Source organism: Vibrio penaeicida (assembly GCF_002933855.1).
Lineage (GTDB): Bacteria > Pseudomonadota > Gammaproteobacteria > Enterobacterales > Vibrionaceae > Vibrio > Vibrio penaeicida_A.
This window is the reverse complement of record NZ_BFAQ01000020.1, coordinates 1-188,891: the sequence shown is the minus strand read 5'-3', so window position 1 is coordinate 188,891 and position 188,891 is coordinate 1. Positions and strand designations below refer to the sequence as shown.

General features: G+C 44.0%; 168 protein-coding genes, 18 tRNA genes, 1 pseudogene and 1 riboswitch. Of the genes and pseudogenes, 88 read left to right on the top strand and 99 right to left on the bottom strand.

Annotation, left to right across the window (positions count from 1 at the left end):
* The first annotated feature begins 86 nt into the window (after window positions 1–86).
* The 9 genes from VPNCDNU1_RS12070 (at window position 87) to VPNCDNU1_RS12030 (ending at window position 6,161) form a co-directional block, all read left to right on the top strand.
* Window positions 87–163 (top strand) — tRNA-Asp (locus VPNCDNU1_RS12070).
* A gap of 35 nt (window positions 164–198) precedes the next feature.
* A tRNA-Trp gene (locus VPNCDNU1_RS12065) sits at window positions 199–275 on the top strand.
* A 597-nt stretch (window positions 276–872) separates the two neighbouring features.
* Complete coding sequence (locus VPNCDNU1_RS12060) at window positions 873–1,658, top strand: DUF3450 domain-containing protein (protein ID WP_104400530.1); 786 nt, start codon at window positions 873–875, stop codon at window positions 1,656–1,658.
* Between the two features lies 1 nt (window position 1,659).
* Window positions 1,660–2,991, top strand: coding sequence for a MotA/TolQ/ExbB proton channel family protein (locus VPNCDNU1_RS12055; protein WP_104400529.1), 1,332 nt, complete (start codon window positions 1,660–1,662; stop codon window positions 2,989–2,991).
* A gap of 1 nt (window position 2,992) precedes the next feature.
* A complete protein-coding gene (locus VPNCDNU1_RS12050) occupies window positions 2,993–3,538 on the top strand; it encodes a MotA/TolQ/ExbB proton channel family protein (protein WP_104400528.1) in 546 nt (181 codons plus the stop codon).
* On the top strand, window positions 3,535–3,942 hold the full coding sequence (locus VPNCDNU1_RS12045) for an ExbD/TolR family protein (RefSeq protein ID WP_101110865.1): 408 nt from the start codon (window positions 3,535–3,537) through the stop codon (window positions 3,940–3,942). Before VPNCDNU1_RS12050 ends, VPNCDNU1_RS12045 begins: the two co-directional genes overlap by 4 nt.
* Before the next feature lie 9 nt (window positions 3,943–3,951).
* Window positions 3,952–4,566: an energy transducer TonB gene (locus VPNCDNU1_RS12040; RefSeq protein ID WP_104400527.1), complete on the top strand. Its 615-nt coding sequence runs from the start codon at window positions 3,952–3,954 to the stop codon at window positions 4,564–4,566.
* Between the two features lie 2 nt (window positions 4,567–4,568).
* Window positions 4,569–5,774, top strand: coding sequence for a tetratricopeptide repeat protein (locus VPNCDNU1_RS12035; RefSeq protein WP_104400526.1), 1,206 nt, complete (start codon window positions 4,569–4,571; stop codon window positions 5,772–5,774).
* Between the two features lie 54 nt (window positions 5,775–5,828).
* Complete coding sequence (locus VPNCDNU1_RS12030) at window positions 5,829–6,161, top strand: DUF1904 domain-containing protein (protein ID WP_104400525.1); 333 nt, start codon at window positions 5,829–5,831, stop codon at window positions 6,159–6,161.
* Window positions 6,162–6,205: 44 nt separating this feature from the next.
* On the opposite strand, the gene VPNCDNU1_RS12025 is transcribed toward VPNCDNU1_RS12030, so the two are convergent.
* The 3 genes from VPNCDNU1_RS12025 to rdgC form a co-directional block, all read right to left on the bottom strand.
* Complete coding sequence (locus VPNCDNU1_RS12025) at window positions 6,206–6,460, bottom strand: YfhL family 4Fe-4S dicluster ferredoxin (RefSeq protein WP_101110861.1); 255 nt, start codon at window positions 6,458–6,460, stop codon at window positions 6,206–6,208.
* A gap of 3 nt (window positions 6,461–6,463) precedes the next feature.
* Window positions 6,464–7,849, bottom strand: coding sequence for a prephenate-dependent tRNA uridine(34) hydroxylase TrhP (gene trhP / locus VPNCDNU1_RS12020; RefSeq protein ID WP_104400524.1), 1,386 nt, complete (start codon window positions 7,847–7,849; stop codon window positions 6,464–6,466).
* A 194-nt stretch (window positions 7,850–8,043) separates the two neighbouring features.
* Complete coding sequence (rdgC, locus tag VPNCDNU1_RS12015) at window positions 8,044–8,955, bottom strand: recombination-associated protein RdgC (RefSeq protein WP_104400535.1); 912 nt, start codon at window positions 8,953–8,955, stop codon at window positions 8,044–8,046.
* Between the two features lie 182 nt (window positions 8,956–9,137).
* Here rdgC and phoB point away from each other — a divergent pair, with 182 nt between their 5' ends.
* From phoB to VPNCDNU1_RS12000, 3 genes are read left to right on the top strand one after another with little or no spacing between them, the layout of a single operon-like run.
* Window positions 9,138–9,827 (top strand): phosphate regulon transcriptional regulator PhoB, encoded by a 690-nt coding sequence (gene phoB, locus VPNCDNU1_RS12010; RefSeq protein ID WP_101110881.1) that lies wholly within the window; start codon window positions 9,138–9,140, stop codon window positions 9,825–9,827.
* Window positions 9,828–9,845: 18 nt separating this feature from the next.
* Window positions 9,846–11,153, top strand: a complete 1,308-nt coding sequence (gene phoR / locus VPNCDNU1_RS12005) for a phosphate regulon sensor histidine kinase PhoR (protein WP_104400523.1) — start codon at window positions 9,846–9,848, stop codon at window positions 11,151–11,153.
* Complete coding sequence (locus VPNCDNU1_RS12000; RefSeq protein WP_104400522.1) at window positions 11,150–12,097, top strand: PstS family phosphate ABC transporter substrate-binding protein; 948 nt, start codon at window positions 11,150–11,152, stop codon at window positions 12,095–12,097. The genes phoR and VPNCDNU1_RS12000 overlap by 4 nt, the downstream gene beginning before the upstream one ends.
* Before the next feature lie 116 nt (window positions 12,098–12,213).
* Here the strand turns inward: VPNCDNU1_RS12000 and ppx are convergent, their stop codons facing one another.
* Entirely contained in the window at window positions 12,214–13,710 is a 1,497-nt protein-coding gene (gene ppx / locus VPNCDNU1_RS11995) for an exopolyphosphatase (protein ID WP_104400521.1), read from the bottom strand.
* Complete coding sequence (ppk1, locus tag VPNCDNU1_RS11990) at window positions 13,697–15,796, bottom strand: polyphosphate kinase 1 (protein WP_104400520.1); 2,100 nt, start codon at window positions 15,794–15,796, stop codon at window positions 13,697–13,699. The genes ppx and ppk1 overlap by 14 nt, the downstream gene beginning before the upstream one ends.
* 195 nt (window positions 15,797–15,991) lie before the next feature.
* On the opposite strand from ppk1, the gene VPNCDNU1_RS11985 reads away from it, so the two are divergent.
* The 4 genes from VPNCDNU1_RS11985 to phoU all read left to right on the top strand — a co-directional run bounded on the left by VPNCDNU1_RS11985 (window position 15,992) and on the right by phoU (window position 21,457).
* Complete coding sequence (locus tag VPNCDNU1_RS11985) at window positions 15,992–18,199, top strand: ABC transporter permease subunit (protein WP_104400519.1); 2,208 nt, start codon at window positions 15,992–15,994, stop codon at window positions 18,197–18,199.
* Between the two features lie 25 nt (window positions 18,200–18,224).
* Window positions 18,225–19,871, top strand: a complete 1,647-nt coding sequence (pstA, locus tag VPNCDNU1_RS11980) for a phosphate ABC transporter permease PstA (RefSeq protein WP_104400518.1) — start codon at window positions 18,225–18,227, stop codon at window positions 19,869–19,871.
* A 2-nt stretch (window positions 19,872–19,873) separates the two neighbouring features.
* The gene (gene pstB, locus VPNCDNU1_RS11975) at window positions 19,874–20,695 is read left to right on the top strand and encodes a phosphate ABC transporter ATP-binding protein PstB (protein ID WP_104400517.1); all 822 of its coding nucleotides are present in this window, start codon (window positions 19,874–19,876) and stop codon (window positions 20,693–20,695) included.
* Between the two features lie 63 nt (window positions 20,696–20,758).
* Window positions 20,759–21,457 carry a phosphate signaling complex protein PhoU gene (gene phoU / locus VPNCDNU1_RS11970; RefSeq protein WP_104400516.1) on the top strand — a complete coding sequence of 233 codons (699 nt, stop codon included), beginning with the start codon at window positions 20,759–20,761 and terminating at the stop codon, window positions 21,455–21,457.
* A gap of 198 nt (window positions 21,458–21,655) precedes the next feature.
* On the opposite strand, the gene VPNCDNU1_RS11965 is transcribed toward phoU, so the two are convergent.
* The 4 genes from VPNCDNU1_RS11965 to VPNCDNU1_RS11950 all read right to left on the bottom strand — a co-directional run bounded on the left by VPNCDNU1_RS11965 (window position 21,656) and on the right by VPNCDNU1_RS11950 (window position 24,973).
* Window positions 21,656–22,249 (bottom strand): YadA C-terminal domain-containing protein, encoded by a 594-nt coding sequence (locus VPNCDNU1_RS11965; protein ID WP_104400515.1) that lies wholly within the window; start codon window positions 22,247–22,249, stop codon window positions 21,656–21,658.
* A 165-nt stretch (window positions 22,250–22,414) separates the two neighbouring features.
* Window positions 22,415–23,338, bottom strand: a complete 924-nt coding sequence (locus VPNCDNU1_RS11960) for a LysR family transcriptional regulator (RefSeq protein ID WP_104400514.1) — start codon at window positions 23,336–23,338, stop codon at window positions 22,415–22,417.
* 72 nt (window positions 23,339–23,410) lie between these two features.
* Complete coding sequence (locus VPNCDNU1_RS11955) at window positions 23,411–24,148, bottom strand: copper homeostasis protein CutC (RefSeq protein WP_104400513.1); 738 nt, start codon at window positions 24,146–24,148, stop codon at window positions 23,411–23,413.
* A gap of 216 nt (window positions 24,149–24,364) precedes the next feature.
* Entirely contained in the window at window positions 24,365–24,973 is a 609-nt protein-coding gene (locus tag VPNCDNU1_RS11950; RefSeq protein ID WP_104400512.1) for a peroxiredoxin C, read from the bottom strand.
* 187 nt (window positions 24,974–25,160) lie between these two features.
* On the opposite strand from VPNCDNU1_RS11950, the gene VPNCDNU1_RS11945 reads away from it, so the two are divergent.
* Window positions 25,161–26,066, top strand: coding sequence for a hydrogen peroxide-inducible genes activator (locus tag VPNCDNU1_RS11945; protein WP_101110846.1), 906 nt, complete (start codon window positions 25,161–25,163; stop codon window positions 26,064–26,066).
* Between the two features lie 66 nt (window positions 26,067–26,132).
* Here VPNCDNU1_RS11945 and VPNCDNU1_RS11940 read toward each other — a convergent pair whose 3' ends face one another.
* The 3 genes from VPNCDNU1_RS11940 to VPNCDNU1_RS11930 form a co-directional block, all read right to left on the bottom strand.
* Window positions 26,133–27,122: a BtrH N-terminal domain-containing protein gene (locus VPNCDNU1_RS11940; RefSeq protein ID WP_104400511.1), complete on the bottom strand. Its 990-nt coding sequence runs from the start codon at window positions 27,120–27,122 to the stop codon at window positions 26,133–26,135.
* Between the two features lie 10 nt (window positions 27,123–27,132).
* Window positions 27,133–27,681 (bottom strand): PadR family transcriptional regulator, encoded by a 549-nt coding sequence (locus tag VPNCDNU1_RS11935; RefSeq protein ID WP_104400510.1) that lies wholly within the window; start codon window positions 27,679–27,681, stop codon window positions 27,133–27,135.
* Between the two features lie 198 nt (window positions 27,682–27,879).
* Window positions 27,880–28,323: a CBS domain-containing protein gene (locus tag VPNCDNU1_RS11930; RefSeq protein ID WP_104400509.1), complete on the bottom strand. Its 444-nt coding sequence runs from the start codon at window positions 28,321–28,323 to the stop codon at window positions 27,880–27,882.
* A gap of 316 nt (window positions 28,324–28,639) precedes the next feature.
* Between VPNCDNU1_RS11930 and VPNCDNU1_RS11925 the strand changes: the two genes are divergently transcribed.
* The 6 genes from VPNCDNU1_RS11925 to secF all read left to right on the top strand — a co-directional run bounded on the left by VPNCDNU1_RS11925 (window position 28,640) and on the right by secF (window position 35,689).
* Window positions 28,640–29,815 carry a S1 family peptidase gene (locus tag VPNCDNU1_RS11925; RefSeq protein WP_104400508.1) on the top strand — a complete coding sequence of 392 codons (1,176 nt, stop codon included), beginning with the start codon at window positions 28,640–28,642 and terminating at the stop codon, window positions 29,813–29,815.
* A gap of 192 nt (window positions 29,816–30,007) precedes the next feature.
* Complete coding sequence (queA, locus tag VPNCDNU1_RS11920) at window positions 30,008–31,060, top strand: tRNA preQ1(34) S-adenosylmethionine ribosyltransferase-isomerase QueA (RefSeq protein ID WP_104400507.1); 1,053 nt, start codon at window positions 30,008–30,010, stop codon at window positions 31,058–31,060.
* A 242-nt stretch (window positions 31,061–31,302) separates the two neighbouring features.
* Window positions 31,303–32,433 (top strand): tRNA guanosine(34) transglycosylase Tgt, encoded by a 1,131-nt coding sequence (tgt, locus tag VPNCDNU1_RS11915; protein ID WP_104400506.1) that lies wholly within the window; start codon window positions 31,303–31,305, stop codon window positions 32,431–32,433.
* A gap of 88 nt (window positions 32,434–32,521) precedes the next feature.
* Complete coding sequence (gene yajC / locus VPNCDNU1_RS11910; protein ID WP_101110838.1) at window positions 32,522–32,854, top strand: preprotein translocase subunit YajC; 333 nt, start codon at window positions 32,522–32,524, stop codon at window positions 32,852–32,854.
* 21 nt (window positions 32,855–32,875) lie between these two features.
* A complete protein-coding gene (secD, locus tag VPNCDNU1_RS11905) occupies window positions 32,876–34,732 on the top strand; it encodes a protein translocase subunit SecD (RefSeq protein ID WP_104400505.1) in 1,857 nt (618 codons plus the stop codon).
* Between the two features lie 9 nt (window positions 34,733–34,741).
* On the top strand, window positions 34,742–35,689 hold the full coding sequence (gene secF / locus VPNCDNU1_RS11900; protein ID WP_104400504.1) for a protein translocase subunit SecF: 948 nt from the start codon (window positions 34,742–34,744) through the stop codon (window positions 35,687–35,689).
* Between the two features lie 454 nt (window positions 35,690–36,143).
* On the opposite strand, the gene suhB is transcribed toward secF, so the two are convergent.
* Window positions 36,144–36,947, bottom strand: coding sequence for an inositol-1-monophosphatase (gene suhB / locus VPNCDNU1_RS11890; protein WP_101110835.1), 804 nt, complete (start codon window positions 36,945–36,947; stop codon window positions 36,144–36,146).
* A gap of 232 nt (window positions 36,948–37,179) precedes the next feature.
* On the opposite strand from suhB, the gene trmJ reads away from it, so the two are divergent.
* From trmJ to iscX, 9 genes are all read left to right on the top strand, one after another.
* On the top strand, window positions 37,180–37,911 hold the full coding sequence (gene trmJ, locus VPNCDNU1_RS11885) for a tRNA (cytosine(32)/uridine(32)-2'-O)-methyltransferase TrmJ (RefSeq protein ID WP_104400503.1): 732 nt from the start codon (window positions 37,180–37,182) through the stop codon (window positions 37,909–37,911).
* 113 nt (window positions 37,912–38,024) lie between these two features.
* On the top strand, window positions 38,025–38,531 hold the full coding sequence (gene iscR, locus VPNCDNU1_RS11880; protein WP_104400502.1) for a Fe-S cluster assembly transcriptional regulator IscR: 507 nt from the start codon (window positions 38,025–38,027) through the stop codon (window positions 38,529–38,531).
* Window positions 38,532–38,581: 50 nt separating this feature from the next.
* Window positions 38,582–39,796 carry an IscS subfamily cysteine desulfurase gene (locus VPNCDNU1_RS11875; protein ID WP_104400501.1) on the top strand — a complete coding sequence of 405 codons (1,215 nt, stop codon included), beginning with the start codon at window positions 38,582–38,584 and terminating at the stop codon, window positions 39,794–39,796.
* A gap of 33 nt (window positions 39,797–39,829) precedes the next feature.
* On the top strand, window positions 39,830–40,213 hold the full coding sequence (gene iscU, locus VPNCDNU1_RS11870; protein WP_101110831.1) for a Fe-S cluster assembly scaffold IscU: 384 nt from the start codon (window positions 39,830–39,832) through the stop codon (window positions 40,211–40,213).
* A 64-nt stretch (window positions 40,214–40,277) separates the two neighbouring features.
* Entirely contained in the window at window positions 40,278–40,601 is a 324-nt protein-coding gene (iscA, locus tag VPNCDNU1_RS11865) for an iron-sulfur cluster assembly protein IscA (RefSeq protein WP_101110830.1), read from the top strand.
* 104 nt (window positions 40,602–40,705) lie between these two features.
* Window positions 40,706–41,221 (top strand): co-chaperone HscB, encoded by a 516-nt coding sequence (hscB, locus tag VPNCDNU1_RS11860; RefSeq protein ID WP_104400500.1) that lies wholly within the window; start codon window positions 40,706–40,708, stop codon window positions 41,219–41,221.
* Window positions 41,222–41,234: 13 nt separating this feature from the next.
* The gene (gene hscA / locus VPNCDNU1_RS11855; RefSeq protein WP_104400499.1) at window positions 41,235–43,088 is read left to right on the top strand and encodes a Fe-S protein assembly chaperone HscA; all 1,854 of its coding nucleotides are present in this window, start codon (window positions 41,235–41,237) and stop codon (window positions 43,086–43,088) included.
* Window positions 43,089–43,112: 24 nt separating this feature from the next.
* A complete protein-coding gene (gene fdx, locus VPNCDNU1_RS11850) occupies window positions 43,113–43,451 on the top strand; it encodes an ISC system 2Fe-2S type ferredoxin (protein WP_101110827.1) in 339 nt (112 codons plus the stop codon).
* 12 nt (window positions 43,452–43,463) lie between these two features.
* Window positions 43,464–43,664, top strand: a complete 201-nt coding sequence (iscX, locus tag VPNCDNU1_RS11845; protein WP_101110826.1) for a Fe-S cluster assembly protein IscX — start codon at window positions 43,464–43,466, stop codon at window positions 43,662–43,664.
* A gap of 29 nt (window positions 43,665–43,693) precedes the next feature.
* On the opposite strand, the gene VPNCDNU1_RS11840 is transcribed toward iscX, so the two are convergent.
* On the bottom strand, window positions 43,694–44,572 hold the full coding sequence (locus VPNCDNU1_RS11840; RefSeq protein WP_104400498.1) for a LysR substrate-binding domain-containing protein: 879 nt from the start codon (window positions 44,570–44,572) through the stop codon (window positions 43,694–43,696).
* 181 nt (window positions 44,573–44,753) lie between these two features.
* On the opposite strand from VPNCDNU1_RS11840, the gene nagE reads away from it, so the two are divergent.
* The 12 genes from nagE (at window position 44,754) to VPNCDNU1_RS11780 (ending at window position 58,177) form a co-directional block, all read left to right on the top strand.
* Complete coding sequence (nagE, locus tag VPNCDNU1_RS11835; RefSeq protein WP_104400497.1) at window positions 44,754–46,208, top strand: N-acetylglucosamine-specific PTS transporter subunit IIBC; 1,455 nt, start codon at window positions 44,754–44,756, stop codon at window positions 46,206–46,208.
* A gap of 316 nt (window positions 46,209–46,524) precedes the next feature.
* Window positions 46,525–47,817: an aminopeptidase PepB gene (gene pepB / locus VPNCDNU1_RS11830; RefSeq protein WP_104400496.1), complete on the top strand. Its 1,293-nt coding sequence runs from the start codon at window positions 46,525–46,527 to the stop codon at window positions 47,815–47,817.
* Between the two features lie 82 nt (window positions 47,818–47,899).
* On the top strand, window positions 47,900–48,331 hold the full coding sequence (gene ndk, locus VPNCDNU1_RS11825; RefSeq protein ID WP_101110824.1) for a nucleoside-diphosphate kinase: 432 nt from the start codon (window positions 47,900–47,902) through the stop codon (window positions 48,329–48,331).
* Between the two features lie 241 nt (window positions 48,332–48,572).
* A complete protein-coding gene (locus tag VPNCDNU1_RS11820; protein WP_104400495.1) occupies window positions 48,573–49,691 on the top strand; it encodes a bifunctional tRNA (adenosine(37)-C2)-methyltransferase TrmG/ribosomal RNA large subunit methyltransferase RlmN in 1,119 nt (372 codons plus the stop codon).
* A gap of 45 nt (window positions 49,692–49,736) precedes the next feature.
* Entirely contained in the window at window positions 49,737–50,492 is a 756-nt protein-coding gene (pilW, locus tag VPNCDNU1_RS11815; RefSeq protein ID WP_104400494.1) for a type IV pilus biogenesis/stability protein PilW, read from the top strand.
* Window positions 50,482–51,480: a cytoskeleton protein RodZ gene (gene rodZ / locus VPNCDNU1_RS11810; RefSeq protein ID WP_104400493.1), complete on the top strand. Its 999-nt coding sequence runs from the start codon at window positions 50,482–50,484 to the stop codon at window positions 51,478–51,480. Before pilW ends, rodZ begins: the two co-directional genes overlap by 11 nt.
* 25 nt (window positions 51,481–51,505) lie before the next feature.
* The gene (gene ispG / locus VPNCDNU1_RS11805) at window positions 51,506–52,630 is read left to right on the top strand and encodes a flavodoxin-dependent (E)-4-hydroxy-3-methylbut-2-enyl-diphosphate synthase (protein ID WP_104400492.1); all 1,125 of its coding nucleotides are present in this window, start codon (window positions 51,506–51,508) and stop codon (window positions 52,628–52,630) included.
* A 17-nt stretch (window positions 52,631–52,647) separates the two neighbouring features.
* The gene (gene hisS, locus VPNCDNU1_RS11800) at window positions 52,648–53,916 is read left to right on the top strand and encodes a histidine--tRNA ligase (RefSeq protein ID WP_104400491.1); all 1,269 of its coding nucleotides are present in this window, start codon (window positions 52,648–52,650) and stop codon (window positions 53,914–53,916) included.
* 12 nt (window positions 53,917–53,928) lie between these two features.
* Window positions 53,929–54,543: a YfgM family protein gene (locus VPNCDNU1_RS11795; RefSeq protein WP_104400490.1), complete on the top strand. Its 615-nt coding sequence runs from the start codon at window positions 53,929–53,931 to the stop codon at window positions 54,541–54,543.
* A gap of 12 nt (window positions 54,544–54,555) precedes the next feature.
* Window positions 54,556–55,713 carry an outer membrane protein assembly factor BamB gene (gene bamB / locus VPNCDNU1_RS11790; RefSeq protein WP_104400489.1) on the top strand — a complete coding sequence of 386 codons (1,158 nt, stop codon included), beginning with the start codon at window positions 54,556–54,558 and terminating at the stop codon, window positions 55,711–55,713.
* 154 nt (window positions 55,714–55,867) lie between these two features.
* On the top strand, window positions 55,868–57,352 hold the full coding sequence (der, locus tag VPNCDNU1_RS11785; RefSeq protein WP_104400488.1) for a ribosome biogenesis GTPase Der: 1,485 nt from the start codon (window positions 55,868–55,870) through the stop codon (window positions 57,350–57,352).
* 588 nt (window positions 57,353–57,940) lie between these two features.
* Complete coding sequence (locus VPNCDNU1_RS11780) at window positions 57,941–58,177, top strand: zinc ribbon domain-containing protein (protein WP_104400487.1); 237 nt, start codon at window positions 57,941–57,943, stop codon at window positions 58,175–58,177.
* 104 nt (window positions 58,178–58,281) lie between these two features.
* Here the strand turns inward: VPNCDNU1_RS11780 and xseA are convergent, their stop codons facing one another.
* Window positions 58,282–59,538: an exodeoxyribonuclease VII large subunit gene (gene xseA / locus VPNCDNU1_RS11775; RefSeq protein ID WP_371410791.1), complete on the bottom strand. Its 1,257-nt coding sequence runs from the start codon at window positions 59,536–59,538 to the stop codon at window positions 58,282–58,284.
* Window positions 59,539–59,825: 287 nt separating this feature from the next.
* Here xseA and guaB point away from each other — a divergent pair, with 287 nt between their 5' ends.
* The 3 genes from guaB (at window position 59,826) to VPNCDNU1_RS11760 (ending at window position 63,785) form a co-directional block, all read left to right on the top strand.
* The gene (guaB, locus tag VPNCDNU1_RS11770) at window positions 59,826–61,292 is read left to right on the top strand and encodes an IMP dehydrogenase (protein ID WP_104400485.1); all 1,467 of its coding nucleotides are present in this window, start codon (window positions 59,826–59,828) and stop codon (window positions 61,290–61,292) included.
* Window positions 61,293–61,373: 81 nt separating this feature from the next.
* The gene (gene guaA / locus VPNCDNU1_RS11765; protein WP_104400484.1) at window positions 61,374–62,927 is read left to right on the top strand and encodes a glutamine-hydrolyzing GMP synthase; all 1,554 of its coding nucleotides are present in this window, start codon (window positions 61,374–61,376) and stop codon (window positions 62,925–62,927) included.
* Between the two features lie 261 nt (window positions 62,928–63,188).
* A complete protein-coding gene (locus VPNCDNU1_RS11760) occupies window positions 63,189–63,785 on the top strand; it encodes an acetate uptake transporter (RefSeq protein ID WP_104400483.1) in 597 nt (198 codons plus the stop codon).
* 107 nt (window positions 63,786–63,892) lie between these two features.
* On the opposite strand, the gene VPNCDNU1_RS11755 is transcribed toward VPNCDNU1_RS11760, so the two are convergent.
* Together VPNCDNU1_RS11755 and VPNCDNU1_RS11750 are read right to left on the bottom strand one after the other, a co-directional pair.
* Window positions 63,893–65,440 (bottom strand): alanine/glycine:cation symporter family protein, encoded by a 1,548-nt coding sequence (locus tag VPNCDNU1_RS11755; protein WP_104400482.1) that lies wholly within the window; start codon window positions 65,438–65,440, stop codon window positions 63,893–63,895.
* Window positions 65,441–65,781: 341 nt separating this feature from the next.
* Window positions 65,782–67,041 (bottom strand): D-amino acid dehydrogenase, encoded by a 1,260-nt coding sequence (locus VPNCDNU1_RS11750; RefSeq protein ID WP_104400481.1) that lies wholly within the window; start codon window positions 67,039–67,041, stop codon window positions 65,782–65,784.
* A gap of 123 nt (window positions 67,042–67,164) precedes the next feature.
* On the opposite strand from VPNCDNU1_RS11750, the gene VPNCDNU1_RS11745 reads away from it, so the two are divergent.
* The 3 genes from VPNCDNU1_RS11745 (at window position 67,165) to VPNCDNU1_RS11735 (ending at window position 69,745) form a co-directional block, all read left to right on the top strand.
* Complete coding sequence (locus VPNCDNU1_RS11745; RefSeq protein WP_104400480.1) at window positions 67,165–68,064, top strand: LysR substrate-binding domain-containing protein; 900 nt, start codon at window positions 67,165–67,167, stop codon at window positions 68,062–68,064.
* A gap of 112 nt (window positions 68,065–68,176) precedes the next feature.
* Window positions 68,177–69,151, top strand: coding sequence for an ion channel (locus tag VPNCDNU1_RS11740; RefSeq protein ID WP_104400479.1), 975 nt, complete (start codon window positions 68,177–68,179; stop codon window positions 69,149–69,151).
* Window positions 69,152–69,247: 96 nt separating this feature from the next.
* Window positions 69,248–69,745, top strand: coding sequence for a GNAT family N-acetyltransferase (locus tag VPNCDNU1_RS11735; RefSeq protein WP_104400478.1), 498 nt, complete (start codon window positions 69,248–69,250; stop codon window positions 69,743–69,745).
* A 32-nt stretch (window positions 69,746–69,777) separates the two neighbouring features.
* Here VPNCDNU1_RS11735 and VPNCDNU1_RS11730 read toward each other — a convergent pair whose 3' ends face one another.
* The gene (locus tag VPNCDNU1_RS11730) at window positions 69,778–70,971 is read right to left on the bottom strand and encodes an EAL domain-containing response regulator (protein WP_104400477.1); all 1,194 of its coding nucleotides are present in this window, start codon (window positions 70,969–70,971) and stop codon (window positions 69,778–69,780) included.
* 270 nt (window positions 70,972–71,241) lie between these two features.
* Between VPNCDNU1_RS11730 and VPNCDNU1_RS11725 the strand changes: the two genes are divergently transcribed.
* Window positions 71,242–72,171, top strand: a complete 930-nt coding sequence (locus VPNCDNU1_RS11725) for an SRPBCC family protein (protein WP_104400476.1) — start codon at window positions 71,242–71,244, stop codon at window positions 72,169–72,171.
* A gap of 5 nt (window positions 72,172–72,176) precedes the next feature.
* On the opposite strand, the gene VPNCDNU1_RS11720 is transcribed toward VPNCDNU1_RS11725, so the two are convergent.
* A complete protein-coding gene (locus tag VPNCDNU1_RS11720; RefSeq protein ID WP_104400475.1) occupies window positions 72,177–72,887 on the bottom strand; it encodes a response regulator transcription factor in 711 nt (236 codons plus the stop codon).
* A gap of 155 nt (window positions 72,888–73,042) precedes the next feature.
* Here VPNCDNU1_RS11720 and VPNCDNU1_RS11715 point away from each other — a divergent pair, with 155 nt between their 5' ends.
* Window positions 73,043–76,126, top strand: a complete 3,084-nt coding sequence (locus tag VPNCDNU1_RS11715; RefSeq protein WP_104400474.1) for a 7TM diverse intracellular signaling domain-containing protein — start codon at window positions 73,043–73,045, stop codon at window positions 76,124–76,126.
* On the opposite strand, the gene VPNCDNU1_RS11710 is transcribed toward VPNCDNU1_RS11715, so the two are convergent.
* From VPNCDNU1_RS11710 to VPNCDNU1_RS11670, 9 genes are all read right to left on the bottom strand, one after another.
* On the bottom strand, window positions 76,093–76,821 hold the full coding sequence (locus tag VPNCDNU1_RS11710) for a FadR/GntR family transcriptional regulator (protein ID WP_104400473.1): 729 nt from the start codon (window positions 76,819–76,821) through the stop codon (window positions 76,093–76,095). The two genes, VPNCDNU1_RS11715 and VPNCDNU1_RS11710, sit on opposite strands and share 34 nt — an antisense overlap.
* Before the next feature lie 239 nt (window positions 76,822–77,060).
* The gene (locus tag VPNCDNU1_RS11705; protein ID WP_104400472.1) at window positions 77,061–78,347 is read right to left on the bottom strand and encodes a TRAP transporter large permease; all 1,287 of its coding nucleotides are present in this window, start codon (window positions 78,345–78,347) and stop codon (window positions 77,061–77,063) included.
* Window positions 78,344–78,937 carry a TRAP transporter small permease gene (locus VPNCDNU1_RS11700; protein WP_104400471.1) on the bottom strand — a complete coding sequence of 198 codons (594 nt, stop codon included), beginning with the start codon at window positions 78,935–78,937 and terminating at the stop codon, window positions 78,344–78,346. The genes VPNCDNU1_RS11705 and VPNCDNU1_RS11700 overlap by 4 nt, the downstream gene beginning before the upstream one ends.
* A gap of 49 nt (window positions 78,938–78,986) precedes the next feature.
* On the bottom strand, window positions 78,987–79,982 hold the full coding sequence (locus VPNCDNU1_RS11695; protein ID WP_104400470.1) for a TRAP transporter substrate-binding protein: 996 nt from the start codon (window positions 79,980–79,982) through the stop codon (window positions 78,987–78,989).
* 134 nt (window positions 79,983–80,116) lie between these two features.
* Window positions 80,117–80,851: a FadR/GntR family transcriptional regulator gene (locus VPNCDNU1_RS11690; protein WP_104400469.1), complete on the bottom strand. Its 735-nt coding sequence runs from the start codon at window positions 80,849–80,851 to the stop codon at window positions 80,117–80,119.
* An 82-nt stretch (window positions 80,852–80,933) separates the two neighbouring features.
* The gene (locus VPNCDNU1_RS11685; protein WP_237324124.1) at window positions 80,934–82,469 is read right to left on the bottom strand and encodes an aldehyde dehydrogenase (NADP(+)); all 1,536 of its coding nucleotides are present in this window, start codon (window positions 82,467–82,469) and stop codon (window positions 80,934–80,936) included.
* 53 nt (window positions 82,470–82,522) lie between these two features.
* Entirely contained in the window at window positions 82,523–83,509 is a 987-nt protein-coding gene (gene araD1, locus VPNCDNU1_RS11680) for an AraD1 family protein (protein ID WP_104400467.1), read from the bottom strand.
* Window positions 83,510–83,516: 7 nt separating this feature from the next.
* Window positions 83,517–84,689, bottom strand: coding sequence for an L-rhamnonate dehydratase (locus VPNCDNU1_RS11675; RefSeq protein ID WP_104400466.1), 1,173 nt, complete (start codon window positions 84,687–84,689; stop codon window positions 83,517–83,519).
* Window positions 84,690–84,703: 14 nt separating this feature from the next.
* Window positions 84,704–85,726, bottom strand: a complete 1,023-nt coding sequence (locus tag VPNCDNU1_RS11670; protein ID WP_104400465.1) for a 4-hydroxythreonine-4-phosphate dehydrogenase PdxA — start codon at window positions 85,724–85,726, stop codon at window positions 84,704–84,706.
* A gap of 331 nt (window positions 85,727–86,057) precedes the next feature.
* Between VPNCDNU1_RS11670 and VPNCDNU1_RS11665 the strand changes: the two genes are divergently transcribed.
* Complete coding sequence (locus VPNCDNU1_RS11665) at window positions 86,058–86,477, top strand: glycine zipper family protein (RefSeq protein ID WP_104400464.1); 420 nt, start codon at window positions 86,058–86,060, stop codon at window positions 86,475–86,477.
* An 88-nt stretch (window positions 86,478–86,565) separates the two neighbouring features.
* Here the strand turns inward: VPNCDNU1_RS11665 and ribB are convergent, their stop codons facing one another.
* From ribB to VPNCDNU1_RS11645, 4 genes are all read right to left on the bottom strand, one after another.
* Window positions 86,566–87,228 (bottom strand): 3,4-dihydroxy-2-butanone-4-phosphate synthase, encoded by a 663-nt coding sequence (ribB, locus tag VPNCDNU1_RS11660; RefSeq protein ID WP_104400463.1) that lies wholly within the window; start codon window positions 87,226–87,228, stop codon window positions 86,566–86,568.
* A 157-nt stretch (window positions 87,229–87,385) separates the two neighbouring features.
* Window positions 87,386–87,537: riboswitch (FMN riboswitch) on the bottom strand.
* Window positions 87,538–87,749: 212 nt separating this feature from the next.
* Complete coding sequence (gene nagA / locus VPNCDNU1_RS11655) at window positions 87,750–88,889, bottom strand: N-acetylglucosamine-6-phosphate deacetylase (RefSeq protein WP_104400462.1); 1,140 nt, start codon at window positions 88,887–88,889, stop codon at window positions 87,750–87,752.
* Window positions 88,890–88,898: 9 nt separating this feature from the next.
* Window positions 88,899–89,780, bottom strand: a complete 882-nt coding sequence (locus VPNCDNU1_RS11650; RefSeq protein ID WP_104400461.1) for an N-acetylmannosamine kinase — start codon at window positions 89,778–89,780, stop codon at window positions 88,899–88,901.
* Entirely contained in the window at window positions 89,777–90,475 is a 699-nt protein-coding gene (locus tag VPNCDNU1_RS11645) for a putative N-acetylmannosamine-6-phosphate 2-epimerase (protein ID WP_237324123.1), read from the bottom strand. Before VPNCDNU1_RS11645 ends, VPNCDNU1_RS11650 begins: the two co-directional genes overlap by 4 nt.
* A 290-nt stretch (window positions 90,476–90,765) precedes the next feature.
* On the opposite strand from VPNCDNU1_RS11645, the gene VPNCDNU1_RS11640 reads away from it, so the two are divergent.
* The 5 genes from VPNCDNU1_RS11640 (at window position 90,766) to VPNCDNU1_RS11620 (ending at window position 95,539) form a co-directional block, all read left to right on the top strand.
* Window positions 90,766–91,731 carry a sialic acid TRAP transporter substrate-binding protein SiaP gene (locus tag VPNCDNU1_RS11640; protein WP_104400459.1) on the top strand — a complete coding sequence of 322 codons (966 nt, stop codon included), beginning with the start codon at window positions 90,766–90,768 and terminating at the stop codon, window positions 91,729–91,731.
* Window positions 91,732–91,785: 54 nt separating this feature from the next.
* On the top strand, window positions 91,786–92,280 hold the full coding sequence (locus tag VPNCDNU1_RS11635) for a TRAP transporter small permease (protein ID WP_104400458.1): 495 nt from the start codon (window positions 91,786–91,788) through the stop codon (window positions 92,278–92,280).
* A 9-nt stretch (window positions 92,281–92,289) separates the two neighbouring features.
* Entirely contained in the window at window positions 92,290–93,573 is a 1,284-nt protein-coding gene (locus tag VPNCDNU1_RS11630; protein WP_104400457.1) for a TRAP transporter large permease, read from the top strand.
* Between the two features lie 16 nt (window positions 93,574–93,589).
* Window positions 93,590–94,489, top strand: coding sequence for a dihydrodipicolinate synthase family protein (locus tag VPNCDNU1_RS11625; protein WP_104400456.1), 900 nt, complete (start codon window positions 93,590–93,592; stop codon window positions 94,487–94,489).
* A gap of 216 nt (window positions 94,490–94,705) precedes the next feature.
* Entirely contained in the window at window positions 94,706–95,539 is an 834-nt protein-coding gene (locus VPNCDNU1_RS11620) for a MurR/RpiR family transcriptional regulator (protein WP_104400455.1), read from the top strand.
* Between the two features lie 38 nt (window positions 95,540–95,577).
* On the opposite strand, the gene VPNCDNU1_RS11615 is transcribed toward VPNCDNU1_RS11620, so the two are convergent.
* The 4 genes from VPNCDNU1_RS11615 to metN all read right to left on the bottom strand — a co-directional run bounded on the left by VPNCDNU1_RS11615 (window position 95,578) and on the right by metN (window position 98,730).
* A complete protein-coding gene (locus VPNCDNU1_RS11615; RefSeq protein WP_104400454.1) occupies window positions 95,578–95,997 on the bottom strand; it encodes a DUF1801 domain-containing protein in 420 nt (139 codons plus the stop codon).
* Window positions 95,998–96,139: 142 nt separating this feature from the next.
* Window positions 96,140–96,949 carry a methionine ABC transporter substrate-binding lipoprotein MetQ gene (metQ, locus tag VPNCDNU1_RS11610; protein WP_101110783.1) on the bottom strand — a complete coding sequence of 270 codons (810 nt, stop codon included), beginning with the start codon at window positions 96,947–96,949 and terminating at the stop codon, window positions 96,140–96,142.
* 79 nt (window positions 96,950–97,028) lie between these two features.
* Window positions 97,029–97,706 carry a methionine ABC transporter permease gene (locus tag VPNCDNU1_RS11605; RefSeq protein ID WP_104400453.1) on the bottom strand — a complete coding sequence of 226 codons (678 nt, stop codon included), beginning with the start codon at window positions 97,704–97,706 and terminating at the stop codon, window positions 97,029–97,031.
* Window positions 97,696–98,730 carry a methionine ABC transporter ATP-binding protein MetN gene (gene metN, locus VPNCDNU1_RS11600; RefSeq protein WP_104400452.1) on the bottom strand — a complete coding sequence of 345 codons (1,035 nt, stop codon included), beginning with the start codon at window positions 98,728–98,730 and terminating at the stop codon, window positions 97,696–97,698. Before metN ends, VPNCDNU1_RS11605 begins: the two co-directional genes overlap by 11 nt.
* A gap of 307 nt (window positions 98,731–99,037) precedes the next feature.
* On the opposite strand from metN, the gene gmhB reads away from it, so the two are divergent.
* The 5 genes from gmhB to treC all read left to right on the top strand — a co-directional run bounded on the left by gmhB (window position 99,038) and on the right by treC (window position 104,393).
* Window positions 99,038–99,589, top strand: coding sequence for a D-glycero-beta-D-manno-heptose 1,7-bisphosphate 7-phosphatase (gene gmhB / locus VPNCDNU1_RS11595; protein ID WP_104400451.1), 552 nt, complete (start codon window positions 99,038–99,040; stop codon window positions 99,587–99,589).
* A gap of 8 nt (window positions 99,590–99,597) precedes the next feature.
* Entirely contained in the window at window positions 99,598–99,951 is a 354-nt protein-coding gene (locus VPNCDNU1_RS11590; RefSeq protein WP_104400450.1) for an MliC family protein, read from the top strand.
* A 96-nt stretch (window positions 99,952–100,047) separates the two neighbouring features.
* The gene (treR, locus tag VPNCDNU1_RS11585; RefSeq protein ID WP_104400449.1) at window positions 100,048–100,998 is read left to right on the top strand and encodes a trehalose operon repressor TreR; all 951 of its coding nucleotides are present in this window, start codon (window positions 100,048–100,050) and stop codon (window positions 100,996–100,998) included.
* A gap of 211 nt (window positions 100,999–101,209) precedes the next feature.
* On the top strand, window positions 101,210–102,634 hold the full coding sequence (treB, locus tag VPNCDNU1_RS11580) for a PTS trehalose transporter subunit IIBC (RefSeq protein ID WP_104400448.1): 1,425 nt from the start codon (window positions 101,210–101,212) through the stop codon (window positions 102,632–102,634).
* A gap of 67 nt (window positions 102,635–102,701) precedes the next feature.
* Window positions 102,702–104,393 carry an alpha,alpha-phosphotrehalase gene (gene treC, locus VPNCDNU1_RS11575; RefSeq protein WP_104400447.1) on the top strand — a complete coding sequence of 564 codons (1,692 nt, stop codon included), beginning with the start codon at window positions 102,702–102,704 and terminating at the stop codon, window positions 104,391–104,393.
* A gap of 350 nt (window positions 104,394–104,743) precedes the next feature.
* On the opposite strand, the gene VPNCDNU1_RS11570 is transcribed toward treC, so the two are convergent.
* Window positions 104,744–105,355, bottom strand: coding sequence for a YitT family protein (locus VPNCDNU1_RS11570; protein WP_104400446.1), 612 nt, complete (start codon window positions 105,353–105,355; stop codon window positions 104,744–104,746).
* Window positions 105,356–105,703: 348 nt separating this feature from the next.
* On the opposite strand from VPNCDNU1_RS11570, the gene glyA reads away from it, so the two are divergent.
* The 4 genes from glyA to dnaJ all read left to right on the top strand — a co-directional run bounded on the left by glyA (window position 105,704) and on the right by dnaJ (window position 112,387).
* Complete coding sequence (glyA, locus tag VPNCDNU1_RS11565; RefSeq protein ID WP_104400445.1) at window positions 105,704–106,954, top strand: serine hydroxymethyltransferase; 1,251 nt, start codon at window positions 105,704–105,706, stop codon at window positions 106,952–106,954.
* A gap of 555 nt (window positions 106,955–107,509) precedes the next feature.
* Window positions 107,510–108,775: a dicarboxylate/amino acid:cation symporter gene (locus VPNCDNU1_RS11560; RefSeq protein ID WP_101110773.1), complete on the top strand. Its 1,266-nt coding sequence runs from the start codon at window positions 107,510–107,512 to the stop codon at window positions 108,773–108,775.
* Between the two features lie 264 nt (window positions 108,776–109,039).
* Window positions 109,040–110,956 carry a molecular chaperone DnaK gene (gene dnaK / locus VPNCDNU1_RS11555; RefSeq protein WP_104400444.1) on the top strand — a complete coding sequence of 639 codons (1,917 nt, stop codon included), beginning with the start codon at window positions 109,040–109,042 and terminating at the stop codon, window positions 110,954–110,956.
* 282 nt (window positions 110,957–111,238) lie between these two features.
* Window positions 111,239–112,387, top strand: coding sequence for a molecular chaperone DnaJ (dnaJ, locus tag VPNCDNU1_RS11550; RefSeq protein WP_104400443.1), 1,149 nt, complete (start codon window positions 111,239–111,241; stop codon window positions 112,385–112,387).
* 87 nt (window positions 112,388–112,474) lie between these two features.
* On the opposite strand, the gene VPNCDNU1_RS11545 is transcribed toward dnaJ, so the two are convergent.
* The 13 genes from VPNCDNU1_RS11545 to leuS form a co-directional block, all read right to left on the bottom strand.
* Window positions 112,475–112,801: a hypothetical protein gene (locus VPNCDNU1_RS11545; protein ID WP_101110770.1), complete on the bottom strand. Its 327-nt coding sequence runs from the start codon at window positions 112,799–112,801 to the stop codon at window positions 112,475–112,477.
* Between the two features lie 234 nt (window positions 112,802–113,035).
* The gene (lipA, locus tag VPNCDNU1_RS11540) at window positions 113,036–114,001 is read right to left on the bottom strand and encodes a lipoyl synthase (RefSeq protein ID WP_101110769.1); all 966 of its coding nucleotides are present in this window, start codon (window positions 113,999–114,001) and stop codon (window positions 113,036–113,038) included.
* A complete protein-coding gene (gene lipB / locus VPNCDNU1_RS11535) occupies window positions 113,998–114,657 on the bottom strand; it encodes a lipoyl(octanoyl) transferase LipB (protein ID WP_104400442.1) in 660 nt (219 codons plus the stop codon). Before lipB ends, lipA begins: the two co-directional genes overlap by 4 nt.
* A 211-nt stretch (window positions 114,658–114,868) precedes the next feature.
* A complete protein-coding gene (gene ybeD, locus VPNCDNU1_RS11530) occupies window positions 114,869–115,147 on the bottom strand; it encodes a DUF493 family protein YbeD (RefSeq protein WP_101110767.1) in 279 nt (92 codons plus the stop codon).
* A gap of 149 nt (window positions 115,148–115,296) precedes the next feature.
* Window positions 115,297–116,481, bottom strand: coding sequence for a serine hydrolase (locus VPNCDNU1_RS11525; RefSeq protein ID WP_104400441.1), 1,185 nt, complete (start codon window positions 116,479–116,481; stop codon window positions 115,297–115,299).
* A gap of 106 nt (window positions 116,482–116,587) precedes the next feature.
* Window positions 116,588–117,382 (bottom strand): septal ring lytic transglycosylase RlpA family protein, encoded by a 795-nt coding sequence (locus VPNCDNU1_RS11520; protein WP_104400440.1) that lies wholly within the window; start codon window positions 117,380–117,382, stop codon window positions 116,588–116,590.
* A complete protein-coding gene (rodA, locus tag VPNCDNU1_RS11515) occupies window positions 117,382–118,503 on the bottom strand; it encodes a rod shape-determining protein RodA (RefSeq protein ID WP_104400439.1) in 1,122 nt (373 codons plus the stop codon). The genes VPNCDNU1_RS11520 and rodA overlap by 1 nt, the downstream gene beginning before the upstream one ends.
* Window positions 118,503–120,386 (bottom strand): penicillin-binding protein 2, encoded by a 1,884-nt coding sequence (gene mrdA, locus VPNCDNU1_RS11510; protein WP_104400438.1) that lies wholly within the window; start codon window positions 120,384–120,386, stop codon window positions 118,503–118,505. Before mrdA ends, rodA begins: the two co-directional genes overlap by 1 nt.
* Before the next feature lie 6 nt (window positions 120,387–120,392).
* Window positions 120,393–120,863 carry a 23S rRNA (pseudouridine(1915)-N(3))-methyltransferase RlmH gene (rlmH, locus tag VPNCDNU1_RS11505; protein ID WP_104400437.1) on the bottom strand — a complete coding sequence of 157 codons (471 nt, stop codon included), beginning with the start codon at window positions 120,861–120,863 and terminating at the stop codon, window positions 120,393–120,395.
* Between the two features lie 3 nt (window positions 120,864–120,866).
* Window positions 120,867–121,184 (bottom strand): ribosome silencing factor, encoded by a 318-nt coding sequence (gene rsfS, locus VPNCDNU1_RS11500; protein ID WP_101110761.1) that lies wholly within the window; start codon window positions 121,182–121,184, stop codon window positions 120,867–120,869.
* Between the two features lie 109 nt (window positions 121,185–121,293).
* Window positions 121,294–122,319 carry a DNA polymerase III subunit delta gene (gene holA, locus VPNCDNU1_RS11495; RefSeq protein ID WP_104400436.1) on the bottom strand — a complete coding sequence of 342 codons (1,026 nt, stop codon included), beginning with the start codon at window positions 122,317–122,319 and terminating at the stop codon, window positions 121,294–121,296.
* Entirely contained in the window at window positions 122,319–122,936 is a 618-nt protein-coding gene (locus VPNCDNU1_RS11490; RefSeq protein ID WP_104400435.1) for an LPS-assembly lipoprotein LptE, read from the bottom strand. Before VPNCDNU1_RS11490 ends, holA begins: the two co-directional genes overlap by 1 nt.
* Window positions 122,937–123,093: 157 nt before the next feature.
* A complete protein-coding gene (leuS, locus tag VPNCDNU1_RS11485; RefSeq protein WP_104400434.1) occupies window positions 123,094–125,682 on the bottom strand; it encodes a leucine--tRNA ligase in 2,589 nt (862 codons plus the stop codon).
* A 116-nt stretch (window positions 125,683–125,798) separates the two neighbouring features.
* On the opposite strand from leuS, the gene VPNCDNU1_RS11480 reads away from it, so the two are divergent.
* Window positions 125,799–126,281, top strand: a complete 483-nt coding sequence (locus VPNCDNU1_RS11480; RefSeq protein WP_104400433.1) for a zinc ribbon-containing protein — start codon at window positions 125,799–125,801, stop codon at window positions 126,279–126,281.
* Window positions 126,282–126,300: 19 nt separating this feature from the next.
* Here VPNCDNU1_RS11480 and lnt read toward each other — a convergent pair whose 3' ends face one another.
* The 14 genes from lnt to VPNCDNU1_RS11410 all read right to left on the bottom strand — a co-directional run bounded on the left by lnt (window position 126,301) and on the right by VPNCDNU1_RS11410 (window position 141,067).
* On the bottom strand, window positions 126,301–127,827 hold the full coding sequence (lnt, locus tag VPNCDNU1_RS11475) for an apolipoprotein N-acyltransferase (protein ID WP_104400432.1): 1,527 nt from the start codon (window positions 127,825–127,827) through the stop codon (window positions 126,301–126,303).
* Window positions 127,828–127,880: 53 nt separating this feature from the next.
* Window positions 127,881–128,786, bottom strand: a complete 906-nt coding sequence (corC, locus tag VPNCDNU1_RS11470; RefSeq protein WP_101110754.1) for a CNNM family magnesium/cobalt transport protein CorC — start codon at window positions 128,784–128,786, stop codon at window positions 127,881–127,883.
* Window positions 128,787–128,862: 76 nt separating this feature from the next.
* Complete coding sequence (ybeY, locus tag VPNCDNU1_RS11465; RefSeq protein ID WP_104400431.1) at window positions 128,863–129,327, bottom strand: rRNA maturation RNase YbeY; 465 nt, start codon at window positions 129,325–129,327, stop codon at window positions 128,863–128,865.
* Window positions 129,327–130,436: a PhoH family protein gene (locus VPNCDNU1_RS11460; protein WP_104400430.1), complete on the bottom strand. Its 1,110-nt coding sequence runs from the start codon at window positions 130,434–130,436 to the stop codon at window positions 129,327–129,329. Before VPNCDNU1_RS11460 ends, ybeY begins: the two co-directional genes overlap by 1 nt.
* Before the next feature lie 74 nt (window positions 130,437–130,510).
* Window positions 130,511–131,935 carry a tRNA (N6-isopentenyl adenosine(37)-C2)-methylthiotransferase MiaB gene (gene miaB, locus VPNCDNU1_RS11455; RefSeq protein ID WP_104400534.1) on the bottom strand — a complete coding sequence of 475 codons (1,425 nt, stop codon included), beginning with the start codon at window positions 131,933–131,935 and terminating at the stop codon, window positions 130,511–130,513.
* A gap of 156 nt (window positions 131,936–132,091) precedes the next feature.
* Window positions 132,092–132,340 (bottom strand): CoA transferase, encoded by a 249-nt coding sequence (locus tag VPNCDNU1_RS11450; protein WP_104400429.1) that lies wholly within the window; start codon window positions 132,338–132,340, stop codon window positions 132,092–132,094.
* Window positions 132,341–132,564: 224 nt separating this feature from the next.
* Window positions 132,565–133,608: an ABC transporter ATP-binding protein gene (locus VPNCDNU1_RS11445; RefSeq protein ID WP_104400428.1), complete on the bottom strand. Its 1,044-nt coding sequence runs from the start codon at window positions 133,606–133,608 to the stop codon at window positions 132,565–132,567.
* A gap of 9 nt (window positions 133,609–133,617) precedes the next feature.
* Window positions 133,618–134,706, bottom strand: coding sequence for a hypothetical protein (locus VPNCDNU1_RS11440; RefSeq protein WP_104400427.1), 1,089 nt, complete (start codon window positions 134,704–134,706; stop codon window positions 133,618–133,620).
* A gap of 1 nt (window position 134,707) precedes the next feature.
* On the bottom strand, window positions 134,708–135,502 hold the full coding sequence (locus VPNCDNU1_RS11435; RefSeq protein ID WP_104400426.1) for an SDR family NAD(P)-dependent oxidoreductase: 795 nt from the start codon (window positions 135,500–135,502) through the stop codon (window positions 134,708–134,710).
* Window positions 135,495–136,325 (bottom strand): enoyl-CoA hydratase/isomerase family protein, encoded by an 831-nt coding sequence (locus tag VPNCDNU1_RS11430; protein WP_104400425.1) that lies wholly within the window; start codon window positions 136,323–136,325, stop codon window positions 135,495–135,497. The genes VPNCDNU1_RS11435 and VPNCDNU1_RS11430 overlap by 8 nt, the downstream gene beginning before the upstream one ends.
* 4 nt (window positions 136,326–136,329) lie before the next feature.
* Entirely contained in the window at window positions 136,330–137,172 is an 843-nt protein-coding gene (locus VPNCDNU1_RS11425) for a carbohydrate ABC transporter permease (protein ID WP_237324122.1), read from the bottom strand.
* On the bottom strand, window positions 137,169–138,044 hold the full coding sequence (locus VPNCDNU1_RS11420) for a carbohydrate ABC transporter permease (RefSeq protein WP_201797117.1): 876 nt from the start codon (window positions 138,042–138,044) through the stop codon (window positions 137,169–137,171). Before VPNCDNU1_RS11420 ends, VPNCDNU1_RS11425 begins: the two co-directional genes overlap by 4 nt.
* A 57-nt stretch (window positions 138,045–138,101) precedes the next feature.
* The gene (locus VPNCDNU1_RS11415) at window positions 138,102–139,337 is read right to left on the bottom strand and encodes an ABC transporter substrate-binding protein (protein ID WP_104400424.1); all 1,236 of its coding nucleotides are present in this window, start codon (window positions 139,335–139,337) and stop codon (window positions 138,102–138,104) included.
* Entirely contained in the window at window positions 139,334–141,067 is a 1,734-nt protein-coding gene (locus tag VPNCDNU1_RS11410) for a substrate-binding domain-containing protein (RefSeq protein WP_104400423.1), read from the bottom strand. The genes VPNCDNU1_RS11415 and VPNCDNU1_RS11410 overlap by 4 nt, the downstream gene beginning before the upstream one ends.
* A gap of 221 nt (window positions 141,068–141,288) precedes the next feature.
* Here VPNCDNU1_RS11410 and VPNCDNU1_RS11405 point away from each other — a divergent pair, with 221 nt between their 5' ends.
* A complete protein-coding gene (locus VPNCDNU1_RS11405; protein WP_104400422.1) occupies window positions 141,289–142,440 on the top strand; it encodes a 2-octaprenyl-3-methyl-6-methoxy-1,4-benzoquinol hydroxylase in 1,152 nt (383 codons plus the stop codon).
* 8 nt (window positions 142,441–142,448) lie between these two features.
* Here VPNCDNU1_RS11405 and VPNCDNU1_RS11400 read toward each other — a convergent pair whose 3' ends face one another.
* From VPNCDNU1_RS11400 to lolB, 21 genes are all read right to left on the bottom strand, one after another.
* Complete coding sequence (locus VPNCDNU1_RS11400) at window positions 142,449–143,516, bottom strand: lactonase family protein (RefSeq protein ID WP_104400421.1); 1,068 nt, start codon at window positions 143,514–143,516, stop codon at window positions 142,449–142,451.
* Between the two features lie 181 nt (window positions 143,517–143,697).
* Window positions 143,698–143,782, bottom strand: a tRNA-Leu gene (locus VPNCDNU1_RS11395).
* A 52-nt stretch (window positions 143,783–143,834) separates the two neighbouring features.
* Window positions 143,835–143,911 (bottom strand) — tRNA-Met (locus VPNCDNU1_RS11390).
* 13 nt (window positions 143,912–143,924) lie between these two features.
* A tRNA-Leu gene (locus VPNCDNU1_RS11385) sits at window positions 143,925–144,009 on the bottom strand.
* Between the two features lie 53 nt (window positions 144,010–144,062).
* Window positions 144,063–144,137, bottom strand: a tRNA-Gln gene (locus VPNCDNU1_RS11380).
* Between the two features lie 125 nt (window positions 144,138–144,262).
* Window positions 144,263–144,337, bottom strand: a tRNA-Gln gene (locus tag VPNCDNU1_RS11375).
* Between the two features lie 32 nt (window positions 144,338–144,369).
* Window positions 144,370–144,454 (bottom strand) — tRNA-Leu (locus VPNCDNU1_RS11370).
* Between the two features lie 51 nt (window positions 144,455–144,505).
* Window positions 144,506–144,580: transfer RNA gene (locus VPNCDNU1_RS11365), tRNA-Gln, on the bottom strand.
* A 57-nt stretch (window positions 144,581–144,637) separates the two neighbouring features.
* Window positions 144,638–144,722: transfer RNA gene (locus VPNCDNU1_RS11360), tRNA-Leu, on the bottom strand.
* Window positions 144,723–144,776: 54 nt separating this feature from the next.
* Window positions 144,777–144,851, bottom strand: a tRNA-Gln gene (locus VPNCDNU1_RS11355).
* A gap of 55 nt (window positions 144,852–144,906) precedes the next feature.
* Window positions 144,907–144,991 (bottom strand) — tRNA-Leu (locus tag VPNCDNU1_RS11350).
* A 29-nt stretch (window positions 144,992–145,020) separates the two neighbouring features.
* Window positions 145,021–145,105: transfer RNA gene (locus VPNCDNU1_RS11345), tRNA-Leu, on the bottom strand.
* A gap of 55 nt (window positions 145,106–145,160) precedes the next feature.
* Window positions 145,161–145,237 (bottom strand) — tRNA-Met (locus VPNCDNU1_RS11340).
* Window positions 145,238–145,333: 96 nt separating this feature from the next.
* A tRNA-Gln gene (locus tag VPNCDNU1_RS11335) sits at window positions 145,334–145,408 on the bottom strand.
* Between the two features lie 30 nt (window positions 145,409–145,438).
* Window positions 145,439–145,523 (bottom strand) — tRNA-Leu (locus tag VPNCDNU1_RS11330).
* Between the two features lie 38 nt (window positions 145,524–145,561).
* Window positions 145,562–145,638: transfer RNA gene (locus tag VPNCDNU1_RS11325), tRNA-Met, on the bottom strand.
* A 293-nt stretch (window positions 145,639–145,931) separates the two neighbouring features.
* Entirely contained in the window at window positions 145,932–147,023 is a 1,092-nt protein-coding gene (gene ychF, locus VPNCDNU1_RS11320) for a redox-regulated ATPase YchF (protein WP_104400420.1), read from the bottom strand.
* A 10-nt stretch (window positions 147,024–147,033) separates the two neighbouring features.
* Window positions 147,034–147,624, bottom strand: a complete 591-nt coding sequence (gene pth, locus VPNCDNU1_RS11315; RefSeq protein WP_104400419.1) for an aminoacyl-tRNA hydrolase — start codon at window positions 147,622–147,624, stop codon at window positions 147,034–147,036.
* 180 nt (window positions 147,625–147,804) lie between these two features.
* Window positions 147,805–148,749, bottom strand: coding sequence for a ribose-phosphate pyrophosphokinase (locus VPNCDNU1_RS11310; RefSeq protein ID WP_004401505.1), 945 nt, complete (start codon window positions 148,747–148,749; stop codon window positions 147,805–147,807).
* Window positions 148,750–148,778: 29 nt separating this feature from the next.
* Window positions 148,779–149,651, bottom strand: coding sequence for a 4-(cytidine 5'-diphospho)-2-C-methyl-D-erythritol kinase (gene ispE, locus VPNCDNU1_RS11305; RefSeq protein ID WP_167404774.1), 873 nt, complete (start codon window positions 149,649–149,651; stop codon window positions 148,779–148,781).
* Window positions 149,648–150,295: a lipoprotein insertase outer membrane protein LolB gene (gene lolB, locus VPNCDNU1_RS11300; protein ID WP_167404773.1), complete on the bottom strand. Its 648-nt coding sequence runs from the start codon at window positions 150,293–150,295 to the stop codon at window positions 149,648–149,650. The genes ispE and lolB overlap by 4 nt, the downstream gene beginning before the upstream one ends.
* A 140-nt stretch (window positions 150,296–150,435) precedes the next feature.
* Here lolB and hemA point away from each other — a divergent pair, with 140 nt between their 5' ends.
* From hemA to kdsA, 6 genes are all read left to right on the top strand, one after another.
* Window positions 150,436–151,692 carry a glutamyl-tRNA reductase gene (hemA, locus tag VPNCDNU1_RS11295; RefSeq protein ID WP_104400416.1) on the top strand — a complete coding sequence of 419 codons (1,257 nt, stop codon included), beginning with the start codon at window positions 150,436–150,438 and terminating at the stop codon, window positions 151,690–151,692.
* An 18-nt stretch (window positions 151,693–151,710) separates the two neighbouring features.
* A complete protein-coding gene (gene prfA / locus VPNCDNU1_RS11290; RefSeq protein ID WP_101110736.1) occupies window positions 151,711–152,799 on the top strand; it encodes a peptide chain release factor 1 in 1,089 nt (362 codons plus the stop codon).
* Window positions 152,800–152,834: 35 nt separating this feature from the next.
* Window positions 152,835–153,683: a peptide chain release factor N(5)-glutamine methyltransferase gene (gene prmC / locus VPNCDNU1_RS11285; RefSeq protein ID WP_104400415.1), complete on the top strand. Its 849-nt coding sequence runs from the start codon at window positions 152,835–152,837 to the stop codon at window positions 153,681–153,683.
* 64 nt (window positions 153,684–153,747) lie between these two features.
* Entirely contained in the window at window positions 153,748–154,131 is a 384-nt protein-coding gene (locus tag VPNCDNU1_RS11280) for a SirB2 family protein (protein WP_101110735.1), read from the top strand.
* Between the two features lie 3 nt (window positions 154,132–154,134).
* Entirely contained in the window at window positions 154,135–154,944 is an 810-nt protein-coding gene (locus tag VPNCDNU1_RS11275; protein ID WP_104400414.1) for a SirB1 family protein, read from the top strand.
* A 13-nt stretch (window positions 154,945–154,957) separates the two neighbouring features.
* Window positions 154,958–155,809, top strand: coding sequence for a 3-deoxy-8-phosphooctulonate synthase (gene kdsA / locus VPNCDNU1_RS11270; protein ID WP_104400413.1), 852 nt, complete (start codon window positions 154,958–154,960; stop codon window positions 155,807–155,809).
* Window positions 155,810–155,900: 91 nt separating this feature from the next.
* Here kdsA and VPNCDNU1_RS11265 read toward each other — a convergent pair whose 3' ends face one another.
* Together VPNCDNU1_RS11265 and VPNCDNU1_RS11260 are read right to left on the bottom strand one after the other, a co-directional pair.
* Window positions 155,901–157,139: a sensor histidine kinase gene (locus tag VPNCDNU1_RS11265; protein ID WP_237324121.1), complete on the bottom strand. Its 1,239-nt coding sequence runs from the start codon at window positions 157,137–157,139 to the stop codon at window positions 155,901–155,903.
* Window positions 157,140–157,149: 10 nt separating this feature from the next.
* Entirely contained in the window at window positions 157,150–157,830 is a 681-nt protein-coding gene (locus VPNCDNU1_RS11260) for a response regulator transcription factor (RefSeq protein WP_104400412.1), read from the bottom strand.
* Between the two features lie 137 nt (window positions 157,831–157,967).
* On the opposite strand from VPNCDNU1_RS11260, the gene VPNCDNU1_RS11255 reads away from it, so the two are divergent.
* Together VPNCDNU1_RS11255 and VPNCDNU1_RS11250 are read left to right on the top strand one after the other, a co-directional pair.
* Window positions 157,968–158,765, top strand: coding sequence for an efflux RND transporter periplasmic adaptor subunit (locus VPNCDNU1_RS11255; protein ID WP_104400411.1), 798 nt, complete (start codon window positions 157,968–157,970; stop codon window positions 158,763–158,765).
* 11 nt (window positions 158,766–158,776) lie between these two features.
* Entirely contained in the window at window positions 158,777–161,848 is a 3,072-nt protein-coding gene (locus VPNCDNU1_RS11250; RefSeq protein WP_104400410.1) for an efflux RND transporter permease subunit, read from the top strand.
* A 70-nt stretch (window positions 161,849–161,918) separates the two neighbouring features.
* On the opposite strand, the gene VPNCDNU1_RS11245 is transcribed toward VPNCDNU1_RS11250, so the two are convergent.
* Window positions 161,919–163,814 (bottom strand): methyl-accepting chemotaxis protein, encoded by a 1,896-nt coding sequence (locus tag VPNCDNU1_RS11245; RefSeq protein ID WP_104400409.1) that lies wholly within the window; start codon window positions 163,812–163,814, stop codon window positions 161,919–161,921.
* Window positions 163,815–164,167: 353 nt separating this feature from the next.
* Here VPNCDNU1_RS11245 and ushA point away from each other — a divergent pair, with 353 nt between their 5' ends.
* Window positions 164,168–165,823 (top strand): bifunctional UDP-sugar hydrolase/5'-nucleotidase UshA, encoded by a 1,656-nt coding sequence (gene ushA / locus VPNCDNU1_RS11240; RefSeq protein ID WP_104400408.1) that lies wholly within the window; start codon window positions 164,168–164,170, stop codon window positions 165,821–165,823.
* Between the two features lie 77 nt (window positions 165,824–165,900).
* Window positions 165,901–166,374 (top strand): Cys-tRNA(Pro) deacylase, encoded by a 474-nt coding sequence (ybaK, locus tag VPNCDNU1_RS11235; protein ID WP_104400407.1) that lies wholly within the window; start codon window positions 165,901–165,903, stop codon window positions 166,372–166,374.
* Between the two features lie 196 nt (window positions 166,375–166,570).
* Here the strand turns inward: ybaK and VPNCDNU1_RS11230 are convergent.
* Window positions 166,571–166,647 (bottom strand) — tRNA-Pro (locus VPNCDNU1_RS11230).
* Between the two features lie 259 nt (window positions 166,648–166,906).
* On the opposite strand from VPNCDNU1_RS11230, the gene VPNCDNU1_RS11225 reads away from it, so the two are divergent.
* From VPNCDNU1_RS11225 to rluF, 3 genes are all read left to right on the top strand, one after another.
* On the top strand, window positions 166,907–167,047 hold the full coding sequence (locus VPNCDNU1_RS11225) for a DUF3149 domain-containing protein (RefSeq protein WP_101110726.1): 141 nt from the start codon (window positions 166,907–166,909) through the stop codon (window positions 167,045–167,047).
* Between the two features lie 136 nt (window positions 167,048–167,183).
* The gene (smrA, locus tag VPNCDNU1_RS11220; protein ID WP_101110725.1) at window positions 167,184–167,765 is read left to right on the top strand and encodes a DNA endonuclease SmrA; all 582 of its coding nucleotides are present in this window, start codon (window positions 167,184–167,186) and stop codon (window positions 167,763–167,765) included.
* Window positions 167,766–167,842: 77 nt separating this feature from the next.
* Window positions 167,843–168,892: a 23S rRNA pseudouridine(2604) synthase RluF gene (rluF, locus tag VPNCDNU1_RS11215; protein ID WP_104400406.1), complete on the top strand. Its 1,050-nt coding sequence runs from the start codon at window positions 167,843–167,845 to the stop codon at window positions 168,890–168,892.
* Window positions 168,893–169,048: 156 nt separating this feature from the next.
* Here rluF and VPNCDNU1_RS11210 read toward each other — a convergent pair whose 3' ends face one another.
* Complete coding sequence (locus tag VPNCDNU1_RS11210) at window positions 169,049–169,921, bottom strand: TraB/GumN family protein (protein ID WP_104400405.1); 873 nt, start codon at window positions 169,919–169,921, stop codon at window positions 169,049–169,051.
* Between the two features lie 178 nt (window positions 169,922–170,099).
* Window positions 170,100–170,651 (bottom strand): outer membrane beta-barrel protein, encoded by a 552-nt coding sequence (locus VPNCDNU1_RS11205; protein WP_104400404.1) that lies wholly within the window; start codon window positions 170,649–170,651, stop codon window positions 170,100–170,102.
* A 186-nt stretch (window positions 170,652–170,837) separates the two neighbouring features.
* On the opposite strand from VPNCDNU1_RS11205, the gene VPNCDNU1_RS11200 reads away from it, so the two are divergent.
* Both VPNCDNU1_RS11200 and VPNCDNU1_RS11195 read left to right on the top strand, forming a co-directional pair.
* Window positions 170,838–173,654 carry an Ig-like domain-containing protein gene (locus VPNCDNU1_RS11200; protein ID WP_167404772.1) on the top strand — a complete coding sequence of 939 codons (2,817 nt, stop codon included), beginning with the start codon at window positions 170,838–170,840 and terminating at the stop codon, window positions 173,652–173,654.
* A 482-nt stretch (window positions 173,655–174,136) separates the two neighbouring features.
* A complete protein-coding gene (locus VPNCDNU1_RS11195; RefSeq protein WP_104400402.1) occupies window positions 174,137–174,784 on the top strand; it encodes an oligogalacturonate-specific porin KdgM family protein in 648 nt (215 codons plus the stop codon).
* 92 nt (window positions 174,785–174,876) lie between these two features.
* On the opposite strand, the gene thiD is transcribed toward VPNCDNU1_RS11195, so the two are convergent.
* The 8 genes from thiD to VPNCDNU1_RS11150 form a co-directional block, all read right to left on the bottom strand.
* Window positions 174,877–175,686 carry a bifunctional hydroxymethylpyrimidine kinase/phosphomethylpyrimidine kinase gene (thiD, locus tag VPNCDNU1_RS11190; RefSeq protein WP_104400401.1) on the bottom strand — a complete coding sequence of 270 codons (810 nt, stop codon included), beginning with the start codon at window positions 175,684–175,686 and terminating at the stop codon, window positions 174,877–174,879.
* 146 nt (window positions 175,687–175,832) lie between these two features.
* Entirely contained in the window at window positions 175,833–176,906 is a 1,074-nt protein-coding gene (locus tag VPNCDNU1_RS11185) for a GNAT family N-acetyltransferase (protein WP_104400400.1), read from the bottom strand.
* Window positions 176,903–178,045, bottom strand: a complete 1,143-nt coding sequence (locus VPNCDNU1_RS11180; RefSeq protein WP_104400399.1) for a carboxylate--amine ligase — start codon at window positions 178,043–178,045, stop codon at window positions 176,903–176,905. The genes VPNCDNU1_RS11185 and VPNCDNU1_RS11180 overlap by 4 nt, the downstream gene beginning before the upstream one ends.
* Window positions 178,035–179,294 (bottom strand): F390 synthetase-related protein, encoded by a 1,260-nt coding sequence (locus VPNCDNU1_RS11175; RefSeq protein ID WP_104400398.1) that lies wholly within the window; start codon window positions 179,292–179,294, stop codon window positions 178,035–178,037. Before VPNCDNU1_RS11175 ends, VPNCDNU1_RS11180 begins: the two co-directional genes overlap by 11 nt.
* Complete coding sequence (locus VPNCDNU1_RS11170) at window positions 179,291–180,154, bottom strand: MBL fold metallo-hydrolase (RefSeq protein WP_104400397.1); 864 nt, start codon at window positions 180,152–180,154, stop codon at window positions 179,291–179,293. Before VPNCDNU1_RS11170 ends, VPNCDNU1_RS11175 begins: the two co-directional genes overlap by 4 nt.
* Window positions 180,123–181,133 carry an NAD-dependent epimerase/dehydratase family protein gene (locus tag VPNCDNU1_RS11165; RefSeq protein ID WP_104400396.1) on the bottom strand — a complete coding sequence of 337 codons (1,011 nt, stop codon included), beginning with the start codon at window positions 181,131–181,133 and terminating at the stop codon, window positions 180,123–180,125. Before VPNCDNU1_RS11165 ends, VPNCDNU1_RS11170 begins: the two co-directional genes overlap by 32 nt.
* Window positions 181,130–182,125, bottom strand: a complete 996-nt coding sequence (locus tag VPNCDNU1_RS11160; protein ID WP_104400395.1) for a 3-oxoacyl-ACP synthase III family protein — start codon at window positions 182,123–182,125, stop codon at window positions 181,130–181,132. The genes VPNCDNU1_RS11165 and VPNCDNU1_RS11160 overlap by 4 nt, the downstream gene beginning before the upstream one ends.
* Window positions 182,126–182,524: 399 nt before the next feature.
* A complete protein-coding gene (locus tag VPNCDNU1_RS11150; protein WP_104400394.1) occupies window positions 182,525–183,409 on the bottom strand; it encodes a hypothetical protein in 885 nt (294 codons plus the stop codon).
* 348 nt (window positions 183,410–183,757) lie between these two features.
* On the opposite strand from VPNCDNU1_RS11150, the gene VPNCDNU1_RS11145 reads away from it, so the two are divergent.
* The 4 genes and pseudogenes from VPNCDNU1_RS11145 to VPNCDNU1_RS11130 all read left to right on the top strand — a co-directional run.
* Window positions 183,758–184,285 (top strand): PAAR domain-containing protein, encoded by a 528-nt coding sequence (locus tag VPNCDNU1_RS11145; RefSeq protein WP_104400393.1) that lies wholly within the window; start codon window positions 183,758–183,760, stop codon window positions 184,283–184,285.
* Window positions 184,285–184,809 carry a DUF4123 domain-containing protein gene (locus tag VPNCDNU1_RS11140; protein WP_104400392.1) on the top strand — a complete coding sequence of 175 codons (525 nt, stop codon included), beginning with the start codon at window positions 184,285–184,287 and terminating at the stop codon, window positions 184,807–184,809. The genes VPNCDNU1_RS11145 and VPNCDNU1_RS11140 overlap by 1 nt, the downstream gene beginning before the upstream one ends.
* Window positions 184,806–188,363 carry a hypothetical protein gene (locus VPNCDNU1_RS11135; protein ID WP_104400391.1) on the top strand — a complete coding sequence of 1,186 codons (3,558 nt, stop codon included), beginning with the start codon at window positions 184,806–184,808 and terminating at the stop codon, window positions 188,361–188,363. The genes VPNCDNU1_RS11140 and VPNCDNU1_RS11135 overlap by 4 nt, the downstream gene beginning before the upstream one ends.
* Window positions 188,347–188,891: pseudogene (locus tag VPNCDNU1_RS11130) on the top strand (sel1 repeat family protein); the annotation flags it as partial. The gene VPNCDNU1_RS11135 and the pseudogene VPNCDNU1_RS11130, both read left to right, overlap by 17 nt.

The following is a 188,891-nucleotide window of genomic DNA, read 5'->3' as shown; positions in this document are numbered from 1 at the left end:
TATGTTTTCAGATGTTGAACAGTCTGAAAGCAAAACTAGATAAAGCAGGCTAATCATAAGACTTTATTTAGTAAAGATACCACTGCGGAGTGGTAGTTCAGTTGGTTAGAATACCGGCCTGTCACGCCGGGGGTCGCGGGTTCGAGTCCCGTCCACTCCGCCATTTATTCGAGTGTCGACTCATAAAATACGAATTACAGGGGTGTAGCTCCAATTGGCAGAGCAGCGGATTCCAAATCCGCGTGTTGGGAGTTCGAATCTCTCCACCCCTGCCATATAATAAGCCTCAGCAGAAATGCTGAGGCTTTTTTGTATCTATCGCTTTTGCAAAGCAAGTGTTGGAAGCTGGATCGCCAGCCCGGTGGAGTCTCCGGAGTACTGCTCCAGCCCCCTGCCATATTTAAATGCCTTACCGTTTTGTATCTGTTGACTTCGCCATTGTGAAAATTGCGAGCTAGAGAGCAGCCCAACCTATTTTTTGGTAAGCCTAATTCATTTTCTTCTGCTGTATACAGAAGCAGCTAGGATTTTTTGCCGACTGCCTTTATTGGTAATATTTATATCTGGGATGTCAATCTAGTTGAACACATACACTTAAAACATCTAGTTCATTAGACGATTGTTCAGTTCAGAAGTAATCCTTTTAAACTAAAAATGTTAAGAATCTCGATAATTTACTTTTAGAATCTTATCAAATGTAAAAGATGAGAAAGTTAATGAAAATTATTCCCATCTTTGATTTAATATTCGCCTTAATTGTTATACATCGATTTCGAAGTTAGACGACCTTATTAGGTAGCGTCTTAAGTTTCGAAATGTTGTACATTCATACCACATGTGCTTGGCGATACGGATTCGCCTGAGAATTACTAATGAAAGAGATAGTTTCTAAAAGGGCAAGAACTCTAGTTGTAATACTAGCAGCTATGGGAATACCTAATGCTTTGTATGCTGATGACTTGGATAAAGCCAGAGCAATTGAAAAGAAAACCAATAAGGTTATTCAAAAAGCTCAATCTAATGTAGATGCTAACGTCGAGGCGTCATTTACTCTTCAATCCGAGATAGAGCAACTAGAAACTCAAATAGATAACCTAACTCTTTATAGGGACCATTTAACTAAATTGGTCTCTAGTCAAAAATCTGAATTAGTTAGCTTGGAACAACAGCTAAATGATATTGAAGATACTCGCCAAGGTATTGTTCCGCTCATGTATCGAATGATTGATGGGTTAGACTCCATTGTTGGTCAGGATGTTCCTTTGCGAAAAGTAACACGCCAGAAAAGATTGGACGATATTAAACTTCTGATGGGGCGAGCTGATATTGCTGAAGCTGAGAAATACAGAAGAATTCTTGAAGCCTACCAAATAGAAATAGATTATGGGACCAAGCTAGGAGCGTATCCAGCAGAAATACATTTCGAAGGTAATACTCGCCAAGTTGAGCAATTGTATTTCGGTCGAGTGAGCCTTGTTGCGAGGAGTCTAGACCATAAGCAATTTTGGGTATGGCGCCAAGAAAACAAGACTTGGAATGAGCTATCTAAAGACAAAGGACTGGAAGTAAACAAAGCTTTTGCGATGGCAGCAAAACAGCAGGCTCCTTCAGTGGTCACACTGCCTCTTTCAATTAGCCATGTAGAGAAGGGGTTGTAGTATGAAATATGTTTTAAATACATTAGGTATTATTGCTGCCGTTGTTACTTTCTCTTCATTCGCAGAACAAAGCCTTTCTCAAATCGACAATAGTGCAAATAAGGTTTACCAGGCTGAACGTGCACACAACGCTAATCGTGTTCAGTTAACAAAAGAGCAAAAGGAAGAATTAGCAAAAAAGAAAGCGATATTAGAAAAAGCGTTAGCCGAACTAGAAACAGAAAATACGCAACTTAGTGAGCAGTTCAGTGAAAATGAAAGACTGCTTTCTGAGAAAGAAAAACAGCTGCAAATTGAAACTGGTAGCTTAGGGGAATTATTTGGTGTTGTAAGACAGTCTGCTAAAGAAGTAAAACAAGACTATCAAAATTCACTTATTACAGATACTGACAAACAGCTGACTCTTGTGGAAAGGGTTATCAGTACAGATGCATTACCTTCGTTAAAAATGCTAGAAGACTTTTGGTTATCAGCATCATTTAAAATTCAAGCCAGCGGACAATTAAGTAAGGTTACGATTCCGTTTGTGAACGGAGATGGCACACATTCAGATCAAGTCGCTATTAGATTAGGGGATATGGCTTTGATTTCAGAACTGGGTTATTTGAAGTGGGATTCAAATAACAAGTTTTCGACGGCGTATCAAGCACTTCCTAAAGATGCCTCAACGAGTTCAGATGTAATTGCTGGTAACGATATTCTTTTAGACCCCACTCGTGGTTTGTTGCTTGAGCAATATGCAAACCAACCGAACTTTATACAGCGAATTGAGCAAGGCGGTGTGGTTGGCAAAATCATTATCGCGCTTTTGGCTTCTGGCTTATTGATTGCTTTGTTCCGAGGTACTGTTTTACTAATAACCCAAGCACGGATTTCTCAACAACTTAAAAAACCAAATCAGCCAGGAAATAACCCTATGGGGAGAATTCTTCAGGCTTTCGACAACGACAAACAGCAGTCAATCGATGCTATAGAGCTTCGATTACTTGAAAGAATCCTTGATGAGCAACATGGTCTGGAGAAAGGTCTTTCAATGCTTAAGCTAATGGCAGCATTAGCTCCAATGTTAGGTTTACTTGGTACCGTAACGGGTATGATTGAAACATTCCAAGTGATAACGCAGTTTGGCAATAGTGATCCGAAAGTTATGGCGGGCGGGATCTCTATGGCGCTGGTTACCACCGTTATGGGGCTTGTTGCTGCAATGCCTCTATTACTTGCTCATAATTTCCTTTCAAGTAGAGCTGAAGCAATCAAAGGTACTCTTGAAAAGCAAGGCGTGAGTATCGTTGCTCAACGTGCAGAGTCTGAGCAAATGGCTGAGGCAGCTTAAAATGATCGAAAACTTAGCACTGGTGTACCAGCAAACAGAAGTCAATACACTGGCCGAATTCATGGCAAAAGGTGGACAAGTACTTTGGTGGTTAGCTGGTGTGGTTTTTTTATGCTGGTTATTGATTGTTGAGCGCGTTCTTTTCTTTAGCTTTAGTTTTGGGAAGAAAAAGAGAAGCTGGATAGAAGCGTGGCAAAAGCGTGAAGACCATCAGTCGTGGTACGCATTAGCGCAAAAAAATGGTGTCATGCAACAGGCCAATTTGCAGTTAAATCAGCATTTAGACTTTATTAAGGCTCTTGTTAGTTTGTGCCCCATGTTGGGATTGCTCGGCACCGTAACAGGAATGATAGCTGTCTTTGATTTAATGGCACTTGCTGGTAGCAGTGAACCAAAATTAATGGCATCTGGTATATCGATGGCCACCCTTCCAACTATGGCAGGTATGGTCGCTGCACTAGCGGGTATGTTTGCCCACTCAAGGCTTGTAAAAATGGCAAATAAAAAAGCACTGAAACTCGAGCAACAATTAAGGAGCGGCGAATGAGGTTAGTTCGTCCAACAAAAGCAAAGGAAGATGCAACGGTCGATTTAACGTCCATGCTGGATATCGTATTCATCATGCTTATCTTTTTCATCGTGACGAGTTCGTTTGTGAAAGAGTCTGGTGTTGAAGTTAATCGCCCACAAGCGGCTCACGCAAGTAGCCAGAAGGACGCTGGAATATTTATTGCTATTACAGCTTCTAATGACGTTTACATCGATAAGCGAAGAGTGGATGTTGAAAGGGTTCAAGCTGTTTTGGAAACAGTGCTGCTGGATAAGCCTGACGCCAGCTTGGTCATTCAAGCAGACAAGCATTCATACAACGGTACGGTTGTTGAGGTAATGGATGCAGCGAAGGGAGCTGGTGTAGATAAGATCGCGCTGGCTACCGAAGACAAAAGGTAAGTATGTTTCATGAAAAGATTGTTACTTGCCTTACCGTTAGCGTTTGTTATTGCTTCTTCGTTATTCTATTTTATGGCATGGATGGTCAGCAGCCAAAAAGGTAAGCTTGAAGAATCGAAACCAGCGGTAATGTTTGATTTGGTAATGCAAGAACCTGAAGCAAATGTTCAGCGCCGACAGAGGCAATTACCGGATCCACCGAAGTTGCCGGATCAACCTAAACCGCTGCCAACTTCAACACCCAATGTTACTCAAACGCAGATGCCTCAAATGCTGTCTGCACCTAAGTTGGCTTTGGCTAACCTAGGCGTTGCGATTTCTATGCCTTCTCTCGATGGGATTGGCCAAGACCAACAAGCTTTACCTCTCTACCGTGTTGAACCTAGATATCCACCTAGAGCTCAAAAACGTCGCATGGAAGGGTATGTCATATTGAGCTTCACGATTGATGAACAGGGGCGTCCAGAAGATATTAATTTACTAGACGTTCATCCAAACAAAATTTTTGTTCGTGAAGCTATGAATGCTCTTAAGCGGTGGAAGTATCAGCCAAAGCTTGAGGGGGGCAAAGCGGTTAAACAGTTGAACCAAAGAGTGAAGATAGAATTTAAAATGAGCAAATAACTATGAATCGATTTTTTTCAATACTGTTAGGTGTTCTGCTAATTGTTACGAACATGAATGTTCATGCGAACAAGTTATCTACCTACGCGGGGAAAAAACTGCATAAAGCCAGTCAGCTACAACAGGAAGATAAGCTTGATGAAGCCATTTCTCTGATAGAAAGCATGGATTTGAAGTCTGATTACGACAAAGCATTCGTCAATAGAGTTCTAGGTGTTTATTACTGGCAGTCTGAAAAAGCAAGTAAATCAATCGTAGCGTTAAATAAGTCTGTTGATGTAAAAGCACTGCAACCCAAAGAGCAGTGGAAAACAAGGCAAATGCTTGCTGATATACAATTCTCCGAGCAGAAATTTAGTGACGCTACTAGAAACTATCTAACGCTTTTAAAAAATGGCTATCCTACCTCTGACAATAAAGAGGAAAATCAGTTAGCTAAAGATAAAAATGATATTCAGCTTCGTATGTCTATGGCTTATTATCAGCAGCAAAATTGGACGTCATCACTAAGCCGTATAAAACGCTATCAACCACGTAATGCTAGGGAAACGCTACAAGCGCTTAAAATTCGTATTGTATCTGAGCTTCAGCTAGAAAAATGGAAAGACGCTGAAAAAACCGTTAGTAAGATAATTCGGTTCGAACCTAATCAAAAGTCGTGGTGGCAGCAGCTTATTTCCACCCAGCTTCAGCAAGAGAAACAACGCAGTGCGCTGGAAAGTTATGCGTTAAGTAAGTTGCACGGAATACAGCTAACGCAGAACGAGTATGTTGTTTTGGCGCAGCTTTATGGGCAGCATAGAATGCCAGAGAAAGCAGCACGCATACTTAAAGAGATGTTTAATCAATACCCTAAATCCCAAAGCGAAAAGCATTTAAAGCTGCAAGCAAATTACTGGCAAATAGCGAAAGAATGGAACAAAGCGATTAGTGGATGGCAACGCGTAGCCAATATGAATCCTAAATACCATTGGCGTCTTGCGCAGCTTTTGATTCAGCAATCCCGCTACAAGCAAGCATTGGGTATTATTGATAAAGCCAAACCTTATGCAAATCGAAATGATTTCTCGATGGCAAAAATACGCTTGTTGTACAAACTGAATCGATATCAAGATGCATTAGCTGAAGCTAAAAGGCTGGACGAAAAGGTTCCATCCAGTGCAGCTAAGGGGTGGGTAAGCTACTTAAGCAATAAGGTTTCTTCCTAACAAACTCTATCAAGCGTGATATGCTTTCGCTCAAATTACAAAAGGAAGCATGTCATGCCACATCTGCGTTTTAGGGCTGTAGAGCCTCAAACTGTCCAATTGTTATCAGAAACACTGATAGAAGATCTTCAGCCTTTAATGGATTGCCCAAAAGAAGACTTCACATTTGAGTACATCTATACCACATTTTTTCACAGCGGAAACGTCGATCCAGCCTATCCATTTGTCGAGGTGCTGTGGTTTGACCGAGGGCAGGATATTCAAGATAAAGTGGCTATAGTATTAACAGATGAAGTTCGTAAGGTTGTAGGAAAGGAAGTGGATGTTGCTGTAATATTTACAGCACTGTCTGCGACTCAATACTATGACAATGGTGCGCATTATTAATATTAAGATGAATTGAAAAAGTCCTGGGAATTCCCAGGACTTTTTTATGCTAGACCTTGAATGATGACAAACTTTTCTAACAGTTGTTCATCAGTCTCAATATTGTTTGGATCCGTGATTATGCATTTTGTTATTGGGCATACAGACTGACAGGTCGGCTTCTCATAATGACCTTTGCACTCAGTGCATAAGTTTGGGTCAATTTCGTAAATGCTGTCTCCCATTGTAATTGCCCCATTTGGGCACTCGGGATCGCACATATCGCAATTGATGCAGCTGTCTTTAATCAGCAGTGCCATTTCTTACTTACCTGTAGCGTTACGTGTATCCTGCCCAGGGTTGAGATTACGCATAAGCAGACCATAGCTAAGATCCATATCTTCAGGAACAGGGATAAACACAAAGTGGCCGTTGCCTTTTGCATCATCTACTGGCTGAGATTTTCTATTTTCCATCGCTTCAAGCGTAAAGATCACATTGCCATTTGGCGTCATAAGTTCAAGGCTATCGCCTAGCAGAAACTTATTTTTCACCTCAACTTCAGCAAGATCTCCACGTCTCTTACCCGTAAATTCACCTACAAACTGCTGTGAATCGGATATAGAGTAGCCATAATCGTAGTTTTGGTAAGCATCATGAGTATGACGGCGAAGGAACCCTTCGGTGTAACCTCTGTGCGCGAGGCTCTCCAATGTCCCCATCAAAGACTCATCGAATGGCTTGCCTGCAACGGCATCGTCTATGGCCTTACGATAGACCTGCGCAGTACGAGCACAGTAGTAAAATGATTTGGTACGCCCTTCAATTTTTAGTGAGTGGACACCCATTTTCGTGAGACGCTCAACATGCTGAATGGCTCGAAGATCTTTCGAGTTCATAATGTAAGTACCATGCTCATCTTCAAACGCAGCCATTTTTTCTTCTGGACGGTGGCTCTCAGATAGTAAAACAACTTCATCGGTCGGTTTACCAAGACCAAGTGTGTTGTCTGGTCGCTCGTCTTTAACTTCGATGGATTGAACTTCAGCAGGGTCAAACTTCTCTACAATTTGACCTGACTCGTCTTCTTTGCCTTTTTCTACATTGTATTCCCAGCGGCATGCATTTGTGCACGTGCCTTGGTTTGGGTCGCGTTTATTCATGTACCCAGAGAGAAGGCAGCGACCAGAATATGCCATACATAAGGCACCATGAACGAAGACTTCTAATTCTGTTTCTGGGCAATGTTCACGAATCTCTTCAATCTCTTCTAAAGACAACTCACGGGAAACAATGACGCGTTCAATGCCGTTGGAAGCCCAAAACTTAACCGTTGCCCAGTTAACAGCGTTAGCTTGAACAGAAAGGTGGATTGGCATGTCTGGAAACGCTTCACGCACCATCATGATAAGCCCAGGATCAGACATAATCAGGGCATCTGGACCCATTTCTACAACAGGTTTGAGATCTCGGATAAAGGTTTTTAGCTTTGAGTTATGCGGTTGAATATTACAAACCACATAAAGCTTTTTACCTTGAGCATGAGCTTCATCGATGCCTATTTTTAGGTTTTCATGATTGAATTCGTTATTGCGAACGCGAAGGCTATAGCGAGGTTGGCCTGCGTAGACCGCATCGGCGCCGTAGGCAAATGCGTAGCGCATATTTTTAAGGCTTCCCGCCGGCGACAGTAATTCTGGTTTGAACATTGCTTCTTCTCTATTTCTGATTTCAAGTCAGACCAATGCCACCCAGTGGCATCGGAGGGCGCAAATTTTACGCTTTCTGAAAGCTTCTTACCAGTATAAATATTAGGGGAATAATCTAATGATTTAGAACAGAGTAGTGTTAAGGGGAATAATCAAGAATATAGGGCACCTAAAGGTGCCTTAATTATTTGATATCACTCGCTATGTGGTAATCCACCCAGCGCTTCGAATAGCGAGGGGAGAAAGGCGCTGAATTCGCCGCACATCAGGGAGAAATCGGCATCAAACCTAGCAGCCTGATCGTCTCGTGGGATATCTTCATTTTGATCTTTTAACTCATCACTGAACTTCAAGCGCTTAATGCTGCAGTCTTCTGCGAGAACAAATTCAATTCGGTCTTCCCAGTTTAGCGCGAGTTTCGTAACAAGTTTGTCTGCCTCAATATGAGATAAGATCTCATCAGCAGAAAGCTCCTGCTTTTTACAGCGGATAACGCCGCCATCTTCTAAAACAGATTTTAATTCCGCTTCATCTAATATGGTAAAGCCAGATGCGGCATTGGATGATTTAACCCAATCTGTCATTGTCGATTCAACGGCTTGTTCTGGAATAGCTGGAACAACAGGTAGGCTACCCATGGTTTTACGCAACAGCGCCAATACGTCTTCTGCTTTTTTATAGCTGCTGGCATCAACCAGAATAAAGCCTTCTTTAGGCAAAATAAGGACGTAGGTAACATTACTCTTGCTGAATGCACGCGGAAGTAAATCAACAATGATGTCTTCTTTTAACGTGTCTTTTTCTTTTTTCTTTAGCGGACGACCTTCTTCTGATTCCATCACCTCTACTTTTGCGTTTAGAGATTCTTTAATCACGGACGCAGGGAGCATTTTTTCTTCTTTCTTGGCGCAGATAAGAATTTGGTTGTCAGAAACATGGGTCATCATGTCTCCGTGTCTACCCATTGCAGTTGTCCAGCCGAACTTTTGTTTATCTTGGCTACCACAAGGCGTGAAACGGAATTCTTGCAGCTGTTCTTCCAGTTTGTCGGCGTTAAATTCGATACCACGATTGAAGCGATATACTAGGCAGTTTTTAAACCACATATCTAATCTCATCTCTTTCTGTTTAGGGAACTGATGATAGGGGATTTTTTCCCAGTTGTCTTACTAGACCGAGGAAAAATCATAATGAAAGTTATATGAAAATTTGTTTTCAAGGGTCACAAAAGTGTCATAATTAATCATGATAATGCATGACGTTGATTAAATTTAAAGGTAATTCAATTATGTCTAGAAGGATTCTGGTGGTTGAAGATGAAGCACCGATCAGAGAGATGCTGTGTTTTGTGCTTGAACAAAAAGGTTACCAAGCTGTCGAAGCGGAAGATTACGACACCGCCATCAGCAAATTATGTGAACCATACCCAGACCTGATTTTGTTGGATTGGATGTTACCAGGTGGCTCTGGGATTAACTTTATTAAGCATTTAAAGCGTGAAGAGCTGACAAAAAATATCCCGGTCGTCATGCTGACAGCGCGCGGTGAAGAAGAGGACAAAGTCCGTGGGCTTGAGGTTGGAGCGGATGATTACATCACCAAACCATTCTCACCCAAAGAGCTGATAGCTCGACTTAAAGCTGTTATTCGTCGTGTGACACCTACCGCATTAGAAGACATCATTGACGTTCAAGGGTTAAAACTCGACCCTGTATCTCACCGAGTGACGGCCAATGAAGAAGCTCTGGATATGGGGCCGACTGAATTTAAAATGCTGCATTTCTTCATGACACATCAAGAGCGTGTATATAGCCGCGAGCAGTTGCTTAACAATGTTTGGGGCACCAACGTTTATGTCGAAGATCGTACAGTAGATGTGCACATTCGACGTCTTCGTAAAGCACTTGAAGGCGCTGGTCATGATAAGCTGGTTCAAACTGTGCGTGGCGCAGGCTACCGCTTCTCAACACGAGCTTAAGAACAAAGCGGAGAGCGAATGGTAGAAAGGTTAACTTGGAAAAAGCTAGTTTGGTCGCTGGCTTTTTTTTACCTACCTTGGGTTGTGGTAGGTTGGATATTTGGATACATGCCGTGGTTGCTTCTCGCTGCCACGGCGATTCAGCTTGGATGGCAGCTACATAACCAAGTTCGGTTGTCTACATGGCTTTGGGATGACAAACGCCTAACCCCTCCCGCTGGAACTGGAATGTGGGAATCTCTATTTAATGGGATCTATCGCATTCAGCAAAGACAAAGAAAGAAGCGTAAAGAGCTGACGAATCTTATTCGCCGCTTCCGTAATGGTGCGGAGTCTCTGCCCGATGCGGTTGTTGTATTCCGAGGCGAAGGCAACATCGTATGGTGTAACAAGCTTGCTCAGCATCTATTAGGGTTTCGATGGCCAGACGATTCAGGTCAGCCCATTTCTAATCTCATTCGCACTCCCGATTTTATCAAGTACTTAAATAAGCAGGACTTTTCTGAACCTTTGGAAATGCGTTCACCTTTAAACGTGGAACGCATTCTTGAACTCCGTATTGTTCCTTACACCGAAGGCGAACACTTAATGGTAGTGCGCGATGTTTCTCAGGTGAAACAGTTGGAAGGCATGCGACGTAATTTCTTTGCAAACGTCTCTCATGAGCTACGTACACCGATGACGGTACTTCAAGGCTACTTAGAGATGACTCAAGACCCTGAAATGCTTGTAGGGCCCATGTGGGGCAAAGCTCATGGGGTAATGACGGAGCAGCTTAACCGCATGAACAGTCTGGTAAACCAACTTCTCACGCTGTCTAAAATTGAAGCCGCGCCAATGCATGAATTGGATGAGGTGGTGAATGTTCCCGCAATGCTGGAGGTGCTTGAAAAAGAGGCATCGACATTGAGTGGGGAAAACCAGCATGTACTCAAGTTTAATGTAGATCCAAAACTGAGAGTCTTGGGAGATGAAGATCAGCTTCGCAGTGCCATCTCCAATTTGGTGTATAACGCGGTGAAGTACACGCCTCCAGGTGCAGAAGTTGCAGTCCAATGGCGAGATACGCCAGATGGACCCGAGTTAAAAGTTTCAGATACAGGGGATGGTATTGAGCCTCAACACATTCATCGCTTGACCGAGCGTTTTTATCGAATCGATAAAGCTCGTTCAAGAGAAACGGGAGGAAGTGGGCTTGGACTGGCTATTGTGAAACATGCGCTGAGCCATCATGACTCACACCTTGATATTCAAAGTGAAGTTGGAAAGGGAAGTTGTTTCTCTTTTGTGCTTCCTAAGAAACTGTCGGTAGAGTCGTTCCGATGAGAAGTTTCGTTCTTTTATTCTCCACATTATTTTTACCTCAGCTTACCCATGCTGAAGAGGCTTTGGAGCCTTACCAAAAAGTAAACGGGATATCAGGAAACCTATCTTCTGTTGGCTCTGATACATTAGCAAGCATGATGACATCGTGGGTCGAAGAGTTTAACGATATTTATCCCAATATAAATGTGCAAGTCCAAGCATCAGGCTCATCAACAGCAACTCCCGCTTTAGTCGAGGAAACTGCTCAGTTTGGACCAATGAGCCGACCAATGCGCGCTCGAGAAGTTGAAGCGTTTGAGCGTCAACATGGTTACAAGCCGACAGCTTTAAGGGTAGCTATCGATGCCATTGGTATTTTTGTGCACCGTGATAACGCCATACAGGGGCTTAACTTTACTCAGATCGATAGTATTTTCTCGTCCACATTACGTTGTGGTGCGAAAGAGCCTATTCAAAACTGGCAACAATTGGGTATTAAACAGGAGTGGGCAAAAAGACGCTTGCAACTGTTTGGTCGTAACTCAGTGTCGGGAACGTATGGCTACTTCAAGAAAAATGCACTGTGTGGTGGGGATTTCAAACGAAACGTGAATGAGCAGCCTGGAAGTGCTTCCGTCGTTCAATCCGTTGCTTCATCCATTAATTCTATTGGTTATTCTGGGGTTGGCTACTTGGTTTCAGGTGTACGGCTCTTGCCTATCGCCAGTCAAGGTAATGATTTTATAGAGGCCAGCCGAGATAACATTCTTTCTGGTGATTACCCGCTTTCACGCTTCTTATACGTTTATGTAAATAAACACCCGACAAAGCCGTTAGGTCATCTAGAAGCAGAATTTGTTCGCTACATTTTTTCCGAGCAGGGGCAGGTGCTTGTATCAAAAGATGGTTATGTACCAATTTCATATAAGATGGCACAAGCTGAGCTAGAAAAAGTCGGGCTTTAACCTTTGCTCAGATTTAACCTATAACGCGCTTAACTTTTAGCGGACTTAACTTTTAGCAGACTTAACTTATAGCGAATTAGACTTTTAGCACATATAAGTTTCTAAGGGCGCTACTTTTAGTAGTCCAGAACCCAGTCAGCGGTCTTCCAGATTTCTTTTTCAAGGGCTAAATCGGCTTCCAGAAGTTTGTTGTCTTCTAGCCAGTTTTCATCATTGCACTTTAAATGCCATGCATGTTCTTCTAGTTCGATTTGAATGTTAGGTGTAGGCGAGTCATTCCTCTGTCCGTTAATCAGCACTGCGAGCCGCATTATGCGAATCAAAGGAAGGATGTGCTTCGTTTTAAATAAGGCAAATTCTGGAAGTTCATGAAGTTTTAGAGCTTTGCGTTGAAAGCGCGCCAGCGTTGCTAATACAAGTTGTTGTTCCTGATTAAACCCAGGCATATTCGTGTTTTTTAGGATGTACTCAGAATGACGATGAAAACCTTGGTAGCTGATACTCAGACCGACCTCATGCAATAAAGCGCTCCACCCCAGTAAATCAAATAACTCGCTAGATTTTTTGATGCCTATCTGGGGGGCTAATTGATGAAGAAATGTATTGGCTTGCTTACGAACTTTATCGGCATGCTCCAAATCGACTAAGTGCTTTCTTGCAAGGTTTTCTGTGGTTCGCATGCGAATGTCGCTTCGCTCAAATCGCTCTTCCATTTCGTAGAGCAAACCTTCACGTAATGCACCCGGAGAAAAATGCAGTTTCTCAATCGAGAGGGCTTTAAATATACCTTCGAGGATCACCACTCCAGCAGCAAATACGGGTTGCCTTTCTTCCGTGAGTCCGGGTAAAGAAATATCATTGATAAAGTCAAACTGCAGTAGTTCATCAATCAGATGTTGAAGCCTTTTAAGCGTAATGATGCCATCTTCGTACCCCATATTGATGAGTACTTCGCGTATCGCTTTTGTGGTTCCAGATGAACCAATGGCGACATCCCAACCATGCTTTATATACTTATTAGTTAGGGATTCTAATCGCTGCTCAACTGCAATTTCAGCCTTAGTGAAGTTCTTACGGTTGAGCTTACCATTAGTAAAATACTTGTCGGTAAAACTAACGCAACCCATGCGCTTACTATTGATCATAGTGGGTTCAAAACCAGTACCAATGATCATTTCGGTGCTGCCTCCACCAATATCGATCACCAACTTGGTTTCTGATTCTGGTTGAGTGTGGGCTACACCGGTGTAGATTAAGCGACCTTCTTCAAGACCGGATATGATTTCTATGGGAAAAGGTAAAATACCCGCGGCTCGTTGAATAAAGATATGAGCGTTATTGGCTTGCCTGAGCGTATGGGTTGCAGCAATACGTACGTTTTCAGGGGCAAAGCCTTGTAAGCGTTCTGCAAATATGGTCAAGCAATCTAATCCACGCTGCATTGCTGCATTGTCGATGTTGTTTAAGTCGTCCAAGCCTGATGCTAACCGGACTCGCTGTTTATGACGGCTTACAATTTGAAGATCTTGTTCTACGACTTTTGCAACGACCATATGGAAGCTATTTGAGCCCAAGTCGATAGCAGCTATATCTCTCGATTCAATGTTTGTCATGACTTGCTGATGATGCCATTTTTTTCTTTTCCTGTTTTTCAATGTGCTTCAAATAGTCATAAATAGCAATTTGTGAACGAACTTTTCTTTTATTTCCGCGTGGTACATATGTATTACTCATCTCTTTATCAATACGACGAGCTTTTACTGTATCGGTAAAATGAATATTGACGATATCAATAATCCTGCGCTTAAGTTTTGGATCACCTATTGGGACAGCGACTTCGATGCGGTGATCAATGTTTCTGGTCATCCAATCAGCAGAAGAGATATAAACGAGGGGATCGCCACCATTTTCAGTAATTAACACGCGAGGGTGCTCTAAGAATCGGTCGACAATACTTATTATTTGAATGTTATCGCTGACTCCTTCAACACCAGGGACTAATGCGCACATGCCGCGGATCACCATCCGAATCTTCACGCCAGCGTTGTTTGCGCTATACAGCCTATTGACTAGTCCTTTATCCACCAAGTTATTAACTTTTAAGGTTATGCTTGCCGGTTTGCCGATTTGAGCTTGCTCAATTTCGTTATCTATAAGTCGATAAAGCGCTTGCCTTGAATTACGTGGCGAGACAATCAGTTCGTTAAATTTCACCGGGCGATACGGGTTTTCTATATATCCAAATACATTACGTACTTCATTGGTAATTTCTTTTTTGGATGTGAGCAAAGAAAAGTCGGTGTAAATCCGAGCTGTTTTTTCGTGGAAATTGCCGGTTCCAATATGGGCGTATCGCGTAATGTCTTCCCCTTCTCTGCGGCTGATTAATAGCAACTTGGAGTGAATTTTTAGCCCTGGGGCACCAAAAATAACCTGTACTCCAGCTTCCGTTAATACACGGGACCATTCGATATTCGCTTCTTCATCAAATCTGGCTTGTAGCTCGATGACAACCGTGACTTGCTTACCGTTATGTACGGCGTCAATCAAAGAATTGAGTAAGCGGGAGTTTTTAGCCACTCGATAGATATTGATCTTAATGGCCAGTACTTTTGGGTCGAAAGACGCTTGCCTAACAAATTCATTGATATGATCGAATGTATGGTATGGATAGTAGAGCAAAATATCTTGCGCGCGGAGGGCTTCAAATGCATTCGTATATCGGTCGAAATCAGTCGAACGAATTGGCTGTAATGGTTTGTTTTCTAAGTAGTCTCGCCCCACGTTTGGGAAGCCAATAAAATCTTTGAAATTATGGTATCGACCACCGGGAATGAGACTGTCGAAATTGGACATTTGCAGTTTTTCGCATAAAAACGTAAGCATCTGCTCCGGCATATCTCGCTGATAAATAAAACGAACAGGCATGGCGGTTAGGCGCTGACTCAAGCCTTCAGACATTTGTTCCAATAAGCTATGTTCGAGTTCATGGCTTAAATCGTATTCGGCATCTCGTGTCATTTTCATGGCGTAGCATTTAAGTTCCTCGTACTCAAAAAAGCCTCGGAAGATGTCGTCTAAACAAAACCGGATAATGTTATCGAGTAAAATAATGGTTTTGCGCCTCTTTCCCTTTTGCTCGGGCACCATGATAAAGCGGGGCAGGTTATCGGTAGGAATCTCTACCAAGGCATACAAAGGGGTATCATTGCCAAGCATTTCTACACTTAAATATGAGTATTCGTCTTTGAGAAATTGCAGTACGTCGATCTCATCCGTCATCAGTAATGGGGTAATATGAGGAAGAACTTCCTTCTGAAAGTATTTTCTAATCCACTTTTCCTGATGTTCATTTAACTGAGTTTCATTGACTAAGAATATTCGGCGTCTCGCCATTTCCAGAATCAATTCGTTGTAGAGCTCGTCAAAATCTTGGTTGAGTTTTAGTGCCTTAGATTGCATTTTGCTGAGTAAGCGTTTGGAATTGTCGTTTCCTCCCCGCTCTTGATTAATGAGAATACGGCGTTTTACGTCAGCAAATCTTACCTTGTAGAACTCGTCTAGGTTATTGGAGAATATCCCTAGAAAGCGCACTCGCTCTATGAGGGGGACAGTTTTGTCTGCTGCTTCCTGCAGCACTCGCTCATTAAATGAAAGCCAGCTAAGTTCCTTTTCTACATACAACTTTTCCGCGCTCATACATTTTTCCAGACTGAGAGGTTTGTTGAGGATTTACTCAATGAAATTAGATTGTTTTTGTGACGTTTTTATTTCAGCATACAATTGCATTAGGCAGGAGTACGCAAATTTCAAGGATTTATCGGAAGTCTGTAATATTTTTGTCATCCAATCGACATATTATGACAGTGACTATAAAAAGGTAGACCATAAGAGATGCTCCACACAGAATTTTCATTAAAAGAACGCGATCGTAAACGGTTGATAAAAGACCGATTTATGAGGTACGTAGTGAAAGCTGGTGGCATCAGTGTATTAGTCGCATTGCTATTGATATTTTTCTATTTATTGCTCATGGTGCTGCCTGTCTTCTCTTCAGCCAATATTGAGCGTGTCTCTAGCGTACCTGCTCAATTTTCTAACACCTCAATTTCTCACTCTAGTAAGCCCATTGCGGCAGGCGTAGATGATTATGGTCAGCTAGGTTATTTCCTGACGGAATCAGGAGGGCTCGCTTTTATCGACCTCACTGATGGTCGTATCGTGCAGTCTCAATCCATTTCTACAAACGCACTTTCATACTCAGGTATGCCTGCCAGTTTGGGCTGGCATGCATTCGTATCTGAAAACAAAGGTATTAATGCAGTTAAACCGAGTTTCTCGGTGCAGTTTAATGATCAAGGTCGTGTCATTACGCCGAGAGTGAATACTGCAAATTATGAGATACCCGCGGATGTGGTTAATCAATCGCAGCTGGTTTCACATTTTGCGTTTGCTATTGATGATGAAAGCGCCACTTTTGCCATGTTGAATGGAAAAAATCAGCTATTCAGTTGGCGAGAAACCGAAGGAGAACCTTCTCACTCAACTGCTTTCGGACCTGTTGAAAATGTCATCGATATTAAGATGTCACCAGACGGACGGCAGCTATTTTTGTTGACCCCGCAAGAAATGATGGTAATGACTTGGGGGCAGAACCAAGGTTTCTCCGTGCGAGAAGTTTTGGATGCGACACAAGGTGGGGATAAACGCGCTTTATCCATGTCGCTGCTCGCTGGGGCTCAATCTGTGCTCATTCAATATACGGATAACACTGTTGCTCAATGGTTTGATGTATTGAAAGATCGAATCCGGACGCTGACCTTTATCCGAGATTTTAAGTTGTCTGGTACTTCGGAATTATTGTTACCAGAATTTTATCGTAAGGGTTTTTATACCTTTGATAATGAAGGTCGAATAGAAAGTTTTTATACCACTAGCGAAGAAAAGACGTTCTCTGCTCAGTTATTGCAAGAAGGTGTGCAAATTGCGGCGGTATCAAGTAATGAAGATAGCTTGCTGGTGGTGAGTCATGGTCATATCGATGTTTATTCGGTCGATAACGAGTACCCTGAAATTTCACTCTCTGCTCTGTGGCAATCAGTTTGGTATGAAGGCTACCCAGAGCCACAATATGTTTGGCAGTCTACGTCGGGCAGTGATGATTTTGAAGCAAAATTCAGCCTAGTGCCGATTGCATTTGGGACGTTGAAAGCCGCATTTTTTGCCATGATATTCGCTGTTCCTATCGCCGTGTTGGGCGCTATTTACACCGCTTACTTTATGTCTACCCCTATGCGAAAAGTGGTAAAGCCAGCCATCGAGATTATGGAAGCTTTGCCAACGGTAATCATCGGCTTTTTGGCTGGATTGTGGTTGGCTCCCGTTGTCGAGGCGCATTTACCTTCAACTTTAGCGTTGGTCATCTTATTGCCTTTATCGACCATTATCATTGGTTGGCTCTGGCACCTACTGCCATCGAAGTGGTTGTCCGAAGTTCCGAATGGGTTGCATGGTTTGATTCTTGTACCTGCATTATTGTTGGTGACGTTTGGCATTATTTCGTTTAGTCATGAAGTTGAACTCTTTCTGTTTGGTGGCGATGTAAGGGTCTATTTGGCTGATATCGGGATCGACTATGACCAAAGAAATGCGCTTGTAGTTGGCTTAGCTATGGGGTTTGCGGTGATTCCAACGATATTTACTATCGCCGAGGATGCGATTTTCTCCGTGCCTAAACATCTATCTGATGGCTCCTTGGCATTAGGTGCGACTAAGTGGCAAACCTTGATGTACGTTGTATTGCTTACGGCTAGCCCCGGTATATTTTCAGCGGTGATGATGGGGCTGGGTCGAGCGGTGGGGGAAACCATGATTGTTTTGATGGCGACAGGTAATACACCGATCATGGACTGGAACATTTTTGAAGGAATGCGCAGTTTATCTGCCACCATTGCGATTGAAATGCCAGAATCGGATGTGGGCAGCTCCCATTATCGTTTACTGTTTCTTGCTGCCTTGATTCTTTTTGTATTTACATTTTTTGTTAACTCCTTGGCTGAGTGGGTAAGGCAGCGCTTGAGAGACAAATACCGCGCACTTTGATGGCGTATGTTAAGTGAGAGTTTTTGTGTCGAATTGGTTTAAATCGGGTGCACCTTGGATATGGTTAACGGCTGGCGCAGTAAGTGTTAGCCTGATATCTGTATTAGCGGTGTTGCTTTTGATTGGTTGGAAGGGGCTCAGTTATTTCTGGCCTGCGCCTCTGTATGAATGGCAATCTCCAAACGGCAGTAAAGTTGTCGGTCAACTCTATCAACGCGAATCGGTGCCGATCGAGCGATTGAATCAGCATTCTTCCCCCGCACAAGCTCAAGATATTTCGGAAGATAGCGTTGATAGATTGAGTATTAAAATTGCCAATCGAGATAGAAACCAGCTCGACTTTATAACTGTATTCGATTTTGAATTAAGTGAGCCTACGACTCCAAGTGCTTGGGCAGTTATAGAAAGAACCCAACAAGGGGATTTTTATGGTAAGCCAGTTGGTTTTCGAAGTAACGTTGCCACACAAGACATACCCATTGGCGAATTTCTAGAGCAAGGGATTAATGGTGTGGAACAAGCGCGTGAACACATCGCTTCCATCACGCATTCTCAGCTCAAACATTACAATGCCTTACTAGGGAATATACGTTTAGAGCAGAAAAAGCATGAGCTGAACGGTACTCTGGATGAAGGTAAACTTAGTGAGTTAACTAAGCGAAAAGAGAGTATCGAGAATTACCTGTTTCAAATAGAAAGTCGTTTAACCGAATTAAGGCAACTTCACATCGACGAAGTGCTGATCGTTGAAGATATGAATGGTGAGAGAGTGCTTGTTCCTCTTACCAGCATTTTAGATATCTGGTACCCCAACGACATGTCGGTTTATGAAAAATTTTTGCATTGGTTGAACCAAGTTAAAAAGTTTTTGAGCGATGACCCGCGTGAAGGCAATTCTGAAGGTGGTGTGTTTCCAGCTATTTTTGGTACGGTATTCTTAGTGATGGTGATGTCTATTGTTGTAATGCCGCTTGGTGTTATCGCTGCTATCTATTTGAACGAATACGCCAAAAACAATGCGCTGACCAGAACCATTCGAATTGCCGTGATAAACTTAGCGGGAGTACCCTCTATTGTTTACGGAGTCTTCGGGCTTGGCTTTTTTGTCTACAGTATTGGCGGCTCAATTGATAGTCTCTTTTACTCAGACAACCTGCCTTCTCCGACGTTTGGAACGCCTGGCTTATTGTGGTCTGCATTAACATTGGCTCTGCTTACGCTTCCGGTAGTGATCGTTGCGACGGAAGAAGGGTTGGCTCGAATTCCAGGCTCTGTGAGGCAAGGCTCTCTGGCTTTAGGGGCAACTCAATTTGAAACCTTATGGCGCATCGTTTTACCGATGGCCAGCCCAGCAATTATGACCGGCCTGATACTTGCGGTTGCCCGGGCAGCCGGTGAGGTTGCGCCTTTGATGTTGGTTGGGGTAGTTAAGCTTGCACCTAGCTTGCCAATCGACGGCGATTTTCCGTTTATCCATCTAGAACGGAAATTCATGCATCTCGGTTTTCATATTTATGATGTGGGCTTTCAGTCACCTAACATAGAAGCGGCAAGACCACTGGTTTACGCCACATCATTTTTACTCGTGACGGTGATTGTTGGGCTTAACCTGACCGCCATTGGTATTCGCAACAATTTACGCGAAAAATATCGCACCTTAGGACAAGACTAACCATGTTTTCAATTAACTCGACTTTTGGTTATGAGAATCTCATAGACGTAAACAATCTGACTCCTGAACAGATTGCCATTTCGATCGAGTCGCTGAATTTGTTCTATCAAGGCACACAGCAAGCTTTGCACGACGTTACGATGAATATCCCTAAAGGTCAGGTAACCGCGTTTATAGGGCCATCTGGGTGTGGTAAGTCGACATTATTGCGCTGCATTAACCGTATGAATGACTTGGTAGAGGGGTGTGTTGTCAACGGCAAAGTGAAATTGCACGGTAAAAATGTGTATCACCCACAAGTTGATGTGCCTACGTTACGCCGTCGTGTAGGTATGGTGTTCCAAAGGCCCAATCCGTTTCCAAAATCCATTTATGAAAATGTTGTCTATGGATTGAGGCTACAAGGGATTAGCAATAGCCGAGCGTTGGATGACGCTGCGGAACAAGCACTAACGGCGGCTGCCTTGTGGGAAGAAGTGAAAGATAGGCTACATGAAAATGCATTTGGTTTATCCGGAGGGCAACAACAAAGGTTGGTGATAGCAAGAGCCATTGCGATTGAACCTGAGGTTTTGTTGCTAGATGAGCCTACCTCTGCACTCGACCCTATCTCTACACTTACGATAGAAGAACTCATTAACGAGTTGAAAACCAAATACACCGTTGTCATTGTAACTCATAACATGCAACAAGCAGCAAGAGTGAGCGATCACACTGCTTTTATCCATCAGGGTAAATTGGTTGAATATGGGGATACGGATTCGATTTTCACTTCGCCAAAGAAAAAGCAAACCGAAGATTACATTACAGGTCGCTACGGGTAATTCGCTGAAAGCGTCTCCAATGAATACACTTATCTAATATACGTACAAGGGGTTCTATAGTTTATGCAGTTTGGTCGTCATATCTCTGGTCAGTTTAATGTTGAGCTTGAATCTATTCGTACCCATGTTTTAACCATGGGAGGTCTTGTAGAGCAGCAACTCACGTTTGCGATGCAAGCTCTGCACAAGCAAGACATAGAACTCGCGAAGAAAGTGGTCAAAGACGATCATAAGGTCAATTCGATGGAAGTGGCGATTGATGAGGCCTGTACGCGTATTATTGCTAAACGCCAGCCGACGGCGAAAGACCTGCGATTGATCATGGCGATCATCAAAACGATCACCGACTTGGAGAGAATTGGTGATGTTGCCACGCGAATTGCACGTGTTGCGATCGAGTCCGAATCGATGAAAGTGCGAACATGGCAAGTCTCGCTTGAGCCTTTGAGCCGTCAGGCCATCAACATGTTACACCAAGTGTTGGACGCTTTTGCGCGGATGGATGTAGACGCAGCCGCTGAAGTGTACAAGCAAGATGATAAACTGGATGCGGAGTATGAAGCGGTTATCCGTCAGTTAATGACTTATATGATGGAAGATCCACGCTGTATACCCGCAGTGTTGCAGGTTATGTGGTCAGCAAGGGCGATTGAACGAATTGGCGATCGCTGCCAAAATATTTGCGAGTACATTATCTATTTTGTGAAAGGAAAAGATGTTCGCCATCTAAGCGAGCAGGATATCGACGATATCATCAAGTAGCCTCTTGCTTAACCGGCAAGACATTCAAAGCAGAGACGAGATAAAAAGAACCTCTGGAAGGGCAGAGGTGAGAGCTACCAAAGGTAAATGACTCAAAACATGCAAATTAGTTACAGAAAGGCTAATTTCGAAAAAATAGAAAGGTTAACTGTAAAATAAAAGCCTGATCTCCCTTCAAATCAGGCTCCGTTGCTCTCGTTATTTAAACTTGAACTGAACGCCTACACCGCCAGCGACTTCAGATGAAGAGTACTTACCAGAAGATTCATAGTGGAAAGTCCCCGAAACGCTTACTCTATCCGATACCCCGTAGGCACCACCTAAAGCTAACGCTTCTTTACTTCCTGAGAATCCAACACCAGCACCCATGGCAAACTCACCAGTAGTCACGAATGGGCGTGCGTTCGTGACCGCGTGTAATCCAGCTCGGATACCGTGAATCTGTTCAGACTGCTCATCAAATCTTTCATTCATTTCTTGCGCTAATTTATCAAAAGCAATCTCTAGGTCACCCACGCCAGTTGTCGGTACGCCCCAGTCTGGTGTCGAACCATAATCCGGTGCATCAATTCCCCAATCTGGAGTATTGTCCATAGGTGGTTGTACAGGGTTAGCGGGAACTCCGAATTCAGGATCAATCTCCTCAATTGGATGCTCAGGCGTCACTATGGGAGGTTGAACAGGGGCTGCTGGCACGCCGAAGTCAGGGTCTACTTTTATTGGACGATCAACATTTGCCATAACTGTTGCTGGAAGAAGTAAAACCGAAAGTGCTAATACCGTCTTTTTCATAATGTAACTCTCTTAAAATTCATGTGAAAAGTAATCAGCGTCCTGCTTAATCGGCTTTTTTTGCCGTTGTCTTTCCTATGAGCTGAATCTTAAGGAGTTATTTGCTTAGGTTCTAAACAGTTATTGTTATCTTGATTATAAGTATTGATTATTATCTAGTTGTATTTAATTGTTGATTAATAAATCTTTAAGAGATAAATGAAGCCAATCTATTGTCGGGCTATTGCGGTTTTTCAAGTGGAAATATGAATGGAGCGGGAAGCCATATTTGTACTTATCCTGAATGTCGATTTCGACTCGGCGAAGGTAAGGGTGCTCTTCCACGGGAAACGTGGATAATGAAGGGAAAATCATGTTGCTGTTCCTGACAACATCGATCAAAGCAAAAAGAAATTCAGTCCGAAATCCTATTTCTGCTTTTAATCCCAACTCTTTCATAATATTTGTGGAGATGGCCTCTTGTTCGCTAATTTCAGGGATGATTAGTGAAGCTATGGGATATTGTACGGCTTCTTTAGGGGTAATGACTTCCGTTTGTATAGGGTGCTCTTTTCTTACTAATAGAACACTTTTTGTTTCTGATAAGTGTCGATTTTGTACGACTTTCGAAGTTCGGATATCCGCATAGTTTACGCCAAATGCTATTTCACCGTTCTCTATGTCTTGAGAGGTGGTTTTCGTCCAACTGACAATTTCTAGTTTCGCATTAGGGGCTTCTTCATTGAGCTTTCGAAATAGCTTGCCAGCAACAGAAAACATGACTTGAGAAGAAATGGCAATTTTTATGGTGTGCGTAATCTCAGCAGGGTTAAATTCATTTGAGTGATTGAGAGCACTGGCGAGCCCATCGAGGTGTGGAACGATTCTTTCAGCCAATTCTTCTGCAAAACTGGTGGCTTTCATACCATTTCGGCTTTTTACGAAGAGCTCGTCACCAAAGTGGTTTCTTAGTCTTTGTAAAGCTTGGCTGATTGCAGGCTGAGAAACGAATAAACGCTCCGAGGCTTTACGCATATTGAGTTCTTGAGAAAGAACCAAAAAAGTCCTCAATAGGTTTAAATCCAATGTTGCAAACAAATCCTTTGCCATGAGCAGTATAACTTCCAGAAAACGTTTTAAGGTTCAATATTACCAGAGAAGTTAGTTTTCGAAAGTTCAGCTTTATTTAAGTTGCTGAGCTACAGAGCGAATGGTTTCCACATCGGTAACTGGAATCGAAAAGTCGTCGATATCGGCACTGCTCATTTTTGCTTGTTCAGACACATAAAGCATGTGAGTTGGACGAGTTGTCTTGCCGGATAAGTGCACTTCGGTCACCCCTGTTTCCGTCACAATCTGGGTTACGTTTGAAGGAGTTACACCAGCGCCAACCATGATGTTAATTGAATCCCCAACGTGTTCTTTCATTAGCTTTATTGTACTGACACCTGAGAGTGCATTGCTTGCCTGACCAGATGTTAAGATGCGCTCACACCCTAACTCCTGAATATCTTGAAGTGCTTGAATTACATCGCAACACTGATCGATTGCACGGTGAAAAGTTACGCCCATCCGATCTGCAGCAGCAATGAGTTGTTGGCAGATATTCTTATCAACTTGTCCATCGGGAGTTAATGCACCGATCACAATGCCATCTAATCCGGCTTCTTTTACCGCTTCGATATCTTCAAGCATGGACTCGACATCATTTTCGTCGAAGAGAAAATCCCCCTGTCTTGGGCGGATCATGGCATAGATAGGAATACTGGATAGACGAGAGGCTTGCTTCATTAAGCCTAGGCTGGGAGTTAGCCCACCTAGAGAGAGTGACGAGCATAGCTCTATTCGTGTCGCTCCTCCTTCGATGGCATTAAGTAAAGATTCTAGGTTGTCGACGCACACTTCAAGTTGATAACTCATTGACAGTTTTGCTTTCCAAGTCAGAAATAGTCCGTTCAGAATAGACAAGTTAAGTACTTCAGTATGTGAGGTAATACTCAGGCACAGAAAAAAGAAAAGCCCGAAGAATCATCTTCGGGCTTTCTAAGGCTAACTACGACTTAATCTTGGCTGCGTGCTATTTGCTATCTAATTCAGCCACACTCACCGTTGAGCTTGGTGAGAGTTAAGTGGTTATTACTTGCTTAGGTCGTCAGCGTGCTCAGATAGGAATGCTGCAACACCTTTTGGAGATGCGTCCATACCTGATTTACCTTCTTCCCATTGTGCAGGACAAACTTCACCATTCTTCTCGTGGAAGTTTAGTGCGTCTACCATGCGTAGCATTTCGTCGATGTTACGACCTAGTGGAAGATCGTTAACTACTTGGTGACGTACAAGACCGTCAGCATCGATTAGGAATGAACCACGGAAAGCAACACCAGCTTCTGGGTGCTCAACGTCGTATGCTTTGCAGATCTCGTGCTTAACGTCAGCAACTAGAGGGTATTTTACTTGACCGATACCGCCATCTTCGATAGCAGTGTTACGCCATGCGTTGTGAGAAAACTGAGAATCGATAGAAACACCGATTACTTCAACGCCTTTCGCTTGGAAATCTTCCAGGCGGTTATCAAAAGCGATTAGCTCAGAAGGACAAACGAATGTGAAGTCTAGAGGGTAGAAGAAAATTACCGCTTTCTTACCTTTAGTGAATTCTGCAAAGTTGAAGTTTTCAACGATTTCACCGTTGCCTAGAACTGCTGCAGCAGTAAAGTCAGGGGCTTGACGACCTACTAGTACCATTTTTTTGCTCCTAAAATAGAGTTATTGCCAACCATTGTGAATTGGCTTCCTGTTTCAACGAGACAAACTATAGTACATAAAGTAGGATAGAAAAAAGCGAAATTAATAGATTAAGTTAATCGAAAAAAGCGATGAGCTCATTCTGCAATCAGTTCATAAAAGTCTCACAAAATTGTAAAAATATCATATGAATAAGTGGCCAAGTTTAAAGCAGCTGCATTACCTCATTACTTTATTTGAAACTCGCCATTTCGGTGATGCGGCAGAGAAGTGTTTTGTTAGCCAATCAACGCTGAGTAAAGGCATTCAAAATCTAGAGGAATTGATTGGATGCCCCTTGTACGAGAAAAAAGACAAGAAGAGCCCATTAGTCTTTACTCCTGTTGGGGACAAGGTTGTGCAGCAAGGGCGAGAGCTGTTAGCTAAAGGGCAAGATCTTGTTGAGTTAGGTAGCTTATGCCAGGGGGAATCAATGCAAGGGCAGCTTAGGGTAGGCTGTATCCCGACGATCGCTCCATTTCTACTGAGCGACCTAGTTCAAGAGGTGAATCAGCGTTTTCCAAATCTCAACTTGTTACTTAGAGAGGATACAACCACTAATTTATTGGCTGCACTTCGTCATGGTGAATTAGATATATTGATTTTGGCTTTGCCTGTCGATATTGGCGGTATGGACAGCAAAATTGTTGGGCAGGATCCATTTAGAATGGTGATCAGTGCAAACCATGCCAGCACGATTCGAGTGCCGATTCGCTACGACGACTTACCCGATGAGTTTGTTTTTCTTTTAGAGAATGAGCATTGCTTAACCGAACACGCTGTTTCTGCTTGTAAGCTAACCAAAAAAGAAAAAATTAACCCATTTACGGCAACTAGCCTTCATACGCTCGTTCAAATGGTGGCAAATGGACTTGGGACGACTTTTATTCCCCAAATGGCGATAGAGCATGGGTTGCTGGAAAACCAAAACTTGGTAGTGATCGAACCGCCAGGTCAGCATGCATATCGAGATATCGGGTTAGTTTGGCGACCGAGCTCCTCACGGCTTGAAAGCTTCCATAAATTAGCCGATTTGGTTTCAGAGCTCTTGTGATTGACCGTGCAGCATGGTTTGTTTGCTGCACATATTCTTAGAGGTTACTTGGGTATATAGTTTTGTTTATTTTTGGCCCGCCAGTAGACTCATCGCTTTGAATTCTTTTTCTGATAAGCTTTCTAGAAGTTCACAAGCTTCGAGTAAGCGTACTTCATCGAAATTTTCCCCTGCTTCATGAATACACTGGGCAACATGCGTCCAATCTTTCGCAACCCCTTCAAATATCTTCTTTGCTTGATTAAGCTCTGGTGCTCCCAAGATTGAGTAAGCTTCTTCCAAAAAGTCTCGATACATATTGCGAAATAGGGCACCGCCTGTTCCCGCTTTTTCCATAATCATCGCTGTGGTTGTAAATTCATATTCTAGGTTCTTACTCTGTTTGAACCATGATTTCAGTTCTTGGCTGGTTTTTAAAATCCCTTTGTAGCCAAGATTTTTTATTGGAGGGTTTATGTGCTGACGTGCGTTATTTGTAATGGACGTTTTTAGGGCGTGATTCAAATCAAACGGTTTTTTTGGAGGTTGAATGGTGTACATCAAATTTTTGGCCGCCATCGGACCTTTTTCATTTCTAGCCATAGCAAGATTGTTTAGCTTAGATTTGACCAGACCATGTGAAGGGGAGGTATCAACCAAGTAAGCAAATTCATCGTCATAGCCATACATCGCAGCAAAGTGTCCAGCAAAATGTACCTTTGCACCAAAATATTCAAGATGGTAACAGTCCAGTTGCAAGCCAACGGCGATACCATTGTCTAAGGCTTCTTTTACGTTTCTCCACGCCTTTTTGACGGAGCTTGTCTCTTTGAATTCAACCTCTAACGGTAAGTTTTTTGCGAGGTTACGGGTAATCTCTCCTGGCTTTAGCCGCCCCCCGATGAAAGGGAATCCCATGCCTTTCATATTCCAATAAACAAACCCTAGCCCTTCGCCTAAGCCAAAAAGCATGGGTTCAGAAAGTTCAATGCCCGCTTGTTTGAGCAAGCATCCAGTGGTGTTTGTTTCGCAGTGTACGCCGTTGAAAATATCAAAAGGTTGAATTACGTGAGTCATAAGCGTTCCTTTAACTATCCGTTGATAAATCCTTCAGTACGCTATTTGCAAAGTTGACTTCCATTTGAAGGGCGTCGAATGAATATTGGAACAGCCAGCGCACGTTTTGGGGAAGTTCTTCTCCCCCTTGAGCTATGTATGTCGTGTGTTTTAGTCCATGTCTTCGATTTTTGAGTGCGATAGCCCTTTCTTTAAACAGCACCTTTTGTTCTTCCCTGTTAAGAATCGAAATAGCTGAAATACATAGGCGAAAACGAGAGTCTTTTAACCGGAGTGCCTGAATCCCATTTTCTACTTCTTGTTTAAGGTGACTTATTCCCGCAGGAAGCAAAAAATATTTTTTAGGTGTGGGACCTTTTCCTTTCTTCGTTGTATCCAGCTCAGCTCTAACAAGTTCCTTTTTGGCGAGTTTGTTTAGGCTGACATAAATAGATGTCATGCCAATCTCAGCCCATTCACGAAAACCCCGTTGTTCAACCAAGCGATTAATGTCGTAACCCGACATGTTTCCATCTTGATGGAGGAGGTGAAGTAGCATTAGTTCAGTATTTGATAGCATCGTATTTTGAATCCATGAATCATTAATTAAATATAACACTAGTGAAATATTAATGTGAAACTATGGGAGTGAGTTTAATGGTTTATCTTAATACTAAGACGAAAAGGGCGCGCACTTCTTTTAAAAAGCAGCGCGCTTATACGCTTTCAATTCAACTTCGGACCCAATCACGGACCTTGGCTCGTATTGAGAATGAAATCAAAAATCAGCCTTTGCGGGTTCCGTATCTTCTTCTATTTCAAGTAGGTTAATGGCGATACCAACAAAATCTGTATCCGTAATAATGCCAACTAACTTACCATACTCAACAACAGGCAGGCATCCAATTTTATGCTTTTGCATATATATCGCGCTTTCTCTTAGCCCCGCTTTTGGTGACACAGCAATGACTTTTGAAATCATTATTTTGTCTATTGGCGTGGCGAGAGTGAAAGAGCCAGCTTGCGCCTCTTTGGTGAGTACTGATTCTTGAGTTGCTAATATATCTCGTTGAGAAATGACACCCAGAAGTTTTGAATCGGTGTCAATGATGGGTACATGACGAATGTCATGCTCTGCCATAAGGTTCTTGGCGTCTTGTAGTGAATGAGACCGCAAAAGAGTATGAGGGCTGCGAGTCATCATATCTTCAATCTTGATCATCTCGACCTCCTGCTTATTGTCATCCTACTTTCAATATAGGTAGTTATCTGCATATTAACTGGGATGTAAATCGCTATTTTGGCTTAATTCACGAAAAGTAGTAGCCAAGCGTATCTTAAGCTTCATGTTTAAAATTTCCCCTCATAGTTTGAGAGGGTTTTTATCTGTTTTGCGAGTCGAATTGTTTTTTCATGAAATCATTTCGTTTCAGAAACAAATATTTATATGTGCCATCTCGCATAAGTCTAGGCTGGTGGTTCTTTGTGCTTTTTGATTCTTTCACACTGTGCGCAGTTTGATATATCAAGGCAAAGTTATGAAGAAAATACTGGTGGGTATGGCAATTGCGGTTGGGCTCTGTAGTACCAATGCATCAGCGATTGTTGAAGGAAAAACGGTTACTGATCTTACGTCTGGAAACCGGGTTTCGATTCGTTCAAGCGATATGGCTGAATTTCCATTTTGTGGAGGAACACTTTTAGCTCCACACTGGGTACTTACGGCAGCGCACTGCGTTGTTTTTCCACTAGACAATGGGCTGTATAAGGTTACTCACCCAAGCAATTTAACAATAACTGCGCGATCTAAATCTCTTAAAGGTGCTGCCACTCGCGACTTCTATATGGCAAGTCATGTTGTTGTACATCCAAGTTATAGCGATAGAGCAAAAATCATTGTTAAAGCCGATGGTTCATCAATTGTGGAGCGTCTGGCTCTAGATAACGATGTGGCTTTGATTCGCTTACAGCTTCCCATAACTGACGTTACACCAGTGACACTTGCCTCACCGACCGTGATGTCAGAGATCGAAAATCGACTCAATACCGAATGGTATGATGCTCAGACAGATACAGGTAGTGTTGGGAATAACAATCGACCGAGTAATGTGGATGCCTTTGGCTGGGGATTTACTGATCCAGCAGCTACCAAGAAAACCGACGAATTGCTTACTACTCAACTTGCTTTCTACCCAACTGCTGATTGCTTTGTTCGATTAAATTCCATTGAAGGGCTACCTGTTCTTCTAGAGTCGGGGGCTAATCAATCTAAAATTTGTACATTACCGACTGAAAAATATGTACTCGATGAGGCGACAGGAACCGTTTACGGCAATGATACTTGTAAGGGGGATAGTGGTGGTCCATTGATGGCAAAAGCCGCGGATGCTACCGATGTTCAAGTAGGGATTGTGAGTGGTGGTCCTTTGGTTTCGCCCACCTGTGGTTCATTAACCAAGCCCGCTTTCTATTCAAAAGTCAGTACTTATTACTCTTGGATTTATGGCTATGTTAGCTCCACAACACTGCCTAGTAGCGCTGTCACTAAGCCGAATATAGTGATTGAAGCGGAAGAGCAAGCAAAAAAAGACGCGCAGTGTAACAACAGTATATCTACGGCTAATTGTAATTTCGTTGCACCAGACGGTGCCTCATCACCAAATTTGTTCTTCCTATTTATGTTGGGAATGTTGGGTTGGTTGAGGCGAAAGTAGGCATTAAAGAGCACTGTTTTTAGGAATGGTGCTCTTTATCATTACAATGCTCAAGTGTTCGAGGAATTTTCCACAACCAAGTCGATACGCCCGTTTACAATAAAGCCATCATCAATACTTGCTATTGACTATGTGACGCCTATACTACTTCCCCTGCGTAATTCTCAGTCATTTTTATAAAGACCAATAGCAATGCAAGTATCCGATTTTCATTTTGAGCTTCCTGATGAGCTGATCGCTCGTTACCCACAACCTGAACGTACTGCTAGCAGACTACTTCAACTTGAAGGCGACAGCGGAGCGTTAATCGATGGTACCTTCAAAGATGTTCTAGAACAGGTACAACCTGGCGATCTACTGGTATTCAATAACACACGCGTTATTCCTGCTCGTATGTTTGGTCGCAAAGCTTCTGGTGGCAAGTTAGAAGCTTTAGTTGAGCGAGTATTAGATGAGCATACTATTTTGGCTCATGTTCGCTGCTCGAAGCCGCCTAAGCCGGGAACAGAGCTTTTCCTCGGTGAAAATGATGAATATCTTGCTGAAATGGTTGCGCGCCACGATGCACTATTTGAGATCAAATTTAAGTCAGACAAGAACGTCTTAGATATTCTTAATGATATTGGGCACATGCCACTTCCGCCTTATATTGATCGCCCTGATGAAGACACCGACAAAGAACGCTATCAAACGGTATATAACGAAAAACCAGGAGCGGTAGCAGCACCTACGGCAGGCTTGCATTTTGATGAAGCACTGTTGGAACAAATAAAAGGTAAAGGTGTCGAATTTGCTTACGTTACTTTGCATGTAGGAGCGGGTACTTTTCAGCCAGTGCGGGTTGATAATATCAACGATCACCACATGCATGCAGAATATGTCGAAGTTCCTCAAGATGTGGTTGACGCAATCGCAGCAACTAAAAAGCGCGGTGGTCGGGTTATCGCTGTTGGTACGACGTCGGTACGTTCATTAGAGAGCGCGGCTCAAGAGGCAAAAAAGAAAGGTGTTGAATTTGAACCATTTTTTGGTGACACCGAAATCTTTATCTATCCAGGTTACGAATATCAATTGGTTGATTGCTTGATTACCAACTTCCATCTACCTGAATCAACACTCATCATGTTAGTCAGCGCATTTGCGGGTTACGATAATGTGATGAGAGCATACGAACATGCTGTTCAAGAACAGTACCGCTTCTTTAGTTATGGTGATGCCATGTTTATCACCAAAAAGCGGGGCTAATCAGACAATCAACAGGCGTATTTCGATATACTCCCGTTTGTTTCACTCAAGGAGCCAGTGAAGCTTATCTCAAAGTGATGTCACAATGCTGAATCTAGCATCACGGGGTCACTTAGGGGTTTTAGGAAAGGATAATCCTGTCACATCTCTTAAATAGAGTGTGAAGGAGCGCGATGAGCTAAAGCTGGTTGGCGCAAAGTACGTAAATAGTCAGATTGTTTCTCTGGCGTATTGGAGGCTTCGTGAAACTTACATACGAATTAAAAAAGACAAATGGTAATGCTCGTCGTGGGCAGCTTACGTTTGAACGTGGAACCGTTCAAACCCCTGCATTTATGCCTGTAGGTACTTACGGTACCGTAAAAGGGATGACTCCTGAAGAAGTGAAGGGGACAGGCGCTGAAATTCTGTTAGGCAATACGTTCCACCTGTGGCTGCGCCCAGGGCAAGAAGTGATGAAAATGCATGGTGATCTGCACGATTTCATGAATTGGCACGGTCCTATTCTTACGGATTCAGGCGGCTTTCAAGTATTCAGCCTTGGCGATATCCGAAAAATCACTGAAGAGGGGGTGCATTTTCGCAACCCTGTAAACGGTGACAGAATATTCATGGACGCCGAAAAGTCGATGGAAATTCAGAAAGATTTAGGTTCTGATGTTGTCATGATTTTCGACGAATGTACGCCATATCCTGCGACGCACGACGAAGCTAAAAAATCCATGGAAATGTCTCTTCGCTGGGCACAACGCAGCCGAGACCATTTTGACAAGTTAGATAACCAAAACTCTTTGTTTGGTATTGTTCAAGGTGGTGTCTATGAAGATTTGCGTGACGTGTCGGTTAAAGGCCTCACAGACATAGGTTTTGATGGATATGCTGTTGGTGGATTAGCGGTTGGTGAACCGAAAGAAGACATGCACAGAGTGCTTGAGCATACCTGCCCTCAGTTACCTGAAGACAAGCCTAGATACCTTATGGGGGTTGGTAAACCAGAGGACTTAGTGGAAGGCGTGCGCCGTGGTATCGATATGTTCGATTGTGTGATGCCTACACGAAATGCGCGCAACGGACACTTGTTTGTGACTGGTGGTGTGATCAAGATCCGCAATGCGACACATAAAACCGATACAACCCCTTTGGATCCTGAGTGTGACTGTTACACTTGCCAAAACTATTCAAAGGCGTATTTGCATCATCTAGACCGTTGTAATGAAATTCTTGGTTCTAGATTGAATACTATTCACAACCTACGTTACTACCAACGTGTTATGGAAAGTATCCGTACTGCCATCGATGAAGATCGCTTCGACCAATTTGTTGAAGATTTTTACGCACGTCGCAACCGCGAAGTGCCACCGTTGAATAAATAGTTGTGCGTTATTGCCTGGCTCTTGAAAGTCGGGCAATACGTCCCAATTTATTGACTACTAAATAAAATAATATAGAGGATGTTTCTCAATGAGTTTGATTTCTGTTGCACACGCCGCGGGTGAAGGTGCTCCACAAGGTGGTGGTTTTGAAATGATCATCATGTTGGGTATGTTTGCGGTTATTTTTTACTTCATGATTTACCGCCCACAAGCTAAGCGCTCAAAAGAGCACAAAAACCTAATGGCAGGAATGCAGAAAGGTGATGAAGTGCTAACCAATGGTGGTCTTGTTGGTAAGATTGCAAAAATCTCTGAAGACAACGACTACATTGCGATTGCATTGAACGACAACAACGAAGTTACTATTAAGAAAGACTTTGTTACAGCAGTGCTGCCAAAGGGTACACTGAAATCTCTGTAAAACAGCTAAAGGATCCTCGCTGTGTTAAACCGTTATCCTTTGTGGAAGTACCTGATGGTGATGATTCTCATCCTTGTCAGCGCATTGTATGCACTTCCGAATATTTATGGTGAAGATCCGGCTATTCAAGTTACTGGGGCACGTGGTGCCTCAGTAGATATGTCAACGCTGGATGCTGTTACCGAAGTTCTTGAAAAAGAAAACCTCCCTAAAAAGTCCATCGCACTAGAAAATGGCTCCATTCTTGTTCGCTTTTTAGATACCGATACTCAAATCAGTGCGCGTGATGCTATCAATACAGCATTAGGAAAAGAAGCCATTGTTGCTCTTAACCTTGCACCTGCTACACCAGAGTGGCTAGATGCCATTGGCGCTACGCCGATGAAGCTGGGTCTGGATCTTCGTGGTGGTGTTCACTTCCTTATGGAAGTAGACATGGACGCTGCGATGGAAAAGCTTGTTGGTCAGCAAGAAGAAGCGTTTCGTAGTGAATTACGTGAGCAACGTATTCGCTATCGTGCTATTCGCAAATCAGGTAAAGATGCCGTTGAAATTGTTTTAAGAGATGCAGAGCAGCTTGAACAAGCTGAAAGCTTGCTTGAAAGAACGCATCAAGACATGATTTTTGTCGACAACAGCACAAGCAGCCGCTTTTCCCTTAAAGCCACATTCACCGAGCAGCGCTTGCAAGAAATTCGTAACTATGCCGTTGAGCAAAATATTACTATTTTGCGTAATCGTGTGAACGAGCTTGGTGTTGCTGAACCATTAGTTCAACGTCAAGGTGCCAGCCGAATCGTTGTTGAGCTTCCTGGTGTTCAAGATACTGCTCGTGCGAAAGAAATCTTAGGTGCAACCGCTACACTCGAATTCCGTGAAGTGGATGATAAAGCTGACTTGGCAGCGGCAGCGCGTGGTCGTGCTCCTGCAGGCAGTGAAATCAAGTTTGATCGTGATGGTCGCCCTGTTGTTCTGAAAAAGCGCATTATTCTTGGCGGTTCAAGCATCACTGATGCAAGTTCGAGTGCCGATGAATACGGTCGTCCGCAAGTTAACATTAACTTAGACAGTGAAGGTGGCAGTAAGATGTCCAGCTTCTCTAAGAAGAATGTTGGCAAGTTGATGGCTACCGTGTTTGCTGAATACAAAGACAGTGGTCGCCGTACACCTGAAGGCAAAGTGATTCTCAACAAGCATGAAGAAGTCATTAACCAAGCGACCATTCAAACGGCACTTGGCAGAAGCTTCCGAATTACTGGCATTGATTCTGCCGCAGAAGCTCACAACCTTGCGTTGCTACTTCGTGCTGGTGCACTGATCGCGCCAATCTCCATTGTTGAAGAGCGTACAATCGGTCCTTCTATGGGACAGCAAAACATCGATATGGGTATTCAAGCGTGTATCTTTGGTTTGGTTGCTGTGATGTTGTTCTGTCTGGTTTACTACCGTAAGTTTGGTATTTTTGCCAACCTAGCGCTAATCGCTAACATCATCTTGATTATTGGTGTGATGTCGATGATTCCTGGTGCGACAATGACGCTTCCGGGTATTGCAGGTATTGTACTGACCGTTGGTATGGCTGTAGATGCGAATGTACTCATATTTGAGCGTATTCGAGAGGAGCTCCGTGATGGTCGAAACCCTCAGCAAGCGATTCACCAAGGTTATGCGAACGCATTCAGTACCATAGCCGATGCCAACATCACCACTCTGATCACTGCAATCATTCTATTTGCAGTAGGTACGGGTGCGATTAAAGGCTTCGCTGTCACACTGTCTATCGGTATTTTAACCTCCATGTTTACTGCCATTATTGGTACACGTTGTGTCGTGAACCTACTTTATGGCGGCAAGCGCATCAACAAGTTGTCGATCTAAGGAATTATCATGTTTCAGATATTGAAAACAGACAAAATGATCGACTTCATGCGTTGGTCAAAAGGTGCCTTTGTTCTTTCTGTTTTACTTATCGTGGGTGCAATAGGCACACTAGCTGGTAAAGGGTTGAACTGGGGGCTGGACTTTACCGGTGGTACGCTGATTGAAGTCGGTTTTGAGCAACCAGCAAACTTGGAAGCTGTACGTGCGGCGCTTGAAGCAAAAGGCTTCGGTGACGCGACCGTTCAGAATTTCGGTTCATCTCGTGACGTAATGGTTCGCCTTCGTCCGCGTGATGGAGTAAAAGGTGAAACTCTTGGTAATCAAATTCTTGATGCTATAAAAGAGGGCACTGGCGAAAACCTAGAAATGCGTCGTATTGAGTTTGTCGGTCCTAATGTGGGTGATGAGCTAACAGAAGCAGGTGGTCTGGCGATTCTGACTGCGCTTATTTGTATTTTGATCTATGTATCAATCCGCTTCGAATGGCGTTTAGCAGCAGGTGCCGTATTGGCATTGGCACACGACGTTATCATCACGCTAGGGGTGTTCTCCTTACTGCAAATCGAGGTTGATTTAACCATCGTAGCCGCCTTGCTAACGGTTGTCGGGTACTCACTCAACGATACTATCGTTGTATTTGACCGTATCCGAGAAAACTTCCGTAAGATGCGTAAAGGTGAACCTGCAGAGGTAATGAACAGCTCTGTAACTCAAACTCTAAGCCGTACCTTGATTACATCTGGTACCACTTTGTTTGTGGTTATCGCGTTGTTTACTCAAGGTGGAGCGATGATTCATGGTTTCGCTACAGCGCTACTTCTTGGTATTACAGTGGGTACGTACTCTTCTATTTACGTAGCTTCTGCATTAGCCCTGAAGCTTGGCATTACTCGCGAGCACCTTATGCCTCCTCAGATCGAGAAAGAAGGCGAAGAACTCGAAGAGTTACCTTAGTCCACAGACAACTAAGTCTTATCTTAAAGCCACCTGACTCAGGTGGCTTTTTTGTATTCTGGAGTTGTGGGCTGATATAAGGTTAGGGTCTGTTGACCTTTCGTGGTTAAATTTTGTTCGAGTTCTATGCCTTTTAATCGCGGCGCAAGGTGTGACGCCTAGTCATTCTAAGCAAATACCTTGCAACAAAGAGTAAAAGGCATAGAAACGAACCCTTCGGGCAGCATTTGTGGCTTATTTCTACTGCGTTATCGCTCATTGATGTAGAGCGACTACACCGAATGAGCTTTGCCTTGTATAAATCCCCCACAAATTGCTGCAAAAATCATCTCGAAAGGTCAACAGACCCTAGACACTTTGCAAGTGACAATAAAAAAACACCCAAGTAACTTTGCTGCTTGAGAGCGTTTAGTTACTTGGGTGTTTTAGAAATTCAGCCTGTGACAGTGAAGAATTACTTCAGGATAGCTTCATTACCGTTTTCGCGGATGTGTTTTAGAATTGCTTTTACACCGCGTGGGCTAGAGCCAACAATGTTACCAGACTGCATGTAGTTTGTGCCGCCTGCAAAGTCAGTTAGGATAGCACCCGCTTCACGAGCAATAAGTTCACCCGCAGCCATGTCCCAAGGTTTTAAGCCAAGCTCAAAGAAACCATCTACACGACCTGCAGCTAGGTAACACAAATCAAGTGCTGCACTGCCTGTACGTCGGAAATCGGCACATTCAGTGAACAGACCAGAAACAATCTTCATGTAAGATTCTGAGTGCTGCTTTTGCTTGAATGGGAAGCCTGTTGCTAAAACAGTACCTTGAAGGTCTTTAAGTGGTGTTACTCGGATACGAGCATTGTTTAGTTGAGCGCCAGAGCCGCGCTGAGCAGTGAACAGCTCATTTTGCATTGGGTCATATACGCAAGCCACTTCTGTTTTGCCCTTCATTCGAACAGCAATTGATACAGAGAAGTGAGGTAGACCTTTTAAGAAGTTTGTCGTGCCATCCAGTGGGTCGATGATCCATTGTACGTCCTTATCTTTACCTTCGATAAGACCGTTTTCTTCTGCAACGATACAGTGCTCTGGGTAAGAGGCTTTAATGGTATCGATGATCAGAGCTTCTGCTTCTTTGTCTACGTTAGTAACAAAGTCATTGCTGCCTTTTTGAGTAGATTCAATTTTGTCAGCGTTTTCTAGTGATTTAGCAATATGATTGCCCGCTTTTCGCGCAGCGCGAATAGCAATGTTAAGCATTGGATGCATACAGTTTTTCCCAACGGATGTTAAAGAACGATAAAGCGGCGGGGAGTATATCAGAGTATCGGTAAAAAGGAAGTGGTTATTTTTTGAGCCTTAAACTTGTTTTGAACGATCAACTTGGTTGTCAGTTTTCAGCAATGTGAAGGAATCTACTGCTGTCTGAGGGAGAGGGATAACCTTTTTTAAAGTGTTGTGATACTATTTCGCGGTTTTTAAATAGTCGGTAAATTACACCATGTTAGACCAAGTAAAAGTTGTTCTCGTCGGTACCTCACACTCAGGAAATATTGGTAGCGCAGCGCGTGCAATGAAAGTGATGGGGCTGTCCAACATGGTCTTGGTTGATCCTCAATGTGAAGTCGACTCTCAATCTGTTGCTTTAGCAGCTGGTGCTAGTGAAATTGCCCTTAACGCAAAAGTAGTGAATACACTAGAAGAAGCAGTCGAAGACTGCGGTCTTGTAGTTGGTTCCAGTGCTCGTTCTAGAACATTAGAATGGCCTATGTTGGAACCCCGAGAGTGCGGTGAGCTATTCGCTCTAGAAGGCAAAAGCCATCCTGTTGCCCTTGTATTTGGGCGAGAAAGAACGGGATTAACCAACGACGAATTACAACGTTGTCATTTTCATGTTTGTATCCCAGCTAACCCAGAATACAGTTCTTTGAATCTTGCTATGGCTGTTCAGACCTTGGCATATGAAGTACGAGTCGCCCATCTCAATGACGTTGCAAGTGAGCACCCAAGCCAACAAGAAAACGATTACCCTAGACACAAAGAACTTGAGATGTTCTATGAGCACCTTGAAAAAGTCATCACTCAAACTCAGTTTCTAGATGACAGAAATCCTGGTCAGGTGATGAACAAATTACGACGTTTATTTTCTAGAGCGCGCCCTGAAGCCCAAGAAATCAACATTCTTAGAGGGATTTTAACGTCCGTACAAAAGAATCTGCCGAATAAAAAATAACCACCAAAACCTCATGGTTAAATACTTGACTAAAACAGTCAAATAAATACTTGACCAATTTAGTCGGGTATGGAAAAATTCTATCCACAAACTTACTGTGGATACGGTGTGATATGAGACTTACATCTAAAGGAAGGTATGCAGTAACGGCAATGTTAGATGTTGCTCTGCATTCACAAGAAAGCCCAGTGCCGCTGGCTGATATTTCAGAGCGTCAGGGTATTTCTTTATCTTACTTAGAACAATTATTTTCTAAGTTACGTAAAGCTGGTTTAGTTGCGAGTGTACGCGGGCCTGGAGGCGGTTATCGTCTTGGTACTGATGCGAATGATATTGCAGTCGGTATGGTGATTGCTGCCGTAGATGAATCTGTCGATGCAACTAAATGTAATGGTAAAGCAGACTGTCAAGGTGGCTCTCGCTGCCTAACTCACACACTTTGGCGTGACTTGAGTGCTAGAATTAGTGAGTTTTTAAACAATATCACTCTGGGTGAGTTGATGTTGGATAATGAAGTATTAGAAATATCTGATCGTCAAGGTATCGACTTGGTGATCAATCATGGGTTTGGACAAAAAAATACAAGCACCGCTCCCATCGGTGTAAATGTACGCTCATAGATAGCGTCTATATAACCGCTTAAGCGGACAATATTACATTGGAGTAACAAATGAAACTGCCCATTTATTTTGATTACTCAGCAACATGCCCAGTTGATGTGCGCGTTGCTGAAAAAATGGTTCAGTACATGACGATGGATGGGACGTTTGGTAACCCTGCATCTCGTTCTCATCGTTATGGCTGGCAGGCAGAAGAAGCAGTAGACACTGCTCGTGAGCAAATCGCTGAACTATTAAATGCTGACCCAAGAGAAATTATTTTTACCTCGGGCGCAACAGAATCTGACAACCTAGCAATTAAAGGTGCAGCGCACTTTTACGGCAAAAAAGGTAAGCACGTTATTACGTGTAAAACCGAACATAAAGCGGTTCTTGATCCGTGCCGTCAGCTAGAGCGTGAAGGTTATGAAGTGACATACATTGAGCCAGAATCCAATGGCATTATTGATCTGAATAAACTTCAAGCGGCAATGCGAGAAGATACCGTTTTGGTGTCTATCATGCATGTTAACAACGAAATCGGTGTCATTCAGGACATTTCTGCTATCGGCGAACTTTGCCGTGAGCGCAAGATTATCTTTCATGTTGATGCTGCACAATCTGCTGGCAAAGTGCCACTAGATGTTCAGGAAATGAAAGTCGATCTTATTTCTATGTCTGCGCATAAAGCATACGGTCCTAAGGGTATTGGTGCATTGTACGTTCGTCGTAAACCACGTATTCGCTTAGAAGCGCAAATTCATGGTGGCGGTCACGAGCGTGGTTTCCGTTCTGGTACTTTGGCGACTCACCAAATTGTTGGTATGGGTGAAGCCTTCCGTATTGCAAAAGAAGAAATGCAAAAAGATTTCGACCATGCAAAGTCATTGCGTGATCGTATGTTGAAAGGTCTTGAAGGAATGGAAGCATTGACGATCAATGGTGATCTAGAGCAACGCGTTCCACACAACCTCAATATCAGCTTTGCATTTGTAGAGGGTGAATCTTTGCTTATGGCACTGAAAGACCTTGCGGTTTCTTCTGGCTCTGCATGTACATCTGCAAGCCTTGAGCCTTCGTATGTCCTACGTGCTCTAGGGTTGGATGACGAGCTAGCGCATAGCTCCATTCGTTTTTCTTTTGGTCGTTTAACGACAGAAGAAGACATTGATTACGCCGTTGAAAAGATTCGTGTTGCAGTGGACAAACTGCGCGACATGTCTCCTCTATGGGATATGTACAAAGAAGGTGTAGATTTGAGCACAGTTGAATGGGCTCACCACTAGTCTCAAGGATATAGAGGATTCGAGGTAAAAATTATGGCATACAGCGAAAAAGTTATAGACCATTACGAAAACCCACGCAACGTTGGTTCATTCGATAAAGAAGACCCATCTATTGGTAGTGGTATGGTTGGCGCGCCAGCATGTGGCGACGTTATGAAACTGCAAATCAAAGTGTCTTCTGAAGGCATTATTGAAGACGCGAAATTTAAAACTTATGGCTGCGGTAGTGCTATTGCTTCTAGCTCTCTAATCACCGAATGGGTGAAAGGTAAGAGTATTGACGAAGCAGCGGCTATCAAAAATGCAGAAATTGCTGAAGAACTTGAACTTCCACCGGTAAAAGTTCACTGTTCTATCCTTGCTGAGGATGCAATTAAAGCTGCTGTTTCTGATTACAAAAAGAAACACGAGTCATAGTTGTAAATGGAAGAAGTTAGCGCTTCTTCCATTTTAATTTCACTAAAGATTAGCAGGTTGCAGTATGGCCATTACCATGACAGAAGCGGCGACAAGCCGGGTCAGATCATTTCTAGATAATCGAGGCAAAGGCATCGGTTTAAGACTTGGGGTGAAAACCACAGGTTGCTCTGGAATGGCTTATGTTCTCGAATTTGTTGATGTTCTTAATGAAGAAGATGAAATTTTTGAGCAGGACAATGTAAAAATAATCATTGATCCTAAAAGCTTGGTATACCTAGATGGAACTGAGTTGGACTTCGTAAAAGAAGGCTTGAATGAAGGTTTTCAGTTTAACAACCCTAACGTCAAAGGCGAATGTGGTTGTGGCGAAAGCTTTAATGTCTGACAAATAAGCTCAACAAATACATCGAATTAAAACGCAGTGAACGCTGCGTTTTGTACTTTCCACTTATCTTTATTTTTTGCCCAGATTTCACTGAGAGTCAGAAAATGGATCATTTTGAATTGTTTGGTATTTCTCGCCAGTTTGATCTCGATGTTGCTGCGTTATCCACTCAGTTTAGAGAGCTTCAACGCCAATTCCATCCAGACAAATTCGCTACTGCATCCGAGCGAGATCGTCTTCTTGCTGTGCAAAAAGCGGCGCAAATCAATGATGCTTTCCAAGTACTAAAACAACCGATTTCTCGTGCTGAATACCTTCTTTCGCTTAAAGGAGTAGATATTCGGAATGAGCAAAATACGATGCAAGATCCTATGTTTTTAATGGAACAGATGGAGCTAAGGGAAGCGTTAGAGGATATTGAGTCATCATCAGATCCTGAATCTGAATTATTCGATTTTGAGAAAAAGGTCAGTAAACTGTATCAATCGCTTCTGAGCGAGATGGTTCAGTCATTAACTGACAATACACTGGAAAACGCTGCGAATGGTATTCGTAAGCTAAAATTTATTGCCAAATTACAAAATGAAATAGAGCAGTTAGAAGACAAACTGCTCGGATAATAAAGGACATTCAATGGCATTACTTCAAATTGCAGAACCGGGTCAAAGTTCAGCGCCACACGAGCATCGTTTGGCGGCTGGTATTGATTTGGGGACGACGAACTCACTGGTGGCATCTGTTCTTAGCGGAACAGCAAAGCCATTAGTCGATGAGCAGAATGAAAGCATTTTGCCATCGGTTGTCTATTATGGTTCTGATACTACATTAGTCGGAGAAAAAGCGCGTGAGCACGCTCAGTCCGATCCCAAGCAAACGATTATTTCCGCTAAACGGCTTATTGGTCGTTCTTTAGATGATATTCAAACACGCTACCCCTCTCTTCCTTATACTTTTATTGAAAGTGAAAATGGTCTGCCATTAATTGAGACATCAAAAGGTAACGTTAATCCAATCCAGGTTTCTTCTGAAATTTTGCAAGCATTGGGTAAACGTGCAGAGGAAGCGCTCGGTGGAGAGTTGACCGGCGTAGTGATTACGGTTCCTGCGTATTTTGACGATGCGCAGCGCGCAGGTACGAAAGATGCCGCTACACTTGCGGGATTGAATGTTCTTCGATTGTTGAACGAGCCAACAGCAGCAGCCATCGCTTATGGACTCGATTCCGCTCAGGAAGGCGTGATCGCCGTTTACGATTTGGGCGGAGGAACGTTTGATATTTCCATTCTTCGCTTATCCAAAGGTGTTTTTGAAGTCCTAGCCACTGGTGGCGATTCAGCCCTAGGTGGTGATGACTTTGACCACATAGTGGCGGACTACATTAAAGAGCAGTCAAATACTTTAGGTACGCTTTCCAATGAACAACAACGTGTATTACTGGACGTTGCGACTCAAGCGAAAATCGAGCTATCAAACTCTGAATCTACAGATGTGATATTTGGATCTTGGTCTGGTTCGTTGTCTCGTGAAACGTTCAATGAACTCATTCAACCACTTGTTAAGAAAACACTGCTTTCTTGCCGCCGTGCGCTAAAAGATGCAGGAGTTTCAACAGATGAAATACAAGAAGTTGTGATGGTTGGTGGTTCAACGCGCACGCTCCATGTTCGTGACATGGTTGGTGAGTTCTTTGGACAAACGCCGCTCACGAGCATAAATCCGGATGAGGTTGTTGCTATTGGGGCTGCCATTCAAGCGGATATATTAGCGGGTAATAAGCCTGATTCTGAGATGCTACTGCTTGACGTGATCCCTTTATCATTGGGGATTGAGACCATGGGCGGCTTGGTTGAAAAAATCATCCCAAGAAACACCACAATTCCAGTCGCTAAAGCTCAAGAATTTACTACGTTTAAAGACGGGCAAACGGGCATGCTCGTTCATGTTGCACAAGGTGAGCGTGAAATGATTGACGATTGTCGCTCATTAGCCAAATTCTCACTAAAAGGTATACCACCAATGGCGGCTGGTGCGGCGCACATACGTGTGACTTATCAGGTTGATGCGGATGGTTTGCTGTCAGTAACTGCCATGGAAAAGAGCACTAGCGTACAGGCTGAAATCCAAGTGAAGCCATCGTATGGTTTGAGTGATGATGAAGTCGCTAACATGCTGAAAGACTCCATGACCTACGCAAAAGTAGACATGCACGCTAGAGCACTTGCTGAGCAAAGGGTTGAAGCAGATCGTGTTATCGAAGGTCTTGTTTCAGCATTGCAAATTGATGGTGATGAGTTGCTTTCTGAGGAAGAAAGGCAGGTGTTGCTGAAATCGATAGAAGCTCTGATTGCGTTACGTAACCAAGACAATGCCGATGCGATTGAGCAAGGCATCAAAGAGACGGACAAAGCCAGTCAAGATTTTGCGTCTCGTCGCATGGACAAATCGATTCGATCAGCGTTATCTGGTCAATCAGTTGATGACATATAACAGTTATAAGTTTGAGAATTTAAAATGCCAAAGATTATTGTTTTACCCCATGAAGACCTTTGCCCAGAAGGCGCGGTATTAGAAGGACAAACTGGTCAGACTGTTCTTGATGTTGCGTTGAAAAATGGCATCGGAATCGAGCATGCTTGTGAGAAATCCTGTGCCTGTACTACTTGTCATATCGTTGTACGTGAAGGATTCGATTCATTAGACGAGAGCGAAGAGCTTGAAGATGACATGCTGGATAAAGCATGGGGTTTAGAGCCTGAGTCCCGCTTAGGTTGCCAAGCGGTGATCACCGATGAAGACTTGGTCGTCGAAATCCCGAAGTACACACTGAATCATGCAGCTGAAGATCATTAATAAGGAAGTGAAATGAGCTTAAAATGGACAGACTCGAGAGACATCGCAATTGAGCTATGCGATCTTTTTCCTGACACCGATCCTAAAACTGTGCGTTTTACGGATTTGCATCGCTGGATTTGTGAGTTAGAAGAGTTTGAAGATGATCCAAGCCGATCAAATGAAAAAATTCTAGAAGCGATTATCCTCTGCTGGATGGATGAAGCGGACTAAAACAGCGAACTGCCGTGATAGAGAGCCGATTATACTTGGCTCTCTATCCATTTTATAAAGGTTTTAATTTTAGGTCTTTCTTCCGTTCCTTTAGGGCATAGTAAGTCGTACCCTAAGTGAGTTTCCATTGCTGGGTAAGGCGAAACCAACTCTCCTGATTCCAGATACTCTTTCACGAATTGATAGCGCCCAATGGCGACACCTAGCCCATGCCGTGCGCTTATAACGCTCATCTCTCGATGACTGACACAATAAAATTGATTGAAGATACCAACATCGAGCCGCATGTGCTTCATCCACCTTTGCCAAACATCAGAACCTAGCGCATGAATAAAGTTTATTCGATGAAGTGATTCGAGCCCATCTTCATACAAACGGTATTCTTTCGCGTATTGTGGGGTGCAAATTGGAATGTATTTCTCTCCAAATAAACGTTGTCTGAACATGTTAGTGTGCTGGTCGGTATCATAGAAAATGGCCAACTCTATATTGTGGCGAGAAAAGTCCTGAGTGTTTTCTTGAGCAATGATATTTAAGTTAAAGTTAGGGTGCTTTTTCTTGAAATCAGATAAGCGTGGCAGAAGCCACCCACTGGCAAAGTTAGGTGCAGTCGCAAGCGTTATTTTCCCCCCGAGATCCGATGTTCTTATCTCTCCAATTTCATTAAAAATAGAATTGAGAGATGTTGAAAGAGTACTGTTAAAACGCTCGCCCTCAGGGGTTAGAGTCAGCTTTCTTGTTCCCCTAACAAAGAGGTTGAACCCTAACTCATTTTCCAACGCTTTAATTCTATGGCTAACCGCACTTTGAGTCAGATTCAGTGTTTTTGCTGAAAGAGTGAAACTCAACGTTTTTGCTGCCATATGGAAGGTGTGCAAATTTCTTAGCAGTATTTCTTTACTGGCCAAGGTGTAATCCTATGCATTAAAATAATTAATCCATGTTAGCTTGAGTTTCGTTTGAGTTCACTCTCCAAATTGCATTTAATCTAGCTAAATCACTTTTGTTATCAGTTTATCGGTACACATGAATATGTTGAATCTTTACTGGTGCATTAAAAAATTGAATGTTTAATTGTTTGGGGGTGTTATGAATATACTCGGATATATGCAAAAAGTAGGTAAGGCGCTTATGGTGCCAGTTGCCACGCTGCCTGCTGCTGCAATCCTGATGGGAGTAGGCTATTGGATTGACCCGGTGGGCTGGGGGGCAGAAAGTACTCTGGCCGCATTTTTAATTCGTTCAGGGAGCGCCATTATAGACAGTATGGCGTTGCTATTTGCAATTGGTGTCGCCTTTGGTTTAAGCCGAGATAAAAGTGGTTCTGCGGCGCTTTCAGGTTTCGTTTGTTTTACAGTGTTGATGACTTTGCTAAACCCAGAAGCAATCGCGCAGCTGATGGGAGGGACTGAAGAGGTTCCCGCAGCATTTGACCGAATCAATAATCAGTTCATCGGCATTTTGGTTGGTATTCTTTCTGCGGAAATCTACAACCGATATTCTGGTGTCGAGCTGCCTAAGGCGCTAGCATTTTTCAGTGGTAAGCGTCTGGTTCCTATTTTAACGTCCATTGCGGGTATGGTTTTGGCCTTCATTCTTTTATATATCTGGCCTGTTGTGTTTGATGCTTTAATTGCATTTGGCACTAAGCTTGAAGCAATGGGGGCGATTGGAGCTGGGCTTTTTGGCTTTTTCAACCGTATTTTACTGACCATAGGCATGCACCATGCCCTTTATCCAGTATTTTGGTTTGATGTAGTAGGCATTAACGATATACCTAATTTCCTTGGAGGAGCGCAATCTATTGCTAACGGTACAGCGGTTGTCGGGCAGACAGGTATGTATCAAGCAGGGTTCTTCCCAATTATGATGTTTGGCTTACCAGCCGCTGCATTAGCTATGTATCACTGTGCAGATGCAAAGAACAAGAACAAAACGTTCTCTATTATGTTAGCTGCGGGCATGGCTTCTTTCTTCACTGGTATAACTGAGCCGCTAGAGTTTAGTTTTATGTTCCTAGCTCCTATGCTTTATGTCATTCATGCGGTGTTAACTGGTATCTCAATGTATATCGCGGCAACTATGGAGTGGATGGCTGGCTTTGGCTTCTCCGCAGGTTTTGTTGATTTCGTGTTGTCCAGTCAAAACCCGTTGGCAACGCAGTGGTACATGTTGATTCTTCAAGGTTTAGTCTTCTTTGGTATTTACTATGCTGTTTTCCGCTTCGCTATCATCAAGTTCAATCTTCGGACACCAGGTCGTGGCGAAGAAGAAGACGCTAACGCGATAGAAACCAACATCGAAACGCTTACCGAGGATTACATTACCGCGATTGGCGGTGCGGAGAATATCCTTGAAGTTGATAACTGTATAACGCGCCTGCGTCTATCCGTGAAAGACTCGTCTATTGCAGACAAAGAGACGCTGAAGCAGCTAGGTGCAGCAGGAGTGGTAACGATAGGAAAAGGTGGACTGCAAGTGATTGTTGGTCTGGGTAAAGTTGACAAGGTTGCAGAGCAAATGAAGAAGGCGCTGCAAAGCTAAATTGAAATGTAAACGATGGTGATTCACCTCACCATTTCCCCCTCAAGCACAGTATGCTTAGTCAACATGCTGTGCTTTTTCTCCTCAATGCTTTGCTTGTTGAATTCTTTAAACCTTACTCGCATACCCATCCCAAGATTTAAGCCTTAGCAACTCACAAAACATTATTTGCTAGAAAAAGTGCTCATCGGTACTTGTTTTTGTTATCCGGATGACATTTTCTACGAACATAATGCTAACATTCCTCAACTCGTAAAAAGAAACAAAGTCGTAATAGAAATCAGCGAAGATTACGATGACAAGACAAGGAGAAATCATGTCTACACAAATGCCGGTATTCATTTCATCACAAGCGGCACTCCCTCAATGGGGCGAAAAAGCAATTTTATCTTTTACAGAACAAGGTACAACAATTCACCACACCGATGGTGAGTTAGTCGACGTGATTCAGCGCGCAGGTCGCAAACTGGATGGTCAAGGAATTAAATCCGTATTTTTGCAAGGTGAAGGCTGGGATGTGGAGAGCATTTGGGCGTTTTACCAAGGCTACCGCGGTCCTAAAAATACCAATACTGTTGAGTGGGTTGATCTTGAAGAGAGTGCTCAACACGAATTGAATTCTCGCATCAAGGCAGGAAACTGGGTTCGAGATATCATCAACAAAAGTGCTGAAGAAGTTGCACCTCGTCAACTAGCAACTATGGCCGGTGAGTTTATTAAATCTCTAGCGCCAGAGCATGTGACTTACCGAATCGTTAAAGACAAAGACTTGCTAACAGAAGGTTGGGAAGGCATTTACGCGGTTGGTCGTGGTTCTGAACGTACATCTGCAATGCTTCAATTGGACTTCAACCCAACGGGTGACGAAAATGCGCCTGTTTTTGCTTGTTTAGTTGGTAAAGGTATTACATTTGATTCAGGCGGTTACAGCATTAAGCCTTCAGGATTCATGGATGCCATGAAAGCTGACATGGGTGGTTCGGGTACGATTACGGGTGGTCTTGGTTTGGCTATCCTTCGCGGGCTTAACAAGCGTGTGAAATTAATCCTTTGTTGTGCTGAAAATATGATTTCAGGTCGAGCTTTCAAGCTAGGTGACATCATCACCTATAAAAATGGCAAGACTGTCGAAATCATGAATACCGATGCAGAAGGGCGCTTAGTTCTCGCTGATGGTCTTTTATTTGCTAGCGAACAAAACCCAGAACTGATAATCGACTGCGCGACTCTGACGGGTGCAGCTAAGAATGCATTGGGTAACGATTACCATGCGCTGTTGTCATTTGACCAGCAACTGTCATCCAAGGCAGTAGGTTATGCAGTTGAAGAGCGTGAGGGGTTATGGCCTCTGCCTCTGGCGGATTTCCACCGTTCAATGTTGCCTTCAAACTTTGCTGATTTGTCAAACATCAGTAGCGGTCACTATTCTCCTGGTGCGAGTACTGCTGCAGCCTTTTTGTCGTATTTTGTGAATGACTACAAGAAAGGTTGGTTGCATTTCGACTGTGCTGGCACGTATCGTAAGAGTGCGAGTGACAAATGGTCGGCTGGCGCAACGGGTATGGGTGTACGTACACTTGCTCGAATTTTGACAGAACAAGCGAAATAAACTGAATTCAACTTAAAAAATCCGAGGGAAGCAAATTAAATGTAACCCTCGGATACTATAACGAAAGAACGAAGGACATCTTATGGCTCTAGAAAGAACGTTTTCCATCATTAAGCCCGATGCTGTAAAAAGAAATCTTGTCGGTGAAATCTACCATCGATTTGAAAAAGCAGGCTTAAGAATTATCGCTGCTAAAATGGTTCATCTATCAGATGACCAAGCAAGTGGGTTTTATGCCGAGCATGAAGGCAAGCCTTTCTTTGAAGGTTTGAAAGAGTTCATGACATCTGGACCGATTATGGTTCAAGTACTTGAAGGTGAAAATGCCATTGCTCGATACCGTGAGTTAATGGGTAAAACGAACCCTGAAGAAGCAGCATGTGGAACCATTCGTGCCGATTACGCGGTAAGCATGCGTTACAACTCCGTTCACGGAAGTGATAGCCCTGAATCAGCAGCGCGAGAAATAGAGTTTTTCTTCCCTGCGTCTGAAATTTGCCCTCGAGAAGATTAATCCTTTCTAGAGTGTGAATTCATCATTGCACTTATGGCTATTCATAGGTGCAATGCTTCAAAAATCCTTTCCCGTTTTCCCGCAATATAGCACTTCATACTCGTTATTTTTCTTCTGTTTAAAAATTAAACAATTTGAAATTAATCCTTTATAAATAACCTTACTTTCGCCCCCTTGTTGTCACTGGGTAAAGGCTGTACAATTCGCGCCCTTAAATACAGTTACACCTGCGAGAGACAACATGAGCACCGAAAAAGTAAATCTACTGGATTTTGACCGTAAAGGGCTACGAAAATACTTCGCCGATGAATTAGGCGAGAAAGCATTTCGTGCTGATCAGGTCATGAAGTGGATCTACCATTTTGGTGTAGACGATTTTGAGAACATGACCAATCTCAATAAGAAGCTTCGAGAGAAGCTTATGCGTGTTTCAGAAATTCGTGCGCCTTATGTCTCTGAAGCTCAGCACTCTACTGATGGAACCATCAAATGGGCTATGCGCGTTGGTGATCAAGATGTCGAAACGGTGTATATCCCTGATGCTGATAGAGCGACACTTTGTGTGTCCTCCCAAGTTGGCTGCGCACTTGAGTGTAAATTTTGCTCTACCGCTCAACAAGGATTCAACCGCAATCTAAAAGTTTCAGAAATTATTGGCCAAGTTTGGCGCGCAGCAAGAGAGATTGGATTGCAAAAAGAAACGGGTCGCCGCCCAATTACCAATGTTGTGATGATGGGAATGGGCGAACCGCTACTGAACATGAAAAACCTGATCCCTTCTTTGGAGATCATGCTTGATGACTTAGGTTTTGGTTTATCAAAGCGACGCGTGACGGTTTCAACGTCAGGGGTAGTTTCTGGCCTCGATCAAATGACAGGGAACATCGATGTTGCACTGGCCATTTCTTTACACGCACCAAATGATGAGCTTCGAAGTGAGATCATGCCTATTAATGATCGCTGGGACATCGAGGATTTTCTCAATTCCGTTAGACGCTATATTGCGTCATCCAATGCCAACCGTGGCAAAGTTACGATTGAGTATGTTCTGCTTGATCATGTGAATGATGATATGGAACATGCAAGACAACTCGCAGAATTGTTAAAAGATACTCCGTCGAAGATAAATTTGATTCCTTTTAACCCTTATCCTGGTTCACCATACCGCAAGCCGAGTAACTCACGCATCGACCGTTTTATGAAAACGTTGATGAAATATGATTACACGGTAACTGTGCGTAAAACTCGTGGTGATGACATTGATGCAGCTTGCGGTCAGCTAGTTGGAGATGTGATCGATCGAACAAAACGGACAAAACTTAAACAGCACGGGGAACCAATCGAGGTGAAGTCAATCTGAGTTGATAATTGACCAGAAAGACTCCCCAGATAGTAAGGGAGTGTGATGTTAGTGAGAATTGCGAACATATTTCTGGTTAGTTTGTTAGTAGGTTGTGTTACAGTTACTGAACAATCCGCTAATAATCAGTTTGATAAGATAAAGGCGGCGGAAGCGCGTATAAGCTTAGGTTTAAGTTATCTTGAGTCCAAAGATATGATTCGGGCAAGAGAAAATCTTGAAACAGCAGTAAGCTACGCACCAGATTATTATCGTTCACTGATCGCAATGGCTCACTTTTATCAAGAAGTTGGCGAGACTGGTCAGGCAGAGCAAGCCTATAAAAAGGCACTTAGGGAGTCGCCTAAGAACGGTGATGTACTCAATAACTACGGTACGTTTCTTTGTAAAATCGGTCGATACGATGAAGCCGATGCATTCTTTAACCGTGCTATTGAACAGCCATATTACTACCTGATTGCAGCCAGCTATCAAAATGCGGCAATGTGTGCGCTGAAAAGCGGCGATCAGGATAAAGCTGAGTATTATTTTGCCCGTTCTTTGGATCATGACCCAAACCGTGTTGTTTCTATACTTCAGCTAACACAAATAGAAATTCAAAAAGCAAAGTATCGGGAAGCTAGGGTTAGACTTTTAAAATTTCATAATAGATATGGGTATAAAGCTTCGAGTTTGGGCTTGCTAATTGAATTAGAAAAACAAGCAGGCAATAACACTCTTGTAAGTAAGTACGCGAGCGTATTAAAAGACAAATACCCAGACTCGATTCAATATCAGAAGTACGTAGCGAATGAGTATTGAACAAACTGCAGAAAATATGACTATTTCTACATTGCCACTTCCTGGCGATGTACTGCGCCAACAGCGAGAGAAGCTGGGGTTAACGCAAAAAGACATTGCTGACCGTCTTCGTCTCCGCTTGGCGGTGATACAAAACATTGAAGATAACAACTTCAAGTCAGACCAAGTAGCCACTTTTACCCGTGGCTATTTGCGATCTTACGCCAAGGCCGTTGGACTAAGTGATGATGATGTTTTGCCACTTTTGGAAGAAGAGGTGAATCATAAAGAACAGTCCATGCAGAGCTTTTCGAGAAAAACCAATCGAGAAAAACACGACAGTCGAATCATGTTGATTACCTGGGGGGTGCTGGCTGTTCTGGTGGGCATATCTTCTGTGTGGTGGTGGCAAAATCAGAGCCTAGACACACTTTCAGTTTCGGAGCTGACCTCTTCATCAGATTCCCTTTCTCAAGAATCAGAAGCTGATTTGGCGGTGCTTGAAGCACAGAGAGAACTCAATGTCGCTTCAGCTCAACCAGTTCAACAGAATGAAGAGGTTGAGCCAGCTGCCAATGCAGCTGTTTCAACAGAAGACACGACATCTGCCAACGAAGAAGTTAACAACTCTTCAAATACCGAATCTTCAGACACTGATAGCTCAGTTACCGATACAGCAACAAGTGACGTTTCGTCTTCTTTATCAAACGAGTCATCTGATGCTGAATCGTCTGAGAGTACTAACATCGCTCTTTCAGATTCTCCGGCATCTGCTAACCCAGTTTCAATGTCGTTTTCGGCTGATTGCTGGATTCAGGTAAAAGACGCAGAAGGCAAAGTACTTGCTACGGGTGTAAAAAAAGCGGGTCACCAACTTTCTTTAAGTGGCAAGGCTCCATACAGCGTAATATTAGGTGCACCTGAAGGTGTTTCAATGACATTTGCTGGTGAAGCTGTAGACCTTTCTGGGTATACTGCAGGCAAAGTAGCAAGATTCAAATTACCCTAGAAGCTGAGTAAGTCTAAAAGCCATTATGCAACACGAATCCCCTATTAAACGTCGTGCATCGACCCGCATATATGTGGGTGATGTGCCGATCGGTGACGGTGCCCCTATCGCGGTACAGTCCATGACCAACACCAGAACAACGGATGTTGAAGCAACAGTGGCTCAAATTAAGTCTCTGGAAACCGTTGGCGCTGATATTGTTCGCGTTTCTGTTCCAACTATGGAAGCAGCAGAAGCCTTTAAACTCATAAAGCAGCAAGTTGATGTTCCGTTAGTGGCCGATATTCATTTCGACTACCGAATTGCATTGAAAGTCGCGGAGTATGGTGTTGACTGCTTAAGAATAAACCCAGGTAACATCGGTAATGAAGCGCGAGTGAAATCGGTTGTCGATTGTGCTCGCGATAAAAATATCCCTATTCGTATAGGCGTTAATGGCGGTTCTTTGGAAAAAGATCTGCAAGTGAAGTACGGTGAACCTACACCTGAAGCGCTGGTAGAATCAGCAATGCGCCATGTTGATTACCTCGATCGTTTGAATTTCGATCAGTTCAAAGTCAGTGTAAAAGCATCAGATGTCTTTTTAGCCGTTGATTCTTATCGCCTTCTAGCGAAAGAGATTGATCAACCGCTTCACCTAGGTATAACTGAAGCTGGCGGTGCGCGTGCAGGATCGGTTAAATCCGCAGTGGGCCTTGGCATGCTACTGAATGAAGGCATCGGAGATACACTTCGAATCTCTTTGGCAGCCGATCCAGTGGAAGAAATTAAAGTCGGATTCGATATTCTAAAGTCCCTTCGAATTCGGTCTCGTGGTATTAACTTTATTGCTTGCCCTAGTTGTTCTCGTCAAGAATTTGATGTGATCAACACAGTCAATGCTTTAGAAGAACGCTTGGAAGACATTATTACACCTATGGATGTCTCTATCATTGGTTGTGTGGTAAATGGTCCAGGTGAAGCAGAAGTTTCCCATTTAGGGCTAGCTGGAAGTCACAAGAAAAGCGCTTTTTATGAAGACGGTAAACGTCAAAAAGAACGCTTTGATAATGAAGATTTGGTTAGCAAGCTCGAAGCAAAAATTCGTGCAAAAGCGTCGGTGCTTGATGAAAGCAATCGCATCGACATCAATTTAATCGATAAACAATAATCTCGACGGTAATAACTGTGGCAAAAACGATACAAGCAATCAGAGGCATGAATGACTGCCTCCCTACACAATCTCCTCTTTGGCAAAAAGTGGAGAGCGCGGTTAAACATGTAATCAGTGCGTACGGATACAGTGAAGTTCGCATGCCTATCGTTGAGATGACTCATCTATTTAGCCGCGCCATCGGTGAAGTGACCGACGTTGTTGAAAAAGAGATGTACACCTTTGAAGACCGCAATGGCGATAGCCTGACTTTGCGCCCAGAAGGGACGGCTGGTTGCGTTCGTTCAGGTATTGAAAATGGTTTGCTGTATAACCAAGAGCAGCGTTTGTGGTATATGGGACCAATGTTTCGTCACGAGCGTCCTCAAAAAGGTCGTTATCGTCAATTCCACCAGTGTGGTGTGGAAGTGTTCGGTCTGAATGGTCCCGACGTCGATGCTGAGCTGATCATGCTGACCGCGCGTCTATGGCGAGAACTCGGTATCGAAAAACACGTGCGTCTAGAGTTAAATTCAATTGGTTCATTAGAGGCTCGTGCTAACTATCGTACTGCGTTAATTGAATTCCTTGAGCAGCACATCGATATTCTCGATGAAGATTGTAAACGTCGTATGCATACGAACCCGCTACGTGTTCTGGATACCAAAAATGCAGATATTCAAGCGATTCTAGTTGATGCACCTCAGCTGTCCGATTACCTTGACGAAGAATCTAAAGCACATTTTGCTGGATTGTGTGAACTTCTCGACGCTGCCGGTATCGAATACCAAGTTAACCAGCGTCTTGTGCGTGGTTTGGATTATTACAATCGTACCGTTTTTGAGTGGATTACCGAAAGCTTAGGTGCTCAAGGCACAGTATGCGGCGGCGGTCGTTACGACGGGCTTGTCGAGCAGTTGGGCGGTAAGTCTACCCCCGCAGTTGGTTTTGCTATGGGGTTAGAGCGCTTAGTTCTTATGTTAGAAGAACTAGATCTGGCAGAAACGCGTCGCGCAGTCGATGTGTACATGGTAAGTGCTGGTGAAGGCACCTTAATGGCCAACATGAAGCTGGCAGAACAACTTCGAGAGTCATTGCCGGGTATACGCGTGATGACGCACTTCGGTGGCGGTAATTTCAAGAAACAATTTAAGCGTGCTGACAAAGTTGGCGCGGTAGTAGCCTTGGTACTTGGTGAAAACGAAGTAGCGGAAGGTACTGTAGTCGTTAAAGACTTAACAGGTGGCGAACAAACAACAGTTGCACAGGCAGACGTTGCCGAGCAACTTAAGCATTTGATCTAAAGAGGACAGGACGTGGAACTCTACGATACTGAAGAACAACAGGTAGAAGCCATTAAAGAATGGTGGAAAGAGAATGGTAAAGCGGTCATCGTAGGTGCGGTGGTTGGCTTAGGCGGTATCTTTGGCTGGCGTTTTTATCAGGATTCGCAAGCAGAAGCGCAAGGTGCAGCTTCTCAAGCGTACGATAAAGTACTGACTCAAATACAGAACTCTGGTGCAGAGTCATCATCTGATGCGCTGGCGTTTATTGAAGCGAATAAAGAATCTCAATATTCAGTATTAGCTGCGCTGCAACTAGCAAAAGCATTTGTTGAAGCGGGAGAGCTGGACAAGGCTCTAGAGCAGTTAAACTGGGCTAAAGCAAACACAAAAGATACGGCTATCGTTTCTTTGCTTACAGTACGTACTTCTCGCGTACTTGCAGAACAAGAAAAGTACGACGAAGCGCTTACTCAGCTTGATTCGATTAAAGAAGCGGGTTGGGCAGGTCGTGTTGCAGAGCTTAAAGGTGATATCTTGCTTCGTCAGGGGAATCCTGAAGGTGCTTATGCTGCCTACTCAGAAGCACAACAGCAATCAGATGCGAGCCAGACTCTGCAAATGAAGCTGGACGATCTGGCGAAGTAAGGGTTGTATCGAATGAAGAAAATGCTCAACCGAGCTGTGATGTGCGCCTTAGCTGTAGCCGGCTTAGCCGGATGTGCGGGCGAAGAAGACACCATCGTAATGGCACCTTTGCCTGTTGTTGAAAGCCAATTCACACCAGCGAGTAACTGGTCTGCTTCGATTGGTGATGGTGTTGGGCATTATTTTTCCAAACTAAAACCTGTCTATGCGTACGACAATGTGTTCGTTGCCAGTCGCGATGGGCAAGTAAAGGCACTGGATCCTAATACAGGTAAAGCAAACTGGTCTACCACTGTAGAGTCGGAAAATTCAGCCCGCTTATCTGGTGGAATAGCCGCCGCGTTTGGCAAGTTGTTTATCGGCAGTGAAAATGGCGAATTAATAGCGCTTTCTGCAGAAAACGGCGAGGTCCTTTGGCGTTCTTCAGTGGAAGGTGAAGTACTTGCAACGCCTGCAACCGACGCAAATCTTGTAATGGTCCATACTTCTCGCGGCATATTGGTCGCTTTAAACCAAGAAGACGGCTCTCAAGAGTGGACGGTGAGTTCAGAAGTCCCCAGCTTAACGCTGCGCGGAGACAGTTCTCCTGTCACCATTTCTGGTGGTGTTTTCTGGGGGACGGCGAATGGTCGAATTGCGGCTGCGATTGTTGCTCGTGGGCAGCTGATTTGGCAGCAGCCAGTGGGAACGCCTAAAGGTTCCACCGAGATTGATCGACTAGTCGATGCCGATGCATCGCCCATTATTATTGGTAGCACGTTATACATTGTTGGCGTGAACGGCCAGCTTGTGGCGATTGACTTACGTTCTGGTGCACCATCTTGGAAACGAACTTACTCATCTGCAACCGACATGGTGACAGATGGTAGCAACCTCTACTTAGTTACAGACAAAGATCACCTCGTCGCGGTTGATGCACGTAGTGGTACTGAAATCTGGAGCAACAAACAGTTAGAGCACCGTTTATTAACGGCTCCTTCAATTATCGACGGCAAGTTAGTCGTTGGAGATACAGAAGGCTATCTACATTGGCTGGAGAAGGACTCTGGTAAGTTTGTTGCTCAGCAACTTATAGATGACAGTGGCTTTGCTGTAGGGCCTATTGTTGTTGACCAAGGTTATGTTGTAGTGACACGTTCTGGTGCTGTAAAGAAACTGCAGATCCAGTAAATAACGTGATATAATTCACAATCGGCTCTTGGCTGTTCTCAGTCAAGAGCCGTTTTATTGATAATTAAACAAGTGTGGTTATAGGTAAGTTCTAAGCTTTAGTGCTAATGATTTACCTATAGCTACATTAAGAAATGAGATTGTAGAGGTACATATGATTCCTGTAGTTGCTCTTGTAGGGCGTCCTAATGTTGGTAAGTCGACGCTTTTTAACCGTCTGACTAGAACGCGTGACGCGTTAGTAGCCGACTTCCCTGGATTAACTCGGGATCGTAAATACGGTCAAGCAAAACTGGGTGAACATGATTTCATCGTTATCGATACTGGTGGTATTGATGGAACGGAAGAGGGTGTAGAAACAAAGATGGCACAGCAGTCGCTGGCAGCGATTGATGAAGCTGATGTGGTTCTCTTTATGGTTGATGGTCGTGCTGGGTTAACACCAGCGGATGAAGCCATTGCGATGCACCTTCGAAAAATAGAGAAGCCAGCTATGCTGGTGGTGAACAAAGTAGACGGTATTGACGCCGATGCAGCGTGCGCCGATTTCTGGAAGCTTGGTGTTGAAAACATGTATCAAATTGCGGCATCTCATGGTCGTGGTGTAGCAGCGTTGATTGACCGCGCTCTTAATCCATTTGCAGAAGAACTCATTGCAAATGCTGAAGGTGAGCTGGAAGACCTCACAGACTTTGAAGACCCGGAAGAAAAACTGGATTACACCGAAGAAGAAGCAGAAGCTGAATTCAAACGCTTACAAGATCAACCAATAAAGCTGGCTATCATTGGTCGTCCTAATGTAGGGAAATCGACGCTTACAAACCGTATTCTTGGTGAAGAGCGAGTTGTAGTATTTGATGCTCCAGGCACTACTCGTGACTCTATTTATATTCCAATGCAGCGTGATGAACGTGAATATGTCCTGATTGATACAGCAGGTGTACGCCGCCGCACACGTATCAATGAGACGGTAGAAAAGTTTTCAGTTGTTAAGACTTTGAAAGCCGTCGAAGACGCTAACGTAGTGCTGCTGGTTATTGATGCTCGAGAAAACATATCTGATCAAGACTTAAGTTTATTAGGCTTTGCTTTGAATTCCGGTCGCTCCATTGTGATTGCGGTGAATAAGTGGGATGGTCTAGATACTGATGTAAAAGAGCATGTGAAGAAAGAGCTTGATCGCCGCCTAGGTTTTGTCGATTTTGCACGAATTCACTTTATCTCAGCGTTGCACGGTACTGGTGTAGGGCACTTGTTTGAATCGGTTCAAGAAGCGTATAAATCTGCAACGACTCGTGTTGGTACATCTGTTCTAACTCGAATCATGAAAATGGCGCAAGATGATCACCAACCGCCAATGGTGCGTGGTCGCCGAGTGAAATTGAAATACGCGCACGCTGGTGGTTATAACCCTCCAATCATTGTTGTTCATGGCAACCAAGTACATGAATTACCAGACTCCTATAAGCGTTACTTAATGAACTACTACCGTCGTTCTTTGGAAATTATGGGTACTCCTATCCGAATTCAATTCCAAAGCAGTGACAACCCATTTGAAGGTAAGTCCAACAAACTTACGTTGTCGCAAGAGCGAAAACGTAAACGCCTTATGTCGATGATGAAAAATCGAAACAAATAACTAAAAAGCGCCGAAAGGCGCTTTTTTGTATTCAAAGATAATTCGCGTATTTCCCTTTGATGGATCTACCAATAGATAAGTATCTATTAAGGTATATATATTCAAAAACAAAGGGTTAAGTGTAGTTTTAAGCGTTGTAATGTTCACTTACATTCGAATGACAATTGATTTTTGATCGAATATTAAATTCTGATACCTGTTGTTTTCTATCTTTCTTTTGGTTTTTATATCTATTTAAAATTCAAATACAGCATATGTAACTTATGCTTTCGGGGTGTGGTTATATAAATGTTCTTTTTGATGCTGATCGCTGATCAGATGTCCTAGTGCGGAAGATCGGAAAAGATCTGTATTCGTAACTTTGTCCCAATAATCACGGTTTGATTACGGAAATATGATTGAAAAATAACATGAATACGTACCTTACATTGTGACTAGAATACATATAACTGACATAAAAAATTTAATCGTGAAAGATCGTAGCCCCAAGAAGCTTCAGTTCGGATTAACATCTGATACAGATCAAAGCGCGTATTTAGTTATGACCTCATTATCCACCATGTACTTCGTGGTAAAGAGGGTGAAGATATGAATGACAATGTGTGCAAACACTGTGACAGCGAATTGAGATGGAATGGTGGGTTATATCACTGCGATTTCTGCTCTGAAGATTATCAGAAGCTTGCGTTCTGCCCTGACTGCGAACAATCTCTAGAAAAGCTTCAAGCGTGCGGAGCTGCGAGTTATTTTTGCCCAAGCTGCAATGAGCTTAAATCCAAGACTCGGGTTACTTTTGTCTATAAAAAACAATCGAATGTGGCTTGATATTTTTCTGCTTTAGGAAGCTAAAAACGCAAGAAAACGGAATCCGAAGCTCTAACTTTGGTAGTAGACAGAAATTATTAGTCGTTGTTAGAAATGTATTGGCGCTAATCAGAAACGGTTGAGCGAATATTCCCATCAGCAAGGCGGGTGATAAGTACATCACCCGTTTTAATTTCGTTAGCATCGGTAACCACATCACCATTTTCTAGCTGTGTAATACTGTAACCACGTTTTAATGTGGCTAGTGGGCTAACTGTGTCCAACTTCTCTGCGGCTAGAGCCAATTGATGTCGAGACAGTAACAACTGCCTATCCATGGCATCGAACAGTTTTGCTTTACTGCTAGAAAGCTCACTCTGAAGCTGATTGAGTTTTCGCTGAGGATTGTGTAATGCGAGCCGGTGATCCAAATTCACCATTGTTCGGCTATTACCTGATAACCTTTGGTTCATTGCAACGCGCAGCCGTTGTTCTAATTCATCCAATCTCTGGCTTTGCTGTTGAAGTTGGTAGCTTGGGTGCTTTCTTTCCAACTTTCTTTCCAACATATTTAGCGAAGATTTGTGGTCGGTAAGATACTGCAACATTGCCTGATGTAAGTGTTGGCGCTTTTGCTTCAGTGATAACACTTTGTGATTGTTGTCTCGGCTGACTAATTCGGCCGCCGCTGAAGGTGTAGGTGCTCTCATGTCAGCTACAAAATCAGCAATGGTGACATCTACCTCATGACCTACGGCAGAAACAATAGGGATCTGGCTTGCGGCAATTGTGCGTGCCAAGATTTCATTGTTAAAACACCATAAATCTTCTAACGAACCTCCGCCCCGTCCGACAATAAGTACATCACACTCGTTGCGTTCGTTCGCTCTACCAATCGCTTGAGCAATTGAAATAGCTGCGGTGTCTCCCTGAACTAACGTAGGGTAGATAACGATAGGAAGTGTGGGATCTCGTCGCTTTAATACGTCTAGAATATCGTGCAGTGCTGCGCCCGTCTTGGATGTAACAACACCCACACGAGTCGGATTTTCTGGTAAAGGTTGCTTTGTACTTTGAGCAAACAGACCTTCAGCAGCAAGTTTCATCTTCAGCTCTTCAAATTCTTGCTGAAGTCGTCCGTCGCCTTCGGGTTGCATACTTTCAATGATAAGTTGGTAGTCACCCCTTGGCTCATAGAGAGACAATCGGGCTTTCACCAATACTTGATTTCCATTTTGTGGTTTGAATGTAACTCGGCGGTTGTTGCCTCGAAACATCGCACATTTCACTTGGGCGCGAGAGTCTTTCAGCGTGAAGTACCAATGACCGGAAACGGGTGCAGAGAAATTAGAAATTTCACCCACTAGCCATACAATGCCCATTTCATTTTCGAGCAGCAGACGGACTTCCGAGTTTAAGCGAGATACAGTGAAAATATTATTATTGGTCAGAGAAGACACAAATAATCTCTAAGGCGTGAATATGGAAATTAGCGGCAATATAATACATATCAAGGGGGTGATTGCAAATAAAAAATAAAAAAATGTGTGGTCAAGCGATTGCCCTGTGCGTATAATCCGTCTGCAATATCAAATCCAAATCACTTTATTATGCGAAACGATAAAGCTTGGGTTTATTCCTATTAACACCTTGTTGTGAGATATTGCAAATGCTACGAATCGCAAAAGAAGCTTTAACTTTTGACGACGTTTTACTCGTCCCGGCACACTCCACTGTTCTTCCGAACACTGCTGATCTTCGCACTCAGCTGACTAAAAACATCACTTTGAATATCCCAATGATCTCTGCATCTATGGATACCGTAACGGAAGCTCGCCTAGCCATCGCGCTGGCGCAAGAAGGTGGTATTGGCTTTATCCACAAAAACATGTCGATTGAGCAACAAGCTCATCAAGTGCATCTTGTTAAGATCTTCGAAGCAGGTGTGGTTACTGCGCCTGTTACTGTTGAGCCAACAGCGACTATTGAAAATGTAAAAGCGTTAACTGAAGAAAACGGTTTTGCTGGTTACCCTGTTGTTGCTGAAAACAATGAATTAGTTGGTATCATTACAGGCCGCGATGTGCGCTTCGTTACTGATCTTACTAAGAAAGTTGAAGACGTGATGACACCGAAAACACGTCTTGCGACAGTGAAAGAAGGTGCTTCTCGTGAAGAAGTACAAAAGTTGATGCAAGAGCACCGTGTAGAGAAAGTTTTGGTAGTGAACGAAGAGTTCCAACTAAAAGGCATGATCACTGCAAAAGATTTCCATAAAGCAGAGCGTAAGCCTAACGCATGTAAAGATGCTCAAGGTCGCTTACGCGTTGGTGCTGCAGTAGGTGCAGGCGCAGGTAATGAAGAGCGCGTGAAAGCGCTTGTTGATGCTGGTGTGGATATTTTACTTATCGATTCATCTCACGGTCACTCTGAAGGGGTATTGAATCGGATCCGCGAAACTCGCGCTGCGTTCCCTGACCTCGATATCATTGGCGGTAACGTTGCAACGGCAACGGGTGCGAAAGCCCTAATTGAAGCGGGTGTGAGTGCAGTTAAAGTGGGTATCGGTCCAGGTTCAATCTGTACAACTCGTATTGTTACAGGTGTTGGTGTACCGCAAATCACAGCGATTTCGGATGCAGCAGACGCAGCCGCTGAATACGGTATTCCTGTAATTGCTGATGGCGGTATTCGTTACTCTGGTGATATCTGTAAAGCCATTGCAGCGGGCGCCTCGTGTGTAATGGTCGGTTCTATGTTTGCGGGAACTGAAGAAGCACCGGGTGAAGTTGAGCTTTACCAAGGTCGTGCATACAAGTCATACCGTGGCATGGGCTCACTTGGTGCGATGTCCAAAGGTTCTTCTGACCGCTACTTCCAATCTGATAACGCTGCCGACAAGCTTGTCCCTGAAGGCATCGAAGGTCGTATCGCTTATAAAGGTCGCTTGAAAGAAATTGTTCATCAGCAAATGGGCGGCTTGCGTTCAAGCATGGGCCTAACTGGCAGCGCAACAATCAACGATATGCGCACTAAAGCTGAATTCGTACGTATTTCTGGCGCGGGAATGAAAGAATCTCACGTCCACGATGTACAGATGACGAAAGAAGCGCCTAACTACCGTACTGGCCAGTAATTACTCCTAAAGAATTAACCTTGAAGATGCGTGCTAATGCGCATCTTCATCGCTTAACCTATTTGATCTTAAGAGACGAAAATGACTAAGAACATTCATGACCAACGTATTTTGATCCTCGATTTTGGTTCTCAATACACTCAGCTTGTTGCACGACGCATCCGTGAAATTGGTGTTTACTGTGAACTATGGAGCTGGGATGTTGAAGAAGCGGATATTCGCGAATTCAACCCAGATGGCATTATTCTTTCTGGTGGCCCTGAAAGCGTAACGGAAAACAACTCTCCTCGTGCTCCTCAATACGTATTCGACTCTGGTGTACCAGTTTTTGGTATTTGCTACGGCATGCAGACCATGGCCGAGCAGTTAGGCGGTAAAGTTGCTGGTTCCAATGAGCGTGAATTTGGCTATGCAGCCGTTCAAGTAACAGGTGATTCTGCATTATTTGCCTCTCTTGAAGAGACTCAAGATGTATGGATGAGCCACGGTGACAAGGTCGTAGAAATCCCAGTTGATTTCACTAAGATCGCTCAAACTGACACTTGCCCATACGCGGCAATGGCAAATGATGAGAAGAAATATTACGGCGTTCAGTTCCACCCAGAAGTAACGCACACGAAAAATGGCATGACAATGCTTGAAAACTTCGTGTTGAACGTGTGTGGCTGTGAGCGTTTATGGACATCTGAATCCATCATTGAAGATGCCGTCGCTCGAATTAAAGAGCAGGTAGGCGACGATGAAGTTATTCTCGGTTTGTCGGGTGGTGTTGATTCTTCAGTTGTAGCAATGCTTGCTCACCGAGCAATTGGTGACAAGCTGACTTGTGTATTCGTTGATAACGGTTTATTGCGTTTGAACGAAGCTGAGCAAGTTATGGATATGTTCGGCAATAAGTTTGGCCTTAACATCATCCATGTGAATGCTGAAGACCGTTTCCTAAATGCTCTGGAAGGCGAAGCTGATCCAGAAGCGAAGCGTAAGATCATTGGTCACGTATTTGTAGACATCTTCGATGAAGAATCTAAGAAACTGAAGAATGCGAAGTGGCTTGCTCAGGGAACTATCTACCCAGATGTTATCGAGTCTGCTGCATCTAAGACCGGTAAAGCACACGTTATCAAATCTCACCACAATGTTGGTGGATTACCGGATGACATGGAGATGGGCTTAGTTGAGCCATTGCGTGAACTATTCAAAGATGAAGTTCGCAAGATTGGTCTAGAACTGGGTCTTCCATACAACATGCTTTACCGCCACCCATTCCCTGGTCCGGGTTTAGGTGTTCGCGTTCTTGGTGAAATCAAGAAAGAATACTGTGACTTGCTACGCCGCGCTGACGCTATCTTTATTGAAGAGCTGCATGCTGCAGACTTGTACCATAAAGTTTCTCAAGCGTTTACGGTATTCTTACCAGTACGCTCTGTTGGTGTAATGGGCGATGGTCGTAAGTACGATTGGGTTGTTTCACTACGTGCAGTAGAAACTATCGACTTCATGACCGCTCACTGGGCGCATCTACCATACGATTTCCTTGGTAAGGTTTCTAACCGAATCATCAACGAAGTGGATGGTATTTCTCGTGTGGTTTACGATATTTCAGGTAAGCCACCAGCGACAATTGAGTGGGAATAATTTCCTCTCGCTAGATATCAATGCCAGCCTTCGCGCTGGCATTTTTTTAGCTTTTTTTTCATTCAAATCTCTGTTCACCCAAACCTTTATTCACCCAAACCAGTGTTAACTCAAATCTCTGCTCACCAAGCTTCCGACTCTCCAAGTTTTTATCTGATCATTGCCACAAACTTAGTTTGCACAAGCTAGTGTCACAATAATCTTCAAAACCTTATAAAATTTTCCTGTATTTTTTATTAATAAATTTGAAGGTTATGAGATATGTCGACTAAGTTAGCCAACCCCGCCCCTTTGGGGTTAATGGGATTTGGAATGACCACTATTTTACTGAATATCCACAATGCAGGTTTTTTCCCAATTGATTCCATGATTCTTGCAATGGGGATTTTCTATGGTGGGTTAAGCCAAGTGATTGTTGGCATGATGTGCTTTAAGCGTGGGGATACGTTTGGTACCACTGCGTTTACATCTTATGGCTTGTTTTGGTTAACGCTAGTTGGTTGTATCGTTCTACCTTATATGGGGCTACCAAAAAGCCCTGAGCACTTTATGGGGTGGTATCTCACTTTATGGGGAATCTTTACTGCATTTATGTTTATTGGTTCACTGTGTTACCCAATCGCGAAGCAAGTAGTGTTTGGCTCGCTGACCATTCTTTTTGCGTTGCTGGCAATTCGAGATTTTACCGGAAGTGAGTTTGTAGGCACGATTGCTGGTTTTGAGGGGATATTCTGTGGAGCGAGTGCGATCTATTTTGCGATGGCTCAAGTGATCAACAACGAATATGGCAGAACTATTTTGCCAATCGGTGAGAAAAAGCCTTCACCAAAAATCAATACAGAACAAATTGCTGCTTAAGAACTGTCGCAAGACGACGAAAATTGGATTGGCAATGAAAAGAAGGGATAGCAAATGCTATCCCTTATGTTGTTTACCGACTGGATATTTTTGAGTAAAACGAACGGTTACACCGAAGGTTGTTGCTCTACACCATCTGCCGATTCTTCGGTTGACGGTGATTTACCTGTTTTACGTTTGTATTTTTCTTCCCAGTAAGTCGCTCCCTTAATACCAAGCTTTACTGGGTTAAACGTATATTCAGTTACGCCCGCTTTCTGCTGCTGCTCATAATCTTTTAAGGCTTTAAGTGCAGGTTTTGCCATAAAGAAGATGATCAGAATACCGATAATGTTGAGCCAAGCCATTGCGCCTACGCCTACATCACCCATTGCCCAAGCTAGGTTCGCTGTTTTTACTGTTCCGTAGAATACTGCAGACAGAATGACCAATTTAAGCGCAAACATCATTCCGCTCAGTTTGAACGTACGTCGAATGTAAGCAATGTTGGTTTCGGCAATGTAGTAGTAAGCCAAAATAGTGGTGAATGAGAAGAAGAATAAAGCAAAAGCAATGAACAGTTTCCCAACACCTGGTAGCGTACTTTCTATCGCCATTTGGGTGAAGACTGGGCCATTAGCGCCGATTGTTGCAGGTAGATTTTGGATGAGGAATTGCCCTTCAGCACCACCATGTACGTTATAAGCGCCAGTGATAAGGATCATAAATGCCGTTGCGGAACAAACGAGCAATGTATCAATGTAGATTGAGAAGGACTGAACTAATCCTTGTTGTGCTGGGTGGTCGACGCTTGCTGCCGCAGCGGCATGAGGACCAGTACCTTGACCCGCTTCGTTGGAGTAAACACCACGTTTAACGCCCCAACCGATGGCTGCGCCAAAGCCTGCCATTGGAGTGAACGCATCACCAATAATCATTGAGAAGATACGTGGTACTTCACCAATATTAAGAAGGATGATGACAAACGCAATGACGATGTAGGCTAATGCCATGAAAGGAACGACGAATTGCGTGAAGTTAGCAATACGCTTAACACCACCAAAAATGATGAAAGCCAAAATGATGGAAATAAAGGTGCCAGTAAAGATTTTAGCAAAACTGTAAGTACCTAGACCTGTATCTATCATCATGCCCGTACCAAATGCGGCTTCAACGGCATTACCAATACTGTTTGATTGAACGCCCGGAAGAAGAACACCACACGCGAAGATAGTGGCTATAGCAAAAATCCATGCATACCATTTTTGACCCATCGCTTTTTCAATGTAATAAGCAGGACCGCCACGGAACTGACCTTCATCTTCTTCTTTGTAAATTTGCGCTAATGTGGATTCTGCGTAGGCTGTTGCGGCACCTAAGAAAGCCACTACCCACATCCAGAATACCGCTCCAGGACCACCGAATCCGATTGCCGCAGCGACACCAGCGATGTTACCCGTACCTACGCGTCCTGAAAGCGAAACCGCGAGAGCCTGGAATGAAGATATGCCTTTAGAGGAACTTTTGCCTGATAAAAGCAAACGCCACATTTCTGAAAAATGACGAACCTGAACAAAGCGAGTAGTGATGGAATAGAACAAGCCAGCGCCCAGGCATAAGTAAATGAGTACTGGGCTCCATATTATTCCATTAAGAAAGTCGACGAGTGACTGCATGACTCTTTCCCTATATTGATGTTGTGTTTGTGTGAAAATCGAACGATATATTAATCTCGAATGTGACTAAGTTGTTAATATTTTTATCTAACCGTTGTTGCTATCGTGAGTTAGAGCACGTATCGCTAATATTTTGCAATATAGTGGCTATAAATTGTGCAAATCGGCGGTATGTATAATTATTATTTTTCAAAAAGAATAAAGATATCGACTATGATTCTGTATAGTTTTGCGTTTGGTTATATTTTAAATTTTGGATAAATCTATTTATTTAGAATTAAATTTTTATGGTTTTAATGAGGCCGACTGCTTGATTCCGTTGGAAGCCCAGAGTTATAGAGTTAGTTGAGCGAGTAGCGAGAGTAGGATAAGTCTTCATGCTCAATATCTGGTGTTTGATTAGCTACAATATCAGCCAATAATCGTCCGGACCCACAAGCGAGTGTCCACCCAAGTGTGCCGTGACCAGTATTGGTGTACATGTTCGATAACGGCGTTTGCCCGATGATCGGTGTTCCGTCTGGGGTCATTGGGCGTAGCCCTGTCCAGTACTCGGCATCCGATAATCTGCTCGCTTTGGGGAAAAGGTCAGTGAGAACTTTATTGATTGTTTGAGTACGCTTACAAGGAAGGGTTTGGTTAAACCCAGCGAGTTCCGCGGTTCCTGCTACTCGAATCCGATCCTTAAATCGAGTAATGGCGACTTTATACGTTTCATCCATGATGGTTGAATGTGGTGCGTAATCTATATTTTCTACTGGCACCGTTAAGGAATATCCTTTAACTGGGTAAACTGGTAAATGAATTCCTAAAGGTTTGAGCCATATTGTAGAGTGACTGCCCATGGCTACGATGTATTTATCGGCTTGAAATTCTTGTTGAGTGGTTGTGATTCCAGTGATCACTTTTTTGTTATGTTGAATCGCTTTCACTTCTTGATTGTAGTGAAATTGAACACCTGCATTCTTACAGTGCTGTTCCAACTGCTGACAAAACAAAAAGCAGTCGCCAGTTTCATCATTGGGCAGATATAACCCGCCTGTGAGTTTATGCTTTACTGCTGCCAACCCTGGCTCTTTTTCAATGCACTGATCAACATTGAGTAGATGATGTTGAATGCCGCTTTTTTCTAATAGAACCATGTCTTTTCCGACGGCGTCTATTTGCGCTGCACTGCGAAATACCTGCAATGTACCGAGCTCTTTTCCTTCAAATTCTATATCGAGAGATTGCCTTAATTCCCCCATGCTCAATTTGCTGTAATTCGCTAATCGAAGCATTCTCGATTTGTTTTGTTGGTATTTTTCCTCAGTGCAATTTGCCAGCATCTTTAGGCTCCAGCCCATCATGTTTGAATCTAATGGTGGGGATATTTTAAGTGGTGCATGTGTTTGAGCTAGCCATTTGATTGCTTTGAACGGAACTCCAGGCGCAGCCCATGGGGCTGAGTAGCCATAAGAAAGTTGCCCAGCATTAGCAAAACTGGTTTCCAATGCACTGCATTCTTGCCTATCGATAACATCGACATCAAATCCTGCTTGTCTTAAATACCATGCGCTGGTTAAACCAATAACACCACTTCCAATCACTAAGGCTTTCATTTTTTACTTGTCCGTTTTAATTCGTCTATTCCGGCTTAGTGTCGGGTGTTTACAAATGTTTAACAATCGATAAAAATTGCATCTAGCCTTTAGAAAAATTAAATACAAAGATTGGGTGAGAGAATGGAAATTGTGAAAAGCAGTATTGTTAGCCACTTATCGACATTCGAAGTCGCAGCGCGGGAAGGCAGTTTTACAGGAGCCTCTCGCATCCTACATAAAACAACTGGGGCAATCAGCCAACAAATATCGTTGCTTGAAAAACAGCTAGGTTTTCCTTTGTTTGAAAGACATTCTCGCGGTGTTCAGCTCAATGAAAATGGTCGAATTCTGTTTGAATCGACCCAACAAGGGCTAACGGTTATACATCATGCCATCGAGAGTATTCGTAGTATCGATAATGCAGAACAAGAAATTCGCCTTAAGCTCACTCCATCATTTGCCTATAAGTGGTTAATACCTAGGTTGCAAAATTTCTATAATCTTCACCCTGATATCCAAATCCAGATCTATGCCGAAGCAGCAATAGTGGATGCATACAGTGGCGATTTTGATTTGGTGATTGATTACGGTGTGGTTCCATACAGAGATTCACGTGCCAGTTTGCTTCTTAAAGAATCTCTTCTTCCTGTCATGTCCCCTTCCTTTATGGCACGGCACGATTGGGAAAGTGATCTCAAGGTATGGGAGAAAGTCTTGTTGCTGCACGATGGAATGCCTTGGCGGCACGCTGAAAAAGACGTGGAGTGGCAGATGTGGATGAAGCTTAATAATGTCTCTTCTAGTGAGCTAAAAGGGCATTTCTTTAACCGAGCAGATATGGCCATGGCGGCGGCAGAAGCGGGTGTTGGTGTTGCGATGGGAAGGCTTTCTCTTTTAGAAGAAGACATAAAAACGCAAAGGCTGTGTAGTCCATTTTCGGCAACACCTGTGGAAGCCGGGTATTTTTTTATTCAGCATCAAAAGAGTGAGAATATAGATAAATTTGTTCACTGGTTAAGACAAGAAGCAGGAAACGAATAAATAACAGCGTCTCATTTTGTGAGGGCTTTAATCCCCACCTACACTTAAAAAGTGTTTTGCATCTAGCACCATTGGCTTGATGCCTTTTCTGAGCTTTTTAGGGCGAATGTTTATGACAACAAAAAAAACATGTAAATATTGCAACCCCGATGGTTGGCAGTGCAATGAACCTGCTGGCGAATCGGGTTTGTGCTATTGGCATGATCCTAAAGTGGACAAGAGTAACGATGATGTAAAAGCCAAAGTTGAACAATGGGCGAAAGATGGAAAGCCACTGGATGGTTTCCAGCTTTCTAGAGCCAAACTGGAAGACATCAACCTTGTGAATCGGGGAAGTAGAGAAGGCTACAAATGTCGTGATGCGGATTTCTATCGAGCAGATTTGCGTAATGCGCATTTCTTTGGTCTCGACCTAAGAGGTTCCTCTTTAATGAAAAGCACGCTGGCTGGATCAAACCTGCATTGTGCACATCTCGAAAATTGCAATTTGCTTGGCGCTGATCTGAGTAGAGCTCGCCTTGAGAACGTTGAATGGGGGAAAGAGCTTCAACAAGAAAGAAAAGCAATGGATGCTATTCGACAGGGAGAGACAAAGAAATCCGTTGAGCTATGCCAAGAGGCTGAAGAAGTCGCTCGGTGCATTCGAAAGCAATGTGAAAAAGAAGGTCTTTTTGAAATTGCCGGACATTTTTTTAAAAAAGAGATGGTATTTAGGCGTTATCAAATGCCTCGTTTCAGCTCCAAACGCATTATTTCGAAAGGAGTTGATTTGTTCTGTGGCTACGGAGAATCCCCTATTAGAGTGGTCATGTTTTCTGTGTGTTTGATCATGATGTGCGCTCTTGCGTATTTTTTTCTTGGTACGACGGCATCTAATCCGATTTATCCCAACATACATGGTTACAAGGCGGTCTTTTTAGAGTTCTTAAATGCTCTATATTTTAGCGTCGTTACCTTTACGACGCTCGGGTATGGCGATATATCACCTATCGGGTTGGCGCGGTTTATTGCCGCTTTTGAGGCCTTTTTGGGGAGCTTTACCATGGCTTTGTTTGTTGTTGTTTTCGTTAAGAAAATGACACGTTAGCAATACCTGTATGTGTTTGTTATCTCTAGTTAACCTTTGTTAATGCTCCAAAACTTAGTAGGACCTATAGTTCTTCTGCTTTTTAATGGAGGATCTATGCGCTGGAAAATTTGCACATTCGAACAGTTGACACAAATCGAACTTTATCAACTGCTTAAGCTAAGAGTAGACATTTTTGTTGTTGAGCAAAATGCGCCTTATTCTGACTTGGATGGGAAAGACTGTGCGGAAGGTGTCATGCATGTTCTTGGTTTTGATGGTGATGAAGTTGTGGCGTATTCACGTTTGCTACCACAAGGAATGGGGTATCCAGAAGAAGTTAAGCCATATCTAGGTGAGCACAAACACGATACCGCTATAGGGCGAGTTGTAGTGGATAAGGCGTATCGAGGGAGAGGTCTTGGTGACGAATTGCTGAGAGTTTCCATAGCGGCTATGCAGCGTCATGAGTTTTCTACACCCGTATTTATTTCAGCTCAGTCGTACCTTGTTCCGTATTATCAAAAGCAAGGTTTTGAGGTGTTTACGCCTGCCTATATGGAGGATGGATGCAATATGAGAGGAATGCGCGCTAACGCATTTCATTCTCTCTAGACCATGTTTTTTAAGATAATTTGTTAACCCCGTTAATGTGGGGCTTTAATCCAGCTATGATACCAGCGTAACAAATTATCGATGGGTCTTGGGGTGCAAATCAGAAAGCCTTGAATGTGCATTTTCTTGTAATGGCCTTCGAGGTAGTTTAAGTCTTCAATTGTCTCCATACCTTCTGCAATAAGCGTGACATTCAGTCTTGAAGAGATGTCGGCGAGAGAATTCACGACAACTTGGTTAAATTGATCGCAGTGAATATCCGTGATTAAACTACGATCAATTTTTACCTCGGTAAACGGCAGGCTCCGAAGCTGTTGTAGGTTTGTAAAACCAGTACCAAAGTCATCCAAGGACAATCCAAACCCTCGGATACGAAATCGGTTCAAAGACTCCAATTGCTCGGTGCTTTTTAAAGCGAATTCTTCTGTAATCTCTAAGATAACCTGCGATTTATTTATGCCTTTCGATGTGACGATTTCATTTAACGCATCGGGGTAAGTGGGATCGACCAATTGGCTAGGAGAAAGGTTGACGCTAACCTTTAGTTCTTGACCAAACTCTTTACAAAGAACCGGAAGATCGTCGAGAGACTTTTCCAAAATCTGCAGAGTAATGTCATTGAGCAAATCATAACGCATTGCGGTTGGAATGAACTGACCGGGAAGAATCGCTTCAGGTATGCCGGGTTTGCAAATTCTAGCAAGCACTTCAACCCCATTAACTTTATGAGTTTGGATACCCACTTTGGGTTGATAGTAGGGGGTAATGTAGCGGTTTTTGATGTAATCGATGAGCTCCTCTTCTGACATTTTCTCGTAATGTACAAAATTACGCTCTTCCATTTGTTTTAGTTTATCGAGTGCTCTTTTCAGGCTATTTAGATCGATTGGCTTAGAAATATTTCCCAGCAAGCAAACTTGATGTTGTCTAGCGATGTCTGCAGCGAGTTCTATGATTCGTTTCTCCATATCGGAGATAATACAAACCCCGCCTTCAAACTGCATTGCGCCTAACTGCTTAATAACTTCCATACCGTCAATTTCAGGCATGTTGAGATCGGTAAAAACCGCACTGTACTTTTCTGGGTGGTTACGAATGGATTCCAGCGCTTTTTTAGGATTAGAAGAGGTCACTACGCTGGTATAGCCGAGCTCTAGCAGCATGGTTTTCATGACCATTAGAATAGCTTGGGAGTCGTCAATGACGACGATTTGTTTATGTTTCATGCCTTGTTACACCTATAACCAACGTGTTTTTCTCATCACTGACTTATCTGTATTTTTTTGTGCGCCAATGAGTAAATTGAAACTTTTATGTTCCATATATTAAAAAACTAGTAGACGGAGCGGATATATCAAGCTTATTGACTATTCTATTTAGCTCGAGATTTAGGGGTATTAGGTTTAACACAAACCAGTAGATGATAAGAAATGGCGTTGAAGTGCGGTTGTGAATTGTCCAATATAACTAAAAGCTAGACAGGGAGTGAGGTGAACATGCTGAGTTATCAAGTATACCGAGACATTGAAATTGAAAAGACGCCAGAATTTATAATCAAGTTTATTAGCAACTTTAAAAATTGGCCAGAGTGGTCCCCGTGGTTGATTATGGAAAGAAATTGCACATTGACCTACAGCGGTGATCTAGGAAATATTCAATCGGGTTATGAATGGAGCGGAAATTTGGTCGGAGCGGGAGGTATGCTGCTAACGAGCAAAACGGATAATCAGTTAGAAATGTCACTGACCTTTTTACGCCCATTTAAGTCCACCGCTATCGTTAAGTTCAAGGCAGAGCCAACGGCTTCGGGAACTCGATTGAGTTGGATGATGGAAAGCCGTGTCCCTTGGTTTTTGTTTTTTCTCAAAGGCATGTTCAAATCGATGATCGGGATGGATTATGACCGCGGTTTGCTTATGCTCAAAAGCTTAGTTGAAACGGGGGAGGTGCATTCTGAGTTAACGCTAATCGGAAATAGCATGTTGCCTGCAACGCATTATATTGCACTTGAGAATGGTGCAGGTATTCAGGACATGGGGCCAACCATGCAAGGAGATATAGTTAAACTGGATGAATTTTTAGCGGAACAAAATATTGAATCATCAGGTGAAATGTTTGCCCTGTATGACAGGATGGATATGGCAACCATGCATTTTGACTTTCGCACATGTTATCCGATTTCCGAGCCTGTGAATGTCCCAGAGCCATTTATTTGTGGTTACCTAAAAGCAAGTGAAACGTATGTAGTAGAACACACTGGTGCATACCAATTTCTTGGCAATGCATGGTCCATGGCCATGATGGCAGCCAGGCAAAACAAAGTAAAAGTGACTCGTAAGCCTATGGGTATCGAGCGCTATGTCGATAACCCAAATAATGTGGACATTACGAAGCTCAGAACCGAAATTGTGCTGTTCAAAAAGTGATGGCGTTACTGAGTAGCAAGCATGTAACCTTTGCCGCGAATCGTTACCAATAACTCGGCATGTGAGCTGTTCGCTTCGAGTTTCTTTCGTAAGCGGCTTATCAGCATGTCAATGGAGCGGTCTGTTGGCGACCAATTCTGGCTTTTTGTTATCTTCACTAATTGAGGGCGAGTGCATACCTTTCCTGCGTTGCCAATAAGGAAGAGCAGCGCTTCATTTTCCGCATCGGTTAAGCGAAACTCGGCCCCGTCTTTATGAAGCAGTAACTTATTTTCTTTATGCAGGCGAATACCAGGGTAGACATGGATGTAGATAGATTCTTGATCGTGCTCGTGTGAGGGGACGTCATTGCGGCGTAATACGGCTTGAACTCTAAGTAATACTTCCACCATATTCAGTGGCTTCACAACATAATCATCAGCACCGCGAGCCAGCCCTTTGATACGATCTTCATCGGACTTTCTGCTGGACACCAAGATGACTTTACATAATTTTTCTCTAGAAAGGCAATGTGCAATCTCGGTGCCATCTGCATTAGGCAGCACGACATCACAAAGCACTAAGTCTATGGGCGGGTGGCTGTTAGCAACCTGCTGGAAGACGCCATCACCAGTAATATTGATGAGGACATCATAGCCTTGAGACTGTAATGCTTTTACGAGCGATTCACGTGTAGGCGCGTGATCTTCAACTACTAAAATACGACGATGAGGCATGAGAGCTAATCTGACCCTAGATTGGTATGCAGTTTTGGAAATTGTTTGTTAATTATTTACAACGAGTATCAGCTAAAAAAATGAAACAACCCATCAAATATTGAAATAGTTTATAATATTTCGCTCAATTTAAAAACTATCAATTGTAATGTTCCATGTCGCACTTTAATGTCCCATTTATGAAATATAGCTTTGTAGCCATTCTATTCATTCTCAGCTCAATGTTGAGTTTTGGAAGCTCAGCTCATGTAAAGAAAACATCTATTCCGATTGCCAGTATGAGCAAATTTGAAGATAAAAGTGCGAACATGAGAATTAATGATGTTTTGTCGTTAGAGCAATCGGACTGGGAAGCCATTTCTACGAATAAAGTGCATAACTTTGGTTACAGCAAATCGGCTTATTGGTTAAAAGTGACCTTTCTGCAGCGGCAAGAAGATTGTTGTATCTTGACGGTTTCTTATACACCGTTGGATTACCTGGATTTTTACCAAGTAATAGACGGTACACGCCTTGTACACCAACAGTCTGGGGATCGTTATGCCTTTGATGTGCGCCCTTTCCATGACAGGCATAATACGTTTCGCGTCGCCTTTTCCTCTGATGAACCTACCGTATTTTATCTAAGAGTACAGAGTGAAAGTATTCTTCAGCTTCCTCTGGAATACCATACGGACATTGAGTTTGCGCAGACTTTGGGGCAGGAAAACTTCTTCCTTGGTCTCTTTTATGGTGGATTGCTTTTAATCGCGGTATACAACGCTTTTGTATTTTTTCGCCTACGGGACAAGGTGTACGCCTACTACTTATTCTTTGTGATGAGTGCTGCATTAAGTGCGGCGTGTTGGGATGGTTTGGCTTTTCACTATTTGTGGCCAAATGCACCAGACTGGGCAAGCCGTTCGATACCCGTTACCACTGGGTTACTCACGTTTTGTACGTTGCTGTTTAGTCAGGAATTGTTGCAAATTCGTAAGAAGATGCCGTGGGTGAACATCATTGTTGAGCTCACTAAAGCGGTCTCAGTACTTTTGATCGTGATGACCTATATCGTGTCTTACTCTACCGTAGGTCAGTTAAGCTTTGCTGTTGCCATCGGGTCTGGCGTTATCGGCATGCTGGTTGGGGTTGCGGCACTCTACAAAAGAATTGAAGGTTCTGGATTATATCTGGTGGCGTGGTCACTCCTATTTGTCGGAGTCAGCATGAACTCCATGGCGAATATCGGGATAATACACGATAGTGTTCTCACCAATTATCTAATGCATTTAGGGGGCGTAGTAGAGGTATGCTTATTCTCGGTGGCTTTGGCAAATCGCATTAAATTGCTGAAGCAAGATAAGCAGGATGCGGAAACTCGAATGTCCATTGAAAGGCAAATTGCTCAAGATAAAGCCAACACGTTAGCGATCATTAGCCATGAACTTCGAACGCCGATGAATGCGGTACTTGGGTTTGTGTATTTAGCAAAGCAGGGAAAAGGGCAACTGAGTACACAAGACTATTTAGAGAAAATAGAGCAAGCCTCCTCAAATTTGGTGAAGATCATTAACGATAGCCTTGATTTTTCAAAGCTCGAACAGAAAAAGTTGAGCTTGAAATGCGAGTCTTTCAGCTTGATTGACGTTGTTGATCATGTGACTTCCGTCTCTACCCCCGCTCTGGCAGGGAAGCCAGTTCAAATGCACATTCAAGTAGCACCTGATGTTCCTTCTCATTTAATGGGAGACCGTGTTCGATTAGAACAAGTCATCATCAATTTGACTAACAACGCGATCAAACATACGGATCATGGTTACGTTGGAGTGGGGATATCGGTTGTGCGCAAAGCCGGTCATGAAGTGGTGTTAGCCTTTAATATTTCGGATTCAGGACAGGGGATATCCCAGCAATCTCGCGATCGTTTATTCAAACCATACTCACAATTGGACGAACACCATAAAGGGACTGGGCTTGGCTTGTCGATTAGCCAGAAAATCGTTCACCTAATGGGTGGTCAGATAGAATGCTTTAGTGAGGTTGGGCGAGGTTCTCTCTTTTCGTTTGAATTGTCTTTCCCATTAATTAACCTACCCGAACGGCCATTCGAATCTGCGCATGTTCTACTGGTCTGTGAAAATACCTTATTCGGAGAAAACACCGAGCTAACGTTAAAGTGGTTAGGCATGGAGTGCGATCTGGTGTCGGCTTCACAGGCGTTAGAGATGACGTGTAATTACGATCTCATTCTGGTGGATCAGGCATTGGAAGGTATATCGGGAGAAACCTTCATCGACATACTTCAAACCACCGACCTTTCGGACATTCCGGTCGCTATGCTCTGTAATATTGACGAAGTGGATGCGGTGGAAGGCAATATCATCCGATTGAGTAAACCTATTCGTGTGTCAGATGTTCTTCAGCTTGTGAGTAAAATGAACGGGAATGAGGTGGATGAGCAAAGTACTCCGTCCGACACGGACTATGCACTCAGTGGGCTAAAAGTGCTGGTGGCGGATGATAACAAATTGAATCAGGAGTTCATCAGCGACATGCTGGCCATGTTTGGTGCAGATGTCGATGTTGTTGAAAATGGTCAGCAAGCGTTGGATGCATTGTCGAAATCTCAGTATCACGTGCTGTTATTGGATCTTCATATGCCAGAGGTGGATGGCATCGAATGCGCAATGGAAATTCGCAAAAAACCAAAGTTTTCGGATCTAACCATCATCTGCACGAGTGCAAGCCCCGGCGCGGTATCTCAACGTGTCGATGTATTTGATGACTGCATTGCGAAACCGATTATGGCCGATCAGTTACTGGCGCTACTTTCTCCTTACTGTCTTGATATTGCTCTCGATAAAAAGCGTTACACCAAAGGCGAGATACGTTGGCCATCCGAAGGGACGACGCTGCTGATTGAAGGCATCAACATGTCATTTTTGTTGAGTCAATGCGCTCATTGCGATCTCAAAGTGAAAAACAGGCTGATGATTTTCTCCGATATGGCCACGTCATTTTTGCACGATGTATCAGAAGTTCAGGCTGAAAACACACGCGACCTTCAACGTATTTATCACGATTTTGCGGGAACCGCAGGGGCGATAGGGGCGACTGAATTGCAGGACATGGCGTTATCGCTGGACTTGTTGCTACAAGAAGGAAGGTTTGACAAAGACATTGCCAACAAACTGTCTAAGCAAACGGCTGAAATGGTTTCTCGAATTCAAGCGTCTTCCATTTCTTCAACGGTTGTTTGATGTACGCTGATGAGGTGATTGAGCATGGCTTGCTCTGCGGCATCCGCATCGCGTTGACTCAACGCTTCGTAAATAGCCATGTGCTCTAAATAGCTTTGTTCTATGGAGCCTTTTTTACTCATAACTTGGCGGCGAAACTTCAGCCCAAAGGAATAGAGTTCATCGGAATAGTTTATGAAAATCGGATTGGCTGCAATTTCTGCGATGTTCAAATGAAATTGGTGATCAGACAATTGAAACCGGACAGGATCTGAGAACATTTTGGATTGCTGTTTAAGCAATGTCGCCAAATCGTTGAGTTGTGACTGAGTAATGTTTAGTGCAGCTTGACGAGCAATGGCCGATTCGATCACTTTCCGGCTTTCAAAAACAGTATCTACCGAGTGGTTGTTGATTTGTAAGCTGGATGACTCCGGTAACCAGTCATTACGTTTAAGCAACTGCTCATCTCGATTGACTCGCGTTTTTGAACCATGCGAAACGTGGATCATTCCATACGCTTGTATAATTCCTAAAGCACCACGTACGGTTTCTCTGCTCACTCCAAACATACTACTGAGTTCTCGCTCGCTAGGTAACTCGTCTCCATCCCGCAATAATCCGGTTACGATCATTTCCAGAATCTTTTCTGCCAGAATGTCTTTTTTGGTTTTGTTTTTCAGGGTTTGCTCAAAGGCAAAAGCTGAACGAGTCATAAGGAATTACCATTGTGTACAATTCTTTCACAATTATGGAGATGGTGCGGTTTAAGAGCAAGCTTAAGAAAAACGGGAAGTAGAAGAACGGATTCACAAAAGCGATGTGTCAGCATAGAGCCTCACAGGCACATAATGAGAATCAAATGGCTGACATGCCCTTGTTCAGCCTTGGCTGATAGAGGGAAGGCTTGTCAGCCAGATTGTGGAGGAGCATCCTTCTACTTCCCAAAACGGGGTTAGCTTCCATAAACCAAGTCGACTAAACCGAGTGTGATAAATGGTACGTAAGTCACAAGGAGAAGAAGTGCGATCAACACGCCAATAAATGGCAGGTTCGCACGGGTTGTTGACCAAATATCCACTTTCGCTATGGAGCATGCGGTGGCGAGTACACTGGCAACTGGCGGTGTTTGCTGACCAATAGCTAGGTTAAGCGTTACAATCAGCCCGAAGTGAATGGGGTCTATGCCAAACTGAAGCACCAGTGGTAAAACCATAGGGACGACTAAAATAATGGCCGCGGCACCATGCAAAAACATACCCAGAATAAAGAACAAGACGTTCAATAGCATTAGCACTACGATCTTGCTTTCTGTAAAATCCAGAATCGCTTGAGCCATTTCTTGCGGAAGTCGAACTTCAGTAAGAAACAGACCAAGTAAAGCCGATGTCGCCACCAAGAGCATGACTGCCGCCGTTTGAACGCTTGCTCGAATCATACATTTGTATAAATGAGCAAGGGTAAGCTCTCGATAGATGATAAAACCGATAACTAGCGCTGCGATAACGGCAAGCCCAGCACCTTCGGTAGCGGTAACCACACCACCGAAAATACCCCCTAAGATAATGACGGGAAGAAACAAAGCCCAAATCGCTTCTTTAAACTTCTGCTTGAGGTTTTTCCAACTGAACGCTTCTTCACGAGGAAGGTTGTAGCGGATGGCGAAGTAATACGAGAGCGCCATCATTAATGCGCCGCCAAGCACACCTGGTACAACGCCTGCTAAAAACAGCTTTACGATAGAGGTATCCGCAATAGCACCGTAAAGGATCATCGAAATAGAGGGGGGAATGATGATGGCCAACGAGGCGGACGACGAGGTGATTGCGGCAACAAAAGTCGGCTTGTAACCGCGTTTTTTCATTGCGGGCATCAACACGCTTCCGGTAGCAGCAACATCTGCCACCGCAGAACCTGATATCTCGGCAAAGAACATAGACACCCCAATATTGACCATTGCCAAACCACCACGCACAAAGCCAATCATGGCGGAGACAAGATCAATCAAACGACGAGAGATACTTGAGGTGTTCATTAACTCACCCGCCAGAACAAATAGAGGGATGGCTAGTAGCGGGAATTTGGTCGCGCCTTCATACAGGGTGAGTGGCACATTGAGCATGGCGTCAGAGCCAGAAGTAAGCAACATACCACTAATGGCAACAACGCCAATGGAAACGGCGATAGGCACATTGATCATTACCAACGCAAGTAAACCACCAAATAACAGCAGGTAGATCATGATTTTGCCTCCATTTCTTTGTGTGCTTGTGTTTTCTCCCCATTGGGGAATAGGTCTTCTGTGTCGATCCCACATTCCTCTGCGTACTCTTCGAGTTCGGCGCGGTCGTGATCTCGACCTTCACGCATGTCTTGCAATGCTTGTGGAATAGAAAGAAGCTCGGCAAAAATAAACAAAATAGCGCCAATAGGAATAACGGATTGCACGAATGGAACAGGAACCCAAGGTAAGCTGATTAGAGTCTCACCTTCAAAATACTCAAGTACCGTCCAGCCATAAAAAGCGACTAAGGCAAAGAACCCAATCACAATGACCTCTGATACCCAAAATAAGGTGGATTGAAGCGTGCCTTTTGCACTGTATAACAAGCCACTAAACCCAAGATGACTTCGTTTAATTGCTGCAGTCGCGGCACCGTAATAGGTTATCCATACCAGCAGCAAAGAGGCGACTTCGTCATACCAGATTAGAGACGAACCGGTTTTACGCATAATGACGCCAAACACAATTACAAACGTCATCGACAGCACAAGAAATACAGACATTCCTTCGAGTACTTTCTCTAATCTATATGCCAATCTTGCAATCATGATTCCTCCTGAGAGAGGGCATTGCTGCCCTCATTGATATCCGTGTCGGTTAGTTTGCTAGCGACAACACTTTATCCAGCATGTCTTTACCGCCATCTACTTTCTTAGCAAATTGTTCATAGATCGGCTTACTTGCATCGACAAAATCTTGATAGCTGGCTTTGTTCACCTGCATTCCGCCTTCTTTTAATTTCCCTAGCAGTTCTTGTTCTTGGCTGTCAGATAATTCATACATCCAAGGTTTGATTGCATTGGCTGAGTCTTTGATGATCGTTTGAACATCTGCAGGAATTTTGTCCCAAGTTCGTTTGCCAGCAACAAGGTAGGAAGGGCTGTAAACGTGATTGGTTAAAGACAAGTATTTCTGTACTTCATTGAACTTCGCCGCATAGATATTGGTGAGCGGGTTTTCCTGCCCATCAATGACGCCGGTTTGCAATGCAACAAACACTTCAGAGAAAGACATCGGTGTTGGATTTCCACCCCAGTTACGGAACATGCTTACACGCCACGTGCTATTCGGCGTTCTCAATTTAATGCCTTTCAAATCTGCTGGCGTATTGATGGGTTTGACGTTGTTAGTAATGTGGCGGAATCCGTTTTCCCACATGCTGAGTACCTTGTAGCCTTTCTTATCGGCTGTTGGTGCTATGCTTGGCCAGAAAACTTCTGATTCGATTTTTGCCAGATGCGCTCTGTCTTTCACCAAAAACGGCATATCAAAGAGCGCAAACTGCGGTGTGACTTTAGCCATAATAGAAGAGGGTTGGCTAAGGTGAACCGTTCCAAGTTTTAGCTTTTGCATCAATTCTTTATCCTTGCCCAACTGACCATCACCAAAAAGGCTTATCGAATAGTCGGAACCGGCGGATTTCAACGCGGTATTTGCATTGCTCGCAAACTTTTCTGCGGTTTTGTACTGTAACGATCCCTGTGCGGCACCAATGGCAAAAATCAGCTCTTTCGCTAAGGTGTGTGGAGCGGCAAATGCCAATGATGCTACAGTGGTACTAATTAACATTTTGCGCATGGTCGTGATGTTCATTTCTGCGTTTCTCCGTTAATTTCAATGGTCGTCAATGACCGTTGGTGTCCTAAAATCATGCCCACCAATCTGTGGTTTGCACGCGTATGGTTATTTGTTTATTTGGCTAAATAGCTGTATGCGTAATTAGCCTTTCAGGGCATATTCCTCATTGCAGAGATTGTGGTGTAATACACGCTGTTGAGGTGATCCAGCATGGCTTTTTCTGCTAATTCTGGATCGCCTTGTTCCAGTGCTTTGTATATTTCGTAATGTTCTTGATAGCTTTTTTGAATAGCGCCATCTTGTTCCAAAACACTGCGTCGAAAGTTAAGTCCATAGGCATAAAGTTCGTCTGCGTAACTTGCTAGGATGTCATTGTCGCTGTAGTCAGAAATCAGCTTGTGAAAGCGCTGATCAGATATCTGGAAATGAGCTGGCTTTTCAAAAAGCGATTCTTGTTGTTCCAGTAATGTCTTGAGTTCACACAAGCCTTGTTGGTCAATGTGAATGGCAACGCCATGTGCAATAGCGGCTTCGACTACTTTTCTGCTTTGGAATACCGCTTCGATGTCGTAATTGTTGATGGTGAGATTAGAGAGCTGAGGAAGAAGCTCGATGCAACGTTTTAATAATTCATCATTGCGATTGACTCTGCTTTTCGCACCATGTGAAACACTGATAAGTCCATAAGCGGCAATCATTCCTATCGCGCCCCTTACGGTTTCTCGGCTTACGCCAAACATGGCACACAGCTCTCGCTCGCTCGGGAGCGCGTCGCCGTCTCTCAGCAAACCCGAAAAAATCATTTCCAGTAATTTGCTTGCAAGGATGTCTTTCTTTGTTTGATTTTTTAGCTGTTTTTCAAACGCAAATACATTCGCTGCCATGATATTCCCTCATCGAGCCATGTTTACTTAACAACGTTCCAGTTAACTTATTGGCATTCCAGTTTACTTAGCGACATTTCATTCAATTGTTTTGGTAATGCCCGTCGACCAGTGTTAACCCGGAGGAATGTCCATTGATGGGTTCGGGCAGCAAAGGCTCGGGCACATTTTGATAGCAAACTGGGCGAAGGAATCGTTCAATGGCGTTGGAGCCCACCGACGTGCTTCTTGAATCTGAAGTCGCAGGGAAGGGACCGCCATGCACCATCGCGTGAGAGACTTCCACACCCGTTGGAAATCCATTGAAAAGTACTCGACCTACTTTGAGCTCTAGATGATCCAATACCTCTTGAAGGTCTTGATTTGAATCGTTGGAACCCGTGTGAATGGTGCCGGTTAATTGACCTTCAAGCGCATCAATGACGGTAAGGAGTTGACCAAGGTTTTTGCAGCGAACAACCAATGAACTGCTGCCAAACACCTCGTCTCGTGCCTGTTCTTGCTGAAGAAATGCTTCTGCACGCGTACTGAATAAATAAGGAACACATTGGTTGTGATTACCTGAAACATCCCCTTCACTCACCATGGTAATGGTTGCGTTTTCAACCAGTGTCCCCACACCGTTTTGATACGCCGCGTGAATTCCAGGAGTCAGCATGGTTTGGCTGATGGCGTTATTTATGATTTCTGCACTTTTGGCGATAAACTGATCCAGTTCTGGGCCATCAATCGCAAGGATTAAACCAGGGTTGGTACAAAACTGACCAGCGCCCATTTGCAAGGAGGCACAGAAGCCTTGAGCCAGTGTATCGCTACTACTTTGAAGTGCACTTGGCATCAGAATAACTGGGTTAATGCTGCTCATTTCGGCGTACACAGGGATCGGCTTTGGACGCTGTTGAGCTGCGTTCATTATCGCCATTCCTCCTGTTCGAGAGCCAGTAAACCCCACGGCTTTGATTGCAGGGTGGGAGACTAATCCTTGACCAATCAAATGACCGGATCCAAACAACATAGAGAATACACCTTCAGGCATATCACAACGTTTGGCCGCTCGGGTCACTGCACTTGCGACCAATTCAGATGTGCCGGGGTGAGCTGAATGTGCTTTTACTATAACCGGACAGCCTGCCGCTAAGGCTGAAGCGGTATCGCCGCCTACTACTGAAAATGCGAGAGGGAAATTGCTTGCACCAAATACCGCGACAGGACCCAATGGTAAATACGTTAATCGCATATCAGGGCGAGGTAGCGGGGCTCTGTCTGGGATAGCGGAGTCAAATTTCGGTACGAAAGCGAGCCCCTTTCTAAGGTTGTCTGCGAATAAATTTAATTGTCCGACCGTTCTTCCACGCTCCCCTTCAAGTCTTGCTTGAGGCAGCCCTGTCTCTTGCATTGCGCGTTCAATCAAACTGTGTTCGAGCGCCATGACTTCTTCACCTATGGCCTGTAGGAAATCTGCTTTACACTCGGCGCTGGTTTTTCGGTAAATAGTAAACGCACGATTTGCGAGTTCACACGCTTGAGACAACTGGGTTTCGTTCGCGCCTAAATAAGGCGGCTCTAACGCTTCGTTTGTATTTGGGTTGATACCATGAATGACCTTTTGGTCACCCATGATCTTTTTACTCCCAATGGTCATTTTGCCCGTCAATATCATGATTTTTATTCCTATAGCGCTTTAACTTGAACCGATTCAGGAGACGTTTGAACCAATGTATTTCGCAAGGGGCGACCAAAAGCAGGAATAGTTATGTCAAATCGATCGCCTACTTGTGTCTTCACCTTGTCTGCAAAACTGAGCGTGGCTGTTCCCATGTAGTGCACATGTAAGTCGCCTGGTCGTCGGAATTGAACATACTTGAAGTGATGTTGCTCTAAGTTACTGATGGTGTGCGCCATATTGGCTTCGCCTGTTAAGAAGGACTTACTCCATAACAATTTGTCGTCACGTTGAATAGAGCTCGTGCCTTCTAAGTGCTCCGGTAAGTCGCCGATTAGAAGCTCCGGACCATAACTGCACGAACGCAATTTGGAATGCGCCAACCATAAGTAATTAAAGTGCTCGGTTACGTGGTCAGAAAACTCGTTACCAATGGCAAAACCCACACGATAGGGACTGCCATCGCTACCTATTACATATAACGCGGTGAGCTCTGGTTCTTCTCCGCCATCTTCAGCAAAGCTCGGCATAGAGATAGGCTGTTCAGGGGCAACGACACATTGACCGTCGCCTTTATAAAACCATTCTGGTTGCGCGCCTACTTCACCAATGCTTGGTTTTCCGCCTTCTACGCCCAATTGAAACATCTTCATTGAATCTGAGAGCGCTTCGTCACCTGCGAGTTTGGCGTGCATTTCTGCTCTGGCATCTGCGCTACCGAGATGAGTTAAACCCGTTCCTGTGACCAACCAACGGGAAGGGTCATCATGGGTAACCGGAGGAAGCAGCATTTGGTTATCAATGATTGTTTGGTATTCCAGACGTTCACTGGTGTATTTTTCACCGATAACCTGAGCTAAAGATTTCCCTGTGTTAATCGCTTCCATTGCCAGTTGGTATGTACCGCCGGTCACATTTAACACACGAACCTGATCGTAGGATTCGACGAGTGCCACTTTCAATTGGTCATTTTGCACAAACTGTATGATTCTCATGGCAATCTCACTCAATCACGTTGAATTGGTGGAGGTGTTTTTCGCTGATACTCAGCCCTAATCCCGGTGTGTTTTCATCAAGGTCGATGTGGCCATTAACGGGAGACGGGTCACCATCAAATATGTAGTAAAACAACTCGTTTCCTATCTCTACGTCATGGACGGGGAAATATTCCGACATTGGGGACGCGAGGGTAGACATCGTGAGATGGTAGTTATGCATTTGCCCCGCATGAGGGATCACGGGAACACCAAAGGACTCTGCTATTGCGTTGATTTTGTGAGCTGCGGTGATCCCGCCAACACGGTTAGTGTCGTATTGAATGACCGACACAGCGCGTTTTTCGAGTAATTGACGAAAGCCGTAACTGGTAAATTCGTGTTCGCCACCAGAGATAGGAATACTGGTGAGTTGATTGAGCTCGGCATAGCCATCAATATCGTCGGCGATTACGGGTTCTTCTAGCCAACGCGGTTGGTACTGTTCTAATTTAGGCAAAATACGCTTGGTGTATTCCAAGTTCCAACCCATGTAGCATTCCAGCATTAAGTCGATGTCTTCGCCGATGACTTCTCTAATTGCCGCCACACTGTCGAGATTCTTTCTTACGCCTTGTGGTCCATCCTTAGGGCCATAACCAAATCGCATTTTCATGGCTGAAAATCCTTGGTCTAGATAGGATTGAGCTTCGCGCTGCATTTCATCCAGATCCGTGCGATAGAGCTTAGAGGCGTAACAAGGGATCGTTTCTTTAGTGCGTCCGCCGAGTAATTTGAAGACAGGCTTGTTCGTTGCTTTCCCCATTAAATCCCAAAGCGCAATATCTATGGCTGAAATCGCCGCCATGCCAATGCCTTTTCGGCCCCAAGCAAGTGTTGAGCGATACATTCTTTGCCAGAGGTATTCATAATCAAAAGGGTCTTGTCCTATAACGAGTGGCGCTAAATATTGGTCAATGATCTGTTTGGCAATTCTTGGTGCTAACGCAACGTTTCCAATACCGACCAATCCATCATCGGTAAACACTTCAACAACAGTCCAGCCGTGAAAGCGGAATGTCCCCATCGAATCGCCGCGATCCCATAACTCATCCATTGCATTGGAGCAAAAGTTATTTTGAGGATCTACGGTGTGTCCATTCCACTCAAATACACGGGCTTGCACTTTGGTTATTTTCATTGAAACGTCTCCTGTTATTGAGCTTGTTTGCGATAGTTGGTGCCCATACGGCAAGCAATATTGAAGGCTTGAATCGTGGCGCTAACGTTGGCTTGGTTAGATCCTGCAATGTCATAAGCAGTGCCATGAGCAGGGGTGGTGATCGGGACAGGTAACCCCCCTTGAACCGTCACGCCTTTTTCAAAACCCAGAAGCTTGATGGCGATCTGCCCTTGGTCGTGATACATGGTTACAACGGCATCGAGTTCGCCGTCTCGGGCTTTAAGAAAAATGGTATCGGCAGGGTAAGGACCTAAAACGGGGTAACCTAAGCTGTTGAGCTTGTTTACGGCTGGTTCAATGATGTCAATTTCTTCCGTGCCGCAAACGCCACCATCGCCGCCATGCGGGTTAAGTGCCGCAACCGCGACTCTAGGGGACTCTATATCTGCGGCTTTTAGTGCCTTATAGATGAGCTTACTAGCTTCGATGATTCGCTCTTCACTGAGAATGCTGACCACATCTTTCAGTGGTACATGAGATGAGATTCTTGATGTCCACAGATCACCAAGCGTATTGAATTCACAGAAAAAGGATTCGACACCCAGTTTGTCGGCAAAGTAATGAAGTTCATCTTCAAAAGGCATTCCAGAGAGAATCATCGCTTGTTTATTCAGGGGGGCAAAACAGATGGCATCAATATGGTGAGCGACCACCGCTTCTAGGCATTGGTCTAATATGTTTAATACCGAACGACCTCCTGCGGCACTTGCAAACCCTACCTTCACTTCTTGTTGAGTGACGGAATGAACAGGGACAAACAGAATTTCACCTGATCCACTGTATTGGCGTGCGTCTGATAGAGACTCAATCGTTTTCAGCTTGATATCGGTTTGAGCGATCTGTTGTCCATGATCCCATAACCATTGATCGCCAATGAGTACGATATTGGCTTGTGACGTAATACCGCTCTGGTTGAATAATTTGGCAACCAGTTCAGCACCAATGCCAGAGGGATCGCCTAAAGAAATAGCAACAGTGGGCAAAGAGCTAGGCATAAAGTTTCCTTACGGTTATATTCTGTATAATTCTTGGTCTACTGGTACGGAAACATTACCACTAGACCAGTAATTGACAAGATGAAAATTAACAAAAAAGAAACATATTTAAGATGGGAAATGAAAGAAATTGATGGTTATCTTATTTAAATCAAGTGCTTAACGCTCTTGTTGATATTTTCTTCAATCGTTGGATTTGTGATCTTGTTCAATTTGTGAACAAGATGCGTGATAACTAATGCTTATGAACAAGATAAGTTCTTTGTATTGGTTTATAAATATTCGGCAGAGGTATGATGACTCCAGACTTAGTTATTACAGAGTACTACCTATGAAAACATCACTGAAATCGATTAAAGCGTTAAAAACTGTGTTGATCGGAATAACATTGGTTAGTCTTGCAGGGTGTGCGTCACCAGAGTTTGACTCCAACGATGAAAATGCAGCGCGCAATCGTGGAGCGGCAGGAGGGGCGTTACTTGGTGCGACAGCAGGATTACTTCTTGGATCCCCAGAGTTAGCGGCAAAGGGGGCGATTGCAGGTGGAGTGGCTGGTGGTGTTAGCGGTTCGATGAAAGATTTAGAAGATTCGCGTAGCGCTGAGCGCAACCAAGTCATGGCAGATGGCGTATCGCAAGATACTCGTTCTGACGCTGAAAGAAGAGCGGCAGAGCTGGAAGCTGAGTTGCGTATTATTGAACTGGAAAAGCAGTTGAATGAAATGAAAGTGCAGCAGTCAGTTGAAGGTTAAATTGAGCATCGGTCAAATAAGACAAAAAAGGAGCCTCAGCTCCTTTTTTGTCATTAAGCGCGAGTTTTTTATTACTTACCGCGAGCTTCTATGCGGATTTTTCTTCCATCATAATGCGGTAGCTGACCATATCTTTAATAGTCAGAACAGGCATATTGTGTAATTTACCAAACGCCACGATTTCAGGCGTTTTCGCCATTGAACCATCAGGGTTGGCGACTTCACACAAAATTCCAAAGGGGGAAAGCCCCGCCATTTGCATGAGATCGATCGTACCTTCAGTATGACCGCGACGAGTCATAATTCCGCCTTTACGTGCACGTAATGGAAATACATGCCCTGGTCTTGCGAGGTCGCTGGCTTTAGCATTCAAACGAGAGGCTGTTTTTATCGTGGTAACACGATCGGCAGCAGAAACCCCTGTTGTGACACCTTCTTTTGCTTCGATAGAAACCGTAAAGGCCGTTTGGTTTTTGCTGTTGTTAGCTTCCACCATCGGAGGCAGTTCTAATTGATTGGCATGTTCATCAGTCAGGCACAGACACACGATACCGCTGCATTCGCGAATCATGAGTGCCATTTGTTCATTCGTTAAATGATCAACAGAATAGATGAGATCGCCTTCGTTTTCACGATCTTCGTCATCAAGCAATAAAATTCCGCGACCTTGTTGCAATGCTTCAAGGGCGTTTTCTACACGCTCAATAGGTGTGCCAAATTGTTCTAGCAATGAAGTTTGGTTCTGATTCATGGTAGTACTCCGTAAAAAATTTACCAGAATCAGGGCATATATGAAGGGGGCTTGTGGATCATGGTGAGTAAAAAGCTACCCATGATCTAAATGCAAGCCAAAGTAAAACCCACAGAGTATTCACCGACTCCTTTATGGAGTGGTTTCACTGTGTTTTTATCATCCTCTCCCATCCGGACTATGACCGTCGGCTCTGGGTTTTCACCAGATCTGCTGACCTTGCAACCAAGCGACTGCAAGCGCTCGCGGGCTCACCAGAATGACTGGTATACCGCCGGTGGGGAATTTCGCCCCGCCCTGAGAATAATGTTGTTACACCCAGTATCCTCACAGAAATTCGCATCTGGAGTTTACTTGGGTATACGTCTTTGTGTTTCAACGCAGAAGAATAGTATCGTTTTTTTATAAAGAAGGTAATCACTAAGTGGCGATATGGCGTGATTTCGAATATAAAAGGCGCGAAAAGTACAATATTCGCGCCATTGAGAGGATTGAAGAGTGGGTTTACTAGAGGACAAGGTTTACTGTGGGTACAGTTTTCCGTCAACGACGACCCCTTGGCTAGTATACTCATCATCCAAAATGGTGATGGCAGCGCGGTATCCTTTTGTAAGGTATCCAAGCGTATCTTGTCGCATCGCCTTTGCTGGGTATGTCGATGCCATTTTTAGCGCTTCTTCTTCCTGAATACCCCATTTGATGACATTGGCAACCGATTGATCCATGCCGATGTGCGCGCCCGCTAAACTGCCTTGAGCATTCACCAGTTTTCCATTAACGACTCGCACTGTTTCATCGTTTAGAACAAAGGTGTCCTTTTGGCTGCCTACTGTTGCCATGGCATCTGTAACGATAAAAAGCTTTCCGACCGGTTTGCTACGATGAGCCAATAGCGTGCTGTTTTCTGAAACATGAATGCCATCTGTGATAATTGAGCACCAAGTGTCGTCATTAAGAAGTGCCGTTCCAACAACACCAGGCTCTCTACCTTCCAATGGGGACATGGCGTTGTATAAATGTGTAAACCCATTTACAAGGCGAATTTTTCCACTATGCAGCTGAGCTTGGTTGGCATTGCTATGACCACATGAAACGATGATTTTCTTTTCGGATAGCCAATTCAATGCTTCAGTGGTCACCATTTCAGGGGCGAGTGTAACCAGGGTAGCACCAGAGCTGAGCCAAGGCATGGTTTCAAGCTCCGCGATCGAAGGAGCATAAAAATGTTTGTCGTCGTGTGCGCCTTTTTTTTCTGGGTTGAGCCAAGGACCTTCTAAGTGAACACCCAGAACACCTGCAATTTTGTCGTGAATCGCTGCTTCGACCGCGATAAGAGCGTGTTCCATTTTCTCCTTGCTATCGCTGATCAATGTAGGGAGAAGATAGGCCGTACCGTGTTTTCGATGTGCTCGGCATATGGTTTGAATGCCTTCTACATTGGTATCTTGGTTAAACATAACGCCACCCCCACCATTGACTTGTATATCTACAAATCCAGGGCTGAGTGTGCAATCGTGATAGTCATGGAACTGAGCATCCTTTGGAATGGATTCTTGGGAGATAACACCTAAAATTTCGTTGTTTTGCCAAAGGATGGCTGAGTTCAAATGAAAGTGCTCACCATCAAAAATCCTTTTTGCTGAAATGGCTTGTAGAGTCATAAAGTATCCTTACTCCATAAATTGAAATGCAGCGCCCAGTAAACAAGCATCGTAATCACCCTTGGCGCTATAAAGGGAAACGTGAAATGGAGGAGGGGATTGCTGAACATATTTTGCGACGGCAGCGAGATAACCACTCGCGAGCCCAATACCACCTCCAATAACAATGGCATCCAGATCTAAGCTGGCTTTTAGGTTAAGACAAAGTGTTGCAACCGCTTTTGCACTTTTATCGATGATGGCCTGCGCATGTGGGTTCCGCGGTGCGATTTTAAAGAGTTCGACGTTACTGACGTCTTTCCCCAGCTCTGGCTGAATGCTTTTTTTGACTTGGCGCTGAATCGCTTTTCCTGAGGCGATGGCTTCGACACACCCAGTTTGACCACACCCGCATGGTTCACCATTGATATCGACCACGGTGTGACCAATGTGTCCTGCAAAGTTGTTGGCACCTTTATGGAGCTTACCATTCAAGACCAAGCCTCCGCCCACCCCTGTTGAAACGGTCACGTAAGCAATATTCTGAATGGGAGCATCTAATTGCAAATACTCGTACCATGCGGCCGCCTGAGCATCATTAAGCATGGATACGGGCTTATTGCACAGAGATTCTAATGCGCGATGTAAAGGAAATGGTGCAGGAAAAGAGAGGGTGTCTGGATTGATTGAGGTTATCCCTGCATGGCTTACCCACCCAGTTGTTGAAATGCCTATTTTATTTACTTGAGGAAGCCAACCCTGACAGTGCTGAAGAATATGTTGGGCAAATTGTTCCGCCGATTGAGCACTAGGCGTTGGTATTTGTGTGCGTTCAATCAGGGATGACGTAGAAAGGTCGACCAATCCGAGCGCTATCTTTGTTCCTCCAATATCAATGGCCAGTACTTTCATTGTTGTGCTCCTGCTGCTTGAGTGGCGGAATTGAACCAGTCCGTCACAACTTCTAGTCGAGTTAGGGCGGATCCTACCGTTACGGCGACAGCGCCCTGTTCTATCGCCTTGGCTGCGAGTTCAGGGGTGTTATATCTGCCTTCTGCCATCGTAATGAATCCTGCCTCTGAAAACTGTTTGACGAGTTGCAAATCTGGCTCACGTGGTACTTCGCCCTCAACGTAACCCGATAAGGTGGTTCCGACGATATCAACGTTGTGATTGTGCGCCCATAGCCCGTCCTCGAAGCAGGAACAATCCGCCATGGCAATACAGCCTAAGTTTTTGATGGCAGCGATGATCTTCTCTCGACTTTCGGGGCGAGACCGGTTGGTCGCATCGAATGCAATAATACTCGCCCCTGCTTCTGCTAGCGATTCCACGTCTGATAAAAAGGGGGTAATGCGCACTTGGCTATCCTTTACATCCCGTTTCACCATTCCAATTATAGGAATGCTCACAACTTTGGATACGGCGGCGACATTCTCTGTCCCTTCGATGCGAAGCGCTTTAGCTCCTGCTTGTTGCACAGATAGCGCCATGGCGGCAATGATGCGACTATTGTCCATTGGGCTACCCACTACAGGCTGTATGGATACAACGGTTTGCCCTAGTAGTAATGCGCGAATACGATTTTCTTTTTCAATGTTCTTCACAATTGCCTCAAGTTGAAAATTGCCATGGAATCAGGTTATTAGCGATTAAGGAACTATGCCAAATAGCGGTTACAGAACTCGGTGCGACTTGTTTCTTATTCATTTCATCTGATTAAAAGAGCAAATTTGGCTAAATTTTGCTCGCCCTCACATTTCGTTAAATGTCGCTTTGAAAATAATCTTCATTGTTATAATAATTCTTGATGAATATTTTTTTCAACATAAAAAGAGATTTTTTTCAAAATGTCGTGAGTGTGAAAATACGGCGGCAAAAACAAAAGGGAATAGCGATGAAAGTCATTAATAAACTGACATTGGCAATGCTGGCACTTGGATGTGCTCTATCAGCCCAAGCGGCGACTACATTGAAAATGGGAATGCAGGCGTCTGTTGGTTCTGTTGAATACACATCGGCCAAGCTTTTAGCCGATACAGTCGAAGAAATGAGTAAAGGCGAGTTGAAGATTACCTTGTACCCGAGTGCACAACTTGGCGATGACCGTGCGATGTTACAGCAGTTGTCACTTGGTGATCTCGACATCACCTACGCAGAATTTGGACGCATGGGGCTTTGGATACCGAGAGCGGAAGCGGTAACACTCCCGTACGTAGCAAAAGATTATGAGCACCTTCGCCGTATGTTTGATTCGGAGTTTGGTCAGGGTATTCGAAAGGAAATGCTGACCAAGTTCCAATGGCGAGCACTGGATACATGGTACAACGGCACTCGACAAACAACGTCTAACCGACCGCTAAAATCAATCAGTGATTTCAAAGGGTTAAAGTTACGTGTGCCGAATGCCAAACCTAACCTGAATTACGCTAAGTTGTCTGGCGCTTCACCAACACCAATGGCGTTTTCTGAAGTGTACCTAGCGTTGCAAACCAACGCTGTAGACGGGCAAGAAAACCCCTTACCAACCATCAAGACGATGAAGTTTTATGAGGTACAAGAAAATTTAGCCCTCACCAACCATATCGTGAACGACCAAATGGTCATTATTTCTGAAAATACGTGGCAGAAGCTGTCTAGCGATCAGCAAAAAATCGTTTCGGATGCCGTCGCTAAAGCGGGAGATGCGCATACCGCTTCCGTGAAAAAGCAAGAGTCTGAATTGGTTTCTTTCTTTGAATCGAAAGGCGTGAACGTGACTTACCCAGAGCTTTCACCGTTCCGCGAAGCGATGCAACCTTTGTACGCCGAGTTTGAAGAGAAAGTAGGTCAACCTATTGTGAAGCAACTTACTGAGATGTAAGTGTTTTTAGACAGTACGGCTGGCACGTCGTATCTGCCAGTCATGGAGCCTCAAATGCTACAAAAGATCACTAGAAATATTGAAGAAATCATCACAGTACCACTGATGCTCGTTTTACTGGTTGTGCTCACTTGGCAAATTGGGACGCGTTGGTTATTAGATGATCCTTCTCTGTGGAGCGAAGAGCTGGCGAGAGTACTGTTTATGTATATGGCGTTGATTGGTTGTGCTATCGCCATTAAAAGCAGTACACACGTCAACATCACGTTCTTTTCAGACAAGCTACCTGAGAGAGTTCGACTAATTTTGGTGCTTTCTCTTGAATTGGCGGTACTCCTTTCCATTTTTGCCATTATCCACCTTGGTTATCAACATGTTCAGCGAACCGCATTTTTTGAATTGATCACGCTGGAAATCTCAAGCAAATGGATGAATTACAGTTTGCCTCTCGGGGGATTGTTTATGGTGGTTCGTCAATTGCAAAAGATGATCAAGATTGTTGCTGATTATCGTCACACTAGCCATACAACAAGTGCTGAAAGCAAATAAGGAGATAGCATGGCAACTTCAATTTTTGGCTGGTTAGCTCTGTTATTTGCAGGGATGCCAGTGGGTTTTTCACTCATTTTTGTTGCTTTGGTTTTTCTGGTTGTCACCAGTAGCCCAGGTATCAATTTTGCGGCGCAGCAAATGCTGGGTGGCATTAACAATTTCACACTTTTAGCGGTGCCTTTTTTTGTTCTAACAGGGCACTTAATGAACAGCGCAGGCATTACCGAACGTATTTTTAACTTTGCAAAATCCATGGTCGGGCATGTAACGGGTAGCCTTGGGCATGTGAACATTATGGCGAGTCTGTTGTTTTCCGGTATGTCAGGTTCCGCACTTGCCGATGCTGGAGGGCTTGGTCAGCTCGAAATAAAGTCGATGCGAGATGCAAAGTACGATGACGATTTTGCTGGTGGGCTAACGGCGGCTTCATGCATTATCGGCCCTTTAGTTCCTCCTTCTATCCCATTAGTGATTTACGGTGTCGTTTCTAACACGTCAATTGGCGCGTTGTTTTTGGCTGGGGCTATTCCCGGTATTCTTTGCTGTATCGCGCTGATGGTGATGAGCTACTTTATCTGTAAAAAGCGCGGTTATATGACGTTACCTAAAGCTTCGCGCAAAGCTCAGCTCACCTCATTCAAAGAAGCATTTTTGTCTTTGCTGACGCCTGTGATCATCATTGGGGGCATTTTTTCTGGTAAGTTCACGCCAACAGAAGCAGCTGTTGTTTCGTCTTTATACGCTCTGTTTTTGGGAACGGTTGTGTACAAGCAGCTCACCATCAGCGGGTTTATTGATGTACTAAAAGACACCATAAACACAACGGCGGTGGTTGCCTTGATGGTGATGGGGGTAACGGTATTTGGTTGGATTGTGGCGCGGGAACAATTGCCTCAAATGCTGGCTGAATATTTCCTTACCATCAGCGATAACCCTTTGGTTCTACTGCTTCTGATAAATCTGCTTCTGCTTTTCCTCGGTACGTTTATTGAATCGTTAGCTCTTCTTTTGTTGCTGGTTCCGTTTTTGGTGCCAGTGGCTGGTGCGGTGGGAATTGACCCCGTTCATTTTGGCGTTATGGCGATCCTCAATTTGATGATAGGGATATTAACGCCGCCCATGGGAATGGCGCTTTATGTTGTGTCCCGAGTGGGAGATATCCCATTCCACACTTTAACCCGAGGAGTTATTCCCTTACTGGTGCCGCTCTTTATTGTGCTGATTCTCGTGGCGGTCTTTCCTCAATTCACTCTGTTCCTTCCCGAGCTATTTCTAAACTACGGACAATAATTAGGACGCATTCAAAATGAAAAAATTAACTGGGTTGATTGCTGCACCCCATACACCTTTCGACTTAAACAATAAGGTGAACCTAGAGGTTATTGATCAAATTGCTGAGCTTCTGATAGAGCAGGGGGTGTCAGGGGCTTATATTTGCGGCACAACAGGAGAAGGGATTCATTGTTCAGTCGAAGAACGCAAGCTAATTGCTGAGCGTTGGGTTGATGCTTGCTGCGGAAAATTGGACATTATTGTCCATACCGGTGCGCTGAGCATCGTCGATACACTGGATCTAACTCGTCATGCCGACACGCTAGATGTGCTCGCCACTTCCGCTATTGGCCCTTGTTTTTTCAAGCCAGCTAACGTTGATGAATTGGTTGACTACTGCGCTCAAGTGGCGAGTGCCGCACCTTCAAAAGGTTTTTACTACTACCATTCTGGAATGTCAGGCGTGAATGTCGATTTAGAACAGTTTCTCATTGAAGGAAATAAGCGAATCCCCAATCTATCCGGTGCTAAATTTAATCACTCCGATCTCTATGACTACCAGCGATGCATTCGCGTTGCGGATGGGAAGTTTGATGTACCATTTGGCGTCGATGAATTTTTACCAGCGGGGCTAGCTGTTGGGGCTGTTGGGGCGGTCGGCAGTACCTACAATTATGCTGCGCCGTTATACCTGAGGATCATCGAGTCTTTCCACAAGGGCAATCACCAAGAGGTAGCGCGCTTAATGGATTCTGTGATTGCGATTATTCGTGTACTGGTGGAATACGGAGGCGTAGCAGCAGGAAAAGTCGCCATGCAACTGCACGGAATTGATGTTGGGAACCCCAGATCGCCGATCAGAGCGTTAACGGAAACACAGAAACAGGATGTGCTATTCAAACTTCGCAATGCGCGCATTTTGGACCTTGTATGAGTAAGGGACGTTCAATGCGAGTTAGTAGCTTACAAAAGGGGCGAGTGGTGGCATAGGAACCATTTTTACCTCTATCGAAAGCACATAAAACGCGAGTCATGAAATGTTTGGCACGTTCATATTGAGGTTGTTCGAGTATAGACCTGCAATTACTGTATTTGACGAGATGAGTCTGATACCTTTATCCACGCCGTCACCAACGAAAAAGAGAGCATTGTGAGCCTACCCAAAAATTTACTCGTTCGTCTTCGAGCGAACACAGAACCACTGAGTAAGAAGCTGCGTTTAGTAGCAGACTATATCTTGGAGAATGCTCATGATGTCCAGTTTCAAACCATCACGGATTTAGCGCGTAACTCTCAAACCAGTGAAGCGACCGTGGTGCGGCTGTGTCGTGATATGGGCTACAAAGGCTATTCAGATTTTAGGATGGCGTTGGCGGTGGATCTTAGCCAAAACCCACGAGAAAAACAGGTCGAGATGGAAGGCGATATTTGCCATATTTCAGCCCAAAGTGCGGTGGCGAGCTTGCAAGATACGGCTCAGATCATTGACCGAAAAGTGTTGGAAAGAGTGTGTAACCTAGTTCACGAGTCCCATTACATCAGTTGTGTTGGGGTTGGGGCATCGAGCATTGTGGGGCGTTACTTGGCATTCCGATTATTGCGAATTGGCAAGAAAGTCACCATGTTCGAAGACACACATTTAGCGGCAATGAACGCCGTTCGAAGTACGCAAGGCGATCTCTGGTTTGCGATTTCGAGTTCGGGTTCAACCAAAGAAGTTGTCCATGCAGTTAGGCAAGCGCACCAACGCGATACCCCGGTCATTTCTCTTACTAACATTACTCATAGTGCGCTGTCATCCATATCGACAGAATCGCTTATTGCAGCAAGACCAGAAGGGCCGCTAACTGGGGGCGCATTTGCATCTAAAGTTGGGGCGTTATTATTGGTTGATGTTCTGGTTAATACTCTGCTGGAGCAATACCCAGAATACGCGGAGTCGGTTGTTGATACCGCCGAAGTAGTGATGCCTCTGATGATTTAACCATGTTGCGTCAATTGAAAAGTCAGGGTCGACAGACCCTAACGACATTCGTACTTATTTTCCATATTCGCGACGGTTTTCTTGAGAAAACGTTCCAACGCATTTAAATCTATTTTTGCTAGGCTGGTTAGGTACAAACATGACTTCGCTGTTTTGACTTTTCCAATCTCGGCTAAATCCTCTTTGTAGTCTTCAAACCCCTGCATGATATAGAGCGTTAGGTTTTGTTTGCGAGGCGAGAACCCTGTGATCATCCAAGAATACGTGCCTTTGGTGTTGGTGTATTCATACTTCCCAAAACCGACGATAGAATCTCCCCACATCACAGCCTTTTTATCGGTTACTCGCTCAAACATTGCGAGCAAAGTAAATGCATCTTCTCTCCGTTTTTCGTGTTCAACCGAGTTAAGGAACTTGACCACACTTTTTCGGTTAGGACGAGTCTTTATCTCTGACATATCTGCCTCCAATGACGGGTTAATCTAGAGAACGATAAAGCGATGGCGGGGACATGACAAGCAAGTAAATACAAAAAAGGCTAACCGAAGTTAGCCTTTCTAAAATAATAGGTGACTTTAAAGAAAGTGTGAAACGGTAGAATTACCAGCCTTTCACTACACCGCCTTTGAAGATGTCCATTGCAGCGTTGTAAACTTCATCTGTTTGGTATGCTTTAACAAAATTTTGTACGTTTTCTGCTGCTAGGTTTTCTTCACGCGCAACAATTAGGTTTACGTATGGAGAGTCTTTGTCTTCAACGAATACACCGTCTTTTTCAGGTGTTAGGTCGATGCTGCTTGCGTAAGTCGTGTTGATGATAGACAGCGCTACGTCGTCCAAAGAGCGTGGAAGTTGAGCGGCATCCAATTCAACGATTGTAATGTTTTTAGGGTTAGCAACGATATCGCGAACGGTTGCTAGTAGACCAACACCTTCACGTAGAGTAAGAAGACCTTGTTGCTCTAGAAGAAGTAGAGAACGACCAAGGTTTGTTGGGTCATTAGGAACAGCGATACGAGCGCCTTCTTGAATCTGATCAACAGACGTTACTTGCTTAGAGTAACCCGCGATAGGGTAAACAAACGTGTTACCAGCGATAGTCAGTTTGTAGCCGCGATCCGTTACTTGCTGATCAAGGTACGGCTTGTGCTGGAATGCGTTAATGTCGATAGATTGGTCATCGAGTGCTGCGTTAGGCGTTACGTAATCAGTAAACGTTACTAACTCTACGTCTAGGTTGTACTTCTCTTTCGCTACTTTTGCTGCTACTTCAGCAACTTGTGCCTCTGCACCTGCCATTACGCCAACTTTGATTTTGCTTGTGTCGACTTCTTTCTCGCCACAACCTGTCAGTACGAGTGCAGACGCTGCTGCTGCAATGGCCAAAAGGCTTTTAAGGTTATATTTCATTGTATTCTCCTTAATTCTAAATCCAAAAATTCTTTATTTATTAACTATTAACTATTAACTATTAACGTTAAAAATTGAGTTATCTGTGGTCAGCGCGGCGTACAAGCGCGTCACCGATTGATTGAATGATTTGTACCAGCACGATAAGCATCACGACGGTAACGGCCATAATCACAACATCGTAGCGGTGGAAGCCGTAACGAATCGCGACATCACCTAATCCGCCGCCGCCAACTGTGCCAGCCATTGCCGAATAGCTCACTAATGTAACCATGGTGATGGTTACGGAGTTCACGATGGTAGGTAGTGCTTCAGGAAGCAGTACTTTTGTAATAATTTGGGTTGGTGTTGCGCCCATAGATTGCGCGGCTTCAACAAGCCCACTAGGCACTTCGAGTAGTGCACCTTCAATCAGGCGAGCAACAAATGGGATCGCACCAATGGTTAACGGCACAATTGCTGCCGTGGTGCCGATAAATGTGCCAACAAGTAATTTGGTGACAGGGATAATGGCAACCATTAGAACCAAAAATGGTACAGAGCGACCGATGTTCACAATCGCACCTAGAACATTGTTTAAAGCGATATTTTCCAGTAAGCCACCTTTCTTAGTGGTGTGTAAAATAACACCTAATGGGATACCCACAGCGAACCCAACGATGCCCGCAACCGCGACCATGTATAGGGTTTCCCACGTTGCACCCAGCAAAAGATCGCCATTTAGGCTTAGCCACTCTGTTACTGACTTAAAGGACATAACCAAGTACCTCTACTTTTACTTTGTGTTCGCGGATAAAATCGAGCGCTGCTTTTTCGCTTTCTTCGTCGCCAAAGAACTCTGCGACCATCATTCCGAATTTCACGCCGCCAGCGTAATCCAAGTCGGAGCTTAAAATGCTCACATCAATACCGTAGTTTCGAGCGATTTGGGTTATCAGAGGTGCATCGGTGCTAGCGCCCGTGAACTCTAAGCGAACCAATGGGTAGCTACCTTCGACACGTTCTGACTGTAAACGAACTTGGTAATCTTCAGGAATGGAAAGATCCAAAGTGGAGCGAATAAAGTTGTGTGCCAACTCAGTTTTAGGGTGAGCAAATATTTCGCCAACGGTGCCTTTCTCAACCAGTTTTCCATCACCAATAATGGCAACTTCATGACAGATGCTTTTAACCACATCCATTTCATGCGTAATCAGTAGAATGGTGATATTGAGCTGACGGTTGATTTTTTTCAGCAGCTCAAGGATGGACTGCGTTGTTGCGGGGTCCAGTGCGCTGGTTGCCTCATCACACAGCAAAACTTTAGGATCAGAAGCCAATGCCCGTGCAATTGCAACGCGCTGCTTTTGTCCCCCGCTTAGGTTTGCTGGGTAGGTATCACGTTTGTCGCTCAATCCTACCAGTGCCAGAAGCTCGGTTATCTTACTTTCGATTTTTGCTTTATTTGCGTTCGCAAGTTCCAGTGGAAGAGCAACATTTTCAAATACCGTACGGGAAGATAGTAGATTAAAGTGCTGAAATATCATGCCAATGTTTCGGCGTGCTTTTCCAAGTTCAGATTTGGATAACTGTGTTAGGTCGACACCATCTACGATAACTTCACCAGACGTTGGTGCTTCTAACATGTTAACGCAACGAATCAGTGTGCTTTTCCCTGCACCGGAAGATCCAATGACGCCAAAGATTGCGCCTTGGGGAATAGATAGGTTGATGTCTATTAAGGCGTTGATCTCCTTGCTGCCTTGATAGAAAACCTTATTTACTTGATTAATTTCAATCATATAAACAACCGTGCGGATTAAACTGAAAAGCGAATAGAGTGAACAGAATAATATTTTGAACTTGCTCTAAATTTTCAGTCGATGCTATGGCTTTCTGTTTTTTAAGTCAATAGATATTTTTACGTCTAGACGTCTATATAGCCTTGCAAATAACGGGTATTTTTTACTTAAAGCAAGGATATGCATACGTTCGTGAGCATTTTTACCGCTTATTCTCCCATCGAGGCTAAAAAGTAATTGCATAGTGCGAAGTGCTATAAAGCATGTAATAATTTGTTTTGATTAAGGGTGTATTGAGGATTCGATTTTGGCTAAACCTGCCGTTTTTCTTGACCGTGATGGTGTGATCAACGTAGACCACGGTTACGTGCATGATGAACATAGTTTTGAATACATCGATGGTGTATTTGAAGCAACAAAGCAACTTCAAGACATGGGGTATCTACTGGTCCTTGTTACAAATCAATCCGGAATAGCGCGAGGGATGTTTAGCGAAGATCGCTTTCTTTCTCTTACTCAGTGGATGGATTGGAATTTCGTTGACAATGGCGTTGATTTTGACGGTTTCTATTATTGTCCGCATCACTCTGAACATGGAATTGGCGATTACAAGCAAGATTGTGAATGCCGAAAACCCAAGCCTGGCATGTTTATTTCTGCCCGTGATTTCTTAAAAATAGACATGGAAAATTCCGTTATGGTGGGTGACAAAGCGGAAGATATGATGGCCGCTCAATCGGCGGGTGTTGGAACACGAGTTCTTGTCCGTACTGGGAAACCTGTTACCGAGAAAGGAGAGTCTTTGGCGTCAGTTGTATTAGACAGCATTAAAGATGTTCCTGATTACCTTAAGAGCTAGCCTGCTCCATGTTGAAAACGTTTATAAAGGTTAATGCACTGTTGGTGATCTCGGGGTTGGTGATAACTGGCTGCAGTTCAAGCTCTCCGGTTAATAATGCATATATATGTGGTGATGACTTAGAAATATGGACGCACCCTATTAATGAATATGAACTTCAATTAGAGATAAACAATGAGCGCTATCTAATGGATCGAGTGCCGAGTGCATCTGGTGAGAAATTTGAGAATCGCCGTATGAGCTATGTTTTCTGGATGAAAGGTACCCAAGCCAGCTTGTCTTTACCCAATGTTCCTATACAAATGTGCAATCAAATTACACCTAAAAAGACATCGTTATCGTCTAAAAATACCTTGTTTTGAGTATTTATCTCACTCTTTCTTTGAGGGAATATTGCAATTCGATGCCAAACTTCGGCAATATTCCTTTATCACTACGACAAGTAAATTTGAAATCCTATGAGTAAAAAACTCACTATTTTGGATATTGCTCGATTAGCAGGGGTTGGTAAATCGACGGTTTCCCGCGTTTTGACGAACGATCCAAAAGTAAAACCGGATACCCGTAAAAAGGTAGAACAGATCATCGCTGAGTCTGGCTATGTGCCGTCTAAATCTGCTCAATCAATGAGAGGAGGCAGCCAGAAAGTCATCGGAGTGATTATATCTCGTTTGGATTCTCCATCAGAAAACTTGGTCGTTAGCCCGCTTTTAAAAACCCTGTATGCAGAAGGGTATGATGTCGTGATCATGGAAAGCCAATTAGACTGCGACAAAGCCAATGAGCACCTTGCTGTTCTTAAGCGCCGAAATGTTGATGGTGTGATTGTGTTTGGGTTTTCAGGTTGCGACATGTACGAATTGGAATCTTGGGGTCATAGAGCCGTTGTTATTGCCTCAGATTCCTCTGAAATATCGTCAGTGAATTACAACAATCAATCGGTCATTGAGATGGCTTTGAATCAACTTAACCAGCAAGAAAAGTCGCACATAGCGTTTATTGGAGTTGATGACTCAGATGCGACAACGGGTCGATTGCGCACACAAGCTTATATTCGTTGGTGTGAAGACCGCGCTTTACCTCTTAAATACAGGACGGGTGCGCTGAACCATGAAAGCGGCTATCACTTGGTTGATGAGGTATTAGATGCAAAAACGGATGCTATTGTGTGTGCCAGTGACTCACTAGCGTTAGGCGTAAACAAGAGGCTTCAAGAGATCGGTAAAACTGATATAACCGTGTTTGGTGTTGGTGGGAACGCATTACTTTCATTCCTATTCCCTAATACGCAGAGTATCGACCCTGGTTATGCGGAAGCTGGAAAAAAAGCCGCTAGCTTGCTGATCGGTCAACTTCAGAATCAATCGGAGGTTACTCACGTAACTCTGACCCCTTCATTACCTAGTTAGCATACAATTTTTCAACTCTTTGTAGCTCAATAAGAATAAAGATGCCGAGCTTCTTTTTCTATTTATCACTACATTTTTAATGTGATCATGTTCAATTAATGGGACTGTTCCCATTTTGATTTATTGTTAGCGATGTCAATATGAGTAATAACAATTGGGAACGATCCCAAAAAAATAAAATAGAACGTGAATTCAAATAGGGTGAACAGTTATGAGTAAGGTAGCGAAGAAAGATGTCGCCAAAATCCTCGAACTTGTAGGGGGAAGCGATAACATTGCGAGTGTAAGCCATTGTTTAACTCGATTGCGCTTTGTACTAAATGATGCCGATGCAGCGGATGTGAAAGGGCTAGAGAGTATTTCCATTGTTCGTGGTTGTTTTACAAATGCTGGTCAATTTCAAGTCGTGATAGGCAATGAAGTGGACGATGTCTATAAGCTTTTACTGGAACTTTCAGGTAAAAGCAGCGCCAGCAAAGACGATTCCAAATTGGCTGCTCGTCAGAACATGAATATTTTAGAGCGCAGCATCTCCCACCTAGCCGAAATTTTTGTTCCCCTTCTGCCAGCGATCATTACGGGTGGTTTGATTCTTGGTTTTCGCAACGTTATTGGCGATATCAAGATGTTCGACGGTCAAACACTGACGCAAATCAGTCAGTTTTGGGCGACGGTCCATTCGTTTCTATGGCTAATTGGTGAAGCGATTTTCTTCTTCTTGCCCGTCGGCGTATGTTGGGCGACCGTGAAGAAGCTAGGTGGCACGCCAATACTGGGTATTACATTAGGTGTGACGTTAGTTTCACCTCAACTTATGAACGCTTATTTAATCGGTAAAGAAGTGCCAGAAGTATGGGACTTTGGATTGTTTGTGATTGAAAAAGTGGGTTATCAGGCACAAGTAATACCTGCAATGCTGGCGGGTGTAGCGTTGGCATTCATAGAGACCAACCTCAAGCGCATCGTACCGGGATACCTGTACCTTGTTGTGGTGCCATTTGTGTCCATTTTGCTGTCTGTGATCCTTGCTCATTCATTGATCGGTCCTTTTGGACGTTTACTGGGCGATGGTGTTGCATTTGCTGCTAAAGCGGCTATGACGGGTGACTTTGCCATTATTGGTGCCACCGTGTTTGGGTTCCTTTACGCACCGTTAGTGATCACCGGTGTTCACCACACAACCAATGCCGTTGATTTGCAGCTAATGCAAGAGTTGGGTGGTACACCAATTTGGCCACTAATCGCATTGTCTAATATTGCACAGGCTTCTGCTGTCGTCGGTATCATCATTATCAGTCGCAAAGAGGGTGAGCGAGACATCTCTGTTCCTGCAGCCATTTCTGCTTACCTTGGTGTTACGGAGCCAGCGATGTACGGTATCAACCTTAAATACAAATTCCCAATGCTGAGTGCCATGACAGGCTCTGCTATTGCGGCGGCAATATGTGGTAGTGCTGGTGTAATGGCAAACGGCATCGGTGTGGGTGGCTTACCCGGTATTCTATCCATCCAGCCTCAATATTGGACCATTTTCAGCATCGCCATGTTGGTTGCGATTTTTGTACCCGCGCTGCTGACTCTCTTCTTCTATAAGCGCGCCCAACATAAAGGCAATTTAGAAACTGCAGCCGCATAACATACAGCAGGCAGCTTGCTCTCTTCCCCCTTGTTGGCTGCCTGCGCTTTACTCTGAGATCGAAATAATGACTATTCATAACGACTGGTGGCGCAAAGCGTCTATTTACCAAATCTATCCAAAAAGTTTTTGTGACAGCGGAAGTTCTGGCACTGGAGATATTCAGGGGATCATTTCGAAGTTAGGGTATTTGAAAGCACTGGGCATTGACGCTATCTGGTTAACCCCTGTTTACCGTTCTCCAATGGTCGATAACGGTTATGATATTTCGGACTATTACGCCATTAACCCCGATTTCGGCACCATGGAAGACTTTGATGAATTGATTGCCGCGGCACATGCAAAAGGGATTCGCATTATTATGGATATCGTCGTTAACCATACGTCGACAGCGCATGCTTGGTTCCAGTCAGCTTTGGGTGACAAGAATAGTCCATACCGCGACTACTACATTTGGCGAGATCCGCTCAATGGTGATATTCCTAATAACTGGGAATCTAAATTTGGTGGTTCGGCGTGGGAGTTTGATGAATCCACCAACCAATATTATCTGCACTTATTTGCTAAAGAGCAGGCTGATCTGAATTGGGAAAACCTTCAAGTCCGTGAAGAAGTCAAAGCGGTGATTGAGTATTGGGCAGAGAAAGGCGTTGATGGGTTTCGTTTGGATGTCATTAATCTTATTTCTAAACAGCAAGACTTCCCATCTGATGATGTTGGAGATGGTCGTCGATTTTACACCGATGGACCTCGCGTACATGAATATCTACAAGAAATCAGCCAAACGGTATTTCAAAAATATGGCAGTGTCACAGTAGGGGAGATGTCTTCAACTACGCTAGAGCATTGCCAGAAATACTCTTCGTTGGATGGTAAAGAATTGTCCATGGTGTTTAATTTCCACCACCTTAAAGTCGATTATCCGAATGGTGAGAAGTGGGGGCTTGCACCGTTTGATTTTCTTCAATTGAAGTCCATCTTTAATCACTGGCAGCAAGGTTTGAACGGAAAGGGGTGGGGCGCTCTATTTTGGTGTAATCATGACCAGCCTCGTGTAGTGAGCAGGTTGGGGGATGATAAGCGATATCGAGTGGAGTCAGCCAAAATGCTCGCCGCTTCCGTACACTTCATGCAAGGCACGCCCTATATTTATCAAGGCGAAGAAATTGGCATGACAAACCCTCATTTTGATTCAATAGACCAATACCGAGATGTCGAAAGCACGAACATGTATGACATCATGGTGAACCAGCAAGGGGGGAGCTCCGATGACATGCTTCGTATTTTAGCGAGCAAGTCACGTGATAACTCAAGAACGCCTATGCAGTGGGATGATTCTGAAAATGCAGGGTTTACCCAAGGGACACCATGGATTGATGTTGCAAGAAATTACCGTGATGTGAATGCAATGACAGCGTTCGAAGATAAAGGCTCAGTCTTCTATTTTTATCAGTCACTCATTCGTCTACGCAAAGAACTCCCCGTGATAACGGATGGGGATTACCAAGATTTATTGCCAGATCATCCGTCTGTTTTCGCGTACGCTCGAAGTAATGGCTATCAGACACTGATTTGTATTAATAACTTTTACGCAGAGCAGGTCGAAATCAGTCTACCGAGCCGGTATGACATGAAACAAGCAAAAGGTGTTGTTGGAAACTATCAAACCGTTGAGCAGCTGAATTTGGTTCAGAGTTCGAAACAATCTCTTGAACCCTATGAAAGCCGTGTTTTTATCATTGAGAGTGTTTCGCACTAAAATAAAGGCATAAAAAAAGCCGAGCAATTGGATTGCCCGGTTTTTTTGTTGCTGACGTTGTTTTTTTATATCCCCAAGTAACCTCAAGATGCAGGATTCAGAGCCTCATATTCTGTTTCAATTCAAGCCTTTCTCACTTCAAAATCAGGAACGCAGCGGAATGACGAGTCCTTTCCAAGTTCTTAGACGATGAAGTGGGGCAGAATATGGGCTCCCAAGGGCGAGTTTAACTGGCTTTCATACTACGTTATCGATTCTTGATTTAGAACAACTAGATCTGCAGATGGATGCCTTGCTTGAAAGCCAGTTAACTCTCGCTGAACCTAGCATTTTGAGGTCACTTGGGGATATTAGTGTTGAACTGAGCGCTTACTTACACTGTATCGTGTTGGTTTATGGTTCATAGCCAGCACTAAGTTCAGTGCGATTGCCCCTAAAATAGACAAGCCGATGACTTCAAGCGAAACGAAAAAGAATGAAGCAATTAGAATCGCACAATCAATGATCATTTGGCTTTTGCCAACTGAGAACCCTGTCTTATCTTGAATAATCAAACAAAGCACGTTAAAGCCACCAAGGCTGGTGTGATGGCGGAATAAGATCAGCATGCCCAGTCCCATCAATAATCCGCCCGATATGGCGCAGTAAAGTGGGTTAATGCTATCAATCTGAATCAGCCAGTGCAGATTATCGGCAAATATAGAAACAAGCGCTCCAGAAATTAAACTGGTCAGCGCGAATCTTTTGCCAAAGCGTTTCCATCCTAAAATATAGAATGGGATATTTGATGCGAAATAGAGAACGCCGAAACTAAAAGGCACAAATTGGCTAATTAAAAGCGCCAAACCTGTAGTTCCACCTGTCAGCAAACTCGCATTTTGTAAGAAGAATACGCCCTGCGCGACTAAAAATGTGCCTGTCAGTATTGCGATCCAATCTTCTTTTCTTGTGTGTTTTTCCATCAAATTACATGCTAACTTACCGAAATTGAGCGGAATACTAGTTAAAAACTTCTGCTTTCGATAGCTTGAATGGTAATTTTCTCTCTAACTTATGTATCTGTAGATTTACATGGTGTAAACCTTTAAGTTGACAGTGATATAGTTTAAGGAAACGATATAGACCACCACTATGATGAACACTCAAACGGAACATGAAATATCTACATAAAGAAAGTTGCAAAAGTCACTTTATGACGCAGATCAAATTATGTAGAATGCACCCCATCAAATACGGTGACGAAAACGTTTGCTTTTGGTCGTTGTGTGGCTTTTTTGAAACTTTCAGTAAATCTGAGTCAGGAGATACAGATGCTTAAGCGTGATATGAACATCGCTGATTACGATGCGGACCTATTTACAGCAATCCAAGAAGAGACTCTTCGCCAGGAAGAGCACATCGAGCTTATCGCTTCAGAAAACTACACCAGCCCACGTGTAATGGAAGCGCAAGGTTCTCAGCTAACAAACAAGTACGCTGAAGGCTACCCAGGCAAGCGTTACTATGGTGGTTGTGAGTTCGTAGACAAAGTAGAAGCATTGGCTATTGATCGCGCATGTGAACTATTTGGTGCTGATTACGCAAACGTACAGCCTCACTCTGGTTCTCAAGCAAACAGTGCTGTGTACATGGCACTTCTTAACCCAGGCGATACAGTTCTAGGTATGAGCCTGGCGCACGGTGGTCACCTAACTCACGGTTCTCCAGTTAACTTCTCTGGTAAACACTACAACGTTATCCCTTACGGCATCGATGAAGCTGGCCAAATCAATTACGACGAAATGGAAGCATTAGCAGTAGAGCACAAACCGAAAATGATCATCGGTGGCTTCTCTGCTTATTCCCAAGTTTGTGATTGGGCGCGCATGCGTGAAATCGCAGACAAAGTAGGTGCTTACTTCTTCGTAGACATGGCTCACGTTGCTGGTCTAATTGCAGCAGGTGTTTACCCTAACCCAGTGCCGCACGCTCACGTAGTTACTACAACAACGCACAAAACACTAGCTGGTCCACGTGGCGGTCTGATCCTTTCTAATGAAGGTGAAGATTTCTACAAGAAGCTGAACTCAGCAGTATTCCCTGGCGGTCAAGGTGGTCCTCTTATGCACGTTATCGCAGGTAAAGCGGTAGCGTTCAAAGAAGCACTAGAACCAGAATTTAAAGAGTACCAAGTACGCGTTGTTGCGAATGCAAAAGCAATGGTGGCAGAATTCCTAGAGCGCGGTTACGACATCGTTTCTGGCTCAACAGAAAACCACTTGTTCCTAGTTGATCTCATCAGCAAAGACATCACGGGTAAAGATGCCGATGCTGCACTTGGTGCGGCAAACATTACAGTAAATAAAAACTCAGTACCAAACGATCCACGTAGCCCGTTCGTTACGTCGGGTGTTCGTGTAGGTACGCCTTCAATTACTCGTCGTGGCTTTACTGAAGAAGACGCGAAAAACCTAGCTGGCTGGATGTGTGACATCTTAGACAACATGGGTGATGAAGCCGTAATTGAAGCGACAAAAGCGAAAGTACTTGAGATCTGTAAGCGTCTACCTGTTTACGCATAGTATCTTTTATTTCGTTCTAATAACTTTCAGAAATGCCTAGGTATTGTTTATACATTGTGTGTTTCTTTTTAATTTAGAACCGATTGATTTAGAAAAATTAAAGCGCAGCCTTATGGCTGCGCTTTTTTTTGAAGCTAAAGCATGCTTCATTGACCGTTGTCTCTGTATCTCGCCAGTAATCTACTCTAAGTACATTTTATATTCTGCTGTGAATAGTACTGATGGGTTTTTGCAATTATTCGGTATTTCATCCTGAAAACACTAAAAAGGCTTTCTATTTATAAGGTTAATTGACTTTGTTTCTTTCAAAAAACAGGTTGTTTGTTTCTTGAACGAGATTGGAGTTAACTCACTGACCTAATTTGTATTTAGTTTTTTGTTTCGAGTTTTAAGGAAAATATCAGATTAAATTTTGTGAAGTTCATTGTGATATTTTTGTTAATAGTGCCTTTTATTTGTGAATCCAGTGTGTATTATTCCTGCCCTCTGCATTTATTGGTGCAGTAAATAACTATCAAAATACTATATGCAAGCATAAACAACTGGAGTGAAACGATGAATAAATCGCTTTCAACAAAAATTTTTATAGGTCTATTTGCCGGCCTAATGATAGGTACCGCCATTCAGTACTTATTCAATGGCATTACCATTATGGATACTTATGTTTTGGGAGCGGCTGAGGGCGCAGGTGGAATGTTTGTTTCACTTATCAAGCTTTTGGTCGTGCCGTTGGTCTATGTGTCGATCGTCTGCGGTATTGTTGAGTTAAAAGATATCACTTCTTTTGGACGTCTTGGTGGTAAAACTTTTGCCTTGTACATTTTCAATACCATCATTGCGATTACTGCGGCACTGACTATCGGAATGATTGTTCAGCCGGGTGCTGACGCTAATTTGGCTGGTACGGTTTCTGAAGCGGTGAAATTAACGACAACAGAAACACCAGACATCTTCTCTCTGGTTGTGAACATCGTGCCAAGCAACCCTGTACAGGCGTTTGCAAACGGTGACATGCTACAAATCATCTTTATGGCAATCCTAACTGGTCTTGCTATTCAAGCTCTGGATTCGCGCGGTGGCCCTGCAATTCGCACCTTCAAAATGGCAAACGAGATCATGATGAAGTTGGTGGGTTTGGTCATGAGCCTTGCACCATACGGTGTATTCGCGTTGATGATTCAACTTGGCGCGACTTTAGATGGAAATACACTGGCGTCAGTGGCTGGATATGTTGCCCTTGTTGTCGCAATGTTGGTGTTCTGGATTTTCTTCTTCTATCCAACCGTCGTAGGGTTGGCTACAGGTATTTCTCCAAAACAGTTTATGCGTGCAACGCGCGAGCAAGTTCTGTTTTCACTTTCGACAGCAAGTTCTAACGCAACTATCCCTGTTACCATGCGCACACTTACCGAGAAGTTAAACGTCTCTCGATCTGTTGCCGGTTTTGGTGTACCACTTGGTGCGACAATGAACATGTCTGGCGTATCCATCTACATTGCCCTTGCGACAATTTTTGTAGCCAATGCATTTGGTCAGCCAATCAACTCTGCTGATATCTTTACTCTTGGTTTAACGATTCTGCTTCTATCTATCGGTGCAGGTGGTGTTCCTGGTGGCGGTGTGGTTATGGTTGGTGTATTACTGCACCAATTGGGTCTTCCACCTGAAGGCTTGGCTATCATTGCGGCAGTAGACCGTATCAATGATATGTTCTGTACGTCTTCAAACGTAGTAGGTGATACTGCGGTGAACACCATCGTAGCTAAATCTGAAAACGAAATAGGTGTTGAAGAAAAATCAGAACCTGTTCAAGTGAGCTAATTACGACGAAAATTGGCTTATATAAGCGGAGCCTTTTGGCTCCGTTTTTTGTTGTAACGACAAGGGTTCAGAGAAAAAAGAAAAAAAACGTTACTTTTTTTAATCAATCCCCTTGAAAAGGTATTCCATGCCCTTATCTATTGGGCATAGACAAAGCAAAGTAGTTTGCACACATATTTTGTGAGTAGGGGTTGAATCCCCATTCCTCATCCCCACTTATGGGGATATAGCAAAAAGATAATTGATTTAATCGGAGATAGCCTGATGGGTAAAATCATTGGTATTGACTTAGGTACTACTAACTCTTGTGTTGCTGTGTTGGACGGCGATGCACCACGCGTAATCGAGAACGCTGAGGGTGAGCGCACAACTGCATCTGTTATTGCTTATACAGACGGTGAAACGCTGGTAGGTCAACCTGCGAAACGTCAAGCAGTTACAAACCCGGAAAACACGCTATTTGCAATCAAGCGTTTGATCGGTCGTCGTTTCGAAGATGATGAAGTTCAACGCGACATCGAAATCATGCCTTACAAAATTGTTAAGGCTGACAACGGCGATGCGTGGGTAGAAGCGAAAGGTCAGAAAATGGCTGCTCCTCAGGTTTCTGCTGAAGTTCTAAAGAAAATGAAGAAAACGGCAGAAGACTTCCTAGGTGAAGAAGTAACAGGCGCTGTAGTGACTGTTCCTGCATACTTCAACGATGCTCAGCGTCAAGCAACTAAAGATGCAGGTCGTATCGCTGGTCTTGATGTTAAGCGTATTATCAACGAACCAACAGCTGCTGCTCTAGCATACGGTCTAGACAAGCAAGAAGGCGATCGCACTATTGCGGTATACGACCTTGGTGGTGGTACGTTCGATATCTCTATCATCGAAATCGACAACGTTGATGGCGAGCAAACTTTCGAAGTACTAGCAACTAATGGTGATACACACCTTGGTGGTGAAGATTTCGATAACCGTCTAATCAACTACTTAGTAGACGAGTTTAAGAAAGAGCAAGGCATCGACCTTAAAGTTGATCCTCTAGCAATGCAGCGTGTTAAAGAAGCGGCAGAAAAAGCGAAAATCGAACTGTCTTCTGCACAGCAAACTGACGTGAACCTACCTTACGTTACCGCTGATGCAACTGGTCCTAAGCACATGAACGTTAAAGTGACTCGTGCGAAACTAGAAGCACTAGTTGAAGACCTTGTTCAACGTTCTCTTGAGCCACTAAAAGTTGCTCTAGCAGATTCAGACTTATCAGTAAGCGAAATTACAGACGTAATTCTTGTTGGTGGTCAAACGCGTATGCCTATGGTTCAGTCAAAAGTTGCTGAGTTCTTCGGTAAAGAAGCTCGTAAAGACGTGAACCCTGATGAAGCAGTAGCAATGGGTGCTGCAGTTCAAGGCGGTGTACTTGCTGGTGAAGTGAAAGACGTACTACTTCTAGATGTAACGCCTCTTTCTCTAGGTATCGAAACTATGGGCGGCGTAATGACAGCTCTAGTTGAGAAAAACACAACAGTACCTACGAAAGCTAACCAAGTATTCTCTACAGCTGAAGACAACCAAAACGCGGTAACTATCCACGTTCTTCAGGGTGAGCGCAAGCAAGCGATGCATAACAAATCTCTAGGTCAATTCAACCTAGAAGGTATCCAGCCTGCACCTCGTGGTATGCCTCAAATCGAAGTAACTTTCGACCTTGATGCGGATGGTATATTGCACGTATCTGCGAAAGATAAGTCGACAGGTAAAGAGCAAAAGATCACAATCCAGGCGTCTGGTGGTCTAAGCGACGACGAAATCGAGAAAATGGTACAAGAAGCAGAAGCAAACAAAGAAGCGGACAAGAAGTTCGAAGAATTGGCCTCTGCTCGTAACCAAGCTGACCAAATGATCCACGGTACTCAGAAGCAAATTGAAGAAGCGGGTGATGCGCTTCCTGCTGAAGACAAAGAAAAGATCGAAGCAGCAATTACTGAGCTAGAAGAAGCGAAGAAAGGCGAAGATAAAGAAGCTATCGACGCGAAAGTTCAGGCGCTAATGGCAGCATCTCAAAAGCTAATGGAAATCGCACAGCAAAAAGCTCAAGCTGAACAAGCTGCAGGCGCAGAAGCTGGCGAACAACCTAAGCAAGACGACGATGTTGTTGATGCTGAGTTTGAAGAAGTGAAAGACGAGAAGAAATAATCTCTAAGCTATTATCACTCGAAATATCAATATTTCGGGTGATATAGCGTCTAAATCTTCTATGCTGCGGGCGTTCGAGTTATCTCTTACGCCCGCAAGTTTGTAAATAAGGAATCAATCCAGATAAAGAGTTTGTGATAGTAAGGTGCTTAGCACACTGGCTTGTGGTGCTATTCATACATATGCTTTTCTCATAACCTTAGGATCAGCCTCCTTATCTAGATTGATACAAACCACCAAGCGGAACCATCCGTTTGCAGTAAATAATTGGTGACGAAGAACATGTCAAAACGTGATTTTTACGAAGTATTAGGCGTTGGCCGTGATGCATCAGAACGCGATGTAAAAAAGGCGTATAAGCGTCTTGCTATGAAATTTCACCCAGACCGTAATCAGGGTGACGAATCGGCTGCGGAAAAGTTTAAAGAAGTAAAAGAAGCGTACGAAATTCTTTTAGATCCACAGAAGAAAGCCGCGTATGACCAATACGGTCACGCAGCCTTTGAACAAGGTGGAATGGGCGGCGGCGGTGGCTTCGGTGGAGGCGGCGCTGACTTTGGTGATATCTTTGGTGACGTTTTCGGCGACATCTTTGGTGGCGGTCGCCGTGGCGGCGGTGGTCAGTCACGTGCTCAACGTGGCGCAGATCTTCGTTACAACATGGAACTGTCATTAGAAGAAGCTGTTCGCGGTGTTGAAAAAGAGATTGAAGTTCCTACTCTAGTCGAGTGTGATGTCTGTGATGGTAGTGGTGCTAAGAAAGGTTCTGGTGCTCAAACATGTGGAACATGTCATGGTCATGGTCAGGTTCAAATGCGCCAAGGCTTCTTTGCGGTTCAGCAAACATGTCCTACCTGTCATGGTAAAGGGAAGATCATTAAAGACCCATGTAACTCTTGCCACGGTCAGGGTCGTAAACAGAAAACAAAAACGCTGAATGTTAAGATCCCTGCTGGCGTAGATACGGGCGATCGTATTCGTCTTTCTGGCGAAGGTGAAGCTGGAGAAATGGGTGCACCTGCTGGCGATTTGTATGTGCAAGTGCATGTTCGTGAGCACAATATCTTCGAGCGTGACGGAAACAACTTGTACTGTGAAGTACCAGTAAGCTTTGCTATGGCAGCGTTAGGCGGTGAAGTTGAAGTACCGACTTTAGATGGTCGCGTAAACTTGAAAGTGCCAGAGGAAACGCAAACAGGTCGTATGTTCCGTATGCGCGGTAAAGGCGTGAAAGGTGTTCGTGGAGGTGGCGTTGGCGACTTAATCGTGAAATTGGTTGTTGAAACACCCGTTAAATTAAGTTCTCGTCAAAAAGAACTGCTGCGTGATTTTGAAGAAACATGTGGCGGTGATGCGGCGAATAAACATAGCCCTAAGTCAGAAGGTTTCTTTAAGGGCGTTAAGAAGTTTTTTGATGACCTAACAAGCTAACAAGCTAACAAGCTAACAACGTAAAATCGAGATATAAAAAAACGACAGCAAATGCTGTCGTTTTTTATATCTGAAACAAGTGAGTGATTACTTGTTGATGCTGATGGTTTCACCAGACTTACAACGGAACTGGTAGTAACGCTGACTTTCGTTAAATTTAGACAAGCCTTCGCCGCTGCAGTAGTCAGCATTAATGTTGCGCATTGTCTCTAGTGTCACTTCAGAGCGAAGTGCAAACTTGGAGCCATCTGCACACACAATACGAACGCGACCATCATCGCTTACTGAGTAAACTTTTACTTCGGTATTACAAAGTTCGAACGAAGCGTCCATGTAGTTATCTTGTTGGGTAGGTGTAGAGCTACAACCTACCAGCGTCAAAGCCATTAGACCTGCTACTGCAAATAATTTCATCTGTAGTTTCCAACTGGTTGATGTTAGTTTTATGCTGAATAGCAAGCTGAAGTGTTTGGGCTAGTCGCCACTTACTCGCTTAGCTGCTATACAACAGATTTTAAAGTAAAAATATTTAAGCATCTTAGCGTAAAGCCAGATGTGAGTAAAATTCCGGTATAAAAAACGCCCCGATTTCTCGAAATCGGGGCGAATTATAAAAAACTTAATAGTAATAGAAGGTTAAGAGTTAGTTTACTTAATCTCAACCCCTTTAGCTTGAAGATCGGCATGGTAAGAAGAACGCACAAATGGACCACATGCTGCGTGAGTGAACCCTAGCTCTAGTGCGATCTCTTTTAGCTCATCAAACTCTGAAGGTGGCACATAGCGTTCAACCGCTAAGTGGTGACGGCTTGGTGCTAAATACTGACCAAGCGTTAGCATTGTTACACCGTGAGCACGTAAATCTTTCAGAACTTCTACAATTTCTTCTTTTGTTTCGCCTAAGCCCATCATCACACCGGATTTGGTTGGAACATCCGGGTGTTGTTCTTTAAACTTGCGAAGCAAATCAAGTGACCACTTGTAGTTCGCACCTGGTCTAACCTTACGGTAGAGGCGAGGTGCTGTTTCTAGGTTGTGGTTGAACACATCTGGTGGGTTATCTTTTAACAGCTCTAACGCTGTATCCATACGACCACGGAAATCAGGAACCAAGGTTTCAATGCGTATGCTTGGGTTCATGGCGCGAATTTCACGGTTACAGTCAGCAAAATGCTGTGCCCCACCGTCGCGTAAATCATCTCGGTCAACAGAAGTAATAACGACATACTTGAGCTTCATGTCTTTAATAGTTTGAGCAAGATGCTGCGGCTCGTTGCTGTCCGGTGTAATTGGACGACCATGGGCAACATCGCAGAAAGGACAGCGACGGGTACAGATAGCACCTAAAATCATGAATGTAGCCGTACCATGGTTAAAGCATTCCGCTAAGTTAGGGCAAGAGGCTTCTTCACATACAGAGTGAAGATTATTCTTACGCATAGCGGATTTGATTTCTTGGATACGTTTGCTATCAGAAGGTAACTTGATTTTCATCCAATCAGGTTTGCGTAACACTTCTTTCTGTTCAATTGGCATGTTCTTCACTGGAATCAGTGCCATTTTGTCAGCGTCGCGGTATTTAACGCCTTTTTCCATCTGGATAGGTTTGCTCATGATGATTTGCTTTCTGTAATAATTTCGACTTGCTTGTAGCCCAGCAGTGCAACAAGCTCTTCAATAAGCGTTGTTTCAACGCTGCTCACTTCAGTATCACTGTTAAAATCGCTGATTTGGACCATTTCCATTCCTTGGTAGCCACATGGGTTAATACGCAGAAATGGCGAGAGATCCATATTTACATTTAAGGCGAGTCCGTGAAAAGAACAACCTTTTCGAATACGTAGCCCCAGCGAACAAATCTTTTTATCACTCACATATACACCCGGAGCGTCTGGTTTTGCTTCGGATTCTATATCGTATTGCTTCAGTGTATTAATAACCAAATTTTCGATATGAGTGACTAATTCTCTTACTCCCAATGAGCGGCGGCGCAGGTTTAATAGGAAATAAGCCACAACCTGACCAGGACCATGGTAGGTAACTTGACCACCACGATCACTCTGTACCACTGGGATATCGCCAGTATCAATTAGATGCTCTGTTTTGCCTGCTTGACCTTGGGTAAAAACTGGGTTGTGTTCTACAAGCCAAACTTGGTCGCCCGTTTCTTCATCACGAGTATCAGTAAAGTCATGCATGGCTTGCCAAACGGGTAGGTAATCTTGTCGACCTAGCTTTTTAACGACTAACTGGTCTTTGACTTCAAGCAAACTAAAAGATCCTTTGAAATAAGAACGATAAAAGTAAACGGATTATAAACTTCTTTAACCAATCTAACTACACATAAGCGACATGGATTTTACATCTTTGCCAGAATTCCATGCTGGAAATTTGAGGGTTAGTGCTATGGATAGGATAATAAACCTTAGAAAAACAGCGACTAATAAGTCGCTGTTTCAATTTGAGCTAAATAGTTAGCGGCTAAAGTACCATGCGTACGATGTCGATATCGCCTAACTCTTTGTAGAGTGACTCTACTTGCTCGATAGAAGTGGCTGTGATGGTGATAGAGACGGAGTTATATGTCCCTTTTCCACTAGGCTTAACGGTAGGGCTGTAGTCGCCTGGAGCGTGACGTTGAATGACTTCTAACACAAGCTCTGGCAGTTCTGGTTTTGCGTAGCCCATTACCTTGTAAGTAAACTGACAAGGGAACTCAAGCAGATCTTTTAGTTTAGCGTCTGAGTTGATATTCAACATTGCGAGAACTCCGATTTAGTATTCGATATTGCGGTGCGAAATAGTACTGCCAAATGTAACGGATCTCAAGTCACATCAGTGTACCCTCACATTATGATGCAAAAAAGCCGCTAACGCGGCTTTTAATAATTAAGTTAGATACGCTGGATTTAGCTAAACCAGCTCTTGAATAGTAAAACAATGTAGTCAATTAAGCGGCTAAATAGGCTGCCTTCTTCTACATCTTCCAGAGCTAGAAGTGGGTACTCAGCGATGTCGTCACCTTCAACTTGGTAGAACAAGCGTCCAACCACATCGCCTTTACGAATCGGTGCCTGCAGTTCTTTTTCTAATACGAAGTTGGCAGTCATGTTTTTCGCTTGACCACGGGGTAACGTGACATAAGTATCTTCTGCAACACCTAGCGCGACGGCATCCTTATCACCCATCCAGATTTTTTCGCTAACGAAAGTTTCACCAGATTTGTGTGGAGAGACCGTTTCAAAAAAGCGGAATCCGTAGTTAAGCAGTTTCTTGCTTTCCGCCTTACGAGCGTTAGCACTTTTCGTTCCCATTACAACGGCGACTAGGCGCATTTTACCTTCGGTTGCAGAGCTCACTAAGCTGTAACCAGCTTTGCTTGTGTGCCCTGTTTTAATGCCGTCTACGTTCATGCTTTTATCCCAAAGCAAGCCGTTACGGTTGTATTGGGTTATGCCATTGTAAGTAAATTGCTTTTCAGCGTAGATGCGGTATTCGTCTGGCACATCACGAATAAGGGCCTGACCAAGCAAAGCCATATCGTAAGGGGTGGAGAAAAGGTCTGGATTATCCAACCCATGTACGTTGGCAAAATTGGTGTTGCTCATGCCAATAGAATTAGCCCAAGCATTCATCAAATCAACAAACGCATCTTCTGACCCTGCAACATGCTCAGCCATAGCAACACAAGCATCGTTACCCGATTGAATTATGATGCCACGGTTCAGATCTTCTACGGTCACAGTCGTACCGACTTCGATGAACATTTTTGAAGAATCAGGGAAGTTTTTCGCCCATGCATTCTTACTGATGACGACTTTGTCGGAAAGAGAAATATTGCCACGATCAAGTTCTTGACCAATGACATAGCTGGTCATCATCTTGGTAAGACTTGCTGGGGACAAACGCGTGTTCGCCTCTTTTTCTGCCAGAACTTTACCTGAATGGTAGTCCATGAGCACGAAACCTTTAGCGGCGATTTCAGGTGCATCAGGGACAACAATAGGAGCCGAGAATACTGGAGAAGCGAAAGTTGCTGACACGATTGCTGAAGTGACAAACAAAGATTTAATAGATTTCACAGATTTTTTCATTGGTATTAGTTGTTAGTCTGAATGTTTAATGCTGAACGTTCGTATCTTAGCAGAATCACTCTGATAAGTCAGAAGCTTACTGTTGCACAAATTAACCCGTTTGTCCTTAAGGATTCTGTTTCACTTGTTTAATGAACGCGGTGGGGTAGCCTTGTGAGTGTACTTGAGCTAACGTTTTTTGCGTTAATTCTTGGTCATTAAATGGACCTAAAAAAATACGATGTATCTTTTTTGACCCTTCTGTATAGCTGCGTACTGATAGGCTTTGACCCAAAGATTTCGCTAAAGTTCGGGCTTTGTCTTCATCTTTTGATGCGGCGACTTGAATGACAAACCTTGGAAGTTTTTTCTGTGCAACGAGCGATGTATTTTCGCGGCTTACAGAAATGTATTCAATTTTCACATTTGCTGTACCAGTCTGAACGACACCAAGCTTGTATGCCGCAGCATAGCTTAAATCAATAATACGCCCTTCATGAAAAGGACCTCGGTCGTTAATGCGGACAATTGCCGCTTTTCCGTTGTCTTTGTTCAGTACCTTGACGTAACTTGGAAGAGGTAAAGTCTTATGCGCTGCTGACATAGAGTACATGTCGTATATTTCACCGTTAGATGTTAGGTGACCATGAAACTTTTTACCGTACCAAGACGCTTTACCTTCTTGAGTAAACCCTTCTGGCTCTTTAACTATTTTGTATGAGCCTCCCAATAAACTGTAGTCTTTGTTGCCGCCCAAGCTGATGGGTTCATAAACAGGATGAGCATCTTCAATATGTTCAACAGAAAGCGGTACTTCAGGAGCGACATCGTCATCTATGGTGTACCTGCCTTTGTCGGGGCTTGTACAGCCAGTTAAAGCAAGCATTAACACCACGATAAGAGAGTAAATTCTAAAAGCCATCAGTTCGCCTTAGAGAGCATTTTACGGTGAGTGTGAATCGACATCAGAATGCCAAACCCGGCCATTAGCGTTACCATGGATGTGCCTCCATAGCTAATCAAAGGCAGTGGTACGCCTACAACTGGGAGTATGCCACTAACCATGCCTATGTTTACAAAGACATAAACGAAAAAGCTAAGAACAACACTGCCCGCCATCATTCTACCGAATGCGGACTGCGCTTTACTGGCCAAATACAGACCACGACCAATAATAAATAAATAGATACAGAGTAACGCGACCACACCAATCATGCCCCATTCTTCCGCAACAACTGCAAAGATGAAGTCAGTATGACGCTCTGGTAGGAATTCAAGTTGCGACTGAGTCCCTTGTAGCCAGCCCTTCCCAGACAAGCCTCCTGAACCAATTGCAATTTTACTTTGAATGATGTGATAGCCTGCGCCCAACGGATCGGATTCAGGGTCAAATAAAGTTCTTACGCGAACCTTTTGATACTCTCTCATCAAGAAGAACCAAAGAATAGGGATGAAAGCACCGAGTGCGACGGCGGCCGCCGTGATGATCTTCCAGCTTATTCCAGCAAGGAAAATAACAAAAATCCCTGACGCAGCGATGAGGATCGAGGTTCCCAAGTCGGGTTGCTTGGCAATGAGTATTGTTGGAATGAAAACCATCAATAATGAGGCTATCAGTGTTTTAAATGTAGGGGGGAGCGAGCGCTTACCAATGTACCTAGCCACCATGAGTGGTACGGCGAGTTTCAATAATTCAGATGGCTGAAAGCGCACAAAACCAAGGTTTAACCATCGCTGGGCCCCTTTGGATGCTTCACCGAAAAATAAAACCCCTAACAATAAGAATATTCCAACAACAAACAACAATGGTGCGGCGGTTTCATAGGTGCGTGGGGGGATTTGTGCAAGCAGTAACATCACGACAAGAGATAGCCCCATTCTCATGGCTTGCCTGTCCATCATCGCGAGGCTTTGCCCACTGGCACTGTACATAACAACCAGTCCAAAACACATAAGCAGCAATAACCCAAGCAACATGGGTAAGTCGATATGGAGCTTATCGAAAAAGGAACGATTTCTTCCGGTAGAAGGGTCAAACCGCATTATTTATTCCCATCTTTGCTGTCAATTAAAACGTGGTCGAAGATCTCTCGTGCAACAGGTGCACCGTTCGAAGAACCGCCCCCGGCGTTTTCTAATACAACGGTCACAATCACTTCTGGATCATCGAACGGAGCAAAGCCAGTGTACAAAGCGTGGTCTCTCAAGTGTTCTGCCAGTTCGTCGGCGTTGTATTCTTCGTCCTCCTTGAGCCCAAACACCTGCGCTGTTCCGGATTTACCACCAGTCATGTATTCTGCTTTTGCGAAGGCTCGTCGGGCTGTTCCTTTTTTACCGTGGTTTGCTAAACGCATACCTTCTAAGGCAACATTCCAATAGCGTTTAGATACGCCTTCAACGGGCGGGTAAGATTCAATAGGCGCAGCTGTTGTCACATGAGGCTCTTGAGTTTTATCAATGGTCGCTCTAAGCAAATGAGGAGCGATGACTTCACCTTTGTTCACCAACACGGAAGTAGCTTTCGCTATTTGCATTGGGGTTGCTGTCCAGTAGCCTTGCCCGATGCCCACCGGGATCGTATCACCTTGATACCAAGGTTGGCGATGACGCGCCATTTTCCATTCTCGGGTTGGCATGTTGGCTTTACTTTCTTCATGAATATCGATACCCGTAAAGTCACCAAATCCAAACAACATCATCCAAGTGGAGATACGATCAATCCCCATGTCGTAGGCAATTTGATAATAAAAGGTATCAACTGATTCCTCGATTGATTTCAGTATATCGACACGACCGTGTCCCCAACGTAACCAGTCTCGAAATGGTCGAGTTTTCGAGTTAGGAATACGCCAGTACCCAGGATCATTACGTGTGGTTTTTGTCGTAATGACTTTTTCTTGAAGTGCTGCAACGGCGATAAATGGCTTCACCGTAGAGGCTGGTGGATAAATTCCAAGTGTTGCTCGGTTAACTAGAGGCCTGTCTTTGTCTTCTAACAAGGCGCGATAGTCTTTTCCAGAAATTCCGTGGACGAAAGAGTTAGGATCGTAGCTCGGGCTAGAAAGCATAGCTAAAACACCGTTATCTGTTGGGTCGAGCAAAATTGCGGAACCTCTTCGACCATCTAGTAAATCAAATAAGTATTGCTGAAGTTTAATGTCTAGGTTGAGAACAATGTCTTGCCCTGGTACAGGTGGCACGTATTTTAAAGTTCGAATAATGCGACCACGGTTGTTTACTTCAACTTCTTGGTAACCAGCAATACCGTGCAGCAGATCTTCATAAAAACGTTCAATACCAAGCTTACCAATATCACGGGTTGCTTGATAATTGGCTACTTTGTCCTCGCGCTCTAAGCGTTGTAAATCACGATCATTAATTCGAGATACATAGCCCAATACATGAGTAAGCACTTTTCCGTAAGGATAATAGCGCTTTAGCGTAGCGTTTACTTCTACACCAGGGAAACGATGCTGATTAACAGAGAATAGTGCAACCTGTACTTCCGTTAGCTGGTTTAACAGTGGGACGGATTTAAAGCGCCTAGTACGTTTACGTTCTTTATGGAACCGAGTAACACGCTCTTCAGAGATCTCAAGAAAAGTACGCAATTGAATAATAGTTTCATCAATGTCTTTGATTTTTTCAGGTGTAAGTTCAAGGCTGAAGATAGGTCGGTTTTCAGCGAGTAGAATACCATTGCGATCGTAAATCAATCCGCGGTTAGGGGCGATAGGTACCACTTTTATACGGTTGTCATTAGAGCGGGTTTTGTAGTCTTGAAACTGATTGACTTGAATGTTGTATAAGTTGACGAGAAGCACACCCATAAGCGCCACAATGCCCATAAAGGCGACTAAGGCGCGTCGCGAGAATAGGGCGGACTCGGCGGTGTAATCTCGGATTTGGGTGCGCTGACGTCTCATCTAGCGTTATTCTCGATGATATGGGTGGTTAGCGGTAATGCTCCAAGCTCGATATAGGCTTTCGGCCATGACAACACGAACTAAGGGATGAGGTAGCGTAAGAGGAGACAAAGACCAGCTTTGCTCGGCTGCCGCTTTGCAAGCCGGTGCTAAACCTTCAGGACCACCGATTAGAATTGACACATCACGTGCATCAAGTTTCCACGCTTCCAACTGTCCTGCAAGTTGCTCTGTATCCCAGCGCTTACCTGGAATATCCAGAGTAACAATTCGATTACCTTTTGGCACTGCTGCCAGCATCGCTTCGCCTTCTTTTTGCAGAATTCTTGCAATGTCAGCATTTTTTCCACGCTTACCTGCTGAGATTTCAATCAATTCCAAAGGCATGTCGTGGGGGAATCTACGTTTGTATTCTTTAAACCCTTCTTCTACCCACTTTGGCATTTTCGTGCCAACAGCAATAAGTTGAATCTTCAACGATTAGCTCCAGAGTTTCTCAAGCTGGTACAGCTCTCGTTGGTCTTCTTGCATTACGTGAACCATTGTAGAACCCATATCGACAACGACCCATTCGCCTTCTTGTTCACCGTCGACACCTAGCGGTTCTAACCCTGCTTTTTTAGCTTCACTGGCGACGTGATCGGCTATAGAGGCTACGTGACGCTTAGAGTTTCCTGTGCAGATAACCATAAAGTCTGTAACACTGGATTTGCCTTGAACATCAATGGTAACGATGTCTTCTGCTTTCATATCGTCTGCTTTATCCGCTAAAAAATCACGTAGATCTTGTACTTGCAATGTCTTTTACCTTAAAAAAAATTTAACCGTTATTATACTCAAGTTATTCTAAGATGCTCGCATCTGAGCGAAATAGTTCTTGATGTTGTGGAATTAGGGTATTGAGCTGTTAAAGCGCTATATTGAATGTAGCCTTTGGCTCACAAAATTGAAGTGAAATTTGAGCCAGTAGTAGCCAAACTGGACGGTCGTAGCGCGTTTTTGCATCAACCTCTGCTTGAGCTGTCAATGAGAGCAATTTTTGAATATCAGTTGGCGCTAGCCTTTGTAGTGCAGCTGAATACATCGGACGCTTAGTTTGCCAAATTCTACGGGCATCGAAGACTTTACCCAGCGGTAGAGAGGCTAATTCTTTATGCATTTCCAATATCAGTAGTAATTCTTTCTGAAGAGTACGAAGTAAAATGATAGCTTCAGTGCCTTCCGCTTCAAGCTGCCTCAATATCCTTTGCGCTCGCTTACTCTGGCCAGCAAGTAATGAATCGCTCCACTGGAATGGCGTAAAGTGATTATGACGACTTAATGCTTCTTCGACTCTTAGCAACGTTAACTGACCATCAGGATAGAGAAGCGCTAACTTTTCCAAGCTCTGAGAAAGGGCCAGTAGATTACCTTCGTGCCACTGTGCCAACATTTGTATCGCTTGATTATCTGGAACGAGGTTCAGTTTTCGGCAGCGTTGTTGCACAAATTGAGGTAATCGTTGGGTGTCTGGGGTTAGGCAGGTCACGACACAGCCATTGGCAGAAAGTGCTTTAAACCATTTAGCACTTTCTTGTTGTTTGGTTAGCTTGTGTCCAATGAGTACCAACAGAATATCAGGGTGAAGCCTATCAGCTAAGCCAATAAGCTCTTTCCCTGCTGCCGCATTTACACCAGTTTCAGGAATCTCTAGTTCAATGATCTGGCGAGCTGAAAATAGGCTCAATGCCTGACAACAGTCGTACACCAAGTTCCAATCGAGTTGAGCATCGATCGCAAAACGGTGGCGTTCTTCAAACCCTTGGCTTTGCGCATGTTGCTGTATCGCTTCTCGGCTTTCTTGTAATAATAATGGTTCATTGCCAAAGACCAAAAAAATACCGTGCTGAGAGCGAGGTAAGTGATCAGCAAGTTTGTCGGCAAAAATACGCATTACTGGTTCTCTACCGCGAGTTTTTCTGTAGTCGTGGTCTGGGTTACACCGAGATCTAACGTCACACTTTCTTCTTGGTTTTCGCTAATGATGTCGTTTTGGCTTTTATCAAGCTGTGCTTTTAATCGCGCCATTTGACGAAGGATTTGTCTCGCGGCTTGTTTACGCATTTCATCAATGATCATTTCTTTTTCAGTCGATTTAGCGAGAGCGGTTAATGGGTTATCCAAGAAACTGCGGTTGACTGTTGTAGTAAAGGTTTGGCTGCCAATCCCCGGAACCGTCACTCGGTACGAAGCAGCATAAGTAAGTTCATACTCTGCTGCACGGCTGTTCTGATACAAAGAGAGAGTGCGTTCACCATTGGATTCACTGGTTAAATGCAGGTTCGGGATGTCTTCTCTTGGGGCAACGGCATCTACGCCATTCAAATCCAACTCAGCACGGACGTACCGCGTTAATGAGCCATAAGAATCAAAGCTGGTAAATGATATTTCAGAAAGTTCTTCTGGAAGAAAGTACGTATCTCGGAAATGAAAACCACAAGCAGACAACACTGTTGTCAGGACAAGCACAATAGAGGCACGCAAGGTGCGAGAAAAAGAAACACGCTTCACAAATCGTTTCCTAGTATTCGGATTAACTTTGATGACAACACTGTCTACGTAATGTGTATTAACGCGTGCAATGTACTCATCAAAATACACCGATAAAAACAAACAGGGTGATGATTCACCCTGTTTACGTATTTTTATGGGTTGGGTTTTATGACAATCAGTTTGCCACAATGTTCAGAAGTTTACCCGGTACGTAAATGACTTTACGGATCGTTTTTCCTTCTGTGAACTTAGTAACATTCTCATCGTTCAAACCAAGCTCTTCCACTTGCTCTTTTGACGCGTCAGCAGCAACCGTCATTTTCGCGCGAAGTTTACCGTTAACTTGAACAACGATAAGTTTCTCGTCTTCAACCAGTGCTTTTTCATCGAAAGTTGGCCAAGTCGCGCTATCAACGTCGGACTCCCCAAGCGCTTCCCACATTTCATAACTGATGTGTGGAGTGATTGGGTAAAGCATTGTCACGACTGCTTTCAACGCTTCATCCAGAATAGCGCGATCTTGTGCGGACTCTTGTGGGGCCTTCGCAAGCTTGTTCATCAGTTCCATGATAGCAGCGATTGCGGTGTTGAATGTCTGGCGACGAGATACGTCATCAGTGACTTTCTGAATCGCTTTATGAACGTCACGGCGAAGAGCTTTTTGATCGGCGTTGAACGCACTTACATCAACGGCTTCAGCTGCGCCTTTTGATGTATGCTCGTTTACTAGCTTCCAAACACGCTTCAGGAAGCGGTTTGCACCTTCTACACCTGCGTCAGACCATTCCAAAGTTTGCTCTGGTGGTGCTGTAAACATCATGAATAGACGAACTGTATCCGCACCGTACTGCTGGATAACAGTTTGTGGGTCGATACCGTTGTTCTTAGACTTAGACATCTTGCTCATACCCGCAGACAATACAGGCTCACCATCTTCTTTGTGCCACGCTTTTATGACGCGCCCTTTTTCGTCCGTTTCTGTTTGAACGTCCGTTGGTGCGATCCAGATGTCACCACCTTTTTCGTCTTTGCGATAGTACGTTTCAGCCAGAACCATACCTTGACACAATAGGCGCTCAAAAGGTTCGTCGGAATTTACTAGTTCAAAATCACGTAGCAGTTTATGGAAGAAACGCGCGTAAAGTAGGTGCAAGATAGCGTGCTCAATGCCACCAATATACTGGTTTACAGGTAACCAATAGTTCGCAGCTCCAGGCTCTAGCATGCCTTCATCATAACGAGGGCTACAGTAACGCGCGTAGTACCAAGAAGACTCCATAAACGTATCGAACGTGTCAGTTTCGTGGAATACAGTCTCACCGTTCACTGAGGCTTTAGCCCATTCAGGGTCTGCTTTAATTGGAGAGGTAACACCATCCATTACAACATCTTCTGGAAGGCGTACTGGCAATGTATCAGCAGGGGCTGCGAGTTCTGAACCATCTTCTTTGTTCAGCATTGGGATTGGAGAACCCCAGTAACGTTGGCGGCTTACACCCCAATCACGTAGGCGGAAGTTCACTTTTCGTTTACCAACACCTAACGACTCTAGCTTGTCGGCAATACTGTTAAATGCATCTTCAAATTCAAGACCATCAAACTCACCAGAATTAACGAGTGTGCCTTTTTCGATAAACGCTTCTTTTGCCAAATCAGCGACAAGTTCACTGCCTTCAGTTGGCTGGATAACTTGCTTGATTTCAAGGTTATATGCCGTTGCAAACTCGTAGTCACGCTGATCGTGACCTGGAACCGCCATTACTGCACCTGAACCGTAATCCATCAACACGAAGTTGGCGATCCAGATTGGCACTTCCTGACCTGTTAGTGGGTGAACCGCGGTAAAGCCTGTTGCGATGCCTTTCTTTTCCATGGTTGCCATATCTGCTTCAGCAACTTTGGTGTTTTTACACTCTTCAACAAACGCGGCAACCGCTTCGTTGTTTTCTGCCGCTTCTAGTGCGATAGGGTGACCAGCTGCAACCGCTACATACGTCACACCCATGAAAGTATCAGGGCGAGTAGTGTAAACGGTGAAGTTCTCGTCTTTGTCGGCACGTTTGAAATCGATCTCTAAACCTTCAGAACGACCAATCCAGTTACGCTGCATGGTTTTTACTTGCTCAGGCCAGTGATCCAGCTTATCTAGATCGTCTAGCAGTTCTTGAGCGTAGTCGGTGATTTTGATAAACCACTGAGGAATTTCTTTTTGTTCAACCACAGCGCCTGAACGCCAACCGCGACCGTCAATAACCTGCTCGTTAGCCAGAACAGTTTGATCCACCGGGTCCCAGTTAACCGTCGACATTTTTTTGTAGACTAGACCTTTTTCATAAAGCTTAGTGAAGAACCACTGTTCCCACTTGTAATACTCTGGATGGCATGTCGCGATTTCGCGATCCCAGTCGTAGCCAAAACCAAGCAGTTTTAACTGGTTACGCATGTAGTCTATGTTTTCATAAGTCCACTTAGCAGGAGCCGTGTTGTTTTTAATAGCGGCATTTTCAGCAGGTAGACCAAACGCATCCCAGCCCATAGGCTGCATGACATTTTTACCTTGTAGACGATGGAACCGAGAAACCACATCACCGATGGTATAGTTACGCACGTGACCCATGTGGAGACGACCACTTGGGTATGGGAACATGGAGAGACAGTAAAACTTTTCTTTATTCGGGTCTTCGCTCACGACAAACGTCTTGTTGTCGTCCCAGTGCTTTTGAACTTTCTGTTCAATATCTTGAGGGTTATATTGCTCTTGCATCGATGATATCCGGTTATCTTGGAATTTGTGAGATCGGTTAGATCAGACTGTGATAGATCAGCATAGAATACATAAAGGAAAGACAGTCAACAATAGTCAATGCACGGAGGTCGTTTATGCCTGAGCGTAAAGCCCGTTATGAAGCGTTCCTAGAAGAGGTTACCGATACGTTAAAACATAGCCCTGAAGAGCTAGAACGAGTCTTGGAAACATCGTCTCAGGTCGTTGCTGCTGCTAGCGATATGACTAAAGATGAACTTTCTCTTGTCTCTGCTTATGTCCGTTCGGATCTCAGTGAATTTGCTCAAAATTATCAACAGAGTAAAGAAACCTTCCCCGAAAGCCCTTTTTATCGATTAATTGCCGATTCCGTTTGGGAAGGGTTGTTGGACATTACCGATAGAACCAAAGTTGAGTGGCAAGAGCTGTTTTTAGATTTGGACCACAAAGGGTTGTATCAAACAGGTGAAGTGATCGGGCTTGGGTATCTGGTTTGCGATGAATGCGGTGATAAATCGTATTTTAATCACGCCACATTGATTCCGCCTTGTAAGAAATGCGGCAGCACAGGCTTCACACGACAAGCGCTGAAGCCATAGTGTTTGCAATATCCTAGAATTATGTTCGCTTCGCAATACGCTTTTCAATTAAGTACGATATTGATAGCGAAACCAACACAATTAAATACAGCGGCCAAATACCCAATATCCTATACGGAGTCATGCCAGTTGCTGAACTCACTTCCGCCGTTAACACTTCTGTTTTAAATTGAGGTACTTGGTGAATGATCTTTCCTTTGTGATCGGTAATCGCAGTAACACCGTTGTTCGTTGCTCTTACAACAGGCCGACCTAGTTCGAGTGCTCGCATCTGAGCGATTTCCATATGTTGGTGAGGTCCAATAGAATCACCAAACCAGGCGTCGTTTGAAAGGGTGAGTATGTAGTCGGTCTCTTCCGTGATGTTCTGGCGAACTTGTTCGTTGAAAATGATCTCATAACAGAGCGCCGGCGCGAAGTGACGACCATTGGCTTCGATGTTTTCCTGTACGAAATCACCTCGGCTAAATGACGACATTGGTAAATTAAAAAATGGCGCAATAGGGCGAAGAATGTCACCAAAAGGGACAAATTCACCAAAAGGAAGTAGGTGATGTTTGTGATATTTGGGCTGAGATTTAGGGTTGTATTGTTCTTGCTCATTCTGCCCAATAGCTATCACACTATTGTAGAAATTTTCTCGGCTGGTTGAAGTTACGATACCCGTTATGATGCCACTTTGGTTTAAGCGCCCTGCACTGTCTAAATTGCTCAGGAAAGAAGGCAATTCATTTTCAAATGCGGGTATAGCGGCTTCAGGCCAAATGACGACGTCGGCATCCCAGTTTTCACGAGTCAGATCCATGTATTTCATAATGGTGGGCCAGCGCTGACTGGGCAACCATTTGAGTTCCTGAGAAATGTTCCCTTGTATCAACGCAAACTTAGTCGTGTTGTCTTTGTCTTCTTCTACCCAATGAACAAGGTTAAGAGCACCTGCAAGCGCAAAGATTCCTACTGGAAGGGCTAAGAAATGCCATTGTTTCTGTGTGAGCGCGAGAGTGATAGCTCCTGCGATTAGCCAGATTATATAGCTTATGCTGTCTACGCCACCTATGGGGGCAAAGACACTTAGTGGAGAGTCAATTTGACTGTATCCAAGCCATAGCCACGGGAAGCCAGTCATAACCCAACCTCTTAGCCATTCGTTAATGAGCCATAGAGATGGAGCTGCAAGCAAAAAGCGGATGAGGTTAGCGTTTGGAAACCACCGATTGAGTGTGGCAGCAAATAGAGCAGGGTATATCGAGAGGTAACTGATCAGCAAAAACATCAATGCCAAACTGGCGAACTTGGGTAACCCACCAAATGTATCGATACTGATGTGAACCCAGCTAATGCCAATGGCAAACTGCCCAATGCCCCAGCTAAACCCAATAGCCAATGCCTGTTTGGTGGTTTGTTTTTCTAAAAGCAGAAGAAGTAGGAGCGGGCTTAGAATAGCCACGGGCCAGAATTGGTAAGGTGCAAAAGCAAGCGTAGTCAGTGCCCCAACAAAAGCGGCCGCAAGCGGCCGCACGAGGCGATGATTTAGTATTGTTATCATCTTCGTCTTATTATCGTTGTAGCATTTGGCTACTTGGTTAACCTAAACTCAGGTTAGCTACTTAAATCCTCTTCAGCAGGAAGAGGCTCCTCATCAGGGACAGTAACCTGAAGTTGAACGACGCGGCGGTTGTCTGCAGCGGTAACCTTAAACAAATAATGCTCAATTTCGACCACTTCTCCGCGTGTAGGTAGGTGTCCGAAGCTGGTCATCACCATGCCGCCGACCGTATCCACTTCTTCATCGCTGAAGGTGGTGCCGAACGTTTCATTAAAGTCTTCAATGGTGGTCAAAGCTTTAACGGCGTAGGTGTGTTTACTCAATTTCTTGATATCGGTTTCTTCTTCGTCATCGAATTCATCTTCGATTTCGCCAACGATTTCTTCCAAGATATCTTCAATGGTGACCAGCCCAGAAACGCCACCGAACTCATCTACGACAATTGCCATGTGATAACGTTCCTCTCGGAACTCTTTTAGCAGTCGATCGACGCGTTTGCTTTCTGGAACGACGACAGCAGGGCGTATTACCTGCTCTATATCGAATGGAGCACTGTCCGAACCTAAGTATTTTAATAAGTCCTTCGCTAACAGAATGCCTTCCACATGGTCTTTGTCTTCACTGATAACTGGGTAGCGTGAGTGCTGTGCATCAGTGATCAGAGCGACTAAATCATCAAGTACATGAGTTCGCTCGACAGTGACCATTTGCGAACGTGGGAGCATGATGTCCCTTACTCGCGTTTCGGCGATTTCCATAACACCTTCAAGCATATCTCGCGTGTCATGGTCAATCAGTTCGTTTATTTCAGAGTCCCGAATGACATCAACTAGCTCCTGACGATCTTTCGGTTCACCTTGAAATAGCTGACCAAGGCGTTCAAAGAAGGACTTTCTACTCGGACCTTCAGTTTTTTCTTTCTTCCCTTCCGTAGAAGAGGTCGAATTGTCTTCGTTCATGATTTCTCAATCGTTAACGCTATCAGATGTGTGATAGCACACTTAAAGCAGCCTTATTTGTCGTTCAGTTTGAAGGCTACTGCTTTTCTGCTAAATATGGGTCTTCGAAGCCCATAGATTGCATAATTTCGGTCTCGAGGGCTTCCATTTCTTCTGCTTCCTCGTCTTCGATATGATCATAACCTAACAGATGCAAGCTACCATGTACAACCATATGCGCCCAGTGCGCGGTAGCGTTTTTATCTTGTTCTTTTGCTTCCAGTTCAACCACTTGTCGGCAGATGATCAAGTCGCCAAGCAAATCCATCTCGATACCCGGAGGGACTTCAAATGGAAATGAAAGTACGTTTGTTGGTTTATCTTTACCTCGGTATTCGTGGTTAAGCTGTTGGCTTTCTGCCACGTCCACAATGCGAATGGTCACTTCGGCTTGGGGCTGGAAAAGAGGGATGGTCTTATCTAGCCACATTTGAAAGTCTTCTTGTGAAGGAAGCCCACCTTCATTTTCGACCGCGAGTTGAAGATCAAGTTCGATGGTCATTATTTACTTACCGATTGTGCATTGCTAATCGATTGTGGCAAAAGCTCGGCGCTTTGGGTTTCAAGTAGTTTTGCTTCCCGCTCTTCACGCTTGCGCTTTTCGTATTCTTTTCGTTCTTTTTGATCTTTGGCTTCCCACTTCTCATAGGCGTTAACGATACGAGCAACAACTGGGTGGCGCACTACATCATCAGACAGGAAGAAGTTGAAACTTATTTCATCGACCTCACTCAATACTTCGATAGCATGACGAAGACCAGACTTTGCACCACGAGGTAAATCAATTTGAGTGACGTCACCCGTAATTACCGCTCGTGAGTTAAAGCCGATACGTGTCAGGAACATTTTCATCTGCTCAACCGTAGTATTTTGGCTTTCATCGAGAATGATAAAGGCATCATTGAGTGTGCGACCACGCATGTAGGCGAGTGGGGCCACTTCAATAACGTTACGCTCTATGAGTTTTTCAACGCGTTCAAAACCAAGCATTTCAAACAAAGCATCGTATAGAGGTCGTAAGTAAGGGTCGACTTTTTGGCTCAAATCACCGGGCAAAAAGCCTAATTTCTCACCGGCTTCTACCGCAGGGCGAGTAAGAAGAATTCGTCGAATTTCTTGTCGCTCCAAAGCATCAACAGCCGCTGCAACAGCTAGATAGGTTTTACCCGTACCTGCTGGTCCGATGCCGAAGCTGATGTCGTGAGTCACCATATTAACCAAGTACTGCCCTTGGTTAGGGGTACGTGGCTTGATCACGCCTTTTTTGGTTTTGATAAAGACTTCTTTACCATGCTCGATGGCGGATTCTGTGGATTGCTCCAATACGCCTGATTCTTTGATGGCAAGGTGAATCAATTCAGGTTCGATGTCGGTAACTTGACCTTTAACAGGCGCGGTCTCAACATATAAAGATTTGATGATATCCAGCGCAGCCGAGGCGGTATGGGGTTTACCCACAACGGAAAAGAAGTTGCTACGATGGTTTATTTCTACACCAAGTCGGCGTTCTAAATGTTTGATATTGTCGTCGAAAGGACCACAAAGGCTGGACAAGCGACGGTTGTCTGAAGGTTCTAGATCGATTTCTAGAGTGACGATTTTATTACTCAATGCTGCCTCACATTAAACCATGACAATAAAGCCCGACTTCGACCGGGCTCTACATGGTTATTTAATCTGTAAGCTTATGGTGTAAAGGTTGCTACACCTAGCTCATCTTCCTTGCGGGTTTTTTCCATCATTGCAGATGGAGAGGTCACCACGCGAAGGTTCATTTCTTTTTCAGTTCGAACCAGTTCACCACGAAGTGAATTCGCGAATACATCGACGATATTGACGTCGACAAACTGGCCGATGAGTTCTGCAGGGCCTTCGAAGTTAACCACTCGGTTGTTCTCCGTACGACCGCGAAGTTCCATCAAGTTTTTCTTAGATGGACCTTCAACAAGAATACGCTGTTCAGTACCCATCATCAAACGAGAGTAGCGCATTGCTTGAGTATTGATTTGTTGTTGCAATTCGTAAAGGCGATCTTTCTTGGTTTGCTCGCTGACATCACACGGATAATCTGCCGCAGGTGTACCTGGTCGAGCTGAATAAATGAAGCTAAAGCTCATGTCGAAGTCGACCTGCTTGATCAGCTTCATTGTGTCTTGGAAGTCTTTGTCCGATTCGCCAGGGAATGCCACGATAAAATCGGAGCTGATTTGAATTTCTGGACGCGCTTTTCTCAGCTTACGGATAATGGATTTGTATTCGATAGCGGTATGTGGGCGCTTCATCATCGTCAAAATGCGATCGGAACCACTTTGTACAGGCAGGTGAAGGAAGCTCACCAACTCCGGCGTATCTTCATACACGGCAATGATGTCGTCAGTAAATTCAAGTGGGTGGCTGGTCGTAAATCGAATGCGGTCAATCCCATCGATAGACGCAACAAGACGCAATAGCTCCGCGAAGCTGCAGATATCATCATCAAAAGTTGCACCACGGTAGGCATTTACGTTTTGACCCAGCAGGTTAACGTCACGTACCCCTTGCTCGGCTAACTGGGCGATTTCAAATAACACATCGTCCATTGGGCGGCTGACTTCTTCACCACGGGTATACGGTACTACACAAAAAGTACAATATTTAGAGCACCCTTCCATAATCGAAACAAAAGCGGTTGCCCCTTCAGCTCGAGGCTCAGGTAAGTTATCGAATTTCTCTATTTCTGGGAAAGAAATATCCATAACAGGTGCTGAATTGTCGTGAGATGATTTGATCATCTCCGGTAGACGGTGAAGGGTTTGTGGACCAAAAATAACGTCAACAAAAGGGGCGCGTTGTCGAATATGATCACCTTCTTGCGTGGCTACACAGCCGCCAACCCCGATAACTACGCCAGGTTTTTTGTCTTTCAGTGTTTTCCAGCGACCAAGCTGGTGGAAGACTTTCTCTTGCGCTTTTTCTCGGATTGAACAGGTGTTAAGTAATAGAACGTCTGCTTCTTCAGGTTCCTCTGTTAGCTCGTATCCGTTGGCGGCATTAAGCAGGTCGGCCATTTTTGACGAATCGTATTCGTTCATCTGGCAGCCCCAAGTTTTAATTAGCAGTTTCTTACTCATCGCACTCACGCTCGTCATTTTGTTCGTATTTGTTCAAATTATATACACTACTGTTGTAGTGAGCGGCGTATTGTACTGCTTTAAAAACCAACTGACCAGAGATCGTTTAGCACTTCAGCTCTAGGCGATTTGCCCTGAATCCATCACGATGGATATTTATTCATCAGCAAAGCCAAATTTCAGTAAAACTTCGCGAGTGTTCTGTACTTCCAAAGGAGCAGGTCGATGAATATCTGGAGGTGTCTCAGACATGGTGACAGAGGATCCAATACACTTAACACTACCCGCTAGTGGATGGTCGTAGTTATGGATTAATCCAAGGTGCTCAACTTGTGGATCAGCGACGGCTTCTAAGTGTGTTTTTACTTCACCACACCAAATGTCTTCTTCGAGCATCATTTGCATTAAAGATTTTGTATCGAAGGCTGCGTTCGTTTGGTTATTTCATTCCAAACAACATCCCGCTTCTCAAATAAAATAGTGGGTTCATCAATTGCAAAAGACTGTCATCCTCAAGTACTTTTACTAGAGTCTTAAATGGGCTCACGGCAATAGTGGACCACTATTAGAACTTTATAGCCTCTTGGGTGATCCCACGTTAGCCTTTTTAAATTCATTGCAACCTCTGCTTATTGTAACCGCATAGATATCGGTTCTACGCGCTCTCCAGCACTATCAAACCAGTGTGTATGCTCGGAAGAGAACCCTAACCCAATGGTCTCACCAGTATTTACGTGCATTTGTCGTGATGTTTTCACCATTATTACTCTGTTTTTTAGCGATAGGGTATACAAGTAGCTATCACCCAATAACTCCGTTAATGTCACGGTTGCTTGAATAATGGCATTGTGATCGCTTATGAGCTGAATATTCTCCGGTCGAATTCCAAGCGTGACCGCACCCTCAGGCACAGTCAGTGAGCGACAAAGATTGATGTGGTCACAAGGGATAATGTTCATGGGTGGATTACCTAAAAACGTTGCGACGAAGGTGTTTTGAGGTTTGTCGTAGATCTCTTCGGGCGTGCCGACTTGTTGAATCCTTCCTTGGTTGATCACCACAATACGATCGGCAAGAGTCATCGCCTCTACCTGATCGTGGGTGACGTAAATGGTGGTGACTGCCAACTCATGTTGCAGTTTCTTCAGCTCCGCGCGCATACTTGATCGTAGCTTGGCGTCTAAATTTGATAGGGGCTCATCAAGAAGAAATAACTTGGGTTGTCTAACAATGGCACGAGCGAGGGCGACGCGCTGCCTTTGCCCTCCTGACAACTGCGCTGGTTTGCGATCTAGTAAGCTATCGAGCTCAACACGTTTGGCGACTTCGTCGATCATTTCATTGCGGCGGGATTTACTTAGCCCTTGTACTTTCAGCGGAAAGTCGATGTTATTGCGCACGGTCTTATGCGGATAAAGCGCGTAGCTCTGAAACACCATAGCCAAATCTCTCTCGTTTGGAGGCAATTCATTCACGCGTTTTCCATCGATCAAGATATCGCCTTGTGAGGGTTTTTCTAAGCCCGCAATCATTCTCATGGTGGTGCTTTTTCCACAGCCAGAAGGACCAAGCAACACCAGAAATTCTCGGTCTCGGATATTCAAGTTTAAGTTATCAACACTGGTCACCGTCGACCAAGATTTGGAGAGTTGTTTGAGTTCAACAGAGGCCATAAATCGTCCTTATATAGAGCTCGGAGCGGTGAAGTTAAGAAGAGAAGAATCAAAGGCAATATCACGATGTGTTTCATCGTCCCCCGTCACACGGATGCTGTGCCGTTCAACCTCTACACTTTGAATGCTCAGCCAATTGGGTGACGCCCGAAATACAGCAAAGGCATACCCCACTTGCGTTTTCCCATTTGTATTCAGTTCTAAGGCGGTGGAATACCCTTGTTGATTGATAGGGTTGCAGGAAATCGATGCTTTATGCCCTAAATGGGAATATGCACAGCCTTCTTCCAGCCCAAGCACATGCGTGTGTGAACCACTAAATGGGGCGTAGTCTCGACCTCCATGGCTTTGCCAAAGCGTGGTGAGTGGCAATAAGCGTTCAGGCTTGATGGCGAGATAGACCCAGCCTTCTTCTTTGCACAGAGCCGCTGTCCAACCCCATTCTTGTTGTGTAGGGGAAACGAGGTGGAGTATGTCTTCATGGCGTTCGTTCCATGGGTAAATGGAAAGATCCGCGTGGCTTCCATTCGCAAGCCTGACCGATTGGATATCTGTAAATTGCTGAGGATAAGCAAGAAATGAGCGTCCGAGTTTCGAGTCTGGCTCTAATGCTTCATTAATAGTGTAACCAAAGGCTTTATGCGAAAAGGATAACCGAACTTGAGATTGGCATTTGAGCATCGCATGATAGCTGATCGGAATAGCCCCATTACCACCGGAAAATTGATGCAAGTGATAGATAAAGGGTGAGCCGCTTTGTAATGCGATTGTCTTGGTGAGTTTTGCTCCATAAATATGGCGATCTAATTCTGTAACTAGCTGGTTTTCTTTACTCTCTAATACCAACCAGTTTCCGTTACTGCTCCATCCATGAGGGGGTGCTGGCTCTATATCACTTTCGCCGAATGGCGCGCAGAAGAAGTCCCCCGACAATTGCTGCAAAATAACAGGGTAATCTGGGTGGTATTCATCGACCCAAGGCGCTCGATGCATTGGCGAAAACCGAGCATTACCATCGGTGAATCGAATGTGATCTAAATGCCCGCCTTTGGTTTTAAATTCACATTCCACATTTTCATTGCGAAGTGACACTGCCATTTCAATCTCCTTTCACTAGCATGCCGCCATCGGTGATGAGTATTTGCCCAGTGATGAAACTCGATTGCTCTGTGGCAAGAAAGAGCACCGCTTGCGCCACTTCGTTCGGTTGACCAAATCGACCAATTGGGTGATTGTCATTCCAGCGTTGGCGAAGTTCTTCTGGGTCATCGACTTCATCAAAAATCTTCTCATTCATGGGGGTCATGATGGTGCCAGGTGCGACAGCGTTGACTCGGATACCATCAGGTGCAAATTCAATAGCGCTCTGACGTGTAAGCGCGTTAATTCCTCCCTTTGCGGCAGCATAAGCACTCCAGCCGTGAAACCCAGCAAAGGCTTGAGCGGAACTGATGTTAACAATCGCCCCTTTCCCCAGCTTTTTCATGTCCGGCACTGAGTGTTTTATGCCTCGCCATACGCCGGATAAGTTGGTGTTTATCACCTGATGCCACCGTTCTTCTGATATCTCAACAGCGTCACCGGATAATGCCACCGCCGCATTGTTGATCATGATATTGACCAGCCAATTTTGTTGGTGCACCCACTGGAATAACTGGTTTACCGAATCAGGGGAGGAAACATCGGTAAAATGATAATGAACATCCAACCCATCCAAATTGAGTTGATTGGCTATCTCTTCTCCTATGTCTTGATTGATGTCTGCAATGATGACGGTTGCGCCATGCGTCGCTAAAATTTCAACGCACGCTAACCCAATACCTTCTGCACCACCTGTCACCACGGCAACTTGGTTTATCAGCTTATTTCCCTTAATGTGCTCGTTTTTATTCATTGTTAGCTCCTGTTGAGGCAATGATTTCAGAGCTTATGTCAAAAGAGGCAGTTCGTTTATCTAAAAAGGCGGAGACCCCTTCTTGCCCTTCGGCGGAGCAATAGAGCTGTAAAAGTTCGGCTTGTTCCCAACTTAACCCTGATTCCAGCGGCGTATCTAACCCATTTCGAACCAGCTTTTTCATCGCGGTCTGAGCCGTAGGGCTGACTTTCAGTAGGTAACTGGCTTTTTTCAACCCTTCAGACATTAAGTTTTCTTGAGAGCAAACTTGAGAAGCGAGACCAAGACGCAATGCTTCATCAGCTTTAATTCGTTTAGCCGACAGGAGGACATCAAGAGTGACGGCTTTTCCTACCGCCCTTAATAGCCGTTGCGTGCCTCCACCTCCGGGGCAAAGTCCTAACAAACCTTCGGGTAAACCCATCTGTGCGTTGCTTGCCACTATCATCAAATCGCAGGCTAGGGCTATCTCGAATCCGCCGCCCATCGCGTAGCCGTTAACCAGTGCAATGGTCGGTTTGGGCAACTGCTCTATAGTTTCGAATGCTTTTCTTCCTTGGATTTGATAGTCATTGAACTTTTTGATTTGCAAACCGCGGTATTCATTAATGTCTGCCCCCGCGACAAAGGCTTTGTCGCCGCTACCTGTAAACATCACGACTCGAACGTTGTCGTCTTGATTGACATTGTCTAGAGCCAGAATCAACTCGTTTTGCATGTCTTCAGAGAGTGCGTTGAGCTTTTCAGGTCGGTTAAAGGTGATCAGCGCAACGTGTTTGGTTGGGTAGGTCAGTTGGATAAAGGTAAAGTGATCATGTTTCATGGAATCATCCTTTTACAGAGCCAGCAGTGAGACCTGCAACAAAGTGTTTTTGTAGGAAGAAAAACACCACCACAATAGGTAAAGAGATCATGACGGAGCTCGCCATGAGTTCACCGTATCGAATGCCATACTGACCAATAAAGTCATTCATCCCGACGGGCAAAGTTCGCATCTCTTGAGTGGTAGTAAACGACAGAGCAAATAGGAACTCCTGCCATGTGACAATTAAAATGTACACGCTGGTGGCGATGACTCCTGGGCGACAGAGCGGGAGAACAATTTCGAAAAAAATCCGCATTGGCTTAGCGCCGTCCATCGCTGCTGCTTCGTCGAGCACAGCAGGGATATTCTCCATAAACCCTTTGAGCATCCAAGTTGCCACGGGAAGGGTTATGGTGATGTAAGCAATAATGAGAGAAAGCTTTGTATTGAGTAAACCAGCGTCGTCCATCATTTTGTAAATGGGAATGATGATGGCGCTGGAAGGGAACATTTGGGATACCAGAATTAAGCCAAGGAAAACCGCCATTATTCTTATCTGAAATCGTGTAAAGGCATAGGCGGCCATTAAGGCAAGGCTAGTGGAAATCACCAATGTGCTTAAAGAAACGACGACACTGTTGAAGAAATACTGCCTAAATTCAGGTCGGAAGGCGTTACTGTAGTTTTCAAACGTTGGGTTGTCTGGCCAGAGTTTTGCTGGTATGGCAAAGGCTTCGTTGGACGGTTTTAAAGAAACGGACACCATCCAAAAAATCGGCAGTAAAATGATCAATGCCAACAGAAATTGACTGGTCAGTAGCCCTAGCTGCCTCATGTTGATCTTTATTTTCATGTTGGGGCTCATCGACTCTCCCTTTTTTGTAGCCAGAAGTAAACCGAGAGTAAAATCACTAAGATAAGAATCGACATCACCCCGTAAGTCGCTGCTTCTCCGAATCGAAACTGCCCGAAACCCAGCTCAAAGATCTTTGTCGGGAAAATATGGGTACTGTCTTTGGGACCACCACGGGTAAGTACCCAAACCATGTCGAAGTAGTTGAAGGTTAGAATGGCGGTAAGCAGTAAGTTGATCGCCACCACATGTCTAACGGCTGGAATGATGATTTCTATCAGGCGACGAAATGGGCCAGCACCATCTACGATGGCAGCTTCTACTTGCTCTTTATCGACACTTTGCAATGCCGCGAGATACACAACCGTTGAAAATGGGAAGCCTTTCCAAACGGCAGCTATCACAACCGCAAACATGGCGGTATCAGGGGTTGCTAACCATGCAATAGCTTCGTCAATCAAAGAACCAGACAGGAACATGGAATTGATGAGCCCTAGTTGAGGGTCATACATGAATCGCCATACTATGGCTGCCACTATTCCCGGCAACACCCAAGGAAGCAGCACTAGAGAGCGCATTAACCCTTGCCCGGGTATTTTCTCATTCAATAAAAGTGCCGTTAAAAAACCAAACAGGTTTTGCAAAATGATCACACCAAACGTCCATGCAACAGAGTTTTGAATGATTTGCCAGAACTGCTCCTGTGATAACAATTTGCTGTATAGCTGAAATCCCACAAATTCTGGCTCGGGGTTGATGAAGGATGTGGCGTATAAACTTTCGATGAACGTGCCAAACATTGGGTAATACATCAACAACCCGATAAGCGCGACGGCAGGCGCGATCATCATTAGAGGAAATCCAAAATTATTCTGGTACTTCATTGCCACACCCATGCTTAGTCCGTGCTGATAGCCTGATGTGGCCACCAGCGCTTCCAGTTACAACTGATTGATCTTGATGCAAGCCGAGTCCGCTGCTTTTTGTGCATCCGTGCCATCAAAGAGATCTTGAATCATTGCCATTTGAATATCGGCAATTTCCAAATACCGAGAAGACAGCGGTCGAGGTGATGCGTTATTCAAGTGCTCAATGATGGCATCAGGTTTGTGTCGATTCGCATCAACAAACTTTTGTGCTGCGTTGACGTTAGCAGGAAGAAGGTCGACCACTTTTCCATTGATGTCTTGCCTTGTAAGGAATTGGGCGAATTTCCACGCCGCTTCTTGGTGTTTGGAACCTTTGTATACGACTAAATTCCAGCCGCCGTAAGTACCAACGGGTGTTTTACCTGCAGGGGCATGACCATTCACAAAGTCCCAATCAATACTGGATTTCTTCAATGTGGGTTGTTCCAAAGCGGGCCAAAATTCAATGGCCAATGAACCATTGAGGAACAGCTCTCGCATATCTCCACTGGAAGCATTTAGAATGCCTTTAGGGGCGTATTGCGCGAGATCTTGAAGATACGCTAAAGCTTCAACAGCAGGTTTTTCGTTTAACTTACATTGCCCACTGTTATCTAAGACTTGACCGCCATTGGAGAAGATAAAAGAGTTGACGACCACGACGGTGTCTTCGCCTTTATGACCAAATAAACCAACGCCATACTGTCCTTTAGATGTGTCTGTTAGTGCTTTTGCGGCGGACTTTAGCCCACTCCAAGTGACGATTGAATCGGGCGCGATACCTGCTTTTTTGAACAGAGCATTGTTGACGTAACTGAATTGCCACACGTCTACATTGAACGGGACACCCCAAGTTTTGTCTTTGTATCGAACTGAGGACCAGGCACCGGGAAAGAATTGCCCAGTATTCATTGAAGCCACATTCATTTTCTTATCAAGTGGGATAATCGCCCCTGCTTCTGCAAATGCTGCCAGCCAGATCTGGTCGACCGTTGAAATATCGGGGGCATTTCCGCTTCTTACTGCTGTCAGGAGTCTTTGTTGATATTCAGGGTAGGGCACGGTTGTCACATCCACTTTGATCCCGGGGTTTTCTTTTTCAAATAGGGCGACAGACGCTTTTTGGTAGTCACTCAGACCAGATTCAGTCTGTTGGTTATCCCAAAAGCGGATGGTTATGTCTTCTGCTTGAACTGTGGGTGCAGACACCATCAGCATTAAGCTGATAGAGGCGCATAAACTGCGCAAACGTGTACTGAGACGCTTCATAAACTATCTCCTTGTTTATTTTTGTGCATCACTGCTTGTGTCTTGTCTTCAGACTTCAAGTAGTCTTCGGCAAGGTGAACACGTATACCATTTGCCGACAGCTCTAGCCGCTGTGCGGGAATGGTGCCTAAATCTGTCATGACATCAGTAATGTCATGCAATGGAGCTATCAGGTAATTTTCTTCCGCGCCCATCTGGCTGGCTTCGCCTAAAACCAGTGTTTGGTGCGAACGGGCAATGGCGGTTTTGGCTACGACTGAGCATGCTTCGTCGTTCATGCTGATGCCAAATTTGGATGAAATACCATCCACGGAAAGAAAGGTTTTGTCGACTCGAATTTGTTCTAATGTTGAGAAGCAAGCAGAGCCAGTCAGTGCGCGTTGGCCAGATAAAAGCTCCCCGCCTGTTAAGATGACCCGAAAATCATGTTTGTATTGTTGGAAAAATTCAAAGGCATCCAGAGAGTTGGTCACAATGGTATGCTTGCCCGCTGCCGCAATTAATGCAGAAGCTAAAGGCATGGCGAATACACCGTGATTGATGAATATTTTGCTTTCACGTTTGAGTACCTTCACCGCCATTTGGGCAATGCGCTCTCGAGCATGATTCACTTCTTTGTGAAATTGGATTTCAGGTGGCTGGATTTCACATTGTATCCCTAAGTATTGGCATTCTGATTCCAAGCTTTTCGCCAGCTTTCGGTACCAGTTGTGATCGATAAAGTGGGGCACAAACATGATTCTTGCAGAGGTTAAGCTGCTTTTGTCTACAGAAAAGTCGCGACCAGCCAACTCGGATAGGTTTTGTTTTAAAACCCAGTGATCATTTTGCCGAGTAAACCGGGTATGCACATCTTGCCCTGTCAAAATATCAAAAGGGGTCAATACTGGCTGAGGAACAAAACCGCTAACCAACTTGGCAACCGTGTGCGCCGCCATGTAGCCAACCAATTCTGGGTATAAAGCGACACATGCGTGAAGTCGGTTGCCGTAAGTGAGTTCATCCAGTAAATCATCGCCTTCTAATCCGATCGAATAGGCGTAAATGTCATGCCGACCTTTCGTGGCTTCTAACCCAGCAAGAATCGAGTGATCATTTACGCCGAACAGAACATTGATATTTGGATGTGTTGCGAGTGCATCTTGAATCTGTCGCAGTGCGGTTCTGTAATGCCCAAATCCATCAATAGATAGTATCTGAAGTTCACCTAAGTAAAATTGGTTAAAACCTCGCAAAAACCCTTTTGTTCTTTGCTGTGCATTAGACAGTTGTGCATGATTAATAAGTAGAACATTAGCGCACTTCACTTCATCACTATTGAGCTGATTAGCGGCAAAACTTCCGAGTTGGTACCCTGCCTCTAAATTGTCTGGACCAATATACGTGCATTGAGAATCGGGGGCAGATTCAGACAAGACAGGCAGCCCATTTGCTAATGCTCGCTGCTTGAGTAAATCGCCCCATGGTTCATGGATTGGAGGAAGGATCAAGGCATCGACTTCATCAAGACCTATATCTTCTTGAGTCAATGGAGGAGGAGTTGTATTTTTAACAGCATGAACAGCGCCATGAGAGCGCTCCAGCTTTCCGCTTTTTGCCAGTCTCGCAACGTCTCTCCGAATAGTGACGTTCGCCACTTGAGGAAACTCCTGAGCAAGCTGTGCAATAGAGACGTTTCTACGGTTCTCTAGCACATTCAATATAGCTTGTTCGCGGAGCCTTTGGTTCATAATGAGTGATCCACTGGATAAACAATATTCACCATTATCTGTATAAATCAATCTAAATGATCAAACTATTCACCTATAAATTACAAAATTATCACAAATGATCATTTGTGTTCTTTATTGATCTTAAAGAGTGACCTGATACTTGTTCTTATCGTGGACGACTTGTCCAATAGAGCAGTAAACTAAGCGCTTCTGGCACAAAGTGGCTATTTGGGAAAGGTATGGAAAAGTTTGATATTGCCGTGATTGGTGGGGGAATGGTTGGTGCTGCTGTGGCAGTAGGGTTTGCCAAACAAGGGAAAGGGGTATTGGTTGTTGAACATCATCAGCCTAAAGCTTACGACTCGACCCAGCCAATGGATCTACGCGTATCTGCAATTTCTCAATCCTCAGTGAATTTTCTCGAAGAACTTGGTGCTTGGAATGTTATCGAAAGTACGCGTGTATGCTCATACAAACGCCTTGAAACGTGGGATATGCCAGAATGCCGCACACGATTTCACTCAGACGAACTCAACCTTGAGCAACTGGGCTTCATTGTAGAGAATCGTATGGTGCAGTTAGGGTTGTGGGATGCGATGTCTAGGCTTAGCAACATCACGTTAAAGTGCCCAGATACGTTAGAGGCGATAGAAGATAATTTGGATTCTAGGCTGCTTCGTTTAGCCAGTGGGGAAGAATATCAAGCGACATGGGTGATTGGAGCCGATGGAGCAAATTCGAAGGTGAGAGCCATCGCTCAAATAGGTGTAACCGCTTGGGACTACCGCCAGCATTGCATGTTGGTTAATGTCGCAACAGATAAGCCTCAGCAAGATATTACTTGGCAGCAATTTACCGCGTCTGGACCTCGTTCGTTCTTGCCTCTCCCGGGGCATCAAGGTTCGGTTGTTTGGTATGACTCACCACAAAAAATACGTTCTCTACTTGCAATGAATCATACTCAGTTGGCGACGACCATTATGAATGAATTCCCAGCTGAATTGGGCGAGATAACGGTAGAGCAAGCCGGAGCTTTTCCACTCACGAGGCGACATGCACAGCGTTATCATCAAAAAGGCTGTGTGTTAATAGGGGACGCGGCCCACACAATAAATCCTTTAGCGGGGCAGGGCGTTAATTTGGGGTTCAAGGATGTAAAAGCACTACTAGAACAAAGTGATTCTCTGGGCTTGACGGAGCAAGCGTTGGAGCGTTACCAGTCGATTCGTAAGCGCGACAACTTGTTAATGCAAACGGGTATGGATGTATTTTACAAAGTCTTTAAAGACACATTCCCTCCCGTTGCATTTACACGTAACGCAGCCTTGAAACTCGCGGAGCATTCTGGTCCTATTAAGCAACAAGTACTGCGCTATGCGCTCGGTTTATAGCGTTATGTTCACACGCTTAAACGTAGACTAAAAAACTGCACACATACGGGGTTGCCAGTCGAGATACTGTGCCCCGTTTCTTGTAATGTCCCATTCTCTTCATTTCGGCGATAAGACACCAAATTATTCGTATCTTGATTCGCGGCGACCAGCCATTTCCCATTTGGAGTCAGGTTGAAATCTCGAGGGTTTAACCCGCCAGATGAAACGGTTTGGACGACAGTCAAATCACCGGAGAGCTCTACCTTTAAACAGACGATAGACGATTGCTGTCTGCCTGAAACATAGACAAATCTCTCATCGGCAGATAAACGGATCGCGGCAGCAGCGCCACCTTCATTGTGTTCTGCAAATGGAGAAATGGTTGATGCAATTTCCCAAATGGTCTGTTCATTCTTTTTCAAAACCAGAACTTCTTCTGACAACTCACAAAGCACATAAGCTTTGAGCTCATCTTTTGATAAGACTAAATGGCGTGGACCACTGCCAGAAGGTGTCTGAACGTGCTGAACTTCAGATTCGTTGATGAGTGAATTGGATATTGGATAAAAGCTCACTCTGTCGGTGCCGAGGTCTACCGTGACTATTTCATTGGTTTGCTTTAAAAAGCATGCAAAGTGAGCATGAGGTCCTTCCTGCCTATCAGCATTTGGACCACTACCAACATGTTGAATAGTTTGTATGTGTTCTAGCTGGCCATTGTTTAGAGAGAATAAACTGAAATTTCCAGTGCCATAATTAGACGTGACCGCTAGTGTTTGATCTGAGTTTACTGCTACGTGGCACGGATAATCACCATCGACCGGATTACTATCGAGTAGGGTCAGCTGGTGGTTTTTAATATCGTGCACTGATAAGCCAGCACCTTTTCCATTGGCAAACTCATTGATGGCGAAAACCTGTCCATTCTGATAAATCAAATAAGCGGGATTTTGCGCATCAGATATCAAAGTAAGTTTATCGAAAGCACCTGTTTCCAAATTCATTTGGACAGAGGAAATACCTTTTCCTTCCCCCGTCATGGCTCCGATGGATTGTGTATAGCTACCAATAAGAATCTTTTGATGATTTACCATTCTGAGTTGCCTTAATTTTCCAAATCAATGAGAACTATGATCAGTATGATTGAGGATAAAACGCAACCGAAAGCGGAATTAATACAGAAAGAATGAGAATCAGAACAAAGATTTGATGATGTGAGTCAGAAATGATCATGCTGAAAATAGAAAACCCACCAAAAGGTGGGTTTCTAAATAATGGTGCGGAAGGAGAGACTTGAACTCTCACACCTTGCGGCGCCAGAACCTAAATCTGGTGCGTCTACCAATTCCGCCACTTCCGCAACAAATCTGTAGTCTTGAACGATGATTGGTGAATCATTCAGACGTTGTAAATGGTGGCTACGACGGGATTCGAACCTGTGACCCCATCATTATGAGTGATGTGCTCTAACCAACTGAGCTACGTAGCCACTTTTTGAAAAATGGTGCGGAAGGAGAGACTTGAACTCTCACACCTTGCGGCGCCAGAACCTAAATCTGGTGCGTCTACCAATTCCGCCACTTCCGCATCAAAATTTTTAGTTATCAAGACGATTGGTAAAATCTCAATAACGTTGTATATGGCTGGGCTACCTGGATTCGAACCAGGGGATGGCGGCATCAAAAGCCGCTGCCTTACCGCTTGGCGATAGCCCAGTAGATCAACTACATTCTGGAATTGAAGTGTTACTACACTGAATTTCGCCACCGCCGCTTAGCGGTAGTTTATATACTATATTCACTTAAAACTCAATATATTAAGTATTCAAGTGTGGATTTAGTGGCTGGGCTACCTGGATTCGAACCAGGGAATGGCGGCATCAAAAGCCGCTGCCTTACCGCTTGGCGATAGCCCAACAGCGAGCGTGTATAATCACACTCTAAATAATGGTGCGGAAGGAGAGACTTGAACTCTCACACCTTGCGGCGCCAGAACCTAAATCTGGTGCGTCTACCAATTCCGCCACTTCCGCAACAAATTTGTAGTCTTGACTGACAATTGGTGAGTCAATCAGACGTTGTAATGGCTGGGCTACCTGGATTCGAACCAGGGAATGGCGGCATCAAAAGCCGCTGCCTTACCGCTTGGCGATAGCCCAACTGTGAGCGTGATAATCACAGCTCTATATATTTAAAGCCATTGCTTTAAAAGAATATGGTGCGGAAGGAGAGACTTGAACTCTCACACCTTGCGGCGCCAGAACCTAAATCTGGTGCGTCTACCAATTCCGCCACTTCCGCAACTTAATCTGTAGTTATCAAGACAATTGGTAAAGTCTTAACAACGTTGAATAATGGCTGGGCTACCTGGATTCGAACCAGGGAATGGCGGCATCAAAAGCCGCTGCCTTACCGCTTGGCGATAGCCCAACTGATTGTTTACCGTGTCAATCTCACGCTCTTTATTTCTAAAGAGAACAATTCATGGTGCGGAAGGAGAGACTTGAACTCTCACACCTTGCGGCGCCAGAACCTAAATCTGGTGCGTCTACCAATTCCGCCACTTCCGCATGAATTTGTTATGATAGAGGATTTGAGATGGTGCGGAAGGAGAGACTTGAACTCTCACACCTTGCGGCGCCAGAACCTAAATCTGGTGCGTCTACCAATTCCGCCACTTCCGCGTCTCAAATTTCTATCTTGTTATTCGCTAATTGGTAAAAGCCAATAACAATTGTATGGTGGCTACGACGGGATTCGAACCTGTGACCCCATCATTATGAGTGATGTGCTCTAACCAACTGAGCTACGTAGCCATCTTTTTGTTGCTATGTTTTTAGAGCGAGACAATATAATACAATCTCTACTCTAGTTCTACCGAAAATGTAAAAACTTTTCGCTAGAAAAAATAATGGCTGGGCTACCTGGATTCGAACCAGGGAATGGCGGCATCAAAAGCCGCTGCCTTACCGCTTGGCGATAGCCCAACAGCGAGTGTGTAATCACACTCTAAATAATGGTGCGGAAGGAGAGACTTGAACTCTCACACCTTGCGGCGCCAGAACCTAAATCTGGTGCGTCTACCAATTCCGCCACTTCCGCATTATTTCCTAAAAGCTTTCAAAAAAGCGCTTAGGAAATGGTGGCTACGACGGGATTCGAACCTGTGACCCCATCATTATGAGTGATGTGCTCTAACCAACTGAGCTACGTAGCCATTTTTAAATGTTCGCTCTCTTTTATAAGTCGCCTTATTGTCGAGAACGGAGCGCATTATGCGGATATGACCCAAAACCGTCAACAGTTTTTTTTAATAAATTGCGATTTTAGAATTGTTCGCCCTTTTTTTAAGCAAAGAGACGTGTTTCTGATCTAAAAGTGTTGTGATTGCAACATGGGTATAGCCTGAAGAGGTATTCAAATCGGATTTATGAGTATCGTTAAATAAAAAAAGCCAACAAATTTGTTGGCTTTTTGAACACTTTTAAGTGAAAACGTGAAGAATAACGCTTAAACGTTGAAGCGGAAGTGAACGACGTCACCATCTTTCACAATGTAGTCTTTACCTTCTAGACGCCATTTACCAGCTTCTTTTGCACCGCTTTCTCCGTTGAATTGGATGAAATCATCGTATCCAACGACTTCTGCACGGATGAAACCTTTCTCAAAATCAGTGTGGATTTTACCGGCAGATTGAGGGGCTGTTGCACCAATTGGAATTGTCCATGCACGCACTTCTTTAACACCTGCGGTGAAGTAAGTTTGCAGCGTTAACAACTCATAGCCAGAACGAATTACACGGTTCAATCCTGGTTCTTCAATGCCCATATCGGCAAGAAATTCTTCACGGTCTTCATCGTCTAGTTCCGACAGTTCTGATTCGATAGATGCGCAAACAGCGACAACAACGTTGTTTTCATTTTCGGCGTACTCACGCACTGCATCTAGATATGGGTTGTTTTCAAAGCCATCTTCATTCACATTGGCAATGTACATAGTTGGCTTAAGTGTTAGGAAGTTCAAGTAACCAACAGCTGCCAGCTCTTCTTTTGCAAGCTCAACCGTACGAGCCATTCCACCTTCTGTTAGTACAGGAAGCAGTTTTTCAAGAACAGTCAGTTCAAACTTCGCGTCTTTGTCGCCGCCTTTGGCTTTCTTAGTGTTGCGGTGAATAGCGCGCTCACAAGAATCCAAATCAGCCAACGCAAGCTCTAGATTGATGACTTCAATATCTTCGATTGGAGACACTTTACCCGCAACGTGAACAATGTTTTCGTTCTCGAAACAGCGAACAACATGACCAATCGCGTCAGTTTCACGAATGTTAGCAAGGAATTTGTTGCCTAGCCCTTCACCTTTGGATGCACCCGCAACCAAACCTGCGATGTCGACAAATTCCATTGTTGTTGGCAAGATTTTTTTCGGATTAACAATTTTCGCTAATGCGTCTAAACGCAAATCTGGAACAGGTACTACGCCTGTGTTTGGCTCGATAGTACAGAAAGGAAAGTTTGCTGCCTCGATGCCTGCTTTAGTCAGTGCGTTAAACAGAGTTGATTTACCAACATTTGGCAAACCAACGATGCCACATTTAAAACCCATGATAGTAACCTTATTCAGCTTTGAACGTGTGTAAGCGGTTTTGCGCTTTCGTAAGTCCGTCTTTTAACAAGATGTCGAGGCTGCGGACAGATTCATCTACTGCAGCATCAATGCATTCTTGCTCTTTGGCTGGTGCTTTGCCTAATACATAGCCCGCCACTTTGTCTTTATGCCCAGGATGACCAATGCCAATCCTAAGGCGATAGAAATCTTTGTTATTGCCTTGTTTACTGATGATGTCTTTTAGACCGTTATGCCCACCATGACCACCGCCTTTTTTGAATTTGGCGACACCTGGAGGCATGTCGAGTTCATCATGTGCCACCATTATTTCTTCTGGGGGGATCTGATAGAACTTTGCGAGAGCAGCGACGGCTTTACCAGACAAGTTCATATAGGTGGTTGGAATCAGTAAACGTAAATCCTGACCATCGACCATGATACGACCCGTTAACCCGAAAAATTTAGCTTCATTTTTTAAGGTTACATTATGAACCCTCGCTAACTCTTCAACTGCCCAAGCCCCTGCATTATGGCGGGTTCTTGCGTATTCCGGTCCGGGATTTGCCAATCCAACCAGAAGTTTAATGGTCTGACTCAAGGTTATGGTCTCTCTGCGTAATCAAAAAGCGCGATATGATAGCACACTTCAAACTTATTAATCGACAGGATGTCTACGGACATTCTACGGATAAAAAAATGCCCCGCATTGCGAGGCATCTTTTAAATTAGGGTCATTCTTAGCACAACCTAAATTTTGGTTGGGCTTTGAACATAAGTCTTAGTTGAACATTGCAGAGATAGACTCTTCATTGCTGATACGACGAATCGCTTCAGCCAACATGCTAGACAGAGTAAGCTGAGTCACTTTGCCTGTTGCCGCCATCTCTTGAGGTAGTTCGATTGAGTCAGTAATAATGACTTGGTCAAGTACCGAGTTAGCAATGTTTTCAGCAGCGTTACCAGAGAACACAGCGTGAGTTGCGTAAGCGAATACACGCTTTGCGCCACGTTGTTTTAGTGCTTCTGCTGCTTTACAAAGCGTGCCACCTGTATCGATCATGTCATCAACGATCACGCAATCGCGACCTTCAACATCACCGATAAGGTTCATCACTTCTGAAACGTTAGCGCGTGGGCGACGCTTGTCTACGATAGCGATATCAGTATCGTCAAGAGCTTTTGCTGTTGCACGAGCGCGTACAACACCACCAAGATCTGGAGATACAACAACCGGATCTTCTAGACCACGAGCACGCATATCTTCAAGTAGTACTGGAGTACCGAAGATATTATCTACAGGAACATCGAAGAAGCCCTGAATTTGTTCTGCGTGAAGGTCAATAGTAAGAACGCGGTCAACACCAACGTTAGAAAGGAAATCGGCAACCACTTTAGCAGTGATTGGCACACGAGCTGAACGTACACGACGATCTTGGCGAGCGTATCCGAAGTAAGGGATTACTGCTGTAATACGGCCAGCTGAAGCACGGCGCATTGCATCAATCATTACCACCAACTCCATTAGGTTGTCGTTGGTTGGTGCACAAGTAGATTGGATGATGAATACATCACTACCACGTACGTTCTCGTTGATTTGAACAGCGACTTCGCCGTCAGAGAAACGGGAAACAGTAGCGTCACCTAGGGAGATGTATAGACGATCAGCAATACGTTGGGCTAGTTCAGGTGTAGCGTTACCAGCAAATAGCTTCATATCAGGCACGGTAGAAACCTCGGGGTTGCGTCCAGTTTTTAGATAGATTGTGAGTCGGCCGATTCGTACTCGGCCAATCTTTCTTTTAGAGGCGAAAGATTTACGCCTGCAGCGACAAATGCATGTACATCATCTGAAAGCTGAGAGAGCACTGAATCTGCTTCACTTTTGCTCGAAAATTCGCCAAAAATACATGATCCAGTACCCGTCAATCTTGACGGCGCGTATTGTAGCAGCCATGAAAGTTGCTTATCAACCTCAGGATAGAGTATTCGGACGATTTTTTCGCAATCGTTTTCGTACTCAGTGTCAAGAAGTGTTGCCAGATCTCGTTTTGGTGTGTTTCTTGTCAATTGAGGATGAGAAAAAATGTCGGCTGTCGCGATGCTGACATTTGGGCGAAGAACAAGATAAACTTTTTCTTCCGGTTCCGCTGGGTAAATTTCCTCACCGACGCCTTCAGCAAACGCGGCGTGACCTCGAACAAAAACAGGTACATCAGCACCTAAAGCAAGACCTATTTCCGCTAGCTCATTGTCGGATAGATTGGTTTGCCATAAATAATTCAACGCAACTAATGTTGTGGCGGCGTTTGAAGAACCACCACCTATTCCTCCGCCCATTGGTAGAATCTTGTTTAGGTCAATGTGTGCACCCAAACGGCATTCGGTTTTTTGTTGCAGTGCACGGGCAGCTTTCCAAATTAAGTTATCTTCGAGGGCGACACCTTCAATTTCTGGTGATAGCGTCACATTTCCGGAAGTGTTGGCTTTTATACCCAGCTCGTCGCCGTAATCGATGAACTGGAAAAGTGTTTGGAGCTCATGGTAGCCATTGGCTCTTTGACCTGTTATGTATAGGAATAGGTTGAGTTTTGCTGGCGAAGGCCAAGTGGTATGGGTTGGAATCATTGAGAGACTATCCATTTTGAAACGGCAATTTTTAACTTTGTTTTGTCCTGTACTAACGTCAAGCTCGACGGTAATACGAATCCATTTTGTTGGGTGTATTTATTGAAATTCAAATTCCATGCCTGACCATCTATCTGCTTTGTTAAGTCGCTTAACGTATTTGCCTCGTTAAGTTGGTAGTAGTCAGCATCGATAGGCAAGCCTTTTATCCATTCGCTTAACTGATCTATTGGGATGCTGAGACCAGTAAGCCGCTTAATCAGGATATTGCTACTTACGTGCCTATAGGTGTCTCCTTCATGGGTGACGACGGTTGCCCCATTTTCATCAATGTTAAGCAGTAACGCGGTCTGACCAAGCAAAGTAGTTAGACGAAGTTCTTCTGAGTTATGAGTTTTTTTCCAGTAGAAATTCAGGCTCTGGCGCTTACTTTCACTGATGTAAGCCATTTTCCCTGTCAGGGCATATTCATGGAGTGATTCTAGCTGATTTTGATGTGAAACCCAGTCGACAGGTTGATTGGTTGTCTCTGGAAGGGTGGTACAAGCAGAAAGTAAAAGTGCTACTGAAGCGACAAACAGTGCAGAAGAGCTTCTCAAGGCACGAACAAATTGGGTGATAGGTGAAATGAGTAGAATAGTCAATCTTTGCTCCACATAACGCTAATTCGGCGCTCACTATATCACTTAAATGACATCGTGTTTAAATCCCCCCTTTAAATAGGTGCTTCCATAAAGTAAAATTCAAGCTCTTACAGTATTTTCGGACAGAGATCTCTCACTACATGTCTTTGCTTGTCATTGGTATCAATCACAATACGGCGTCGGTCGAATTGCGAGAAAAAATCGCATTTTCTCCAGACAAGCTGACCCAAGCGCTATCTGATATTGCCAATAATTCGAGTATTAACGGTGGAGTGATCCTTTCAACCTGCAATCGCACAGAAATATATTGTGACGTCAAAAATGTAGGAAAAGGTCAGATAATCGATTGGTTAACTGATTTTCACGGTATTCATTCAACCGATTTAATGCCCAGCCTGTATATCCATGAAGAACAATCTGCCATCAAACATTTGATGAGAGTGGCTTGTGGGTTAGATTCCTTGGTATTGGGCGAGCCTCAAATTTTAGGTCAGGTTAAGCAATCATTTTCTGATGCTCGTGATAGTAAGACCGTTGACGCAACAATGGAGAAGCTTTTTCAAAAAGCATTTTCTGTTGCAAAGCGTGTTCGAACTGAAACCGAGATCGGTGGTAATGCAGTATCTGTGGCATACGCTGCATGTACGCTGGCGAAACACATTTTTGAATCGATTGAAGAGACAACAGCATTGTTGGTCGGTGCTGGTGAAACCATAGAGTTGGTTGCCAAACACCTTGACGGTCATGGTTGTAAAAAAATGATTGTTGCGAACCGTACTCGTGAAAGAGCACAAACACTGGCGGAAGATTTTGGTGCGTCAGTGATTAGTTTGCCGGAAATACCTGAACATTTGCCAAAAGCTGATATTGTTATCAGTTCCACAGCAAGTCCCCTGCCGATCATAGGGAAAGGAATGGTAGAAACGGCTTTAAAAGCCCGCAGACATCAACCGATATTAATTGTTGATATTGCGGTGCCTAGAGATGTAGAAGCGCAAGTTTCTGAACTGGACGATGCCTATTTATATACCGTGGATGATCTTCAATCCATTGTTGATAAGAATATAGAGCAAAGAAAAGTCGAAGCCATACAAGCGGAAGCCATTGTGGCAGAAGAAAGTGCTGGGTTTATGACTTGGCTTCGTTCGTTGCAAGCGGTAGACAGTATTAGAGACTACCGTGAATCTGCGAATGGCATCCGTGAAGAGCTGCTTTCTAGAAGTTTGCAATCGCTGTCTTCGGGCGGTGATCCGGAAAAAATTCTTATCGAGCTTAGCAATAAGTTAACCAACAAGTTGATTCACGCTCCCACGCGTGCGCTGCAAAGTGCAGCAGAGCAGGGTGAACCCGCCAAATTAACTGTTATACGTCAGAGTCTCGGACTCGAAGACTCCTAAACTGATTTTAAGAACATTATGAAACCTTCTATTTTGACCAAGCTTCAAACGCTGGTAGAGCGTTATGAAGAAGTCCAGCATTTGCTTGGCGATCCAGACATCATTGGCGACCAAAACAAGTTTCGCGCCCTTTCGAAAGAATACTCTCAGTTGGAAGAAGTCACGAAATGCTTCCAATCTTATCAGCAAGCGCAAGAAGACCTTGAAGCTGCAGAAGAGATGGCGAAAGAAGACGACGCAGAAATGCGTGAAATGGCTCAAGAAGAAATCAAAGAAGCAAAAGCGTCCATTGAAAACCTAGCGGACGAGCTTCAGATTCTTTTACTGCCTAAAGACCCTAATGATGACCGTAACTGCTTCCTAGAAATCCGAGCGGGTGCTGGCGGTGATGAAGCGGGAATTTTTGCGGGTGATTTGTTCCGCATGTACAGCAAATATGCCGAGAAACGTGGTTGGCGAGTTGAAGTTGTGAACTCCAATGAATCGGAGCACGGCGGTTACAAAGAGATGATCGCGAAAGTGGTCGGTGAAGGGGTTTATGGCGTATTGAAGTTTGAATCTGGTGGCCATCGTGTTCAGCGCGTACCAGAAACAGAATCTCAAGGTCGCGTACACACTTCAGCTTGTACTGTCGCTATTATGGCGGAGATCCCAGAAGCGGAAATTCCAGAAATCAAAGCCTCTGATCTGAAAATTGATACCTTCCGTGCGTCAGGCGCGGGTGGTCAGCACGTTAACACCACTGATTCAGCCATCCGAATTACTCACTTGCCAACGGGTACAGTTGTTGAGTGTCAGGATGAGCGTTCTCAGCACAAGAACAAAGCGAAAGCGATGTCGGTACTGGCTGCGCGAATTACTCAGGCTGAAGAAGCTAAGCGAGCGGAAGAAGTGTCAACAACTCGACGTAACCTATTAGGTTCTGGTGACCGAAGCGATCGAATTCGCACCTACAATTACCCTCAAGGTCGCGTTTCTGACCATCGAATCAACTTAACGGTGTACCGTTTGAATGAAGTGATGGAAGGTGATCTACAAAGCTTGGTTGATCCTGTTATTCAAGAGCACCAAGCGGATCAACTGGCGGCACTGGCTGATCAAAACTAACAGCATGCTGAACACTAATAATCGGTGAACAAGGTATACCTGTGAGTATTGAAGCCACTTTAAAAGCGGCAACAGAACAACTGATAACCAGCGGCAGTGATTCGCCGTCGCTGGACGCAGCTGTGTTGCTTTGCCACGCTTTGGATAGACCAAGAAGTTACTTGCTGACGTGGCCAGAGCGAGAGTTAACAGCTGAACAGAACGAAACTTTTGTATCGTTATTGGGAAGACGTTTAAACGGAGAACCCGTAGCCTACATAGTGGGTGAAAGAGAGTTCTGGTCGTTGCCATTAAAGGTGTCGCCTTCAACCTTGATCCCTCGACCCGACACCGAACGCCTAGTTGAGCTGGCATTGGATAAGATGTCTGGCGTTACGGGAAAAGTGCTTGATTTGGGGACAGGGACGGGTGCCATTGCATTGGCGATAGCCAGTGAATTGCCCTCGGTACAAGTCACGGGAGTCGACATCCGTGAGGAAGCCCAAAAACTGGCGACAGAGAACGCTACGCGTTTAACTATCCGAAATACTTCATTTTTACAAGGAAGTTGGTTTTCCCCCATTGCTGAGGGAACGAAATTTGCTTGTATCGTAAGTAATCCACCCTATATTGACGCTTGTGATCCACACCTTGAGAAAGGTGATGTTCGATTTGAACCGATGAGCGCCCTTGTCGCAGAAGAGAAGGGAATGGCTGACCTGAGCTACATAGCGGATAACGCACGCTCTTATCTTTCTGAAGATGGTTGGCTTTTAATGGAGCATGGTTTTGAGCAAGGCCTACTAGTGAGAGACGTTTTAATGTCACTAGGGTATGTTGATGTAGTGACCGAACAAGATTACACCGGAAACGACAGAGTCACACTGGGTCGCTTTCGATCTTGATGAAAGGCGATATCGTCCTTCTTGATGAGCAATGTACTGAGTACATATAAAAAAGATAATTATTATGTATATAGCGCTAAAACATTTCCACATGCTTACGATTGCGATCAGTGTATTGCTGTTTGTTCTTCGGTATGCATTGATGGTGGCTAAATCGCCAGTATTAGAAAATAAATTTCTCAAAATATCACCTCACATTAACGACACACTTTTGCTGTTGTCTGGTGTGGGATTGGTTGCTATCACGGGCTTTGTGCCGTTTACACCAGCAGGGCTTTGGTTAACTGAAAAGATAACTTGTGTGCTGGCTTACATTGCCCTTGGATTTTTTGCATTAAAATTAGGTAAGAACCAATTGTTACGAGCGTTTGCCTTTTTTGGTGCGCTAGGATGGTTGGCTATGGCAGGGAAACTTGCTGTTACGAAAGTACCGGTATTTTTAGGTTAAATCATGTTTGATCTGTTCGACGAAGACTTAGACGACATGACATTGGTTGAAGGGGCTTTAGCGCTAAATGAGGCGATTGATCCCGATACGAATGTACATTGGGCGAATGCAGAGCTTGAGCGTCTGTTAAAAGAAGCCGAGCTAGAATTGAGCCATGAAGTGAATGAGCAAGCAAGGTTTGAGGCTTTCTTGCGTCTTTTTTATTGCCAGTGGCAATTTGAAGGCGACAGTGAAGCTTATTTTGCAAGTGAAAATGCTTTTATGGACAAAGTGCTGGAGCGACGCAAAGGTATCCCTGTTAGCTTGGGTTCGCTTTTACTCTACTTTGGTCAAAAACTGGGCTTTCCTGTAGAAGGGGTAACCTTTCCGACTCAGTTTCTTGTCAAGGTGATGTGGCCTGATGAAACAGCGACATACATCAACCCATTCAATGGGGAATACGTGAGTGAGCAAACACTGCGCGCGTGGCTAATTGGTCATGATGGACCGTTGGCTAAACTGAAGCCAGAGCATTTGGCTTCAGCGGATAACCCAACGGTTATCGGGCGTTGGCTTGCATTGATCAAATCCGCAATGTTGCGCGAAGAGCGATACACCTTAGCGCTGAATTGCACGGATTTAGCATTGACGTTTGTTCCTGATGACCCTTATGAAATTCGCGATCGTGGATTTATATATCAGCAACTCGATTGTCATCAAATTGCTGCGACGGATTATCAGTTTTTTATTGATCAATGCCCAGATGACCCGGGTGCAGAACTCCTTAAAGCTCAGGTGAGTACCATGAGCGAAACTCAAATTACTATTCATTAGGCGAGACCTTCATATGGAACAGAAAACCGTCAAAATTGGCGAGCTGGATGTCGCTAACGACAAGCCATTTACACTTTTTGCGGGCATGAATGTCCTTGAATCACGCGATCTTGCTATGCAGATCTGTGAGCATTACGTAAAGGTGACTGAGAAGCTGGGTATCCCATACGTATTCAAAGCGTCTTTTGATAAAGCAAACCGCTCCTCAATCAATTCATACCGTGGTCCTGGTATGGAGGAAGGTTTGAAAATTTTCCAAGAGTTGAAAGAGACTTTTGGTGTCAAAATCATTACCGATATCCACACAGAAGCACAGGCGCAGCCAGTTTCTGAAGTCGTGGATGTTATCCAACTTCCTGCTTTCTTGGCGCGTCAAACCGATTTGGTTGAAGCAATGGCCAAGACAGGCGCTGTTATTAACGTGAAAAAACCTCAATTTATGAGCCCAGCTCAGGTGGGGAACATCGTTGATAAGTTTGCGGAATGTGGAAACGAGCAAATCATTTTATGTGAGCGTGGTGCTTGCCATGGTTACGATAACCTTGTGGTCGACATGCTTGGCTTTGGGGTGATGAAGAAAGCCTCTGATGGTAGCCCTATCATCTTTGATGTGACTCACGCGCTACAAATGCGTGACCCATCGGGTGCTGCATCTGGTGGACGCCGTGAGCAGACAGTAGAACTTGCGAAAGCGGGTCTAGCAACTGGCATTGCGGGTTTGTTTATTGAAGCGCACCCTAATCCAGAGAAAGCACTGTGTGACGGTCCATCTGCGTTGCCTCTTGATAAGTTGGAACCTTTCCTCGCTCAAATGAAATCTCTGGATGATTTGATTAAAAGCTTCGAACCTATTGAGATTAACTAGGTTGACTGGTTTCAGATAAATCTCAGCATAGCAGTGCTAGCGAATTGAAGTGAAAAACGAGCTTTTAGAGCTCGTTTTTTTATGACTTCAGTTATTCTATGTGCCGCTTCAATTCCGCTATGCAGCCGCCTTGTGGGTGGTTGGCAATAGAGAATGACCACTGGTAGCTTTCACAAAGGCGACGCACAATCAAAAGCCCTAAACCATGTTCTGATATGGTTTTACCGTCTAATCCACTGCCCGTATCTCGAACTCGAATTGTCTCAGCTTGAATTAAAACATCAATCTTGCCTTCATCTGTGTGCCTGATGGAATTGTCCAACAGGTTTTTCAAAATCATCGATAACACTGTTGGGGGAAGGTTAGTTTGGGTATTTGGGTCTAATTCCAGATCAAACTTAATGTCAGGGCGAGCCCGTTGGTAACTGGCAATATCAATCGCATCTAGTTGGATAGAATAGAGCTGGGCTACGTCGCCTACATTTTCTTGCTTGACGATATTGAGCAGAACTTCCACCGTTGCTTGCATTTTTTTTGCGGCACTGACAATACGTACTCGTTGCTTCTCATGAAATTCTGGCTCTTGCTTCATGCCTTGTAAATTAGCGGCGCCAAGAATGATGGCAATTGGAGTCTTGAGTTCATGACTGGCGTACTTTGCAAACATCATCTCTTGCTTAGCTATTCTTTCTTTCATGTCAGAAAACTGGTTAAGCCTTTCCGTTAAGTGTTGCAGTTCAACAATGGCATCATCTTCGACTTGAAACTTATGAGCGCCCTCCAATGTCAGCTGAGTGCTTAGTTCTGATATCGGGCTCATGATCATACTAAATACCCGTTTTAGTGAGAATCGAAGTACTAAGATAAGGCAGCCCGTAAATGCCATCGAAATCAAAATGATAAAATCCCATGATTCATCTCCAAAATCTTTTGCACCAGCATCAATAGTCAGATACAAGGCGGTATCTTTACTATTGCTATCAAGAAATCTTGTATAGAAAACAAAATAACCTTCATTTAAGAAGTTGCGATTATTGCTGACTTCATTGATAGGCAGTGGCGTCATTTCTTTGATGGTGTCTGGCAGCACATCAATATCGTAATACGCGCTGATAAATGGGCTGACTTTCTCATAAGGTAAGCCTGAATTTTGGTATCGCTCTATCGCAATATTTTTGAACGATTGAAGGTGAACCGCGGTATTTCGGTCTTCGTTGATGACTAGGTATAGTGCAAAAGAAAGGTAAATAAGCGCAGCTAAGCTGAACGCGATCAAGCTATAAAATCGCAGTAAGTCTCTTTTTACATCGTTGATTGAACGATTTTTCATTCGCTAGTCTCTATTTTTCTAACCTAAGACCAATTTTAGGTACGGTAATGAGTATCGGGCGTTCAAACGGCTTATCCACGATGTTCCTTAGAAGGTATAGGTGGCTTCTAAGTACGTCGTTGTCAGGGATATCTTCTCCCCATATCTCATGGATCAGGCTTTCGCGTGTGACTATATCTGGGGCGGCTTTGACGAGTTTAACCAAAATTTGGTACATCACGGGAGTGAGAGAGAGCAGGGTTCCCGCACGGTAAACTTGATGAGAAGACTGTTCAATGACGATGTCTCCATATTCCAATCTACTTTTGGCAACGTCGCCACGGTAGCGCTTTATTAAAGCGCTTAGCCTGACTTCGAGTTCATCAAAATCAAAGGGCTTGGTAATAAAGTCGTCTACACCGCTTTGATAACCACGCAGCAAATCTTCTTTGCTATTTAAAGCGGTGAGCATTAACACAGGTAATGTTTTACCATTACGTCGAAGCTGATTCATCACTTGAATACCGTCTTTCTTCGGCATCATGACATCCAAAATGACCGCATCGAAATCATATTGGTGAATGAGCGCAAGACCTTCTTCTCCATCGCTAGCGAAATCAACCTCTGCTCCTTTCATTTCAAGAAAATCTGCCAGTATGCCTTGCAGTTCAATGTTGTCTTCAACCACCAATAATTTCTTGCCTTTCAACATACGCTCTCGCCCTCTTTTTAAGGTTATTTAGTTTAGCAGCTTGTTGTAGAATTTTTGTCGAATTATCTGTCTACTTTTTCACAAAACTTCGACATGCCTATCTGCAAACTAATGTTATTAATTCGAAGAGGCACGTTATGAATATTCATAAATCATTTTCTGTTATTGCTCTGTTAGGGGTACTCCCTTTTCACACTCATGCGGTTCAACTTTTAGGACAAGCACAGGTTATTGAACCTATCAATGTTGTGGCTGAAGTCAGTGGTGTTCTAGAGCAAGTCGAAGGGGATGTTGGGGAGGCGGTATCCAAAGGCATGAGGCTCGCTGCTATCCAAACATTCGACTATGAATTGGCGGTGCGCCAACAAATGGCAAACCTTGAATTGGCGAAAGCGGATTTAACCATTAAGCAATCGTTATACGAGCGATACCGCGCGCTGAAACGAAAGAACAGCTTATCTCAAAATGAATTAGATATTGCCAAAGCCGATTTTGATGCCTCTAAGGCGAGTCTTGATTTGGCAAATTTAAACCTTGATGAAGCGAAGAGAAACCTCAACGAAACCGAAGTTCAATCTGAAATAAGAGGAATTATTACTCAGCGTAAGGTCAATAAAGGTGCATGGGTAGAAAGAGGCGAACTGTTGTACCAAATCGTCAACATTGATCAGATAAACGTACGATTCTTTGCTAGCCAATACGACCTGCAATCACTCTCTGTCGGTATGCCTATAACGCTTTGGACTGAAAGGGCTGTGAATCAAAAGATCAATGCTCAGATTACGCGCATTGGTGTACAGCCAGATGAGAAGACTCAAACTTACCCCGTTTTTGTGACGATCAAGAACACCGCACATGTCTATAAACCAGGCATGACAGTGTATGGCTCTACTGAGCGCCCTGAGTCTTCAGAGCTATCCAAGAAACCAGAATAATAAGGTCAGTCATGAGTTCTATTATTAGCTATTTTGCTTCTCGCCCAATGGTTGCGAGAGTGTTAACCATTATGGTTTTGTTGGTGGGGATCGGTTCCGCCAGTATTGTTAAGCTTCAAGAGTTACCTGATGTTGCTTTTGCTGAGGTAAGCATAACAACGCACTATCCCGGAGCCTCTGCACAAGACGTTGAGTTGAACATTACTAATCGAATTGAGAAAGAGCTTAGAACGGTGCAAGGCGTTCGAAAGTTTTCCTCTTCATCCGTTGAAGGGACATCGCTTATCACTTTAGAACTCGATGACAGCGGAACGGATTTGAGTAAGGTTGTAAACGATATCCAACAAGCAGTGGATCGTACCAGTGGGTTGCCCAAAGACATTTCCAACCCACCTCTGGTCGAACAAGACAGTACGTCTTCCTTTGAGGTACTCAGATTCGGTGTGGTCACCGATAAGCCATATCACGAATTACAACCTTATGTCAGAAATTTAGAAAAGCATCTTCGTACGCTTCCGGGCATTGGCTCCATTAGTATGACTAGTTTTAGAGAGCGAGAGTTTTGGATTGAGATCGACCCAATAAGAGCGGATAGATACAAACTGACTTTCGAACAAGTAATTGCTGCGGTAAAAAATCGTAATTTATCTCAGTCTGGTGGGGTTGTTGAGTCTTGGAATAGTGAGCAGCGCATCGTTACGCTTACTCAAATTCAATCTGTGCAAGAGTTGGAACAGACCATAGTAGCCACATTACCTGCTGGGGAGATTGTTAGAGTAAAAGATGTCGCTAATGTTAAAGATGATTTTGAAAGAAGCACGCAAACCAGTGTGATCAATGGTCAAGAAGGCGTTTTGTTTACAGTGACTAAGAGTGCGCATGCCGATATCCGTTCGACGATATCCAATGTCTTATCACATTTAGAGAAAGAACAAATCCGAACTGATGGAGCGTTTCAATTCCCAGTCGCGCTAAATTTGGCAGATGATATGGCCACTAAGTTTTCTATCGTGTCTGTCAATGGCGGCATCGGGTTGGTATTGGTACTCATAGTACTAAGCTTGTTGCTAAAGCGTCAGGTTGCATTTTGGGTGTCTGTTTCCATCCCATTCTGTGTACTTGGGGTCGTCATCATACTGCCTGCATTTGGTATGAATTTAGACAGCATTACGCTAGCGGCAATGTTACTAGTGATTGGTATCATAGTGGATGATTCAGTCATTGTTGCAGAAAGCATATACAGCGAAAAACAGAAAGGGAAAAGTGGCTTTAAAGCTGCCGTATCAGGTACTCAGAAGGTCATTAAGCCCATCATTGCGAGTTTAACCACAACGGCACTGGTCTTTATCCCCATGTTCTTTATTCCGGGTAGTCTGGGTAAAGCGGTTATTGTTATCCCTATTACGGTCATAACTGCCCTTATATTCTCATTGGCTGAGTGCACATTTACTTTGCCAGCGCATTTGTCGTCCGCTTTAGATAAAGGTGATTTCAATAAAAACGAGAAAGACACATTTAATACGGTTATCTCCAAGTACCAAAAGGTGCTGATATATAGCCTTTCTCATAAAAAGTCGGTTCTCTGTATAGCACTGATTGCGTTAGCTGGTGGGAGCTTTTTGGTGACTACGATGAAGTTGGATTTCTTTCCCTCAGAAGCCGCAAAATACATTGAGGTCTATACAGAAGTTGCCCCAGGAACGCCAAGCGATAAGGTGCGTGAAAGCCATCTAGCGCTAGAGAAAGCCATCCAAAATTTGCCTGCAACGGAACTGAAAAGCTATCAACTTACCTTTAGCTCGCCCGTGAGTGCAGGCCAGATTAACTTGACTGATTTTGAAAACAGAGAGAGAACCGCGAATGAAATCAGTGACGCACTTCAACTTGCTGTTGCCAATGACAGCCGTTTGAGATTTGTAAAATTCAAAGTCGATGCGGGGGGGCCGCCTCCTGGAGAGCCTGTAGAAATTCGAGTTATCGGCAATAACCATGAAGAAAGAGAGCATGCGGTTAAGCTCGTCCAAGAATGGATGGAGCAACATCAAGGTTTGGGGAGTGTCGTAAACAGTGAGGGTCTAAAAGATATCCAATTGAAAATAGTGCCTCAGCACGAGTGGCTAGCAAGATACAACCTAACGGTCGCTGATCTAGCGAGGGCGTTACGAATTGCCTTCGATGGTGAGCAAGTCACATCGACTTGGTTAGGTGATGAAGAGGTTAACCTTAGAGTGCTTTTAGTGAAAGAGTATCGAAATCTGGAAAAGCTTAGCACGACAAAAATTTATACTTCGGCTGGTGAACAAGTTCCGTTAAGCCGTTTAGCCAGTGTCGTTCAGGTACAAGCGCCAAGAGAGATTCTTCATTACAATGGCGACAGACAAGTTGTTGTTACTGCACAAATCATTGACGAAAACTTAACGCCTGACGCGATTTCCTCCAATATCGCTGAAGCGTTGTCGGCAAAGGTTGGGGCGTCTGTCCATTTAGATATTGGAGGGGAAGCGGAATCTACCGGTGAAACTTTTAATGGCATTCTGATTGCGTTTCCAGCAGCACTCTTAGGCATTTATTTTGTCTTGGTCATCATGTTTGGTTCGATGCTCCAACCTTTGTTGGTAATGTCGGTTATACCGTTTGCACTGGTTGCCTCTCTTATGGCATTGCTGGTTCATTTTCAGGACATCTCGCTCTTTGCGTTAATTGGTGCATTGGGGATGATGGGGGTGGTAGTGAATAACACCTTAGTGCTAATAAATCAGATTAACGTGCTGCGTAGCCAAGGATATTCAAGCCAAGATGCGGTGCTTGAAGGGGCGAGTAGCCGGCTAAGACCGATATTGCTTACGTCGATCACAACGGTTGCTGGCCTTATCCCACTTGCATACGGGCTTGGAGGAACAGATGTGTATATGGGACCAATGTCGTTAACATTGGGGTATGGGTTACTGTTTTCCCTTCCTGTTGTTTTGTTTGTTGTGCCTTGTTTGTACATGGCGTGTTTTGGCAGAACGAAGCTATTGGACGCAAAGAAGCTACCGGACGCAAAGCACCCTCTAGAAGTAGAGAAAGTGACAGCGCAGTAACATCCAGGTGATCAAACACAAAAAAACGGGCTCTCAAAGCCCGTTTTTTGTTTACTGTGGTTTTGCAGATTTATAGCTTGAATCGAGACACTTCCTGGTAGAGTTCACCAGAAATACTGTTCAGCTCTGAAGCCTGTGTACTTGCGTCTTGCGCTTGTTCTGCAAGAGCCTGAGAGACGTCTTTTACTTCGTTGGTGTTACGAGTAATTTCTTCGGTCACCAAAGATTGCTCTTCTGCTGCCGCCGCAATTTGGCTTGCCATGTCGTTGATCATGTTGGCGGACTGAGTAATACGCTGAAGGCTTTCCGATGCAATACGAGCATCAGTGACGGCTTTCTCTGCGTTGTTCTGGCTGGTTTGCATAGAGGATACTGCACGCTGAGTCGTACTTTGAAGCGTATCAATGTTGCGGTTGATTTCGCCTGTTGCATCATGAGTTCGTTGGCTTAACACTCGAACTTCATCTGCAACTACCGCAAAACCGCGACCTTGTTCACCGGCACGCGCCGCTTCGATAGCAGCATTCAATGCCAATAGATTAGTTTGCTCGGCGATTTCCTGAATCGTCGACAAAATGCCACTGATTTCCTGAGCATGCATTTCAAGCTCTTGGATAACAGAAGTAGCATCACTGATGTCTGAGGCAAGAGAAAGAATTGACTCTTGGCTATTGAGAACCTCACGTTCACCCTGATTAGAAATCTCAACGGTTGCAGCCCCTTCTCGGGCTGTGTTTTCTGCATTACTGGCAATTTCTTGAGTGGCGCTCGACATCTCGGTTACTGCCGTTGCCACCATATTGATTTCTTGTTGCTGATGGTCGATGCGGTGCGAATTCTCGTCGGCGTGTCGTGAAGTAATATCGGCTTGGCTCGATAACTGAGTTGAATAGTTGTGAATATTCGATACGAGCAAATGCATTTTTTCTGTAAATCGATTGAAATTCGCAGCGAGTTGACCAACTTCGTCATTCGATTGAATCGCAATTCGTTGCGTTAGGTCGCCATCACCTTCCGATATTTCTTCTAATGCTTTACTGACCTGAGTAAGCCCTTTCAACTGGAAAGAAACCATCCACCAGATAGCGAAAAGCACAATCAACGCGACTGTGATGCCAGTAAAAATCAATTGTTTAAGAAGAGCGTCGTGATTGGCTTCTTCTGTTGCACGATCCATTTCTAATGCAAAAATCCAGTCACTGTTTGGCACTGAAGCAAAGTAAAGAAGCTTCTCTTTACCGTTGTGAATCGATATCTCAATTCGATTCTCATCCGATGCAGTACGAATCGCAGTGTTAGAGAGTTTTGGAGCGTAGCGGCTAAAAGGTGTCATCAGTAATGATTTTTGGGGGTGAGATAATATCGTTCCCTCTTCATTAAGCATCATAGCGAACGCATTGTCGCCCACTTGATAGCTGTTGAGGTTTTTTTGAATCGACTCCAGTTTAAGGTCCGCACCTAAGATACCGATCATTTGGCCTTTAGCGTATACCGGAGTGGATATCGTTAACATAGTATGACCTTGTTGAGCACCAACATACGGTTTCGATACCACGGTTTTACGTTGGTTAGAAGCTTGCTTAAACCAGCCGCGACCACGAGCATCAAATTCAGGGTAGGGAGTAGATGTGCCTGCAAGATAAACGTCGCCGTTCATTTGCGCGAAAAATACTTCATCGAATCTGCCTGCTTTTTTCGCTTGAGGTAATGCCACAATAGCTTCTTCTAGCGAATTAACGGTAGCGGCGGCATCCACTACATCCTTGTGAGAGACCAGCCAGTATCCCAGAGATTCAATAGCGGTATTCGATAAGCTGATCGCACGGTTATAAACACCGTGGCGAGTTTGCTCAAAAAGAATAGATGAAGCACGCCACGTTAAAATGGAGGTGATTATTGTAATGCAAACCAGTACGGATAGCGTAATTTTGACTTTAAGGGATAAATTTTTAGCTGAAGTAATCATAGCTGCCTAGTACGAATATGAGGTGTGATTTATAGTATATTGTGCGGAAAGTAACCTGATTGTCTCATGAATACAAGACTAGAAAGGATATATACACGCTAATTTATTATCTCACAGGTAATCGTTTGCTTGTGATCTTGATAAGTAATGACGTGTAAGCATGGTGTTTTGTTACACTTCCGAGTTTTAATTAAGGTGATCGAATCGTCATAAATATGAAATTAGCATGGTGGTTTACTTTGGTTAATTTAAACTTGTTCATGTTTTTAGAAGATCTTGCAGTAATATTGCTTGATTTTGCATCAGATTCTGATGCCGGTGGAACCCTACTAAATTAGATTAAGGTTGTAATAATGAAGGAACGCCTAAGTTTGAAAGCTGCGATAGGTGCAGCGTTACTTGCGACTCTAACTGGTTGTGCGACAGCACCAGCTTGGGAAGAAGATACAACGTACAAGCTTACAGTTTTGCACACCAATGACCACCATGGTCGTTTTTGGCAGAACAAATACGGTGAGTACGGTATGGCTGCTCGTAAGACGCTGATCGATGATCTGCGTACAGAGATTCGCGCTGAAGGTGGAAGTGTACTGCTACTTTCGGGCGGTGACATCAACACTGGTGTTCCTGAATCTGACCTTCAAGATGCTGAACCCGATTTCAAAGGCATGAAAATGCTTGGTTACGATGCAATGGCATTAGGTAACCACGAATTCGATAACTCCCTTGATGTATTAGAAAAGCAGATCAAATGGGGCGGGTTCCCTATGCTTTCTGCCAATATTTACGACAAAGCAACGGGCGAGCGTAAATATCAGGCTTATCATATTTTTGAAAAGCAAGGCATCAAGATTGCGGTTATCGGTTTAACGACAGAAGATACGGCGAAAATTGGTAACCCTGAGTTCATCAGCAGCCTAGATTTCCGTGATCCGAAAGTAGAAGCGAAAAAGCTAATTGCTGAACTAGAGAAGTCTGAAAAGCCTGATCTTATCTTCGCGGTTACGCACATGGGCCACTACGAGGACGGTAAGCGTGGCATTAACGCTCCAGGTGATGTCGCGTTGGCTCGTTACTTAGATGAAGGTTCTTTGGACATGATCGTAGGTGGGCACTCTCAAGAGCCTGTCTGTATGGAAGGTCCTAACGTTGCGAAGAAGAAGTTCAAACCTTCTGACGAATGTAAGCCAGATCAGCAAAACGGTACTTGGATTGTTCAAGCTCATGAGTGGGGCAAGTACGTAGGCCGTGCTGACTTTGAATTCGTAAACGGCGAACTTCAAATGGTCAGCTACGATCTGATTCCTGTGAACTTGAAGAAGAAAATCAAAGTTGACGGGAAGAAGAAGCGTGTCCTTATTGAAAATGAAATTGCTCAAGATCCAGCGGTACTCGCTTTCCTTAAGCCATACCAGGAAAAAGGTCAGGCAGAGCTGAATGTTAAGATTGCTGAAACCAACGGCAAGCTGGAAGGCGATCGTAACGTTGTGCGCTTCAATCAGACTAACCTTGGTCGTCTGATTGCGACAGCACACATGCAGCGTGCTAAAGCTGACTTTGCGGTAATGAACTCTGGTGGCGTTCGTGATTCAATTGAGGAAGGTGCGGTCACGTACAAAGATGTACTAACCGTTCAGCCGTTTGCCAATATCCTAACTTATACCGATATGTCTGGTGCTGAAGTATTGGATTACCTAAACGTTGTCGCAACTAAGCCTGTTGATTCTGGTGCTTATGCACAGTTCGCTGGGATCTCTATGACCGTTGCTAACGGCAAAGTAAGCAATGTAAAAGTGGGTGGGAAAGCTCTAGACAAAGCGAAAACTTACCGCTTTACTGTTCCTAGCTACAACGCAGCGGGCGGCGACGGCTATCCTAAGCTATCTGGTCACCCTGGCCACGTAAACACAGGTTTTGTTGATGCGGAAGTTCTGAAGGACTACCTAGAAAGCAACAGCCCAATCAACGTGAATGCGTATGAGCCAAAAGGCGAAATGGTATACAAGTAATTGACCCATAGCGGAAATTACGATTTGATAAAGGCGAAGCGAATGCTTCGCCTTTTTTATAACTGGAAATCATACGTATGACACCAGCCATCAACTTAGCGAAAAAGAAAAACGTCCCCCATAAGGTCCATCAGTACAAACACGATCCAAGTAACCAGAACTATGGGCTTGAAGCCGTTGAGGCTTTGGGGCAGAACCCGGAGTGTGTTTTCAAAACGTTATTGTTTAGCCTCGATGGGCAAGATAAAAACCTGGCAGTTGCCGTTATACCTGTTGCAAGTAAATTGAACCTAAAACTCGCAGCCAAAGCGGCGAAGAGTAAAAAAGCGGATATGGCGGATCCAAGCATAGCTCAGAAGACAACAGGCTACATTGTAGGAGGCATTAGCCCAATCGGACAAAAAAAGGCATTACCAACCTTTATTCATTCCTCTGCACTCGCTTTAGAGTTGGTGTGCGTGAGTGCAGGAAAACGTGGTTTGGAGATAGAGCTTACGCCTGAAGACCTGGCCAAACTAACACGCGCTCAATTCGTCGAGCTTTGTATGTAAATACCATTCTTACGGTGTTTGACGCAGACAAATAGATCATCAAAAAGATAAACCTCGTTCGAAGAGGACACTTTAAAATATGTTTGGTGAAAGAGGATTCGACGCGGCTGGGCTTCCAGACCTCGACCCACATGCGACGCAGATATATAGATCGCTAAAACGAAAAAACCTCGTCCGAAGACGAGGTTTTAAAATGTGGTCGGTGAAGAGGGATTCGAACCCCCGACCCTCTGGTCCCAAACCAGATGCGCTACCAAGCTGCGCTATTCACCGATTCTTTATATCTCAAGGCTTTGCCTCAAGACGGATGCGTATAATACGGTTTCTGACGACAGACGCAAGCACTTTTCTCAATAAATTTTAACTTATTGACTGTGTGGTTAGATGGTGAGCAATTATTAGCTAAGTGTGATTAAAAACACATCAAAAGAAACAAAATCGTCACGTCGGTATTACTGTTGATCTAGATCAGTACTGAGTAATCCATCGAGTATTAACGTTAACCTTGTCTTTCAGCACTGACGGAGGAAACATGGACTTTTGGCTAGATCTCCTATTTGGTAATGCTATAGGGCTGTCTTCAATGATAGTTATATTCGGCGCAATTGGACTGATGCTGTTTTTCGGCACCTACTTCGTCTATAAAGTATTGAATGACAAATCTCCTCACTAGATCGCTTAGCAATTAACTAAATTGCACCGAAGGGAGTGGACTGCTTTCTTCGGTTTTTCTTTTTCTAATACTCCATATTCCCATCACTTGGGTATATAATCCGTTCATCTGTTGATGATGCATTCGAGATGAACTTATGTCTCAAGATGATGAGCTGGATCTCTTTCAGCAAATGATGAGTGATGTCACTCCTATCAAAAACGACACGGCCATTCACGAGAAAAAACACCAAGTGACCGATGCGCAACTTGCAAAGCGTGAAGCTGCGATGTCTCTATCAGAAGATGACCCCGAATATTTGTCTTTAGATCATGCGCCTATGCTAAAGCCAGATGACATGGTCGAATACCAAAAACCGGGTGTTCAGGATGGTGTTTATCGAAAGTTAAGGCTTGGGAAATACCCAATTCAAGCGCGACTAGACTTGCACAAGAAATCGCTGAAAGATGCGCGAGATGAAGTAGTTAAGTTTCTTAAACAGTGTCAGCGATTGGATATTAGAACGCTTGTGATTGTTCATGGTAAAGGTGAGCGTTCTAACCCTCCGGCATTGATGAAAAGCTATGTGGTGAGTTGGTTATCCCAAATCCAAGAAGTGATGTGTTTTCATAGCGCGCAACGATTCCATGGCGGAACAGGTGCTGTGTATGTCATGTTGAAAAAAAGTGCAGAAAAAAAACTCGAAAATCGAGAGCGTCATCAGAAACGAATGAGCTAATTTTTAAGGCGGAAATCCCGCTGGTTCACACCGATTGTCATCCGTTGTGAAACGTTAACAAAAGAGAAAATATCAATATGTCTCAGACATCTGAAGCCAAAAGGCTAAACAAATTCATTAGTGAAACTGGGTATTGCTCGCGCCGTGAAGCCGACAAATTAATCGAGCAAGGTAGAGTGACCATTAACGGTGATCTACCTGAAATGGGCGTAAAGGTATTGCCAACAGACGACGTGCTGATCGACGGAAATCCTTTGAGGCAAAAAGAAAAGCCAATCTACATTGCGCTTAACAAACCTACGGGGATCACTTGTACAACAGAACGTCACGTTGAAGGCAACATTGTAGACTTCGTTGGTCATAGAAAACGCATATTCCCAATTGGTCGTTTAGACAAACCTTCCGATGGACTGATCTTCCTAACCAACGATGGCGATATTGTTAATAAGATCTTACGTGCAGGAAATTCCCACGAGAAAGAATACGTTGTACGAGTGGACAAGCCGATCACTCAAGAGTTTCTCGACAAAATGGGCAGTGGCGTTGAAATTTTAGATACGGTTACGCTTCCTTGCAAAATCTCTAAGGAAACAAAATTCTCCTTTAGAATTGTTCTAACTCAAGGGCTTAACCGCCAGATCCGACGTATGTGTGAAGCGTTGGGCTTTGAAGTATTTAAGCTGCGCCGTGTTCGAATTATGAACATTTCGCTGGATGGCATCCCTAATGGTAAGTGGCGTTACTTAACCGACGAAGAAGTAGTAGACATTCATCGTTTGTGTGAATCATCGGTTGGAACAGAAGAAGCATCTCGCGCAGATAGTAGCGGTAAAAAGATAGAGAAAGCGACGGATGCGAAGTTGTTCGATCACCGCCAAAAAGAACAAGCAGAACCTAAAAAGTTTAAGACCTTTAAAGGCAAAGGTACCGACTTTAATCGCCGACCAAGTAAAGGTGGTGAAGGAAACGCGGCTAGGCATAACGGTGCTGGCAATAAAAGTGGAAATAATAAAGGCGGCAGCAATAGCGGCAATCATGGTCAGAAGAACCGAAGACCAGAATCCAACGCTGGTGGTAAAAGTCGTCCATTTAAAGTCAGAAAGCCGAGTGGAAAAACTCTGGGCTAAGTTAACCCGAATTTAGAATGAGTTAGGGTAACCGATTCCGATTCTTATACAACAAAGGAAGACAATGTCTTCCTTTGTTTATTTATGCGCTACACGTTTTTACACGTTTGTTATAGAGTTTCCGCGAAGCTCTGGTGAAGCAGTCACTTTTCTCCGCTAGCACTTTACCTTTGAAGACTCGGAAAGTTGATGGACGCTCCACCCTTGTTGTTCAAGGAGATCAAGTACGTTGTGCTTCCCAAGTAAATGTAATGTACCCACCACCACTGTATAGTTACCTGCCACCTTCAGCCATTCTGGAGTATTCAACTTTTCAACCCAGTCTCGGTTGCGTTGATACAGCAAGGTTTCCAATGCATCTTCTTCAAAATCCCCTTCTTCAAGCAGTTGAAGGAGCTTACTTTTATCCCCTGACTTCCAAGCTGAGATTTGACAATGGAATTCGTCGTTATACTTATCCCAATGAAGTAATGTTTCTACGAGCAACTGTGATCCGTTACGAGGGAGTGCATTGAGAAATCCAAGTTGCTGATTTGCCGTTTCTAGTGCTTTAACAGGAACATTGTATTCTAACGCTTGGTTGGTCAGAACATGATCAACGCCATCATTTGCAGCGTAACCTAAGCGTTGGAAATTAGCCATTTGAAGGGTTAAAGCGGCCAGCCAAGGTGGGGAATTCTGCAATCGAGAATCGGGTAAGCCAAGTTCTTTGGCGATAGTAGTGAGTTTTGACGATTGTTCTTTGCTCAGAATGTCGCTGGTCGAAAGTTCAGACGTCGGGAAACTGAGTGATTCTGGAGGGTGGTTTAAATCAATTTCAACAATCAAAGCTTTGCTGTCACTTAAAAAGCGATTCACCATCTTAGGCAGCGGATACATGCTTTTGTCGCCAACATGGATAGAACCCAGTATTAACAGAGTTTGCTGACCTTTTTGTGCTTTCCAGTAGAGCGGCTCTTGAGCTATTGATGTTAAAGGGAAAACAAGAAGTAAAGCCAATGCAATACGCAATGCAGAAGACAAAGACATAGAAAGTTCCTGACGTTGATTATCGATTTATACAGAAAGTGGGGGATGGATATGTTCGTCTTTACTATGGGTATATATCTTATGAAGTTTTGTTGTGCCCCATAGTAAAACCCCACCGGATATCGTATTCCAATGGGGGGAGAAATGACAGAAGTGCTGTCACTAAATTAGGGATTGTTTAGAATTTGTAGCCGATACCAGCGTAGAAAGAACTGTAGTTTAAGGTATTCTTTTTGTATCCACCTTTTACAACGAACTGTTCCATAATGTCGATGCCAAGCTCCGCACCATAATGAATCACTACACCATTTACGATGTTTCCGCTAATGAGTTGGTTTTGTATGGTTGCACCTTGGTCAACCATACCGTACCCCAGACCTAATGGCGCACCTACATACACGTTTCCAACATACAATTTAGGTTTTAAATTAAGGGAAATAGTGGACAGTTTCTGGTCGAAGCTAAACTTTCCAACGAACGGAATCGTTGAGGTAACCTTTGCATTACTATATTTAGCGTACTCCAATTCAGTTGCAACACTAAACATTTCGCTAAAGCGAGCGTCGTACCCACCTTGAATTGCAAAGCCCATTCCATCTGATTTGAACTCAGCGCCAGGTGCGAGTTCATATGTATCTTTAGATAGGTCTGCACCCACATAAAAACGACCTTCTGCAATAGCGGAAGCTGAAATAGCAGACATCAATAGAGTTAGTGCTAACTTCTTCATAAATAACCTTAGTTTTTAAATGCTTTCAGGAATAGAGCTTATTGGAAGTCAGTTTTCTGAGCTATTTATGTTGTTAAACGAACGGTGTTTTTTATTCAATTAAATCGATTCTTTCGTTCTCCGTTGGTGTTTAAAATTCAGCCGTTAAATCTTTGATGACTGAGTGCTGATATGTTGAGTGAAACCGTGAGAACTTTTTTGAAATACCTATTCTGCTTAATGGGTGTATTGAGCCTTTTAGCTTGTGGTGGAGAGTCGTCCAATAGCAAGACACCCACTACTGTTGCTAAGAACCTAATGAAGTTAGAGCTTTCCACTGCTTCTACCTCGAATGGAAATGCAGCTTTACTTGTGCCTCTTGGAGAGGAAGTGAAGTTTACATTACTCGCTCGATATAGTGATGCTTCCACAAGTATCGTATCTTCAGGTGTTTCCTGGGGATTGTCTGACTCATCGGTAGTCGAAAACCCGAAAGGTTTGAGCTTTACGTCTAAAACGAAAGGGCTTGGTAAAACAACCTTGACCGCCCACTACAAAGGGTTCGTTAGTAACAGTGTAGAGATTGAAGTGACGGATGCGGTTTTAAAACACCTTGAAGTTGTGAGCTTGGAGACGCTCTATACAGGAAGCCATTACAACTTGGTGGCGTACGGAGAATACAGTGATGGTCAAAGACGAGATGTGACTAAATTGGTCTCTTTTTCTTCTGGCGATGCTTCGGTTGTATCTGTTAGACGCGATGTTTTAGTCGCAAAATCAGAAGGGAAAACGGAAGTTCAAGCCCAATGGAAAAGTGTATTGTCTGCACCTATAGAGGTGACCGTAAAAGACCCACAGGTTCGTCATATTCAGCTGTCAAAAGACTCAACTCAAGCAGAAGATGGCTTACAGGTATCTTTACCGTTAGGTACGCAAGAAACGTTCATTGTAAATAGCGTTTATGAAGATGGACGTACTGAAAACATTACTTCGAAAGTTCAGTGGCATTCGGATAATCAAGAAGTGTTAGAGTTCGCACAGGGCGGAATAGTTAAAGCAAAGAAGGTAGGAAGTGCAGTAATTTCAGCGTCTTATTCGGAAAACGGTAACGTTTTTACCAGTAACGGTATTGGGATTAAAGTGGTCGCTGCAACCTTAACGAAACTGATGTTTGTTCCTGCGAATCAAACTCTACCTGTTGGGACTTCTTTGCAACTGAGCGTATTGGGTGAGTTTAGCGACTTCTCCAAAAAAAATCTGACCAATAGCGTGGTTTGGGAATCCAATAGCATTGAGATCGCGAAGGTAGTACGAGGTCTTGTGAAAGGGGATAAAAAAGGAAAAGCGCAAATCACAGCAAGCATGAATGGCATGTCTGTAACGGTGGACGTCTTTGTAACCTCTGCGGTGTTACAGTCTATAGAGGTCATGCCTATTCAGCGCCAAGTTCCTGCTGGCTTAGCGTTAATCTTCGAAGCTCAAGGTCAATATTCCGATGGGCAAAGTATGGATGTATCGGATAAAGTGGTGTGGGAATCCTCCAACCCGACTATTGCTACTTTTAACGGAAGGGCACTAACTGCGAAAAAGCCTGGCTCGATAGATGTAACGGCATCGATGCAGTTAATAAGTAGTGATACTCTCACCATTACTGTTACCCCTGCCACCTTTCAGAACTTAGTTATCCGAGCGGAGCACAATTCAATCGCCAATGGTCACAGCTTGCAGATAAACGCGGAGGCTCAATACAGCGACAACACCAAGGTAAACGTAACGAACCAAGTCAGCTGGAGTTCAGAAGATACACAAATCGCCACGGTTTCTTCGGCTGGCGTTGTCAATGCGCTAAAGGAAGGGCGTGTTAGCATCAACGCGATGTATCAGGGGCGTTCGACAAAATATGCATTAGAAGTGACGTCGGCTGTACTCACTCGGATTGAAATTCAACAAAAGAATGTCGAGCTATACCGCGCGATTCAACAAAAGATCCACCTTCGCGCTAAAGGATTTTATAGTGATGGTACAACAAACGATATTTCCCGAGCTGTCACTTGGTCGTCACTCTCACAAGACATTATGGTGACGGTGAGCGGCGCTGTGTGGCCTGTTTCCGCAGGCAAAGCTCAAGTCGTGGCTTCTATTGGTAAGATCAAAAGTGATCCGGTCACAGTAACGGTTAGTGACTCAGAAGTGAGCAGTATCCACGTTACGCCTGACTCGCTGTCCATCGTTGAACGTGACTGGCGTCGTTTAGGCGTAGAGGTGTCTATGGTTGACGGTGGGAAAGTGGATGTCTCTTTATCTCCAGAGTTTTTTGCCAACAGTAAATGGGTAGTTGCAGACACCGATATCCTATCTGTTTATCGTGTGATTTTATCAGCCAAAAGTACTGGAACCACGTCGATACAAGCGGATTTTAAATCTAAGGTAAGTGGGAAAACTTTCTCTAGTAACTCAGTTGACATCACCGTGAAACCCATGCGGATTTGTGGCGGTAAAGTTAACGATACCCATATTGGGAATGCGGCAGGGGACTGCCTAAAAGTTGTTGAACATTCTGGCAAACTATTTACGGGAACACCGAGTAAAGCACTGATTGACTATATTGGTGGTTTTACAAAAGGTACGGATACGTCAACATACCTAAGTCGTCATTTCCACTCTATTCATACCGAAGATGGAAAGTGGGGACCAAAAGGCGATTTCGTTTATTTCAGGAACAACCCTTCGTTAACAGGTCGAGGGGAGTTCCACGAGTTTTGTAAAGTGCTAGCAGATATCAACTTCCATCATCGCTCCGACTGGAAACCAGCATCAATAGATGAATTATCGGAACTCCGAAAACAAGGTGACATGCACAAACTATACGGCTGGCCAACGTCGTCATTTTATTGGAGTGGGACGCCATACCATGATGGTACCCCAAATGGTCAACATCACGCGTTAGAATTGATGCTGAATTTCTTTAAAAAAATTCGATCTAACACCAGCGGGAACTACATTAGCTGCGTTTCTTCCCGTTAGAGCTCAAAGCACCGTCTTCAACTTAAGGAAAATAGCGAGTTATTTATGCTGTTTTCCATTCGTTTTCTAATGTATGGCTCAAAATATCTTCTCTATTTTTGAGTTGAATTATGTGATATGGATCTTCCTTGCGACCTAAAAATACCTGATTCTGTTGATGTGTTCCTTGTGCTTATGTGACCAGGATCAGTATTGGTCGCTGCTATGCTGCATGGAATGTGATGTGGCACAAAATACATGTTATAAATGAGCTTGATAATTTTTTATTTTTAGTGTTCAACATGCTGAATAATAATGGTTTTTAGGTTTTTATAACCTTTGATTTTGATGGTGATCACTATTTAATTGGTTTTGTTTTGCGCTCCGAAAAATATCTGTAATGATTTGAATCGAGCCAGGGAGGCACCAAAAGAATTCAACTGGATTACGTATTCTTCGACCAAAACGGATTCAGTGCAGATTAACAAAGATAGGTAATTAAAATGAAAAAAGTATTCACTCTTTCGGCTCTAGCAGCGGTCATGTCTACCAGCGCTTTCGCAGGTTCTTCTTATGTAACAGGTAACGCTCAATTCCACAGCGACGACATCCATGGTTCAAAAGCAACTTCGACGTTAGAAGCGGGTCATACCTTTGATTCTGGTACAACGCTTTTGGTTGAGTACGATGGCATCCCTGTTGGTAAGTTGACTGGCGATGCTGCTCCAACGCCTTACATCACACTTGGTGCAGAGCAAATGTTTAGCATCAACGATAACCTTTGGGTTGCTGCGGGATACCATCACTTGCTTAACAATGGCGAAACGGTTCAGTACCGTCCGTTAGTTAAAATTGGCTACAACTTCGATAACGGTCTTTCTTTGAGTAACCGTACTCGTTACCACTCAGTTAAAGATGGCGACAATCAAACACGTTTTGACAACCGTATTGGTTACACATTGAATGAAGATGTTGCGCTGTCTTACAACAACGTATACGTGGTTAACTCTGCAGAAGGTGCGGACAATTCAATGGATCACGAGCTTCGTGCGACATGGACTCGTAAAGGTGTACAACCTTACTTTGAATTCCGCAACCAAGGCGACAATGCTAACAACGCATTCGTATTTGGTGCCTCTTACGGTTTCTAATTGCCCGTAACCTTTTCTAAGTCCGAAACTGCCCGTTGTCCTAGCGGGCTTTTTTTCTCATTATTTTTAATACAAGATCTTCTCATATCAACTTAATCAGTATAGAAGTGATGAACAGGTCCCGAGCCCGTACCTACTTCTAATTCATCTGAATGAGCGATTGCTTTTGTAATGTAATGCTTTGCCATGCTAACGGCTTTTTCTAGGGCGTGCCCTTGCGCTAGGTAAGATGCGATAGCCGATGATAATGTGCAGCCAGTACCGTGCGTATTGTTAGTTGAATGGCGTTTAGCACTGTATCGAAACACTCTTTCGGGCGTTATCAATAAATCTGTGCTGCTTTCATCCTCTTTCAAGTGACCTCCTTTCAATAACGCATTACGCGCACCAGATAGTTTTAAAGCATCGGCTAAGGTCAACATTTCGTCTTCATTTGAAGGGAATTCAGTCTTCGTTAAAAACACGGCTTCTGGAAGGTTTGGGGTGATCAAGGTGGCTAATGGGAACAGCTCTTTCTTAAGTGCATCAACCGCTTTGCTTTCCAATAATGTGTCGCCGCTGGTGGCGACCATGACAGGATCAACGACAAGAAATTTAGGTTTGTACGCTCTAAGTTGGTCAGCAACGGCATAAATGATGTCCGTGTTACTGAGCATGCCTACTTTTACCGCAACGATGTTTAGGTCGGAAAAAACGGCATCTAGCTGCTGCGCAACAAATTCAGCAGGTACAGAATGCACACTTGCCACACCATGTGTATTTTGCGCCGTCAGCGCAGTGACCACTGAACACGCATAGCTTCCCGTTACCGAGATGGTTTTGATGTCGGCTTGAATCCCTGCGCCCCCACTGCTGTCTGAACCGGCAATGGTGAGCACGATGGGTGTGGCTGATTTGAACATGGTGACTCCTATAAAGAGATCAATGCGCAACTGAACTGACGAATTTAGTGCATTCACCAATATAAATCGGAAGGGTTAAAAGTGAATAGGGGGTTGACTCACAAGTTGGATAAATGGCGTTGTCTTTTTAATGCCGGTTACGCTAGCTACAAGCGATATTTTTGCAATAAAGGCTTGTAGAAAGTTTGCGTTAAAACGGACAGCAACCGCCAAATACCGCGTTGAAACCATGTTAGATGCTTGGTGTAAACGTAGCTGTATTCAATTTCTGGCTTCGCACCTCTATGCGTTTTGAAGCGCGGTGCGCCAGAACTCATATTGAAGTTGAGGCTATGTGCCTTGGCGTGTTCTATGGTGAAAATGGATATACGGCGATACAAGGCTAATTTAGTGGGGAGTGATGTGTCGTACCCAAAAATAGGGCAAGTCATATCACCATCTATGATGACCATGCCAAGTGCAGCAACCATTTTTCCTTGGTAAAAAAGCCCGCGCAGCTGAATTAGATCTTCTTGACTCATCCGATACAGATATTGGGCAGTAAATTGGATATTGTGTTCGCTATATTTGTTTAAATATAAAGTGTCATAAAGAGCTTTGGCTTGCCTACATTCCTGTTCTGTTTCAAGTGTTCTAAATTCCCAACCAGCTTCCCTAAGTAACTTTTGGTCTCTTTTTATGTCGGGTGTAAGTTTGAAGTTTGACCAATCGCAGTTCAAATAAACCTGTCTGGTTGCAATTGGCACCCAACCGTCGGACTTTGCGTTCTCAATAATATTTCTGTGCTGAATGGGGTTGAGAGATCGCAGCAAAAGGGCTTGTCTCGGAGCAAGTTTTAATGCGGCATTACGAATCTTTTTAAGCGATATGGCACGCCAAAGTGAACTGTACATATTGGTGGATAAGCACTGGTTGTTTAGCGTTTGCACTTCATCTAATTTGGCAAGCTTTAAGGGCATAACCACGGCTTTAATCATAAAGCGACAGAGCATCCGAGCAAGTGCGTTGTGCACCTTTGGAATCTCGTCTTCGGCATAGCCAGAAATGAGCGATAAAGGGGATACGGCATAGCAGTTATTCGCGATAGGTTGGCTAACTGTACTTGGAATGACGACGCCGTCTATTTCTAAACATGCGAACTCAGCCCAACACTTGTCTATTGGCGCTTCATTGGGGAGCAGTTTTGAAAACTTTTTGTGCCAGTCATTTGAACCGATCATTTGATTTCACCATTCCACTCTATGTCGAAGGTTGTTGCTGCTGACAGGCTTAGTTTTTGTTTTTTTGCGTTATAGATGAGCTCAATGGCTCCGAGTGGAAAACCGCAAACAGCAATGGGAATTTGCGAAACTGGAATGGTAGAAGGCGTGCTTAGAAAATCGCGCCAGCTTTTTTTTTTGAACAATGATTTCCACCCATCACAAATCAACATCACCCCGCCCAAATGCTTTGCAGATACCTTAAGGGAATTCAACGAGGAAGACCTTTTTGAGGTGAATTCGTCTTTGTTCCACAAAAGAAGATCCCCAATAAGGTGTAAACCGCTGGTTGCTCTCGGGTTGCACTCGATTACATAGATATCACCCTTATGCTCCATAAAATCAAACGAGACTTGCCCATGATAGTTGTGCTTAATACCAAATGCTTCGATAAACTGAGACACCCTGGCGTCTTCAGTAGGCTCGAAATAGGTTGCGGCAGAATGATTTAAGCAATATTTGGGGAAGTAACACTGATGAACAATGAGCTTTCCATGCTCAAAAATGGCGTAAAGGCATAGCGATGCACCCGACAACTTTTGCTGCTGCACCCAAGGATATTGTTTGGATACCTCAATAGACGAAACCGCATCAGTATTAACTTCGCGGATGACTTCAGTACCAAAGCGAGAATGAATCGGTTTGAGAATTGAGTTGGAATCGATATCGATTTGTTTTTTGTTGGTGATCAATCGAGTAGAGGGGATTTTTACGCTAGGCAGATGCTCAAGCAAACCAAAAACGTCTTTCTTGTTGTGCAGTGTATAGAGTAAGTCGGACGGAGGCATAAAGCCATTCACATTCGGTCGCTCATCGATGAACCTAGCCAAATAAAACACTTCTTCACAAGTTGGAATAACCACTTGAATATCAAAGCGGTCAATGGCTTCCAAAATAGCCGCGCGATACCCATCAAAATCCGTTTTTGGAGCGGGGGTTTTAATGTAACCGGAAACACCTTTGGTGTATCGAGCTAGCGGAAAGCGTGTGCAATCCGAAAGGTAAACTTGGTGCCCTTGTTTGAGTAATGCTTGAGCCCATTCAAAGGCGACAGGCGCACGTGCCCCTGTTACAAGAAAGCGCATTGGATTATTTTGCATAAAGATTGACCACTCTTCTTTGTTTGTTCGAAGGAGTCCACTTTGGTGCGTGACCAAATTCAATGGCTACATCATCTAATTGAAGTGATTCAAACAGGGCCACTAATGCCACTTTTATTTTGTTATGCCATTGAGGCAGTGCTTCCACTGTTAATTCGTTGAGGTTGGTTTGCACAATTCGATAGTCGATCCTATCAGCAATCTCTAAGGTGATGGCTCGATAGATAAGATCTGGCAGGACATGTGCCGGAAATTGATTTCGAGTAAGCAGAAGTTTGTCGCCGCATCGCCCTGCAATTGAACCAATTGGTTCGAATACACCGTCATCCTCTTTTGCTTCAATAATATCGTCCAGTTGGTAGCGAATAACGGGCTGAGTTCGTCGCCTAAAGTCGGTAATGATAGGGCTATAATGGGTTCTTTCTTGGTTTAACCAATGCTTTTCGATATGGACAACGTCTTGGTTCCAGCGCATTTGCCCGTGGCTATCGGTGCAGGCTAGAAAGCCTTCTGTACACTGATACACTTCATGAAGTTCGCCTTTGAATCTCTCTTGAATGAACTGTCTGTCTGCTGGGGTTAACACCTCTGCACCTGAAATGATACGTTGAGGTGAGATGGCTGGGGATCCAAAACTGCCACTGAATTCGGCACAAAGCTGCAATGCTTGAGCGCTTCCAATGAGCAACGTGGGTTGGAATTCATCCAATGCTTTTATCCACTCGTGAGTGGGCTTCATCAGGTCCGCAAAAAAGAACTGGATAGGTCCCCGGTTAACGGTGGTATACAGTGGGCTATTTGCTCGCAGCGCTAAGGCAACTCGGTGTTTTTGCCAAACATTGGGTAACAGCTTGCCCAGGATATTGCCCGCCCACATCTGCCTTTCTTTACTGTCGGCAAGAAAGAGCCCACGCTGCCCCGAAGTACCAGAAGATAGCCCAACCGTCACTTCTCCAACCCGAGATTTATTAAATTGGCGTGTCGATTCGCAAGTGAGCGCTCGCTCCATCAATGCTTCACTATCCAACCCTCGCGTATTGATTCGTGAAAGGTTCTCCATCATGAAGGATTTATTGATGATGGGAAACGCTTCCAACGGGAGCCCTTTTAGTCCTCGGTATAATGGGGAATGCTCACATACCCAGTCTAAGTGCGTCTGAATTTGCTGCTGTTGCCACGCATTCACTTGCTCGCGAGATTGAAAGCGTGAATAGCGCGCTTTGATAAAATGATTCAATAAGGTGATCATGACATCCACCCCTTTTCTTTTAACCGGTCAATGGTGTCGGAGCAATGTGAAGGCACAAATTCAACGACGTGGTTTAGCTGTTGGTAACACTTACGGAGCTCGTTCAGCGTTCGTTTATACGCGCCCACATCGTCGCACAGCATATTGGCTAACCAGTGTTGATTGACGTTATCAGACAAACTTTCAATAAGCCAGCAAGCATCAGCCAACAAGAAAACCCAGTTATTACTTAGTCTTGCCAATAACCCTACTTGCCCTGCAGCATGCCCTGGAAGATAAACTAGGAACAACAACCCATCGCCAAATAAATCTTGGCATTGAAGGTCAATATCGTTTGCCTCTGATAACACATCGCCTATTGGCTGTGTGATGTTTGAGTGGGTACGAATGTTGTTTTTTAGCGAATCAGGAAGAAGTTTTTTTAAATAGCCTTTGCGGACGCCACCAACCCGGCTTGATTGAGTCAACGCGTTTAAACCGTCGGGGTGGCAATGAATCTCGGCGTCGTCGAACTCGCAAATTGCAGCAATGTGGTCGGCATGGAAATGCGACAACACCACATGCTTGATGTCGGTCTTACTTATGCCTTCCTTGTGCAGTTGCTCCAAAATGCCATCGTCTTTATGAAAATGACAAGGCGTCGTCCATGCGTAAAAACGTTCTGGGAATGAGCGAGTTCGCTCAAAAAACGCCTCGTGATAACCCGTATCAAAGAGGATATAGCCCTGCGTAGGGTGATGGATGGCGGCAACCGCGGCCGGAAAGGATCTGGGTTTTATGCCACTACCAGGTTTAACAACAAAACCTGGGTGAACGCAGTGTCCACCTTCAAACAGTTTGATTTTCAGACCAGATGACATAACGCTGAATCCCTTCTTCTATTGATACGTGTGGTTTATAGCCAAGCAATTCTTTCGCTCGGCTAATGTCCAAGGTTTGGTGGTAGTGAAATAACCCAGCAGAATAACGCGTTATTTTTGGTTCTGGTCTGCTAGGCAATTTTGTTCTTATCCACTCATTAGCGGTCAAAATAGGTAAAAGCCATGAATACGGAAGACGTTTTATGTTGACGCTGGTATTGCTTCCTTGGTGACTTGAGCTTTCTTGAAATAGGCTGTGTAGAATATCCAAAACGGGTTTGGGTTCGTCGTTACTGATATTCAAAATAGAACCTGATTCAACATTCTTGGCATGCTCACAAGCTAATATTGCCGCATCAGCGACATTATCTACATAGGTAAGATCCAGAACAGGGTTCCGGCTAGAAGGCATGAGCAGTGTATTTCCTCGAATGGCTTTCATGATTCTAGGTACAATGGCTCGGTCGTTAGGGCCAAAAATTCCACGGGGTCTTAAGATGATACTTTTAATGTCGGTAGGTGCTGATTGGACTAATTGCTCGGCTTGATATTTTGTTTTGGCGTAGTCGTTGCAAAACGGATTTGCGACTGGGTCGGATTCTTTTATTGCCCAGCGATCGCTTTCATCAAAATACACGCTGGTGGTGGAAATATGAATGAAGGTTTTTACCTTTTCTTTTAAAGCCGCATCGAGCAGGTTTTGAGTGCCCAAAACGTTGGCTTGGTAAAAATCATCATAGGTGCCCCATGGGCTTGAAAGGGCCGCACAATGAATGATGGCATCGATTCCAGAGCAGGCTTGGCGCAATGTATTTTTATCCGACAAATCGCCGAGGTAAGCCGACACGTTGTAATTTTGTTCGAGTGAAGCGGCAATCTGCGGGTTTCTTCCTAAAAATCGTAGGGCGTGTTTTTTGTGGTACAAACGGATAATGGCGTTGCCAAGCATGCCCGTTCCACCCGTTACTAATATCTTCATAGCGTGATCACTCCCATTCCAAGAGACAAACCAGCCGCCGATCCAGCCATAAGTACCTTCTTACCGCTACCTGCGTGTTCGTTTCGCAATAAGTGGAGATTAATAGGCAGTGACGCGGCCACTTGGTTTCCTAACTCATGGAAGTTGTTTACAATTTTTTCGGCACCGAACCCCGTCAATTTGGGCAATTTGACCATCCCATGGTAGCTGGCTTGGTGCGGAAGGAAGAAGGCAATATCGCTTTTGGTTAACCCTGCACGAGCTAAGCCGCGTTGCAGAAATTTAGGCATGACATTCACAATATGGCGAAACAGAGATTTACCATCCATTTCAAACTGGCAAGCGGCTAGGTAATCCTCGTAAGGGGTTTTATGCGGGTTAACGTTACTGCCACCACCTTTTATTTGGCAGCATTCATAACCTTCGTGATGCGTTTCAAACAGCGCTCCGTGAAAACCATAAGCGTTAGGCTTGGCTTCTAACAAGTAAGCAGCCGCGCCATCGGAAAACAAAGTCGCAACCTCTGGTTTTGGTTTTTTGAATTTATTCAAAGTAATACCAGAACCTAGCTCGCTAGAAACAATCAAAATTCGCTGGTGGCGATTTGCCTTAAATAAGCAATTTGCCAGATCAAGTGCAGATAAAAACGATAAACACGTGCTGTTTACATCGAAACTGGCTAGGGAAGAAGGTGCTTGTAACTGCGACAGTACCGCGGCGGCATCGTAAGGGAGTGATTGGTGATGGGTACCGCTAGCATAAATAAGAAGGTCAATATCGTTAAGCGAAACCTCTGCCTCTTCTAAGCAACCTTTTACGGCTTTCGTTGCCATAAAAAGCGCACTTTCTTCTCCTGAGGCAATGTAACGTTTACCGACAGCGTATCTATTTCTACAGGTTCCTTTTTCTAATCCAAGGTAGAGATCAAAATCATCTCCACTCCAAGGGTATTGGGGGAGATACACATCACTAGAGAGAATCCTAAAAGCCATTTTGTCGTCCAACTATCCATTTGTTGATTTTTAAATACTAATAAAACAGTGTTCAAAATGAAAGTAATTAAAAGACTTAAATTATCATTAGGAGCAATAATAATCAGTAACTGATTGTTATTTAGTTCAATTCTTAGAGGAGCTTAGGGTCTACTGACCTTTTGAGATGATTTTTGCAGTTATTTGTGGGGGATTTATACAAGGCAGAGCTTATTCGGTGTAGTTGCTCTACATCAATAGGCGATAACGCAGTAGAAATATCCCACAAATACTGCCCAAAGGGTTCGTTTCAATGCACTTTACTCTTTGTTGCAACGTATTTGCTTAGAGTGACTAGGCTACACACCTTGCGCCTTGATTAAAATGCATTGAATTCGAACAAAATTTAACCGCAAAAGGTCAGGAGACCCTTATCGATTTGTTCAGAATGATGTTTTTAAATGCGATTAAAAAACCTAACGGCAGTAAAACCGTTTTTAACAAGAACAGAGCGATAAGCTCCATTAAGCTGATAATTGAATCTTCCACGCTGTTTTGTATTAAGTCGAGCCGTTCGGTTTGAGAGCGCAGCTTACCAGTTAAGCTTTCCCACTCTTGTTTGACTGAACCGAGGAAGCTGGAATCTTCCGTTGGTTTTTCTAGTACAGAAGGGTCAGAAGCTTGTTGAACAAGTGTGGTGACTTCTTCGATATAAGTGGCTCTGGATTCAATTTGCTGGTCCAAAAATAACGTGTCCACCATGATGTTCAAGCCAAGGGAAATCACCACAGCAAACCGGATCAGCACCATAAACTTAAACATCGAGAACCATTGTTTCTTGTAGCTCTTCATTATAGGTGACCAAATGGACAACAATAACCCCAAAGCACAAAAGGCGAGTAGTGCGTTGGCGAGCTGGGAAGACATCATGATCAACAGGACTTTTTGCAAAGCCAAAGAGCCGACTGCGAGCGTCATCACCCAAGCAAATTTGTCGATTAAGTCACTCACAGGGTTCAGAACTTGACCCAGCGTAACGGAAGCTACACCCACGGATACTTCTGCACTTTTAACAAGCGATATTGCCGCATCTAACGTACGGGCAGTAGCAAAGCTCGCCCCTGCCACCAACATACTTTCGTTCACCATCTCATGAGCTTTATCGTCCGTAACTCGCACAAACCCAAGTACCGTGATAGCTACAACCAATAGCGTCATCCATATCTTTTTGGAAGAGGGAAGTTGTGCAGAAGATGAAGCTAGTGGGAGTGGGCTTTTTGGATCCGAGCCGGCAGAGTTTTCCATTTAAGTGTTACCGAAGACATGGGAGATAGATAGGTATTATAACCAGTGTTAGGGTACTCGAATGTTAATAAATTAGAAAAAATGAGCTATTTGGGTTCTAGTTTTTTCCTAAACTCAGATCCTCTTTCATCATACATCTATCAATAAGATCTTTCGAATTAAAGAGTTATAGCCTTCTGTGTAAAAATGCGGCAGAAATCAATCTACTGCCATATGGAACGGTGTATCTAATTGAGAGATTTGAACCTCTATGCTATTTTCGCGCGCTAAATAAGTGGTTAGTTTCATATTGAGTTAATTAACATTAAGAGTTAATGGCTCTCCGGTAGGCTGCGCGAAGGAAAAATAATGGGAAAACCAGCTGCACATGTAGGATCGGCTCATACTTGCCCTGCTGTAACGGGGAAAGTTCCACACGTAGGGGGGCCAGTTGCCGCTGGATCACCGAACGTATTTATTGGTGGTATGCCAGCTGCGAGACAAGGAGATATGTGCGTTTGCGTTGGCCCTCCCGACAGCATAGCCGCAGGCTCTTCTGGCGTATTTATCAATGGTAAACCAGCCGCCCGTCAGGGCGATGGCACATCGCATGGTGGTTCCGTAGCTTCTGGTAACCCGACGGTTTTGATTGGGGAAACAGGTGGAGGTGCGTCTGGTGGTGGCTCTAGTATTCTAGACAGATCACAAATGCCTCAACACCGAGAGCCACCCGAAAACAATGACCTTGCAGAGGCGACAGAATTTGTTCCCGTAGTGCCGTCACTTGCCTCTACCGCAGAAAGGTTGGAAGCCTTCGCCTATTTGGATATCCCTATTGCTGAGATGTGCCAAAAAGGGATGGGTAACAATGCACATACCGATTGCGAGTGTGCGTAATGGTTGATCATAAATACATCCTTGTACTAGACGAACTACGTACAGGTTATTTGGAAGAAGTTAGAACATTGAATGAGGAACTGTGGGGGCTTCTGTATCAGGGCACACACTGGATGCCGCAAATAGACAAAAGCCCCGTTTGGGTGGAAGTAAGCCCTAAATGCGAATTATGGAATAAGTGGCTTTCTGATGATGCTTGGGCAAACAGTGGCGTGGTTTTTGAGTTCCCCATAGAAACTAAGAAACAAGATATTCTTCATACATTACAGCGTAATATCACCGTGTACAGTGAAGACCAGCGCTGGTTTTTCTTTCGTTTTTATTCTCCCAATACCATATCTAAGTGTATTCCTATACTCGACGAAAAAAGCATCTCTGGCTTTTTGGGGGCAGCGTCATCACTCTACGTCTCCCCTCGTTCTTTTGAAAACAAAAAAGTACAGAGATTGAAAAATAACCATCCTGATGTGAGTAATCCACGATTAGTTCTAGGCACTATGTTAGTAAAGGAATTGATGTCATGAAAATTGGCAAATATACAATACAACGCGGAGATCAATGTTCTGAAATAACTAAAGCGCTTCAGACAGATCAAGCCGCTATCGATGCACTAAGTACCTTGAATCTAAGTGAAATTGGTCAATGTCGATCTGACGGTAAGCTAATTCCGCCAGTTTCTGACAAAATAAACGAAAATGATAAAGAAGTTCCTCAAGAATTACCAAACGATAAGCTCGTCGCAGCACAATGTGAGAGACCAGAGTTTGTCGATGCACTGTATGTCCTTGAAAATCCGAAAACAAAAAAAAGTCAGTATATCCTGCTAGATGAGAATGCCAAAGAATGCGTTGCTAGCGACGCAAAAAAATGTGCAGACAAAATCAAGGGAACTAGAGAAGAAACGGTTAAAGGGCTTGCCTCTCTTGGGTTGCTAGAGCCATTTAACGTACTAAGCCACGAATACTTTCTAAATGATGGCGATAAAAGTGCATTAAAGCGGGCAAATATCGAAAAAATCCTCCTTGGAGAAAGCTTAAATGAAACTGAAGTAATCAGGATCCCGAATGATGACGAAACACTTGGGCTATCTGGAATGGGGCGTGAGCTAGAAAATATACAGAGAAGATACGAACAAGAACAAACGTTCATAAAAGAATTTTTTGGCAATTCTGACACCGCCATGGCAACGGGCTATTGGGGGGCAACTCAAGTCAACAAAAAAGACAAAGAACACGCGGTTGATGTAACAACGCTCAATGCATTAAGAAGACTTCAAAAGAAAGCGATAGGTCAACTGGAAAGCCATATAGAAGATCTAAAAGATAAAGCGATAGAAACAGCAGAAAAAACAGAAATCTCCAACAGATCAATAAAATATAAGTTCAGTAGAAAGCAATACTATACATTTGATTACCATGAAGAAATGGATAAATCGTTAGAGGAACTAAGCAGTTGGAGGTATCGCTCTGGTATTATCGATAACTTAAACAAAGACGAGATAACCAAATCTACGAACGTACTGGATTTAGATGACGCCTTTAGGTTTTACAGAGAATTTATATCTGTTGCCAAAATATTAAAAGATAAGCACCCAAAACAGGATGTTGAAGACTTTCTAAGACGTTATGAAAATATAGTCTATCGTGCTTTCTTCCCGATTCTTTACAAATTAAACAAACTAAATTTTGTATTCAAAGAACAATGTTTAAATGGGAACGATTTATTTAATGGTAAAGATGAAATTTCATTTTTAGTCAAAAAGCTATGTAAAGAAAAAATAAGTGTTAAAGAAATAATAACATTACTAGAAAAGATTAACATTAAAACGTTAGGCTATTACCCAGCGTATGTTCTTAGGATATCTATTTTAAAAGAGGTTTCTTATAGAATTGGTGCGTTTAACGATTTGGTTGAGGAAAATGAAGAGTTCTCAAAATACATTAATTCAATTGTAACTTATTCTGAAAAGGCTTCAAAAAGATTAAAAGAACTAAAACATAAAGTAATAAGAGGCGTCCGCAAAGATCTAGACCATAGCATATTTCTTGGAGCGGATGATTTAAAGGAAGATTCATCGAAAAATTACAGCCCATACCCGATAGTATTTGATGAAAAAAAATGGAAACCAAAAAACTTAGACAAGGTCATCATTGCAAAGCGAGCCGAGGAGATGATTCATATAGTTGAATGCTCTTTGGCAAGTGATCCTGAAAAGCGTATATATATACTATCCAATAACCCAGTATTGAGTGAAAGCACTTCCAAAAATAAATTCTGTTCAAAATCGATAAACTTTTCGAGTTACAGCCATGTTGCGGGAGATGGTGCTATAGGGAAAGTGCCGGAAAATCTGCTGAAACAAATCGCTAAAAATAGGGAGTATAAGTTTGCCGAATGGAAGTTTATGGAGAGTAATGCCTATATTGGAGATGACGACTGGGTCAAATCTATCCCATTCCCGTGGAAAACAGAAAAAACAGATTTATTTGGAATTAAAGGGGAGCTGAATACAAGTGGTGAAGCGCAATTCATGCGTTTCGTTTCTGAAGTTTCTGTGGGGGTTACACAGGGTAATTTCAACAAAGACCACATTCTTGCAAATGCTGATATTAAAGTCGGCGTTGATTTAGCAACGGCTCAGAACTCATTTGATTTTTACATACCAAGCAAAACAGAATTCCTTGAACTCGAAATTCCCTATATTAAGAAAGTTGAAAAAACAGACGGTACTATTTCAGTTGAAAATGAAACTAAAAAGCTTGGTGGTGCAAAGCTTTTGATAAGCGGCAAAGTTTTTGGTGCTATCGCTGCCAGTATCCAGATCTCTAACGGAATATACATAGGTAATACCAATGAGCGCGGTCTGGGTGTCAAAGGTATGGTCGATAAGAAAGCAGATTACGACGACTATACGGTGACTGAGGTTGGTAATAGCAACAATAATGGTAATTCAAAATTTGCGGTTGGTGCAGCGGTAAGTGCCAAGGCATTTGCCGGAATAGAAGTTGGTGGAAGCGTTAAGGCTAACTTTCTTTGGAAGCCCAACAATAGCAAAAAAGTGCTGAACCTTTTCAATATAGGTGTGGGAGCGCGATTAACCTTTGGTTATGGCTATGAATTTATGCTTCATGTCACATTGCATAGCGGTAGACTGATATTTGTCACTAATGTTCAAGCAACTAAGGCTGTAGGAATCGGCGGAAAAATCGCCTCGGAAATAAACATAGAGGCGGCAGATCAGTTCTTCTCTGCCCTATTAGAAGTGATGCAAGAACCTGGGTTTTCAAAGTTTCGCTTTTTTGCAGAACCACTAGATGGAGAGTTGGATACTTTTGCCGTGTTTAATATGGTGATTACCGTCGCCATGGCATACGGGCTGACCATAGCTCAAGTCCTTTTACTGCCTTATAAGATGATCCTGAATATGGAGAAGGTTGCGACAAAGAAAGACACAGCGTCTTTCGTAGCAAACTTTATTCTCTCGGAAGATAATCAAGCTAAGAACTCTGGTTGGATAAAAAATATGCCAGCAGAAACATTGGCAAAAGTTCTTACAGTTCTTATTAAATATAATGAGATACCGAAATTTGCATTATTTGATGATGTAGATGATTTGCGAAGAGTAGCTGCTATTCGGAATCAAAACCAACGTTTTTCAATCAACAAAATCCTAGAGTGGCTAGGTGGGGAAAAACCAGATTTTCAGCAAATTAGAAAATTTGAAAATACAATTCAACGAATGGGCTTAGATGATCCTATAGCGCTAGAAGGTAATGAAAAATGGCAGCGTTATGCCACCAATGTAATCAGTTTAAGAGATTTCTTTGCTAATGCACAAGATGATTATTATGAAGATCCAAATGACAACGATAAAAAGGAATATATGAAAATAGTGGAAAGAGAGTTAATATATCTCGGTCGTCAATTATATGCATTAACAGAAAATAATGTTGTTATGGAAAAACCAAAGTTCAATGGTCGAGGAGGGGCTAGTAAGGCAATGGAGTATATATCTTCCAATAAAAATGACATAAAAGGACTTAGAGGTTTAGGATATAAAAATGTTAAATGGATATAATAAAATGAAGTCGTTATTTTTGATTGTCTCTATATTGTTTAGTCCTCTTATTTGGGCAAATGAATTAATTGAGAAAGGTGTTCGGTTATTTAACCAAAAAGAATATGACCAAGCACAAGAGATACTTCTTAAAGAATCCCAAAAAGGTAGCGCTTATGCAACTTATTGGTTGGGAGTCGTTCAATACAAAAACGGTGAACACTTTGAAGCGGGTGATACGTTTTTAAAAGCAGCAGAAATGGGCAGCCCGTGGGCGATGGCTATGTTGTTTGAAAACAATATGTATGTAAACTCACCGTGTTCCTATTTAGGTTGGGGGTGCGATGATTTATGGAAAGACAAAGCAATTAAGGCTTGGGAAGAGCAAGCAAGGAATGGCAACGGGAAGGCATTGTATGCAATTAATGCCAATCGCAGGGATTGGTGGGAATATATACCATTTTACCGTAGTGGGATTTATAAAGAAATAGCGCGAGAAGCGATAAAAAATGGTGGTTACCGGTACTTTAATTACAGTCGGTATTGGGA

Coding starts and splice junctions, on each gene's coding strand:
- VPNCDNU1_RS11280 (WP_101110735.1), top strand. CDS start 153,748: ATGTATATAGCGCTAAAACATTTCCACATGCTTACGATTGCGATCAGT.
- VPNCDNU1_RS11940 (WP_104400511.1), bottom strand. CDS start 27,122: ATGACTCACGTAATTCAACCTTTTGATATTTTCAACGGCGTACACTGC.
- queA (WP_104400507.1), top strand. CDS start 30,008: ATGCAAGTATCCGATTTTCATTTTGAGCTTCCTGATGAGCTGATCGCT.
- VPNCDNU1_RS11985 (WP_104400519.1), top strand. CDS start 15,992: ATGCTCCACACAGAATTTTCATTAAAAGAACGCGATCGTAAACGGTTG.
- mrdA (WP_104400438.1), bottom strand. CDS start 120,386: ATGAGACGTCAGCGCACCCAAATCCGAGATTACACCGCCGAGTCCGCC.
- VPNCDNU1_RS11205 (WP_104400404.1), bottom strand. CDS start 170,651: ATGAAGAAGTTAGCACTAACTCTATTGATGTCTGCTATTTCAGCTTCC.
- VPNCDNU1_RS11725 (WP_104400476.1), top strand. CDS start 71,242: ATGCTGAGTTATCAAGTATACCGAGACATTGAAATTGAAAAGACGCCA.
- xseA (WP_371410791.1), bottom strand. CDS start 59,538: ATGGGCATTGTATGGCTAGTGGGTGAAATTTCTAATTTCTCTGCACCC.
- metN (WP_104400452.1), bottom strand. CDS start 98,730: ATGATTGAAATTAATCAAGTAAATAAGGTTTTCTATCAAGGCAGCAAG.
- VPNCDNU1_RS11635 (WP_104400458.1), top strand. CDS start 91,786: ATGCTACAAAAGATCACTAGAAATATTGAAGAAATCATCACAGTACCA.
- iscA (WP_101110830.1), top strand. CDS start 40,278: ATGGCCATTACCATGACAGAAGCGGCGACAAGCCGGGTCAGATCATTT.
- VPNCDNU1_RS11175 (WP_104400398.1), bottom strand. CDS start 179,294: ATGATCACCTTATTGAATCATTTTATCAAAGCGCGCTATTCACGCTTT.
- VPNCDNU1_RS11730 (WP_104400477.1), bottom strand. CDS start 70,971: ATGAAACATAAACAAATCGTCGTCATTGACGACTCCCAAGCTATTCTA.
- rdgC (WP_104400535.1), bottom strand. CDS start 8,955: ATGTGGTTTAAAAACTGCCTAGTATATCGCTTCAATCGTGGTATCGAA.
- araD1 (WP_104400467.1), bottom strand. CDS start 83,509: ATGAGAATCATACAGTTTGTGCAAAATGACCAATTGAAAGTGGCACTC.
- nagE (WP_104400497.1), top strand. CDS start 44,754: ATGAATATACTCGGATATATGCAAAAAGTAGGTAAGGCGCTTATGGTG.
- VPNCDNU1_RS11255 (WP_104400411.1), top strand. CDS start 157,968: ATGAATATTCATAAATCATTTTCTGTTATTGCTCTGTTAGGGGTACTC.
- pepB (WP_104400496.1), top strand. CDS start 46,525: ATGTCTACACAAATGCCGGTATTCATTTCATCACAAGCGGCACTCCCT.
- VPNCDNU1_RS11150 (WP_104400394.1), bottom strand. CDS start 183,409: ATGGAAAACTCTGCCGGCTCGGATCCAAAAAGCCCACTCCCACTAGCT.
- VPNCDNU1_RS11875 (WP_104400501.1), top strand. CDS start 38,582: ATGAAACTGCCCATTTATTTTGATTACTCAGCAACATGCCCAGTTGAT.
- VPNCDNU1_RS11440 (WP_104400427.1), bottom strand. CDS start 134,706: ATGGCAGTGTCACTTCGCAATGAAAATGTGGAATGTGAATTTAAAACC.
- VPNCDNU1_RS11930 (WP_104400509.1), bottom strand. CDS start 28,323: ATGATCAAGATTGAAGATATGATGACTCGCAGCCCTCATACTCTTTTG.
- phoB (WP_101110881.1), top strand. CDS start 9,138: ATGTCTAGAAGGATTCTGGTGGTTGAAGATGAAGCACCGATCAGAGAG.
- corC (WP_101110754.1), bottom strand. CDS start 128,786: ATGAACGAAGACAATTCGACCTCTTCTACGGAAGGGAAGAAAGAAAAA.
- VPNCDNU1_RS11450 (WP_104400429.1), bottom strand. CDS start 132,340: ATGCAAATGATGCTCGAAGAAGACATTTGGTGTGGTGAAGTAAAAACA.
- VPNCDNU1_RS11185 (WP_104400400.1), bottom strand. CDS start 176,906: ATGATCGGTTCAAATGACTGGCACAAAAAGTTTTCAAAACTGCTCCCC.
- ybaK (WP_104400407.1), top strand. CDS start 165,901: ATGACACCAGCCATCAACTTAGCGAAAAAGAAAAACGTCCCCCATAAG.
- VPNCDNU1_RS11615 (WP_104400454.1), bottom strand. CDS start 95,997: ATGTCAGAGATAAAGACTCGTCCTAACCGAAAAAGTGTGGTCAAGTTC.
- VPNCDNU1_RS12045 (WP_101110865.1), top strand. CDS start 3,535: ATGAGGTTAGTTCGTCCAACAAAAGCAAAGGAAGATGCAACGGTCGAT.
- der (WP_104400488.1), top strand. CDS start 55,868: ATGATTCCTGTAGTTGCTCTTGTAGGGCGTCCTAATGTTGGTAAGTCG.
- lnt (WP_104400432.1), bottom strand. CDS start 127,827: ATGATAACAATACTAAATCATCGCCTCGTGCGGCCGCTTGCGGCCGCT.
- VPNCDNU1_RS11755 (WP_104400482.1), bottom strand. CDS start 65,440: ATGCAGTCACTCGTCGACTTTCTTAATGGAATAATATGGAGCCCAGTA.
- holA (WP_104400436.1), bottom strand. CDS start 122,319: ATGCGTATTTTTGCCGACAAACTTGCTGATCACTTACCTCGCTCTCAG.
- VPNCDNU1_RS12040 (WP_104400527.1), top strand. CDS start 3,952: ATGAAAAGATTGTTACTTGCCTTACCGTTAGCGTTTGTTATTGCTTCT.
- thiD (WP_104400401.1), bottom strand. CDS start 175,686: ATGTTCAAATCAGCCACACCCATCGTGCTCACCATTGCCGGTTCAGAC.
- VPNCDNU1_RS11445 (WP_104400428.1), bottom strand. CDS start 133,608: ATGGCCTCTGTTGAACTCAAACAACTCTCCAAATCTTGGTCGACGGTG.
- VPNCDNU1_RS11820 (WP_104400495.1), top strand. CDS start 48,573: ATGAGCACCGAAAAAGTAAATCTACTGGATTTTGACCGTAAAGGGCTA.
- pilW (WP_104400494.1), top strand. CDS start 49,737: ATGTTAGTGAGAATTGCGAACATATTTCTGGTTAGTTTGTTAGTAGGT.
- VPNCDNU1_RS11420 (WP_201797117.1), bottom strand. CDS start 138,044: ATGAAGTACCAGAATAATTTTGGATTTCCTCTAATGATGATCGCGCCT.
- ispG (WP_104400492.1), top strand. CDS start 51,506: ATGCAACACGAATCCCCTATTAAACGTCGTGCATCGACCCGCATATAT.
- VPNCDNU1_RS11955 (WP_104400513.1), bottom strand. CDS start 24,148: ATGAGTTATCAACTTGAAGTGTGCGTCGACAACCTAGAATCTTTACTT.
- dnaJ (WP_104400443.1), top strand. CDS start 111,239: ATGTCAAAACGTGATTTTTACGAAGTATTAGGCGTTGGCCGTGATGCA.
- VPNCDNU1_RS11435 (WP_104400426.1), bottom strand. CDS start 135,502: ATGAATAAAAACGAGCACATTAAGGGAAATAAGCTGATAAACCAAGTT.
- ychF (WP_104400420.1), bottom strand. CDS start 147,023: ATGGGTTTTAAATGTGGCATCGTTGGTTTGCCAAATGTTGGTAAATCA.
- VPNCDNU1_RS12035 (WP_104400526.1), top strand. CDS start 4,569: ATGAATCGATTTTTTTCAATACTGTTAGGTGTTCTGCTAATTGTTACG.
- treC (WP_104400447.1), top strand. CDS start 102,702: ATGACTATTCATAACGACTGGTGGCGCAAAGCGTCTATTTACCAAATC.
- VPNCDNU1_RS11260 (WP_104400412.1), bottom strand. CDS start 157,830: ATGTTGAAAGGCAAGAAATTATTGGTGGTTGAAGACAACATTGAACTG.
- hemA (WP_104400416.1), top strand. CDS start 150,436: ATGTCTTTGCTTGTCATTGGTATCAATCACAATACGGCGTCGGTCGAA.
- rodA (WP_104400439.1), bottom strand. CDS start 118,503: ATGCGGTTTGACCCTTCTACCGGAAGAAATCGTTCCTTTTTCGATAAG.
- ybeD (WP_101110767.1), bottom strand. CDS start 115,147: ATGTTGAATATCAACTCAGACGCTAAACTAAAAGATCTGCTTGAGTTC.
- VPNCDNU1_RS11675 (WP_104400466.1), bottom strand. CDS start 84,689: ATGAAAATAACCAAAGTGCAAGCCCGTGTATTTGAGTGGAATGGACAC.
- VPNCDNU1_RS11720 (WP_104400475.1), bottom strand. CDS start 72,887: ATGCCTCATCGTCGTATTTTAGTAGTTGAAGATCACGCGCCTACACGT.
- VPNCDNU1_RS11745 (WP_104400480.1), top strand. CDS start 67,165: ATGGAAATTGTGAAAAGCAGTATTGTTAGCCACTTATCGACATTCGAA.
- VPNCDNU1_RS11590 (WP_104400450.1), top strand. CDS start 99,598: ATGTTGAAAACGTTTATAAAGGTTAATGCACTGTTGGTGATCTCGGGG.
- VPNCDNU1_RS11715 (WP_104400474.1), top strand. CDS start 73,043: ATGTCGCACTTTAATGTCCCATTTATGAAATATAGCTTTGTAGCCATT.
- VPNCDNU1_RS11265 (WP_237324121.1), bottom strand. CDS start 157,139: ATGAAAAATCGTTCAATCAACGATGTAAAAAGAGACTTACTGCGATTT.
- VPNCDNU1_RS11430 (WP_104400425.1), bottom strand. CDS start 136,325: ATGAAACATGATCACTTTACCTTTATCCAACTGACCTACCCAACCAAA.
- VPNCDNU1_RS11685 (WP_237324124.1), bottom strand. CDS start 82,469: ATGGGTGACCAAAAGGTCATTCATGGTATCAACCCAAATACAAACGAA.
- smrA (WP_101110725.1), top strand. CDS start 167,184: ATGTCTCAAGATGATGAGCTGGATCTCTTTCAGCAAATGATGAGTGAT.
- guaB (WP_104400485.1), top strand. CDS start 59,826: ATGCTACGAATCGCAAAAGAAGCTTTAACTTTTGACGACGTTTTACTC.
- ushA (WP_104400408.1), top strand. CDS start 164,168: ATGAAGGAACGCCTAAGTTTGAAAGCTGCGATAGGTGCAGCGTTACTT.
- VPNCDNU1_RS11650 (WP_104400461.1), bottom strand. CDS start 89,780: ATGAAAGTACTGGCCATTGATATTGGAGGAACAAAGATAGCGCTCGGA.
- VPNCDNU1_RS11570 (WP_104400446.1), bottom strand. CDS start 105,355: ATGGAAAAACACACAAGAAAAGAAGATTGGATCGCAATACTGACAGGC.
- VPNCDNU1_RS11135 (WP_104400391.1), top strand. CDS start 184,806: ATGAAAATTGGCAAATATACAATACAACGCGGAGATCAATGTTCTGAA.
- lipA (WP_101110769.1), bottom strand. CDS start 114,001: ATGAGCAAACCTATCCAGATGGAAAAAGGCGTTAAATACCGCGACGCT.
- hscA (WP_104400499.1), top strand. CDS start 41,235: ATGGCATTACTTCAAATTGCAGAACCGGGTCAAAGTTCAGCGCCACAC.
- VPNCDNU1_RS11935 (WP_104400510.1), bottom strand. CDS start 27,681: ATGCTATCAAATACTGAACTAATGCTACTTCACCTCCTCCATCAAGAT.
- guaA (WP_104400484.1), top strand. CDS start 61,374: ATGACTAAGAACATTCATGACCAACGTATTTTGATCCTCGATTTTGGT.
- VPNCDNU1_RS11425 (WP_237324122.1), bottom strand. CDS start 137,172: ATGAGCCCCAACATGAAAATAAAGATCAACATGAGGCAGCTAGGGCTA.
- VPNCDNU1_RS11250 (WP_104400410.1), top strand. CDS start 158,777: ATGAGTTCTATTATTAGCTATTTTGCTTCTCGCCCAATGGTTGCGAGA.
- metQ (WP_101110783.1), bottom strand. CDS start 96,949: ATGAAATATAACCTTAAAAGCCTTTTGGCCATTGCAGCAGCAGCGTCT.
- secF (WP_104400504.1), top strand. CDS start 34,742: ATGTTTCAGATATTGAAAACAGACAAAATGATCGACTTCATGCGTTGG.
- VPNCDNU1_RS11925 (WP_104400508.1), top strand. CDS start 28,640: ATGAAGAAAATACTGGTGGGTATGGCAATTGCGGTTGGGCTCTGTAGT.
- miaB (WP_104400534.1), bottom strand. CDS start 131,935: ATGAGTAAGAAACTGCTAATTAAAACTTGGGGCTGCCAGATGAACGAA.
- VPNCDNU1_RS11400 (WP_104400421.1), bottom strand. CDS start 143,516: ATGGTAAATCATCAAAAGATTCTTATTGGTAGCTATACACAATCCATC.
- VPNCDNU1_RS11740 (WP_104400479.1), top strand. CDS start 68,177: ATGACAACAAAAAAAACATGTAAATATTGCAACCCCGATGGTTGGCAG.
- VPNCDNU1_RS11525 (WP_104400441.1), bottom strand. CDS start 116,481: ATGAAAAAATCTGTGAAATCTATTAAATCTTTGTTTGTCACTTCAGCA.
- phoU (WP_104400516.1), top strand. CDS start 20,759: ATGCAGTTTGGTCGTCATATCTCTGGTCAGTTTAATGTTGAGCTTGAA.
- trhP (WP_104400524.1), bottom strand. CDS start 7,849: ATGTTCAAACCAGAATTACTGTCGCCGGCGGGAAGCCTTAAAAATATG.
- VPNCDNU1_RS12025 (WP_101110861.1), bottom strand. CDS start 6,460: ATGGCACTGCTGATTAAAGACAGCTGCATCAATTGCGATATGTGCGAT.
- VPNCDNU1_RS11690 (WP_104400469.1), bottom strand. CDS start 80,851: ATGGCAGCGAATGTATTTGCGTTTGAAAAACAGCTAAAAAATCAAACA.
- rodZ (WP_104400493.1), top strand. CDS start 50,482: ATGAGTATTGAACAAACTGCAGAAAATATGACTATTTCTACATTGCCA.
- VPNCDNU1_RS11960 (WP_104400514.1), bottom strand. CDS start 23,338: ATGGCAAAGGATTTGTTTGCAACATTGGATTTAAACCTATTGAGGACT.
- VPNCDNU1_RS11520 (WP_104400440.1), bottom strand. CDS start 117,382: ATGGCTTTTAGAATTTACTCTCTTATCGTGGTGTTAATGCTTGCTTTA.
- dnaK (WP_104400444.1), top strand. CDS start 109,040: ATGGGTAAAATCATTGGTATTGACTTAGGTACTACTAACTCTTGTGTT.
- iscU (WP_101110831.1), top strand. CDS start 39,830: ATGGCATACAGCGAAAAAGTTATAGACCATTACGAAAACCCACGCAAC.
- VPNCDNU1_RS12000 (WP_104400522.1), top strand. CDS start 11,150: ATGAGAAGTTTCGTTCTTTTATTCTCCACATTATTTTTACCTCAGCTT.
- trmJ (WP_104400503.1), top strand. CDS start 37,180: ATGTTAGACCAAGTAAAAGTTGTTCTCGTCGGTACCTCACACTCAGGA.
- leuS (WP_104400434.1), bottom strand. CDS start 125,682: ATGCAAGAGCAATATAACCCTCAAGATATTGAACAGAAAGTTCAAAAG.
- VPNCDNU1_RS11165 (WP_104400396.1), bottom strand. CDS start 181,133: ATGAAGATATTAGTAACGGGTGGAACGGGCATGCTTGGCAACGCCATT.
- VPNCDNU1_RS11275 (WP_104400414.1), top strand. CDS start 154,135: ATGTTTGATCTGTTCGACGAAGACTTAGACGACATGACATTGGTTGAA.
- VPNCDNU1_RS12060 (WP_104400530.1), top strand. CDS start 873: ATGAAAGAGATAGTTTCTAAAAGGGCAAGAACTCTAGTTGTAATACTA.
- VPNCDNU1_RS11965 (WP_104400515.1), bottom strand. CDS start 22,249: ATGAAAAAGACGGTATTAGCACTTTCGGTTTTACTTCTTCCAGCAACA.
- VPNCDNU1_RS11225 (WP_101110726.1), top strand. CDS start 166,907: ATGGACTTTTGGCTAGATCTCCTATTTGGTAATGCTATAGGGCTGTCT.
- ndk (WP_101110824.1), top strand. CDS start 47,900: ATGGCTCTAGAAAGAACGTTTTCCATCATTAAGCCCGATGCTGTAAAA.
- VPNCDNU1_RS11140 (WP_104400392.1), top strand. CDS start 184,285: ATGGTTGATCATAAATACATCCTTGTACTAGACGAACTACGTACAGGT.
- treB (WP_104400448.1), top strand. CDS start 101,210: ATGAGTAAGGTAGCGAAGAAAGATGTCGCCAAAATCCTCGAACTTGTA.
- VPNCDNU1_RS11245 (WP_104400409.1), bottom strand. CDS start 163,814: ATGATTACTTCAGCTAAAAATTTATCCCTTAAAGTCAAAATTACGCTA.
- VPNCDNU1_RS11705 (WP_104400472.1), bottom strand. CDS start 78,347: ATGATCTACCTGCTGTTATTTGGTGGTTTACTTGCGTTGGTAATGATC.
- VPNCDNU1_RS11415 (WP_104400424.1), bottom strand. CDS start 139,337: ATGAAGCGTCTCAGTACACGTTTGCGCAGTTTATGCGCCTCTATCAGC.
- VPNCDNU1_RS11760 (WP_104400483.1), top strand. CDS start 63,189: ATGTCGACTAAGTTAGCCAACCCCGCCCCTTTGGGGTTAATGGGATTT.
- VPNCDNU1_RS11750 (WP_104400481.1), bottom strand. CDS start 67,041: ATGAAAGCCTTAGTGATTGGAAGTGGTGTTATTGGTTTAACCAGCGCA.
- VPNCDNU1_RS11710 (WP_104400473.1), bottom strand. CDS start 76,821: ATGACTCGTTCAGCTTTTGCCTTTGAGCAAACCCTGAAAAACAAAACC.
- VPNCDNU1_RS11405 (WP_104400422.1), top strand. CDS start 141,289: ATGGAAAAGTTTGATATTGCCGTGATTGGTGGGGGAATGGTTGGTGCT.
- prfA (WP_101110736.1), top strand. CDS start 151,711: ATGAAACCTTCTATTTTGACCAAGCTTCAAACGCTGGTAGAGCGTTAT.
- VPNCDNU1_RS11180 (WP_104400399.1), bottom strand. CDS start 178,045: ATGCAAAATAATCCAATGCGCTTTCTTGTAACAGGGGCACGTGCGCCT.
- ispE (WP_167404774.1), bottom strand. CDS start 149,651: ATGATTCCAACCCATACCACTTGGCCTTCGCCAGCAAAACTCAACCTA.
- treR (WP_104400449.1), top strand. CDS start 100,048: ATGAGTAAAAAACTCACTATTTTGGATATTGCTCGATTAGCAGGGGTT.
- ribB (WP_104400463.1), bottom strand. CDS start 87,228: ATGAATCAGAACCAAACTTCATTGCTAGAACAATTTGGCACACCTATT.
- VPNCDNU1_RS11625 (WP_104400456.1), top strand. CDS start 93,590: ATGAAAAAATTAACTGGGTTGATTGCTGCACCCCATACACCTTTCGAC.
- ppk1 (WP_104400520.1), bottom strand. CDS start 15,796: ATGAGCGCGGAAAAGTTGTATGTAGAAAAGGAACTTAGCTGGCTTTCA.
- VPNCDNU1_RS12030 (WP_104400525.1), top strand. CDS start 5,829: ATGCCACATCTGCGTTTTAGGGCTGTAGAGCCTCAAACTGTCCAATTG.
- VPNCDNU1_RS11170 (WP_104400397.1), bottom strand. CDS start 180,154: ATGTCATCTGGTCTGAAAATCAAACTGTTTGAAGGTGGACACTGCGTT.
- VPNCDNU1_RS11480 (WP_104400433.1), top strand. CDS start 125,799: ATGCCTGAGCGTAAAGCCCGTTATGAAGCGTTCCTAGAAGAGGTTACC.
- VPNCDNU1_RS11640 (WP_104400459.1), top strand. CDS start 90,766: ATGAAAGTCATTAATAAACTGACATTGGCAATGCTGGCACTTGGATGT.
- VPNCDNU1_RS11945 (WP_101110846.1), top strand. CDS start 25,161: ATGAATAAGTGGCCAAGTTTAAAGCAGCTGCATTACCTCATTACTTTA.
- suhB (WP_101110835.1), bottom strand. CDS start 36,947: ATGCATCCAATGCTTAACATTGCTATTCGCGCTGCGCGAAAAGCGGGC.
- VPNCDNU1_RS11160 (WP_104400395.1), bottom strand. CDS start 182,125: ATGGCTTTTAGGATTCTCTCTAGTGATGTGTATCTCCCCCAATACCCT.
- VPNCDNU1_RS11695 (WP_104400470.1), bottom strand. CDS start 79,982: ATGAACATCACGACCATGCGCAAAATGTTAATTAGTACCACTGTAGCA.
- VPNCDNU1_RS11410 (WP_104400423.1), bottom strand. CDS start 141,067: ATGAACCAAAGGCTCCGCGAACAAGCTATATTGAATGTGCTAGAGAAC.
- ybeY (WP_104400431.1), bottom strand. CDS start 129,327: ATGACCATCGAACTTGATCTTCAACTCGCGGTCGAAAATGAAGGTGGG.
- pstB (WP_104400517.1), top strand. CDS start 19,874: ATGTTTTCAATTAACTCGACTTTTGGTTATGAGAATCTCATAGACGTA.
- glyA (WP_104400445.1), top strand. CDS start 105,704: ATGCTTAAGCGTGATATGAACATCGCTGATTACGATGCGGACCTATTT.
- nagA (WP_104400462.1), bottom strand. CDS start 88,889: ATGACTCTACAAGCCATTTCAGCAAAAAGGATTTTTGATGGTGAGCAC.
- VPNCDNU1_RS11560 (WP_101110773.1), top strand. CDS start 107,510: ATGAATAAATCGCTTTCAACAAAAATTTTTATAGGTCTATTTGCCGGC.
- fdx (WP_101110827.1), top strand. CDS start 43,113: ATGCCAAAGATTATTGTTTTACCCCATGAAGACCTTTGCCCAGAAGGC.
- VPNCDNU1_RS12050 (WP_104400528.1), top strand. CDS start 2,993: ATGATCGAAAACTTAGCACTGGTGTACCAGCAAACAGAAGTCAATACA.
- VPNCDNU1_RS11630 (WP_104400457.1), top strand. CDS start 92,290: ATGGCAACTTCAATTTTTGGCTGGTTAGCTCTGTTATTTGCAGGGATG.
- VPNCDNU1_RS11950 (WP_104400512.1), bottom strand. CDS start 24,973: ATGGTACTAGTAGGTCGTCAAGCCCCTGACTTTACTGCTGCAGCAGTT.
- hscB (WP_104400500.1), top strand. CDS start 40,706: ATGGATCATTTTGAATTGTTTGGTATTTCTCGCCAGTTTGATCTCGAT.
- VPNCDNU1_RS11145 (WP_104400393.1), top strand. CDS start 183,758: ATGGGAAAACCAGCTGCACATGTAGGATCGGCTCATACTTGCCCTGCT.
- VPNCDNU1_RS11605 (WP_104400453.1), bottom strand. CDS start 97,706: ATGTCCTTTAAGTCAGTAACAGAGTGGCTAAGCCTAAATGGCGATCTT.
- iscX (WP_101110826.1), top strand. CDS start 43,464: ATGAGCTTAAAATGGACAGACTCGAGAGACATCGCAATTGAGCTATGC.
- VPNCDNU1_RS11545 (WP_101110770.1), bottom strand. CDS start 112,801: ATGAAATTATTTGCAGTAGCAGGTCTAATGGCTTTGACGCTGGTAGGT.
- VPNCDNU1_RS11665 (WP_104400464.1), top strand. CDS start 86,058: ATGAAAACATCACTGAAATCGATTAAAGCGTTAAAAACTGTGTTGATC.
- VPNCDNU1_RS11210 (WP_104400405.1), bottom strand. CDS start 169,921: ATGTCTTTGTCTTCTGCATTGCGTATTGCATTGGCTTTACTTCTTGTT.
- VPNCDNU1_RS11780 (WP_104400487.1), top strand. CDS start 57,941: ATGAATGACAATGTGTGCAAACACTGTGACAGCGAATTGAGATGGAAT.
- rluF (WP_104400406.1), top strand. CDS start 167,843: ATGTCTCAGACATCTGAAGCCAAAAGGCTAAACAAATTCATTAGTGAA.
- VPNCDNU1_RS11700 (WP_104400471.1), bottom strand. CDS start 78,937: ATGATTGCAAGATTGGCATATAGATTAGAGAAAGTACTCGAAGGAATG.
- VPNCDNU1_RS11735 (WP_104400478.1), top strand. CDS start 69,248: ATGCGCTGGAAAATTTGCACATTCGAACAGTTGACACAAATCGAACTT.
- yajC (WP_101110838.1), top strand. CDS start 32,522: ATGAGTTTGATTTCTGTTGCACACGCCGCGGGTGAAGGTGCTCCACAA.
- bamB (WP_104400489.1), top strand. CDS start 54,556: ATGAAGAAAATGCTCAACCGAGCTGTGATGTGCGCCTTAGCTGTAGCC.
- VPNCDNU1_RS11195 (WP_104400402.1), top strand. CDS start 174,137: ATGAAAAAAGTATTCACTCTTTCGGCTCTAGCAGCGGTCATGTCTACC.
- ppx (WP_104400521.1), bottom strand. CDS start 13,710: ATGACAAACATTGAATCGAGAGATATAGCTGCTATCGACTTGGGCTCA.
- kdsA (WP_104400413.1), top strand. CDS start 154,958: ATGGAACAGAAAACCGTCAAAATTGGCGAGCTGGATGTCGCTAACGAC.
- phoR (WP_104400523.1), top strand. CDS start 9,846: ATGGTAGAAAGGTTAACTTGGAAAAAGCTAGTTTGGTCGCTGGCTTTT.
- VPNCDNU1_RS11670 (WP_104400465.1), bottom strand. CDS start 85,726: ATGCCTAGCTCTTTGCCCACTGTTGCTATTTCTTTAGGCGATCCCTCT.
- iscR (WP_104400502.1), top strand. CDS start 38,025: ATGAGACTTACATCTAAAGGAAGGTATGCAGTAACGGCAATGTTAGAT.
- VPNCDNU1_RS12055 (WP_104400529.1), top strand. CDS start 1,660: ATGAAATATGTTTTAAATACATTAGGTATTATTGCTGCCGTTGTTACT.